Origin of the sequence: Sorangium sp. So ce834 (genome assembly GCF_051521425.1) — a bacterium.
Lineage (GTDB): Bacteria > Myxococcota_A > Polyangia > Polyangiales > Polyangiaceae > Sorangium > Sorangium cellulosum_D.
In genome coordinates this window covers 1,441,787-1,672,472 of record NZ_CP150351.1, presented here as the reverse complement: position 1 = coordinate 1,672,472, position 230,686 = coordinate 1,441,787, and the positions used below count along the sequence as shown (strand labels likewise).

The 230,686-nt window shown below is 72.6% G+C and carries 154 protein-coding genes and 3 pseudogenes (1 of these 157 only partly in view); 87 read left to right on the top strand and 70 right to left on the bottom strand.

All coding sequences use genetic code 11. The features are described 5' to 3' along the window. Positions 1–907: 907 nt before the first annotated feature. Positions 908–1,891, bottom strand: a complete 984-nt coding sequence (locus tag WMF20_RS06095; protein WP_437611472.1) for a hypothetical protein — start codon at positions 1,889–1,891, stop codon at positions 908–910. A 293-nt stretch (positions 1,892–2,184) separates the two neighbouring features. Further along, positions 2,185–3,168, bottom strand: a complete 984-nt coding sequence (locus WMF20_RS06090; RefSeq protein WP_437611470.1) for a hypothetical protein — start codon at positions 3,166–3,168, stop codon at positions 2,185–2,187. Between the two features lie 772 nt (positions 3,169–3,940). On the opposite strand from WMF20_RS06090, the gene WMF20_RS06085 reads away from it, so the two are divergent. Further along, a complete protein-coding gene (locus WMF20_RS06085; protein WP_437611468.1) occupies positions 3,941–5,020 on the top strand; it encodes an FG-GAP repeat domain-containing protein in 1,080 nt (359 codons plus the stop codon). 30 nt (positions 5,021–5,050) lie between these two features. Here WMF20_RS06085 and WMF20_RS06080 read toward each other — a convergent pair whose 3' ends face one another. Next, entirely contained in the window at positions 5,051–7,519 is a 2,469-nt protein-coding gene (locus WMF20_RS06080) for an ATP-dependent helicase (protein WP_437611466.1), read from the bottom strand. 178 nt (positions 7,520–7,697) lie between these two features. On the opposite strand from WMF20_RS06080, the gene WMF20_RS06075 reads away from it, so the two are divergent. Next, complete coding sequence (locus tag WMF20_RS06075) at positions 7,698–10,199, top strand: D-alanine--D-alanine ligase family protein (RefSeq protein ID WP_437611464.1); 2,502 nt, start codon at positions 7,698–7,700, stop codon at positions 10,197–10,199. Next, a complete protein-coding gene (locus tag WMF20_RS06070; protein ID WP_129573444.1) occupies positions 10,196–11,398 on the top strand; it encodes a P1 family peptidase in 1,203 nt (400 codons plus the stop codon). The genes WMF20_RS06075 and WMF20_RS06070 overlap by 4 nt, the downstream gene beginning before the upstream one ends. Positions 11,399–11,557: 159 nt before the next feature. Here WMF20_RS06070 and WMF20_RS06065 read toward each other — a convergent pair whose 3' ends face one another. Both WMF20_RS06065 and WMF20_RS06060 read right to left on the bottom strand, forming a co-directional pair. Next, complete coding sequence (locus WMF20_RS06065) at positions 11,558–11,935, bottom strand: STAS/SEC14 domain-containing protein (RefSeq protein ID WP_020733235.1); 378 nt, start codon at positions 11,933–11,935, stop codon at positions 11,558–11,560. 293 nt (positions 11,936–12,228) lie between these two features. Beyond that, complete coding sequence (locus WMF20_RS06060; protein WP_437611461.1) at positions 12,229–13,470, bottom strand: glycosyltransferase; 1,242 nt, start codon at positions 13,468–13,470, stop codon at positions 12,229–12,231. A 259-nt stretch (positions 13,471–13,729) separates the two neighbouring features. Between WMF20_RS06060 and WMF20_RS06055 the strand changes: the two genes are divergently transcribed. From WMF20_RS06055 to WMF20_RS06035, 5 genes are all read left to right on the top strand, one after another. Continuing rightward, positions 13,730–14,818, top strand: a complete 1,089-nt coding sequence (locus tag WMF20_RS06055) for a Gfo/Idh/MocA family protein (protein WP_129573443.1) — start codon at positions 13,730–13,732, stop codon at positions 14,816–14,818. Beyond that, on the top strand, positions 14,815–15,825 hold the full coding sequence (locus WMF20_RS06050; RefSeq protein ID WP_129573442.1) for an NAD-dependent epimerase/dehydratase family protein: 1,011 nt from the start codon (positions 14,815–14,817) through the stop codon (positions 15,823–15,825). Before WMF20_RS06055 ends, WMF20_RS06050 begins: the two co-directional genes overlap by 4 nt. Continuing rightward, entirely contained in the window at positions 15,822–18,329 is a 2,508-nt protein-coding gene (locus tag WMF20_RS06045; protein WP_437611459.1) for a hypothetical protein, read from the top strand. Before WMF20_RS06050 ends, WMF20_RS06045 begins: the two co-directional genes overlap by 4 nt. A gap of 74 nt (positions 18,330–18,403) precedes the next feature. Further along, the gene (locus WMF20_RS06040) at positions 18,404–19,369 is read left to right on the top strand and encodes a hypothetical protein (protein ID WP_437611457.1); all 966 of its coding nucleotides are present in this window, start codon (positions 18,404–18,406) and stop codon (positions 19,367–19,369) included. Between the two features lie 122 nt (positions 19,370–19,491). After that, positions 19,492–20,868, top strand: a complete 1,377-nt coding sequence (locus tag WMF20_RS06035) for an O-antigen ligase family protein (RefSeq protein ID WP_437611455.1) — start codon at positions 19,492–19,494, stop codon at positions 20,866–20,868. Positions 20,869–20,959: 91 nt separating this feature from the next. Here WMF20_RS06035 and WMF20_RS06030 read toward each other — a convergent pair whose 3' ends face one another. Beyond that, positions 20,960–21,691, bottom strand: a complete 732-nt coding sequence (locus WMF20_RS06030) for a sugar transferase (protein ID WP_044985571.1) — start codon at positions 21,689–21,691, stop codon at positions 20,960–20,962. Positions 21,692–21,756: 65 nt separating this feature from the next. Here WMF20_RS06030 and WMF20_RS06025 point away from each other — a divergent pair, with 65 nt between their 5' ends. The 5 genes from WMF20_RS06025 (at position 21,757) to WMF20_RS06005 (ending at position 27,809) form a co-directional block, all read left to right on the top strand. Next, positions 21,757–22,347 carry an ATP-binding protein gene (locus WMF20_RS06025; RefSeq protein WP_272827996.1) on the top strand — a complete coding sequence of 197 codons (591 nt, stop codon included), beginning with the start codon at positions 21,757–21,759 and terminating at the stop codon, positions 22,345–22,347. Next, on the top strand, positions 22,344–22,643 hold the full coding sequence (locus WMF20_RS06020) for an STAS domain-containing protein (protein ID WP_044985570.1): 300 nt from the start codon (positions 22,344–22,346) through the stop codon (positions 22,641–22,643). The genes WMF20_RS06025 and WMF20_RS06020 overlap by 4 nt, the downstream gene beginning before the upstream one ends. Before the next feature lie 289 nt (positions 22,644–22,932). Continuing rightward, complete coding sequence (locus WMF20_RS06015; protein ID WP_129573437.1) at positions 22,933–24,489, top strand: GumC family protein; 1,557 nt, start codon at positions 22,933–22,935, stop codon at positions 24,487–24,489. Further along, positions 24,482–26,323: a hypothetical protein gene (locus WMF20_RS06010; protein WP_437611452.1), complete on the top strand. Its 1,842-nt coding sequence runs from the start codon at positions 24,482–24,484 to the stop codon at positions 26,321–26,323. Before WMF20_RS06015 ends, WMF20_RS06010 begins: the two co-directional genes overlap by 8 nt. An 88-nt stretch (positions 26,324–26,411) precedes the next feature. Then, positions 26,412–27,809, top strand: coding sequence for a hypothetical protein (locus WMF20_RS06005; RefSeq protein ID WP_437611450.1), 1,398 nt, complete (start codon positions 26,412–26,414; stop codon positions 27,807–27,809). Between the two features lie 57 nt (positions 27,810–27,866). Here the strand turns inward: WMF20_RS06005 and WMF20_RS06000 are convergent, their stop codons facing one another. From WMF20_RS06000 to WMF20_RS05985, 4 genes are all read right to left on the bottom strand, one after another. Continuing rightward, positions 27,867–29,561: a SpoIIE family protein phosphatase gene (locus WMF20_RS06000; protein ID WP_020733221.1), complete on the bottom strand. Its 1,695-nt coding sequence runs from the start codon at positions 29,559–29,561 to the stop codon at positions 27,867–27,869. Between the two features lie 371 nt (positions 29,562–29,932). Then, positions 29,933–31,267: a nucleotide sugar dehydrogenase gene (locus WMF20_RS05995; RefSeq protein ID WP_129573434.1), complete on the bottom strand. Its 1,335-nt coding sequence runs from the start codon at positions 31,265–31,267 to the stop codon at positions 29,933–29,935. 174 nt (positions 31,268–31,441) lie between these two features. Next, a complete protein-coding gene (locus WMF20_RS05990; RefSeq protein WP_437611448.1) occupies positions 31,442–32,923 on the bottom strand; it encodes an oligosaccharide flippase family protein in 1,482 nt (493 codons plus the stop codon). Between the two features lie 2 nt (positions 32,924–32,925). Beyond that, positions 32,926–33,534 (bottom strand): polysaccharide biosynthesis/export family protein, encoded by a 609-nt coding sequence (locus tag WMF20_RS05985; RefSeq protein WP_437611446.1) that lies wholly within the window; start codon positions 33,532–33,534, stop codon positions 32,926–32,928. A gap of 246 nt (positions 33,535–33,780) precedes the next feature. Between WMF20_RS05985 and WMF20_RS05980 the strand changes: the two genes are divergently transcribed. From WMF20_RS05980 to WMF20_RS05970, 3 genes are read left to right on the top strand one after another with little or no spacing between them, the layout of a single operon-like run. Further along, positions 33,781–35,001, top strand: coding sequence for a 3-dehydroquinate synthase (locus WMF20_RS05980; protein WP_437611444.1), 1,221 nt, complete (start codon positions 33,781–33,783; stop codon positions 34,999–35,001). Beyond that, a complete protein-coding gene (gene eboE, locus WMF20_RS05975; RefSeq protein ID WP_437611442.1) occupies positions 34,998–36,344 on the top strand; it encodes a metabolite traffic protein EboE in 1,347 nt (448 codons plus the stop codon). The genes WMF20_RS05980 and eboE overlap by 4 nt, the downstream gene beginning before the upstream one ends. Before the next feature lie 2 nt (positions 36,345–36,346). Then, positions 36,347–37,228, top strand: a complete 882-nt coding sequence (locus WMF20_RS05970) for a UbiA family prenyltransferase (RefSeq protein ID WP_129573429.1) — start codon at positions 36,347–36,349, stop codon at positions 37,226–37,228. A 34-nt stretch (positions 37,229–37,262) separates the two neighbouring features. On the opposite strand, the gene WMF20_RS05965 is transcribed toward WMF20_RS05970, so the two are convergent. From WMF20_RS05965 to WMF20_RS05955, 3 genes are read right to left on the bottom strand one after another with little or no spacing between them, the layout of a single operon-like run. Next, the gene (locus WMF20_RS05965; protein ID WP_437611439.1) at positions 37,263–38,636 is read right to left on the bottom strand and encodes an alkaline phosphatase family protein; all 1,374 of its coding nucleotides are present in this window, start codon (positions 38,634–38,636) and stop codon (positions 37,263–37,265) included. 12 nt (positions 38,637–38,648) lie between these two features. Further along, on the bottom strand, positions 38,649–39,533 hold the full coding sequence (locus WMF20_RS05960) for a TatD family hydrolase (RefSeq protein ID WP_437611437.1): 885 nt from the start codon (positions 39,531–39,533) through the stop codon (positions 38,649–38,651). A gap of 22 nt (positions 39,534–39,555) precedes the next feature. Further along, positions 39,556–40,191, bottom strand: a complete 636-nt coding sequence (locus tag WMF20_RS05955; protein ID WP_437611435.1) for an EboA domain-containing protein — start codon at positions 40,189–40,191, stop codon at positions 39,556–39,558. Positions 40,192–40,426: 235 nt separating this feature from the next. Between WMF20_RS05955 and WMF20_RS05950 the strand changes: the two genes are divergently transcribed. From WMF20_RS05950 to WMF20_RS05940, 3 genes are all read left to right on the top strand, one after another. Further along, complete coding sequence (locus WMF20_RS05950; RefSeq protein ID WP_437611433.1) at positions 40,427–41,893, top strand: PQQ-dependent sugar dehydrogenase; 1,467 nt, start codon at positions 40,427–40,429, stop codon at positions 41,891–41,893. Positions 41,894–41,996: 103 nt separating this feature from the next. After that, positions 41,997–43,820 carry an MYXO-CTERM sorting domain-containing protein gene (locus tag WMF20_RS05945; protein WP_437611431.1) on the top strand — a complete coding sequence of 608 codons (1,824 nt, stop codon included), beginning with the start codon at positions 41,997–41,999 and terminating at the stop codon, positions 43,818–43,820. A gap of 144 nt (positions 43,821–43,964) precedes the next feature. Beyond that, positions 43,965–44,726 (top strand): YdcF family protein, encoded by a 762-nt coding sequence (locus tag WMF20_RS05940; RefSeq protein ID WP_437611429.1) that lies wholly within the window; start codon positions 43,965–43,967, stop codon positions 44,724–44,726. An 89-nt stretch (positions 44,727–44,815) separates the two neighbouring features. Here the strand turns inward: WMF20_RS05940 and WMF20_RS05935 are convergent, their stop codons facing one another. The 3 genes from WMF20_RS05935 to WMF20_RS05925 all read right to left on the bottom strand — a co-directional run bounded on the left by WMF20_RS05935 (position 44,816) and on the right by WMF20_RS05925 (position 49,274). Further along, positions 44,816–45,940 carry a glycosyltransferase family 2 protein gene (locus WMF20_RS05935; RefSeq protein ID WP_437611427.1) on the bottom strand — a complete coding sequence of 375 codons (1,125 nt, stop codon included), beginning with the start codon at positions 45,938–45,940 and terminating at the stop codon, positions 44,816–44,818. Between the two features lie 182 nt (positions 45,941–46,122). Beyond that, positions 46,123–48,582: a peptidylprolyl isomerase gene (locus WMF20_RS05930; RefSeq protein WP_437611425.1), complete on the bottom strand. Its 2,460-nt coding sequence runs from the start codon at positions 48,580–48,582 to the stop codon at positions 46,123–46,125. A 2-nt stretch (positions 48,583–48,584) separates the two neighbouring features. Continuing rightward, entirely contained in the window at positions 48,585–49,274 is a 690-nt protein-coding gene (locus WMF20_RS05925) for a YdcF family protein (protein WP_437611423.1), read from the bottom strand. A gap of 346 nt (positions 49,275–49,620) precedes the next feature. On the opposite strand from WMF20_RS05925, the gene WMF20_RS05920 reads away from it, so the two are divergent. Then, positions 49,621–50,442 carry an MBL fold metallo-hydrolase gene (locus WMF20_RS05920; RefSeq protein WP_237245092.1) on the top strand — a complete coding sequence of 274 codons (822 nt, stop codon included), beginning with the start codon at positions 49,621–49,623 and terminating at the stop codon, positions 50,440–50,442. Between the two features lie 91 nt (positions 50,443–50,533). On the opposite strand, the gene WMF20_RS05915 is transcribed toward WMF20_RS05920, so the two are convergent. Then, entirely contained in the window at positions 50,534–51,361 is an 828-nt protein-coding gene (locus tag WMF20_RS05915) for a sigma-70 family RNA polymerase sigma factor (RefSeq protein WP_129573423.1), read from the bottom strand. Between the two features lie 477 nt (positions 51,362–51,838). Between WMF20_RS05915 and WMF20_RS05910 the strand changes: the two genes are divergently transcribed. Continuing rightward, the gene (locus tag WMF20_RS05910; protein ID WP_437611421.1) at positions 51,839–53,722 is read left to right on the top strand and encodes a S41 family peptidase; all 1,884 of its coding nucleotides are present in this window, start codon (positions 51,839–51,841) and stop codon (positions 53,720–53,722) included. Positions 53,723–53,728: 6 nt separating this feature from the next. Here WMF20_RS05910 and WMF20_RS05905 read toward each other — a convergent pair whose 3' ends face one another. From WMF20_RS05905 to WMF20_RS05885, 5 genes are all read right to left on the bottom strand, one after another. Then, complete coding sequence (locus WMF20_RS05905) at positions 53,729–57,958, bottom strand: DnaJ domain-containing protein (protein WP_437611419.1); 4,230 nt, start codon at positions 57,956–57,958, stop codon at positions 53,729–53,731. After that, on the bottom strand, positions 57,955–60,780 hold the full coding sequence (locus WMF20_RS05900; RefSeq protein WP_437611417.1) for a protein kinase domain-containing protein: 2,826 nt from the start codon (positions 60,778–60,780) through the stop codon (positions 57,955–57,957). Before WMF20_RS05900 ends, WMF20_RS05905 begins: the two co-directional genes overlap by 4 nt. A gap of 157 nt (positions 60,781–60,937) precedes the next feature. Further along, complete coding sequence (locus WMF20_RS05895) at positions 60,938–61,888, bottom strand: 3D domain-containing protein (RefSeq protein WP_437611414.1); 951 nt, start codon at positions 61,886–61,888, stop codon at positions 60,938–60,940. Further along, positions 61,885–63,636 (bottom strand): hypothetical protein, encoded by a 1,752-nt coding sequence (locus WMF20_RS05890; protein ID WP_437611412.1) that lies wholly within the window; start codon positions 63,634–63,636, stop codon positions 61,885–61,887. The genes WMF20_RS05895 and WMF20_RS05890 overlap by 4 nt, the downstream gene beginning before the upstream one ends. A gap of 82 nt (positions 63,637–63,718) precedes the next feature. Beyond that, positions 63,719–67,297, bottom strand: coding sequence for a protein kinase domain-containing protein (locus WMF20_RS05885; RefSeq protein ID WP_437611410.1), 3,579 nt, complete (start codon positions 67,295–67,297; stop codon positions 63,719–63,721). A 186-nt stretch (positions 67,298–67,483) separates the two neighbouring features. On the opposite strand from WMF20_RS05885, the gene WMF20_RS05880 reads away from it, so the two are divergent. The 6 genes from WMF20_RS05880 (at position 67,484) to WMF20_RS05855 (ending at position 77,993) form a co-directional block, all read left to right on the top strand. Continuing rightward, positions 67,484–68,626 (top strand): SDR family oxidoreductase, encoded by a 1,143-nt coding sequence (locus tag WMF20_RS05880; protein WP_437611408.1) that lies wholly within the window; start codon positions 67,484–67,486, stop codon positions 68,624–68,626. Next, positions 68,623–69,993, top strand: coding sequence for a GDSL-type esterase/lipase family protein (locus WMF20_RS05875; protein ID WP_437611406.1), 1,371 nt, complete (start codon positions 68,623–68,625; stop codon positions 69,991–69,993). Before WMF20_RS05880 ends, WMF20_RS05875 begins: the two co-directional genes overlap by 4 nt. A gap of 132 nt (positions 69,994–70,125) precedes the next feature. Beyond that, entirely contained in the window at positions 70,126–71,568 is a 1,443-nt protein-coding gene (locus tag WMF20_RS05870) for a serine/threonine-protein kinase (protein WP_437611404.1), read from the top strand. Further along, a complete protein-coding gene (locus WMF20_RS05865) occupies positions 71,568–72,188 on the top strand; it encodes a tetratricopeptide repeat protein (protein WP_437611402.1) in 621 nt (206 codons plus the stop codon). Before WMF20_RS05870 ends, WMF20_RS05865 begins: the two co-directional genes overlap by 1 nt. A 493-nt stretch (positions 72,189–72,681) precedes the next feature. Then, the gene (locus WMF20_RS05860; protein WP_437611400.1) at positions 72,682–76,944 is read left to right on the top strand and encodes a protein kinase domain-containing protein; all 4,263 of its coding nucleotides are present in this window, start codon (positions 72,682–72,684) and stop codon (positions 76,942–76,944) included. Between the two features lie 5 nt (positions 76,945–76,949). Beyond that, the gene (locus tag WMF20_RS05855) at positions 76,950–77,993 is read left to right on the top strand and encodes a tetratricopeptide repeat protein (protein WP_437611398.1); all 1,044 of its coding nucleotides are present in this window, start codon (positions 76,950–76,952) and stop codon (positions 77,991–77,993) included. A 208-nt stretch (positions 77,994–78,201) separates the two neighbouring features. On the opposite strand, the gene rpsS is transcribed toward WMF20_RS05855, so the two are convergent. The 9 genes from rpsS to rpsL form a co-directional block, all read right to left on the bottom strand. After that, positions 78,202–78,495, bottom strand: a complete 294-nt coding sequence (gene rpsS, locus WMF20_RS05850; RefSeq protein ID WP_129573400.1) for a 30S ribosomal protein S19 — start codon at positions 78,493–78,495, stop codon at positions 78,202–78,204. A gap of 2 nt (positions 78,496–78,497) precedes the next feature. Next, entirely contained in the window at positions 78,498–79,328 is an 831-nt protein-coding gene (rplB, locus tag WMF20_RS05845; RefSeq protein ID WP_129573399.1) for a 50S ribosomal protein L2, read from the bottom strand. A 2-nt stretch (positions 79,329–79,330) separates the two neighbouring features. Beyond that, the gene (locus tag WMF20_RS05840) at positions 79,331–79,627 is read right to left on the bottom strand and encodes a 50S ribosomal protein L23 (RefSeq protein WP_020733177.1); all 297 of its coding nucleotides are present in this window, start codon (positions 79,625–79,627) and stop codon (positions 79,331–79,333) included. A 15-nt stretch (positions 79,628–79,642) separates the two neighbouring features. Continuing rightward, complete coding sequence (rplD, locus tag WMF20_RS05835; RefSeq protein ID WP_061621681.1) at positions 79,643–80,266, bottom strand: 50S ribosomal protein L4; 624 nt, start codon at positions 80,264–80,266, stop codon at positions 79,643–79,645. Between the two features lie 13 nt (positions 80,267–80,279). Then, positions 80,280–80,591, bottom strand: a complete 312-nt coding sequence (gene rpsJ, locus WMF20_RS05830; protein WP_012233476.1) for a 30S ribosomal protein S10 — start codon at positions 80,589–80,591, stop codon at positions 80,280–80,282. Between the two features lie 10 nt (positions 80,592–80,601). Next, positions 80,602–81,792, bottom strand: a complete 1,191-nt coding sequence (gene tuf, locus WMF20_RS05825; protein WP_129344884.1) for an elongation factor Tu — start codon at positions 81,790–81,792, stop codon at positions 80,602–80,604. Positions 81,793–81,801: 9 nt separating this feature from the next. Next, complete coding sequence (gene fusA, locus WMF20_RS05820; RefSeq protein ID WP_129573398.1) at positions 81,802–83,916, bottom strand: elongation factor G; 2,115 nt, start codon at positions 83,914–83,916, stop codon at positions 81,802–81,804. Positions 83,917–84,234: 318 nt separating this feature from the next. Beyond that, positions 84,235–84,705 (bottom strand): 30S ribosomal protein S7, encoded by a 471-nt coding sequence (rpsG, locus tag WMF20_RS05815; RefSeq protein ID WP_012233474.1) that lies wholly within the window; start codon positions 84,703–84,705, stop codon positions 84,235–84,237. 29 nt (positions 84,706–84,734) lie between these two features. Beyond that, positions 84,735–85,133, bottom strand: coding sequence for a 30S ribosomal protein S12 (gene rpsL / locus WMF20_RS05810; protein WP_012233473.1), 399 nt, complete (start codon positions 85,131–85,133; stop codon positions 84,735–84,737). A 656-nt stretch (positions 85,134–85,789) separates the two neighbouring features. Here rpsL and WMF20_RS05805 point away from each other — a divergent pair. Both WMF20_RS05805 and WMF20_RS05800 read left to right on the top strand, forming a co-directional pair. After that, positions 85,790–86,320, top strand: coding sequence for a hypothetical protein (locus WMF20_RS05805; protein WP_437611394.1), 531 nt, complete (start codon positions 85,790–85,792; stop codon positions 86,318–86,320). Between the two features lie 31 nt (positions 86,321–86,351). Then, the gene (locus tag WMF20_RS05800; protein WP_437611392.1) at positions 86,352–87,254 is read left to right on the top strand and encodes a hypothetical protein; all 903 of its coding nucleotides are present in this window, start codon (positions 86,352–86,354) and stop codon (positions 87,252–87,254) included. A 102-nt stretch (positions 87,255–87,356) separates the two neighbouring features. On the opposite strand, the gene ppk1 is transcribed toward WMF20_RS05800, so the two are convergent. Further along, positions 87,357–89,735: a polyphosphate kinase 1 gene (gene ppk1, locus WMF20_RS05795; protein WP_437611390.1), complete on the bottom strand. Its 2,379-nt coding sequence runs from the start codon at positions 89,733–89,735 to the stop codon at positions 87,357–87,359. Between the two features lie 43 nt (positions 89,736–89,778). Here ppk1 and panC point away from each other — a divergent pair, with 43 nt between their 5' ends. Both panC and tmk read left to right on the top strand, forming a co-directional pair. Beyond that, positions 89,779–90,663 carry a pantoate--beta-alanine ligase gene (gene panC, locus WMF20_RS05790; protein ID WP_437611388.1) on the top strand — a complete coding sequence of 295 codons (885 nt, stop codon included), beginning with the start codon at positions 89,779–89,781 and terminating at the stop codon, positions 90,661–90,663. Next, the gene (gene tmk / locus WMF20_RS05785) at positions 90,664–91,368 is read left to right on the top strand and encodes a dTMP kinase (RefSeq protein ID WP_437611386.1); all 705 of its coding nucleotides are present in this window, start codon (positions 90,664–90,666) and stop codon (positions 91,366–91,368) included. Between the two features lie 142 nt (positions 91,369–91,510). Here tmk and WMF20_RS05780 read toward each other — a convergent pair whose 3' ends face one another. After that, a complete protein-coding gene (locus WMF20_RS05780) occupies positions 91,511–95,242 on the bottom strand; it encodes a tetratricopeptide repeat protein (protein WP_437617082.1) in 3,732 nt (1,243 codons plus the stop codon). Between WMF20_RS05780 and WMF20_RS05775 the strand changes: the two genes are divergently transcribed. Further along, positions 95,192–95,506, top strand: coding sequence for a hypothetical protein (locus WMF20_RS05775; protein ID WP_437617270.1), 315 nt, complete (start codon positions 95,192–95,194; stop codon positions 95,504–95,506). The two genes, WMF20_RS05780 and WMF20_RS05775, sit on opposite strands and share 51 nt — an antisense overlap. A 115-nt stretch (positions 95,507–95,621) precedes the next feature. Here WMF20_RS05775 and WMF20_RS05770 read toward each other — a convergent pair whose 3' ends face one another. Beyond that, the gene (locus WMF20_RS05770) at positions 95,622–95,927 is read right to left on the bottom strand and encodes a hypothetical protein (RefSeq protein WP_437611384.1); all 306 of its coding nucleotides are present in this window, start codon (positions 95,925–95,927) and stop codon (positions 95,622–95,624) included. Between the two features lie 546 nt (positions 95,928–96,473). Between WMF20_RS05770 and WMF20_RS05765 the strand changes: the two genes are divergently transcribed. Both WMF20_RS05765 and WMF20_RS05760 read left to right on the top strand, forming a co-directional pair. Then, a complete protein-coding gene (locus tag WMF20_RS05765) occupies positions 96,474–96,785 on the top strand; it encodes a hypothetical protein (protein WP_437611382.1) in 312 nt (103 codons plus the stop codon). After that, positions 96,782–97,360, top strand: a complete 579-nt coding sequence (locus WMF20_RS05760) for an AAA family ATPase (RefSeq protein WP_437611380.1) — start codon at positions 96,782–96,784, stop codon at positions 97,358–97,360. The genes WMF20_RS05765 and WMF20_RS05760 overlap by 4 nt, the downstream gene beginning before the upstream one ends. Before the next feature lie 65 nt (positions 97,361–97,425). Here WMF20_RS05760 and WMF20_RS05755 read toward each other — a convergent pair whose 3' ends face one another. Continuing rightward, on the bottom strand, positions 97,426–98,982 hold the full coding sequence (locus WMF20_RS05755) for a hypothetical protein (RefSeq protein ID WP_437611378.1): 1,557 nt from the start codon (positions 98,980–98,982) through the stop codon (positions 97,426–97,428). Between the two features lie 435 nt (positions 98,983–99,417). Between WMF20_RS05755 and WMF20_RS05750 the strand changes: the two genes are divergently transcribed. Further along, positions 99,418–100,551 (top strand): vWA domain-containing protein, encoded by a 1,134-nt coding sequence (locus tag WMF20_RS05750; RefSeq protein ID WP_437611376.1) that lies wholly within the window; start codon positions 99,418–99,420, stop codon positions 100,549–100,551. Positions 100,552–100,686: 135 nt separating this feature from the next. On the opposite strand, the gene WMF20_RS05745 is transcribed toward WMF20_RS05750, so the two are convergent. Beyond that, entirely contained in the window at positions 100,687–101,847 is a 1,161-nt protein-coding gene (locus WMF20_RS05745) for a tetratricopeptide repeat protein (RefSeq protein WP_437611374.1), read from the bottom strand. 329 nt (positions 101,848–102,176) lie between these two features. On the opposite strand from WMF20_RS05745, the gene WMF20_RS05740 reads away from it, so the two are divergent. Beyond that, positions 102,177–102,398, top strand: a complete 222-nt coding sequence (locus tag WMF20_RS05740) for a YdcH family protein (RefSeq protein ID WP_129573390.1) — start codon at positions 102,177–102,179, stop codon at positions 102,396–102,398. A gap of 373 nt (positions 102,399–102,771) precedes the next feature. Here the strand turns inward: WMF20_RS05740 and WMF20_RS05735 are convergent, their stop codons facing one another. The 5 genes from WMF20_RS05735 to WMF20_RS05715 form a co-directional block, all read right to left on the bottom strand. Further along, positions 102,772–103,275 (bottom strand): hypothetical protein, encoded by a 504-nt coding sequence (locus WMF20_RS05735; RefSeq protein ID WP_437611372.1) that lies wholly within the window; start codon positions 103,273–103,275, stop codon positions 102,772–102,774. Between the two features lie 186 nt (positions 103,276–103,461). Continuing rightward, positions 103,462–104,679 carry a serine/threonine-protein kinase gene (locus tag WMF20_RS05730; protein WP_437611370.1) on the bottom strand — a complete coding sequence of 406 codons (1,218 nt, stop codon included), beginning with the start codon at positions 104,677–104,679 and terminating at the stop codon, positions 103,462–103,464. Positions 104,680–104,718: 39 nt separating this feature from the next. Then, positions 104,719–106,134 carry a serine/threonine-protein kinase gene (locus WMF20_RS05725; protein WP_437611368.1) on the bottom strand — a complete coding sequence of 472 codons (1,416 nt, stop codon included), beginning with the start codon at positions 106,132–106,134 and terminating at the stop codon, positions 104,719–104,721. A 68-nt stretch (positions 106,135–106,202) separates the two neighbouring features. After that, positions 106,203–107,591, bottom strand: coding sequence for a formylglycine-generating enzyme family protein (locus WMF20_RS05720; RefSeq protein WP_437611366.1), 1,389 nt, complete (start codon positions 107,589–107,591; stop codon positions 106,203–106,205). After that, a complete protein-coding gene (locus WMF20_RS05715) occupies positions 107,588–109,054 on the bottom strand; it encodes a formylglycine-generating enzyme family protein (RefSeq protein WP_437611364.1) in 1,467 nt (488 codons plus the stop codon). The genes WMF20_RS05720 and WMF20_RS05715 overlap by 4 nt, the downstream gene beginning before the upstream one ends. A gap of 176 nt (positions 109,055–109,230) precedes the next feature. On the opposite strand from WMF20_RS05715, the gene WMF20_RS05710 reads away from it, so the two are divergent. Both WMF20_RS05710 and WMF20_RS05705 read left to right on the top strand, forming a co-directional pair. Next, entirely contained in the window at positions 109,231–110,178 is a 948-nt protein-coding gene (locus WMF20_RS05710; RefSeq protein WP_437611362.1) for a hypothetical protein, read from the top strand. Positions 110,179–110,204: 26 nt separating this feature from the next. After that, entirely contained in the window at positions 110,205–111,239 is a 1,035-nt protein-coding gene (locus tag WMF20_RS05705; RefSeq protein ID WP_437611360.1) for a PEGA domain-containing protein, read from the top strand. A 134-nt stretch (positions 111,240–111,373) separates the two neighbouring features. On the opposite strand, the gene WMF20_RS05700 is transcribed toward WMF20_RS05705, so the two are convergent. The 4 genes from WMF20_RS05700 to WMF20_RS05685 form a co-directional block, all read right to left on the bottom strand. Then, positions 111,374–119,317, bottom strand: coding sequence for a beta-ketoacyl synthase N-terminal-like domain-containing protein (locus tag WMF20_RS05700; protein WP_437611358.1), 7,944 nt, complete (start codon positions 119,315–119,317; stop codon positions 111,374–111,376). Between the two features lie 2 nt (positions 119,318–119,319). After that, positions 119,320–127,020: an SDR family NAD(P)-dependent oxidoreductase gene (locus WMF20_RS05695; protein ID WP_437611356.1), complete on the bottom strand. Its 7,701-nt coding sequence runs from the start codon at positions 127,018–127,020 to the stop codon at positions 119,320–119,322. A gap of 27 nt (positions 127,021–127,047) precedes the next feature. Next, positions 127,048–128,697 (bottom strand): PfaD family polyunsaturated fatty acid/polyketide biosynthesis protein, encoded by a 1,650-nt coding sequence (locus tag WMF20_RS05690; protein WP_437611354.1) that lies wholly within the window; start codon positions 128,695–128,697, stop codon positions 127,048–127,050. A gap of 605 nt (positions 128,698–129,302) precedes the next feature. Beyond that, on the bottom strand, positions 129,303–130,073 hold the full coding sequence (locus WMF20_RS05685; RefSeq protein WP_437611352.1) for an SDR family NAD(P)-dependent oxidoreductase: 771 nt from the start codon (positions 130,071–130,073) through the stop codon (positions 129,303–129,305). A gap of 345 nt (positions 130,074–130,418) precedes the next feature. Here WMF20_RS05685 and WMF20_RS05680 point away from each other — a divergent pair, with 345 nt between their 5' ends. The 11 genes from WMF20_RS05680 to WMF20_RS05630 all read left to right on the top strand — a co-directional run bounded on the left by WMF20_RS05680 (position 130,419) and on the right by WMF20_RS05630 (position 145,999). After that, entirely contained in the window at positions 130,419–133,019 is a 2,601-nt protein-coding gene (locus tag WMF20_RS05680) for an ATP-binding protein (RefSeq protein WP_437611350.1), read from the top strand. Positions 133,020–133,266: 247 nt separating this feature from the next. Next, positions 133,267–134,601, top strand: a complete 1,335-nt coding sequence (locus WMF20_RS05675) for an ABC transporter substrate-binding protein (RefSeq protein WP_437611348.1) — start codon at positions 133,267–133,269, stop codon at positions 134,599–134,601. A 71-nt stretch (positions 134,602–134,672) separates the two neighbouring features. Continuing rightward, entirely contained in the window at positions 134,673–135,800 is a 1,128-nt protein-coding gene (locus tag WMF20_RS05670) for a substrate-binding domain-containing protein (protein ID WP_437611346.1), read from the top strand. Positions 135,801–136,079: 279 nt separating this feature from the next. After that, positions 136,080–138,320 (top strand): HAMP domain-containing protein, encoded by a 2,241-nt coding sequence (locus tag WMF20_RS05665; protein WP_437611343.1) that lies wholly within the window; start codon positions 136,080–136,082, stop codon positions 138,318–138,320. A gap of 4 nt (positions 138,321–138,324) precedes the next feature. Further along, positions 138,325–138,735, top strand: a complete 411-nt coding sequence (locus WMF20_RS05660; protein ID WP_437611341.1) for a response regulator — start codon at positions 138,325–138,327, stop codon at positions 138,733–138,735. Further along, positions 138,732–139,307, top strand: a complete 576-nt coding sequence (locus WMF20_RS05655) for a YfiR family protein (protein WP_437611339.1) — start codon at positions 138,732–138,734, stop codon at positions 139,305–139,307. Before WMF20_RS05660 ends, WMF20_RS05655 begins: the two co-directional genes overlap by 4 nt. Position 139,308: 1 nt before the next feature. After that, entirely contained in the window at positions 139,309–141,738 is a 2,430-nt protein-coding gene (locus WMF20_RS05650; RefSeq protein ID WP_437611337.1) for a TonB-dependent receptor plug domain-containing protein, read from the top strand. After that, on the top strand, positions 141,735–142,112 hold the full coding sequence (locus WMF20_RS05645) for a hypothetical protein (protein ID WP_437611335.1): 378 nt from the start codon (positions 141,735–141,737) through the stop codon (positions 142,110–142,112). The genes WMF20_RS05650 and WMF20_RS05645 overlap by 4 nt, the downstream gene beginning before the upstream one ends. A gap of 188 nt (positions 142,113–142,300) precedes the next feature. After that, entirely contained in the window at positions 142,301–143,404 is a 1,104-nt protein-coding gene (locus WMF20_RS05640; RefSeq protein ID WP_437611333.1) for a substrate-binding domain-containing protein, read from the top strand. A gap of 229 nt (positions 143,405–143,633) precedes the next feature. Further along, entirely contained in the window at positions 143,634–144,842 is a 1,209-nt protein-coding gene (locus WMF20_RS05635) for a PAS domain-containing protein (RefSeq protein ID WP_437611331.1), read from the top strand. Further along, complete coding sequence (locus WMF20_RS05630; protein WP_437611329.1) at positions 144,839–145,999, top strand: hypothetical protein; 1,161 nt, start codon at positions 144,839–144,841, stop codon at positions 145,997–145,999. Before WMF20_RS05635 ends, WMF20_RS05630 begins: the two co-directional genes overlap by 4 nt. 28 nt (positions 146,000–146,027) lie before the next feature. Here WMF20_RS05630 and WMF20_RS05625 read toward each other — a convergent pair whose 3' ends face one another. Together WMF20_RS05625 and WMF20_RS05620 are read right to left on the bottom strand one after the other, a co-directional pair. Continuing rightward, positions 146,028–147,374, bottom strand: coding sequence for an MBL fold metallo-hydrolase (locus WMF20_RS05625; RefSeq protein WP_437611327.1), 1,347 nt, complete (start codon positions 147,372–147,374; stop codon positions 146,028–146,030). Between the two features lie 179 nt (positions 147,375–147,553). Next, positions 147,554–147,847 (bottom strand): annotated as a pseudogene (locus WMF20_RS05620) (transglutaminase domain-containing protein); the annotation flags it as partial. 152 nt (positions 147,848–147,999) lie between these two features. Here WMF20_RS05620 and WMF20_RS05615 point away from each other — a divergent pair. The 9 genes from WMF20_RS05615 (at position 148,000) to WMF20_RS05575 (ending at position 159,888) form a co-directional block, all read left to right on the top strand. Beyond that, positions 148,000–148,773 (top strand): acyl-CoA desaturase, encoded by a 774-nt coding sequence (locus WMF20_RS05615; RefSeq protein WP_437611325.1) that lies wholly within the window; start codon positions 148,000–148,002, stop codon positions 148,771–148,773. A 282-nt stretch (positions 148,774–149,055) separates the two neighbouring features. Then, positions 149,056–149,415: a hypothetical protein gene (locus WMF20_RS05610; RefSeq protein WP_437611323.1), complete on the top strand. Its 360-nt coding sequence runs from the start codon at positions 149,056–149,058 to the stop codon at positions 149,413–149,415. Positions 149,416–149,513: 98 nt separating this feature from the next. Then, a complete protein-coding gene (locus WMF20_RS05605) occupies positions 149,514–149,870 on the top strand; it encodes a hypothetical protein (protein WP_437611321.1) in 357 nt (118 codons plus the stop codon). 687 nt (positions 149,871–150,557) lie between these two features. Next, a complete protein-coding gene (locus WMF20_RS05600) occupies positions 150,558–152,453 on the top strand; it encodes a glycosyl hydrolase (protein ID WP_437611319.1) in 1,896 nt (631 codons plus the stop codon). A gap of 207 nt (positions 152,454–152,660) precedes the next feature. Next, positions 152,661–154,505 carry a glycoside hydrolase family 15 protein gene (locus WMF20_RS05595; RefSeq protein ID WP_437611317.1) on the top strand — a complete coding sequence of 615 codons (1,845 nt, stop codon included), beginning with the start codon at positions 152,661–152,663 and terminating at the stop codon, positions 154,503–154,505. A gap of 182 nt (positions 154,506–154,687) precedes the next feature. Beyond that, complete coding sequence (locus WMF20_RS05590) at positions 154,688–155,950, top strand: glucose 1-dehydrogenase (RefSeq protein ID WP_437611315.1); 1,263 nt, start codon at positions 154,688–154,690, stop codon at positions 155,948–155,950. Between the two features lie 32 nt (positions 155,951–155,982). Next, the gene (locus WMF20_RS05585) at positions 155,983–157,758 is read left to right on the top strand and encodes an IlvD/Edd family dehydratase (protein ID WP_437611313.1); all 1,776 of its coding nucleotides are present in this window, start codon (positions 155,983–155,985) and stop codon (positions 157,756–157,758) included. A 26-nt stretch (positions 157,759–157,784) separates the two neighbouring features. Further along, positions 157,785–158,780 (top strand): C-terminal binding protein, encoded by a 996-nt coding sequence (locus WMF20_RS05580; protein ID WP_437611311.1) that lies wholly within the window; start codon positions 157,785–157,787, stop codon positions 158,778–158,780. Positions 158,781–158,877: 97 nt separating this feature from the next. Beyond that, positions 158,878–159,888 carry an aldo/keto reductase gene (locus tag WMF20_RS05575; protein ID WP_437611309.1) on the top strand — a complete coding sequence of 337 codons (1,011 nt, stop codon included), beginning with the start codon at positions 158,878–158,880 and terminating at the stop codon, positions 159,886–159,888. Between the two features lie 64 nt (positions 159,889–159,952). Here the strand turns inward: WMF20_RS05575 and WMF20_RS05570 are convergent, their stop codons facing one another. The 4 genes from WMF20_RS05570 to WMF20_RS05555 all read right to left on the bottom strand — a co-directional run bounded on the left by WMF20_RS05570 (position 159,953) and on the right by WMF20_RS05555 (position 164,779). Continuing rightward, the gene (locus WMF20_RS05570; RefSeq protein WP_437611307.1) at positions 159,953–162,007 is read right to left on the bottom strand and encodes an amylo-alpha-1,6-glucosidase; all 2,055 of its coding nucleotides are present in this window, start codon (positions 162,005–162,007) and stop codon (positions 159,953–159,955) included. A gap of 21 nt (positions 162,008–162,028) precedes the next feature. Beyond that, positions 162,029–162,370, bottom strand: a complete 342-nt coding sequence (locus WMF20_RS05565; protein ID WP_437611305.1) for an SCP2 sterol-binding domain-containing protein — start codon at positions 162,368–162,370, stop codon at positions 162,029–162,031. A 94-nt stretch (positions 162,371–162,464) separates the two neighbouring features. After that, positions 162,465–163,058, bottom strand: coding sequence for an HdeD family acid-resistance protein (locus WMF20_RS05560; RefSeq protein WP_437611301.1), 594 nt, complete (start codon positions 163,056–163,058; stop codon positions 162,465–162,467). A 305-nt stretch (positions 163,059–163,363) separates the two neighbouring features. After that, entirely contained in the window at positions 163,364–164,779 is a 1,416-nt protein-coding gene (locus WMF20_RS05555) for an RICIN domain-containing protein (RefSeq protein ID WP_437611299.1), read from the bottom strand. 1,100 nt (positions 164,780–165,879) lie between these two features. On the opposite strand from WMF20_RS05555, the gene WMF20_RS05550 reads away from it, so the two are divergent. From WMF20_RS05550 to WMF20_RS05540, 3 genes and pseudogenes are all read left to right on the top strand, one after another. Beyond that, positions 165,880–167,004 (top strand): glucuronyl esterase domain-containing protein, encoded by a 1,125-nt coding sequence (locus WMF20_RS05550; protein ID WP_437611296.1) that lies wholly within the window; start codon positions 165,880–165,882, stop codon positions 167,002–167,004. Between the two features lie 19 nt (positions 167,005–167,023). Further along, positions 167,024–168,085, top strand: coding sequence for a hypothetical protein (locus tag WMF20_RS05545; RefSeq protein WP_437611293.1), 1,062 nt, complete (start codon positions 167,024–167,026; stop codon positions 168,083–168,085). A gap of 152 nt (positions 168,086–168,237) precedes the next feature. Next, a pseudogene (locus tag WMF20_RS05540) lies at positions 168,238–168,420 on the top strand (hypothetical protein); the annotation flags it as partial. Positions 168,421–168,551: 131 nt separating this feature from the next. On the opposite strand, the gene WMF20_RS05535 reads toward WMF20_RS05540, so the two are convergent. The 3 genes from WMF20_RS05535 to WMF20_RS05525 are packed head-to-tail and all read right to left on the bottom strand — an operon-like array spanning position 168,552 to position 172,329. Then, positions 168,552–168,929 carry a response regulator gene (locus tag WMF20_RS05535; RefSeq protein ID WP_129573336.1) on the bottom strand — a complete coding sequence of 126 codons (378 nt, stop codon included), beginning with the start codon at positions 168,927–168,929 and terminating at the stop codon, positions 168,552–168,554. 30 nt (positions 168,930–168,959) lie between these two features. Then, complete coding sequence (locus tag WMF20_RS05530) at positions 168,960–169,496, bottom strand: chemotaxis protein CheX (RefSeq protein WP_437611291.1); 537 nt, start codon at positions 169,494–169,496, stop codon at positions 168,960–168,962. A gap of 40 nt (positions 169,497–169,536) precedes the next feature. Then, positions 169,537–172,329: a nitrate- and nitrite sensing domain-containing protein gene (locus tag WMF20_RS05525; RefSeq protein WP_437611289.1), complete on the bottom strand. Its 2,793-nt coding sequence runs from the start codon at positions 172,327–172,329 to the stop codon at positions 169,537–169,539. 459 nt (positions 172,330–172,788) lie between these two features. Here WMF20_RS05525 and WMF20_RS05520 point away from each other — a divergent pair, with 459 nt between their 5' ends. The 3 genes from WMF20_RS05520 to WMF20_RS05510 are packed head-to-tail and all read left to right on the top strand — an operon-like array spanning position 172,789 to position 175,205. Continuing rightward, positions 172,789–174,312 carry a hypothetical protein gene (locus WMF20_RS05520; protein WP_437611287.1) on the top strand — a complete coding sequence of 508 codons (1,524 nt, stop codon included), beginning with the start codon at positions 172,789–172,791 and terminating at the stop codon, positions 174,310–174,312. 18 nt (positions 174,313–174,330) lie between these two features. Continuing rightward, a complete protein-coding gene (locus tag WMF20_RS05515; protein ID WP_437611285.1) occupies positions 174,331–174,786 on the top strand; it encodes a hypothetical protein in 456 nt (151 codons plus the stop codon). Between the two features lie 23 nt (positions 174,787–174,809). Continuing rightward, entirely contained in the window at positions 174,810–175,205 is a 396-nt protein-coding gene (locus WMF20_RS05510; protein WP_437611283.1) for a hypothetical protein, read from the top strand. 542 nt (positions 175,206–175,747) lie between these two features. Here WMF20_RS05510 and WMF20_RS05505 read toward each other — a convergent pair. Continuing rightward, a complete protein-coding gene (locus tag WMF20_RS05505; protein ID WP_437611281.1) occupies positions 175,748–176,257 on the bottom strand; it encodes a chemotaxis protein CheX in 510 nt (169 codons plus the stop codon). A 475-nt stretch (positions 176,258–176,732) separates the two neighbouring features. On the opposite strand from WMF20_RS05505, the gene WMF20_RS05500 reads away from it, so the two are divergent. Next, complete coding sequence (locus WMF20_RS05500; protein ID WP_437611279.1) at positions 176,733–178,898, top strand: hypothetical protein; 2,166 nt, start codon at positions 176,733–176,735, stop codon at positions 178,896–178,898. Next, positions 178,886–180,322 carry a M48 family metalloprotease gene (locus WMF20_RS05495; RefSeq protein ID WP_437611278.1) on the top strand — a complete coding sequence of 479 codons (1,437 nt, stop codon included), beginning with the start codon at positions 178,886–178,888 and terminating at the stop codon, positions 180,320–180,322. Before WMF20_RS05500 ends, WMF20_RS05495 begins: the two co-directional genes overlap by 13 nt. A 33-nt stretch (positions 180,323–180,355) precedes the next feature. Here the strand turns inward: WMF20_RS05495 and WMF20_RS05490 are convergent, their stop codons facing one another. From WMF20_RS05490 to gcvA, 3 genes are read right to left on the bottom strand one after another with little or no spacing between them, the layout of a single operon-like run. Then, positions 180,356–180,484 (bottom strand): hypothetical protein, encoded by a 129-nt coding sequence (locus WMF20_RS05490; protein ID WP_437611276.1) that lies wholly within the window; start codon positions 180,482–180,484, stop codon positions 180,356–180,358. Continuing rightward, complete coding sequence (locus WMF20_RS05485) at positions 180,481–180,765, bottom strand: hypothetical protein (RefSeq protein ID WP_437611274.1); 285 nt, start codon at positions 180,763–180,765, stop codon at positions 180,481–180,483. Before WMF20_RS05485 ends, WMF20_RS05490 begins: the two co-directional genes overlap by 4 nt. Positions 180,766–180,798: 33 nt before the next feature. After that, positions 180,799–181,701, bottom strand: a complete 903-nt coding sequence (gene gcvA / locus WMF20_RS05480; RefSeq protein WP_129573328.1) for a transcriptional regulator GcvA — start codon at positions 181,699–181,701, stop codon at positions 180,799–180,801. A 271-nt stretch (positions 181,702–181,972) separates the two neighbouring features. Here gcvA and WMF20_RS05475 point away from each other — a divergent pair, with 271 nt between their 5' ends. Both WMF20_RS05475 and WMF20_RS05470 read left to right on the top strand, forming a co-directional pair. Next, positions 181,973–182,752, top strand: coding sequence for an FMN-dependent NADH-azoreductase (locus WMF20_RS05475; RefSeq protein ID WP_437611271.1), 780 nt, complete (start codon positions 181,973–181,975; stop codon positions 182,750–182,752). 7 nt (positions 182,753–182,759) lie between these two features. After that, positions 182,760–184,940, top strand: a complete 2,181-nt coding sequence (locus WMF20_RS05470; RefSeq protein ID WP_437611269.1) for an alkaline phosphatase D family protein — start codon at positions 182,760–182,762, stop codon at positions 184,938–184,940. A gap of 52 nt (positions 184,941–184,992) precedes the next feature. Here WMF20_RS05470 and WMF20_RS05465 read toward each other — a convergent pair whose 3' ends face one another. Then, positions 184,993–185,835 (bottom strand): PfkB family carbohydrate kinase, encoded by an 843-nt coding sequence (locus WMF20_RS05465; protein ID WP_129573325.1) that lies wholly within the window; start codon positions 185,833–185,835, stop codon positions 184,993–184,995. 239 nt (positions 185,836–186,074) lie between these two features. On the opposite strand from WMF20_RS05465, the gene WMF20_RS05460 reads away from it, so the two are divergent. From WMF20_RS05460 to WMF20_RS05445, 4 genes are all read left to right on the top strand, one after another. Next, positions 186,075–189,881: a M23 family metallopeptidase gene (locus WMF20_RS05460; RefSeq protein ID WP_437611267.1), complete on the top strand. Its 3,807-nt coding sequence runs from the start codon at positions 186,075–186,077 to the stop codon at positions 189,879–189,881. A 157-nt stretch (positions 189,882–190,038) separates the two neighbouring features. Then, positions 190,039–191,919, top strand: a complete 1,881-nt coding sequence (locus WMF20_RS05455) for a sensor histidine kinase (RefSeq protein ID WP_437611265.1) — start codon at positions 190,039–190,041, stop codon at positions 191,917–191,919. Further along, a complete protein-coding gene (locus WMF20_RS05450; protein ID WP_437611263.1) occupies positions 191,916–192,647 on the top strand; it encodes a response regulator transcription factor in 732 nt (243 codons plus the stop codon). The genes WMF20_RS05455 and WMF20_RS05450 overlap by 4 nt, the downstream gene beginning before the upstream one ends. Before the next feature lie 91 nt (positions 192,648–192,738). Beyond that, a complete protein-coding gene (locus tag WMF20_RS05445; protein ID WP_437611261.1) occupies positions 192,739–194,013 on the top strand; it encodes an AgmX/PglI C-terminal domain-containing protein in 1,275 nt (424 codons plus the stop codon). Between the two features lie 88 nt (positions 194,014–194,101). On the opposite strand, the gene WMF20_RS05440 is transcribed toward WMF20_RS05445, so the two are convergent. Further along, positions 194,102–195,631 (bottom strand): right-handed parallel beta-helix repeat-containing protein, encoded by a 1,530-nt coding sequence (locus WMF20_RS05440; RefSeq protein WP_237245074.1) that lies wholly within the window; start codon positions 195,629–195,631, stop codon positions 194,102–194,104. Between the two features lie 558 nt (positions 195,632–196,189). Between WMF20_RS05440 and WMF20_RS05435 the strand changes: the two genes are divergently transcribed. The 3 genes from WMF20_RS05435 (at position 196,190) to WMF20_RS05425 (ending at position 200,561) form a co-directional block, all read left to right on the top strand. After that, a complete protein-coding gene (locus WMF20_RS05435) occupies positions 196,190–197,266 on the top strand; it encodes a DUF4082 domain-containing protein (RefSeq protein WP_129573320.1) in 1,077 nt (358 codons plus the stop codon). 69 nt (positions 197,267–197,335) lie between these two features. Continuing rightward, the gene (locus tag WMF20_RS05430; protein WP_437611258.1) at positions 197,336–199,084 is read left to right on the top strand and encodes a DUF1592 domain-containing protein; all 1,749 of its coding nucleotides are present in this window, start codon (positions 197,336–197,338) and stop codon (positions 199,082–199,084) included. Between the two features lie 4 nt (positions 199,085–199,088). Then, positions 199,089–200,561: a DUF1552 domain-containing protein gene (locus WMF20_RS05425; RefSeq protein ID WP_437611256.1), complete on the top strand. Its 1,473-nt coding sequence runs from the start codon at positions 199,089–199,091 to the stop codon at positions 200,559–200,561. A gap of 105 nt (positions 200,562–200,666) precedes the next feature. On the opposite strand, the gene WMF20_RS05420 is transcribed toward WMF20_RS05425, so the two are convergent. Beyond that, a complete protein-coding gene (locus WMF20_RS05420) occupies positions 200,667–201,329 on the bottom strand; it encodes a glutathione S-transferase family protein (protein ID WP_437611254.1) in 663 nt (220 codons plus the stop codon). Positions 201,330–201,421: 92 nt separating this feature from the next. Here WMF20_RS05420 and WMF20_RS05415 point away from each other — a divergent pair, with 92 nt between their 5' ends. Beyond that, positions 201,422–201,922, top strand: a complete 501-nt coding sequence (locus tag WMF20_RS05415; protein WP_129573316.1) for a winged helix-turn-helix transcriptional regulator — start codon at positions 201,422–201,424, stop codon at positions 201,920–201,922. A 20-nt stretch (positions 201,923–201,942) separates the two neighbouring features. On the opposite strand, the gene WMF20_RS05410 is transcribed toward WMF20_RS05415, so the two are convergent. Beyond that, the gene (locus WMF20_RS05410; RefSeq protein WP_437611252.1) at positions 201,943–203,583 is read right to left on the bottom strand and encodes a GMC oxidoreductase; all 1,641 of its coding nucleotides are present in this window, start codon (positions 203,581–203,583) and stop codon (positions 201,943–201,945) included. 279 nt (positions 203,584–203,862) lie between these two features. Between WMF20_RS05410 and WMF20_RS05405 the strand changes: the two genes are divergently transcribed. The 3 genes from WMF20_RS05405 (at position 203,863) to WMF20_RS05395 (ending at position 216,285) form a co-directional block, all read left to right on the top strand. Continuing rightward, the gene (locus WMF20_RS05405; RefSeq protein WP_437611250.1) at positions 203,863–205,347 is read left to right on the top strand and encodes an aryl-sulfate sulfotransferase; all 1,485 of its coding nucleotides are present in this window, start codon (positions 203,863–203,865) and stop codon (positions 205,345–205,347) included. A gap of 23 nt (positions 205,348–205,370) precedes the next feature. Further along, positions 205,371–210,485 carry a phosphorylase family protein gene (locus WMF20_RS05400; protein ID WP_437611248.1) on the top strand — a complete coding sequence of 1,705 codons (5,115 nt, stop codon included), beginning with the start codon at positions 205,371–205,373 and terminating at the stop codon, positions 210,483–210,485. 205 nt (positions 210,486–210,690) lie between these two features. Beyond that, positions 210,691–216,285, top strand: coding sequence for an AAA family ATPase (locus tag WMF20_RS05395; protein WP_437611246.1), 5,595 nt, complete (start codon positions 210,691–210,693; stop codon positions 216,283–216,285). Positions 216,286–216,337: 52 nt separating this feature from the next. Here WMF20_RS05395 and WMF20_RS05390 read toward each other — a convergent pair whose 3' ends face one another. After that, positions 216,338–217,444, bottom strand: a complete 1,107-nt coding sequence (locus WMF20_RS05390; RefSeq protein ID WP_437611244.1) for a response regulator — start codon at positions 217,442–217,444, stop codon at positions 216,338–216,340. Positions 217,445–217,960: 516 nt separating this feature from the next. Next, positions 217,961–218,611 (bottom strand): TetR/AcrR family transcriptional regulator, encoded by a 651-nt coding sequence (locus WMF20_RS05385; protein ID WP_129573311.1) that lies wholly within the window; start codon positions 218,609–218,611, stop codon positions 217,961–217,963. Positions 218,612–218,669: 58 nt separating this feature from the next. On the opposite strand from WMF20_RS05385, the gene WMF20_RS05380 reads away from it, so the two are divergent. Continuing rightward, the gene (locus WMF20_RS05380; protein WP_437611241.1) at positions 218,670–219,989 is read left to right on the top strand and encodes a serine hydrolase domain-containing protein; all 1,320 of its coding nucleotides are present in this window, start codon (positions 218,670–218,672) and stop codon (positions 219,987–219,989) included. Between the two features lie 105 nt (positions 219,990–220,094). Here the strand turns inward: WMF20_RS05380 and trmB are convergent, their stop codons facing one another. Further along, positions 220,095–220,763, bottom strand: a complete 669-nt coding sequence (gene trmB / locus WMF20_RS05375) for a tRNA (guanine(46)-N(7))-methyltransferase TrmB (RefSeq protein WP_437611239.1) — start codon at positions 220,761–220,763, stop codon at positions 220,095–220,097. Positions 220,764–220,851: 88 nt separating this feature from the next. On the opposite strand from trmB, the gene WMF20_RS05370 reads away from it, so the two are divergent. Beyond that, a complete protein-coding gene (locus WMF20_RS05370) occupies positions 220,852–223,131 on the top strand; it encodes a hypothetical protein (protein WP_437611238.1) in 2,280 nt (759 codons plus the stop codon). Positions 223,132–223,236: 105 nt separating this feature from the next. Beyond that, positions 223,237–223,758: a hypothetical protein gene (locus WMF20_RS05365; RefSeq protein ID WP_437611237.1), complete on the top strand. Its 522-nt coding sequence runs from the start codon at positions 223,237–223,239 to the stop codon at positions 223,756–223,758. A 278-nt stretch (positions 223,759–224,036) separates the two neighbouring features. Here WMF20_RS05365 and WMF20_RS05360 read toward each other — a convergent pair whose 3' ends face one another. From WMF20_RS05360 to WMF20_RS05340, 5 genes and pseudogenes are all read right to left on the bottom strand, one after another. Next, on the bottom strand, positions 224,037–224,558 hold the full coding sequence (locus WMF20_RS05360; RefSeq protein ID WP_437611235.1) for a GrpB family protein: 522 nt from the start codon (positions 224,556–224,558) through the stop codon (positions 224,037–224,039). A 388-nt stretch (positions 224,559–224,946) separates the two neighbouring features. Further along, positions 224,947–225,248 (bottom strand): annotated as a pseudogene (locus WMF20_RS05355) (IS66 family transposase); the annotation flags it as partial. A gap of 370 nt (positions 225,249–225,618) precedes the next feature. Next, entirely contained in the window at positions 225,619–225,807 is a 189-nt protein-coding gene (locus WMF20_RS05350) for a hypothetical protein (protein ID WP_437611233.1), read from the bottom strand. A 1,503-nt stretch (positions 225,808–227,310) separates the two neighbouring features. Beyond that, complete coding sequence (locus WMF20_RS05345; RefSeq protein ID WP_129573305.1) at positions 227,311–227,544, bottom strand: hypothetical protein; 234 nt, start codon at positions 227,542–227,544, stop codon at positions 227,311–227,313. After that, positions 227,541–228,182 carry a sigma-70 family RNA polymerase sigma factor gene (locus tag WMF20_RS05340; RefSeq protein WP_437611231.1) on the bottom strand — a complete coding sequence of 214 codons (642 nt, stop codon included), beginning with the start codon at positions 228,180–228,182 and terminating at the stop codon, positions 227,541–227,543. The genes WMF20_RS05345 and WMF20_RS05340 overlap by 4 nt, the downstream gene beginning before the upstream one ends. Before the next feature lie 126 nt (positions 228,183–228,308). Between WMF20_RS05340 and WMF20_RS05335 the strand changes: the two genes are divergently transcribed. From WMF20_RS05335 to WMF20_RS05315, 5 genes are all read left to right on the top strand, one after another. Continuing rightward, positions 228,309–228,839 carry a YkgB family protein gene (locus WMF20_RS05335; RefSeq protein WP_437611229.1) on the top strand — a complete coding sequence of 177 codons (531 nt, stop codon included), beginning with the start codon at positions 228,309–228,311 and terminating at the stop codon, positions 228,837–228,839. Between the two features lie 135 nt (positions 228,840–228,974). Beyond that, the gene (locus WMF20_RS05330) at positions 228,975–229,082 is read left to right on the top strand and encodes an ecotin family protein (RefSeq protein WP_020733093.1); all 108 of its coding nucleotides are present in this window, start codon (positions 228,975–228,977) and stop codon (positions 229,080–229,082) included. A 372-nt stretch (positions 229,083–229,454) separates the two neighbouring features. Further along, the gene (locus WMF20_RS05325) at positions 229,455–229,964 is read left to right on the top strand and encodes a chemotaxis protein CheW (RefSeq protein WP_437611227.1); all 510 of its coding nucleotides are present in this window, start codon (positions 229,455–229,457) and stop codon (positions 229,962–229,964) included. Then, positions 229,961–230,452, top strand: a complete 492-nt coding sequence (locus WMF20_RS05320) for a response regulator (protein ID WP_437611225.1) — start codon at positions 229,961–229,963, stop codon at positions 230,450–230,452. The genes WMF20_RS05325 and WMF20_RS05320 overlap by 4 nt, the downstream gene beginning before the upstream one ends. Positions 230,453–230,551: 99 nt before the next feature. Beyond that, positions 230,552–230,686 carry the beginning of a YfiR family protein gene (locus tag WMF20_RS05315; RefSeq protein WP_237245067.1) on the top strand. Its footprint extends 447 nt past the window's final position, so the window shows 135 of its 582 coding nt (coding positions 1–135); the start codon lies at positions 230,552–230,554; its stop codon lies beyond the right edge, outside the window.

Sequence of the window (230,686 nt, the reverse complement as noted above, 5' to 3'; positions counted from 1 at the left end):
ATAACGATCCTGGAGAAACCTCCGAACCATTCTGGACAAGCCCTGCACCGCGCGTCGACGCAGTCATTGGGCGCACACACTGCCGGCCTGCCCTTGGAGGGAGACCAGCATTTCAGAGTATAAGGGCATCCGAACTCGTCGGCGCACTCGTATCTCACTGGATGGCCCATGGGGAACATGGACAGTGTTGCAGGATCGACCGTGGACAGCCACGCGTCAGCCTGCTCCATAGCCCATGGCAGGTAAGTAGCTACCAGGGAGTCGAGCGCCTCACGGTCGAGGCTTTCGGGTTCAATCCCCTCAGACTCGATCGAACCGTTGATCAGGTATCCGACGAAGCTCGCCTTGACGGTGGCAAGGGCGACTAGCTGAGGATCCGCCTGTTGTACCGCATCAAAGGCCGCTTGCTCTTCGGGGGGTTGAGTCGGCTCCGGCGCCGGAGCCTACCGGCTCGTCCTTGCTGCCCGCCGCGCCGGGAGGGTTGGGTTGTGTTCCGGCTTCGCCAGCGGGATCAGGCTGCCTTCCGTCCGTTTCGTCCACATCCCCTTTCCCGATGCGGATAGTACATCCCGGCACCATCAATGAGAGGGCTGAAGCTGAGAACAGAAGAGCGGCGACGCAGGCTGGAACACGTTTCGGAACCGAGCGTCCTCACTGGGGGGTTCATATTACTCCGACGGAAGCAAGCTCGCCAAGCGTCTGCTTCACGGCGGCGGTCACTGCGCGGCGTGAGCCGTTTCGCTGTTCAGCGGTCACCAGCCAGACACAGCCGTGTAACAGGAATCGACTCCAGATTCCAGCGTCGGATCCGGCTTGTAACTTGCGCTCGGACGCCCGGGACGGGCGGCCTGCGCTCAACCGATCGAGGTACCCCTACTTTGGTTCAGTGCGGGGGCAGGCCGACCGCTCACCCCGGGCACGCCGCGTCGCAACCCTTACCGCCGCAGTCCACGCCGAGCTCGTCGCCGTTCTCCACGCCGTCCTTGCAGCTGGGCGCCTCGCACGCGCCGGCCCAGCAGACGCCGCTCGCGCAGTCATCTCCCGACGTGCAGCCGCCGCCGTCCGGGCAGCGGCGGGGGCATGAACCGCTGCAGTCCACGCCGGTCTCGTCGCCGTTCTTCACGCCGTCGGCACACGTCGGCGCCTTGCAATGCGCCATCGTGCAGACCCCTGATTGACAGTCCGTCGCGGCATTGCATGGATCCCCGTCCCTGCACGGCGCGCAATCCCCACCACAGTCCTGAGCCGTCTCTCCGCGCCCGGCATCGAACACCATGTTGACGCAGTGGGGCGGGACGCAGAACACACCATCACACGCCAACCCTGCGGCGCAATGCAGCGTGGGGTCGTCGTGGAGACACTCGACGCACCGCCCCTCATGGCACCGACCCGAGCCCGAGATCGGGCAGAGCACCCCGTCGAGCAGCGCGTTGAGCGGCCGGTCATAATCGCAGAGATCGTTCGTGCACTGGTTGCCGTCGTTGTACACGTCGTACGCCGGCACGCTGACCACGCGCCCCTCCTCCGTGCACTCGTCCTGCTTGCAGTCGCCGCGGAGCTGCGATGCGAGCCGACCCGGCTTGATGTCGAGCTCGCATTTTCCCTCGACGCAGCGCCCCGCGCCGCACCGCGGATCCGGCGGACCGGGGCACTCCGCGTCGCTCTCGCACTGCGCCGAAGGATCCACCACGCCCGAGCACTCCGCCGTCCCCTTCGCGCACTCGTCGCAGGGCCGGCACATCAGGAAGCAGCCCGGCTCCTCCTCGCCGCGCGCGCAGCAGACCACCTTCCCCGGCTCGGCGCACGTGCAGCGCTCGTTGATGCACACCGTCCCCGGCGCGCTCTGCCCCTCGGACAGGCAGTCGTCCGTGGTCGAGCAGTCGCCCCCCACGTACGGCTCGTCACCACATGCGAAAGAAAGCGCCAGAGCCGTGAGAAATAAAAAGCCCCCGATACAAAGCTTGACAGAGCTCATTGTGCGTCCAGTCCTCCGGCACAAGGCTGGGCAGCCGGCAGCCCCGGCGGCCCCAATCCGCCGGGAGAGTCGTTGGCCTGATCCTCGAACGGGCTCACTATGCCGCGCTCGCCCCGCGGACGTCACGCAAGTTTTCGCCAGTGCGCGGCGCGCGGACGCCGCCGTCCGGTCACGCGCGGGTCAGGCCAGGATCGATGTCGAATCCGTGGTCAGAAGACGCCGCTGACCGTAACGCCATCCGCCGACATCCTCACGTCGGCCTGAGCACGCGGGTAGAACGTGTATCCGAGCGTGACCGCCAGGACCGCTCCACCGGTGACGAGCCCGGCCACCCCGAGCTGCCGGAGGGTGCGCATCTCGCCGTGGGCCGCGGCGGCTTGCTGGCACATCGGCCAGCGCACGCGGAAGCAGCCGTTCGGCCCGGCGGCGCGGGCGGCGGCGAGGACCGCCTCCTCGCGCTTTTCGGCGCCGACGAGCAGCACGCCGCCGGCCGCCGCGAGGGTGGCGGACAGGCCGAGGCCGCCCGTGACGAGGGTGCCGTCCGGCATCGGTCGCGCCGGCGGCGGCGGCGGCGGGGGGCTCGGTCGCGCCACGCGCGGGCCTTCGGGCGGCGGCGGTTCGGCCGGCGGCGGGGGGAAGGTGAGCCTCACGTCCCGCGTCTCGCCGCGCGGGACGTCGACCTCGGCCGAGGCCGTCTTGCCGTCCAGCGCCGCGCGCACGACGCGGCGCCCGGGCTCGACGGGGATGGGTTTGTCGCCCTCGATCTCGGCCGGCGCGCCGTCGATGGTGACCGTCGCGCCCGCGGGCGCGAGGATGCGGAGCTCGCCGGCGAGCTGGCGCGCGCGGGCGAGGTCGACCAGCCGCGACTCGTAGAGCGCGCGCTCGTCGGGGGTCCGCGGCGCGCGCATGATCTCCTTGCAGAGCGACAGCCAGCGCACGGCGGCCGGCATGTCGCCGATCCGGAACGACAGCGCGCCGATATTGCAGGCCGCCACCTGGGAGCGCTCGAGCTTCCACACGGCCATCCACAGCTCGCGCGCGTCGGCGAGCCGCCCCTCGTCGACCGCGGTGTGCGCCTGCGCCACGAGCCGATCGCGGGCGCCGGACGGCGGCGCGGCCGCGGCGCCTGCCGAGGCTGAGAGGAGCGCGGCGGCGAGCGCCGACGCGACGGCACGACGGATGTTCCTGTGCACGGAGATGGGCCTCCTCGGCCCTGGCTCGGGCTCGCGCGGGCGCCGCGGAGCCGGCCGCCAGGGATGCGGAGGCTCACGTACCAGAAGGATGGCAGCCGTGAAAGCGCGACCCCACGGACGGGGTTCGACCCCCGCCGGAACCGGTCCTGCAGGGGTGGGAGTGGCGGTCGACCCTCCCGAGAGGTGGCCTTGCACCTGATCGAGGGGGGGTTCGACCCCCTTCACGCCTGGCCGGACACCTGGTCCCGAGGGGGTTCGACCCCCTTCACGCCTGGCCCGGCATCTGGTCGTGTGGAGGTCGACCCCCGCGGGACCTGGCCAGCAAGACCCACGCAGGCCGCGCCAAGCACGGGTGGTACGTACTTCGAACATGGAAGGCGGGAAGAGAAGATCGATGATCTTCCCGCCTTCATGTGAATCACTCCGGGGCCATCGAGGCCACCACCCAACGACGACCTTCCCCCCGGCTGTGGACATGCCCGCGCCGCTGGTTGCGCCCGGAACAGCCCGACGGCCCGAGTCGTCGAATCCCCCGGACGCCGTGGGCAGAGGCGATCTCCCCCGATGCCCTCGACGCCCCGGTGATTCTCGTCTTCCGAGGGCGATCCCCTGTGCGCGCAACGCCGTGGTTCGGCGCGGAGGCGGGCGCCGGATGGAATGGACCGGCACTTGCCGCCTTTCCCGGCGCGTGAGCCGCGCGCCCTCGGGCGGAGGGCAGGCGGCCGGACACCGCCGGCGGCCATGCACCACACGCACGGCAGGAGAGGCCCGCGTGAGAACGTCCATGAATGTCGTGATGGCGCTGTGTGTGGCCGCCGCGCTCCCTGCGACGGGCGGCTGTGCGCGCGGCGACGGCCTGGACGACGACGGCCGCTCCATCGCGCCTGCGGCCCCACCCCCCGGCGCCGCGAGGCAGCGGCGCGACGGCCGCGGTTGGAAGATCACCCAGACGGCCGACTTCAACGCCGACAGGATGGCGGATGTGGTCTGGTACGACGCCGAACGAAACCGGATCGCCGTGTGGTTGATGAACGGAAGCGACCTCCTGGCGCCCGGACCGTTCATCCCGGGGCCCGGCGGCGATGGCTGGCTCGTCTGGGCGAACGATTTCGACGCCGACAACATGGCGGACCTGCTCTGGTCCCACGACGAGCGGAACCTGATGGCGGTCTGGCTGATGGACGGCGGCCGCCTGCGCGCGCCCGGACCGTCCATTCCGGGTCCGGGGCCGATCGCCGATGGCTGGATCGCCCTGCCCGGCGATTTCGACTTCGATCGAATGTCGGATGTGCTCTGGCTCAACGCCGAGCACAACCGGATGGCGGTCTGGCCGATGAACGTCACCCAGCCGCTCGCGGCGGTGCCCCCGATCCCGGGGCCGATCGGCGGCTTCGCCTTCGGCTTTCCGGTCGACGTCAATTTCGATGGAATGGCGGATGTGGTCTGGAACGATATCGAGCGGAAACTGCTGCGGGTCTGGCTGATGCACGGAAGTCGACCGCTCGTGGAAGGGCCGGCGATCCCCGGGCCGATCGGCGACGGCTGGGTCGCCGCCGGCGTGGGCGACTTCAACGCCGACGGCATGCTCGACGTGCTCTGGAGCAACCAGGAGAGAGGGCTGATGGCCGTCTGGATGCTGGAGGGGACCCAGCTGCTCGCGGCGGGACCCGTGATCCCGGGGCCGATCGGCGACGGCTGGGAAGCGCGCGCCGCCGGCGACGTCAACCTGGATCGGATGGCGGATGTGATCTGGCAGAGGGCCGGGACGGGCGAGATGGCCGTGTGGCTGATGGACGGGAGCCGCGTCCTCGCGCCGGGGCCGGTGATCCCGGGCCCTCACGGCGGCGGCTGATCGGCCGCCGCCCATCGTCGCGACGCGCCCTCACGATCCGGCCCGCAAGAACGCCGCCTTGATCCGCTTCTTCCCCCACCCCGAGAACTTCACCGTCGCGATCGGATCCGCCCCCGGGTCCACGCTCTCCACCACGCCCGGCCCGAACCGCTCGTGGAACACCCGCATCCCGCGCCGCAGCGCCAGCCCCTCGCCGCCCTCGCCCCCCGCGTCGACCGCCTCCCGCTCGACGTACCGCTCGCCCGGCGCCCGCTCCACCCGGTCCACGCCGCGCGCCGCCGGCGCCCTCGCCGCCTCGCCGTCCCGCGCGAACCGCGACCACGCGAGCCGCTCCTCGGCCTGCGCCGCGGGCCGCCGGCCCTCCCACGAGCCCCGCCCCTCCCACGCGCGCTCCCCGGAGCCGCCGAACCTCCCCCCCGACGCCGCGTACCCGCCGCCCCCGACGTCGACCCGACGCTGCGCCATCATCGCCGTCGGCGTCGCCATCGGGCGCACCGACGCCGGCGGGAGATCCGCGAGGAACCGGCTCGGCAAGCAGTAACGCGTCTGGCCGAAGATCGCCCGCCGCGCCGCGTGCGTGATCCACAGCCGCTCCCGCGCCCGCGTGATCGCGACGTACGCGAGCCGGCGCTCCTCCTCGATGTCGCCCTTGCGGTTCGGATCCTGGCTCCGGAACGGGAACAGGTCCTCCTCCATGCCGGTCAGGAACACCGCGTGGAACTCCAGCCCCTTCGCCGCGTGGATCGTCATCATCGCGACCTTCGGCATGTCCACGAGCGCATCCACGTCCGACACCAGGCTCACCCGCTCGAGGTAGCCCTCGAGCGTCGCGTCCTCGCCGGCCGCGATCGCCTCCTGCTCGTAGTCCACGAGCGACTGCACGAGCTCGCGCAGGTTCTGGAGCCGCGCCTCGGACTCGACGCTCTCGTCCTGCTCGAGCATCCGCGCGTAGCCCGACCGCGCGAGCACCTCCTCCGCGAGCGCGCTCGGCGACGCGCTCCTCGCCTCGGTCATGAGCCCCTGGATCAGATCGCGGAAGCCGAGCAGGCTGCGCTTCGCCGCCGTGGCGAGCGGCTCGAGCTTGCCCCCCGGCATCGCCGACGGCGGCACGCGCCCCTCGATGAGCGGATCGATCGCCTCGAAGAGCGACACGCCGAGCAGATCCGCCGCCTGGATGAGCTTGTCCACCGTGCTCTGGCCGATCTTGCGCGCCGGCACGTTGATGATGCGGTTGAGATCCACGTCGCTGCGGGGGTTGGCCACGACGCGCAGGTACGAGAGCAGGTTCTTCACCTCCGCCCGCTCGAAGAAGCGCGTGCCGCCGATGATCTGGTACGGGATGCGCGCCTCGCGCAGCACCTCCTCGAGCACGCGCGACTGCGCGTGGATCCGGTAGAACACCGCGATCTCGTTCGGCGACACCCCCTGCGCGATGAGCTCCTTGACGCACTCGACCACCCACGCGGCCTCGTCGTGCTCGCTGTCGGCCGCGACCACGTCGATCTGCGGGCCGTCCGCGTTCGCCGTCCAGAGCTCCTTCGGCTCGCGGTCCGACGCGTGGCGGATCACGCCGAGCGCGCCGCGCACGACGTGCCCGACCGAGCGGTAGTTCTGCTCGAGCTTCACCACCGTCGCGTGCGGGAAATCGCGCCGGAAGCCGCGGACGATCCGCACGTCGGCCCCGCGCCAGCGGTAGATGCTCTGGTCGTCGTCGCCGACCACGCAGAGGTTGTCGTGGGCCTTGCAGAACGCCCGGACGAGCCGGTACTGCACCTGGTTCACGTCCTGGAACTCGTCGACGAGCACGTGGCGGAAGCGCGCCCGGAGATCTTCGCCCGCCAGGCTCGTCGGGTCCTCCGCGATGCGGAGCACGGAGAGCAGCAGATCGTCGAAGTCCACCGCGTTCGCCGCCTTGAGGTGCCGCTCGTACGCCTCGAAGCACCGCGCGATCGCGTCGTCGAAATAGCCGTTCCGCTCGAACTCGCCGGGCCCCCTCCCCTCCTGCTTCTCGGCGTGGATGCGCGAGAGCACCTGGCGCGGCGGGTAGCGCCGGTCGTCGAGGTTGAGCTCCTTGAGCACGCGGTTCATGACGGCGCGCTGGTCGTCGTCGTCGTAGATGACGAAGTTCTTCTCGAGCCCGGCCGCTTCGTGGTGCCGGCGCAGCAGGCGGGCGCACACGGCGTGGAACGTGCCGACCCAGAGGTCCTTCACGATGTCGGCCCCGATGAGCCCCTCCAGCCGGCGCTTCATCTCGGTCGCCGCCTTGTTCGTGAACGTCACCGCGAGGATCCGGTAGGGCGGGACACGGTGCGTCACGATGAGGTTCGCGATCCGGTACACGATGACGCGCGTCTTGCCGCTCCCCGCGCCCGCGAAGATGAGCAGCGGCCCCGCCGCGTGGCGGGCCGCGCGCGCCTGCGGCTCGTTCAGCTCCTCGTGGGGGAGGCCAGGCTCGGGCGGCGGAGAGCGGTCGGCGTCGGGTGCGGCAATACGATCCACACGGGGTCGCTAGCACGACCATCGCGCGAGCGGGAGCCCGGCCAGCCCGGAGACCGCCGCGCCGTTGCCCCGTTTTTTCCGCCGCAAAAAAGGCGCGCTCGCCGTAATCTGCCCCGCGCGTGCGCCGCCGACAGGGCACTGGAACGACGCGGCCCGGACGAGCGGCCCAGGAGAGATCATGCGCATCGCGCTCACGCACAACCTGAAGATCACGGGGTCCGCCGAGGAAGCGGAGTTCGACAGTCCGGAGACGATCGCCGCCATCGCCGGCGCGCTCGAGCGGGCCGGGCACGAGGTGGAGCGGATCGAGGTCAGCGGGCCGGCCTCCCGGGTCCTGGCGCGGCTCGAGGCGCTCCAGCCGGACCTCATCTTCAACACGGCCGAGGGCCACAAGGGCAAGACGCGCGAGGCGTTCTATCCGTCGCTCTTCGACGAGCTCGGCATCCCGTACACCGGCTCCGACGCATACACGCTGAACGTCGCGCTCGACAAGTCGCTCACGAAGCGCGTCCTCGCGAGCTACGGCGTCACGACGCCGCGCGCCCGCCTCGTCAACCGGACCACCCTGGAGAGCGGCGCCCTCGACGACGTGAGCTTCCCGGTCATCGTGAAGCCGAACTTCGAGGGCTCCTCGAAGGGGATCTTCCGGGAGTGGAGCGTCTGCGAGGACGCGTACCACCTCGCCGAGGTGGTCGAGCGGCAGCTCGCGCGCTTCGAGGCGGGGCTGCTCGTCGAGCACTACATCGCCGGCATCGACGTCGCGTGCGCCTTCGTCGACGGCCTCAAGGAGGCGAGCGGCGCGCGTCCGAGCGCCGCGGGCATCCCCGAGGGGGTCCTCACGCCCATCGAGTTCGTGATCGATCCCCAGGTGGCGGGCAGGCACAACGTCTACGACTTCAACCTGAAGCACGCGAAGCCCGAGCACGTCACGCGCCGGCCCGCGCAGCTGCCCGCGGCGACGATCGAGCGCATCCGGTCGCTCACCGCGCGCGTCGTGCGCGCCCTCGATCTCAAGGACCACGCGCGCTGCGAGTTCCGGGTCACGCCGTCGTCGAAGCGCGGCCTGGACCATGACGTGCACTTCCTCGAGGTCGACGGGCTGCCCACGCTCCAGCCGGGCGCCAGCGTCTTCGTGGCCGCAGCGCAGCGCGGCGTCGACTTCGACGGCGTGATCCGGGCCATCGTGAGGAGCGCCTGCAAGCGGCGCGGGCTCCTGCCGCTCCTGGAGAGCACCCCGCCGCGCCGGGCGAAGCGGACCGCGCTCCGCGTCGGCTTCACCTACAACATGAAGCGGAGCGACACGGTCGCGACCGACGGGGGCCCCGGCAAGGGGGGCGCCGGGGCCGCGTACGACTCCGAGGCCGAGTTCGACTCGCCGCGCACCATCCAGGCGATCGCGAGCGCCATCGAGAGCTACGGCCACACCGTGGTCCCGCTCGAGGCGACCCCGGATCTGCCGCGCGCGCTCGGCGCCTCCGGGGTCGACGTCGTCTTCAACATCGCCGAGGGCCTGCGCGGCCGCGGCCGGGAGGCGCAGGTCCCGGCGCTCTGCGAGCTGCTCGGCATCCCCTACAGCGGCTCGGACGCGACCACGCTCTCGCTGGCCCTCGACAAGGGGCTCACGAAGCAGATCCTGCGGGCCGCCGGCATCGAGACGGCCGAGTGGCAGGTGGTCACGACCGGGCGCGAGAAGCTGAAGCCGTTCCGCTACCCGGTGATCGTGAAGCCCAACGCCGAGGGGACCTCGAAGGGGATCACCTCCGCGTCGGTGGTCAAGGACGAGGCCGCCGCGCGCGCCGCGGCGAAGCAGCTGGTGGATCGCTACCACCAGCCGGCGCTCATCGAGGAGTACATCGCGGGGCGCGAGTTCACCGTGGGCCTGCTCGGGGAGCGGCGGCCGAAGGTGCTGCCGCCGATGGAGGTCGTCTTCGTCGACCCGCCCTCGTACCCCGTCTACGGCTACGACGAGAAGCAGTCGGACACGCCGCGGGTGCGCTTCGAGTGCCCCGCGCAGCTCACGCCGTCCGAGCTCCGCCGCATCGAGAAGGTCGTGCGCGACACGTTCGCGGCCCTCGCCTGCCGCGACGTGGCGCGGGTCGACCTGCGCATGGCCAAGGACGGCCGGGTGTACGTCATCGAGATCAACCCGCTGCCCGGCCTGACCCCCGACTTCAGCGATCTCTGCGTGATCGCGAAGGTGGCGGGGATGGATTACCGCATGCTGATCGGCGAGATCATGGCCGGCTGCCTCAAGCGCCACCGCGACGCCCGCGCCGCGACGCCGCAATCCGCGGGCGCCCTCGCTGCGGCGCCGCAGGCCGGGGGTGCCCTCGCCGCCGCGGCCCCTGCCGCCGCGGGCGCGGCGGGCGCCTCGCCGGCGTCCGAGCCGGCCCCGCAGGCCGCGCACGCCGCGCAGCCCGCGCCGGCCCCGCAGGCCGCGCCGGCCTCGCAGCCCGCGCCGGCCCCGCAGGCCGCGCCGGCCCCGCAGGCCGCGCCGGCCCCGCAGCCCGCGCCGGCCTCGCAGGCCGCGCCGGCCCCGCAGCCCGCGCCGGCCCCGCAGCCCGCGCCGGCCCCGCAGCCCGCGTCCGGCCCCGCGCTCGCCGGGCCGGCGCCGCTCGCGGCGGAGCAGCCTCCATCGTCGGCGGCATCGGTCGTGGAGCGCGAGGTCGCCGGCCCGTGAGCGCGCCCTCGATCTCGATCAGGCGCCCTCGGCTGCGCGATCTCGGCGTCGCGATCGGCCGCTTCCCCACCGGTCCCGAGAACGCGATCACGGACGTCGCCGGGGTCCGGGTCCACCACGTGACAAAGGTCGAGGGCGAAGGCGAGCTCCTCCCCGGCATCGGCCCGGTGCGCACGGGCGTGACCGCGGTCATGCCCGCCGAGGGCGACATCTTCCTGGATCGGGTCTTCACCGCCAGCTACGTGCTGAACGGCGCCGGCGAGGTGACCGGCCTCGCGCAGATCAACGAGTGGGGCCTCTGCGAGACGCCGATCCTGCTCTGCAGCACGCTCTGCGTCGGCCGCGTCCTCGACGCGACCGTCGCGTGGCTCTCGCAGCGCCACCCGAAGATCGGCAAGGAGTACGACGTCGTGATCCCGGTCGTCGCCGAGTGCGACGACAGCTATCTCAACGACGCCGTGGGGCGGCACGTGACGCAGGCCGACGTCGACGAGGCGCTCGACAACGTCCGCGGTGGTCCGGTGGCCGAGGGGTGCGTCGGCGCCGGCACGGGCATGCAGACCTTCCATTTCGCGGGCGGGATCGGCACCTCCAGCCGCGCGGTCCCGGTCGGCGGGGTCGACTCCATGGTCGGCGCGCTCGTGCTCTCGAACTTCGGCGATCGCGAGCTGCTCCGGGTCGACGGGGTCCCGGTGGGCCGGCTCATCAGCGATCGTTTCACGCACGTCCCGCGGCGGGGCCCTGCCGGCTCCATCATCGTGCTCGTGGCCACGGACGCTCCGCTCATCCACCGCCAGCTCGCGCGCCTCGCGCGTCGCGCCGCGCTCGCGATCGGCCGGACGGGCGGGTACGCGGCCAACAACTCGGGGGAGATCGTCCTCGCGTGGAGCACCGCGAACCGGGTGCCTCGCGTCGCCACCGAGCAATGGAGCGCCCCGCGGTCGAGCCGCTCGCTCAGCGTGCACCCCCTCGCGCCCGGCCGGCACATGGCCGAGCTCGTCCTCGACACCGAGGTCGACGGCCTTTACGAGGCCACGGTCGACGTGGTGGAGGAGGCGATCCTCAACGCCATGTGCGCGGGCGCGGACATGATCGGCCACAGCGGCCATCACGCGCCCGCGTTGCCGCTCGACGCGGTGGCCGAGGTCCTCGCGCGCTACCGCCCGCCGCACCCGTGCGACCCGCCTCCCCTGCGCTAGCGCGGCGCTCCCCCGCCCCTGGTGCACGGATCGCAGAGCTTCGGTCACCCGCACAGGAGACGGGCCCAGATCGGCGTTTTCGGCGCGGAAGCGCACTCTCGTGCGCTGAGCACCGAAAACGCCGAGGTGGGCCCGTATCCGAAGCGGGTGGCCGCAGCTCTATTCGGGATCGCCGTGGAGCAGCCACTCGTGGGCTGCGTCCTCGTCCCAGAAGCGCCGGAGGACCTTGTCCGTGCCGCTCTCGCGCGCGACGCGGTTGAGCTGGAGCGCGACGATGTCGCTCTCGATGATCTCGGCCACGCGCATCACCCCGAGCTCCAGGCCGAACTCCTGGACCGCGCGGATCTTCTCCGCCACCTCGGGGGACATCGGCCGGAAGCCCCGCACATCGGCCTTGATCTTGATCTCCCGCCCCTGGAGGCCCTCGCACGCCTTCCTCAGCTCGCTGACGAAGTTCTCCATCTCTTCGAGGCGGACGCGCCCCTCGAGGACGAAATCCACGATGGAGTGGATCCGGTCGACTTTGATCTCGAACACGTTGGGGGACCTCCTGCCGGTTCCCGAAGGGGCGGGATGGGGCCGCGTAATCATACCCCGGATCGCGCGGCGCGAGCCCCGGGATCGCGCCGCGCGCGCCGCGGCGATGGCGGTGGTCGGCCGTGGGGGAGAGCGCCGGGAGCGCGGACGGCGCCGCTCCGGCGCGGCGCGGACGGTGTGGTTTTCCTGGAAAGACGCCGCCCGGGGCGCCGCGCCCTGCGGGGCTCACGGGCGGCGGGGGCGCGCCGGGCGCCGTGCCTCCCGGGCGCCGGCGCCCCGCCGCGCGCGGCGGCTCACGCCGCGCGCGCCTCGCCGGCGGGCGACTTGCCCCGCCCGCGCCGCGCGGCGATCGCCTGCTCGTAGATCGCCGGGTACCGCGAGAGCAGCGTGGGCCACTGCCGCTCCTTGAGGATCCACTCCCGCGCGCTCTTGCCGACCCGCTCGAGGCGCTCCGGATCCTTGAGCGCCTCGACGCAGCGCCGCGTGAGGTCGGCGCTGTCGCCCGCCTTGAAGACGAACCCGGTCTCGCCGTAGCGCACGAGCTCTCCCATCGCCGGCACGTCGCTGACCATCACCGGCCGGGCCATGGACATCGCCTCGAGCGGCTTCAGCGGCGTGGTGAGCGCGGTCGTCCGGGTCCGGATGCGCGGATACACGAGCAGGCTCGCCATCGCGTAGATGTTGAACACCTCGTCGTGCGGCACCCGCCCCGTGAACGTCACCTTGGACTCCACGCCTCTCTCGCGGGCGAACGCCTTGAGCTCCATCTCCTGGCCGCCGGCCCCCGTGATGACGACGTGCGCGTCCGGGATCTCCCGCGCGATGTCGCCGATCGCCGCGATGAGCGTCTGGAGCCCCTCGTACGGCTGGAACGTGCCGACGTACCCGATGAGCCTCTTGCCGGCGAGCCCGAAGCGCTCCCAGGCCCCGGGCGGGGCCTCCCGCGGCGCGAACTTGTCCGAGTCGACGCCGTTGCCCACCACGTAGAGCGCGTCCGCCCTGCGCACCCGCGGCGCGACGGCGTTCTTCAGGCTCTCGCAGATCGTCACCGTCGCGTCAGCGTACTTGTAGACCACCGTCTCGAGGCCGGCCGCGATCTTGTAGGGCACCGAGTCCTCGGCGAACTTGCCCCGGTCGACCGAGGCGTTCTCCCAGAGGTCGCGCACCTCGTAGACGAGCGGCAGCCCGAAGCGGCGCGCCGCCGCGAGCGCCGGCAGCCCGACCAGCATCGGCGAGTGCGCGTGCACCACGTCGGGCTGGAACTCCCGAATCGCGTCCTCGACGCGCGCCTCGAGCGCCCGCACGAGCGAGAGCTCCCGCACGAGCGGCAGCTTCTTGCCGGTAGGCTCGCGCGTCCGCCAGTAGGAGATGCCGCCGATCTCCTCCTTCAGCGCGTCCCCGGACCCCTGCTGCGCCGACGTCACCACCGCCGGACGCATCCCGTGCTCGGCCTGATGCTTGACGATGTAGTCGCTGCGGATCGTGTACCCCGCAATCACAGGCAGCGACGTATGAAGAACATGAAGCACGCGCACGAATCACCACCCTTCTTTATGATGATGCGCCGCGCAGCCTACCCGAGGCCGCCGCGACCGTCACGAGGCTCGTCCACGCCGAGGGGCCTTCGCGCCGCGCTCGACGCGGACGCACGACCTCGACGTCACCGCCTCGTCCGGCGGGCCCGCGCGCGGGCTGGCCCGCCCCGCCGCGGCCCCGCTGCGATCGCCGCGCGCGGGATGACGACCCCGAGAGCCTAGCTCTCGCCTGCCCCGTTGCGGTACGCTCCGCCGCCCCATGACCCTCAAAATCGCGATCGTCGGCTGCGGCAAGATCGCCGACGGCCACATCGAAGAGATCCAAAAGATGCCGGAGCGGGCTCGGGTCGTCGCCGTATGCGACCTGGAGCTCCTGATGGCCGAGCAGATCGCGGTGCGCTACGGCATCCCGAGCCACTACGACTCGTTCGACCGGATGCTCGACGTCGAGAAGCCCGACGTCGTCCACATCACCACCCCTCCGCAGTCGCACCTGTTCCTCGCGCGGCGGGCCATCGAGGCGGGCGCCCACGTCTACGTGGAGAAGCCGATTGCGCTGAACCTCTCGGACGTGCGGCGCCTCATCGAGCTCTGCACCGCGGCCGGGAAGAAGATGACCGTCGGCTGGGAGTACAACTTCGATCCGCCGGCGGTCGAGATGCGGCGGCTCATCGGCGAGGGCGTGCTCGGCGAGCCCGTCCACGTGGAGAGCTGCTTCGGCTACAACCTCTCCGGCCCCTTCGGCGCGGCGCTCCTCGGCGACGGCTCGCACTGGGTCCATCGCCTCCCGGGCAAGCTGTTTCACAACAACATCGATCACCTGCTGAACAAGATCGTCGAGTTCGTCGACGACGAGCAGCCGAAGGTGACCGCCACGGCCTACGCGCTCCGGGAGAAGCGGTTTGGCGACGCCCGCGACGACATGCTCGACGAGCTCCGCGTCACGGTGCAGGGCGCGCGCGTCAGCGCCTACGGGACGTTCTCGTCGCACGCGCGGCCGCCCGGGCACTTCCTCCGCGTCTACGGCACGAAGAACACGCTCCACGTCGACTACACGAGCCGCACGGTCACGCTCGACGCGTCGCCGAAGCTCCCGAGCGCCATCGGGCGCGTCGTCCCCGCCTTCGATCAGGCCCTCTCGTACCTGCGCGAAGGGGGCAAGAACGTGGCGCGGTTCGCCCGCAGCGACTTCCACTTTTTCTCGGGGATGAACCGCCTGTTCGGGCTCTTCTACGACAGCATCACGCGGGGCGCGGAGCTGCCCATCTCGTACCGGGACATGATCCGGGTCGCGTGGATGATGGATGAGATCTTCCGGCAGGCCCCGCAGGAGAAGGCGCGCACATGAAAGTCCTTGTCACCGGCTCGAACGGCTTCCTTGGGTCGGCCCTCGTCGACCGGCTGCTCGCCCACGGCGAGACCGACCTCCGCTGCCTCGTCCGCCCCGCGAGCAACCGCGCGCGGCTCGAGGAGATCGAGCAGCGCCGCGGCGTCCCCCTCGAGGTCGCCGTGGGCTCCCTCGCCACGAAGGAGGCCGCCGAGCGCGCCGTCGAGGGCGTGGACGTCGTCTACCACGTCGCCGCGGCCATGGGCGGCGCGCCCGCGGACATGTTCCTGAACACCGTCGTCGCCTCGAAGAACCTGCTCGAGGCGCTGGTCCACACCGGGCGGTCGCCGCGCGTCATCCTCATCAGCTCCTTCGGCGTCTACGGCGTGGCCGACCTCCCGCGGGGGTACATCGTCGACGAGAACACGCCCCTGGAGACGAAGCCCGCGCAGCGGGATCTCTACTCGCAGGCGAAGCTCCGGCAGGAGAAGCTCTTCTGGGAGTACCAGGCGCGCTACGGCTTCCCGCTCACGGTGCTCCGCCCCGGCGTCATCTACGGCCCGGGCGGCAACGCCTTCTCCAGCCGCGTCGGGATGAGCCTGTTCGGCGTGTTCCTGCACCTCGGCGGCAGCAACATCCTCCCGCTGTCGTACGTCGACAACTGCGCCGAGGCGATCGCCGTCGCCGGCCGGAGCGAGGTCGCGAAGGGGCAGGTCTACAACGTCCACGACGACGACCTGCCCACGGCCGACGTCTACCTCGCCCGCTACAAGCGCGAGGTGAAGCCGATCCGCTCGATCAAGGTGCCGTATTTCGCCCTCACCGGGATATCGAAGCTCGTCGAGCGCTACCACGCCTACTCGAAGGGGCAGCTGCCGGCCATCTTCACGCCCTACAAGTCCGCGACCTCGTGGAAGGGGAACCGGTTCGACAACACGAAGCTGAAGGCGCTCGGCTGGAAGCAGCTCGTCTCCACGGAGGAGGGCCTGCAACGGACGTTCGCCTACCTCCGGGAACGCGCGACATGACGCGTCGGCCGTCGTTCGCGCCGCTCGCGCCGCTCGCCCTGGCGCTCGGCCTCGCGGGCCTCTCCGCCGGCTGCGACCGGCGGATGACCCCGGGGCCCCCGGCGGTCCACAGCGGCGCGGACCCGCAGACGCAGGCCGGCGCCGCGGCCCTCCAGGCGGCGGCGCCGGGCGTCGCGGCGCAGCGCTTCGAGGCGCCGCCGGCCCCGCCCGCCTCGCCGGTCACGGGGCACCCGCGGCTCTGGGTGCGCGCGGCCGACCTGCCGAAGCTCCGGGCGCGCGCCACGCCGGAGAACCCCATGTTCAAGGAGCTCGCCGCCGTCGCCGCCGAGGCCGCGGCCGGGATGGACAAGGGCGGCATCCCCTCCGAGGGCGACTGCGAGTTCAGCCGCGTCTACTGCGAGGCGCACGCCGAGCTCTTCGCCTTCATGGCGCTCGTCTCGAGCGACGAGGCGGCCCGCAACGACTACGCCGCCCGCGCGCGGAAGATCCTCCTCCACATCGTCGACCGCGTGAACAAGGGGGATCCGAAGGACCCCTTCAACCACCCCAAGTTCTCGACCGGCGACCGCGCCCGCTGGGCCGGCGAGTCGTTCGGCCTCACGGTCGACTGGATCTACGGGTACCTCTCGGCCCAGGACAAGGCGGCGATACGGCCCGTCTTCCTGCGCTGGGCGGAGGAGCAGCTGAAGTCGTCGACGACGAGCCACGACCACCCCGAGCCGGTGGGCAAGCTGAACGACCCGGTCCTGCTGAAGGAGCCGCGGAAGCGCAGGTACGCCGTGAACAACTACTTCACGTCGCACATGCGCAACCTCGCGCTCCTGTCGCTCGCGTTCGACGAGGCCGACGATCCGCCGGCCCCGAACCACAAGGGCACCTACCCGCGGCTCAGGGACTACTTCGCCAACGTCACCGGGGCGTGGCTCTACATGACCGACAGCGTCCTCCGGAACGACGCGCGGGGCGGCGCGCCGCCGGAGGGCTTCCAGTACGGCCCCGCGACGCTCGCCTACGTGAGCCAGACGCTGCTCGCCATCCAGACGGCCGGCGAGGCCGATCCGGCGAAGTGGGGCCCGCAGGTGCACCTCGACGGCAACCCCTTCTGGCACGAGTTCATCCCGGCCCACCTCCACAGCCTGAGCCCCGCCGCGCCGGCGGGGCGGATCGGGCCGACGCACGAGGCCGCGTGGACGGGCGACGGCCAGCGCTACGAGTACACCGATCACATCGACCCGTTCGCGGCGCTCGGCCTCCACGCCCAGAACGGCGGCAACGCCGAGCGCCTCAACGCGCTGCGCTGGATGGCCATCCACGCGGGCCCGGGCGGCGCCGCCGGCCTCGCGCGGCGCGCCCGCTCGCAGCTCGGCCAGGTCCACAAACGCCACTCGATCCTGTACTTCCTGCTGCTCGACCCGGCGGTCACCCCGACCGATCCGCGCCCCTCCCTCCCGCTCACGCACTACGGCCCCGGCCTCGGCCAGGTGTTCGCGAGGACGAGCTGGGGCCCCGAGGCGGCGTGGTTCCAGTTCCAACTCGGCTGGGAGCACATCGACCACCAGCACGGCGACGGCCTCAGCTTCGGCCTCTACCGCGGCGGCGAGTGGCTCACGAAGGAGCGCATCGGCTACGGCGCCTTCTTCGGCAACTCCGAGCAGCACAACACCCTCGCCGTCGAGAACGACAGGAACCGCCGCTACGACGACCCGAACCGCGGCACCTTGTGGCAGCGCGGCTCCCAGTGGCCGCTCGTGCACACGCACGATCCCCGGGTGCTCGCGAAGAGCTTCGCCGAGGGCTACGTCTACGTCCTCGGCGACGCGACCCCGCTCTACAACTCCGATTACGAGGACATCCACGACGTCACGCACGTCAGCCGCTCGCTCGTGTGGCTCAAGCCGGACCACCTCGTCATCTACGATCGCGCCGCGACGGGCAAGGAGGGGCGGTTCAAGCGGTTCTTCCTGCAGACGCCGAGCCCCGCGCAGGTCGCGGGGAAGCTCGCGACCGTCACGACGCCCAAGGGGCAGAAGCTCTTCGTGACCGCGCTGCTGCCGGAGAGCGCCGTCCTCGTGGCCGAGCCGTACAAGCCGACCGGCACCTGGGACACGAAGCCTGCCGAGTTCGAGCCGATGCTCGCGACCCTCAGGACCGAGCCGCCGGCGCCGATGCCGAAGGACGCGCGCTTCCTCCACGTCATCGAGGGGGCCGCCGCGGGCGCCGCGGCGCAGCCGGCGACGCTCGTGCGCACGAAGCAGGGCACGCCGTACGCGGGCGCGGCCGTGAAGGGCACCCTGGTCCTGTTCCCGGTCGCGCTGGGCGCCGTGTCCCAGGTGCAGCTCACCTCGCTGCCCGGCGTCACGAGGCACCTCGTCACGGGGCTCACCCCCGGCGCCTCGTACGAGGTGATCAGGAAGCCGGCGAGCGGCGGGGACGAGATCGCGATCCGTCCAGGCTCAGGCCCCAACGCCGCCAAGGCCGACGAGGGCGGCGTCCTCGCGTTCTGAGCCGGTCGGCTTGTCCCCGGCGCGCCGCGCTGCGATAGTTTAGCTTCCCCGCCCACGTCCTCTACGGAGATGCCATGAGCAAGAAGCACCTCGTGTCCGCCGGCGCATTCCTCGTCGCGCTGGGCGCCCTGTTCATCCCCATCGAGGGCAAGGCCCCCGCCGCCACCGGCCCCATCGCGAAGGCCACCTCGCTCGACCTGTCCGGCTTCTCGAGCGCCCCGCCCGGCGCCCCGCTGGATCTGCTGTTCATCCACCACTCCGTCGGCGGCCAGCTGCTCGCGGACCCGGGCCCCGAGAAGGAGAAGGCGTCGTGCGTCTACGAGACGCACCCGAACGGCGGCGGCCTCAAGAAGAGGCTCATCGAGCAGGGCTACCGCGTCCACGAGGCCTCCTACGGCAGCGCGATCGGCGAGGACACCGACCTCTTCCACTGGGCGCCCAAGTTCCGCGACAGGATGGACAGCGTGCTCCGGGTCGCGCTCAACGACCAGATGCTCCCGGACGGCGCGGTGAACCGGATCGTCGTCTTCAAGTCCTGTTATCCGAACAACCGCTTCGTCGGCGAGGGCACCGCCCCCGGCGACCCGTCCGGCCCGGAGCTGACCGTCTGGAACGCGAAGGCCACGCTCTCGTCGCTCCTGCCCGAGCTCGCGAAGCGCAAGGACACGCTGTTCGTCTACATGACCGCGCCGGCCAACATCCTCAAGCGCTCGAAGGAGCCCGCCTGGAAGTGGACCGCGAAGAAGATCCTCGGCAAGCCGTCGGAGGCCGAGGTCGCGCAGCGCCAGGCCGACCTCGCCCGCGCGTTCAACAACTGGGTCAAGTCGCCCGACGGCTGGCTCAGCGGCTATCCGGAGAAGAACGTCGTCGTCTTCGACTACTACGACGTGCTCACGAACAAGGGCGAGTCCAACTTCTCGCAGCACGGCTCGGAGGGGAACACCGACAACCACCCCTCGCGCGAGGGCAACGAGAGGGCCGCGGACGAGCTCGTGCCGTTCCTGAACCAGGCCGTGCGCCGCATGGGCCTCAGCACGTAGCGCCGAGCGCGCGGCGACGGCGATCTCGCCGGGAGGCGCTGGCGCAAGTCGCTTGACGCGGGCCGCGATCCTCCGGAACGTCCCCCTCCACCCGAACCGCGTCTTCGCTGAGGACCCTCGTCATGCTCGCGCTCCCCGGGGTCATCCTTCTCATCATCTTCATCTACGGTAGGCCCCAGGAGTGGGACGAGCGCTTCGAGAGCCTGCCGTTCTTGTACCTCTGGCTCGCCCTCGCCTTCATGGGCATGGGCCTCGACCTCGCCCTGGGCAAGGTCAGGCTGAAGGCGACCCCGCAGCTCCGGTGGGCGATCGTCGTCTACTTCTGGTGCGTGCTCACGCTCGGCCTGCGGAACCCCGCCGAGTTCTCCGAGGGCTTCGTCTCGATCAGCGTGACGTTCATCCTCTTCTTCCTGATCGGGCACAGCCCCGAGGGCTTCAAGGGCTTCCAGAAGCTCGCCGGCACGGTGCTCATCATGGGCCTCTTCGTGGCGGGCGTCGCCGTGCACCAGGGGTTCTCGTCGTTCCAGTGCCTCGCGATGACGCAGACCATCGGCGGCTCGCGCGGCGAGGCCGGCATCCCCGACGGCCGGCCGTGCGAGATGCGCGTGGACTGCCGCGAGGGGCCCGGCGCCGATCCCGAGGCCGAGTACCTGTGCGAGCGCGTCGGCCTCTTCAAGACGTCGACGATCAACGGCCGCGTGCGCTGGCGCGGCGTGCTCCAGGATCCGAACGAGCTCGCGCTCACGTCGGGCATCGTCCTGCCGTTCAGCTTCGCCCTGTTCGAGCAGAAGCGCTCGTTCACGCGCGCGCTCCTGGTCCTCGCCTCGCTCCTCGTGATCGCGACCGCGATCATCCTCACGCAGTCCCGCGGCGGCCAGCTCGTCTTCGCGACGGTGCTGGGCGTCTACTTCGTCAAGAAGTACGGCATCCGCGGCGCGATCTTCGGCGCGGTCTTCGCGGCGCCGCTCATGCTCCTCGGCGGCCGCGGCGGCGGCGAGGCGGACGAGTCGGCGAACGAGCGCACGGAGATCCTCGCCGAGGGCCTGATCATCTACCGGATGTTCCCGCTGATGGGCGCGGGCTTCCGCCAGTTCACGGAGCACCACTGGCTGACCGCGCACAACGCGTACCTCCTCGCGCTCTCGGAGCTCGGTCCCCTCGGGATGTTCGCGTGGACGGCGATGATCTACCTCACGCTCAAGATCTCGCTGGTCGCGCTCAAGCGGTACGAGCACGGCGCCCAGTTCGCGATGATCCGCGCCTGGTCCATGGCGATCATGGCCGGCTTCTGCGGGATGATGGTCGGGATCTTCTTCCTCTCGTTCACCTACCACTACGTGCTCTGGATTTACTTCGGCCTCGCGGGGGCGCTGTATTGCGCGATCCGGAGCGTCGATCCGAACTTCTCGATCCGGCTGGAGAAGCGCGACTTCTACCGGCTCATCCTGGCCGACATCGCCATCGTGCTCGTGATCTTCGTGCTCAGCAAAAGGGCCTAGCTCCGCCCGCCTGCGATCCCGCCGGGGATCGCTGACGCGCGGAGCCAAGGCGGCCGCGCCGCGCGCGCCGGGCGCGGAGCGCGGCGCCGGCTCAGCGCCCGAGGCCGAGGACCATCACGAGCGGCGTCTTCAGGATGATCGAGAGCTCCATCGACAGGAACGTCGAGAGCTTCTCGAGCGACGCGGCGTACGCGAGGTCGAACAGCAGCTTCATCCGCATGTCGTCGGCCTCGGCCCCCTCCGCCTCCTCGAGGCCGAACGGGTTCGTCAGCGTCGCCTCGAACGCGGCGACCTCGCTCTCCGCCGGGGCGCGGCCGGTGTAGCCCAGCGACACCTGCGCGAGCCCCGTGATGCCCGGCTTGATGTCGCGCATCCGCTCCTCGAAGAAGGGGATGGCGAGCGCCAGGTTGACGAGCAGCTCCGGCCGCTCGGGGCGCGGGCCCACGATGCTCATGTCGCCCATGAGCACGCTCCAGAACTGCGGGATCTCGTCGAGGCGCGTCTTGCGCAGGAAGCGCCCGACGCGCGTGATGCGCGGGTCGTCCTGCTGGGCGAGCACGGGCCCGGTCATCTTCTCGGCATCCACGCGCATGGAACGGAACTTGCGCATGTGGAATTCGACGAACCGCGGGTAGCTCACGCCATCCCGCACTTCCGTGCCGATCAGCATGCCCGCGCGGCGCTGCATGTAGAAGATCGGCCCGGGCGACTCGAGGTAGATGGCCGCGCCGATGATCGGGTAGAGCGGGAGGGTCAGCGTGAGACCCACGAGCGAGCCCGCGATGTCGATCGCACGTTTCGCTACACGAACGCCAGGTGTCACTGTTTACCTTGTGGCTCCCATAGTCGAGAACGTGGTAGGGTACAAGCTCGGATGGAGGTTTGGGCGTGATCCGACTCCGCGTACCAGGTTCGTTGACCTATCGCCACCTCGCCCTCCGCGTGGTGGCGGCCGCATGCAAGATGGCCGCGCCTGGGAGGGTCGAAGGCGGAGGATCGCCCGGCCCGACCCAGGAAGATTTCGAGGACCAGACGGTCTCGGCGTTCGGCGAGGCGTTCAACAACATCGCGATTCACGGATACCGGGCTGGCCCGCCCGGCGACGTGGACATCGAGATCGAGTCCGACGCGGACGGCATCATCATCCGCCTGATGGACACGGGATGCAGCTTCGACCCCGCGGCCATCGACAACCCTCCCATCGACGACCTCCCCGAGTCCGGCATGGGGCTCTTCATCATCAAGTCGTTCATGGATGAGGTCGATTACTGTCCCGGCAGCCCGAATGTCCTCCGCCTCGTGAAGCGGCGGGACGGCAGCTCGTGCGTCGCCGGCGACGGCAGTGAAGGCAGCAGCGAACAAGAGCATTCCGATGCCGATTTCGCCGAGGCGACGGGGCATCGGACGAGCAGTTTCCGAATGCGGAGCGTCTCCCGCTTGGGCGCAGCCCGCGCCGCTGGGGGAATCAAAATCCAATGAGCTATACGCGGACCGATAACGGCAATGAGACGGTTGTGCAGTTCGAGGGGACCCTCGACGCGGTGACCGCACCGGAGTTCAGGACGTTGGTGGACGAGCTGGTGGCCGAGAACCGGCAGAACATCACGCTCGAGCTCTCGTCGCTCCGGCTGATCGACAGCTCCGGCGTCGGCGTCATCGTCTCCCTGTTCAAGCGGGTACGGGCCAACGGCGGCCAGGTGCGCATCGTGGGCCTCCGGGATCAGCCGCGCGCCATCTTCCGCCTGCTGCGCCTCGATCGGGTGTTCCCCACGTGACGCTCCGGGGCGGCGCGCTCGCCGCCGGCCCCGCGGCAGCGGCCGCGGCCGCGCACGGGGCCGGGAGCGCGCCCCGTGCGCGGCGTGACCGCGACCACGACCGTGGCCACGTCGCCTCGCGCGTGTGCCGGGGGCGTGACGGGCTCGGAGCAGCGAGCGGCGAGCGCGGGCCGCGTGCAACAAGCTGGCGCTCGGGCGGCGCACGTCTACGATAGGCAGCCGTCCGCCGGACGTAGGTGCGCGTTCTCCGGGTCCGGCGGAGCAAGGCAACCTTCGAGGAGCGCGAACTATGGACAAGAAGATGAACCAGCAGACCTCCGGGCCTACCCCGCCCCAGGAGGCGCTCGGGGCGCTTCCCGTCGATGCGACGGCGCGACCTGCGGGTCCACAGCCGCCCAGCATCAGCGCGATGATCAACCGGACCCTGGCGCACTGGTACGTGGCGGTGCTCGTGGCGCTCGCGGGGATCGCGTTCACGGTGCTCGTCGTGCAGTCGAGGAAGCCCGCGTACCGCTCCGAGACGGTGATCTTCTACCGGGAGGGCGTGAAGGCGACCTACCTCGGGCCGGACGGGCCCGACCCGCTCCGCACCCTCTCCGCGCGGCTGAAGGAGACGCTGCTCGCGCGCTCCAACCTCGAGAAGGTCGTGACCGAGTTCAACCTCTTCCCCGACGTCCTCGAGAAGCGGGGCATGGTCGACGCGGTCGACCGGCTCCGCATGAAGATCACCTTCAAGGCCCGCTCGACCGACACCTTCGCGATCTCGGCCGAGGGGGAGACGCGCGAGCAGGCGCAGGAGGTGACGCAGCGGCTCGCCGACATCCTCGTCGAGGAGACGACGCGCATGCGCAGGTCGCAGGCGAAGCTGACCAACGAGTTCCTCGACGCCGAGCTGAAGCGCGCCGAGCAGGACGTCGAGAAGGCGGAGACGGAGCTCGCGGCGTTCCTGGCCGAGCACCCCGAGTTCGCCGCCGAGCAGGCCGCGCCCGGCGGCGCGCAGACCGGCGCCGCCATCCGCGCGCAGGAGCGCCGCTCCACCACCACCGACCCGACGCTGGAGGCCCTCGAGCGGCAGGCGCCCCGCCTACGGGCCCGGCTCACCGGCAAGCCGGAGCAGGTGGCGCCGAGCGTGGGGGGGGCGCCCTCCCCCGCGCTGGTCCGCCAGAAGGACCAGGCCGAGCAGGAGCTCGCGACCGCGCGGCGGGACCTGGCCGACAAGCAGTCCCGGTTCACCGAGCAGCACCCGGACGTCCGGGCCGCGGCCGCCCGCGTGAGCAACGCCGAGGCGGCGCTGCGGCGCGCCGAGGAGGCGCTCATCCTGCCGCCCGCGCCGGTCGTGGAGGTCGCCGCGACCGACGAGGCCGAGAAGGCGAAGATCAAGGCCCAGCTCGCGAAGATCGAGCGGGAGATCGCCGCGCGTAGGAGCGCGAAGATGGGCAACCAGGCCGACGCGAGCGAGACGGCCAAGGCGATCATCAACACCGAGACCGAGTGGTCGCGGCTCAGCCGCGAGAAGGCGCGGGCGCAGCAGCGGCTCGCCGACCTCGAGGGCAAGTCGTTCCGCGCGGAGATGGCCGCGAGCTCGGAGCAGGGCGGCTACTCGGCGCAGATCGAGGTGCTCGATCCGGCGTACAGGCCGAGCGCGCCCTCGAGCCCGTCGCGGCTGATCCTCGCCATCGCGGGGCTCTTCGTGTCCGTCGCGGCCGGGATCGCCGCCGCCGCGGCGCGTGGCATCGTGCTCGACGATCGGGTTTACGACATGGAAGATATCGATCGAATGGCGCTCGCTCCGGTGCTCGTCGTCGTGCCGGCCAACGCGCGCGGGCCCCGAGGACGCCGTGGCTGAGACAGGCGGAGCTGAGCCGGGAAAGCCCCCGCCGGTCGCGTCTCTGGAGCGGGCGCTCGATCAGGTCTGCGACTTCCTGAGTCGCGCGGAGCAGACCGCGCGGGTCCGCGCCCTCGTCATCGAGGCGCGCCGGCTCCGCAACGTGGTCGGCAACTGGCGCTCGATCGCGCCGGATCCGGACGTGCGCGAGGAGATGATCGCCCGCGTCCTGCGCCTCGCGAACGACGCCGAGGACGTGGTCGCGGCGGAGCGCCCGAGCCAGGACGACTCGAGCGCCGCGTTCGACTCGCCGACCATCCGCCACGACCTGCCGCCCGCGGGGCAGCACGGGATGGGGCTGCGCCTCGGCCCCGGGCCTGCGGCGGCCGGTCATCCCGGCATGCAGGCGCCGCTCAAGTCGCCGCCCCAGGCGGCGGCGATGTTCCTGGCGGGGCTGTCCGGGGAGCACGCCGATCACGGCGCGCCTCACGGCCACCCGGCGATGCACGGCGTGCCCGCGCCCGCGCTGCCGCCCGGCCCCGAGCGGCCCTACGCGGCCCCGGTGGTGACGCGCGTCGTCGACCTGAGCGCGACGCTGAGCAGCCCCGGGTTCGCGCCGAGCGGCCCGGGCGCGCCTCACGGCCACCCGGCGATGCCGGTGCCGATCGAGCGGGTCATCGCGCCGCCGGCGCGCGACGTGGGCGTCCGCGACGCGGCGCCGCACGGCGCGGGCGGGCCGCCGTTGGAGCGCTCGTTCAGCGGGACGTTCCACTCGCCCCCGTCGCTCGTCTTCGACCGCGTGGTGCCGGCCGCCGCGCGCGAGGTGACGGTGCGCGAGGTGCCGCCGCCTCGGCCGCCGCAGCCGCCGCCCGAGAGGCCGCTGGAGCGCTCGGGCACCGCCACGTTCTCGTCGCCGCCGTCCCTCATCTTCAACCGCGTGGTGTCGACCCCGGCCCAGCAGGCCGTGGACGCGAAGCTGCAGTCGCTGGATCCGACGTTCGAGGAGCCGCCGTCGCTGCACATCGAGCACATGCGCTCGCTGCCGAGCCCCCCGGAGAACGCCGGGCTGCTCCCGGAGGAGTCCCTGGGCGGCTTCGGCGAGGTCACCGTGCGCCCGCTGCCGCTGCCGGACGCCGTGGATCTGAACATCGTGATGATCCACGCGCCGTACTCGCCCCAGGCGGACGCCTACCGGACGCTCCGGCGCAAGCTGCCGTCGGCCGTCGGGGCCACGATCGCCGTGACGAGCGCCGGGCCGGCCGAGGGCAAGACGTCGTGCGCCATCAACCTGGCGCTCGCCCTGCGCGAGACCGTCCGCGGGAAGATCCTCCTCGTCGAGGCGAACATCCGCCAGCCCGGCATCGCGAAGGCGCTGCGGTTCGATCCCCCGAGCTGCTTCAGCGAGCAGCTCCAGCGCCACGCCGCCGATCGGTTCGCCCCCTGGGTCGTCGTCGACCAGGCGGCGCCGGCGCCCGCCGTGGCGCCCGGCGACGACGGCGTCGACTCGTCGGACCGGAACGCGGCGCCGATGGGCGGCAGGGCGCCGGACCCGAGGCTCTCCCTCCAGACGCCGGTCCACATCCTGGCCGTCGACCCGCGCACGGAGCGGCCGCCGATCCTCGACGCGGTGGCGTTCTCGAGCGCGATCGAGAGCCTCAAGCGCGCGGGCTACTCGTACATCATCATCGACACGCCCCCCGTGCTCGGCAGCATGGACATGAACGTGATCGGCGACTCGGTGGACGGCGTGATCCTGACGTCGCGGGTCAAGAAGTCGACCCGCAAGGCGATCCGCCAGGCCATCGAGCAGCTCCGGCCGGCGCCCATCCTCGGTGTCGTCCTGCTCGACGCCTAGGCGCGCGGCGCGCGGCCCGCGGCTTCCCTGCTCGAAAGGTCGGGGAGGCGTAGCCGAGCGCCGGCTCCATTGTTACCTTGCGGCCCTCATGCGCTCCGGACGAGGCATTGCGGTCGCGGCCTTCGGCTGCGCGATCCTCACCCACGACGACGCCAGAGCGCAGGACGCGTATCTCCAGGGCGTCTTCACGGGCTCGATCGGCGTCACCGACAACGTGAGCTCGGCGGCCGAGCCTCCGGCCGGGCCTGGCCCCGACGCCGACGGCTTCGGGACCGTGAGCCCCGGCCTGATCTTCACCTACACGACGCCGCGGACCTCGCAGACGCTGTCGTACACGTTCTCGGCGAGCTTCTTCTTCCGGCACTGGGAGGCGAGCTCGTACTCGAACATGGCCATGTGGTCCGGCCGCTTCGTCACGTCGCCGAGGACCACGCTGACGCTCGGCGCGGCCGGGTCGCAGGGCCAGCTCAACACCTTCCAGCTCGAGCAGACGCCGGGGACCACGACGATCCAGGGCACCGCTGGCGGGACGACGAACTTCGTGCAGGCGTCGTTCAACGAGGGGTTCTCGTTCCAGCCGTCGCCGGTCTGGGCGCTCGGGCAGGCGGCGACGTTCCTCGTCTACAACCCGCTCCAGGATCTCCCGCAGCGCACGTACACCGTGTCGAACACGCTGAGCGCGCAGCGCATCTTCCGCCACGACACCGTGTCCGGCGCGCTCTCGGTCGGCTACACCCACTTCGACAACGTCCCGGTGACCGACGCCGATCCCGCGACCCCGGACACGATCGAGGATCGCGATCAGCTCCTGACCACGCTCGTGGCGAGCTGGCAGCACGACCTCGGCCGCCGCTTCTCGAGCCAGCTCGACGTCGGCGGGGTGGTCGCGACGGACCTGACCGGGGGCGCCGACTCGCTCGTGCGGCCGGCGGGGCTCGCGGCGCTGCGCTACACGCACGACCGTGGCGAGGCCGAGCTCGCGTACGCCTACGCGGCCACGCCCAACGTCTTTTTGCAGCAGATCCAGCTCTCGCACCAGCTGACGCTCCGCGCCGCCGCGCCCCTCCAGCCGGCCTGGCACCTGTCGGTCGAGGGCTCGGCCGGCGGTCAGATCGCGCAGCCGCTCGAGGCGAACGCGGCCGGGGAGCTCGAGACGGGGCCGACCACGATCGCGGTGCTCACCGACGTGGCCTTGCTCTGGAGCCCCGTCGTCGTCATCCCCGATTTCGCGCTCGCGCTCCGGTACCAGCACACGAACCAGCGCACCGAGGCGAGGACGTCGGAGCTCCCCGACACGCGCATCGTCCGGAACGCGGTCCTCGTGTCCGTGTCGGGCGGGTTCCCGCGGCGGATGGAGCCCGGCTCGCGCATCACGATGACCCAGCCGTTCGGCTCAGCGGGCCCGGTGGGCCCGCCTCACCGCGATCCCACGCCGATCGAGCCGCCCGAGGGCACGGAGCCGCCGGCCGGCGGCGCCGCGCCCTAGGTCCAACGCTCGTCCCCGGTCACACGCCCACCGTAGGCCCACGGGGGAGGCCTCAGGTCAGGTACGCCGCGCGAGCAGGAAGGCCCTGTCGTCCTCGGGCAGCTGGTCCCCGCGGAACTCCTCGAGCATCTGCGTGAGCTTGTCGGCGATCGACGCCACCGGCCGCCCCGCGCTCGCCGCGCACAGCTTGGCGAAGCCGGTGCCGAGCGCGTGCAGCCCGAGCATCTGCTTCGACGAGTTGCGCAGCTCGGTGAGCCCGTCCGTGTACATCGCGAGCACCTCGCCCGGCGCGAGCACGCTCTGGTGCGCCTCCATGGGCACCGGCCCGATCCCGAGCGCCGGGTTGACCGCCGCCTGGAGGTGCCGCAGGCCGCCCTCCGCCGTCGCCACCAGCGCCGGCGGGTGCCCCGCGTTGACGCACTCCATGCGGCCCGTCGCAGGGTCCAGCGCGACCGCCACCATCGTCACGAACGACTGCTCGGGCAGGTACTCGCAGAGGTAGGCGTTCAGCCGGTCCATCATGCCCGTGATGCCGCGGCCCGCGTCGACCGTCGCCCGCACCATCGTGTGCACGCTCGACCCGATGAGCGCGGCCTGGAGCCCCTTGCCGCACACGTCCGCCACCGCCAGCATCAGCCGGCCGTCGGGCATCGGGACGATGTCCACGTAGTCGCCGCCGACCCACCGGCACGGCTCGAAGCCGAGCGCCACGTCGAGCGCCTTGAACTCCAGCCGCTTCGGGACGAACGTCCGCTGGATCTGGTGCGCCATCTCGAGCTCGCGCTCGATCGCCGCGTGCGCCTGCGCGTGGCGCCGCGCCTCCCACGCCGACTCGGCCTGCTGGTAGACCTCCGCCGCGAGCGCGATGAGCCCGAGCCATTCGACGCTGCCGAAGTCGGGCGGCAGGGTCACGTAGAGCAGGTTCATCAGCTGCTCCTCGACGCGCAGCGGGCAGGCGACGACCCAGAGCGCCATGACGTCGCGCGACATCGTGAGCTCGACCGTGGCGCTGTCGCTCACCAGGTTGCCGGCGAGCACCGGCTCGCGCGTGTCCTGCACGGCCGCGAGCACGCGGCGCGAGATGTACGGCGGGGCGACCGAGTCCTCGCGCCGGAGCGACTGGAACGGGCGGTGCGGCCCGGACAGGATCGTGAGCGCGCCGTTCTGCCGGAGCCGCAGGGCGAGCGCCATGCTGCCGTGGAAGTCCTCCCGGACCATCAGCTGGCAGAGCGCGTCGAACCGGTCCGTGGCGTCCTCGATGCTGAGGAGCCGCCGCGACAGGTCCATCAGGGTGAACAGGTGCTTCGCGGCGATCCGCGGCGGATCGAGCTCGCCGAGCTTGCGGATCGCGGTCGGTTTGTCCTCCTCGAAATGGAGCCCGCCCGGGTCGAGCGGCACGCGGGGGGCGCGCGCCGTGAGCTGGAACTCGAGGATGTAGTCGCCGATCCCGATGCGATCCCCCGGCTTCAGCACCTTCTCGTTGATCCGCTCGTCGTTGACGAGCGTGCCGTTGGTGCTGCCGAGGTCGCGGATCCACCACCGGCCGAACGGATCGCAGAAGAGCTCCGCGTGGCGCCGGGAGACCGTGTAGTGGTCGAGCGTGAGCTGCACGCCCGGCGCCCTGCCGATGACGATGTGCGACTCGGTCAGCGGCCGCCGCGTCCCCGGGAGATCGCCGAGCCGGATCTCCAGGTGGCCCTTCCAATCCGAGCTCGACGGCGCAGGGCCCAGGTTCTCATCTGCAGGCGACATCGTTCGACCTGGCCCGACCATGGGCGGCGGCGTGGACATGGACCGTCTTCGATGGGTACCGAACCGGCGCCCTGACATCAAGGGGATGCTCGCGATTTCGCGAGCGCGGCGAGATCCGCGTACGTAAAGGCCGTCATTGAGACGCTGGCGGACGCTCACGGACGCTGGCGGACGCTCGCCGAGCATTTCCGCGCCGCGGCGCCCACAGCACGGGCGTTGAGCGACACGCCGCGGCGCGGGCCGGCAAGGCGGCGAGGACGCCGCCGATGGGTGCCCGGTCACCAAACCGCCGCCCCGGCCCGCGCCCGCGCCCGCAGGCGCGGCGCACGCGGGCCGGCAGGGCGCCGTCGTGCCGCTCGGGGCGCCCTCGGCTAGGCCTTGATCACCTTGGGGTGCACGTTGCGGTAGACGCCGCGGGCGTCGACGATCAGGGCGGCGTGGTTGAGCACGAAGTCGTAATCGACCACGGAGTGATCGGTGACGACCATGACCGCGTCGTGGCTCTTGAGCGTGTCCTCGTTGAGGGGCACCGACGAGAGCTCCGGCAGGTGCGGCCAGGTGCGCATGCGCGGCAGCTTGGGCACGTGCGGGTCGTGGTAGCTGAGCACGGCGCCGAGACGGCGCAGCAGCTCGATGATCTCGAACGCGGGGCTCTCGCGCGGATCGTCGATGTCCTTCTTGTAGGCGACGCCGAGGAGCAGGACCTTCGTGCCCTTCATCGGCTTGCCGCGCTCGTTCAGCCCGAGCTGGAGCTTGTTGACCACGTAGTGCGGCATCTCGACGTTCACCTCGCCCGCGAGCTCGATGAACTTCGTGGACACGCCGAACTCGCGCGCCTTCCAGGCGAGGTAGAACGGGTCGAGCGGGATGCAGTGGCCGCCCCAGCCCGGGCCCGGGTTGAACCGCATGAAGCCGAACGGCTTTGTCGAGGCGGCGTCGAGCACCTCCCAGACGTCGATGCCCATGGCGTCGTAGACGACCTTGAGCTCGTTCACGAGGGCGATGTTGATCGCCCGGAAGATGTTCTCCGTGAGCTTCGCCGCCTCGGCCGCGCGCGCCGACGAGACGGCCACGGTGCGCGCGATCGCCTGGGAGTAGAGCGCCTGCGAGAGGGCCAGCGACGCGCGATCCACGCCGCCGACGACCTTCGGGATGGTCGCGGTGCTGTGGTCGCGGTTGCCCGGGTCCTCGCGCTCGGGCGAGAAGGCGAGGTAGAAATCCTCGCCCATGCGGAGGCCTGATTGCTCGAGGATGCCCTTGACCAGCTCGTCGGTGGTGCCGGGATACGTGGTCGACTCGAGGACGACGAGCTGCCCCTTCCGCAGCCGCTCCTTGATCTTCTGGGCCGAGCCGACGACGTAGCTCATGTCGGGCTCCCGCTGGGCGGTCAGCGGGGTGGGGACGCAGATGAGGATGGCGTCGGGCTCGTTCAGCCGGCCGAAGTCCGCCGTCGCCTCGAACCGACCCGTCTTGGATGCCGCCGCGACGCGCGAAGGATCGAGGTGCTTGATGTAGCTCTTCCCCTCGCTGAGCGCGGTGACCTTCTCGGGGTCGACGTCGAAGCCCAGCACGCGGAAGCCCTTCTCGATGAACGTGAGCGCCAGCGGCAGGCCGACATAGCCCATGCCGATGATGCCCACCTGGGCTTCGCGCGAGTTGATCTTCGCCAGGAGGCTCTCGACCGCAGCGGGATGCGTCTCTGCCATTTCCTTTGATCTCCAGTGGTGGAGGGGAGCCGCCACGCGGATCCCGACCCATGTTGAAGAGAGGGGCCCGACGCTACCACAGGCCCCCAAATTTCGCTCGATTGTCGAAAGCGGTCCTCGCGGCCGCCTGGAGGAGAGCGACGGCGGCCGGCGGTCGGCGACACGCGTCACACGTCAGCGACGGCGGCGCACCGCTTCGCGGGCGAGCTGGAGGAAGTCGCGCGACGCCTGCCGCGCGATGACGAGCGCGGAGCCGGCGAAGACCACCGCGCCCGCGAGGACCTCGGCGCCGAGGCGGAAGCCGCGGGGCAGCTCGCCGAGCGGCCGTATCGCGTAACGGACGGCGAGCACAGCAATGACCATGGGCACGCACGCGATCAGCGGGCGGGCCAGCGGGCGCAGCAGCCGCATGTACGGCACGCCGTCGGCGCGCTTCACCACCCAGAGGCTCCCGAGGGCGTGCACCCCGAACGCAACGCCGACCCCGGCGCACGCCCAGAGCACGCCGCCGATCGCGCCGAGCAGCGCGATGCCGCCGACGATCGCGGCCACCTTGAGCCACTCCAGGATCATGATCGCCTGCGTCCGGCCGTAGACCTGCATGTACGAGGCCATGACCCAGCCGATCGGGCGGGTGACGCCGAGCGCCGACAGCACCGCGAGGAGCGGGCCCGCCGGCTCCCAGGCCTCGTTGAAGAACGTGTCGTTGAGGATCGTCGGGGCGACCGCGCCGAGGCCGACGGCGAGCGGGAAGATGAGCAGCGAGAGCAGCGTGAGCGCGCGGACCAGGGCGGCCTTGCGCTGCTCCGGCTCGAGCTTCGAGAACGACGGGACGAGCACGTCGCCGATGCGCTCGCCGACCTGGGAGGCCGGGATGTCGGCGAGGTTCCACGCGAGGTTGTAGAGCCCGCCGACCTGCTCGCCGAACAGCCGGATCATGACGAGGTTGTCCCACTTCGAGGCCCCGAAGTGCGCCAGCGACCCGAAGTTGAGCGGGATGCCGAAGGCGAACAGGTCGCGCGCCTTCTCGCGCGACAGCGGGCTCGGCGTCAGCCACTCGGCGAGCTTCACCGCCGGGACCGTGGTGACCACGCGCACGACGGCGCGCAGGAGCGTCGCGACCACGATGGCGTTGCCCCCCCAGCCGCGCACGGCGAGGAGGACCGACGCCGCGGTGTAGGTGAGCTCGCCGGCCGCGTTGCGGAGGCTCACGCTGCGGAAGCGCATCTCGCGGATGAGCAGGCGATCGGGGACGTACCAGATCCGATCGATGATCATCGCGAGGATGAGCCCGGGCATGAACTCGAGCATCCCGGGCGCGCCGACGAGGTGCACCGCGATCGGCTCCCGCAGGAGATAGATGACGCCGATGGCGAGCAGCCCCGCCGCGTGGAAATAGACGGTGGCGTTGAAGACGGTCTGGCGGTCGAGCTGCGGTTGCGACGCGATGTACTGGCCGATGCCGAGGCTCGACACGAAGTGCGCCGTCATGATGACGACGGACGCGGCCGAGACCTCGCCGTACACGTCCGGCGCGATGAACCGGGTGAGGACGAGGGTGCCAATCAGCCCGATGACGCGCGAGCCGAGCCCGGTCGCGATCGTCCAGACCGCGCCGAGGACGGCCTTGCGGGCGAGCGCCGAGGAGCCGGCCACGGTCAGGGCACGAAGACGGTATCGCCCGCCTTGAGCACGAGGTCCTGCTCGGGCCGCTTGCGCGAGGCGATATCGTCGTAGTTGATGGGGATGTGCCGGAATTTGCCCGGGCTATCCATGCGGATGAGCAGGATCTGATCGGTCGAGGCGAACTGGTTCGGGCCGCCGGCCATCGCGAGCGCCTCGGAGACCGAGACGAAGTAGTTCGCGTTGAAGATGCCGGCGCGCGCGACGTTGCCGCTGACCACGAACCGGTAGCTGTTGATTCCGGTCACGGCGACGGTGATCACGGCCGTCTCGTCCTTCACGAACTCGGAGAGCCGCCGCTTCAGCTCCTCGCGCACCTGGGTCGGCGTCCTGCCGGCGACGTAGACGTCGCCGATGAGCGGCATCGTGATGTACCCGTCGGCCCTGACCAGCGCCTCGCTCGACAGGTCGGCCATGCGCCACACGTTGACCCGGATCTGGTCGCCCACGCCGATCACGTACTCGTGCTTGCGTGGATCGTACTCCTTCGCGTAGTTGGCCGGGTTGTAGACGTACGTGGGCGCGCACCCGGCCGAGAGCGCGGCGAGGGCCGCCGCCGCCGCTGTCAAAAGCACTCCTCTCATGAAGGACCGTTTCTTGGGACGGGCTTTGCCTTCCATGGGCGTCTGCATTGAGGAGGATGTCAGGCAGTACAGGGTTGCGAATCACGAGGCGATCGCGGCCGTATGGCCGCGCAGCCCACGAGCGGCGCCAGCATTGCAGGAAGGCCGTCCGCCGCCAAGGGGAAGTTTTCATCCTGCGGCAGGGCGCGGGATCCTCGCGCGGAACGAGCTTGACGGCCCGATGGCCGCTCTCAAAGCTCGGCTTTGATGCTGCTTCATCTCCAACGGATCGCCGTCCCCTTCGAGTACCCCGTCTACCTCACGGACGGCGTCTTTTCGCCGAGCAACGGCGATCTCGCGTCCGCCATCGCCTCGAAGGAGCCGCGCCGGCGCCACCGCGTGCTGCCGGTGATCGACGGCGGCGTCGCCGCGGCGTGGCCGTCGCTCGCGGAGGACATCGCGCGGTACGTGGGCGCGCACGCGGACAGGCTCGCGCTCGCGGCCGAACCGATCGTGGTGCCCGGCGGCGAGGCGGCGAAGAACGACGCCGCGGCGACGGCGGCGCTGCAGGCGAGGCTCGACGCGCTCGGGATGGATCGGCAGTCGTTCGTGATGATCGTCGGCGGGGGCGCGGTGCTCGACATGGCCGGCTACGCGGCCGCGACGGTGCACCGCGGCGTGCGGGTCGTGCGCGTCCCGACCACGGTGCTCGCGCAGGCCGACTCCGGCGTCGGCGTGAAGAACGGGGTCAACGCGTTCGGGAAGAAGAACCTGCTCGGCACGTTCGCCCCGCCGTTCGCGGTGATGATCGACCCGCGCTTCCTGGGGACGCTGCCCCTGCGCGACAAGGTGGCCGGGATGGCCGAGGCGGTGAAGGTCGCGCTGATCCGGGACGCGAGGCTGTTCTCGTGGCTGTCCGAGCACGCGCCCGCGCTCGCGTCGGGCGCGCTCGCGCCGCTCGCGGAGCTCGTGCGCCGCTCGGCGGAGATCCACCTCCAGCACATCGCGACCGCGGGAGATCCGTTCGAGCTCGGGAGCGCGCGGCCGCTCGATTTCGGGCACTGGGCCGCGCACAAGCTCGAGTCGCTCACGAGGCACCGGCTCCGTCACGGCGAGGCGGTCGCCATCGGGATCGCGATCGACACGCTGTACGCGGAGCTCGCCGGCCTCTGCAGCGAGGCGACGTCGGCCGCGGTGGTCGCGACGCTCGAGGCGCTCGGCTTCGCGCTGTGGGACGACGCGCTGGCGCTCGCCCGGCCGGGCGGCGAGCGGGGCGAGCGGCTCTGCGTGCTCGACGGGCTGGACGAGTTCCGCGAGCACCTCGGCGGAGAGCTCACGGTGACGCTCCTCGAGGACGTGGGGCGCGCGCGCGAGGTGCACGCGATGGACGAGCGGCACATCGTCGCGGCGATCGCGCGGCTGCGCGAGCGCGCCGGGCGGCGGGGCGCGCTCGCGGCGGCCGGCGCGGCCGGGGCGGCGCGGTCGTGAGGCTCGCGTGCGCGGGGGCGCCGCACCTCACCTACTGCACGAACATCCACCCGGGCGAGACGTGGCCCGAGGTGAAGCGGAGCCTGGAGACGCACCTGCTCGAGATCTTGTCGCGCGCGGCCGGACGGCCGGAGGGCGGAGGGGCGGAGCGCGCGGGGACCGGCGAGCGCCGCCGCTGCGGCGTGGGCCTGCGGCTCTCGGCGCGGGCGGCGGCGGAGCTCGCGGCGCCGGCGGAGCTCGAGGCGTTCCGCGACTTTCTCGAGCAGAACGGGCTGTACGTGTTCACGCTGAACGGGTTCCCTTACGGCCGGTTCCACGGCGCGCCCGTGAAGGAGCGCGTGTACCTGCCGGACTGGCTCTCCGACGAGCGCCTCGCGTACAGCGATCTCCTGGCGACGCTCCTCGCCGCGCTCTTGCCGGCCGAGGAGGGCCTGATGGGCAGCGTCAGCACCGTTCCCGGCGCGTTCCGGCCGCGGGTGCGCGGGCGGGACGACGCGGAGGCGATGGCGCGGCGGCTGGTCCAGCACGCGGCGCACCTCGTCGAGATCCGCCGGCGCACGGGCAAGCGCGTCGCGCTGGCGCTCGAGCCGGAGCCGCGCTGCTTCCTCGAGACGACGCCCGAGGCGATCGGCTTCTTCACCGAGCACGTGTTCGCGCGGGAGCGGGCGCGGGAGCTCGCGGCGCTGTGCGGGATGAGCGTCTCGGCCGCGGAGGAGGCGCTCCGCGAGCACCTCGGCGTCTGCTTCGACGCGTGCCACATGGCGGTCGAGTTCGAGGACGCGCCGGCGTCGCTCGCGGCGCTCCGCGCGGCGGGCGTCGGCGTGCACAAGGTGCAGATCAGCGCCGGGCTGCGCGCGCGCGTGGCGGAGCGCGATCCGGCGACGATGGCGCGGCTGCGCGCGTACGCGGAGGACGTCGTCTACCTGCACCAGGTGGTCGAGCGGCGCGGCGGCGCGGCCGGGGGCGAGCTCGTCCGCTACCTGGATCTGCCCGAGGCGCTGTCGGCGCTCGAGGGCGCGAGGGCGGCGCCGCCGGAGGCGCGGCCGGAGGAGTGGCGCATCCACTTCCACATGCCGATCTTCCGGGGGTTCGAGGGCGCGCTCGCGACGACGCAGCCGGAGCTCGCGGCGCTGCTGTCGCACCTCCGGGACGTGCCCGCGACGCAGCACCTCGAGGTGGAGACGTATACCTGGGATGTCCTGCCGGAGGATCAGCGGCGCGGCGGCGTGGTCGAGGCGGTGGCGCGGGAGCTCCGCTGGGTGGAGGAGCGGATGGTGGTCGAAGGGAGCGGCGGCGCCGGTGATGGCGGCGTCCTCGGCGCTGGCAGCGGAGAGAGGGTGTGACGATGAGCTCACGCGCGCGGGTGTATTTGCGGCTCGGCCGCGTCTCGAACTTGCCGACGGTCTGGACGAACGTGCTGTGCGGCATGGCGCTGTCCGGGGCCGGCCTGCGGGCGCCCGAGGTGGCGCTGGTGGGGTTCGCGGTGTCGCTGATGTACGTGGGCGGCATGTTCCTCAACGACGCGTTCGATCGGGAGATCGACGCGCGCGAGCGGCCCGAGCGGCCGATCCCGTCCGGGCTGGTGAGCGCCCGCGAGGTGTTCGCGGTGGGGTACGGCCTGCTCGGCGCGGGGGTGCTGCTCGTGGGCGGCCACGCGCACCTCGCGGGCCGGGGCGCGGCGCCGGGCGTGGCGAGCGCGCTGCTCGCGGGGGCGATCGTGCTGTACGACGCCTGGCACAAGGGGAATCCGCTGAGCCCGGCGCTCATGGGGCTGTGCCGCGTGCTGGTCTACGGGACCGCGGCGCTCGCGGCGGGGGGGCAGCTCGGCAGCGCGGTGCTCGGAGGGGGAATGGCGCTGCTCTTCTACCTGATCGGGCTGACGGCGATCGCGAAGCAGGAGAATTTGCTGGCCGTGCGCAGCCTGTGGGCGCTCGGCTTCATGGCGGTGCCGTTCCTCTACACGCTCGGGGCGCCGCTCACGGGGCTGATGGGGACGGTCGCGTACGGCGCGCTCGCGGGCTGCGTGCTCCACGCGGTGAGGCTCTTGCGGGGGACGCGGAAGGACCGGATCCCGCGCGCCGTGGTGACGCTCATCGCCGGGATATCGCTGCTCGACGCGGTGCTCATCGCGCGGAGCGGGGCGCCGGGCGCCGGCGGCGCGGCGGCGCTCTCGCTCCTTGGATTCCCGCTGACGCTGGCGATGCAGCGGGTGGTGCGGGGGACGTGACGCAGCGGGGGGGCGAGGGCCCCCGCCCCGCCGATCAATCGAACAGGTGGCTCAAGACGACCTTGCCGACGTCGGTGGCGTGGACGCTCTCCCCCGGCGGCAGCGAACCGCAGCTGGACATGAGCAGGGGCCCGCGCCCGGGCCCCTCGAGCAGCCGCCCGTGAGATCCCCGGACGAGCCCGGCGTCGAGCGGGATCACATCCATCAGGTACCGGAACCCGAGCTTCTTCTTGAGCAGCCTCCACGCGACGCTGGCCGGCAGGGCGCGCAGCGCGGGATCGGCGAACAGCTCCACGGGGTCGTACCCGGGCTTGCGGTGGATATCGACGGTCCTGGCGTACTCGGGCGCCTTCTCGTCATCGAGCCAGTAGTAGTAGCTGAACCATCGATCCTCGCGTGAGACGGCGACGAGCTCGCCGGACCTCGGATGATCCAGGCCGGCGGCGCGCTTGCCCTCCTCGTCGAGGACGACGTCCACGCCGGGCAGCCCCTCGAGCAGCGCCTTCACCTCGGCGACGCGCTCCGGGCGGCGCACATAGACGTGCGCCACCTGGTGGTCCGCCACCGCGAACGCCTCGGACGCGCCGGCGTCGAGCTTCTCGAGCCCCCGCTCGACCCGGACGCGCACGAGGCCTTGCTCCCGGAGCGCCCGGTTGATGTGCACGACCCCGGACACCCGCGTGATGCCGTATTCGGACAGGACGATCACCCGCGCCCCGTCCTTGCGCACGTGGTCGATCAGCTCGCCGCAGACCGCGTCCACGGCGCGCAGATCCTCCTGGATGGCGGGATCGTCCGGCCCGAGCCGCTGGAGGTTGTAATCGAGGTGCGGGAGATAGACGAGCGTCAGCGTCGGCCGGCGCGTGTCGTACACGTGTCGCGCGCACCGCGCGATCCACGCCGTCGACCGGATATCCGCGTTCGGGCCCCAGAAGTTGAAGAGCGGAAACTCGCCCAGCCGGAAGACGAGCTCATCGCGCAGCGACGCCGGCTCGGTGTAGATGTCCGGCAGCTTGAGCCCGTCCGCCCAGTAGATCGGCCTCGGCGTCACCGCGTAGTCGGCCGAGCTGTACATGTTGTACCACCAGAACAGCTTGGCGCAGGTGAAGGTCGGATCGCGGCGGCGCGCCGCGTCCCAGATCTTCTCCCCGGCCACGAGCTGGTTCGCCTGGCGCCACAGGTTCACCTCGGCGATGTCGCGGAAGTACCAGCCGTTGGCGACGCAGCCGTGCCCGCCCGGGAGGAGGCCTGTCGTGAAGGTCGACTGGACCGTGCACGTGACCGCGGGCAGCACGGTCTCCAGCGGGCGCATCGCGCCTTCGCGCGCGAGCCGCTGCAGGTTCGGCGTGGCGTCGCCGAGGAGATCGCCGGTGAGCCCGACGACGTTGAGAACGACGGTGCGGTGCATGGGCGCGCTCGGTCAGCTCTGGACGACGGGGGTTTGCCCGCGCAGGACCGAGTTGCCCTCGAACAGCGCGCGCTGGTCCACGGCGGGCGCCTCGCCGAACTCCGCGAGATCGAGCCGGCCGCTCTGGGCGAAGAAGGCGAGCGGGTTCTTCCAGACGATCCGCTCGATCACCTCGTCCGCGATCCCGTTCTCGCGCATCCGCGCCGCCGTCTTCGGCACCTTCAGGGGATCGCTCACGCCCCAGTCCGCCGCGCTGTTGATCAGGATCCGCTCCGCGCCGTATTTCTTGACCAGCGCGACCATCCGGTCTTCGTCCATCTTCGTGTTCGGGTAGATCGAGTGGCCGGCCCAGCAGCCGGTCGCGAGCACGAGCGGCAGCGTCTCCTCGTTGTTGTGATCGACGAGCACGCGCTCCTCGGGGAACTTGAGCTCCCGCACCAGGGCGAGCGTCCGCTCGGTCCCCCGCTTCTTGTCGCGGTGAGGCGTGTGCACGAGGATGGGGAGGTCGTGCGCGCGCGCGAGCTCGACCTGCAGGGCGAAGTACTTCTCTTCCTCGGGCGTCATGTCGTCGAATCCGATCTCGCCGACCGCGACCACGCCCTCCTTGTCGAGGTAGCGCGGCAAGAGATCGATGACGCCCTGCGCGACGCGCGGGTTGTTGGCCTCCTTGGGGTTGAGCGCCAGCGTGCAGAGGTGGCGGACGCCGAACTGGCTGGCCCGGAAGCGCTCCCAGCCGAGCAGGGACGCGAAGTAGTCCTCGAACGTGCCGACGTGCGTCCTCGGCTGACCGAGCCAGAACGCGGGCTCGAGGACGGCGGCGATGCCGGCGTCGGCCATCGCCTGGTAGTCGTCCGTGGTCCGCGATGTCATGTGGATATGAGGATCGAATAGCTTCACTGGTCCCTCCGCCTCGCGCGCTTCACTCGGGGATGCGCGTCGCGCGCTCGTGCTCGTGCTCGTGCTCCGGGGCGAGCAGGCCGATGTCCGCCGGGACGCTCCGGCCAGCCGCCCTCCTCTCGCTCGCGAAGTCCTCTGCCATCCTGGCGAGCTCGCTCGTCCGCCGCCGTTCCAGCCCGACGATCCGCGCGAGCGCGACGCCCATGAACATGGCCTTGAGGACCATCTGGTTGAAATTGAGCTCCGGAAAATACGCCGCCGGGTAGCGGTTCTCGCAGGCGATCGCCTCGAAGACGGGCAGCTCGTTGGTGCGGCACGCGTCGACCGCGAGCGGCAGAGAGCGCTCCGCGCCGGTCACGAACGGCAGGGCGCGCAGGAGCGCTTGCCGTTCCCGGCTATCGCCCTGCTGATAGCAAGTCCAGAGCAGCGACTCGACCTCCATTTCGGGCAGGCGCCTGGACACGAGCGCGAGCAGGGTCACCCGGCCCAGCTCGTCCAGCCGCCAGCCCTCCACCGCCGTGGCCCCCAACGCCGCTTCCAGCGCGTCGCGCTCGTCCGCTCGAAGCGCGAGCGGCGCCTTGCCGAGCGCGCGCGCAGCGGCGGTGAACGTCGACAGGAAGTGGTCGCGATCGAACCAGGTGGACGTCTCGCCGACCACCGCATCAGGAGCCTCGCCACGGCGCGCACCAATGCCGGTCACCTGCTCGACGCGCTCTCGCCAGGTGCCGGCCGCAGACGGAATCCGGCGTGACAGGATTTCGAGCAGCAGTAGGGAAGCGTCTCGCATTGTAGTTGCGTTCACCGATCCCGGTTGGGTGCAGAATCCGGAGATGCGGCGCCATGAGGTGGAAATTTATACCAAGGGGCGCGTTGTTCGGATAGTCTCCTACGGCATGATGGACCAGAAGCGTTTCCTTTTGTCTTTCATGCCCATCGCGGCCGCCGTCGTCGGTCTGAGCTTCACCTTGAATGGGTGCGGGGGCGATGAAAATAACGGATCAGGGGGCAGCGGTGGAGCCGGTCCTGGCGTAACCGGCACGGGCGGCGGCGCCACAACGGGTCCGGGCTCGGGGCCGGGCTCGGGCTCGGGCTCCGGCGCCACCACGGGCACGGGCGGTTCCGCGACGGGCAGCGGGGGCGGTCCGGCGACGACGACGACGAGCGGAACGGGGGGATCGGGCGCCGGCGCGACGACCGGAACCGGCGCGGGCGGGCATGGGACGATCGAGTGCGACGAGCCGGGCGGGACCGTGCCGCCGCTCAAGCTCACCGAGGTGGCCAGCGGCCTGCGTAGTCCCGTCTTCGTGACGAGCGAGCCGGAAGATGCCAGCCGCCTCTACGTGGTGGAGCAGGGCGGGACCATCCGGCTCATCCGCGGAGGCGTGGTGCAGAGCACCCCGTTCCTCGATATCACCGCGCAGGTCCAGCAGATCCAGTACGACCAGGATGAGCGAGGTCTCCTCGGGCTCGCGTTCCACCCTCAATATGCGACCAACGGGCGGTTCTTCGTCTACCACAACACGAGGTCGAGGACGCTGGCCCTTCGAGAGTTCAAGCGTTCAGCGTCCAATCCGGACCAGGCGGAGCCGGCGCAGGTCAGCGAGCTCTTCTCGTTCCCGGTGCTGGTCGGCAACCACAACGGCGGGATGCTCGCGTTCGGTCCCGATGGAATGCTCTACGTGGGCGTCGGCGACGGCGGCGGGGACACCTCGAATCCGGACCCGGACAACAACGGGCAGAACCTCGCGGTGAAGTACGCCAAGATCCTCCGCGTCGACGTCGACAACCACCCGACGCCGCCGGCCGGGAACGTCGCCGGTGGAGACCCGTACGTGTGGAATTACGGCTTGCGCAACCCGTGGCGCTTCAGCTTCGACCGCTGCAGGGGCGATCTCTACATCGGAGACGTCGGCGGGCGCCTGTTCGAGGAGATCAACGTCCAGCCGCGCGGCGAGGGCCACAAGAACTACGGGTGGAGCGTCACCGAGGGGGACGTCTGCCTCCAGAACGATCAGGAAACCAGGTGCGACTCGCCGACGATCACGCCGCCCGTCAAGCGCTATGATCACGACAACGGCGACGGCTCGATCACCGGCGGCTACGTCTACCGCGGCAGCACGATCCCGGCGCTCCGGGGGAAGTACCTGTACGGGGACTTCGCGTCGGATCGGGTGTGGATGTTCACCTGGCGGGACGGCGTCGCCACGCCCGCGAGCCCGAGCGATCTCGGCACCCAGCTCAGCCAGGATCTCGACTCCGTGAGGACCATCGAGGGCCTCGCCTCCTTCGGCGAGGACGCCGCGGGCGAGCTCTACATCGTCTCCTACGGGGGCAAGATCTTCCGGATCGATCCGGAATAGGTCGCCGCGCGCCGCGAGGCCATCACGCCGTTCATCGTCGGTTCACGCTGTCCGAAGAGCAGCTTGCCAGATCTGGATCCTAGCTATGCAGAAGAAGGTAAGGTTGGGGGTTGGTTGGGTGCTCGCGCTCGGGCTGCTGAGCCGCGGAGCAGCCGCCGGAATCGATGATCTCAAGGGGACCAAGGCGGGCGAGATGCCGCAGCCGAACAACCTCGGCACCGCCGAGCGCTGCGCCGGATGCCACCGGGCGGAAGGCCAGGACTCGCTGGATTACATGCCCACGGACACGTGGGCAGGCACCATGATGGCCAACGCGTGGCGCGATCCGGTCTTCAAGGCGGCGCTCACGATCGCCAACCAGGACGTGCCGGGGATCGGCACGTTCTGCTTGCGCTGCCACACTCCGGTCGGCTTCGTGAACGGGAGGGCGACGCCGCCGGACGGCTCCGGGCTCGACCCGAACGCCGCGTCCGACGGGAAGATCGTCGATGGCCAGGGCGTCAGCTGCAACGTGTGCCACCGCGCGAAGCCGACCCTCGGCCCCGACGACGAGCCGTCGTACCACCTCGGCAACGCGCAGCTCGTGTTCGACACCACGCCGGAGGCCGCCGGGTTCACCAGCACGCCCGTGATGTACGGGCCCTACGAGAACGTGGAGTCGAACTCCCACGTCGGCGAGCGGGACCCCATGCTCGCCGGCTCGCGGTTCTGCGGGCAATGCCACCAGGTCACGAACCCGGAGGTCATGCTGAGGAACGCGGACGGCACCGAGACCAGGATCGAGTTTCCGCTCGATACGACCTTCGAGGAGTGGGCGTCCAGCGACTTCCGCGACGGCGGCGCGGACCCTCGGAGCTGCGTCGACTGCCACATGAAGAGGAAGACCGGAGAGCTGGCCGTGGCCGATCTCGGTCCGCCCCGCACCGATCCGCGCGACCACGTCCTCGTCGGCGGCAACCACTGGGGCATCCAGGCCGTCATGGCGGCCGAGAAGGAGTTCGTCGCGGAGCGCGAGGCCTCCTTCCAGCTCGCGCTCGACCGCACCCTCGAGAGCCTCGCCTCGGCCGCCTCGGTCGAGCTCGTCGAAGCCCCCGGGGAAGCGAGGCCCGGCGACGAGATCACCGTCACCGTCCGCGTCGAGAACCTCACCGGCCACAAGTTCCCGACCGGCTACGCCGAGAGTCGGCGCGCCTGGATCGCCGTGTTCCTCGTCGGCGAGGACGGCGTCGAGCGGCCGCTGCTCGGCGGCTACGACGCGGACACCGGCGAGATCCAGCACGAGCCGCCCACCCACGAGTACCGGGCCGTGCACGGGCGCTGGAACGGCGACGCGGGCGCGGGGGAGAAAGAGGAGCACCTCGCGCTCCACGACATGATCATCTCCGACACCCGCATCCCGCCGAAGGGCTTCGTGCCGTCGCAGACGACCCAGCCGACGCCGGAGATCGACTTCGGCGACGGCAACGGCGGATACCGCAACTACGACGAGGCGCGCTTCACGCTCACCGTCCCCGCCGGCGCCTCCGGCGCCCAGACGCTCTCGGCGCGCGTCTACTACCAGTCGATGACGAAGGAGTACATCGACTTCCTGCGATCCGAGAACGTCACGGACGACAGGGGAGAGCGGCTCCACGCCATCTACGAGGAGACCGGCGAGGCGCCGCCCATCCTCGTCGCGAGCGCCGACGCGTCGATCGATCTGGGGGAGGCGCCCGACAACACCGGCGGCGGCGACGCCAGCGGCGGCGGCGACGCCAGCGGCGGCGGCGGGGACGGCCCGAAGGGCAGCGACGGCGCCCGCGAGGCGGGCGGGTGCGGCTGCCGGACGCCCGAGAGCGGCCACGGCGGGTGGCTCCCCGCGGGCCTCGCCGGGCTCGCCCTCGCCTCCGCCGCAGCCCGGCGGCGGCGCGCGTACCGGCGGCGCTGAGCGCCGTCCGTCACGAGCAGCAGCGCCGGGGCGGGCGCACCGCGCGTCCGCCCCACACCTTCGCGGCGCGCCCTTTTCGCTCGCCTCGCCCCCCGACGACGGCATAGATAAAGCGCGCCGAGCGCCTCCGCGGCGAGCCTCACCTTGTCCATCTCCCGCCTCGTCGATCCGCTCCTCGTGCTCCTCGTCGCCGCGGGCATCGGCCTCGCGCTCTCCGGCGGCGGCTGGACGTACCGCGCGCGCTGGTCGAAGGTCGGGCGGGCGCTCGCGTGGAGCGCCTGGCTCGCGCTGTGGCTCCTCTCGTTGCCCGCGGTCTCCACCGCGATCTCGCGCCGGATGAGCACGGCGCCGAGGGACCTGCGGCCGGAGCTCGCCCAGAGCTCGCCCGAGCGGCGGGTCCTGATCGTCCTCACCGCCGGGATCGACGCCGACGAGTTCGGCACGCCCGCCCTGGAACGGCAGACGGCGGACGGCATCGAGCGCGGCATCGGCGCCGCGCGGGTCTACCGCACCTACGGCTTCGGCCACGTCATCGTCTCGGGGCGGGACCTCCGGCGCGCGCCCACCGAGCTCGCCGGCGCCATGGCCGACCTGCTCGTCGAGCTGGGCGTGCCGAGGAAGAAGATCATCCTGGAGACCGAGTCGCGCGACACCCGGGAGAACGCCCTCCACTCCGCCCGGATCGCGCGCAGCCTCTCGCCCGACGCCGTGGTGCTCGTGACGAGCGCGCTCCACATGCCGCGCTCGATCCGCATGTTCGAGCGCGCGGGCCTCGACGTCCTCCCCGCGCCGGTCAGGTTCCAGGCGCCGCCGCACGAGGGGCCGGGGCGGCTGCTCCCGTCGTCGCTCGCCCTCCTGCGAACCCACCGCGCCGTCCACGAGCTCGTGGGCCTGCTCGAGCCGTAGCCCGCGCGAGCGCGGCGAGCGGGCCGCGAGCGCGCGGGCCTGCTCGGGGCGCGGCCGCGTCGATCGCGGCCGCGCCCCCGCGCCTCACGCTACCAGGTGACCTTCTGCGAGCCGCGGACGTAGCGCCACAGGCCGACCACCGCCGCCGCGTTGAGGACCACGAACGTGCGCGCGAGCGCGCCGAGCTTGCCCGCGGCGCCCCCGAGCAACGCGAGCAGGTAGAACGCCGCCTGGCCGCCGAACAGCGCGCGCGCCGCATAGAGCGTCCACGACGCGTCGCCGCTCGACTCGGCGCCGACCCACGCGGCCGTCGACGTGAGCACCAGCGCGACGAGCGCCCAGGGGCACACGAGGCGAAGCAGCTTGTGAGAGAAGATCTCGAACCAGGACGGGTTCCGGAACGGGACGAGCAGCGCCGGGAGCAGCGAGAAGAGCTGGTAGTTGCCCGCCAGCGTGCGCACCTTGCGGCCGAACTCGCGCTCGTCGCCGAAGGCGTCGTCGTACGCGATCGCGTCCTCTGCGAAGAGGATCGAGCGGCCCTCGAGCCGGAGCCGCATCGGCACCCACATGTCGTCGAGGATGACGCCCTCCGGGAGCTTGCTCATGTCGGCGCGGCGGATGGCGTAGATGGGGCCGGTCACCCCGACCATGCTCCTGAACCGCCCCTCCTGGAGGCGGATCCAGTTCTCGTAACGCCAGTACGCCCCCGAGCCCGCCGAGCCCTTCAGCACCAGGTTGCCGGAGACGCAGCCCGCGCCGGGATCGGCCAGGAGCCGCACGAGCGCGCGCAGCGCACCGGGCACGAGCGGCTGGCGGACGTCCGTCATGAGCAGCACCTCGCCCGTCGCGACCCCGAGCATCGTATTCACGCCGATCGGCTTGCCGCGCCGCGCCTCGCTGACGATCACCTTCACCCGGGGATCGCGCTCCGAGAGCTGCTGGGCCACGCGCACCGTGTCGTCGGTCGACCCGTCCGAGTAGAGCAGGACCTCCAGCTTGTCCCTGGGATAGTCGAGCGCGAAGAGGCTCTCGACCTTCGCCGGCAGATACGACGCCGCGTTGTAGACGGGGATGCACGCCGTCACCGTGGGGACGTAGCTCGGGTCCTCCTTCCGCTGCGCGGGCCAGAGGCGCGCCAGGATGCCGATAACGATCGGGTACCCGAAGTACGTGTACACGAGCACCGCGACGGCCAGGAAGGAGGCGATGACCACGCTAAACTGTAAAGCGCCGGTCGGGGGCGCTTGTCAACGACATGGATGGACGCGGCCGAGCCCCAGCGGTTCGCGTTGCTCGCGCGTCACGCGACGCGCGCCATGTCGAATGCGTCGCGCGTCGCGCGTCGCGCGTCGCGTGACGCGCGGCGCGCACGATCGGTGACGCGCGCCGCGCGCGATCAGTCGCGCACCTTCACGCTCCGGATGACGTCCCCGTCCACGAGCGCAGCCCACGGCCCGGCGGCGACGCCGACCGCCGCGTACTGGCCGTCGAGGTGCGGCGCGCGCGCGTGCATGACGAAGAGCTGGCTCGATCCGGTGTCGCGGCCGGCGAGGGCCACGCCGACGCGCAGCGGCTCGAACGGGACCGGCGACGTCTCGCAGCGGAGCGCCGGCCTGCCGGGCGGACCTCCGGCGCCGTCGCCGAACGGCGCGCCGAACTGCGTGACGAAGCCGGGCACCACGCGGTGGACGATCTTGCCGTCGTAATAACCGGAGCGCGCGAGATCCACGAAGCGGGTCACCGCGACCGGCGCGAGCGCGGGGTCGAGCGTCATCGTGAGCTCGCCGGCGTCCGTGTCGAAGGTCAGCGCCGCCGGCGCGCGCGCGAGCGCGGAGGCCTCCGCCGGCAGCTCGCCGGCCGGCGGCGCGACGGCCGGCCGCCCGGCGTCGCCCGGCAGCCCGGCGTCGCACGCGATCTTCCGGCCCCGGAGCACGCCGAGCGCCGTCCCCGCGCGCGCCCGCGTCGTGGGGTAGCTCGAGCGGCAGAGCTCCTCGATCCGCGCCTCGGCCTGCTTGAGCGAGAGCGCGCCCGCCGCGTCGATGACCGCGCCGATCAGCTCCGGATCGTCGCGCACGCCAGGGCGGTCGAGGAGCGAGAGCAGCGCGCCCTCGATCGCGGGCGACGTGACCGCGGCGGGCGCGCCCTTGTCGTCGAGCCGCCGCTTGCGCTTCCGCTTCCCCTGCGCCGGCGCCTCCGACGCGCGCTGGGGCTGCCGCGCGATGACGTCCGCCGCGGCGGCGACGAGGCCCGGCTCCTCCGCGGCGAGCGCCTTCGCGAGCAGGTCGGGCGCGCCGGCGATCTCCTCGTGCGAGGCGATGAGATCGATCGCGGCCTCCCGCGCGCGCAGGTCGCCCGACCCGGCGTAGGCGCGGTACGCGGCGAGCCGCGCGCCCGTGATCGCCTCGCGGCCGATCACCTCGACGACCGCCCGGGCGCCGATCGAGCCGCGCACCGGCGCGGTGGCGTCCGGCTTGCTCCCCGGCTCCGGAGGCGCCGTGACGTCGCAGCCGAGGAGCAGCGGATCGCGGTAGTTCGCGCCGGCGAGGAGCTTGGCCGCGCCGCAGCGGAGCCACGCGACGCGGCGGAGGATCGCCGCGGGCGCGCTCGGCGGCGGCGGCAGGGCGGCGAGCTCGCGGAGCGGCTTGCGCGCGGCGCCCGCGGAGCCGAGCGCGTCGAGGGCGGTGAGCAGCACGCCGAGGTCCTCGCCCACGAGGCCCGTGAGCGCGATCGGATCCGCGCTCGGGACGAGCGCGGGGAGCGCGTCGGCGAGGGCGCGCTGGCCGGGCGCGCCGAGCCGCTTGAGGGCGCGCGCGGCCTCGGCGCGCTCGCTCGCGGCGAACACGCCCCGCGTGCCGAGCACGCGCGCGAGCTCGGGGGCGGCCGCCTCCCCTGCCCGGCCGAGCGCGCGCACCGCGAAGAGCCGCGCGTCGCCCGCCTCCGCGAGCCGCGCGGCGGCGACGTCGCGGATGCGGGGGATGACCGTGAGCGGGACGTGCTCGAGGCGCCCGATCGGGTAGAGCGCCTCCGGGACCGGCGGGCTGGCCGCGCTGCCCGAGGCGAGGTTGAGCAGCGCGACGAGCGTCTCCTCGCGCAGCTTGAGCTTGATCGCGGCGAGATCTCCGAGCGCGTACGCCGCGTGGATCGCGCGCTCGCGCGGCCCCTCGAGCCACGCGACGAGCGTCGGCTCCGACGCGTCGGCGCCGCACCGCCCGATGGCCCGGGCGAGCGCGCCGCCCGCGTCGAGCCGCGGCGCTCCCGCGGGGGCGCCGGCGCTCGCCGACGCAGCGCCGCTCGCCGACGCAGCGCCGCTCGCCGACGCAGCGCCGCTCGCCGACGCAGCGCCGCTCGCCGACGCAGCGCCGCTCGCCGACGCAGCGCCGCTCGCCGACGCAGCGCCGCTCGCGGACGCGGCGGCGCCCGGCGCGGCCGCCGGAGCCGGGCGGGCGTCGCGGGCGAGGGCGCGCGCGACGAGCGCCGAGACCGTCTCCGCCTCGTGGCCCTTGCACGAGAACCCGAGGCCGTAGGCGGCCCACGCGATCACCTCGTCGTCCTCGTCGGCGAGCGCGCGCGCGAGCCCGGGCCGCGCCGCGTCGCCGCCGATGCGCGCGAGCGCCCGCGCGGCGGCGCGCCGCACGTCGACGTCGCGGCTCTGCTGATCGGCGGCGGTCACCTCCAGGGCGGCGCGGCGCTGCTCCGCGGCGAGGAGGGCGTCGAGCCGCGCCTTCGCGCTGGCGCTCGGGGCCGGCGCCGCCGCGGAGCTCCCCGCGTCCGGCGCGGGGCCGGGCGCCGGCTGCCCGGTGCAGGCGGCGAGCGGCAGGAGCAGAGCGAGGAGCGAGGAGGGTCGCCTTCTCGGCATGATCACGTCTCACCCCGGCGCGCGCCGTCGAGCAGCCAGTCGGCGCTCTCGCAGAGGATCTGCCGGCGGCGCATCGCGCGCGCGTCGAGCCACGTCGAGACCACCTCGTGGCCGCGCAGCCACGCGCGCGCAACCATCGGAGCGCGCACGTGCGGCGACGGCAGCGCGCAGGCGTCGATCCCGACCTCGCGGAAGTTCTGGAGAGCCCTCGCCATGTGCCAGGGGCAGGTGACGATCGCCGCCCGCCGCGCGCCCATGCGGCGCAGGAGGGCCGCGCTGAAGATCGCGTTCTCGTGCGTCGTCAGCGACCAGAGGTCCTGCAGGATGGCGCGGGCCGGGACGCCGGCGCGCAGCAGCTCGGCGGAGAGCACGCGCGCCTCGATCTGCGCGCCCCAGCGCCGCCCGCCGCTGGCGATCACCCACGGCGCGACCCCGTCGCGGTAGGCCTGCGCCGCGCGCGCCGCGCGGCGCGCGCCGGGGGCCGCCGGGCGCCCGGACGGGAGCATCCTGCAGCCGAGGACGACGATGGCGTCCGCGTGGAGCGGCATGCGCCCGACCATAGCCCATCGGCCGTGGCCGTCGCGCGTCTGCTGCGCGGGGCGGGCCCTGCCCTCCGGCCGCCAGGACGCCGCCGCGGCCTCCCGCGCCGCCGCCACCCACGCCGCCGCTTCCTCCTGCGCCGCCGCCACCACCCCCGCCGTCTCCCGCGCCGCCGCCCGCCGCCCGCGCCGCGGCCTCCCCGCCGCCGCGGCCTCCCCGCCGCCGCGGCCTCCCCCGCCCCGCCTGCGAGCCCCCGCGCCGCCGGATCCAGGCCGTAACGTGGCCGGCTTCCTGGCGCTTCCGCGGCCTGTCGCTGCCCCGCCGCCTACCCCGCAACTACATTGGCGCCGTGCCCCTGCTCCCCCGGCCAGGTCTCCACGTCTGCGACCTTCCTTGCTCCCGGTGCACCTGCCGGCTTGACGCTGCCCGCGCTCGGAATCTAATAGCTCTACCTTGAAACGGGCGGGGTTCAGCGAGCGAGGCAGGATGCGGATCAAGATGTGGGGGGTTCGCGGAAGCATCCCCACGCCCGGTGCAGGCACGGTCGAAGTCGGCGGCAACACGAGCTGCTACGAGATTCGTGCCGGTGAGACGCTGGTCATCCTCGATGGCGGGACGGGGCTCCGTCTCCTCGGCCAGGATCTGGTCAAGGAGATGCCCTTCGAAGCCTGGATGTTCTTCAGTCACGTGCACTGGGATCACATCCAGGGCTTCCCGTTCTTCACGCCCGCGTTCGTGCGCGGGAACAAGATCCACCTCTACGGCGGCCTCAACGTCTCGCGGACGCTCGAGGAGACGCTCGCCGGGCAGATGGACTACCCGAGCTTCCCGGTGCACCTCACGGAGATGGGCGCGGCGATGACGTTCCGCGATCTCTACGAGGGCGAGGTGGTCACGATCGGCCCGAACGACGACGTGCGCGTGACCAACGCGCGCGGCAACCACCCGAACGGCGTCTACGCGTACCGCGTCGAGCACGAGGGGAAGGTCGTCGTGTACATCACCGACTCCGAGCACTACGCCATCGTGGATCCGAAGCTGAAGAAGCTCGCGATGGGCGCCGACGTGCTGATCTTCGACGCGATGTACACGCCCGAGGAGTACGCGGGCGAGGTGGGCGGCGGTCCGAAGACCGGCTGGGGCCACGCCACGTTCGTCGCGGGCTGCGAGCTCGCGAAGGCGGCGGGCGCCAAGCAGCTCGTCCTGCACCACCACGACCCCAACCAGACCGACGCCATGGTGCGCGAGAAGGAAATGCGCGCCCGCGAGCTCTTCCCGAACACCATCGCCGCGCGCGAAGGCACCGTCATCGAGATCTAGCGCGGCGCCCCGCCCGCCTCGTGGCGGGCGCCGCTCGGCGCTCTGGATGAGGCGGCGTCGCTCGCCGCCCACCCCGAGCGCTCTCTCCGGATCAGGCGCTCCTGGCCATCGGCTCGCGGGTGATCTCCTCGATGCGCGCGCGCATCCGCTTCTTCGCGCGCTCCTCGATCTGCCGCACGCGCTCCTTGCTGACGCCGAAGTCGGCGCCGAGCTGCTCGAGCGTCACGGGGCTGTCGGTCAGCCAGCGCTGGTTCATGATGCGGCGCTCGCGGGGCGACAGCTCGCTCACGACCTTCTGCAGCGCGCGCGAGAGCTGCTCGCGCTCGTCGGCGGCGCACGCCTCCTCCTCGGGCGTGTGCGAGTTCGACGCGATCCGCTCCACCGGGGCCACGCCGTCGTCGCTCGGAGAGCGCTCCAGGCTGACGTCGCGCGCCATGAGCAGCGGCAAGAGCTCGGCCGCCCGCTCCTCCGACAGGCCGCTCAGCTCCGCCAGCACCGCCGGGTCCTTCTCGTGCGTCTTGCGGTAGATGCGCAGCGCGCGGCGCTCGCTCTTCGACGAGCCGAGGCGCACGATCCGGTACCCCCGCGCCACGTGCTCGCGGATCTCCGCGCGGATCCAGTAGGCCGCGTAGGTCGCCAGGCGGCAGCCGCGGTCCGGATCGAAGCGCTCCGCCGCCTTCAGGAGGCCGATGTTCCCCTCCTGCACGATGTCCTCCATCGGGAGCCCCCACCGGCGGTACTCGAGCGCGATCGTCATGACGAACGGCAGGCACGCCTCGATGAGGCGCCGGCCCGCGTCCCGGTCACCAGCGCGCCAGCGGAACGCCAGCTCCCGCTCGGCCTCCGGGCTCAGGGTGGCGTAGTTCGCGAGCTCTGTACGATAAGCCGAGAATGCCGCACGATCCCAGGTGGTGCTCATGGTCCCTTTGTTCTCCGCCGCGCGCCGATCAAGGAGGACGTGGGTCGAGAGACCCGTGCGAGCCGGTGGGCGGCCCCCGGCCAGATGCAGGCCCGATGCCGGGATAAACCCTACGAAATCGCCTTTTTTTGCGCTGGAATGCGCAACGTGTTCGGATCCCTGGAGGGACGCGAAAGCTTTGCGGGAAAGCGAAGGAGCACGGATGCGCGGCGCTGAGCGCAGATCCACGGCGCGCGAGCGGCGAATGAGAACACGATGTTGCGTCCAGGTTTCGGGCTTGGGTCGGGCCGCCCGCGCGGACGGCATGGGCAGCGACCGCGGGGCCGTCCGCGCGACGCTTGCGCGGATGACCGCGGTCGCCCCTGCCCCCGCGCACCGCGCGCCGATGACCGCGGTCGCCCTTGCGCCCGCGGCCCGCGCGCCGATGACCGCGGTCGCCCCTGCCCGCGCGGCTCGCGTCGTGATATCCGGAGAGCAGTGAGGACACGCGTCGCGAGCTCCGTCGCGTGCATCGCCGCCTGCCTGGCGACGCTCGCCTTGCTCTCGCGCGAGGCGGAGACGCCCCCGGCGAAGGCGCGGCGCGGGCTCTCACGGCCCCTGCTCCACGCCCTCGCGCCGGACGACGAGGAGATCGACGGCGTCGGCTGCGACCCGAACGCCCTCGACCGCGGCATCGCGGTGCCCAGCGGGGCGCCGACCTCGCTCGGCTGCGAGCAGGCGCGCGCCATCGTCGCCCAGGCCCGCACCACCCTGGCCGCCCCGCCGCTCCGCATCGATCCCGCAAAGTTTGCCGAGGCGACCTCCGACTGGCTCGATCCGCACGGGCTGTGGTCGGTCGCGCCCGACGCGCCCGTGGGGGCGGCGCTGCGGCGGGAGGCCACCGAGCTCCTCGCCGATCTGCAGGCGCCGGTGGGCAGCGGGCCGTGCTCGGCGGCGCTGCGCGTGGGCCAGGAGCTGTCCCGGTGGTCGCGCGAGCTCGACGGGATCTTCGACGAGGGCTTCCGTCGCGGGCTGGCCCGCCCGCCCGCGACGGCCGCCGAGGCGTGGTCGCTGATCGCCGCGGCGCCGTTCGAGGACGGCGAGGTGACGCGGAGCGCCCGGGATCTCGCGCGCGAGCTCGGCCGGGAGGTCGGCGCGCTGCGCGCGCACTTCGGGGAGCCGCTCGCCCGCTACGCCGACGCCGTGCGCGAGCGCGCGGCGCCCTCGATGAGCGACGAGGGCTGGGCGCGCACGGTGATCGCGGCCGCGGTGCGCGCCTACGTGCCCCAGCTGGACGCCCACGGCGCCTGGGCGCCGCTCGAGGAGGAGGTCTCCATCTACGACCTCGATCTCGAGGCGCACCCGCCGGCCCGGCTCTGGCAGGAGATGACCCGCACCGCGATCGGGGTGCGCATCGATCGCGGCGCGCTCGCGCCGCTCGCGGACGGCGACGTGGTGATCCGGATCCAGGATCTCCCGATCTCCGGGATGAGCGTCGAGCAGGCCGAGCAGCTCGCCGTGCTCGCCGACGTGCGCCCCGGGACGACCGCGCGCGTGGCGCTGCTCCGGCGCGGCGCCGCGGCGCCGCTCGAGCTGAGCGTGGCGCCGCACCCGATCGGGCCGCAGCCGGCGGAGGCCGCGCCGACGGAGCTGCCGCTCGATCTGGTGCGGTTCGGCGACGGCAAGGTCGCGGTGATCGCCATCCCCGACGTCCCCGACGACCTCGGGGACCGGGTCGCGGCGGCGCTCCACCACGCGCGCGCGCAGGGCGACACGCGGGGCGTGATGCTCGACGTGCGCGCGAACGGCGGCGGCTCGACCGACGGGGCGATCGCCGCGCTGGGGCTGTTCCTGCCGGGCGTGCCGCTGTTCCCGATGCGGCGCCGCGACGGCGGCGTCGAGGTGGAGCGCTCGCCCGACGTGCCCTCGGATCGCGGGTGGAGCGGGCCGCTCGCGGTGCTCGTCGACGGCGACTCCGCGAGCGCGGCGGAGATGATCGCCGGCGCGATCGGCAGCTACCGGCGCGGCGTGGTCATCGGCGATCGCACCTACGGCAAGGGGTGCGCCCAGGAGTACCTCGACGACGACGCCCACGTCGGCGTCCTGCGCCTCACCACGCTGCTCTACGCGCTGCCGGACGGCGCGCCGGTGCAGAAGGTCGGCATCGTGCCGCAGGTGCAGCTCTCGCTGCCGGCGACGAACGAGCGGGAAGCGCGGGTGGACCGGGCGCTCGGCCCGTGGCGCGGCCCCGACGTGCGCGATCTGCACCGCGTGCGCGAGGTGCCCTGGCCGGCGCACGCGGGGCGGGTGGGGCCCTGCCGCGACGAGACGATCTGCCGCGCGCTGCGGTCGCTCGGCGCCGCCCCGGCGGCGGCGCGCTGACCCGCGTCAGCGCTTCCAGAACTTGCCGAGGAGGCCGCCGGTGGGCGTCGGGTCGCTGGTCGTGCGGCTGCGCATCTCCTGCACGCGCACCTCGCGGATCGCGTCGAGGTTCTTCGGGTTGATCTCGGCCGCGAGGCGGAAATCGCGGATCGCGCGATCGATCCGCCCCGACCGCTTGAGGAGCATGCCGCGGTAGAAGAGCGCCCGCTCGTAGCGGGGCTCCTTCCGCAGGACGACGTCCAGCGTCTGGATCAGGTCGTCGTAGTGCGCGCTCGTGGCCCCCTCCGCGAGCGCGGGCGGCTCGCCGCGCCGCTGCGCCTGGATCCAGACGAGCAGCGTCATGTACTCCGGCTGCTCCGGGTCGGCGTTCAGCGCGCGCCGCGCGCGGATCTCGGCGCCGGCGAGGTCGTTCTTCTTGAGCAGGATCTCGGCCTTCTGGAACTCGAGCGCGGCGTCGACGACGCGGGCGATCTTCTCCTCGTCCTCCGCGGGGGGCGCGGCCTCCTTCGGCCCCTGCAGGTACTCGGCGCGCCGCTTTGGATCGCTCAGCGTCTGGTAGGCCTCGCTGATGCGGGCGAACACGCGCGCGACGAGCGGCTTGACGTCCTGGAGCTCCGCCGGCGTCCGGTCGGGGTGCCACTGCTTGGCGAGCGCGAAATAGGCGCTCTGCACGCGCTCCGGGGGGACGTCGTCCGCGACGCCCAGCATCTCGAAGAAGCTCTCGCCGTCGATCGCGGCGGCGCGCGCCTCGATCTCGGCGCGGCGCGCGGCGAGCTCGGGGCTCAGCGCGGCGCGCGGCGGCGGCGGGAGCTCGGAGGCAGGCGCGGCGCCCGCCTGCGCTGGCGACGCGCCCGCCTGCGGCCTCGCGGGCTCCGGCCCGCGCGGGGGCGGAAGCGGCGACGCCGCCTCGGTCCGCCCCGCCCGCGCAGCCCTGCCCTCCGCGCCGACGGCCGCCATCTTGACGGTGGGCGCCTGCTGCATCGGCGGCTGCGCGCGGGGCCCGGCGAACGCCGGCGCGAGGGGCTGCTTCGGGACCTTCGGCTCCGCGCCGCGGGGCGCGCCGCCCGGATCGCCGCCGGCCGCGCGCGGATCGAAGGGCGCCGCCGGGCCCGGGAGCGCGACGCCGCGGCCGTCCGGCGCCCCGGACGGGGGCGGCATGGTCGACCGGCGCGGGGCGATCGGCTCGGCGAACGGCGACCCCGACCGCCTGCTGGACGGCGCCGGCGCGTCGGACGGCCGCGGCGACGCGCGGCCGTCCGCCTCGCCGCGCGCCGCGCGCGGCGAGGGCGCCGTCGAGCCCGAGGTAGGGCGCGGCGACCGCGCCGCCGCGGCGGCCGGGTCGCGCTGCGCCTGGCCCGCGTCGGCCGGGGCGGCGCTGGCGGACCGCTCCCGGCCGGAGCCGGCGGGCGCGCCGAGGCCGACGGGGCGCCGGCCCGGCGCGCCGAGATCGAGGTGCCGCGTGATCGCGAGCGCGTAGATCGTCAGCCGCACGACGCGCTCCTGCGCGACGCCGGCCCCGACGAGATCGGCGAGCGTCATGCGCCGCGTGCGCAGGAGGTCGACGACGGCCGCCTCGTCGCGGTGGAGCTGGAACCGCTTCATCTCGGCCTCGACGTGGAGGCCGAGATGCCGGCTCTGGATCCGGTCGAGGGTCGCGTCGATCAGCGGATCGTCGGCGTGGAGCCGGACGCCCGCCATGATCACCGCGAGCGGCTCGCACCCGATGAGCTCCGGGCCGCCGTAGGACGACAGCAGGTTCTGGCCGTCGTAGTAGGCGTAGCGCGTGTCGGGCGGGAGATCGTAGAGCGCGACCAGCTTGCGCACGAGCTGCTCGCGCAGCACGGCGAAGACCGTCTCCCGATCGAGCAGGCCCCGGGAGACGAGCAGCCGGCCGTGCAGCACCCGCCGCTTCGTGATGTCCCGGAGCGTCTCCCGGAGCGTCGCCTCGTCGAGGAGGCCGAGCTCGAGGATCACCCGGTCGAGCGGGGCGATGATCGTCCCGGTCCAGATCTTCGCCGGCACGCCGTCGCTGAAGAAGATGCCGTGGCGGACGCCCTGGGGGTCGATGAAGCACGCGGTGCCGGTGAGGCGCCGGTCGAGCATGTACACGAGCAGGTGGACGAGCGGCGTGCGCGCGAGCGCGCCCTCCGCGGTCGGCGGCTCGCCCGGCAGCGACAGCACGGCGATGGGGCCGGCCATCGCCGAGGGCGGCAGATCCGACACCGGATCGCGCTCGCGCCGCGATGGCTGCTCTCCCCAGCCGCGGGCGCGCAGCGCGGCCGGCCGCGCGCTCTCCTCAGGGACCTCGTCCGGATCGCTGTCTGTCTGCACCGACCACGACTCCTCTCCGTGAGCGCCCTGCGGGGGCGAGTACGGGTCCGCCGCCGCGGCGGGCTCCTGCGGTGGATCCGGCCAGCGCGCGGTGGTGCGCCCGGGCCGCAAGGTGGGCGAGAGCCTGCCGGACGGCGCCGGCGGCAGATCCGCGAGCATCCTGGCCTCCGCGCCGCCGTCGTCGACCGGCGCCGGCGCCGGCGGCGCGGCCTCGGGCGGCGAGGCGGGCCCGCGGCCGGCGTCGCCGGGCCGCGGCTGCGTCCTCCGGCTCGCCGGCGAGCTGGTCATCGGCAGCGTCGGCGACGAGGGCCGCGTGATCGGCTGCGGCGGCGGCATGCGCAGGTTGGCGAGCGGCGACGCCGGCGCCTGCGCCGAGCGGCCGGGCGGCTCTGCAGGGATCGTCGGCGTCCTCAGCGACACCTGCGGCGCCTCCTGGACGGCCGCGTGGGCGCGCATCGACGCGGCGGCGGGGTCGTCGCTGGTCGCGACGATCCGGCGGATGTGCCGCGTCGGCTCGCCGTGGCGAGGCCGCTCGGCGAGATCGACCTCGAGCGCGCGCCCGATCGGCCCGCCGGAGGCGTCGAGGACCAGCCGGACGCGCGGCTGCGAGTAGCGGGCCGGGTGCGCCGGCGTCTGCACGACCAGCGCGACCTCGCCGGTCGAGAGCTCCACGAGCGTGCCGGTCGGGAAGATCCCGAGCGCGCCGACGAGCAGCCGCAGCACCGCGCGGTCCGCCGGATCGGTCGCCTCCTGCTCGAGCTTGGCGATCGCCTCGTCGGCGGAGAGCGGCGCCTCGCCCGGCGCGGGCGTCAGGAGGTCGTTGAAGGCGCGGGCGGTCGCGAGGATGCGCGCCTGCAGCGTCGGCTGGCGGAGGCCGCGGTAGACCGGGCCGAGCGCGGCCTGACGGCGCACCCAGTGCGCCTCGTAGGCCACCACGGTGCGCATGACGCTGGGCTCGTTGACGAGGCCGAGCGCGGTCAGCACGACCGCCGTGCCGGCCGGGACGTCCGCGTCCTGCTGCTCGCTCAGCTGCGGGACGAGCCCGCCGCCGCCGCTCCGCGCGACGCCGGTGAGCCGCGGCCGCGCGATGTCGAAGAGCAGCGCCGCCATCGAGAGCCGCTGCAGGAGCACGACGTCGCCCGTGATCTGCCGGGCCATGGCGAGGCTCAGGATCGCGGTGTTCACCGCGCGCCCGGCGTCGTCGTGGTTCTGGTTGCGGAGCGCGGTGACGCCGAGGAACGCCGGCGTCTCGTTCGCGGAGAGATCGACGAGGCGCTGCGTGATGCGCTTGACGCCCTGCCGCAAGACGTAGCGGCCCTGCCGCAGGTCGTCGTAGAACCGGCGGAGGATGACGATCGCCGTCGCGTAGGTCCGCACGATCGCCGACGTCTCGTCGCCCTCGCGATCGACCGCCACCTCGCGGCGGAGCACCTCCTCGTCCACGGCGCGCAGGCGGACGCGCGGCGCCGGGCGATCCGCGAGCGCCGGCTTGGCGCTCCGGAGGGCCTCGGCGAGCGCGGAGGCGAGCGCGTAGAGGTCGCTCGCGCGGACGTCCTTCGCGATCCCGATCTCGGAGTAGCCGCAGCGGCCCAGAATGTCGCCGAGCTCGAGCGCGCCCTCGTAGACGGCGCGGTTCGCCTTGAGGAGCTGCCCGGAGACGAAGACCGAGCCGCGGGTGAACAGGATGGAGACGTTGTGGCCGGAGCGCTGGCCGAAGTCCTGGACCAGCGAGACCGTCTCCTCGACCTGCCGCACCATGGCCTGGTTGTCGATGGCGTGCAGCGTCGAGAGCTTCACCAGCCGGAAGAGCGCCTGCACGACGCTGGCGGCGAGATCGCGCGCCTGCTCGCGCCGGATGTTCTCGGACACGTTCTGGCTGATGACGTCGACCTGGGGAGCCGTCACGGGAGATCTCCGACCGTCGAGATCCGCTTGCCGAGGCGGCCGGCGATCGCCTCGGCGGCGGCGCTCGCGGCGTCGCGCAGCGCCTGGCTGTTCCAGGGCCGCCGCTTCGAGGCCGCGAGCGCGGCGTCGAGCGCCTCCTGGGAGCGCGCCTCGCGGCCGAGCAGCTCGGCCGCGAGGCAGCGGGTCTGCTCCGCGGCGTCGTCCGCGAGCAGGCCGTGCCGCTGGAGCAGCTCGACGGCGACCGACTCGCCGCGCGCCGGGTTCAGCGTGTAGAGCGCGCCGAGGAACTCGCGCCGCTCGTCGAGCGTGAGCTGGTGGAACGAGCTGTCCTGCACGCGGCGGACGAGCAGCGGGCCGGCGGCGCGGACCTGGTGGTGCGCGAGCGTGCGGAGCGCCGCGACGCGCACCTCCGGGGGCGCCGACTCGGCGAGCGAGAGCAGCTCGTCCCGGATCTGCTCGGGGCTCGTGGCGAGGTGGGCGATCGCCTCGCAGCGGAGCGCCGCGTTCGCGCACCCGGAGAGGCGCCTCAGCGCGCCGAGGGCGCCCTGCGTCCGCGACGCGGCGAACATCTTGAGGATCGGGCGGGCGACGTCGAGATCCAGGGTCATGAGCGCGTCGACGACCCCCTCCTCGTGCCCGGGCAGCGTGCGCTCGAGGTGACCGAGGAGCGCGCGGCGCAGGGGCTCGTGGCCGACGTGCCCGACGACCTCCATGGCGACCGGCAGGGTTTCGCTGCCGAGCTTGTGCAGGATGGGCGCGAGGCGCTGCGCGACGAGATCGAGGTCCACGGGCGCGGGCTGCGCCGCGCCGCCGGGGGTGCCCGGCGCGACGACGCGCGTCGCCTCGCGGAGGAGCAGCCGCATCGTGTCGGGCGGGAACATGCCCCGGGCGAGCTCCGTCGCGAGGGCGCCGCCCTGCTGCCTGGGCGCGAGCGCGTCGAGCGCCTTCTCCAGCGCGTCGTGCATGCCGAAGAGCACGTCGAAGCGGCGCGCGAGGATGAGATCGCGCGCCGAGGCGGCCAGCGGCTCGGCGACGAGCTCGACGTCCTGGTAGCGCTTCGCGTTCAGGAAGGCGTCCGCCACGATCTCGACGAAGCGCTCGCTCCAGCGATCCGGGCTGAGCACGAGCTGCGTGCCGAGCGCGCGCTGCGCGACCGGGTCGAGCGCGAGCGCGCCCGCGGCGCGGCGCGCCGCCCGCAGCGCGGCCGCGTCGGTGTCGATCACCATCGCGGCCGCCTCGGCGCGGTTCGCCCGCTCCTCGGCGGCGCGCCGGGCCATGCTCTCGACGTCGTCGGCCTCGTGCCAGAACTGCTCGCGATCGGCCGCGTCCCCCTCGGCGAAGACGCTCACGACGTCGTAGCGCACGTGCTCGAGGCGGCGCTCCCACAGGGCCGCCGCGACGTCGTCCTCGGGGGCGAGGTCGCGCAGCGGATCGAGCAGCAGCACCTCGCAGAAGGCGCGCAGCTCTTCCTCGGTGATGCCCGGGAGCAGCTGCACGCGCCGCACGCCGGCCGCGAAGAGGTTGTACGGGACGAGATCGAGCGGGTGCTGCGGCTCCCACACCGTCCGCCGGCGGTGCTCGAAGGCGTACGGCGTCAGCGCCCAGTGGACGAGGCCCCCGTCCGCGCGCAGCGCCTCCACGATCGCCTGGAAGGTCGCGCGGAGCTTGTTGTCGGCGTCCGGGTGGCGAAAGCCGTAGTGGCGCACCGCCGGGAGCAGCCGCTCCAGGCGGCGGAACACCTCGGTGAGCCGCGCGACCGCGGGGTCGTCCGGCTCCGCTTCCGCCGGCTCTTCCTGGGGCGCGGGCTGCTCCGGCGGCCGCATCCCGACGGCCGTGGGGGACTCGTCCGGCGGGGGGCGCCCCGTGCTCGGCGGCGCGGGGCGGCGCGGGACGGACGCGCCGAGCTCCTCGAGGAGGCGCAGCACCTCCTGCCGCATCTGCGCGGCCGAGTCGAAGCGGTTGCGCCGATCCCAGGCGAGCGCCTTGTCGACGAGGCCGATGACCGAGGCGGGCAGCTCGGGCGCGATCCGCGCGAGCGATGGGGCCGGCGTCGTCGCGGCGAGGATGAACGCCTCGTTGTCCGAGCGGCCCTGGTGCAGGCGCTGCCCGCTGAGCACGGCGTACAGGGTCGCGCCGATCGAGAAGAGGTCCGCCCGCCCGTCGACCCCCTCGGTCAGCCCCATCGCCTGCTCCGGCGCCATGAACGACGGGGTCCCGAGCGCCGTGCCCGCCTTGGTCTTGTCGCCGGGCGCGCCGCGCAGCCTCGCCACGCCGAAGTCGAGCAGCTTCACCACGTTGTCCTTCGTGACGAAGATGTTCGCGGGCTTCAGGTCGCGGTGGACGATGCCCTCGCCGTGGAAGCTCTCCAGCGTCTGGAGCACCTCCCCGGCGATCCAGAGCGCCTCGGCGACGGGGAGCTTCCGGCTCTTGCGCTTCCAGAGCTGCTGCACGGTCTCGCCGTCGAGCAGCTCCATCACGAGGAACGGCTCGTCCTGCTCGGTGATGTCGTCGTCGAGGATCGCGACCCGGCCGGGGTGATCGATCTTGTTGGCGACGTACCCCTCGCGCAGAAACCGGTCGCGGATGCCGACGTCCCGCGCGAACTCGGCGTGCAGGATCTTCAGCGCGGCGCGCGAGCCGTTCCGGTGGGTGGCGGCGTACACCGACGCCATGCCGCCCACGCCGAGGAGGGCGTCGATCCGCCACTTGTTCTTGAGGGTCGTCCCGACGCGGGCGCGCGCCCGCTGCTTCTCGTCCGGGGCGTCCGAGACCTCCGAGGGAGGAGGGATGACGGACTCGGGGATGACGCCACGTGAGGTCATTCGGCCACCGGAAGGCGGGAAATCGTATCACCTCCGCGCCCTCACCAGGTTCCGGATTTCACCCGGGAGCGCGGCCCGCCTCACGGCCGTCGCGCGTCCTCCCTCGACGGCCCTCGACTCCCTCGGCTCCCGGCGTTTCCGTGGGGTGGACCGCCGGTCAGGACGGCCCGGGCGCGGCGACGACCGCGCGACATCGCGCGTCATCGAGCACGAGGCTCACGCCGCGGTTCGACGGGAAGAGCGCGTTGAGCCGGGCGGTGACCGCCGGATCGCCGGTGAAGACGTCGATCTGCCGCCCGACGACCTTGATGCCGCGATCCTCGGCGACGAAGCAGCCGTCGTGGCGGCCCCCGCCCGGGAGCGGCAGGCCGGCGAGCTCGGGCACGTAGAGGGCCGTGCCGAGCGGAATGACGCTCGAGTCGACCGCGACCGTGCGCAGCGGCGTGATGGGGCGCCCGGTCGCGCCGCGGCCGTACGGGAAGCGCCGCGGGTCGAGCCGCTCGAAGCAGACCTTCTGGCCGGTGCGCGGGCAGACGTCCGCGCACGCGCACCCGCGCCGCGCGAAGCTCACCGTGTCGCCCGACGCGAGCCGGCCGCTCCCCTGGACGCAGACTTGGTCGTGGAACGCGCGCGGGACGCTCGCGAGCGGCGCGCACGCGGCGTCGTAGAGCACCGCGTCCTTCGGCCCGCCGCCCTCGGTCGGGAAGTCGTAGTAGGTGTTCCGGAACAGCCCCGGCGCGAGCCCCGGCGCCGCGGCCGCGGCCGCGCGCGCCGCGCCGTCCGCGCGCGCGGGCCGGCCGTGCTCGCGGACGAGGATCGCGAGCTCGTCCTCCGCGGAGGCCGCGCCCGCGGCGCCGCGCCGGTCGGCGCGCGTCGCGTCGACCGCCTCGCCCGGCGCGGCGGCGTCGCGGCCCGCGGCGCCGGCGCCCGGGTCGCGATCGCCTTCGCCCGGCGGCGGCGCGTGGAGCCAGCCGCCGCCTCCGCGCGCGATCCGCGGCTCGCTCGAGCCATCCTGGGCCCAGTCCGCGCCGCCCTTCGCCGCGCACCCCGCGGCGAGCGCGATGAGCAGCGCGCCGAGCCCGCGCACGGCGGGCGCCGCGCTCGTCAAAAGGCGCCTCCGAGGCGCGAGAGCTCCCGGATCGCCGCGGCGGCGACGTCGGCGCGCGCCCAGAGGGCGGCGGGGGCGCCGGCGCCGGCCGGCGCGGCGCCGGCGGCGATCACCACGGGCGCCGGATCGCCCGCGCCCGGCTGGCCGAGGCGGCTCGCGACGAGCCGCAGCGGCTCGAGCACCAGCGCGAACGCGATGTCCGCGCCGAGCGGGGCCAGCGCGGCCTTCATGGCCGGGGCGTCGCCGAGGCTCTCGCCCTGGATCGCGGCGACGGCGCTGCGGAGCCCCGCGCTCGGATCGTTTCCGACCGACGCGAAGAGGCCGTCGTCGCGGATCAGGTAGTGTAGCTCGATCGCGGGCGGCGGCCCCGCGCCCGGCGCCCCTTTGCGGGCCGGCGGCGCGCCCGCGCCGCCGGGCTGGCCCGCCGCGGCGGTCTGCTCGATGCGCACGCGCCGCACCTCGCCGCCCTGCTGCGCGAGCTCGGCCTTGCCCGCGGAGACCCGGAACCCCTCCCGCTTGAGCGCCGCCTGGATCGGCGGGAGCTCGGCGGTCCCGACGAGGTCCTGGATCGCGGCCTCGAGCTTGGCCCGGTCGCTCACGGCGGCGCGCACGAACGCCGTGGGGCCCGCGCCGTCGAAGCGGACCCCGCCGGCGAACCAGTCGCCGCGCGCGTCCGACGCCGCGCGGATCGCGGCGCCGAGCCGCTCCCGCTCGGCGGGCGGGAGGCCGCCCTCGACGAGCCCCGCGACGGCGTCGACGAGCTTCGGCACGTTCTCGGCGCGCGACGCGGCCCGGTCGCGGACCAGGACCCCGACGAGCGCGTCGGCGGGCAGATCGAGCAGCGGCTTCACGTCGCCGACCGCGAGATCGGCCGACGCCTTGGACGCCGGGCCGCCCCCGGGCTTCGGCGTCCCGGAGGCGCGCAGGTGCGCGCTCTCGTCCAGCGTGAGCGTGAGGCGCGCGCGCTCGAGATCGCCGAGCACCGCGAGCGCGCCCTCGATCATCGGGGCGAGCGGGACCGCGGTGGCGGCCGGCGCGCCGTCCGGCCCGCGCGCCCTGTCCCAGGCGCTCCGCGCCGCCCTGAGCACCGGGCCCTCGAGCGCGTGGCCCGGGAGCTCGATCGCGAGATCCTCCTTCGGCACCTGCGCCTGCGGCATCGTCCGCGCGACGTAGGGGCCCAGGGCGGTCAGGTCGCCCGGGGTCTCCGCGACGAGCAGGTAGTTGCCGAGGACGCCGAGGGCCGCCGGGCTCGTCCCCTGCAGCGGCTCGAGCAGCGCGATCGAGGTCGCCGCGTCGGGCGTCGCGCGGAAGCGCGCCCCCTCGCCCCGCGTGAGCTGATCGATCAGGCGCGCGCCGTCCTTCACGTGGACGCCGAGCGCGGCCCGGGGGTGCGGCCGGTCCGGCGTCTCCACGGCCACGCCGAGCGCCGGGACGTTGCCGTCGATCTCGGACGCGACGGCGATGGGCAGGCCGAGCAGCGACGCGGCGAGGGCGCCGGCGCTGCCCGGGAGGAGCGCCGCCGGGCCGCCGACGAGGGCGCGCACCTTGGCCCAGGTGGCGTCGGGTGTCGGCAGGAACGCCTCGGCGATGAGCCCGGCCGGCGCGGGCACGGGGCTCAGGCCCTGGACGCCGGCGTCGGCCGGCGCGCCCGGCGATTTGCAGCCGAGGGCGCCCGCGCTCAGGCCGAGGACGAGGGCCAGGAGCGCGGCGGCGCGCCGGGACGTGGCGGAGGTCGATCGTACGCTCACGACCGAACCGTAGCGCCTTCCCGCCGCGGTCGACCACGAACCTGCAAAACCGCCGCGCGCAGCGGCGCGGCGCGGCGGCGCGTCAGGGCCTCGTGGGGCGGCGGGCCACGGCGACCCCGGCGGACTCCCCGAGGCAGATGCGCGCGAGCGAGAGCAGCATCGCGTTCTCGCGGACGCGGTGCAGGAAGCTCTCGCGCTGGGCGGGCTCCGGGATCTCCGCGGCCCGGGCGAGGAGCCGGTCGCGGCCCCGGGCCGCGGCGGCGCGGGCGCCCTCGACGTCGCCCGCGGCGCGCGCCGCCTCGACGACGGCCACGAGGACGAGCGACTCGAAATCCTCGATGCCGCCGTAGCGCGCGAGGATGCCCTCGGCCTCGCGCGCCGCCGAGAGCGCGGCGTCGGCGCGCCCCTGGGCGGCGAGGGCGCGCGCGAGCGCGGCGAGCGCGCCGGCGCGGGCGGGGGGCACGACCTGGAGCAGCTCCGCGGCGTCGCGGGCGTCGGACTCGGCCGCGGCGAAGTCCCCGGCCGCGTGGGCGATGAGGGCGGCGTAGATGCGGGTGCCGCCCTCGAAGCGCAGGTTGCCCTGCGCGCGGGCCTCCAGGATGGCCTGCCGCGAGAGCGCGAGCGCGTCGTCGAGCCGGCCGCTGGCCGCGAGCACGCGGCCGAGGTTCTGCCGGGCGCGCGTGGCGACGGTGCGCAGCCCCATGCGCTCGGCCGCCGCGAGCGCGGCGGTGAGCTCCTCGCCGGCCCGCTCGAAGTCGCCGAGCGCGAGGAGCGCGAAGCCGAGGCTGACGCGCGCGTTGCACGCGTCGCGGACGCCGCCGGCCCGCTCGAACGCGGCGACCGCGGCCGCGTAGCCCGCCACGTCGCCCGCGGGATCGCCGAGGTGCCGCGCCCGCGCGCCGCGCAGCCGGTGCACCTCGGCGGCGGCGCGCGGCGAGAGGGAGTCGAGATCCCCCGCGAGGGCGCGGACCCGCGCGATCAGCGCGTCGGCCTCGGCGTAGCGCCCCGCGGGGAAGAGCTGGCGCGCCGCCGAGCACAGGGCGATGACGCGCGCCGAGCGGATGTCCGCGGCGACCCGCGCGCCGGCCGGCGCGCTCCCGGCCGGCGCGCTCCCGGGCGCGCCCGCGTCGCCGGGGGCGCCCTCCGCGGCCGCGGCGTCGCCGCACGCGGCGACCTCCTTCGCCCACGCGGTCGTGAGCATGGTATCGCCCCTCCGGCCGCTCGCGCTCATCAGCTCGTCGGCGGCGCGGAACCAGAGCGGCGCGCCGCGGGGCAGGCGCCGCGCCGCCTGGGCCGCGCAGCGCTGGGCCTGCTCGAACTCGCCGCGCCAGCGGTGCGCCTCCGCCTGCACCAGGCGCAGCGCGCTCAGCGTGTCGCCTTCGCGCGCGCCGCTCGGGCCGGCCGGGGCGCCGTGCTCTCCGGCGGGCTCCTCGCCCGCGAGCCGATCGCAGAGGTCGCCGTGCCGCGCGCCCCGCTCCGCGAGCGCGATCGCCGCGGCGAGATCGCCGCGCTCGAGCGCCTGCTCGGCGCCGCGCAGGAACCACTGCATCGCCCGGCCGTGCTCGCCGCCGTGGTCGAAGTGCTCCGCGAGCGCGATCGCGTCGCGCTCCCCGGCCTCCTCGAGCCACGCGCCCGCGAGCCGGTGGCCGAGGAGCCGGTCGCCCCGGGTGAGCGTCGCGTAGGCGGCCTCGCGGAGGCGCGCGTGCCGGAACGCGTACTCCTCCTCGCCCGGGAGCCTGCACGCGGGCCGCCGCTCGATGAGCGCGCGCGCGGCGAGCTCGAGGAGCCACCTGTCCAGGTCCTGCGCGCCCTGCGCCCCGCCGAGCAGGGCGGCCACGCCGCCGCGCCAGAACGCCTCGCCGAAGATGCTCGCCGCGCGGAGGATGCGGCGCACCGCCGGGTGCAGATCGTCGAGGCGGGCGTGCGCCATCGCGAGCACCGTCTCGGGCGAGCCCTCGGCGTCGCCGCGGGCGACCGACCGGATCAGCTCCTCGAGGTAGAACGCGCGCACCGGCGCGCGGCCGTCGGCGCGCGCCTCCGCCGCGAGCGCCTCGCGGGCGAGCTGCCCCGGGGCGCCGGGGGAGCGCTCGCCGCGCCGAGGCTCGGCGGGGCCCGCGCCGGCGCAGATCTCCGGGAAGAGGCGCTCCATCTCGCCGCGGCCGAGCGCGAGCAGGCCGGCCGTCACGTCGTCGATCAGCACGCCGCCGCGCGGCGGGGCGCCGTCGCTCCCGTCGCTCCCGTCGACCGTCGCGCGCTCGCCCCCGGCGCGCGGGCGGGCGCCGAGCAGCGCCGCGGCGCGATCGATCACCTGCCGCGCCGGCCAGCGGCCGGAGGCGACGTCCTGGCCCGTCGCGAGCGCGATGGCGGCGTCCGCGGGCAGCAGCGCGCGCAGCGCGAGCGCGCAGCGCGCCGCGTGGGCCGCCTGGTCCATCGGCGCCCTCGCCTGCGCCCCGGCGGGGCGCGGCGGCTCCGCCAGCGGATCGGCCTCGCCGGCGATCGTGACGAGGAGCCACCTGGCGGCGAGCCGGTCGACGCGCCCTCCGAACGGCGCGACCGCGGCCCGGACCGCCGCCTCGGTCGCGGCCCTCGGCGCGGACTCCTGGAGCTGCGGCGGCGGCCGAGCGGCGCCCGGCGCGCCGGACCCGGCGCCCGCGGCGTCGCCGGGGAGCGCGCCGTGGATGAGCACCACGCTGATGAGCCGCGGCTCGCCCGCGGCGCTCTCGGCCAGCGCCCGGGGCCTCGTGCTCGGCGTGCCGCTCTCGCCGGGATCCCTGGCCTGCTCGCGGGCGGCGCGGAGCTGCGCCGCGCTCGCGAGGACCTCGTTCCCGTCCCGCGGGCGGCCGTCCGGGTCCTTCTCGAGCATCCACGCGACCAGCTCGTCGAGCGCGGCGGGCACGTCGGGTCGCAGCTCCGAGAGCCGGCGCGGGCCCACGAGGGCCGCCTTCGCCAGGATCGCCATCACCTGGTCCCCAGCAAAGGGCGGCCGGCCGGTGAGGCAGTTCCAGATCACGCACCCGAGCGAGAACACGTCCGCGCGGGCGTCCACGTGCGCGTCGCCGCGCGCCTGCTCGGGCGCCATGTACCCCGGCGTCCCGAGCGTCACCCCGTTGCGCCCGCCCTCGCCGTCCCGGAGGACGCCGCCGTCGTGCCCGCGCGCGGGCAGCCCCGCGGAGCCCGCCGCGCCCGCGCCGGCGCGGGCGATGCCGAAATCGACGATCTTGGCGCCCTCCAGCGCGCCGCCCGGCAGGAAGATGTTCCCGGGCGTGACGTCGCGGTGGACGACGCCCCGCTCGTGCGCCGCGCCGAGCGCGCCCGCGAGGCGCTCCAGCAGCGTCACCGCGCCGTCCACGCTGAGCCGCGCGCGCGCCACGCGCGCGGCGAGATCCTCGCCCTCGAGCCACTCGAGCGCGAGGTACCGCTGCTGATCCGCGGTGACCCCGTGCGCGACGTAGCGGACGATCCCCGGATGGCGCAGCCCGGCGAGGAGCTGCGCCTCGCGCTCGATCCGCCGCTCCTGATGCTCGTCCCCGCGGTGCAGGATCTTCAGCGCGACCGGGCTGTCGTCGGTCAGGTCGGTGGCCCGGTACACCGAGCCCATCCCGCCCGATCCCGCCAGGCCCTCGATCCTGAAACGGTCCGCGACCGTGACTCCCGGGCGCATCAACCGGGCGATTATACGTGGGGCCGCGGTCGGGGATAGGGGAAGCCCTCGGCGCGGCGGCGGCGCGCGACCCCGGCCGGCGCGCGGCGCGCGCCGCCGCATACGCCCCCGTCGCTCCGCGCGCGTCCGAGGCGGCGTCAGCGGAAAGCTGCGGAGCAGGCGCACCGCTGCGGTAAGCTCTGGTCGATGCCTCGCCCCGGCTACGACAGCGTGGTGCTCATCACCGGCTTCCCCTCGTTCATCGCGCGGAAGATGCTGCAGCACATCCTCGCGTCCGAGCCGCGCGCGCTCGTGTATGCCGTGGTGCTCGCGAAGTCGTCGGCGCAGGCGAGCGCGGAGCGCGACGCGCTCGCGCCGGCGGATCGCGAGCGCGTCGCGCTGATCGAGGGGGACGTCGCGGCGATGGATCTCGGGCTGTCGGGCGCCGAGTTCCGGCAGCTCGCGCGCGAGGTCGACCGGATCCACCACCTCGCGCACGTGGGCCACGCCGGCGCCGACCGGAGCACCGCCCACGCCCAGAACGTCGTCGGGACCGCCGAGGTGATCGAGCTCGCCCGGGCCTGCACCTCGCTCCAGTGCCTCGTGCACCAGTCGACCGCGTTCGTGGCCGGAGATCGCACGGGGACGGTGTACGAGGATGATCTCGACGCGGGTCAGGCGTTCCGCAACCCCGTGGAGGAGACGCGGATGCGCGCGGAGGTGCTCGTGCGGCGGGCGATGCGCCACGTGCCGGCGGCGGTGGTCCGGCCGACCACGGTGGTGGGCGACTCGGCGACCGGGGAGATCGACCGGCTCGACGGGCTGTACCTCCTCGTGCTGCTCATCATGGCGGCGCCGGCCGACATGGCGATCCCGCTGCCCGGCCGCGGGGACGTGCCGCTCAACATCGTCCCCATCGACTTCGTGGTCCGCGCGACGCACGCGATCGGCCTGCACCGGCTCGCGCCGCGCCGCACGTTCCACATCGCCGACCCGCACCCGCTGTCGGCGCGGCGGGTCTTCGACCTCATCGCCCGGGCGAGCGGCCGCCGCGCCGCGCGCGGCCACATCCCGTCGAACCTCGCCAAGGCGCTGCTCCGCACGCCCGGGATCGAGCGCTTCGTCCGCAGCCCGCGCGCGTTCGTCGAGCAGCTGATGACCCCGGTGCGCTACGACGCCCGGAACGCCGACCTCGTGCTCGGCGGCGCCGGGATCGCCTGCCCCCCCTTCGAGTCGTACGTCGACGTGCTCGTCGGCGCCGTGCAGGAGCGCGTCCGGGAGCGGCGCGAGCGCCAGGAGATCGAGGCCAGCGCGGACGCCGAGCTCGACATCGAGGATCCGCTGTCGTGAGCGGCGCAGCCTGCGCCGCGGCCCGCGCGGACGTCCCGGAGCGCAGCCTCGCCGCGCCGCCGCGCCGCCTCGCCGCGGCGCTGCTCGCGGCCGCGGCGCTCGGCTGCAGCTCGACGCGCGAGCACGTCGCGCCGCCGTCGCCCGAGGTGGGGGCCGCGCCGCCCGCGCCCGCGGCGCCCGCGCCGCGCCCGGCGGAGGCCGCCGCCCCCGCGCCGGCCGCGCCGCGCCTCGGCGACGCCCCGCTGGCGCGCCCGCCGGAGCTGGATCTCTTGCGCCCGGAGGACGGGCCCTACGCCCACTTCTTCGCGGCGCTCCGCGCCCTCGAGCAGGGGCGCCGCAGGGACCACGTGCGCATCGCCTGGCTCGGCGACTCGCACGCCGCGGCGGATTTCTGGAGCGGCGCGGTCCGCACGGCGCTCCAGCGGCGCTTCGGCGACGGCGGCATCGGCTTCGTGCACCTCGGCTATGCCGCCTACCGCCACGACGGCGCGCGGCTCACGGCCGATGGCAAGTGGCGGACCCGCCCGAAGGCGCCGGGCGGCTCCACGCCGGTCGACGACGGCGCCTTCGGGCTCGGGGGGATCCTCTTCAGCGCGCATCCGGGCCCGGCGCGCGCGGAGATCACGGTGACCGGGGCCGGGCCGTCCGCGCGGCTGCTCTGGGACGTGTGCTTCCGGTCCAGCGCGCCGACCGACGAGCTCGCGGTGACGATCGAGGGCGGCCCGAGCGAGATCCTCCGCGGCGCCGCGGGCGACGACGCCGGGGCGCTGCAGCACGCGAAGCTCGCGAGCGTCGGCGCGACGAAGCTCGGCGTCGTGCCGTCGGGCGCGCCCGAGCTCTGCGGGCTCGTCGTCGAGGCCGATCCGGAGGTGAAGCCCGGGGTGGTGCTCGACACGCTCGGCATCAACGGCGCTCGCCTGGCGACGCCGCTGCGGTGGAACGAGCTCGCCTGGGCCGCGGAGCTCGGGCGGCGCTCGCCGGAGCTCGTGGTGCTGGAGTACGGCACGAACGAGGCGGGCGACGTCACCACGGATCCGTCCCTCTACGCGAAGCAGCTCGCCGAGCTGCTCGCGCGCACCCGCAGGGTCGAGCCCGACGCCGACTGCCTCGTCCTCGCGCCCACGGACCGGCGAGACGCGCCCGATCGCACGCCCGTCGTCCGGGACGTGCTGCGCGACGCCGCCCGGGAGGGCGGCTGCGCGTTCTGGGACACCTACGAGGCGATGGGCGGGCGGGGCTCGATCGAGACCTGGTACCGCGAGCGCCCGCCGCGCGCGTCGCGCGACGGCGTCCACCTGACCTTCCGCGGCTACCGCGAGCTCGGCGTGAAGCTCTCGAACGAGATCCTCGAGCGCTACCGCCCCTGACGCGCGCGTCCCGCGGGGGCTCCGTTCGACGGCGACGGCGGATCGAGGGGCCCGTGGCCTTGCTCGTGCCTTTCGGCTCTCGGTACCCGATCGGCGTGAAGGCTTCTCACGCGCGATGGGCGAAGGGGGCACATGCTGCATGCCGGGGACGTCGCAGGAGGTCGCTTCCGACTGATTCGGCCGATCGGCTCGGGCGGGATGGCGAGCGTCTGGTGGGCGCGCCACGAGCTCATCGGCCGGGACGTTGCGCTCAAGCTGTCCCCGGCGCTCCGGGACGACCAGGTCGTCGCGCGGTTCATCCGCGAGGCGAAGATCATCGGCAAGTTCCAGCACCGGAACATCGTCGGCGTGGTCGACGCCGGGGAGCTCCCGGACGAGGGCTACCTCTTCCTGGCCCTGGAGCTCCTGCGGGGCTCGCCGTTCGCGGATCGCCTCGTCCCGAGCCGGCCGCTGCCGCCCGAGGAGGTCGTGCCCGTCCTCATCGAGGTCTGCTGCGGGCTCTCGGCCGCCCACGCCGAGGGCGTCGTGCACCGCGACATCAAGCCGGAGAACATCGTGATGGCCATGGTCCCCGGCGAGGGGATCGTCCCGAAGATCGTCGACTTCGGCATCAGCCAGCTCACGGACGCGGGCGACGCGATCACCGTCGACGGGCAGCTGCTCGGGACGCCCTCGTACATGAGCCCGGAGCAGGCCCTGGGCAAGCGCACCATCGACGCGCGCGCCGACATCTGGGCGGTCGGCGTGATGCTCTACGAGGCGCTCGGCGGCGCGCAGCCGTTCCGGGGGGGCAACCACCACGCGGTCCTCCGGCGCATCCTCGAGACCGAGCCCGCGCCGCTCCCGCCCTCCGTCCCGCAGCGCCTCCGGAAGATCGCCGCCCGCTGCCTCGAGAAGGACCCGGCGCGGCGCTACCCGGACGCGGCCTCGCTGCGCGCGGATCTGACGGGCGCGCTCGACGATCTCGGCGCGAGCGCGCCCGCGCCGATCGTGATCCTCTCGCCGGCGTCCGTGGGTCGGCGGTCGCTCGAGACGACGCGCCCCCGCGGCGCGCTCGCCGCGCCCCCGCGGCTCGCCCTCCGCGCCCTCGGGCGGCTCTGGACCTCGAGCGCGCGGGCGCCCCGGTGGCGCGAGGCGACGACGCTCGGGAGCGCGCCGCGCGCCGCGTCGCCGGACGCGCGGCGGCGCGCGCGGGCGATCACGGCGCTCCGGGTCGCGGGCGCGGCGGTGCTCGCGGCGGCGCTCAGCTCGGCCGCGCTGCGGGCCCCGACGGACGAGGAGGCCGGGAACGCGGCGCGCGAGAGCCTCCGCCCCGTGCTGGCCGCGGCCTTCGCCGACAGCGGCGCGTGGCGCCGCGGCGCGGGCGCGCCCGGGGCGGCGGGGATCGACGCGCCGCGCGCGCCGCACGCGGCGTCCGGCAAGGCGGCGGGCCGCGGCGGCGCGATGGGCTCGCCCGAGCTCGCGTCGGCGGACCCGGGCAGCCCCGAGATCACGGCGGCGGCGGAGGACAAGCCCCCGCGCTCGCAGGCGCCGCGCGGCGCCTCGAGATCCCGCATCACGAGCCCCGGGTTCTGATGAGCGGCGCCGCACGGATCCCCGCTCTGCGCGCGCGCTCCCGCCGGCGCGCCGTCGCGCTCGGGCTCGCTGGCTGGGCGCTGCTCTCGGCGCCCTGGGTCCGCGCGCAGGACGACGGCGCGACGCGCGCGCTGCGGCTCCAGTTCGCGCAGGGGCTGACGCTCGAGGGCGCCGGACGCTGGGCCGACGCGCTCGCTCGGTTCGAGGCGATCGCCCGCCACCGGCCCACGGCGAACGTGGCGTTCCACATCGGTCTCTGCCACGAGCGGCTCGGCCGGCTGCGGACGGCCGAACGGACGTACCAGGACGCGCGCGCCACGGCGCGGGCCGCGGCGCCCGCGGTGCTCGCCGAGATCGACGCGCGCCTCCAGGACCTCGAGGGGCGGATGCCCCGGATCGTGCTGAACCTCGCCGGCGCGACCGAGGGCGTGACGCTGCTGCTCGACGGCGAGGAGGCGCAGCCATCGCGCGCGATCCGGGTCGATCCGGGCCCGCACGTGGCCGTGGCGCTGCGGCACGGGATCCCCGTCGCCGCGAGCGCGTTCTCGAGCCACGAGCGCCGCACGCGGTTCGTGACGCTGACCGTTCACCCCATCGCGATCGGCGCGCCGCCCCCCTGAGCTGACCGGTCCGCCGGCCTCGCTCGCTCCGCCCGCCCGCGATCACAGGCGGGATCTCTGGCGCGCGGAGCGCGCGCGGCGGACCGCTCGCCTCGCCGGGCGATCGCCAGCGCGCCGCGCGCGGCGCCGACCGGGACGGCCCGCGCCGGGCCCCCCACACCCGAGCACTTGTGTGCGCGCGGAGGAGCCCTCACCCCTCGCTGCGAGCGCGGGCGCGCCGCGGCCACGCTCGCAGCGAGAGCGATCGCGTCGCGCGGCTTAGCGCTCGTCGCCGGCGTGTCAAGCCGCGAGCGCGACAGCGGCGCGCCGCCGAGATCGCGCCGATTTGAAGGCTTTTCGCGGCGCGCGCGGCGCTGGCCAGGGGCGCCAGGCGCCCGCTCGGACCGCGCTCTAGGTGCGCCTGACAGGGCGCTCCGGACACGGCCAAGCTCGCCGTGTCCGCGGCCATGAACGCTGGATCCAGCTTCTGACGTCCTGATAGCATGCAAGTCCCATGGCGCTCGACAGGCCGCCCGGTGCGGGCTCTGCTTCGCGACTCGGCAATTATGAGCTGCTGAAAGAGCTCTCCGGCGGCGGGATCGGGTCCACGTGGCTCGCGCGGGCGGCGTCCGACGACGGTGAGGCGGCGAGCGCCGCGCCTGTCACGATCCTGCGCATCTACCGGCACCTCACGAAGAAGCCCGAGACCGCGGACGGCATCCTCCGCGAGGCCGGGATGGCGCAGCAGGTCCGCTTCCCCAACGTGCTCTCGGTGGTCGACGCGCGCGTCGCCGACGGCGAGGTGTTCATCGTCTCGGCGTACGTGGAGGGCGAGCCGCTCGGCGCGCTCGTCTCGGCGGCCGGCGCCGAGGGGCTGCCGCTCCCGGTCGCGCTCCGGATCGGGACCGACGTGCTGCGCGCGCTCGCGTCCGCGCATGCGACCGAGCCGGCGCCGCTCGTGCATGGCGAGCTGAACCCGACCCACGTCACCATCGGCATCGACGGGGTCGCGCGGGTGAGCGGGCTCGGCGTCGCGCGGGCCATCGCCGGGCTCGCGCCCATGGGGACGAGGAACCCCGATCGCCTGGCCTATGCCGCGCCGGAGCGGGTCAAGGCGATGGCGGCGCACGCGGCGGCCCCGCTCGATCCGCCCGCCGATCTCTTCTCGGTCGGCGTGATCCTCTGGGAGCTGCTCGCGCGGCAGCGGCTGTTCTCGTCGAAGCTGGAGTCCGCGGTCATCCAGAAGGTGCAGACGGCGCCCATCCCGCCGCTCGCGGCGGGCGCCGTCCCGGCCGAGGTCGCCGAGGTCGTCCGGACCGCGCTCGAGCGCGATCCGGCGCGCCGCTTCGAGAGCGCGTCGGCGATGCTCGCGGCGCTGGAGGCCGCGGGCGCGGGGCGGATCGCCGCGGCGGAGGACGTCGCCGCGACGGTGAGCCGGCTGGCCGGCAAGACGATCGAGCCGCGCAGGACGATGATCGCGGCGGCGATGGCGGGCGCGGTCGGGTCGCAGCTGTCGCCGCCGCCGCGCGCGCGCGGCGCGACGCTGGTGGGCGTGGCGATCCCCGTGGTCGAGAGCGCGCTCTCCCCGCGCGGCGATGGCCCCCGCCACGCGATCACCGCGCCGTCTCCGCGCCCGCGTGGGACGCCAGGCCCGCCGGCGGTCGCGGGCGCCGCGGTCGCCGCGAGCCAGCTCCGCCCGTCGGGCGGCGCGACCGCGCCGAAGGAGGCCGCGGCGCCGAAGAACGGCCTCGCTGCCAAGGCAGGGGCCGGCGCGTCGAACGGCGCCGGGCCGGCGGCGCACGCCGACGTGGACGTGGACGTCGACTGGGGCTCGCCGGACGACGTCGCCGGCCGCGGCTTGCCCGCGCCGCGGCCCCCTGCGGCGACGCTGCCGCGGATCGAGCTCTCGAGCGAGAGGACGGAGAGCCGCGACGCCGCCGTGGCGAGGCCCGAGGTCCCCGCGGCGGCGACGGCGACGGCCGCGCGGAAGGAGCAGCCGCCTGCGCGGCCGGGCGTGCCGCGGCCCGGCGATCCGGGGGACAGCCTGGTTGCGGCGCGGACAACGCCGACGCCGGCCGAGGGCACGGTGCCGAAGCGGCCGACGCCCGTTCCGGCCGCGCCGCTCCCGAGGCCGCCGCGCCCGCCGGCGCCGCGAGGGGTGCCGTCGCCGCCTGCGGCGCCCGCGGCTGCCGGCGTTGCGCCGCCCGCGGCTGCCGGGTCTGCGACCGCGGCGAGCCCGGTGACGCCGCGCGTACCCGTGCCGCCCGCCGCGCCGCCAGCTCCTGCCGCGCCTCGCGTCCCGGTGGTGCCCGCCGTACCGCCCGCGCCGCGTGCCGCCGGCGCGCCCGCGGCATCGCCGGCGCCGGCCACACCGCGCGCGCCGGTGGTGCCCGCGGTGCCCGTGGCGCCGGCCCTGCCCCGGTCCCCCGCGGCGCCCGCGCCGGCCGCTGCGCCCGCCGCGGCGACCGCGGCGCCGGCGACCCCAGCGCCCGCCGCGCCGCCTGCGCCTCTCCAGGCGCCGCCTTCTCCTGCGCCGGCGTCGTCCACCTCGCCGGCCATCCCTGCCGCGCTGAGGGCGCCGCCCGCGCCGGTGTTCGCCCCTCCAGGCGGCGGGGCGGCTGCGCCGGCGGCGGCAGCGGCGCACGAGATCGCGATCGCCGGCGAGCCGGCGCCGACCTCCGGCAGGACGCTCCACACGCCGACGGGCGCCCAGGGCCCGACGAAGCTGTGGGGTCGCGCCGCGTCGGCCGTCGACCGTCTCGGGCCGGGGAGCACCCTCGGCCGCTACGAGATCCTCATGCCGGTCGCCAAGGGAGGCATGGCGGCCGTCTGGGCCGCGCGCCTGCAGGGCACCCGCGGCTTCCGGAAGATCGTCGCGATCAAGACGATGCTGCCCGACGTCTCCGACGACCCCGACTTCGAGTCGATGTTCCTCGACGAGGCGCGGGTCGCGGCGCGCATCCGGCACCCCAACGTGGTCGAGATCCTCGACCTCGGCGAGGAGGACGACGTCCTCTACATCGTCATGGAGTGGGTCGACGGCGAGACGGCCGGCACGCTGCAAAAGGCCGCCAAGCGGCTCGGCGGCATCCCGCAGCGGATCGTGCTCCGCATCGCCTCCCAGATCTGCGCGGGCCTCCACAACGCGCACGAGCTCCGCGACGACAGCGGCGCGCTGCTCGACCTGGTCCACCGCGACATCTCGCCGGCGAACGTGCTCATCTCCACCGCCGGCTTCGTGAAGATCGTCGACTTCGGCGTGGCGAAGTCGAAGGGGCGCCTGCACGTCACGCGCGCCGGCGGCATCATCAAGGGGAAGACGCCGTACCTGTCGCCCGAGCAGCTCGGCGGGCTCCCCATCGATCGCCGGAGCGACATCTTCTCGCTCGGCGCGCTGCTGTACGTGCTCACGACGGGCCTGCACCCGTTCCGCGCCGAGACCGAGCTCTCGACCGTCGAGAACATCACGATCAAGAACCCGCTCCCCCCGCGCGAGCTGAACGGCGCGATCCACCCCGAGCTCGAGCGGATCATCCTCAAGGCGCTCGAGAAGGATCGCGAGAACCGCTTCTCGACGTGCGCCGAGATGCAGCGGGCGATCGATCAGGTGGCGTCGACGCTCGGCGATCCCACGACCGACGAGGACGTGGCGGCCTTCGTGCGGCAGGCGATCGGCGAGATCCAGTCGAAGCGCGCGCAGGAGCTCCGCGACGCGATCGCCGCCGTCGACGCCGGGTCGGCCCTGAACTCGGAGCCGCGCTCTGGCGCCTCGCCGGATCTCCACGCCGCGCCGCCCGACCCGGGCCCTGGCGCGCGCGAGGGCGCGGCCGCGGCCGGCGCGGCCTCGAGCGCCGCGGCGGCGCCCCCGGCTGCAGCGCAGGAAGAGGAGAGCCCCGTCAGCCTGGAGCCGATCTCGTTCGAGGAGATCGCCGCGCCGGCGAAGCCCGCCGAGGCCCCGCCGCGGCTCATCATCGCGCCCGCGCTGCAGGCCGACATCTCGCCCGCCGAGCCGGCCGAGCCGTCGAGCCCGCGGCCCTCCTCGCGCGACGGCAAGCCGCTCGGCTCGTCCGTGCCGCGGGTCCTCCCGGCGGCCGGCATGCCCGCCACGAAGGTGCTCGCGGCGGCGGATCCGCCCGCCTCCAGGGCGGCGGCGCTCGGCGCGCGCTTCACGAGGGGCGGCTCCCGCAGCCTGGCCAACGACGTCGGTGAGGTCACGGCGGTCGACCGGTCGTTCGAGACCGGGCAGCGCCGCAAGCGGCTCCAGCTCATCGTGGCCGGCGCGGCGATGTTCTGCGTGGCGATCGGCGCCGTCGCGCTGGTCGTGCGCAGCGGCGACGAGCGCGCGACCTCGGAGAGCGGCAAGGCGCGCGTCGACGCGCTGCCCGCGCCCGAGCCCGCGGCCTCCGCCGCGCCCACGGGCGCGACCACGAGCGCGGCGGAGGCCGTGCCGGCCGCGCCGCCCGCGACCGCGGAGCCTCCGCAGGCAGCGCCGCCGCCGCCTCCCGAAGAGGCCCCGGCGCCTGCCGCCGCGCCTCCCGACGACGCGCCGGCGCCTGCCGCCGCGCCTCCTGACGACGCGCCGCCCCCGGCGGCCAAGGCGCTCCCGGCGCCGACGCCGGCGCCCGCGGCGACCCAGGCCGCGCGCCCCGCGTCGACCGCGCGCCCTGGCTCGACCGCGCGGCCTCGGCCGACGTCCACCTCGACGAAGCCCGCGCCCAAGCCGGCATCGACGGCCAAATCGACCACCAAAAAGAAGTACAACCCCTCGGGGATCTGACCACCGTGCGACCTCGACCCTGGCTCCGTGCGCTGCTCTTCGGTGCGGCCTCTTGCCTCTGCCTGTGCACGCTCCCCGCGCCCGCAGCGGGCGCGGACGCCCCCGCGGCCACGCCGTCGCCGGACGCGGTGGAGAAGGCGCAGAGCCTCTTCAAGAAGGGCGCGGCCCTCTACGAGAGCAAGCGCTACGCGCTCGCGCTGGAGCAGTTCCGGGCCTCGTACGCCGCGGTGGCGAGCCCGAACTCACGCCTGTACATCGCGCGCTGCCTCGCGGATCTGGGCGAGCACACCGAGGCGTACCTCGAGTTCGAGCAGGTCGCGGCGGAGGCCGCGGCCCGCGCGGCGACCGAGCCGCGCTACGCTCAGACGGAGCAGACGGCGCAGCTCGAGCGCGACGAGCTCGCGCGCAAGATCGCGCTCGTGACGGTCGCGGTGGCGCACCCGGACGCCGCGATCTCCCTCTCGATCGCCGGCAAGGACGTCCCGCGCGAGCGGTGGGGCAAGCCGTTCCCGGTCAAGCCCGGCAAGACCGAGGTCGTCCTGCGCACGAGGACCACCTCGATCCCGCAGACCCTGGATCTCTCGGCGGGCGAAGCGAAGACCGTCACGCTCGATCCGGAGGAGCCCGGCCAGGCCGGCGCCGCGGACGGCGGTCCGGCGCTCCTCGACGAGGGACCGAGCTTGCCCGAGGAGGCGCCCTCGGCGCGGGCGTACCTGCGCCCCTACGCCTATGCAGCCGGCGGCGTGGGCGTGGCGGGGCTCGCCGTGTTCACGGTCGCCGGCTTGATGGCGAACAGCACCTACAGCGATCTCGCCGAGAGCTGCCGGGGCCCCTGCCCCATCGAGCGGAAGGACGACGTCGATGCGGGCAAGGCCCAGCAGGCGATCGCCAACGTCGGGGTCGTGGTCGGCGCGATCGGGCTCGTCGCGAGCACGACGCTGCTGGTCCTGAGCTTCACGGGCGGCAGCGCCGGCGAGCCGCAGCGCAGCACCGCCTCGACGCAGCTGCTCGTCGGCCCCGGCTTCGCCGGCCTGCGCGGCACGTTCTAGCTCCGTCGCGTTCGGTGAGCCGCCTGGAGGCGAGGAGCGTCAGGAACACAGATTCCTGAGCACTTTCGCATCCTTGTCGCCTTGGCGGTCGCCCGCCCCGGGCCTTCACGAGGGCGAGCCGCCTGCACCCGGCGACAAAACGAACGGGCGGGATCGCTGCCGCGACCCCGCCCGCCTGCCGTCGATCGCTCGCGCTACCGCGGAGCGATCAGCGACCGCCGCCCTTGGCGACCTTGGCCTTCTTGTCCCCGGAGTGGCCGTGGAACGTACGCGTCGGCGCGAACTCGCCCAGCTTGTGGCCGACCATGTTCTCCGTCACGAACACGGGAACGAACTTCCTCCCGTTGTGCACGGCGAAGGTCAGGCCGACCGACTCGGGCAGGATCGTCGAGCGGCGCGACCACGTCTTGATCACCTTCTTGGCGTTGGTCGCCTGGGCCGCCTGGATCTTCTCCAGCAGGTGACCGTCGATGAAGGGCCCCTTCTTAATGCTCCTCGGCATGACTAACCCTTGGTCCCGCGCCGACGGACGATCATCGTGTCGGTGCGCTTGTTGTTCCGCGTCTTGAGGCCCTTGGCGAGCTGACCCCACGGCGAGCACGGGTGGCGCCCGCCGCTCGTCCGGCCCTCACCGCCGCCCATCGGATGATCGACGGGGTTCATCGTCACGCCGCGGTTGTGCGGCCGGCGACCCAGCCAGCGGGAGCGCCCCGCCTTGCCGAGGCTGATGTTCGCGTGCTCGGCGTTCGACACCTGCCCGATCGTGGCGCGGCAGTCGAGGTGCACCTTGCGGATCTCGCCGCTCGGGAGGCGGACCTGCGCGTAATCGCCGTCCTTCGCCATGAGCTGCGCGGCGACGCCGGCCGAGCGAACGAGCTGGCCGCCCTTGCCCTTCTTGACCTCCACGTTGTGGATGGAGGTGCCGGGCGGGATGAAGCGGAGCGTCAGGCTGTTGCCCGGCTTGATGTCCGCGTTCCGGCTCGCGAGCAGCGTCGCCCCGACCGCGAGGCCGTCGGGCGCCAGGATGTAGCGCTTCTCGCCGTCCACGTAGTGCAGGAGCGCGATCCGCGCCGTCCGGTTCGGGTCGTACTCGATGGCGGCGACCTTCGCCGGGACGCCGATCTTGTCGCGCCGGAAATCGATGATCCGGTAGCGCTGCTTGTGACCGCCGCCGCGGAACCGCGACGTGATGCGGCCGTTGTTGTTCCGGCCGCCGGTGGACGTCTGCTGCTCGAGCAACGACCGCTCGGGCTCGACCTTCGTGATGTCCTTGAAGTCGCTGACCGAGTAGTAGCGCCGCGCCGGCGAGGTCGGCTTGAAGGATCTGATTCCCATGGCTATTCCGCCTTCTCGTCGAAGAACTGGATCTCGTCGCCCTCTTTGAGGGTGACGATCGCCTTCTTCCAATTGCGCAGCTTCGCATAGCCGCGCCCCATGCGCTTTTCCTTGCCGCGCATGATCATGGTGTTGACGTCCACCACGCCCACCTTGAAGAGCGTCTGGATGGCGTCCTTGATCTGGATCTTGTTCGCCTCGCGGCGGACCTCAAAGATGACCTTGTTGCCTTGGTCGCGGAGCCGGCTCGACTTCTCCGTGAGGATGATGGGCCGGCGGATAATCTGCTCGGGCTGCATGGCGGACTCCCCTGACTAGCGAAGGCAACGCGCCTCGAGCGCCTTGGCGGCGTCCCTCGAGACGATGAGGTGGTCGTGCCTGAGGAGGTCGTAGACGTTGACCCCCTCCGGCGGCAGATACTGGTGGTTCTCCAGGTTGCGGAGGCTCTTCACCAGCTTCTCGTTCCCGGCCGTGTCGACGACCAGCGACTTCTTATCCGCCTGCAGCGTCGTGAGCGTGGCCGCGATCGCCTTGGTCTTGACCTCGGGGACCTCCAGGCTGTCGAGCACGATGAGCCGGCCCTCCTTCGCGAAGAGGGAGAGCGCGCTCTTCAGGGCGCCGATGCGCACCTTGCGGGGCGGACGGTACGACCAGTCCTTCGGCTCCAGGGCGTGCGCCATGCCGCCGCCCGCGTGGTGCGGCGCGCGGATCGAACCCTGGCGAGCGCGGCCGGTGCCCTTCTGGCGGTAGAGCTTCTTCGTGGAGCCGGCGACCGCGCTCCGCTCCTTGGTGGCCTTGGTGCCCGAGCGGCGAGAGGCGAGCTGCGCCTTCACGACCTCGTAGAAGAGGTGCTCTTTCACCTCGGTCCCGAAGACCTCGTCCGAGAGGTCGAGCTCGCCGACCTGCTCCCGCTTGAGGTTGTAGACGGTAACCTTCATGGTACCTGGACTCCTAGCTCTTGATCTCGACGTCGACGCCGGCCGAAAGGTCGAGCTTCATCAGCGCGTCGAGGGTCTGCTGAGTCGGCTCGATGATGTCGAGAAGCCGCTTGTGCGTCCGGATCTCGAACTGCTCGCGCGACTTCTTGTCGACGTGGGGCCCCCGGAGCACCGTGTAGCGGCGGATCTCGGTGGGCAGCGGGATGGGTCCCGCGACGTGGGCGCCGGTCCGCTTCGCCGTCTCGACGATATCGCTCGTCGACTTGTCGAGCAGCTGGTGGTCGAACGCCTTGAGGCGAATCCGGATCTTCGTTGTATCAGCCATGGTGCTCTTCCTACGCGAGGATCTTGGTGACGACGCCGGCGCCCACCGTCTTGCCGCCCTCGCGGATGGCGAAGCGCATCTGCTCCTCCAGCGCGACCGGGGCGATGAGCTCGATCGTCATCGTGATGTTGTCGCCCGGCATCACCATCTTCACCCCCTCGGGGAGGTTCACCGTGCCGGTCACGTCCGTCGTCCGGATGTAGAACTGCGGCCGGTAGTTGGTGAAGAACGGCGTGTGGCGCCCGCCCTCCTCCTTCTTGAGGACGTACACCTCACCGGTGAACTTCGTGTGCGGCGTGATCGACCCGGGCTTCGCCAGCACCTGGCCGCGCTCGATCTCTTCCTTCTCCACGCCGCGGAGCAGACACCCGACGTTGTCGCCCGCCTGCCCCTGGTCGAGCAGCTTCCGGAACATCTCGACGCCGGTCACGACCGACTTCTTCGTGTCCTTGAAGCCGATGATCTGCACCTCGTCGCCGACCTTGATCACGCCGCGCTCGATGCGGCCCGTGGCCACCGTGCCGCGGCCCTTGATCGAGAACACGTCCTCGACCGCCATCAGGAACGGCTTGTCGATGTCGCGCACCGGCTCGGGGATGTAGCTGTCCAGCGCGTTGAGCAGCTGCTGGATCGTCTCCTCCCACTTCGGGTCGCCCTGGAGCGCGGGCAGCGACGCGCCCCGGACCACCGGCGCGTTGTCGCCGTCGAACTTGTACTTCGACAGGAGCTCGCGGACCTCCATCTCGACCAGGTCCAGCATCTCCGGGTCGTCCACGGCGTCGCACTTGTTCAGGAACACGACGATGTGGTTCAGGCCGACCTGCCGGGCGAGCAGCACGTGCTCGCGCGTCTGCGGCATCACGCTGTCGAGCGCCGACACGACGAGGATGGCCCCGTCCATCTGCGCCGCGCCCGTGATCATGTTCTTGATGTAGTCGGCGTGCCCGGGGCAGTCGACGTGCGCGTAGTGGCGCTTCTCGGACTCGTACTCGACGTGCGCCGCCGCGATGGTCACCGTCTTGGTCTCGTCACGGACCGTCCCGCCCTTCGCGATGTCGGCGTACGAGATCGCCTTCGCCAGCTGGCGCTTCGACTGCACCTTGACGAGCGCGGCCGTGAGCGTGGTCTTGCCGTGGTCGATGTGACCGATGGTGCCCACGTTCACGTGCGGCTTCGTACGAGTGAATTTCTCCTTGGCCATGGCGTCTTCTTAACCTCGCTGCTTGGCGACGATCTCTTCCTGGATCGCGGCCGGAACCGGTGCGTAATGAGAGAACTGCATCGAATGAGTCGCGCGACCCTGCGTCTTGGAACGGACGTCGGTCGCGTAACCGAACATGGTGGCGAGCGGGACCTCCGCGCGGATCACCCGGGTGTTCGCGCGTTGCCCCATATCGAGGATGCGGCCACGTCGCGAGTTGAGGTCGCCGATGACGTCCCCGAGGTAGTTCTCGGGAGAGACGACCTCGACGGCCATCATCGGCTCGAGGAGCACGAGGCCCGCCCGCTTCGCGCCCTCCTGGAAGGCCATCGACGCGGCGACCTCGAACGCGGGCCCCGAGGAGTCGACCTCGTGGTAGCTGCCGAAGTGGAGCCGCACCTTGATGTCGACGACCGGGTAGCCCGCGAGCACGCCGCGGCCCATCGCGTCCCGGATTCCCTTCTCGATCGAGGGGATGAACTCCTTCGGGATGATGCCGCCGACGATGTCGTTCTCGAACACGAAGCCCGCGCCGCGCTCGGCCGGCTCGATGTCGATCCGCACGTGGCCGAACTGGCCGTGCCCGCCCGACTGCCGGACGAAGCGCCCCTCGACGTCCGTCGCCTTCTTCGAGATGGTCTCGCGGTAGGCGACCTCGGGCTTGCCGACGTTGGCGTCGACCTTGAACTCGCGCTTCAGGCGGTCGACGATGATCTCGAGGTGGAGCTCGCCCATCCCGGCGATGATCGTCTGCCCCGTGTCCTCGTTCGTGTAAGTGCGGAACGAGGGATCTTCATAAGCGAGCTTCTGCAGGCTGAGCCCGAGCTTGTCGAGATCGACCTTGGTCTTCGGCTCGATGGCGATCGAGATCACCGGGTCGGGGAACTCCATCCGCTCCAGCACGATCGGGTGCTTCTCGTCGCAGAGCGTGTCCCCGGTGCGGGTGTCGCGGAGGCCGACGGCGGCGTAGATGTTGCCCGCGTAGCAGACGTCGATCTCCTCGCGCTTGTTCGCGTGCATCCGGAGGATGCGCCCGAACCGCTCCCGCTTGCCGCGGGTCGAGTTGAGCACGCTGACGCCGCTCTTCGTCGTGCCGGAGTAGACGCGGAAGAAGGTGAGGTTGCCGAACTGGTCGTTCATGATCTTGAACGCCAGGGCCGCGAACGGCTCGTCGTCGCTCGCCTTGCGCGCGACGACCTTGTCCTTCTTGTCGGGCAGCGTCCCCTCGACGGCCGGGATGTCGACCGGCGACGGCAGGTAGTTCACCACGCTGTCGAGCAGCAGCTGAACCCCCTTGTTCTTGAACGCCGAGCCGCACAGGACCGGGACGAACTTGAAGCTGAGGGTGCCCGCGCGGAGCGCGCCGTGGATCTCCTCCTCGGTGATCTGGTCGATGTCGCCGGCGATGAACTTCTCCATCACCTTGTCGCTCGCGTCGGCGCACGCCTCGATGAGCCTCTCCCGGAGCTCCTTGCACCGCGGCAAGAGGTCGGCGGGGATCTCCTGCCACTCGTAGCGCTGGCCCTTCGTCTCCTCGTCGAAGACGGCGGCCCGGAGGGTCACGAGGTCGATGACGCCGCGGAACGAGTCCTCCGCGCCGAGCGGGTAGTGGATCGCCACGGGGTTCGCGCCGAGGCGCTCGCGGATCGAGTCGACGCACATCTCGAAGTCGGCGCCGACCTTGTCCATCTTGTTGATGAACGCGATGCGCGGGACGCCGTACTTGTCCGCCTGCCGCCAGACCGTCTCGCTCTGCGGCTCGACGCCGTTGCCGCCGTCGAACACCGCGACCGCGCCGTCGAGCACGCGGAGGCTGCGCTCGACCTCGATCGTGAAGTCGACGTGACCGGGGGTGTCGATGATGTTGATCCGGTGAGAGACGCCCTTCTGGGGCCCCTGCTCCGGCGACCAGAAGCAGTTCGTCGCGGCGGACGTGATGGTGATGCCGCGCTCCTGCTCCTGGACCATCCAGTCCATCGTCGCGGCGCCCTCGTGGACCTCGCCGATCTTGTAGTTGACACCCGAGTAATAAAGGATGCGCTCGGTCACCGTCGTCTTGCCCGCGTCGATGTGGGCCATGATCCCGATGTTGCGCGTCCGTTCCAGGCTGTACTCGCGTGCCACTTTTCCTTCTCCGTCGTGTGATGCGTGGGGTGAGGGTTCCGGACTCAGGATGCAAAACACCCTCTCCAGCCCGTCCCGCCTCCGTTGTGGCGGGCACTTGAACCTGGAGAGGGTGTCGGGGTACAGCAGCAGCTTTTCTAGGTCTCCGGGCGGCGAGCGCTGTCGCGCTCCCTCGAGAAGACCGGCTCTGTAACCCGATCCTTATGTCGACTGTGCCATCTCGCTCTACGCGTCTCCTCGCCTGGGAATGCGACGTGACGAACCGTCAAATGAACGAACCAGCGCAGATCCGGGATCCGCGCTGGCCGCCTCGCTCACCTACCACCGGTAGTGGGCGAACGCCTTGTTGGCCTCCGCCATCTTGTGCGTGTCGTCCCGCTTCTTGACCGCGTTGCCGCGGTTCTGCGCCGCGTCGACGAGCTCGGCGGCGAGCCGCTCGCGCATCGTCTTCTCGCCGCGGCCGCGGGAGTAGGTCACGAGCCACCGCATCGCCAGCGCGACGCGCCGCTCCGGGCGGACCTCGACGGGGACCTGGTAGGTCGCGCCGCCGACGCGCCGGCTCTTCACCTCGAGCTTCGGCTTCACGTTGTCGAGCGCCTTCCGGAAGACGTCGATCGGCTCCTCCTTGAAGCGGTCGCGCACGATGTCGAAGGCGCCGTAGAGGATCCCCTCGGCGGTCGCCTTCTTGCCCGACTGCATCAGGGAGTTCGTGAACTTGGCGACGAGCTTGTCCTTGTACTTCGGGTCCGGGATGATCTTCCGCTTCGGGACTTCGCGACGACGGGGCATCTTCGTTCCTCTGCTCGGCTATCGCCCGGTCAGGCCTTCGGGCGCTTCACGCCGTACTTCGAGCGCTTGCGGTTGCGGGTGGCTTTGTTGGTGGAGCTCGGCCCGGCGGCGCCGGACGCGTCGAGCGTGCCGCGGACGACGTGGTAGCGCACGCCCGGCAGGTCCTTCACGCGGCCGCCACGGATGAGGACGACCGAGTGCTCCTGCAGGTTGTGGCCTTCGCCCGGGATGTAGCTCGTCACTTCCATCTGGTTGCTCAGCCTGACACGGCAGACCTTGCGGAGCGCCGAGTTGGGCTTCTTCGGCGTCGTGGTATAGACACGTACGCACACGCCTCGGCGCTGCGGGCAGGACTTGAGCGCAGGAGAGGCCGTCTTGTAGCGGGCGGCCTCGCGGCCTTGGCGGATGAGCTGGCTGATGGTCGGCATAGAGACGCGGATTTCCACCTGAGGGATGGGGACGCGCAGGATACCCAGGAGCCGAACCGTGTCAAGCGGTACGACGCCCGTTCCTGCTGGATGCATCCGCGCGCTGATCTTCGGCGGCATCTTCGGCGATGGGCGCGGTGCTCGGGCGCGCCCTGGAGCGGTTGACCGGCGCGCGATCGCGCCGCTCGGGAGAGCGCTGCGCAGGGCGCTCGCGCGCGGCACGAAGCGGACGCCGGCGCGCGCCGGCGGCTCTTGGCGGCCCGGCTGCTGTTCGGTACGGTCGCTGCGTGGCGAAGAAGCCTTCACGCGCTCAGCGTAAAGAAAGCCGGCGGAAGGCGCCGCAGAACGGCGCCGCATCAGGGGCTGCGTCCCGCGTGGACGCGAGGATCGCGGGGCCGCCGTCGCGCAGCGACCCGGTCGACGATGCGGCGGATCGAGCACGGGTCGAGCCCGCGACGGGCCGCCAGGGAGACGACGCGCTCAGCGGGCGAGCGCGCGGCGCCGCCGCCGCGAAGGGCGCGGAGCCCGCGCGAGCGCGAGGCGCCGCCGCCGCGAAGGGCGCGGAGCCCGCGCGAGCCCGCGGCGCCGCTGCGAAGGGCGCGGAGCCCGCGCGAGCCCGCGGCGGCGGGGCGCGCTCGAAGGCGGGGAGAGATCGCGTGCTCCTCGTCTTCCTGGGCATCGTGGCGCTCGCCGCGGTGATCGTGTTCGCCGCGCAGTCGCCCCGCGCGCCGGAGCGCGCCAGGGCGGAGCCCGCGAGCGCCGCTCACCCGCCGCAGGAGCGCGCCGCGCCGGAGCCCTCCAGCGCGCCTCCTGCGGCGCCCGCGGAGGCGAGCGAGCCGCCGGCGCCACCTCCCGTCGACTCATCGCCGCCGACCATCGTCACGGCCGAAGCGACCGCAGCGGCGCCGGCGAGCGCTGCGGCCTCGCAGCGCGCTGCGACCAGCGCCGGCCCGCAGGGGGCAGCGGCGGGCGCCGCGTCCGCAGCCGCAGCGCCGCCGAAGAAGCGCGCGAGCGCGGCGAAGCCAGCCGCCGTGCCGGCCGGAGCGACGCCGCAGGCCTCGGCAACGCAGGCAACGAGCGCGACGCCGCCGGCTGGAGCCACGCCGCAGGCCGGAACCGCGCCGCCGGCCGGCGCCGCGCCCCCGCCGGACCCAGCGCCAAGGCCCGCCGACGCGCCCTACGAATGACCGAAACCGCTGCGATGAAAGGACGCCCGAGATGCTTCGCTTGAATGCCTCGCCCGACGCCGCCCGCACGTCGCGCCCCTCGCCGCTCCCGTGCGGTCGGACGCTCGCCCTGCCGCTCGCCGTCGCGCTGTCCGGCCTCCTCGTCGCGACGACCGCGCTCGCGCAACCTGCGCCGCAACGGCAGCCTCCCGCGGCGCCGCCGGCCCAGCCATGGGCCGCTCCACGTCAGCCCGGCGCGGCCGCCGTGCCGCCGGTCACGGCACAGCCGGGCGCTGCGCCGCCGGCCGCTGCGCCGCCCGCTGCGCCGCAGCCCGGCAGCGCTCCCCCCGCGGCGACGGACGCTGCGGCGCCCGCGCCCATCGCGCCGCCCGGCGCCGCGCCGCCCTCGCCAGCGGCGCCGTACCCCGCGCCGCCGTACCCCGCGCCGCCGCAGCAGGCCCCTCCGCCCCCGCCGGGAGCATCGCCTGGCTACCCGCCGCCCGGCTACCAGGGCGGCTACGCGCCCTACGGCGGCGCCTACCCGCCGCTCCCGCCGGGCTACCCGTCGCACGCAGAGGCGATCCCGCCTGCACCGCCGCCGGTCCCGCTGCGCCGAAACAGCCCAGGCTTGATGCTGGGCGGCATCGCGCTCACCGCCGGCGGCACGATCGCGTTCTTCGCCGGCACCGGCCTGCTCGCCTCGGCGAGCGAGCGCTACGAGATCTATTGCGATTTCGGCGGCGGCACGGGCATCTGCGACACGCGCACCGACGGCCCCCGCCAGGTCGCCGGCGCGCTCGTCTCGATCGGAGGCGGCATCATGCTCGCCGTGGGCATCCCGCTCTGGATCATCGGCGGCAAGAAGGTGCCGGCCACCGCGGAGGCGCCCGAGGAGCCCGCCCAGACGACGCTCTCGTTCGGCCCCGGGTCCGCCGCGCTGCGGACGCGGTTCTGACGGCGCTCCCCTCGCCCGCCCCCGGCCCCGCGCACCGCGGTTCCGACGGCGCTCCCCTCGCCCGCCCCCGGCCCGCGCGAGGCCGCCGGGGCGCGCCGTCGCTCAGGATAGGCCCTTCTTCTTCTTTCCGCCCTTGCGGTGCCGCGACTCGCCGTCCGGCGCGCTCGCGGGCATGCGGAGGATGTGGAAGCGGCCGCCGCCGCGCGCCAGCGGATCGCTGAGCTTCACCCGCTCGCGCGCGAGCTCGATGAAGCGCTGCTGCGACCGCAGCTGCGGGGCGCCGCTCGGCACCTGGAGCTTGTGGTAGCTGCCGTCGCTCGCGAGCTCCCAGGTCTTCGCCGTGTCCGAGGTCACGGTGTTCAGCATGTCGTCGACGCGCGAGCGGATGGCCGGCTCGATGATCGGGACCATCAGCTCGACCCGGCGGTGGAAGTTGCGCGGCATCCAGTCGGCGCTCGACATGTAGACCTCCTCGTTGCCGCCGTTCGCGAACCGGAACAGCCGCTTGTGCTCGAGGAACCGATCGATGATCGCGCGCACCTGGATCCGCTCCGAGAGCCCCGGGATCCCCGGCCGGAGGCAGCAGATGCCGCGCACCGCGAGCTTGATGTCGACCCCGGCCTGCGACGCCGCGTAGAGCGCGTCGATGACGTCGACGTCCACGAGCGCGTTCATCTGCGCCACGATCTCCGCCTTGCGCCCGGCCCGCGCGTGCGCCGCCTCGCGCGCGATGAGGCCCAGCACCGCCTCGTGCAGGCCGAGCGGCGCCACGATGAGGCGGTTCCACTTGGGCGGCGCGCTGTAGCCGGTGAGCAGGTTGAAGAGCGAGGTCATGTCCTCGCCGATCTCCCGGTTCGCGGTGAACAGGCCGATGTCGGTGTAGAGCCGCGCGGTCTGCGGGTTGTAGTTGCCCGTCGACAGGTGCACGTAGCGGCGCAGCTTGTCCTTCTCGCGCCGCACGACGAGCAGCGCCTTCGCGTGCGTCTTCAGCCCGAGCAGGCCGTAGATCACCTGCACGCCGCTCTGCTCGAGCGTCCTCGCCCACTGGATGTTGCTCGCCTCGTCGAAGCGCGCCTTCAGCTCGACGATGGCCGTCACCTGCTTGCCGCTCTCGGCCGCGCGCGCGAGCGCCTTCAAGATCGGCGAGTCGCCGCCGGTCCGGTAGAGCGTCTGCTTGATCGCGAGGACGTTCGGATCGTCCGCCGCGCGGGAGACGAACTCGGCGATCGGATCGAACGACTCGTACGGGTGGTGCAGGAGCACGTCCTGCTCCCGGATGACGGCGAAGACGTCCTCGACGTCGCGGAAGAGCGGCGGGACCTGCGGCGAGAACGGCTCGTCGCGGTACTCGCGGCGCTCGTCTTCCGCGACGATGCCCATGAGATCGGCGATGTGGAGCGGCCCAGGCACCCGGTAGACCGCGAGCGACGCGTCGACCTTGAGGGCGCGGCAGAGCCGCTGGACCGAGGTGCCGGCGCCCTCGCCGATGCCGATCTCCAGGCGCACGGCGTTGCCGCGGTCGCGCCGGCGGAGCTCGGCCTGGATCGTCTCGAGGAGGTCCTCGCCCTCCTCCTCGTCGATCTCGAGGTCCCAGTTCCGGGTGACGCGGAAGGGGTACGTGCCCCGCAGCCTGCCGGAGGGGAAGAAATCCTTCACGTGGCGGGCGATGACGTCCTCGAGCAGGACGAAGGCGCGCGTCGCGCCCTCCACGCGGACCTTCATCAGCCGGCTCAGCATCGGCGGCACCTGGATGACGGCGAAGCCCGGCTCCTGCGCCTCGTGCTCCCGGGAGAACATGATCCCGAGGTTGATCATCTTGTTGCGCAGGTGCGGGAACGGGTGCCCCGGGTCGATCGCGATCGGCGTGAGGATCGGGAAGATGTCGGTGCGGAACCGATCGTCGAGCGCGCTGAGCTCGGTCGGGCCGAGCTCGTCCGGCTTGACGATCACGATGCCGGCGCGCTGGAGCGCCGGGATCAGGTCCGAGTTCCACAGCTGGTAGGCGTCGTCGACGAGCGCGTGGACCCGCGCGCCGATCGCCACGAGCTGCTCGTGCGGCGTGAGCCCGTCCGGCGGGACCTCCGCGATCGTGCGCTGCGTCTGCGCCTGGAGGCCGGCGACGCGCACCATGAAGAACTCGTCGAGGTTGGAGAAGAAGATGCTCAGGAACTTGAGGCGCTCGAACAGCGGCACCTCGTGCGATCTCGCCTCCGCCAGCACCCGCGCGTTGAACTCGAGCCACGAGAGCTCCCGGTTCAAGTAGTGATTCGGGTCCCCTTCGATCGGGATCGGCCCCGACGCGGCGGGGCCCGACGGGGCGGGGATCGACACCGGGCCGCTCGCCGGGGCGGCGCTCGTTCCATTCCTCGCGCCGGCCGAGTCGCCGGAGCCCGCGCCGGGCCGGTCGGCCTGAGCGGTGTCCGAGTCGCCGCCTGGGCCGGAGGCGAAGGTGGTGTCGGTGGAAGAGGGCAGGTCAATCATGGTCGAAGCTCCGAATTTAGCCCAGGTCTGGTAGGGTCCGCCCATGGATTTCTGGCGACATCCGGACGAGCTGAGGCGCGCTTGCGAGCGGGCGCGCGCGGCGGGGCGCCGCGTCGGCCTCGTTCCGACGATGGGCGCGCTCCACGCAGGCCACCTCGCGCTGATCGCGGAGGCGCGGCGGAGAGCGGACTTCGTCGCGGTGACCATCTTCGTCAACCCGACGCAGTTCGGCGCGGGCGAGGACCTCGCGCGCTACCCGCGGACGCTCGAGCGCGACCGCGCCGCGTGCGCCGAGGCCGGCGCCGCCGGCGTGTTCGCGCCCGAGGTCGACGCGATGTACCCGCCCGGCGAGGAGACGCGCGTGCGCGTCGGCGCGACCGCGGCCCCGCTCTGCGGCGTCCACCGTCCCGGGCACTTCGAGGGCGTCGCCACCGTGGTCACGAAGCTGCTCGCGCTCGCCGGCCCCTGCGTCGCCGTCTTCGGCCGGAAGGACTACCAGCAGCTCCAGGTGATCCGGCGGCTCGTCGCCGACCTGTTCCTGCCCGTCGAGGTCGTCGGGGCGACGACGCTGCGCGAGCCCGACGGCCTCGCCATGTCGTCGCGCAACGCGTACCTCTCGCCCGAGCAGCGGAGCGCGGCGCGCGCCATCCCGCTCGCCCTGGCCGAGGCGTGCCGCGCCTTCGCCCGCGGCGAGCGGCGCCCCGCCGCGCTCCTCGGGCCGGCGCGCGCGCGCCTCGCGGCCGTCGCGACGAGCATCGATTACGTCGACCTCGCCGACCCGGAGTCCCTCGCGATCTGGAGCGAGGAGGCCGCGATCGGCGACCGGGCCCTGCTCGCGGTCGCCGTCCGCCTCGGGACGGCGCGCCTCATCGACAACGTCGTCCTCGGGGCGGACGCGCCGCCCGTCGCTGTCGAGGAGATCGGGTAGATGACGGCGAGGACGAGCGCCGAGCAGGAGGGCCCCGCCCCGCCCCCGCGCCCGGCCGGACAGGCCGGCCGCGGCGTCTTCCTCGTCTTCGAGGGCATCGACGGCGCCGGGACGAGCACGCAGGCCGAGCGCTACGCGGCGCACCTCAGGGCCGCGCGGCGCCTCGTCCACGTCACCCGCGAGCCGAGCGCCGGGCCGGTGGGCGCGCTGCTCCGGCAGGTGCTGACCCACCGGATCTCGCTGCCCAGCGCCCGCCAGGCCGAGGTGATGGCGCTCCTCTTCTCGGCCGACCGCCTCGATCACCTCGGCGCCGAGGTCGAGCCGCTCCTCCGCGACGGGTACGTCGTGATCTCGGATCGCTACGACCTGTCGAGCCTCGCCTACCAGTCCACGACGGCCGCCGGCGGCGGGGAGCCCGGGGATATTCTCGAATGGATCCGGACGCTGAACCGTTGCGCGCGGCGACCCGACGCCACGGTGGTGATCGACATCGCGCCGGAGATCGCCGAGCAGCGGCGCCGCGGCCGCGGGGGGGCAGAGGAGCTGTTCGAGAAGACCGAGCTGCAGGCGCGGCTCGCGGAGGCCTACCGCCGGGCGGAGGAGCTCGTGCCGGGGGACCGCGTCATCCACGTCGACGGGGGCGGCACGGTCGAGGAGGTCTCCCGCGCGATCGCCGCCGCGCTCGCGCCGGTCGTGGAGCGGTGAATCGGGGCGAGCTTCGAATCGAGCGTGCCGGGCGGCGCGAGTCGCTCCTTCCTCTGCTGCACGCGCCATCCACACCCGCGCTCCCGGCGCCCGAGGCGAGCGAGCAGCGCCTCGATGGCCATAGGGTCGCGCTCCGCCCAGCTCATCCAGGAAGGTCGTACAGGCCGCGACCGGCGCCGGTGAATCGACCGCGTGCAGCGGCGACGGAGCGTTGCCTGACGGACTCTGGATCTTGCTGGAGCAGGGCCCAGAGCTCTCGCGGAAGTACCTTCTCAGCCTCGTGCAGCAACGTCGAGAGCCACTGCGCCTCGGCGAGCTCTCCCGGCTTCGTGTGCAGGCTGCGCAGGAGAATGACGGCCGCGAGACATCCGAGGGCGTCGTCCGTCTGCTGGAAAAGTGCCATCTGGAGAGAGAGAGTGATCCTCTGTCCGAAGCGGTCCTGAATGCGGCGCCCCAGAGCGAGCGAAACCTCGGCCAGCAGCAACGCCTGATCGAGCGCTCCAGCCGCTGCCGCAGCACGCGCAAGGTATCCATGCGCTGACTGTTGTCCGAGCTGATCTGTGAGGCTCTGAAACGCCCGGAGCACATCGAGAAAGCGCTGAAAGGCCAGCTGCGACGCACCAGAAGCAAGGTCAAGCAGCCCAAGGCTCTGAAGGCAGTTGGCCTCACCGAGCCTCGCCCGTATCTCTCGGTAGATGGGCAGCGCGCTGTCGTACGCGGTCCGCGCTCCCTCAAGGTCAGCGACCCGCATCAACAGGTCCCCAAGGCTCTTCTGGCAGTTGGCCTCACCGAGCCTCGCCCGTATCTCTCGGTAGATGGGCAGCGCGCTGTCGTACGCGGTCCGCGCTCCCTCAAGGTCAGCGACCCGCATCAACAGGTCCCCAAGGCTCTTCTGGCAGTTGGCCTCACCGAGCCTATCCCGTATCTCTCGGTAGATGGGCAGCGCGCTGTCGTACGCGGTCCGCGCTCCCTCAAGGTCAGCGACCCGCATCAACAGGTCCCCAAGGCTCTGAAGGCAGTTGGCCTCACCGAGCCTATCCCGTATCTCTCGGTAGATGGGCAGCGCGCTGTCGTACGCGGTCCGCGCTCCCTCAAGGTCAGCGACCCGCATCAACAGGTCCCCAAGGCTCTTCTGGCAGTTGGCCTCACCGAGCCTATCCCGTATCTCTCGGTAGATGGGCAGCGCGCTGTCGTACGCGGTCCGCGCTCCCTCAAGGTCAGCGACCCGCATCAACAGGTCCCCAAGGCTCTGAAGGCAGTTGGCCTCACCGAGCCTATCCCGTATCTCTCGGTAGATGGGCAGCGCGCTGTCGTACGCGGTCCGCGCTCCCTCAAGGTCAGCGACCCGCATCAACAGGTCCCCAAGGCTCTTCTGGCAGTTGGCCTCACCGAGCCTATCCCGTATCTCTCGGTAGATGGGCAGCGCGCTGTCGTACGCGGTCCGCGCTCCCTCAAGGTCAGCGACCCGCATCAACAGGTCCCCAAGGCTCTTCTGGCAGTTGGCCTCACCGAGCCTATCCCGTATCTCTCGGTAGATGGGCAGCGCGCTGTCGTACGCGGTCCGCGCTCCCTCAAGGTCAGCGACCCGCATCAACAGGTCCCCAAGGCTCTTCTGGCAGTTGGCCTCACCGAGCCTATCCCGTATCTCTCGGTAGATGGGCAGCGCGCTGTCGTACGCGGTCCGCGCTCCCTCAAGGTCAGCGACCCGCATCAACAGGTCCCCAAGGCTCTTCTGGCAGTTGGCCTCACCGGCTCGATCCTGGAGCGCACGCGCGCACTCTAGTCCTGTGCGCAGCAGGTCACCGCGGAGCTCGCGGCGTTCGGCAAACCCGAGCGCTCCGTCTGCTCCGGCAGCGATGTGCGCCATCGCGGACCGTCTCAACCCGGGTTCTCCGTGCGCTCTCGTCCAGCGCGCCAGCTCTCGCAGCGCCCCCTCCTCGGCGACCACCTGCCACACGCAGTCGATCTCTCCCGCAGCGATCCGGCCGTGGCGCTCCTCCACGAATTCGGCGAACGCGCCCAGCGCCGACCTATAGATCGGCGCCTCGTCGACCTCTCGCTCCTTCCGCCTGCGCTCCGCATACCAGTGGATCGGCACGGGGTAGAACGTCCGCTCATCGTGCCACTCGATCAGGTTGAGGCGCAACAGATGCTCGAGCGAGAGCGACGCGTCACCGCCGGCCACCTCGTAGGCCACGCGGTAGGGCAGCCCGCCCGGAAAGAACGACAGCGCCACGAACGCCTCGACGGCCTCGGGGTGCTGCGTCTTGAGCGCCTCGAACGACAGGTCCATCGTCGCGATGAGGCTCCGCAGCCGCTCTCTCTGCGCCTCCTCGAGCGCATCGAACGCCTGCTTCCTCCCGAGCAGATCCGGCTCGGCCACCGCGCTCTCCCGCAGCGCGTTCAGCCGCTTGACGATGTGCGCCAGGTCGTTCCCGCGCACCGTGAAATGCCGCGCGATGAGCCGCAGCGACCGCGGGTGCCCGTCGATGATCTCCAGGAGCCGCGCCCATTCAGCCGTCGCTGGCCAGCGCGACTGCATCACGCCGTGCGCCGTGAGCTCGGCGACGAGCAGCCCCTCGGTCTGCTCGCGCGACATCGGTGGCACGTGCACGCTGCGCTCCGGCTGGCGCGTGCCCTCCACGCGCCAGCGCGTGGTCAGCAGCACGCGCACGCCGGGCGCGTGCTCCAGCAAGACGTCGAGCTGGGCACGGAACGCCGCCTGGGATGCGTCGTCGCGCATCAGGTCCTCGGCGTTGTCCACCACGACCAGCATGGGCCGCCTGTCTCCGCGCAACGCGGCGGCGACCGCGAGGTCATCGACAGGAGCTTCCTTCAAACCGAGCGCCGCGCCCAAGCGCAAACGAAGTCCCGCCACGCCGAGGCCGAGGTGCGCCTCGGTGTAGATCACGCGCGCCACGAGCCGTTCGGACAGCGCGCGGCGCGCGAGCTCGCGCCCGAGCTCCGTCTTGCCGATCCCGGGAAGGCCGACCACGGACACGAGGCGCTGCTCCTTGAGCGCGAGCAGGCCCTCGTCCTCCAGCGCGCTGCGCGCCTGGTAGAGCGCGTACCGCGAAGGCACCGGTGCAGCGTCGCGTGCGTCGGCTGCGCTGCCCGACCCGCGCGGCCGAGGCCGGGCGAGCAGGATGGGCACGCTCCAGTGGCGCTCTCCCTTCGCCGCCTCGTAACGCGCCAGGGCGAGCGCCTCGGCGGGACGGCCTCGGGCGCCGAGGTGCCGGTAGAAGCGCCCTGCCAGCGTCGCGCTGTCGCGGACCGGCAGGTTGGCCTGGGTCGCCACGACCATGGAGAGATCGCCGCCCGTGTCGGCGAGGAGTCGCTGCGCGACGCCGCCGAACGCGTCGCCCGGCTGATCGCCCGTGACGGCGCTCTTGCACGAGCAGAGGAACGCGAAGCGAAGCCCCACGCCGCGCAGCGAGCTCGCCAGCCGATCCGCGGGAACGTAGCGCAAGGCGCCGCTCGGACCGTGAAGGCAGACCCCGCCGGTGACGTCGTCGCGGTAGCCGTGGGCCACGAGGTGCAGGTAGTCGAAAGGACAGCTCCTCGCGTGCGCCTCTCGGAGCGCCGCCTCGATCGCCTCGGCGCTCGCGCGCGGCAGCTCCGTCACGCCGTCCTCTCCCACCGCCGCCTTGAGCGCGTCGACGTGGGGCTGTGGATCGAAGGCGTAAAGTCCCGGAGCCGCAGGACAGGCCCAGGCCAGCAAGACGCGCGGCGCCGGAGCGAACTCGAAGGGCCGCGCGGAGGTCTTCCGAAGGCTGCGCAGCAGGCCGGCGCCGGGACGTGCAAAGACGAACTCCTCGTCGTCATGGAGAAGCTCGAGCGGAAGCCGCGCGAACGGCTCGGTCCCGTCGCCCAGCTCGACGTGAAGCAGGATCGGCTGCCGGCCCGCGACTCCCCTGACCCCGGCCCAGACGTCGGCGAGACCCGACGCGCGGACGAGCCAATCAAACAGGTCGCGCCCGAACGCGGCGAGCGTGTCATGCCTCACGTCACAGGCGAGATACGCTTGCAGGAACTCGGCCCACGTCTCTCCCGTGCGCAGCCTTCGGCCGGGGTCCAGGGAGCAGGTTCCGCCACCATCGTGGCCGCGATCATCACCGAGCGCGATGGAGAAGCGTAGCGCCGCGGCCGCGCCCGGTAGCGTGTCGGCCGCGACGCGCACGTCGAGAAAGGCTTCGTGTGCGTTGAGCGTCTCGTCGATCCGCATGTGCCCCCCTCCGAGGCGCGGCCCTCAGCTACTCCTCTTCGGCCTTGTCCAGCGCCTGCTCGACGCGCGCCTCCACATCGCTGGGCTCCGCCTTCAACGAGGCGGCCTTCCCGGGCAAGATCTCCCGCACCTTGGCCATGAGCTTCTGCCGGCTATGGCGATCCAGCAGCGCCTTGATGAGATCGTAGGTCGCATTGCCGATCACACCCGTCACGGCCGCGTTGACGAGCCACTGCGCCGCGTCGGCGAGGTTGCCCGGATCGGCGAGGTGAGGTTCGCCCTGGTCTTCGGAAGGGCCGACCCTGGTCGAGCGCTCGTCGTGGTCGCTGGTCATGGCCGCCATCGTAGCCCAGTACACATCGGGCCCTCCAGCATCCTCTCGGCCCTCTCGGGAGCGGCCCGAACTCGCCGAGCGGCTCCTCGCGTGGCGTGGTGCGGCCAGGCCGCAGGTCGGCATGTCTGCCATCCCATGCTGGCGCGGCCATCGCCGGAGCTGGTCGCGCCGACCTCGATGCCCGGCCGGTGAGCATGGAATGATGGCTGGCCCATCATTCCATGCTGGCTCGCCCAACCCCGGCGTCGGCAGGGCCAAGGCAGACCCCTGTCACCCGATGGGGAGCAGCCTCCAGCGCCCGCCCGCGCCCCCCGCGCGATGGCCCCCGGCCGCGCACGGTCGCGGCGAAGGAGCGCGCCGCTCGTGCCCCGACATGTCGACCACAGCCGCGGCGCCGCGCGCGACGCCACCTCGGCGGACGCCAGCCGCAACGGCCCACACCCCGCCCAGATCGCGAGAGATGCCTCCGTCTCCCACCTCAGGGCCGCCCTGACGTGCGGCCCGGTGGCGCATGCAATGCTACGCTGCCGACGAGGCCTACGAACGATGACCATCCTCGAGGAGCTCGTGCAGATCGTCCGTACACTCGGCGCCGAGGAGCAACGCCAGGTGCTCGACCTCGCGACCCACCTGCGGGACGCCCGCCCGTCGCCAGACGTCTCGCTCGTCGGCGCCGGCACCGACGACGCCTCCTGGAGTGCCTGGAGAGAGCGGATACGCGCCCGCAGCACACGCGTGCTGGAGGAGGAGAAGCAGCGTCTCCGTGCCCTGGGCCTCATCGATGAACAGTGGAACGCCCAGACGGACGAGCTGCCGGTCGACATGCTCCCCTCGTCGAAGAGCAGCGTCGAGACGTGACCCGGCCCCACATGATCGTCGTCGCCGGCCCGCCGGGCAGCGGCAAGAGCCTCCATTTCCCGGTGGCGGAGCTCGGCGGGGATGGCTTCAACGTCGACGTCCGCGCCGCTGCCCTCAACGGCGGCTCGTTCCGATCCATCCCGAGGACTGTCAGGCGGCGAGCCCAGAAGGAATGCGAGGCGTTCGTCGAAGACCACATCGCGCGGCGGGCGAGCTTCGCCGTCGAGACCACGCTCCGTACACGCATCGCGCTCGAGCAGGCGCAGCGGGCGCGAGACGCCGGCTTCTCTACGATCATGATCTTCGTCACGGCAGGTCGAGCCGACGAGTGCGTCCGCCGCGTGCGCCTCCGGGGCCTCGCGGGCGGTCACGCTGCGCCCGAGGACGAGCTTCGCGACATCTACGAGCGCAGCATGTCGAACCTCGTCGCCGCGCTCGAGATCTTCGATCACGTCGAGCTTTACGATAATTCCGTTCGGGGTACGGCCCCGCGTCTGGTCGGGAGCGTCATCGACGGCCGGTTCGTGGCGGCTCCGGGGGCGCTGCCGGACTGGATACCCGAGCGCCTCCGGTGAGCCGCTGCCAGCCGCGGCAACCGACCGCGTGAACCGCACGGCGCCCGCCGCCGGCGCACGCCACGCTACGGGCAAGCCGCGTTCGCGATCTCCACGTCGTCGATGTTCCAGCTCGACACGGTGTCGACGAAGGAGTCCCGCCCGATCTCGTAGCCGAACCGGATCCGCAGGCGCGCGCTCTTGTGGGGGGTCAGGTCGTAACGGATCTTCGTCCAGGCCGGGTCGCGGACGCCGGGGTAGGTCCCCGACTCGAAGAGCACCTTCCACCGGACGCCGTCGTAGACCTCGACCCGGTTCGTCATGTGGGGCGCCTCATCGCTGTTCAGGAAGCGCCAGAACGTCAGATACACGCCGCCCTCGACATCGGCGTTGATGACTGGGCTCGTCAGATAGAAATACGGATGAACGCCCGGAGGCGCGTTCCCTCCGATGACCACGCCGGCCACCCCGTTGTCCGGCGTCTCCGTATGATCGAGCGCCGGATCGGCGTGCCCGTAGGTCTGCCCGGTGGACGCCGCCGCCGCGCCGATCTGCCAGGTCGGACCGAGCTCCCACCCGGCCGCGTTGCTCTCGAACGTATCCCGGAAATAGACGGCCGGCGTCGCGGCGGCGCCGCCGCCCTGGCAGACGCCGGCAAGGCAGGACTCCCCCACGGTGCACCAGTCGCCGTCGACGCAGACGCCCCCGTCGGGGACCGAGCGCGCCGTGCACACCCCGGCGTCGCTGCAGACGCCGCGCGTGCAGCCGACCGTCCGTGAGGAGCACGACGCCCCGGGGGTAGGGATGGAAATACAGGCGCCGTGCTCGTCGCAGACGCCACGATTGCACTCGTCGGTCCCGGAGAGGCAGGCGCCGCCCGGCGCGATCGGCTCAGCATAGCAATTGCCAGAGCCCGGATCACAGGCGCCATCGTTGCACCCGACGCTCAGCGCGCTGCAGTCCTTGGGGACGCCCCCCTCGCAGCGGCCGCTCTGGCAGGTCTTGCCGACCATGCACAGGTCGCCGGAGTCCGCGCACGGCGCGCCCTCGTTCCCGGGGACCGCCTCGCACGCACCGGTGGCCGGGTTGCACTCGCCCACATGACAGGAGTCCGGCACTTGGAAGAAGAAGCAATCCCGCTGGGTCCCGACGCAGGCGCCGTCCGCGCACGCGGCGCTCAGCACGCAGCGATCTTCCGTCACGCACGACGCCCCGTCCTCCTTCGGCTCCACCCCGCAGCGGGGCTCGCCGCGCGCGTCGACGCACGTGACGACATGACAGCTGTCCGGCTCGATGCCGCAGTCCTCCTGCGCGCCGCCCTGACACACGCCGTCCGCGCACGCCTCGCCGACCGTGCAGGCGTCCCGGTCGTCGCACGGCTCCCCGCCCGCGCTGGGGACGAGCTCGCACTTGCGCGTCGCCTCGTTGCACACGGCCGCCATGCACTGCGGCGTCGGGACGAGCGAACAGTCGATCTCGCACGGAGCGCCGGCCCCGCCCCCGCCGCCCCCGCCGCTCGCGCCCGCCGCGCCGGCAGCGCCGCCGTCACCCGCCGCGCCCGAGCTGCCAGCGGACGTCGCGGTCGAACAGCCGAGATCCGTCAGGGCGACAGCGGAAATTACCCATGGAATCCACCTAGTCATGTTCGCCTCTTTCCAGCAAGCGTGACGCACCTCGTGGGAATTACGCGTCCTTCGCGGCCGCGCAAGGAAACATGATGTTCCCGCGCGCGAGCACCCGGAACGGTCCTCGCGCGCCGCGGCGCCGGCGGCCGCGCGGTGTGCGGTGTGCGGTGTGCGGTGTGCGGTGTGCGGTGTGCGGTGTCAAAGAGCACACGAGGCCTCTCGCGCCGCGAGGGGCCGTGAGGAGCCACGAAAACAAGACAGCGACGAGAGCAAAGACATCACGTCACCAAGGAGGCCCACAAACCGGAGAGCCCCTATCGCCCCTCGCTCGAGAGCTGCAGTATGCTGACGAGATCGTCTCGGAGCTCGCCCCCCTCGATAGACAGACCACTTCGCGCGTGGAGCCCTCGCGGCCGCGAGCCACGTCGCATCAATTTGAAGAGGAGCGCAGAGATGTCCTTCCGACGTCATTTGGTGTTTGCCCCTTTCCTCGTCGCCGCCGGGCTGGCCGCGCCGTCGGGCGGCTGCGCGGCCACCGAGGAGAGGAGGCCCGCGCGCGTCGACCCGCCGGAGGACGGCGGGGGCGGCGGAGGCGGCGCCTTCGGAGCGAGCGCCACGGACGGAGGCGCGTCGCTCGGCGCGGGAGGGTTCGGCGCGACCGGCGAGGGCGGCTTCGACGAGGGTTCCTCCTGCGCCCAGACGAGCGCGGCGGCCGCGCTCATGCCGCTCGATATGCTCGTTTTGCTCGATCGCTCCGGGAGCATGCTCGGCGCGAAATGGAGCGGCGTCACGAGCGCGCTCTCCACGTTCGTGAACGACGCCGCCTCCGCCGGGATGAACGTGGGGCTGACCTACTTCCCGCGCGGCAACAATGGAACGAACGACTGCGAGCACACGGTCTATGACGAGCTCGCGGTCGCCATCGGCGAGCTGCCGCTGCACACGCCGGAGATCTGCGCCTCCATCCAGCGCACCGCGCCGGGCGGGGGGACGCCCATGCGCCCGGCGCTCCAGGGGGTGCTCTCGAACGCGACCGCCTACAAGGACGCCAACCCGTCCCACAAGGTCATCGTCGTGCTCGCGACCGACGGCGATCCGTCCGGGTGCGCCGACAACACCGTCGCGAGCACCGCGGAGATCGCGCAGCGGGCGCTCAACTACAACGGCGTCCAGACGTACGTCATCGCCGTGGAGGGCTCGACCGTGTCCAACCTGGACCAGATCGCCGCGGCGGGCGGGACGGCGCGCGCGTTCGACGTCACCGCGGACGTCGCCGCGTTCTCGGCGAAGATGGCCGAGATCCGCGCGTCGGCGCTGCCCTGCGAGCTCCTCATCCCCGACCCGCCCGCGGGCGCGACGCTGGACACGAGCCGGGTCGCGGTGAAGTTCGCGACGGCGAGCGCCGGCGCGCTGGAGATCCCGAAGGCGGACGGCGAGGCCGACTGCGGCGCGGCGCCAGGGTGGTATTACGACGACGAGCTGCAGCCGAAGAAGATCGTCCTCTGCCCCGCGTCCTGTAGGGCGGTGCAAGGCGAGGTGCAGGCGAAGCTCGACGTGCTCTTCGGGTGCGAGCCGAAGCTGAACTGAGCGCCTCGCGCCCGGCCGCCGCCCGCGCGGGGCCCAGGGCCGCCGCCCGCGCGGCGCTCAGGCCGCCGCCGCCCGCGCGGCGCTCAGGCCGCCGCCGCCCGCGCGGCGCTCAGGCCGCCGCCGCCCGCGCGGGGATCACGGCCGCCGCGGCGCCTCGGTCTTCAGGGCGTCGAGCGCGGCCAGGAGCTCGGCCTCGGTGAACGGGAGCCGCGCCAGGGCCGCCTGCTCGTCGGCGAGCGAAAGCTCGATCTCGCGCTGCGCGTCGCGGGCCCGGAGGACCCACGAAGGCGCCTCCCCGGTGCGATCGCCGAGGCGGACGGTGCCGGCCAGCATCTTCTGCCCCTTCTCCAGGAGCACGCGGTAGCGCAGGCGCATCGCCCCCTCGAAGAGCTGCTTCTTCCTCGGGGTGTCGGCGCTCGGCGGCGGCGGGACCTGCATCACGTCGCGGTGGAGCTCCTTGTAGAGCTGCCCGATGCGGTAGCCCGCCATCGCCGACCAGTGGGCGTCGAGGCTCCGCATGGCCTCGGTGTAGGCGCTCTGCGCGTCGAGCAGCCCCTGGCAGCGCCGCTCCAGCGCCTCGGCGAAGTCTGGCGGCGCCGGCACGAAGGTGATCGCCTCGCTCCGGCGCCGCCGCACCTCGCCGAGCGCGAAGCTCACCTGCGCGAGCTCGAGCGGCGGCTTGCCCGCCTCGCCCAGCCGGTGCGCCTCGATGAGATCGCGCGCGAGCCCGATCTGACGCGCCGCCTCATCCACGAGATCCTGCTCCACGAGGCCGAGCGCGAGGGCGCCGCGCGCCTCGATCGCCTCGAGGACGCTCAGATCGCCGAGGCCGAGCAGGCGGCGCGCGACCTCGACGAGCTCGGGCCACCGCTCGAGGGCGGCCGCCCCGCGCGCGAGCCGGAAGAGGGCGCCGCGCGCGACCGCGTGGTCCGGGAAGCGCCGCGCGACCTCGCGGTAGCGCTCGGCCGCGAGCGCGCGATCGCCGAGCGCCTCGTGCGCGAGCCCGGCGTTGAACAGGCTGGGCGGCGCGACCTCGCCGTCCGGCGCGAGGCGGACCAGCCGATCGAACAGGGGCGCCGCCTCGCGCGCCTTGTCGGCCAGGAGCAGCGCGCGCGCCCGCTCGAACTCCGCCGCGAGCTCCGCGTCCGAGTAGGGCGAGACGACGACCGGCGCGAGCTCGACCGGCGCGCGCGCCGAGGCCGCCTGCGGGGGCCGCGCGGTGGCCCCGGAGGTGCATCCGACCGAGGCGACCACAGCGGTCAGGACGGCGAGCGGGGCGATGCGGGGAAGCGACATGGCCCGGGAAGAATAGCCCCACGGTCGAGGTTGTCCCTCTCGCGCGGACGGAGATGCCAGCCTGGCCGTCCGGAACGAAGGTGTACCGCTGTGCGCCTGTAGGGCAAACCCTGGTTTCAGCTGCTGTTCCGGGATGTTACAGAGGGTACCCCCCGACAAAAAGCCTGCATCGAGCCGCCATGATGCGGTAATCTCGCTTCGTTCAACAGGCCGCTGTTCGCTCATAGCTCGCGGCGGCGATCTCCTCTCCAGCGACGATCGGAACGAGGGCTTCTGTTGTGGGCTCTCGAAGGCATCACGGCCCTCTTGTGGGCCTTGGAGGTGGGTACATGAAGCATCAGATCATCTCTCCTCGCGCGATGACGGCAGTCGGCCCGGAGCAGCGGCTGAGCATGGCGGAAGCGCGTCATCGCGAGCTCGACTCGCGGCTCAGGCAGCTGGGTCGACGGGCCTTCTTAACACCGGGGGAGAGGATGGAGGCAGCCCAGCTCAAGAAACACAAGCTCGCCGCGAAGGACGAGATCGAATCGCTGCGCCGGCGGATGTCGTAGCGCGACCCGGCTGACCAGCGATCCCACAGCGCCGCGCACGGCGCCCCGCCCCACGTCTCCTCTCGCAGCTCCTGTCCAGGCCATCCAGCGCGCCCACACGGTGGGACGCTCGCACGAAGCGCACGACGAGCGCGCGGTGCAGTGCCGGTGCGCGGAGCGATGCGGGCGCGCGGAACGATGCGGGCGCGCGGAACGATGCGGGCGCGCGGAACGATGCGGGCGCGCGGAACGATGCGGGCGCGCGGAACGATGCGGGCGCGCGGAACGATGCGGGCGCGCGGAACGATGCGGGCGCGCGGAACGATGCGGGCGCGCGGAACGACGCGGGCGCGCGGGGGCGCGTGCGAGCACCGCGGACGCGGGCGCGCGGCGGTCAGAGCGTGGGCGCCGGAGGCTCCGACGCATCGGCGGGCGATGCAGGAGCAGCGTCGGGCTGCGGCGCGGCGCCGCCCTCCGGCAGCGTCTCGGCGCCGCCGTACACGTCGCGGTTGAGATCCGCGAGCGTCTCGGTGAGCCGGCCCTTCTGCTCGCTCGTGATGCCGCCGGGGGTCTGCTTCTCGATCGCCGCGGCGAGCCCGAGCCAGTGGCGCGCGTTGTCGCGGTAGCCCTTGCGCGGATCGGCGACACCGGTGCCCTGCGGCGCAAGATCGGCCAGGCGGTAGTCCGTCATGCCCCGGAGGTACGCGTACTGCGCCCGCTCCGGGACCGAGAACGAGTCCATGTCGTGCTCGAGCACGCGGAACAGCGCCAGCGCCTGCTCGAACCGGTTCGCCTCGTAGTGGCTGCGGGCACGATCGAGATCTTGCGTGTAGGTCGCGCAACCCGGCGCGAGGGCGAACGACGAGAGGAGAAGGACGCACGAGACCAGGCGGCGCATGCGCGGAGGGTATCTCCCGCGTCGCGGCGCGATCAAGCGGGAAGGCAGCGCACCGCGCGACGCGGCGACGGCGGCCGCGATCGGGGCGGCGCGTCGAGGCGCCGCGCCCGGGGGGGTCGGGGGCTCGATGGCGCGCCGCCAGACCGGCGGCGCCGCGCTGGCGCGCCGCCAGACCGGCGGCGCCGCTCACCGCAGGAGGGTCGCCGCGAGCACGCCGCCCACCGCGAGGAGCGCGATCCCCAGCACGACGACCGCCCAGATCAGGCCGCGCACCGCCGGCGGCGCCGCCGCGACCGCGCCAGGCGCCGCCGCCGGGCCCGCCGGGGCGCGCGGCGCGGCGGCGGCCGGCGGCGCGACGGCCGGCGGCGTCACGGCGGCGACCGCCAGCGTCGCGGCCGCGGCTGGCAGCGTCGCGGCGGCCGGCGGGGGTGCGCCGCTCGGGGCCAGGGCCACGGTGTCGGCCGTGTCCCACGCCCCGGCCCGGGAGCCCGCGGCCGACGGCGACCGCGCGCCCGGGAGGCCCGTCGAGGGGCCGCGCTCCATCGAGTCGGCCGTGCCCGACGCCACCATGAACGCCTCCGCGAGCTCCCTGGCCGAGGCGAAGCGCGCGTCCGGATCGACGGCGAGCGCCTTGCGCATCCAGGCCTCGACCTCCGCGGGGATGCGCGCGGAAGGCGCCGCCGCCGACAGCGCGGGCGCAGGCGTCCCCAGGATCTTCGCGATGAGCGGGCCGAGCGCCGGGGCCGTGAAGGGGCGCTGGCCGGTGAGGCACTCGAAGACCACGATTCCCAGGGACCACAGGTCAGACCGGTAATCGACGCTCTTCAGGCCTTTCGCCTGCTCCGGGCTCATGTAGTAAGGCGTCCCGAGGAGCGCGCCCGTGCGCGTGGGATCCACCCCCGCCATGGAGAGCGCGTCCGTCGCCTTCGCCACCCCGAAATCGAGGATCTTGACGATCTCGCCGTCATCCTCGCGCGCCATGAAGATGTTCTCGGGCTTGATGTCGCGGTGCACGAGCCCGGCCTCGTGGGCGCGCGCGAGGGCGCGGCACACGTGAGATACGACCTTCGCCGTCTCCGCCAGCGTGATCCGCCCGCGCGCGGAGAGCCGGTCGCGCAGGGTCTCGCCCGCGAGGCACTCCATCGCGATGTACGGCAATCCATCGTCGGTCAGGCCGTGGTCGAGCACCTTGACCACGTGGGCGCTGCGGATCCGCGCCGCGAGCTGCGCTTCGCGATCGAAGCGCGCGCGGGCGCCCGCGTTCTTGGCGGCCTCGACGTCGATGAGCTTGATGGCCACCGGCGTGCGGAGCGACAGGTGCTCTGCCAGCCACACCGAGCCCATTCCGCCCTTGCCGAGGAGCCGGGCAAGGCGATACTTCCCGGCGATACACTGACCTTCCATGGCGTGCGCTCACGGTAACGCGGAGCGCGCCGGTCGTCATCAGTACGGGAGTTGGTCGACGATCCCCCTCGCCGGCTGGCTCGGCGCCGGGGGCGTCACAGGCGGCGTCGCCGAGGGCGCCGGCGCCTTCGCCGTCGCCGTACCGGAGGGCGCCTTGGGCGAAGGCCGCCGCGCAGGAGGCACGGCGGACGGCGCGGCGGCCTCCGCCGCGCGATCGTCCCGGGCGAGGGCAGCCGGGGCCACCGCGCTCGGCGCGGAGGACGGAAGGGGCGCCGGACCGGACGCGCGCGCGCCCTCCGCTGCGGCCGTCGCGGAGACCGGAGGGGCGGGCGCGCCCTCCGCTGCGGCCGACGTGGAGACCGGAGGGGCGGGCGCGTCCGCCGGAGGGCGACGGAGCGCCGCGAACACCGCGACGCCGATCGCCGCGAGGAGCGCGGCGCCTGCGCCCGCCCGCTTCAGCGACCTCGCGGGGCCGCCTCGATCCGTGACGGCGGCGGGCGCGGCGGAGCGCGGGGGCGCGACGAGCGGCGCGAGCGCGTCGACCACCTTGCCGCCCGCGAGCGCGCCCGGCGACGCCGGGTCGGCGTGGCGGCCGAGGACCTCGATGAGGGGCCCGAGATCGTCGAGCCGATCCTCGCGCCGCTTCTGCAGGCAGCGATCGAGCACGTCGGCGACGTCCGCGGGCAGGTCGGGGACGGCCGAGCGGATCGACGGCACGTCGCGCTGCAGGAACGCCGTGTACATCTCGCCGAGGGTCTCGAACTCGAGCGGCCTCCGGCCGGTGAGCGCCTCGAAGAGGATGACGCCCATGGCCCAGATGTCCGCCCGATGATCGATGTCCTTCTCGCTCATCGCCTGTTCGAAGGACATGTAATGCGGCGTCCCGAGGATCGAGCCAGTGCTTGTGTTGGCTCCCTGGGTCTCCGAGCTGATGGAGGTCGGGTCGAGCACCTTGGCGATCCCGAAGTCGAGCACCTTGGGCACGCACCCGCCGGCCGGGGGCTCGGAGAGGAAGATGTTGTCCGGCTTGAGATCGCGGTGCACGATCCCCTTGTCGTGCGCGGCGCGGAGCGCGGCGGCGACCGGCGAGAGGAGCCGCGCCGCCTCGTGGAGGTGCAGGGCGCCCCTCTGCCTGCGCAGCGCGGAGAGCGGCTCGCCGCGGAGCAGCTCCATGACCATCACGGGCGTGTGATCGTCGCCCTCGAACACGTCGAGCACCTCGATCACGTTCGGGTGCTGGATCGCGGTCGCCGCCTTGGCCTCGCGGAGGAAGCGCCGAGTCTGCGCGGCGTCGGCGACGCCGCGGACCACCTTGAGCGCCACGTCGCGCCCGGTGCCGAGGTTCTTGGCCGCGTACACCTCGCCCATCCCCCCGCGGCCGATGAGGCGCTCGATCCGGAAGCGCCCGGCGACGACCTTGCCGGCCGGGAAGGAGCCCTGGAGATCGTCCGACACGAGCGCAGCGTACCGTGGTTCCCGGCCGGACCCAATCCTCGGCGGCGCGGTCACATCGGTCACATCGGTCACATGGATTGCGCGCACCGGAAGCCGGTGGCCTGATTGAACGTCGACGGCCCGTCATGGCTGCGCGCGGTCGCCTGCGCCGAGAGCTTGTATCCCGCCCAGGAGCTCCCGCGGTAGGAGAAGGCCTGCGCCGCGCCGGGGGCCGGCGCGCGGCACACCGGATCGACGAGGAGCGCTCCGCCCAGCTGCCAGCACGGCGCCGTGTAGGGAGCGAAGGTGTCGGCCACCCACTCGGACATGCTGCCCGCGAGGTTCCGGACGCCGAGGGCGGTCACGTCGCCCGGCGCGCCTCCGGCGACAGGCCCCCAGGGCATCGTCCCGCCGAGCGGGCGACAGCCGGCGTTCTCGAACACGCCCGCGTCGGCTTCCACGGGGTGCCGGCCCCTGCCGAGCAGCGCCGTCGCGCAGAGATCGCCGGCGTTGCCCCACGGATAGGCGGTCTCGTCGGCGAGGTTGCCGGCCGCGTACTCCCATTCGGCCTCGGTCGGGAGCCGCTTCCCCAGCGCGGAACAGACCTCCTCCGCCTGCGCGTGCGTGACGCAGTTGACCGGCAAGGCGTCGTTGTCGCGGTCGTCGGCGCCGAGGTACGTGCACGCGCCACGTCCGGACCCCGGCGCGTCGAGGTCCCGGACGCCGGGCTCGGACCGGAGCTGCCCTGTCGCCACGAGCTCCCGGACCGCGCCCACGGTCACCTCGTCCACGTCGATGGCGAAGGCGCCGAGCCGCACGAGGTGCTCGGGCTGGCTCAGCTCGTCGAAATCGACGGCGAAGCCCGGCCGGGGCGCGCCGAGCAGGAAGACCCCCCCGGGCACGCAGGCCATGCCGGCGGGCGCCGGCCCCGCGCAGGGCACCGGGGCCGCGCCCGGCCAGGAGCCGGGCCGGGGCTGGGGCTCGACGTCGGAGAGCAGCGGGAGCACCGGCTCCGGCGCGAGCGCGCCCGTCTCCGGGTCGCAGGTCGCGCCCTCCCCGGGGGCGCTCGGGACGCCGAAGCAGCGCATGGACAGGTCGAGGGCCACGCGCGTCTCGCCCTCGAGCAGCGGCGGAAGCACGGCGACCGCGTCGATCAGCGCGGCGGCGTCGGGCAGGCCGTCCGGGCCCGCCTGCTCGGCCCGGTAGAGCCGCGCGCGGACCCGCACGGCGGCGCCTTCGCCCCGCGGGACCACGCCGAAGCTGACCGGGAGGCTGTCCGGCCCGTCCACCCCGATGAGCCGCATGCACCCGGTGCAGCTCGCGTCGGTGCCCATCACCTCGAGCAGCAGGTGATCGCCGAACCGGGGCACCGGCGCGTCCGTCGAGACGCTGACGAGCCACTGGCGAGGCTCGGCTCCGCACCCGGAGAGCAGGAGCCCCGCGGCCGCGAGCGCCCCCAGGGAGCGCCGGGCCGTCACGGCGCCCCTCCCGCGTAAACGCACCGGAAGCCGTGCAGCGCGTCCAGCACATCGCCCCTCCGGAACGCAGCGCGGGTGTTCGCGGGGCCGCTGGCCCAGTCTCCCCCGCGGGCGGCGCGCGATCGGGTGGTGTCGTCGTCGCACCGGGGATCGACGAAGATCCCGGGAGCGCCCCAGCAGCCCTCTCCGTAAGGAACCAGCCTGTCGGCGCACAGCTCGCTCAGGTTCCCGCCGAGATCGAGGACGCCATCCCTGGACGCGTCGCCGAGGCCGCCGCACGCCGCCGACGGCGGATGGGCGCCGACCTCCTCCGGCCCCGTCCCGCCGGGGCACAGCGTCCCGCGCCCAGCGCTCGCCGTGCAGCACGCGGGCGACGCGTCGCCCCAGGGATAGACGCGCCCCTGGCCTCGACCTCGCGCCGCGTGCTCCCACTGCGCCTCGGTCGGCAGATCGCCGCCGCTCGCCCTGCACGCCTCGCGCGCCAGCTTCCACGAGAGGCAGTTGAGGGGGTGATCGTCGTTCGCGCCGTCCACGGCGCCGAGCCAGCGGCAGCCCGCGAGCGCGTCCCTGTCCGGATCGGGTCCGCTGGGGAGCTCGCCCGCCGCGCCGAGGAGGCCCTCGTTCAGCAGATCGCGGAAGCGGCCGACCGTGAACTCCGTTCGATCCATGAAGAAGGGGCTCACGTAGACCGGCCGCGGGGGCGCGGCGGCGGCGTCGCTCTGCTCGTCGATGGCGGCGAGCTCGGCCTGGCCGAGGAAGCCGAGCCCGCCCGGGATGCAGACGGCGTCGGCGCCCGGCGGCGCGGCCCCGCAGGGCACCTCGCGCGCGCGGGGCCACGTGCCGGCCCGCGTCGCGGGAGCTTCCGTCTCCGGGCCGACGAGGACGCCCTCGGTGGGGGCGGCCGCGCGCCGGGAGCCGTCGAGGCACGTGCGCGGCGGATCGCGCAGCGACACGGGCACGCCGAGGCAGTCGGCCGAGAGCACGAGCTCGACCGTCTCCACGCCGGACGAGGGGAGCGCGACCTCGAGCAGCCGATCGATCGCGGCCTCGGGCGGAGGATCGATGGTCGAGAACGCCCTGCCCTCGACAGCGTCCTTGCCTCTCGTCGCGACGGCGCCGCGGAACGCCCGGACGCGCAGGCGGAGCACGGCGCCGCCCGCCTCGGGCGTGGCCACCCCGAAGGAGAACGGCCAGGAGGAAGGATCCGGCAACACGAAGTTCGCCGTACAGTCGACGTCGTCGATGCAGCTCGGGCGCCACGCGTCGTCGAACCTGTCGATACGCACCGTATCGACGACCGCCTCCGGAGAGATCGACGGATCGGCGAGGAGCTGCGCGGCGACCGGGGCGTCGGTGTCCACGACGACGAGGAGCTGCGGTCGCTCTCGCCCGCCGCAGGAGCCCGAGTGCACAGCCATGCTGAGCACGGCGAGGCTCGAGAGCGCGCGCCTCGGTTCCACCACGTTCCGCCTTTCTCGTTGCCGTTCGACCGGCGCCAGGGGTAGCATCACTGTTATCATTCAGGGAAGGCGGAGCCAAGCACGATCGAAGGAAGATCCAAGTCCGAAGCACGAAGATCGATTGCCGCTCTCGCCGACCGACGAACGCCAAACGCTGCTACCGCTCGCGAGGAGATTGTATGTCGTGGGTAACCCGGCCCGTGCTCGCCGTGCTCTCTGTGTCGCTCGCGGCGGCGCTCTCCCCGGCGTGTGACGGGGGTCCCCTGCCCGCGAGCTCGGGGACGGCGTCGAGCACGGCATCGGGGACCGGCGGAGGCGCTGGCGCCGGCGGAGGCGAGGTCACCTACCGGACGAGCGCGTGCGGCGCGTGCGTCGTGGAGACAGCGTGCGTGTCTCAGGTGAACGCCTGCGCGGCCGACCCGGGCTGCGCCGCCTACCTCGACTGCCTCGACGCGTGCCCGCTCGGCCCGAGCGGGGACGCGGACGTCGCGTGCGAGAGGGCATGTCCGCCCGTCTCCGGCTCCGCTGGCCAGAGCGCGCAGCAGGCCTTCATGGACTGCCGCGCCTCGGGTCCGGGCGCGCGGTGCGCCGGCTGCGGTCAGGTCCCCGCCGCGACCGACCCGGACTTCAACCAGACGTGCCCGCCGTCGATGGAAGAGAACGTGTGTTACAAGTGCGAAGACGAGCGCTGCTGCGAGACCTACCAGGCGTGCAGAGACGACCAGGACTGCCAGGATCTCGTCGCGTGCATCAAGGCCTGTCCAGGCGGCGCGGATTACCCGCCCTGTGAGGGCCAGTGCTACCAGGATCACGCCGCCGGCTACGAGCGCTACGGTCACCGGGTCGCCTGCATGGAGCACTTCTGCTTCGACGACGACGCCTGCGGCGAGGAGCCGCTGCACCCTTGTGTCGAGTGCCAGATCCTGCACTGCGCCGACGAGATGGCGGCTTGCCATCACGATCTCCAGTGCGCGCTGCTGGAGAGCTGCCAGGTCCAGTGCGAAACCGCGGACCAGGCCTGCCTCACGGCGTGCGAGGAGACGTTCCCGACCGCGGTGGAGACGCACAACGCTCGCCTCGGCTGCGCGCTCGCGCACTGCTTGTCAGCCTGCGGTGGGACCGAATGACGGGGCCGTCGGCGAGGAGAGGCGCCATGCGGACGCGGTGGATCCTGGGTGGCCTGGTCGTGGCGGGATTGGCGCTTTGGGCCGAGGGGCGCGCGAGCGCCGAGGAGCCGAGCGGGCCCGCGGCTCCGGCGGAGGCGCCGGCGGCCGACGAGCGCACCGCGCGCGGCAGGGCGGCGTTCCTGCTCGGCGTGCAGCGGTCGAAGGACGCGCAGTGGGGCGAGGCGCTCGCCGCCTTCGAGGAGGCGGCGGCGGCGCGGGACGCGCCGATCGTCCAGTACAACATCGGCTTCTGCGAGCGCGCGCTGGGCCGCTACGTCGCGGCGCGCCGCACCTTCCGCCGCGTGCTCGCGAGCGCGGACGGCCTCGCGCCCGCGCAGCTCGACGACGCCAGGGCGTTCGTCGCCGAGCTGGACCAGCTCGTCGTCCGCGTGGCGGTGACGCTGGATCCCGCGGGGACGCCGCTGACCGTGGACGGGCGCCCCCTCCGCCTGGACGACGGCGACGGGCCCCGGGTCTTCGTCGCGCTCCCCGCGCCGGTGGGTCGCGCGGAGGCGCCGGCGGAGAAGACCTTCACGGTGGAGCTCGATCCCGGCGTCCACCTCTTCCGGGCGGCGCGGCCGGGGCGCCAGGATGCGTTCGTCCAGAAGACCTACCGGCCCGGGGAGCAGGCCACGCTCGACCTCCGGCTGGACCTGCTCCCCGCGCGGGTCGCGGTGCGCGCCGAGCCGGCGCAGGCGCTCGTCCGCGTGGACGGCCGCGAGGCCGGGCTCGCGCCCATCGACATCGAGCGGCCGCCGGGGAAGTACCGGATCGAGGTGGTGCGCGACGGCTTCGAGACGTACGCGGCGACGCTCGATCTGCACGCGGGGCAGCGGGCGGATCTGACGGCCAAGCTGGTCCCGGTGCGGCAATCGGTGCTGAAGACGTGGTGGTTCTGGACGGGCGCGGCGGCCGTGCTGGCGGGCGGCGCGGCGCTGACGTACGCGCTGACGCGACCGCCGCCGCCCTACGACGGGGGGAGCCTGAACTGGGTCGCGGAGCCGACGGCGATCCGGTGGTGAAGGAGGCGGCGGTCAGGGGCGACGACGAAGGCGAAAACCGAACTAAAGATCAACGATTTTCTATACTTATCCTTCATCGCGAGCTCCCTCCAGGCCGTGCGTTCAGGCCCTGAGGGACGTCGCCCCCGCCCGGCTCACCCCACGAGCCGCCTCCCCAGGAGCCGCGCCGCCAGCTTCCGCAGCCAGTCGGCCCGCCGCGGGTCGGGCGGCGCGAGCCGCCCCGTGCGCGCGGCCTCCACGATCGCGGCCGTCTCGGGCGTCGGGTCGGCGCACGCCTCCAGCACCCGGAAGACCGTCGCGTCCTCGTGCCCGACGCCCGCCTCCGCCACCCACGCGTCCACCGACGCCGCGAACGCAGGATCGCCGGGGAACGGCTGCTCGACCTCGTTGCTCGGGCCGAGCCCGTTGATCCCGGCGATCACGAGGTCCTTGCGCTCCTTGTAGGTCAGCCCCGCGAGCTCCTCGGGCAGCAGCGGGCGGCCGATCCAGATGTCCTGCACGCCCATGCCCAGCGGGAACTCGAGCCGCTTCTCGAGCGGCTCCGGCGGCAGCGCGCCGGCGAAGCGCACCGGCACCACCGGGACGCCCACCGCGAGCGCCATGTCGATGAACGAGCCGCTCATCTTGCGCACCGGCGTGCGGCACTCGAGCGACCTCGTGCCCTCGACGTGCACCATCACCCCCTTGCCCGACCCCTGCATCTCCGCCCCGAGCTCCGCGATGATGCCCCCGAGCGACGCCTTGTCCTCGCGATCGAAGTACGTGATCACCTTCGGATCGCGCGCGCCCGGGTACGCGAAGCAGTGCGCGAGCATCGTGCCGAGCCACGTGGTCCGGTGCTCCGCCTTGGCCAGCGTGACCGTGGAGACCTCCGTGAGCCCGGAGACGGCGATGCCGAACAAGAGCGACTCGACGCCGACCTGGTGGTTGCCGAGGTAGAGCAGGCTCCGGCCCTTCACCGCGCGGAACGCGGCGGGATCGGCGACGTGCACCCGGCGGATGAACCGCTCGATGAGGCCGAAATACAGGTCCTCCGCGGGCCACCGGCCGAGGCCCATGGCCGCGCCCCAGTAGCGGCGCACCGGCGCGATGTCGATCGCCGGCGGGCCCGCGTCGCGGACCACGACCTCGGAGCCCTCGCGCGCCACCGCGAACGGCCAGCGCGTCAGCGGCTGCGCCGAGGAGACCCCGGCGAGCGAGACCGTCGACGGGTGCACGCCGGCGCGCCGCGCGACGTGATCCTTCACGGCCACCGCCTCGACGAGATCGCCCGACGCGGCGTACAGGTGCGCCACCGTGCCCGGCATCCAGTCCATCGTGCGCACGTCGGCCGGGCTGCACCGCGCCTCGCCCGACGCCGCGTCGAGGCGCGAGACGCCGAGGTCGACCGGGGCGCGGTCGCGCAGGAACGCCCGGCGGATCCCGGGCGGCGCGCCGCCCACCGACCCCTGCGGGAGCAGCACCTCGACGAGGCGGAGCTCCAGCCAGACGCGCTCGCCGGCGGCCTCCGCCCCGGCGCCGGCGCCCGCGATGGCCTGCACCCGGAACGAGACGAAGCGATCCTCGCGGCCCTCGTAGCGCACCTCGACGCGCACCGGCGCCTCGGGGATCGGCCCGTACAGGCGCAGCGACGGGATGCGCGACGGGAACGCGATGTGCGCGGGCGGGCTCGCCGGATCCCACAGGAACAGCCGGTCGTGCGGGATGGTGTGGGTCAGCGCGTCGAGCATGCCCTGGTGCAGCGCCCCGGGAGGCACCGAGCCCTTGCCGGGATCGAGCACCGCCGAGGAGCCGCGCGCGCCGAGCCGGAGCGAGGTCAGGTACTGGAACGCGGGGCCGTGGAACAGCGTGCCCGCGGCGTAGGGGTCGTCGGCCTCGGGCGCGTCGAGCGCCGGCTCCGGCGCGGGGGCGGGCGGGTACGCGCCGGCCACCCGCACGCGGCCGGTGCACACGGGCTCGAACCGCGAGAGCGCCGGGTTCGAGGCCTCGCGCCACGCGAGGAGCCGCACGTCGAGGACATCGCCGGTCCCGGTGGCCTCGGCCTTGATGCGCACCGGCCCCGGCACGGGCAGCCAGCGCAGCACCACCACGTCCTCCACGGCGACGACCACGCTCCCCGGGCGCGCCAGCAAGGCGGCGCCGGCCAACCGGTCGACCATGCTCATCCCCGGGAGCGCCGGGACCGTCCAGGTGGGGCAGTGGTCCGCCACCCAGCCGGCCGGATCCAGCACCTCCTCGGCGCCCTCGCCCTCCGGCGGCGCGGCGCGCCCCGCGGTCGGCTCCTTCGGGCGAGGCCCCTGGCTCCGGAGCACGGCGCCCGGGAGCGAGGCGAGGTGGCGCGCGTCGCCGCGCGGGTCGAAGCCGACGTCGCGCCGCGGGCGGGGCGGCGGAGCGCCGTCGACGATGCGCACGCCGAGCGTGGCGCCGTAGATGCGGAGGCCGTCCACCCAGAGGTAGGACTCGGCGACGACGTAGGGCCCGCGATCGTCGCGGCCGACCTCGAGGATGTCGGTCTCGACCGTCACCCGCCGGCTGCTCGGCAGCACCTGGCCGCGGTAGCGCCAGGCGTGCTCGTGCCCCGTCATCACCGGCTCGAACCGCGGGTCGCGGAGGCCCGCGTGGAGGTCGTGGTGCAGCATCCAGAACTGGATCGTCTGCAGCATCGCCTCGATGCCGAGCGAGCCGGGCTGCACCGGATCGCCCAGGAAATGGGCCTTGAAGAACCACTCCGACGGCTGGACGTCCCGCCGCGCGCGCAGCCGGCCGAGCCCCTTCTGACCGCCGCCCTGCCACAGGCCGTCGATCCGGTCGATCATCAGCAGCGACGGCCGCGCGAGCCCGAGCTTGCCCCCGCAGTACCGTTCGGGGCGCGCGCGGAGATCGACCTCGAAATCGGACGGCGCCTCCAGCGCGGCGACCTCCTCGGGCTTCGGCGGGATGCCGACCTGCGTCGCGAGCGCGGCCTTCGGGAAGAAGCCGAACACCGTCTCGAGGTCGTACACCCGCGTGGCGCCGACGCTGCACTCGACCCGGAACGACAGGATGATCATGCCGCCCGACCGCGAGATGTTCGTGAGCTGCGACGTCGTGCGCAGCGCGCCCGCGTCCGGCAGGACCTCGGCGCGCAGCGCGCCCTTGCCGTCGAGGTTGCGGAAGTACAGCGCGCCCTCGCTCGAGAGCGCGCAGCCGGCGTAGCTCGCGAGCCAGCCGCACGTCTGGAGCGCGGCCTCGAGCACCACCGCGAACGGCATGGTGAGGCTCGCGTTCTCGTCGAAGTACCAGGCGTCCGCCGGGACGTCGTACTCCACCTCGACCTTCGCGCCGGCCTTCATCGCCGCCATGGGGCTCGAGACCGAGAGGACCCGGCTCATGAAGTGGTACGGCGGCCCCGGGAGCCGCGCGACGTGCCGGCCCTCGTCGAACCTGCGGTAGAGCGGGCCGAACGCGTCCGACGGCCTGCCCCAGGCGCACGAGAGCAGGCTCTTGTAGTCGAACGGGAAGCCGCCGGCGTCCGCGTCGGCGCCGCCTGGGGGCGGCGCGCCGAGCTCGGCCCCGGGGACCCGCGCGACCGGCTTCGGCTCGACGTGGCCGTCGAGCAGCTCGGGGAAGCTCGAGAGCGGCCAGTCCGGGCGGAGGCGCAGGCCGACGCGGCGGGCGTGGAACGCCTTGAGGCCGTCGACCGTGCACAGGAAGTCGGCGAACACGGTCGGCTGGGGGCCGTCGTGGACCTCCTCGACGAAGACCTCGTACGTGAGCAGCCGGCTCTGCGGGACCACCTGGCCGCGGCAGCGGAGCAGGTAGGGGATCTCGGGCACGGGCTCGAAGCGGAAGCCGTCCGCGTCCACCGTGAAGCCCATGGCCGCCATGTAGAACGCGAGCGCCTGGAAGCAGCCCTCGAACATGAGCGTGCCCGGCATGCACGGGTCGTCCTTGAAGTGGCCCTCGAAGAACCAGCCGTCCTTCGTGATCGGCAGCGTGGCCCTGAGATAGCCGCGCTTCCACGGGCCGCCCGCCGGGTCGAACACGTCGACGCGATCGAAGAACTGCATGGGCGGCGCGCTGATGCGCGGCGTCCGGACGTGGGTGCTCAGGCGCTCGAAGCCGGGGCCGAACGCCGCCGCGGCGTCGCCGGCCGCGAACGCGAGGAGGTCGGCGCGGTCGAAGGCGGATTTCTGGCAGGCGATGCGCGGCGGATCGAGGCGGGCGGTCGCCGCGTGCTCGGCGGTCTCCGCGTCCCAGAGGACGCCGCCGGAGCTCGCGAGCTCCTCGTCGGTGAAGAAGCCGGCCTGGCCCTTGCGCGTCTTCAGGCGCAGCTCGCCGCCGATGCGGCAGTCGTAGTGGAAGAAGAACAGGCGGACGTCGCCGTGCTTCGCGTGCCCGTCGACGTGGATGTCGTAGACGAGCGTGTCGCCCGGGCGCGGCAGCCCGCCGTAGAAGGTGAGCTCGCAGCCGAGCAGCCGGTAGACGCGCTCGCCCTTGTTCTCGAAGTCCGCGCCGAGCCAGCTGATGAGCAAGAGGTCGGCCTGGCCGCTCTCGATCATGATGCCGGCCGGCATCGCGCCGTCGTGCAGGTACCAGGAGTCCCACCGCACGTCGGTCTCGGTCCACATCGTGCCGAGCTTCATCGAGCCGGGCTCGGCGTCGATCCCGGTGACCCGGTCGGCGAGCAGCAGCGGCGGCATGGGCATGCGCACCTGACGGCGGTAGCCGTCCTGCCGGGCGAAGAGCGGGCCGAAGACGTCGGAGATCCGGCCCGAGGCGAGGTGCTCGAGCTGCTCGCGGCTGAACCGGGGACCGCGCGGCGCGAGGGCAGCCGCCGCGGGGAGGTCCGGCGCGGCGGCGGGGCGCGGTGGAGGCGGCGGCGCGGCGGCGGAGGGGCGCGGCGGAGGCGGCGGCGGCGCGGCGGCGGCGGGGCGCGGCGGAGGCGGCGGCGCCGCGGCGGAGGGGCGCGGCGGAGGCGGCGGCGCCGCGGCGGAGGGGCGCGGCGGAGGCGGCGGCGCCGCGGCGGGGCGCGGCGGAGGCGGCGGCGCCGCGGCGGGGCGCGGCGACTCGGCGCGGGGCGGGCGCGGCGGCTCGGCGGGGCGCGGCGGCTCGGCGCGGATCAGGCGCGGCGCCTCGACCGGCCGCGGCGACTCGGCGCGGACCGGCGCGACGGGGACGACCTGCGCCGAAGGCGCCGCGTGCACCGCCGCAGCCGCGCCCGACGACGCGTCGACGAGCGCGTCCAGCGCGCGCTGCCGCATCTGCAGGAACCGGCGGTGGACCTGGGCTTGCTGCTCCGCCCACGCCCTGTGGATCTGCGCCATCTGCACGGTGAACGCCGCGGCGCCGGCGATCACGTCGCCCGGGATGCCCACGGCCGCCGTCTCGACGAACGCCGGCGCGACCTGCAGCGGCTCGACCGCGATGTCCACGGCCGCGGCCTCGACGAACGCCGGCGCGACCTGCAGCGGCTCGACCGCGATGCCCGCCGCCGCGGCCTCGACGAGCGCCGGCGCCATCGGCGGCGGCTCGTCCCAGGACGGCGGCGAGGCCGCGTCGGCGGCAGAGAACCCCGTGGGCCCGGGGTACAGCGGCGGCAGGTCGTCGAGGGCGGACGGCAGAGGCGGCGCAGGTTCCATGGAGTCTCCAGCGGATGAGCGGGGGGCCGCGCCGGGCATGACGATCGCCGGCGGGTGGGCGGGGAGCGTGAGCGCCGGCCCCCCGGAAGGTCGCGGCGGCGGGAGCGGCGCGGCCGGACCGCCGGCCCCGATGCGGACCGACAGCGAGCCCCCGCCGAGGCCGGCGCAGCGGACCTCGGCGACGCGGACGTCGTCGGACCACGGCGCTCCGTCGGGCTTGCGGCCATGACGGCAGGCGAGCACCGCGGCGGCGACGTGCAGCAGGCCGGAGGCGGCGTGCGCATGGCCGAACCGCGGCGCGAGATCCGTGGCCGACAGCACGAGCCCCGGCTCGGCCGGCTCGTCCACGACCACGGCCAGGACCGGGTGCCGCTCCCGGACGGCGTCGTCGAGCCGCTCGAGGACGAGCACGACCGCGGCGTCGCCTGGAGGCAGGTGGACGCCGAGCGCCTCGAGCGCGGCCGCGTGGGCGGGCTCGCACGAAAGGTCCACGGCGCCGACGATCGCCGCGTCCACGGCGCCCGCGCGCAGGGCGCGGGACGCGACCCGCAGCGCCCAGGGCCCGGAGAGCTCCTCGGCCGCGACCGTGAACGACGGCCCGCCGACGTCAAGGTGGCTGTTCAGCCGGTTCGCCGGGATGTTGGGCATGTTCCCGACGACGCCCGCCGCCCGGAGGGGCGCGATGATCGCGTCCTTGAGCGCGTCGACGTCGACCGACGGGCCGAGCCGCGCCGGCGCCGACTCGGCGAGCCGCCAGCGCGCCATGTACCGGCACACCTCGGTGTCGGCGCCCATGCCGATGAGCACGGCGGTGCGATCGCGCGGCAGCGCGAGCCCCTCGGTGGCCTCGATCGCCGCCTCGAGCAGCAGCGTCTGCTGGGCGAGCGCCTGCTCCAGATCGCGCGGCGGGAACCGGAGGCGATCCGCGGGCAGCGCCACGGTCGCGCGGCGGGGATCCGCGCCGCCGCCCGAGAGGAGCGGCTCGGCGAACGCCCGTACGCCGCTGAGCTCGCCGACGCACAGGCCCATCGCCACCACGGCCAGGTGGCCCGCCGGCGCGGGGCGCGCCGCCGTGGCGGGCGGCGCGGCGAGCGCGGCGCGGCCCCTCGGCGCGGCGGGCTCGTACGCCTCCACGAGCAGGTGGGCGTTGTTCCCGCCGAACCCGAACGCCGAGAGGCCGGCGAGCCGCCGGCCCTCCCAGGGCTCGGCCCGCTGGAGCACCCGGAACGGGCTCGCGGCCACCGCGTCGCTCAGCGGATCGGCGTGCAGCGTGGGCGGGCGGATCCCCGCCGCCATGGCGCCGAGCAGCTTGAGGAGCCCGGCCGCGCCGGCCGTCGTGACGAGGTGGCCGAGGTTCGACTTGAGCGAGCCGAGCGGGACCTCGCGGCGGCCGAACACCTCGGTGAGGGTCGCGATCTCGGTCGCGTCGCCGAGGGGCGTGCCCGTCGCGTGGCACTCGAGGAGCGAGACCTCGCCGGGATCGAGGCCGGCCATGGCGTACGCGGCCCGCATCGCGCGCAGCTGGCCCTCGACCGCCGGCGCGAGCAGGCCGCGGCCGCGGCCGTCGTTCGACAGGCCGATCCCGCGGATCACGCCGAGGATGGGCCTGCGCGCGGCCTCCGCGTCGGCCAGGCGCTCGAGGACCACGAACGCCGCGCCCTCGGCCGGGACCAGGCCGTCGGCCGCCGACGAGAACGGGCGGCTGCGCCCGGTGCGGCTCAGGGCCGACAGCGCGCAGAACCCGATGTGCATGAAGAGGTCGTCCGACCGGCACACCGCGCCGGCGAGCATCCGGTCGACCTCGCGGTCCTGCAGGCGCTCGCAGGCGAGCGCGATCGCGTAGAGCGACGACGCGCACGCGGCGTCGAGCGCGAACGCCCCGGCCCCGAGGCCGAGCGCGTCGGCGAGCAGGTGGGCGGGCAGCCCCGACATGAACCGGTTGCGCGGATCGGGCCGCGCGACGCCGGCGAGCTCGCCGAGCCACGTCGCCTCGGCCCACGCCGACATCGCCGACGAGGGGAACGAGAGGTTCCCGAGCACCGCGCCCGCGCGGTCGGATCGGCCCTCGTGGCCGGCCTCGCGCAGCGCCTCGCGGCCCGCGTAGAGCACCCACTGGAAGAGCGGGTCGAGCGCGAGCAGCGACTCGGGCGGACCGCTCCTCCGCGGGAACGGGTCCCGGGCGAGCACGCGGCGGAAGTGCTCGTCGAACCCGGCGACGTAGCCGCCGCGGTCGCTCCACGCGCGGTCCTTCGCGTCGCGCACGTCGCGCGCGCCGCGCCCGTCGCCCTGGCCGGAGGCGAGCGCGCGCTCGCGCGACAGGCGCCAGCGGCCGTCGGGGGCCGCGGACAGGAGGTCCCTGCCCGCGAGCACGTTGTCCCAGAGGGCCGCGGGGTGGAGCGCGCCCGGCAGGACGCACCCGCGGCCGACGATGGCGATGGGCTCGAACACGCTGGCCACGATCACGCCTGCCCGCGCGCCGTGTCGGGGCGGAGGACGTACTGCACGTCGCGCAGCTCGGCGACCATCGCGCCCGTCTGGTCGACGAACGCGATGTCCGCCTTCGTGCGGTCGCGGGCCACGATCTGCCCGCGCACCACCGCGCGCAGCGGGCCGTCGGACGGCCCCTCGGCGAAGGTGTGCAGCGCGCCCACGGACATCGGGAGCGCCGCGCCGCCGAGCACGTGCTGCGTCCACAGCGTCGCGAGCTGCAGCCCGCCGTCGAGCGCCGCCGGGTCGGTCTTCCACGGCTGCGCCACCCAGCCGGCCTCGCGCAGGCCGATGACCGTCCCCGCGATCCCGTCGCGGCTCACGCCGTCGAGCTGCCGGATCACCTGGAAGTCGCGGCCGTGGAACAGCGTGCGGCCGTCGTACAGGTCGCCGCCGGAGGGCCACGGGCCGAGCGACGGCAGGGCCGGGCCCCTCGGGGCCGCGCGCCCCTCGGGCTGCGCCATCTCGATGGTCGCCGCGTAGTGCAGCGCCCCCTGGGGCCCGCGCAGCTCGGCCGCGAGCACCGCGCCGTGGCCGTTGCTCACCTCGCGGCAGTCCACGCGGAACACCTCGCCGCCCGACTCGTACGCCGCGAGCTTGATCCCGCGCAGCACCCGCACGTCGCGCAGCTCGGTCACGACGAGATCCGGCCGGCAGGCCCGCGCGGCGCGGGCGAACCACTCGAGGGCGATCACCACCGGCACCACGGGGACGCCGTTGATGGCGTGATCGCCGAGGTAGGGGTGCGTCGCGCGGTCGGCGCGGACGGCCAGCGCGACCCGCCGGCCGTGGCCCTGGGCCGCGAGCGTCGTCGGCTCCGCGCCGAGCACGAGCTCGACCGCGCCGGGCGCGGCGGAGCCCGCGCCGCGGTCGCCCGAGCCGTCGCAGAGCTCGTCGAGCAGCATCCTCGCGCCCACGTCGAGCGGGATGAGCGGCACGCCGAGCTGCGCGAAGTGCGCCTCGAGCGCCGCGTTCACCATGCCGCCCTGCCAGGGCCCCCAGCCGAGCGACCTCACGCGGCAGCCCGGGCGACGCGCGGCCTCGGCCGCGGCGACCTTGTTCAGGACCTCGTTCGCCATCGCGTAGTCGCACTGCCCCTTGTTGCCGCTGCGCGCCGCGATGGAGCTGAAGAGGACGATCGCCTTGAGCGGGTCGCCCTCGGTCGCGCCGAGCAGGGCCCGCAGGCCGTCGACCTTCGTGCGGAACACGCGCTCGAGCTGCTCGACCGTCTTCTCCGCGATGAGCTTGTCGGCGAGCACGCCCGCGCCGTGGACGATCGCGGTGACGGGGCCGAGGGCGCCGCGCACCTGGTCGAGCGCCGCGGCCACGGCGCGCGCGTCGTTCACGTCGACCGGCACGTAGACGGCCTCGCCGCCGGCCGCGCGGATCGCGTCGAGCGTCGCGCGGACCTCGCGGCTCGCGAGGATCTTCGCGACCTGGCGGCCGATCTCCGCCGGCGTCGCCTTGTGGCCCGCGGAGGCCGCGGCCTTGACGAGCGCCGCCTTGAGCGCGGCCTCGCCACCGACGCCGCGGCACACGGCCGGGTCGTCCTCGAGCGCGGAGCGGCCGAGCAGCGCGAACCTCGCGCGGCTGGCCTTCGCGAGCGCGATCAGCGTCGCCGCGGTCACGCCGCGGGCGCCGCCGCTCGCCACGACAACGTCGGACGGCCCGAGGGGGAGCGGCCCGGGCTGCGCGTCCTGCCGGACGCTGCGCAGCGTGGTGCGCCGGCCGTCGGCGCGCAGGCCGATCTCGAGCTCGACGCCGCCGGACAGGAGCTCCGCGGCGACGGCCTCGGCGAGCTCGGCGGCGGGCCGGCCGCTCCGCTCGAGGTCGATCGCGCGGCACGACGCCTCGGCCCACTCCAGGGCCGCGGTCTTCACGAGGCCCGGCAGCCCGCCCACCCAGGCGCGGTCCGAGCCGGCGAGGCCGAAGTCGCCGCCCGTGTCCTGGACCGTGACGAACAGGGCCGGCTGCGCCGCGATCGCCTGGGCCGCGAGGAACGCCTCGCGGTGGACGGCGAGCGCCTCGTCGGCCGTGGCGGCGTCGCGCAGGCCGCCGAGGAACACGGCGCCGCGGGCCCCGCGGGGCACGGCGGCGGCGTACTCGGCGGCGATCCCGCGCGCCGCGAGGGCGGCGGCGAGCGCGGGGCCGACCGCGTCGTCGCCGGTGACCACCACGGTGCCGGCGTCGAAGAGGCCGGGCATCGCCATGCCGGCGGCGGGCGCCGGCACCTCGACGAGCGTCCACCGGCCGAGGTGCGCGGCGGCGGGGTCCTCGGCGGGCTTCGCCGGGGCGTCGCCGGCGGCGGCGGGGCCGAGGCGCGCGCGGAGGTGGTCGACCACCTGCCCGAGCGTGCGCAGCTGCGCCAGCGCCGAGGCGTCCACCTCCGACAGCCCGGGCGTCCGGTCCCGCACCGCCGACAGGATCTCCACCCGCTTGATGCTGTCGATCCCGAGATCGCTCTCCAGCTCCATCTGCAGCCCGAGCATCTCGGCCGGGTAGCCCGTCGTCTCGGCCACCACCGCCATCACCACCCGCTCGACCTCGGCCGCACCGGGCGTCGCGGCGGAAGCGCTGGCCGGCGCGGGGGCGGGCAGCGAGGCGCGGAGGTGGTCGACCACCTGCCCGAGCGTGCGCAGCTGCGCCAGCGCCGAGGCGTCCACCTCCGACAGCCCGGGCGTCCGGTCCCGCACCGCCGACAGGATCTCCACCCGCTTGATGCTGTCGATCCCGAGGTCGCTCTCCAGCTCCATCTGCAATCCGAGCATCTCGGCCGGGTAGCCCGTCGTCTCGGCCACCACCGCCATCACCACCCGCTCGACGTCGGCTGCCGCGGGCGCCGCCGCCGCGGGAGCGGCGGCCGGCGTGGCCGGAGCGGCCGCAGCGGGCGCCGTCGCGGCGGAGGGGGCGGCAGCCGGCCTGACGGCGGCCGCCGGCGCGGCGGCCGGCAGCGAGGCGCGGAGGTGATCGACCACCTGCCCGAGCGTGCGCAGCTGCGCCAGCGCCGAGGCGTCCACCTCCGACAGCCCGGGCGTCCGGTCCCGCACCGCCGACAGGATCTCCACCCGCTTGATGCTGTCGATCCCGAGGTCGCTCTCCAGCTCCATCTGCAATCCGAGCATCTCGGCCGGGTAGCCCGTCGTCTCGGCCACCACCGCCATCACCACCCGCTCGACGTCGGCTGCCGCGGGCGCCGCCGCCGCGGCCGGAGCGGCGGCCGGCATGGCTGCAGCAGGCGCCGTCGCGGCGGAGGGTCCGGCAGCCGGCCTGACGGCGGCCGCCGGCGCGGCGGCCGGCAGCGAGGCGCGGAGGTGATCGACCACCTGCCCGAGCGTGCGCAGCTGCGCCAGCGCCGAGGCGTCCACCTCCGACAGCCCGGGCGTCCGGTCCCGCACCGCCGACAGGATCTCCACCCGCTTGATGCTGTCGATCCCGAGATCGCTCTCCAGCTCCATCTGAAGCCCGAGCATCTCGGCCGGGTAGCCCGTCGTCTCGGCCACCACCGCCATCACCACCCGCTCGACCTCCGCGGATGCGGCGGACGCCGCCGCGGCTGCGCCCGCCGGCGCGGCTGCTGCGGGCGCCGCTGCGGCGGCGGGGGCGGCGATGGCCGGCCTTGCGCCGGCCGCCGGCGCGGCGGCGGGCATCGAGGCGCGGAGGTGGTCGACCACCTGCCCGAGCGTGCGCAGCTGCGCCAGCGCCGAGGCGTCCACCTCCGACAGCCCGGGCGTCCGATCCCGGACCGAGGAGAGGATCTCCACCCGCTTGATGCTGTCGATCCCGAGATCGCTCTCCAGCTCCATCTGCATTCCGAGCATGGAGACGGGGTATCCGGTCTTGTCCGCGACCACCTCGAGGACCATCCGCTCGAGATCGACCCCCGGCGCGGCGGCGCCCGCCGCCTGCGTTGCCGCGGCGGGCGAAGGCGGCGCGACCGCCGGCTTCGCTGCCGCGACGGGCGCCGCAGCCGCCGGCGCCGCGGCCTTCGCTGCCGCGATGGGCGCCGCCTGCACGGGCGGCGCGGCCGCCGGCTTCGCTGCCGCGGCAGGCGCCGCAGCCACCGGCGCTGCGAGCGCCGCGTGATGCTCCCCGCCCGCGCCGTTCAGGCCGTCCTGGATCGCGTGGCTCCTGCCCCCGCCGATGAGCAGCGCCGGCGCCCCTGCGGGCCTCAGCGACGCCTCCGAGACCGGCCCTCGATGCACCGGCGCGAGGATCGTGGGCGCGATCCGCGCCTCGGGCGCCGCCGTGACCGGGGAAGGAGCGCCGGTCGCGAGCGCGGCGAGCCCTGCGAAGGAGGCCTCGGCCGCCTGCAGGAAGGCGATGTGGGTCTCGGCCATGGTGCGCTGGTACACGCTGTGGGCTTCCGCCGTGGCGCGTTGCGCCTCCTGGTAGGCAGCGAGCCACGACGCGCTCACGGCCGGCGACGACGCGCGCACGGCCGGCGACGACGCGCGCACCACCGGCGACGATGCGCTCACGGCCGCCGACGACGCGCTCACGGCCGCCGGCGACGCGCTCACGGCCGCCGACGATGCGCTCACGGCCCCCGACGATGCGCTCACGGTCCCCGACGATGCGCTCACGGTCCCCGACGATGCGCTCACGGCCGGCGCAGACGCGCTCACTGCCGGCGCAGACGCGCGCACGGCCGGCGCAGACGCGCTCACTGCCGGCGCAGACGCGCTCGCAACCGCCGCTGGCGCGCGCACCACCGGCGACGACGCGCTCACGGCCGGCGCCGGCGCGCGCACCACCGGCGACGCCGCGCTCGCGACCGGCGCCGCCGGCCTCGCCGCGCTCACCGCCGCCTCGAGCGCCGGCCTCGCCGCGCTCGGCTTCGGCAGCTCCTTCGCCCCGCCCTGCGGCGGGTACGGCTTGCCGTAATTGCTCCCGTTGATCGCCAGCGACAGCTTCGGCTTCGGCAGCGCCCGCGGATCGACCGGCGCCGCGACCCCGTCCCAGAGCACCCGCGCGTCGAGCGGCACCCCCGCCACGGCGAGCCGCGCCACCGCCTCGAACAGGCTCGTCACCCCGTGCTTGCCCTTGCGGTCGAGCGCCACGGCGCGGTGCGGCCGCCCGCTCAGGATGTCGCCGACCAGGTTCGTGAGCACCGAGCCCGGCCCGACCTCCACGAACGTGCGCACCCCGGCCGCGTACATCCGCTCGATCTCCTCCACGAACCGCACCGGCTCGGCCAGCTGGCGCGCCAGCCGGTCGCGCACCGCGTCGCCGCCGCCCGGGTACGGCTCGACCTCCGCGTTGCTGTACACCGGCGCCCCCGGCGCCTGCACCGCGATGCCCCCCAGGAACTCGCGGAACGGCGCGCTCGCCTCCGCCACGAGCGGCGAGTGGAACGCCGCCGCCACGTCGAGGCGCCGCGCCTGGATCCCCATGCCCGCGAGCCGCTTCTCCGCCGCCTCGATCGCCGCGACCGACCCGGACAGGACCACCTGCTTCGGGCCGTTGTGGTTCGCGACCACCACGTCCCCGAGCCCGAGCGCCCGCACCTCCTCGATCGCCCGCGGGACCGCGATCATCGCGCCCCGCTCGGACGACGCCGCGCCCATCAGCTCGCCGCGCCGCCGGGCCACGCGCAGGAGGTCCGCCGCCGACAGCGCGCCCGCCGCGTGCAGCGCCGCGATCTCGCCGAAGCTGTGGCCCGCGAACGCGTCGGCCCGCACCCCGAGCGCCCCGAGCAGCGCGAGGTGCGCGAGGCTCGTCGCGCCGATCGCGGGCTGCGCCCACCGCGTCTCGCGGAGCCGCGCGTCCTGCGCCGCGCGGTCCTCGTCCGAGAACACCGGCCGCGGGAACACCACCTCGTGCAGCGGCGCGTCCGCGATCGGGACGCTCGCCGCCGCGTCCCAGGCCTCGCGGGCCGCGTCGAACGTCATCAGCACGTCGGCGCCCATCGCGAGGTACTGGCTCCCCTGCCCCGGGAACAGGAACGCCACCTGCCCCGGCGCCTCCCCGGTCGCGTAATGCACGAGCGGCGCGGCGAGCGCCTGCTCGGGCTTCGACCCGAGGTGCGCCGCGACCTGCTCGAGCTTCTTCCGGAGATCCGCCTCGTCCGTGGCGCACAGCCCGAGCCGCGCGGGCCGCGACCCGTCGAACGAGAGCACCGACTCCCGCGCCAGGAAGCGCAGGATCTCCGGGGTCTCCGCCGCCTTCGCCGTCGCCCGGACGCGGTCCGCGAGCGCCGCCGGCGTGTCCGCCGACAGGAGGACGAGCTCCGCCGGGACCGACCGCACCCGGTGCGCCCGCGGCGCCGGGCCCGTGTACTCCTCCAGCGCCACGTGGAAGTTCGAGCCGCCGAAGCCGAACGAGCTCACCGACGCCCGCCGCGGGTGGCCCGCCGGCCGGATCCACGGCCGCGCCTCGGTGTTGAGATAGAACGCGGTCTTCTCGATCTCGAGCTTGGGGTTCGGCTTGTCGACCTTGATGGTCGGCGGCAGCACCTTGTGGTGCAGCGCCATGATCGCCTTGAACAGGCCCGCCGCGCCCGCGGCCGCCTTTGTGTGGCCGATCTGCGACTTCACGCTGCCGAGCGCGCACCACTGCCGGTCCTGCCGCCCCGACTCGTCGAACATCGCGCGCAGGCCCTCGAACTCGGCCGCGTCGCCGGCCTTGGTCCCGGTGCCGTGGGCCTCCATCAGCTCCACGGTCTCGGCGCCGTACCCGGCGGCGGCGTAGGTCCGGCGCAGCGCCTTGGCCTGCCCTTCCGGCACCGGCGCATACACGCTCTTGCTCCGCCCGTCGGACGACGACCCGATCCCGCGGATCACCGCGTACACCCGGTCTCCGTCGCGCTCGGCGTCGTCGAGCCGCTTGAGCGCCACCATCGCGATGCCCTCGCCGAGCAGCGTGCCGTCGGCCTTGTCCGAGAACGGGCGGCAGTCGCCCGACCGCGACAGGGCCGGCGTCTTGCTGAAGCACATGTACATGAAGGCGTCGTTCATCGTGTCGCAGCCGCCGGCGATCACGAGATCGGACTGGCCGAGCGCGAGCTCGTTGATCGCCATCGACATCGCCGACAGCGACGACGCGCACGCCGCGTCGGTCACGCAGTTGGTCCCGCCGAGGTCGAGCCGGTTCGCGATGCGCCCGGCCACCACGTTGCCGAGCAGGCCCGGGAAGCTCGACTCCTGCCAGGGCACGTAGCTGTTCGAGATCCGGTCGCAGGCGCGCTTCACCTCGTCCTCCGGATACCCGAGATCCCGGAGCGCGTTGGCCCACACCGGCCGCTGGATCCGGCTCACCATCGAGGCGAGGAGCTCCTGCGCCGAGGTGACGCCGAGGATCACGCTGATCCGCTCGCGGTCCATCGACTCGAACTGCCCCTGCGCCGCGTCCTCCAGCACGCGCTTCGCCACGATCAGCGCGAGCAGCTGCGTCGTGTCCGTGGCCGGAACGATCGACGGCGGGACGCCCCACTCCAGCGGATCGAACGGCACATTCTTCAGGAAGGCGCCGCGCTTCGCGTACGTCTTGTCCGGAGCGGACGGATCGGGATCGTAGTAGTCCTCGACCAGCCAGTGGGTGCTCGGAACGTCGGTGATGAGGTCGGTTCCAGCGAGGATGTCGCGCCAGAAGCCGTGAGCGTCGAGCGAGCCGGGGAAGATGGCGCTCACGCCGACGACGGCGATGGCCGGAGTACGCGGGGACGAAGGGTGCATGACGGACCTCAGCAGGTGATCGGGCGCTCAGACGAGCGGGCGAGGGGTGAAGTGGAAGGCGGCGCTCGGCACGGGGACGCCGTATGTCCGGAGCTGCTGCGCGCGCGTGACGACGGCCGCGCCCTCGAGCAGGTTGCGCGCGACCTGGACCACGGTGCGGTTCGCGGGGGCCTCGAGGAACGACCCCTTGACCCAGCGGTTGAAGGCGCCCATGGCCGGGCCACACCAGATCTGGTAATCGGCGCGGCGCTTCGGGTCCCCGGCGATCGCCCACTTGCTGGACATGCCGAGATACCACCGGAAGATCAGCGCCATCTTGTGCTTCGGCTCGCGGGCGGCGCGCTCGAGCTCGGCCGGGTCGCGCTCGGCGAAGAACCGCTCGCAGCCGGCCCACACCTCGTCGCACGACATCTGGAACTGCTCCCGCTCGACGCGCGCGCGCACGTCGGCAGGCAGCGACTCGATGGAGTCGTGGGCGACGTACAGGTCGTAGAGCCGCTGCGCGCGGACGCCGAACATCGTGCCGCGCTTGAGCACCTGGACCTGCACGCCGAGCTCGAACATGTCGGCGGCCGGCGTCATGGTCACGTCCGGCAGGTCGGCCTGGGCCAGCATCTTCTTGCCCTCCTCGGACAGGCCCGACTCGACGCATGCCTGGTTGACCGAGCCCGTGAGCACGTACGCCGCCCCGAGCGCGAACGCCGCGGCGACCGTGGACGGCGTGGAGAGGCCGCCGGCCGCGCCGACGCGGATCGGGCGCTGATACCCGTGCTTGGCCGCGAGCTCGTCGCGGACGCCGAGGATGACCGGGAACAGCGCGACGAGCGGCTGGTTGTCGGTGTGCCCGCCGGAGTCGGCCTCCACGGTGATGTCCTCGGCCACCGGCAGGGACCGCGCGAGCTCCGCCTCTTCCCGGGTGAGCCACCCGTTGCGAACGCACGTATCGAGGATCTCGGCCGGCGCCGGCGACAGGAAGCGCGCGGCGACCTCCGGGCGCGAGATCTTCGCGAACAGGTGGTTCTGCCGGTCGATGCGGCCGTCGGGCAGGCGCCTGATGCCGCTGTAGGCGAACCGCACGACCATCGGGTTCAGGCCCATGTAGGCCGCGGCTTCGGCCCGCCTCACTCCCTTTCTCAGGTAGAGCTCCACCGTGTCGCTCTCGAGCCGCGGCTGGTTCGGAGCGTGGATGAGGTTGCAGCCCCAGGTGGGGCCTTCCGTGCCGAGCGCGGCGACGATCTCGTCGACCGCCTGCTCGATCCGGTGGAGCCCGAGGCCGGCGGCGCCGAAGAACCCCATCATCCCTGCCCTGGCCATCTCGATGGTCAGCCGCGTGGTGTGGATACCGTTCGCCATCGCGCCGGCCACGTAGGGGAAGCGCAGGCGGTGGACCTCGAGGAAGGAGCGGTCCCCGAGCCACTCCGGATACAGCGCCGGCAGCGTGCCGAGGAGCGGGAACGTGGGGACCCCGTTGACCTGATCGTCGCGGATCACTGCGCCGCCGCGGGACACGCCGACGCGCCCCTCCGGCGTCTCGCGCACCACGTGCACCGGCTCGCGCACGCAGGAGACGGCCTCCCGCAGATCGGTCGACGTGAACGCGGGGAGCCAAGGTCCGCTGCGCCAGATCCCGATCGGCTGGAGGCCGGCGCTGCGGAGGGCCTGCGGTTCATGAATCATGCTGAGCTGCCTCCCAATGACAAGCTCGCGGTCTATAACATCCGTCGTCTCCGGCCCGCGGTAATGGTTCGGTCACGGCGCGACGGCATGGCCCGATCGCGCCGTCCCCCAGGATCGGCCATGAAAGCGCTTTCCCTCGGCGCGTCCGCGCCCGCGCCCCATGACGCGTCGCGCCTCGGTCTCCCTGGCGACCCATGGGCTCAAGCCTTCGGAACCGCTTGCTTTTTCTGCGACCCGCGGCTCCGGGGCGAGCGCTGCGCGGCGTCCCGGAGCCGCGGGCCGGCGCGCATTGTCAGCGTCTCGTCATGAACCCCCAACCGGCCAGCGCGGCGCGCCCTGAGAGAGAGACTGAACCGCCGAGATGGCAAGGACCCCAGGAGAATCCAACAGGCCTGCTCCCCGTTTCCCCTGACGCTCTTCACGTCCAGGCGGTTCAACCCCCTCTCCCGCTGGAAGGCGGTTTGATCTCGCCCAACTATGTCCCCGCAGAAGAATTCGAACCACGGAGGCACAGAGGTCTTCTCTTCTCCAAGGTTCCCTCTCGTCCCCGCGCCCACGGTAGGCCTCCGGCGAGGCCTCCCCCGAGCCAGGGGCCGCAGCGATGGCTAGAGCGAGTACCCGCCGTCGCTGACGAGCAGCGCGCCGGTCATGGTGCCCGAGGCGTCGGAGAGCAGGAACGCGATGAGCCCCGCGATCTCGTCGGCGCTCGCATACCGCCCGAAGGGCGTCGCCATCGCCGCCATCTGATCGAACGCGGCGCGCTCGCTCCCGGCGGTCGCGACGAGCTCCTGGAAGAACGGCGTCTGCGTCCAGATCGGCGTCTCGACGCCCCCGGGCAGGACGCCGTTCACGCGGATCTTGTCGCGCGCGCCCTCCTTCGCCGCGACGCGGACCAGCTGCGCCGCGCCCGCCTTCGAGGCCGCGTACGCGGCGATGCCCGGCTCGGCCTTGACGGCCGCGACCGAGGAGACGACGACGGCCGTCCCGCCCTCGCCCGACCTCCCGAGGAGGCGAAGGCCCGTCCGCAGCGTCAGAAAGGCGCCATCGAGGTTCACCGAGAGCACGCGCCGCCAGTCCTCGAACGAGGTCTCCGCGAGCGGCGCCCCGTGGGCGATACCGGCGTTCGCCACGACATGGTCGAGCCTCCCGAACCGGCGCTCGACGGCCTCCTCGATCTCGGCCCACGGGGCCTCGGTCCCCACGTCGCCGTCGCGCACCAAGAGCTCCGGCCCACGGAGCTCCGCCGCGAGCGCGTCGAGCGCCGCCCGGTTCCGATCGATGAGGACCAGGCCGCCCACGGCTTGCGACAACCTGCGTGCGGTGGCCGCGCCGATACCCGACGCCGCCCCGGTGACGAGCGCGACTCGACCTGACATGTGCTCAGCCCCTCTACCACGGCGAAGCCGCCGTGTGCACCTGCGCCGTTACAAGGCGGGTGCCCAAACGGGTGGAAGAGACGCGCTCTCGCCGGCACCGCCAGCCATCACCGGGTGTCGTTCGACGCAGGCGACGCAGGCGCAGCCGGGCGCGCCGCAGACCGGGGCTCGCCAACCGCGACGGAACGCTTCCATGGAGGGCACACCCGACCGGCGCAACACGAGCGCCGCCGCGCTCGTTCGCCGGGCTCCCCCGCCGGCCGCCCGTGCTCGGCGGCTGCGTTCCGGTGCGGTGATGCTTTGAGGTCGCTCGCGCTCGTTTTATGCTCTCGCGACGAGCCAACGATGCGACGCCTCTACCGGCTCTCTGCCAGGGTCAGCAAGCTCCTCCAGGCCCGTCGAGCGCGCGCCGAAAAATCACGGACGTCCAGGGCGGCGTCTCCAGCCGAGGCGCGGGTGCGCGCCGCCGACATCGCCGCGCAGCAGCAGGCTCAGGCGAGCCTCGAGCAGCAGCAGGCGGTGCTGAAATACGTCATCGCCAACGTCCCCCACGCCATCTTCTGGAAAGATCGCCAGGGCCGGTTTCTCGGAGGAAATCAGAACTTCCTCAACGACACGAACACGAGGGTCCTGGAGAACCTCGTCGGCAAGACCGACTTCGACGTCTGGGGGAAGCAAGACGCGGAGTCGTTCGTGCGCGTCGACCGGGAGGTCATGGAGCGCGGCACGCCGATGCTCGACATCGAGGAGCCGCTGCGCCGCCCGGACGGCGAGCGGCGGGTCCTGCTCACCAGCAAGGTGCCCATCCGCGACGAGCGCGGCGAGGTGACCGGGCTCCTCGGGATCTACGCCGACATCACCGAGCGCAAGCGGATGGAGGTCGAGCTCCAGAAGGCCAAGGAGGCCGCCGACGCCGCCGCCCGCGCCAAGGGGGAGTTCCTCACGGTGATGAGCCACGAGCTCCGGACGCCGCTCTCGCTCATCCTCGGTCCGCTCCAGTCGCTCCTGTCGGGCCGAGACGAGCCGCTCTCGCCGCGGGTGCAGGCCGATCTCGAGCGCATCCAGCGCAGCGGGCGGCGGCTCCGCCGGCTCGTCGACGACGTCCTCGATTACCAGAAGATCGAGGCCGGCAAGATGCAGGTCGACTGGGAGGCGGTCGACGTGACAGAGCTCGTCGCGGACATGGTGGAAGAGGCGCGCCCCGCGGCCGAGCGCGGCGGAGTGCAGCTGTCGCTCCAGGCGGATCCGGCGCTCGGGACGGTCCCCCTCGATCGGCGCAAGTTCGAGAAGATCGCGCTCAACCTGCTGGGCAACGCGCTGAAGTTCACCCCGGCGGGCGGCCGGGTCGACGTCGGGCTGCGGAGGGCGGACGGGCTCTTCGAGCTCTCGATCGAGGACACCGGTCCTGGCATCCCGCCGGACCAGAGACACCTGCTCTTCCAGCGGTTCCAGCAGATCGACGCGTCGGCCACGCGCAAGCACGAGGGGACCGGGATCGGGCTGTCGCTGGCCAAGGAGCTCGCGGAGCTCATGGGGGGCACGGTCGGCGTGGAGAGCGAGCCCGGGGTCGGCTCCCGCTTCTTCGTGCGGCTCCCGCGCGCGGCGGACGGCGTGATGGCGTCGCGGGCGCCTCGCGCGCCGGAGCCGCCGAGGCCGTCGGTGCCGCCCGGCGGCGCGGACGACCCCGTGGCGTCCAGGCCGCGCGTCGCGGACCACCTCGCGGCGCCCGCGCCTCGCGCCGCGCCGGCGGTCCGCGGAGACGGCCGCGCAGAGGCGCCTGCGCCGCGCGTGCTCGTCGTGGAGGACAACCCGGACATGGCGTCTTACCTCGAGGGCATCCTGTCCGCCGAGCACGAGGTCCTGCTCGCGACGAACGGCCGGGAGGCGCTCGAGGTGGTCGGGGCGACGAGGCCCGACGTCATCGTGTCGGACGTGATGATGCCCGAGATGGACGGCTTCGAGCTGGTCCGGCGGCTCAAGCGGGATCCCGAGCTCCGGGACATCCCGATCCTCCTGCTCACGGCCAGGGCGAGCCGCGCCGAGGCCGTGGGCGGGCTCGAGGTCGGCGCCGACGAGTACCTGAGCAAGCCGTTCGACCCGCTGGAGCTCAAGGCGCGGGTCCGCGCGGCCGAGCGGCTGCACCGCGCCTACCTGGAGCTCGCCGCGAAGAACCGCGAGCTCGCGGCCGCGCTCAAGCGGCTCTCGGAGACGCAGGAGGAGCTCCTCCAGGCGGGCAAGATGGCGGCGATAGGCACGCTCGTCGCGGGGCTGTCGCACGAGATGAACAACCCGGTCTCGGTCATCGTGATGACCGCGCAGCTCCTGATCCGGCGGCACCGGAAGGGGCACGGCCTGCCCGACGAGGCCGCGATCATCAAGGCGCTCGGCACCATCGAGCGGCAGGCGAACCGCTGCTCGGACCTCGTGACGGCGCTGCTCGAGTACGCGCGCGGCAAGCCGGTCGGCCGGCAGCCGTGCGACGTGCGCGAGGCGCTCCGCCGCGCGGTCGACCTCTCCGGGCCGCGGGCGCGCGAGCGCCGGGTCCACCTCCAGGCGAACAGCGCCGCGTCGGCGCTGCCCGCGGTGCTCGTCAACACGTCGCAGCTCGAGTCGGCCCTGCTCAACGTGATCGGCAACGCCCTCGACGCCAGCCCCCAGGGCGGCGCCGTCGTCGTCGGGGCGCGCGCGCTCCCGCGCGGGGACGTCCACGGCGTGGAGATCGACGTGCGCGACACCGGCTGCGGCATCCGCGCCGAGGACCTGAGCCGGATCTTCGAGCCGTTCTTCACGACGAAGCCGCCCGGGCAAGGGACCGGGCTCGGCCTGTCGCTGACGCACCGGTTCATCCAGGAGCACCAGGGCAGCATCCGTATCGAGAGCGCGCTCGGCGAAGGCACGACGGTCCGCATGTGGCTGCCCGCCCTTCAGGCGGACGGGGCGGAGTGAGCTCGTGAGAGGCGCCTGAGGCGCGTAAAGCCGCGTAAAACCGCCTTAAAGCCGCGCGCAAGAGAGCGACCGGACTGAAGCGTGAGAGACAGCGAGTAATACGGGCCACAGCGCATCATCTCCCACTTCAGCCCTCATCGCCGACCCTTCCACGTCCTTGACAGACCCATCTCCTTTGAGATGTGATCGTAAGGTCTGTATGCACCTTGGGATCCATGCCTCTTCGCGGTGCGTCCATCGAGCCGACATGGGTTCCACGCATCTCCTACGACGCCTGCGCTGCCTGGAGGCCGGGTTGCTCGTGGGGCTCGCGTCCCTACTCTCGGCGTCCTGCGCGCCGAGCGAGCCCGAGCGCCCCGAGAACGCGGTCGTCATCGGCGCCCTCCTGCCCTTCTCCGGCAGCGAGTCGGCCATCGGCCGCAACCTCGAGCAAGCGATGCTGCTCGCGATCGAGCACCTGAACGCCGCGGGCGGGCTCGACGGGCGGCCGTTCGACCTCCGGAGCCGGGACAGCCACTCGAGCGCGGAGCGCGGGATCCACCAGCTGGCCGCGCTGCTCTACAAGGATCGGGTCGCCTACCTGGTGGGGCCCGAAGAGAACGACCTCGCCCACGAGATCTCGCGGGACGTGAAGGAGCTCGACCGGTTTCACATGCTGCCGGGGTATGCCGCCCCCTCCATTGCGCGCAGCGAGAGGAAGGGGGGCTGGATGCGGCTCGCCCCTTCCCCGTTCGACATCGGCTGCGCGCTGGCGAAGGACGCCATTCGCGACGGCATCCGGACCGTGAACACCCTCGCCGCGTGGGACGACTACAACGCCAAGGTCAGCAGCGAGTTCGCGACAAACTTCGTGGCGCTCAGGGGCAGGGTGCTCCCGTCGGTGCCGCTCACCGCGGGCGAGCATACCTACACGGACAAGATCGAGTTCGCCTTCGGTTCGCACCCCGACCGCACGCTCCTGGCCGCCTTTCCTGCCACCGCATCGACCATCGTGACCGAATGGACCGTCGCCGGGCGCCCGGGCGACTGGCTCCTCGGCCCCGCGCTGCGCGCCGAGGCGTTCCTCGCCAACATTCCTGCGGGCGTCCTCGATGGATACTCCGGGGTCTCGCCCTCGCTGAGCCTGCGGAGCGAGTGCCAGATCGCGGACGAAGCGGAGGAGAAGGTCGAGTGCACGACCGGGAACGCCGCCGCCTTCATCGAGCACTTCTCCCGCCGGTGGGGTGGGGAGGTGCCGTTCCCCGCGGCGCACTTCTATTACGACGGCGTCGTCCTCATCGCGATGGGCCTCGTGTACGCGCAGGCGACGAGCGGGGAGATCCCCTCCTCCGGAAACGCGCTGCAGAAGATCATCCGCGAGCTCAACAGCCCCGACAACGAGCCGGCATCGTGGCGGGATCTGAAGACGGCGATGACCAAGCTCCGCGAGGGGGTCCCGCTCCGGTACGTGGGGGCGGCCGCGGAGTACGAGTTCGACGGCTACGGGGCGAACAAGCACCACTTCATGCAGAAGTGGACCATCCGCGACGAGGCCTTCGTCGATCTCGACCCCGTCCCCGTCAACTGCCGCGTCAGGCAGTGATCTCGCGGCGAGCGTGACGTCCACGCAGGAGTGCGCACGATCGACGAGCCACGGACGAGGAGGAGCAGCTCATGGGGCGGATTGGACGATGGAGTACGACGGTCCTCGGTCTCGCGCTGACGACGGCGGCGTGCGGGTCCGACCAGCCCCCCGGCGCGGACGAGCAGATCACGCCCATCCAGCGAGCTCCGATTCCAGACAACGAGTTCACGCCCGTGGAGCTCGAGGACACGGTCGACCGCCTCGTCGCCGAGATCAACGCGGGCGCGCTCCGGACGATGCCGATGGCGGTCGTGCTGAAGAACGCCGCCGGCTTCTGGGCGCCGGTCGTGACGGCCGCGGCCCGGGCCATGGCGGAGCTCGGGGTCGTGGGGAGCGTGATCGGGCCGATCGAGCTGTCGGAGGACGGCCCCAAGCCGGAAGAGGTCCAGAACGAGCAAATCGCGCAGGCGGTGGAGGACGGCGTGGAGGGGATCGGCCTCGCGCCCTTCGGCGACCTCCAGACCACCGCCGTCGACGAGGCCGCGGCGAGAGGGGTCCACGTCGTGACGCTCGACAACGACGTGGCGGCCTCGAAGCGCTCGATCTACGTCGGGACCCTCAACGAGTCTGCCGGCGCCACGGCGGCGAAGACCCTGCTCGCGCTGCTGCCCGCGCCCCCGGGGACGGTGATCATCCACGGCAGCATCGACGAAGCCGGGAGCGCCGGCCTGGAGCGAACGCAGGGTGCCCAGGCCGAGATCGAGGCAGCCGGCTACGAGGTCGTGGTGGGCCAAGCCCACTGGACCCTCTCGGGCGAGGCCGAGGACATCGAGTGGATGACGGCCGAGATCGAGGCGGCGGACCCGCCCGCCGTGGGGCTCATCGGCCTGTTCAACGTCTCGTATCGGTGCGCGATGGCCGCGGAGGCCGCGGGCGCGGAGCTCCCCATCGTCGCCTTCGACTTCGATCCGATGACCGTCGAGTACATGCGCCAGGGGCGCATCAGGGCCACGCACATCCAGCGGCAGTACTACCAGGGCTATCTCGTGCCCTACATCCTCTACGGCATCAAGAACCTCGGCCTCGAGGCGACCAAGCAGATCCTCGCCCCGCAGATGGTCGACGGCACCCGGGTCAACACGGGCCTCGACGTGGTCCCCGGGGACAAGGTCGACGCCTACAACGACTTCCTCATCTCGATCGACGCGAACCAGTAGCGGCGCCGCGGCACGCGCCGTGAGCAGCGGGTAGACCAACAGGCGCTATGCGCCGACACTGCCTCCCAGTGTGGGTAAGGAAAATCCTGTTGCAAATATGAAATAAGCTACGTACCGTCGGGGACTGAAGGGCATTCTCTGTGCGCCTGTCCGCGCTCCTCCGGGGCGCTTCCGACGGCGCCCGGACATGCCTCTGTCTTTCGTGGGGGCGCGGATGACATACGCTCTTGGATTCGACCGTTCCTTGCATCGGGTACGCGCTGCCGCGCCGGTCGCCTGATGCTCGACGCCGGCGCCGTCTCCACGCCCTCGACGCCCGACCGGCAGCGCGCCGGGCGCGCCGGCGTCCCCCTCGGCATCGGCGTCAAGCTCGCGGCGGCGACCGTGGTCGTCCTCACCAGCGTCACCGTGCTGGTGGCCAATCAGGCCATCGAGAAGACACGGGATGATCTCGTGTCGGCGAAGGCGAACGCCGCCTCGATGATGGCGGATCTGCTCTCGGGGGCCCTGACCGCGCCGCTCGATTTCGGCGACCGCGACGCGGCGCAGGGCGACCTCGACCAGCTCCGGTCGAACCGCGCGCTGATCGGCGCGATCGCGTGGGGCAGCGACGCCGAGCCCGTCGCCAAGGTCGGGGCGCCGCCAGAGGGCCTGTCGGCCTTCATCGCGCGCGGCGCCGAGAACCAGGTCCTCGAGCGCGAGATCCGCGTCGCGCGCTCGGTCGTGCGCGACGACGGGCGGCGCCTCGGGACGCTCGTCCTCGTCCTCTCCCTCGATCCCGAGAACGCCGCGTTCGCCGCGGCGCGCCGCAACATCCTCGAATACGCGGGGCTCGTCGGCGCGGTGACCGCCTTCCTCCTCCTCGGGTTCGCCCGGTGGCAGATCGTGCGCCCGCTCTCGCGGCTCGTCGACGCCGCGCGGCGCCTCGGCGAGGGCGACCGCACCGTCCGCGTGCACGTCCGCACGAACGACGAGCTCGGCCGGCTCGCCGACGTCTTCAACGCGATGAGCTCCGCCATCCTCGAGCGCGAGGGCAAGCTGGAGATGGCCACGGAGAGCCTCCGCGAGCTCTTCGACAACATGCGCGAGGCGATCGTCGCCTTCGGCCCCGACGGCCGGCTGGGCGTCGAGGCCTCGAAGCAGGCCAGGCAGCTGTTCGGCGAGCGCGCCGATGCGGGCCGCCACGTCGCGGAGCTCCTCTACGGCGACGAGCCCCTCTGCGTCGAGAGCCAGGCGCTCCGGCAATGGATCGACGCCGCGTTCGGCGCGGAGCTCGACCTCTTCCCGGACGTCGCCGAGCTCGCCCCGCGCTCGCTCTGGTTCGAGCGCGCGCCGGGCGACCGCAGGTTCTTGCGGCTCGAGTTCTGCCCCGTCGTATCCGGCCAGGAGGTCGCGCGCATCATGCTGCTCGCGACCGACGAGACCGAGCTCCGGCGCCTCGAGGCGAGCGTCAAGACCAAGGACGAGGAGCACGCGCGCCAGATCGCGGCCATGCGCCGCCTCGTCGCCGGCGGCGGCCAGGTCTTCGTCCGCTTCGTCGAGATCTCGCGCGAGCGCGTGGCCCGGTGCGCCGAGATCCTGAGCCCCGGCGGGCGGCTCGGCGCCGCGGACCTCGACGAGCTCTTGCAGCAGCTGCACACCCTGAAGGGCGAGGCCCGCTCGTTCGACCTCGAGCGCCTCGCGGACGAGGTCATGACCCTCGAGGACGAGCTCGCGGCGCTCCAGGCGCGCGCGCGCTCGGAGGACGAGCTCTCCGTCGACCTCGGCGCGGCGTCCTATCGCGCGCGGCTCGAGCGCGTCGCGGAGGAGCTCGCGCGCGCGCAGCAGACGTTCGTCGACGCGTCGCCCGTGGGCCGCGCGATCCTCGACCAGATCACGGTCCGCCGCACCGACGTGAGCCGGCTCGGCGAGCTCCTCGCCGGGCAGCGCGGCGAGGCCGCCGAGATCGTCCGCCGCCTCGCGGCCCGCCCGTTCGGCGAGGTGCTCGCGCCGCTCGTCGAGCGCGTCCCCCGCTGGGCCGAGAAGGAGGGCAAGCGCGCCCGCCTCGAGATCGAGGGCCGCGAGGTCCCCGTCCCCGCCGATCTCGCCGGCCTGCTCCCGGGCGTGCTCATCCACCTCGTGCGCAACGCGATCGCCCACGGCATCGAGACCCCCGACGCGCGCGCCCAGGCGGGCAAGCCCGAGCTCGGCGTGATCCGCGCCGTCTGCGCCGAGGATCGGCCGCTGCCCACGATCGTCGTCGAGGACGACGGCCGGGGGCTCGACCTCCACGCCCTCGCGGCGCGCGCCGGCGTCGACCCGACCGACCTGCGCCGCGCGCGCGAGCTCCCGTTCGCCCCCGGCGTGAGCACGAAGGGCGACGTGAGCGACCTGGCCGGCCGCGGCGTCGGCCTCTCGGCGGTCCGCGCCGACCTCCTCTCGGTCGGCTGGCTCATCGAGGTGGACGCGTCGCGCCGGACCGGGACGGCGTTCGTGATCCGGCCCCGCGACCGGGCCGTTCCCCCCAGCAACGGAGATTGAACCGATGTCACACGGCGGACGCATCCTGGTGATCGATGACAGCGAGATCGTGCTGATGCGGATCCGCGTCGAGCTGTCGAGCGCCGGCTACGACGTCGTCACGACGACGCAGCTCGTCGGCACCGCCCGCCACCTGCGCGGCTGCGATCTGGTCATCATCGACTTCTTCATGCCGGGCCTCGACGGCGGCGCCGTCCTGCGCTCGCTCAAGGCGGCGGTGCCCGCGGGCGAGCGGCCGCCGCTCTTCTATCTCTACACGACCGACGCCAAGGCCGGGGCCCGGTACGCGGAGCTCGGCTTCGACGGCGTCTTCGGCAGGAAGGGCGATCTGCTCGCCCTCACCCCGCAGGTGGAGGCGGCGCTCCGCATCCGCAAGCTCTCCGGCCTCGTCCGCGCCAAGGAACGCAGGGCGTGACGCTCTGCCGGCGCGCCTTCGTGCTCGGCCTCCTCGCCGCGGCCGCCCTCGCCCCGGGCCACGCGCGGGCCGAGACGGCGACGGCGCCGTTCGCCGTGCAGGCGGAGATCGTCACGCGCATCCTGCCGTACGATCGGGGCTTCTCGGAGCGGGTGAAGGCGCAGGTCTCCTTCCTGCTGCTCACGAGGGCGGGCGACGCGGACTCGGCGAGCGCCGCGCACCAGATGAGGCGGGCGCTCCTCGACATCGGCAAGGTGCGCGACCGGCCGATCCGCGTGGAGTCCATCGAGTACTCGAGCGCGCCCGAGCTCGCCGCGGCGTGCCGCGCGCGCGACGTCCACGTCGTCTACATCTCCTCCGGGCTCGCGAAGGACGTCGCCGCCATCCGCGGCGCGCTCGCGGACACCGGCGTCTTGAGCTTCGCGGCCGTCGAGCCCTACGTCGCGCAGGGCGCCGTGCTCGGCGTCGACGTCGCGAACGGCAAGCCGCGCATGAGCATCAACCTCGCGCAGGCCCGGGCCCAGCGCATCGATTTCCCGGCCTCCATCCTCAAACTGGCAAGGATCTACTGACGTGCGCTCGCCTTGTTTGGCACTGCTCTGCACAGCGTCGATCGCGTGGTCGACCGCCGCGCCGCGCGAGGCGCGGGCCGAGGACGTCAGCTCCCTCCTCGAGATCCTCGAGGAGAACGTCGTGTCCGGCGCCTCCCGCGCCGCGGAGCGCGCGAGCGACGCGCCCGCCATGTCGTCGGTGATCACCGGCCAGCAGCTCAAGCTCTTCGGCATCCAGCGCCTCGCCGACGCGCTCAACTTCCTCGCCAGCGGCGTCTTCGCGCACTACCGCATGTCGGCCCCCGAGGTCGGCGCGCGCGGGGTCGCGCTGGCCCGGGACGCGAACAGCCACGTGCTGCTCGTGCTCGACGGCATGGTCGTGAACGAGCAGGGCGGCGGGGCCGTCTTCCTGCACGACATCCCGGTCGACGTCATCGACCACATCGAGGTGGTCCTGGGCCCGGGCTCCGTGCTCTACGGCGCGCAGGCCATGCTGGGGGTCATCAACGTCGTCACGAAGAAGGCCGCCGACCACCAGGGCCTCCACGCCTCGCTCACGCTCGGGGTGTCGCCGCCGCTCGACGAGTCGGGGAGCATCAGGGCCCCGACGGTCGACAGCCCCGGGGGCGAGAACACGGTGGCGCTGAGCCTCGGGCGCAGCTTCACGCTGCTCGGGCAGCCCGCGGGCGTGGTGGCGGCGGCCGACATGCACACGTTCAAGGGCCCGCACTTCGCCTTCCCGAAGCAGTCCATCCCGGTCGGGCCCGACGGCGCGCCGTCGCTGGATCTCGGCTCGCACGCCGAGCCGGGCACCTGGGGCGGCCCGGTCGAAGAGCAGTGGTTCCGCCGCAAGGCAGGCGCGTACCTGCGCGTCGACGTCGGCGACCTGAGCGCCGCCGCGCAGATGACGCGCTCGGTGTGGGCGGCGCCCCAGATGGATCTCTACGAGAACCGCGTCGGCGCCTACGACGACGCGCACAACGACAACGCGCAGTCGCTCGCCCTGGCCAGCGTGCGCTACCGCGCCCGGCTGAGCGAGCGGCTCGAGGGCGTGGCGCGCGCGTATTTCGGGTACAGCCGCCTCCTGCGCTCGCGCTACGTCATCGGCCACGACGCGCTCGTGCCGCACGTGCCGCTCGGCGTGATCGATCCCGAGCAGTGCCCGCGCGGGCCGTCCGGGCCGTGCCGGAAGGAGTCGCTGTTCCTCTCCCGCTGGGTCGGGCTGGAGCTCCAGGCGGTGGTCGACTGGGCGGGCGACGGCGCCTTCTCGACCATGGCGGGCGTCGACGGGCGCCTCCGCACGTCCGCGTACGAGATCGTCGCGTTCGACGAGCTCTCGGGCAAGAGCTACGGCTCCGACCCCGCGCTCACGCGCTGGCACGGCGGCGGGCACCGCCTCGAGGACGAGGCCGCGCTCGGGGCCTACGTGCAGCAGACGCTGCGCCCCTTCCGGCCCATCGCGCTCAACGCGGGCATCCGGGTCGACCTCGACTCGCGCATCCCGCTCGAATATCTGCCGGCGGCGATCTCGCCGCGCGCCGCGCTGATCGCCGAGCCGGACGATCGCATCTCGCTCAAGCTCATCTATTCGAGCGCGTTCCGCGCGCCCAGCTTCGTCGAGCTCTACATGGTGAGCGGCAGGCTCCTGCCGAACCCGGACGGCCTCAAGCCGGAGAGGGTCTCGTCGGTGGAGGCGGTGTCGTCGTTCCGGACCGGCGCGTATTCGATCACGGCCGGCGGCTTCGCCTCGACCTGGCGGGACGTCATCGAGCTCCAGATCGTGAAGGCCCAGGCGCCCAGCCTCTCGAGCTTCAAGAACGTACCTGGCATCCGGAACTACGGCGCGAACCTGGGATTCGAGGCGAGCTTCCTCGATCGGCGGCTGCGCGTCGGCGCGAACTCCACGTTCGCGGTGACGCGGCGCCGCTTGTCGGCGCAGCAGATCAAGGACAATGCGCGGTTCGGCGTCGGGGACGAGGTCCCCCTCGCCGTCGCGCCGTCGGTGTACGGCAACGCGCACGTGTCGTACGAGATCGGCGCAGGCGCCGTGTCCCTGGCGGCCGCGTACATGGGCCGCCGGATCGCGGATCAGGCGTATGTCGGCGGCAATCCGTCGAACATCACGCCTCGCCCCGAGGTGTCGCCGCAGCTCGAGCTCCGCGCGGCGCTGACGGGCGCGCTCCCCGGGGTGAAGGGCGCCGGGTACACGCTCGGCGGTCAATACGCGTTCTCGGCCTACGAACCCTACGTCGTCGGCCCCAACCAGGGGCTGCCGCGCTACCTCGTGGAGCGCGGCCCCACCGCGGATTACGCGCTGACGAACCGGCTCACGATCTTCGCCGGGATCGAGCTTCACCTGGGCGGCGAGGACGCCGCCGGCGGCCCGCCCGCGGCGGCCGGGCCCTCTTCCCGCGCGACGGCCTCGCGCGCGCCGCAGGGAGCTTTGCCGTGAGCTTTGCCGTGAAGAAGAGCGCGCTCCTCCCCTCGTTCCTCGCCGGCTCGTCGGCCGCCGCGTGCCTCCTTTCGTGGGGCTGCATCGAGATCGGCCACCCCGTCGAGGTGGGCTGTTTCGTCGAGGTCGACAACCCGAATTGCGTCGACACGGGCGTGTCCGCGAGCTCCTCGCGCGCGAGCGGGACCACCTCGACCGGCGGCGGTGACGGCGGTGACGGCGGTAACGGCGGAGGCGGCGGCGGGGCAGGCGGAGGCGGCGGCGCCGGCGGGACAGGCGGCCATGGCGGAGGCGGCGGCGCCGGCGGAGCAGGTGGCCATGGCGGAGGCGGCGGCGCCGGCGGGACAGGCGGCCATGGCGGCGACGAACCGTGATGGACACCGAGCGTCCAGATCCACGAGCTGGGGGCGTCGACACCACCTCTTCGCCCCTCCACCAGCGCGCCGGATCGCCGTCGCTGTCGCCGGAAGGACGCAAAACGTCGTTGACAGCCAAACCTATCTCACCCAATCGCAATATCGTTCCTGACTGCTCTCTTGGTTCTTGAGCGTGGAGGGGGTTCATGCGCCATCGAAAGTTCTCCGGTATTCTCCTGGCGGCCGGCCTGCTCGCCTGCAGCGACAGCGAGAGCGCGACGGGTGAGCCGATCACCATCGCCTACATCACGCACAACAAGTGCAACCGGTTCCACGACCTCGGGCGCGAGGGCGCCAGGCAGGCGCGCACGGAGCTCGCGGCCACGAGCGCGCGCCCGATCGAGGTGTTGATCCTGGATCCCGAGTGCCCGGAGCTCGACGAGAACGGCGACCCGGTCGTTTCCGACGACGAGTGCTATTTTTCCCGGCCGCAGATGGCGGTGCTGGAAGAGGTCATCGACAAGAAGGTCGACGCCATCTCCGTCGACGTCTTCGACGGGGTCTGCGAGAACGACCTCATCAACCGGGCCGTGGACGCCGGCATCAAGGTCGTCACCTACGGCGGCGACGCGCCGGACAGCAGGCGCCACACCTACTACGGCATGGACAACAAGGCCGCTGCCGCCTTCCTCATGGATGCGCTCGCGACCATCAACGGGAAGACCGGCAAGATCGCCTTCCAGACGATGATGGAGGAGAGCAAGGACGGCGGCTACACCCCCACCGCCGCAGGGACCTTCATCGACCGGACCGCCGGCTTCTCCGAGGCGCTGAAGAAATACCCGGACATGACGAACGCCGCGACCCTCCCCTGCCTCTGCTGCGACTACGAAGACCCCTTCTGCACGCACCAGGCGGAGCAGGCGCTGGAGGACGACCCGGAGATCACGGGCTTCTTCTTCTCCTACAGCAAGCTCCTCGGCGAGCCGGACCTCGCGGCCAACGCCCCGCTGCTCGCCGAGAAGGCGATGGCGAAGGAGATCCACTCGGTCGCGTTCGATACGCTGCCGGAGTACCTGGATCGCATGCGCGCCGGCTACGTGGACGTGCTCCTCGGCCAGAAGCTGTTCGGCTGGGGCTACGACACCGTGATGCTGGCGTACGACCTGGTCACCACCGATCGGCGCGTGGACCCCTTCACCGACGCTGGCTGGTACGTCGTCTGTCCGAACAACCTGGACGAGTTCGAGCGCAATACCCAGGCGATGGACTACCGGACGCCCCTGTCCGACTGCAGCCTGCTCCCCTGAGCCCGGCGGCGCGCAGCACCGCAGGCGGCGTCGTGTGACGCGCGCCACCATCGCGGCTCGCGCCTGCGCGAAAGCGCTGGCGCGCCGCGCCGGGCGCCCTCGACGAGGAGGCGGCGTCGTCGATTCCGCCGCTCGCGCCCGCGGCGATTGGCTATCATGTGTCAAGCTCAGGCCCGCGCTCGCCGCCGCCCGACCTCGAAGGAGCCACCATGAACAAGGCCGTGCCGGGATGAACGAGACCAGGGGCAAGGACCACCAGGAGGCGAGCGGCGGGCGCGCTCAGCGGATGCTCGACGCGACGCCGGCGATCCTGTGTGTCGTGGACATGAGAGAGCGGCGGCTCACCGCGCACAACGCCGCCCTCGCCCGCGCGCTCGATTGCTCCGACGAGGAGCTCTCGACGCGCGGCCTCGCGGCGCTCTCGGCCCGCGTTCACCCCGACGACCTGGCCGGCCTGGCCGCGCGCGCCGAGCGGCTCTCGTCGGCGCGCGACGGCGAGGTCGTGGACGGCGAGCTGCGGGCGCAGGGCCCCGGGGGGGACGAGCGGCTCTTCGCCGTCCGCGCCGAGGTCTTCACGCGCGGCGAGGACGGCGCCGCGCGCGAGATCTTCCTGTCGGCCGAGGACGTGACCGAGCGGCGGCGCCGCGAGCGGCGCCTGCTCCGGAGCGAGGCGCTGCTCGCGTCGTTCTGCGAGCGGGCGCCGGTCCTGCTCTACGCGAAGGACGGCGACGGCGCCTTTCTCCTGGCGAGCCGCTCGCTCGAGGAGATCGCCGGCGCGGTTCCGGGCGGCATGGTCGGCAAGACCGACAAGGACTTCTTTCCGCCGGAGGTCGCGGCGATCTACAACGATGTCGACGCGCTCGTGCGCAGCAGCGGCACCCCGTTCGAGGCCGAGGATCCCGTGCCGCACGCCGCGGGCGAGAGGACGTATTACACGATCAAGTTCCCGGTCTGGGGCGAGGGCATCCCGGAGGGCTCGATGGCCGGCGTCTCCCTCGACATCACCCGCGTCAAGGAGGCGGAGCGCGAGCGGGAGGCGGCGCGGGACGAGCTCATCGCGGCGCAGCAGGACACGATACGGGAGCTCGTCACGCCGCTCTTGCCGATCGCCGAGGGCGTCCTCGTCATGCCCCTCATCGGCTTCTTCGACAGCGCGCGGGCGGGCCGCATCATCGAGACGCTGCTCCAGGGCGTCGAGCGGCACGCGGCCCGCATCGCGATCATCGACATCACCGGGGTCAAGGCGGTCGACGAGCGCGTCGCCGAGATGCTGGTGCACGCCGCGCGCGCGGCCGGGCTGCTCGGCGCCGAGGTCGTGCTGACCGGCATCCAGCCCGCGATCGCGCGGACGATGATCGAGCTCGACATCGACCTGCGCGGCCTGGTCACGGAGGGCACCTTGCAAGGCGGCATCGCGTACGCCCTGAAGCGCCGGTGACGGGGGCCGGCCGCGCACCGGCGCAGGGCGCGCGCCGGGAGGCCGCGGGCGCCCGCCTCATCGAGTTCCTGCTCGTGGGCGGCGCGACGCTCGTGCTCTTTCCGCTCGCGTGGCTGCTCCGCAGGGCCGTCGGGCTCGACGCGTCGGAGCTCGCGATCGGCTTCTTGACGTTCCACGCCGCGTCCGTGATCAACGATCCTCACTTCGCGGTCACGTACCTGCTGTTCTACAGGGACGCGAGGCGCCGCGCGTTCGACGGCGCGCTCCCCCCGGCGCAGCGGGCCCGCGCCATCGTCGCGGGGCTCCTCGTCCCGCTCGCGCTGCTCGCGTGGGCGGCCTTCGCGCTCTCGACCGGCTCCGCGCGGGCGATGGGCTTCATGATCCAGCTCATGTTCCTCCTGGTGGGCTGGCACTACGTCAAGCAGGGCTTCGGCGTCCTGACGGTGCTGTCGGCGCGGCGCGGGTTCCGGTTCAGCCCGCTGGAGCGCAGGGTGGTCCTCGCGCACTGCTTCGCGGCCTGGGCCTATGCGTGGGCGAGCCCGGCCGATCCGGGCAGGGAGCTCGAGGAGAAGGGCGTGGTCTACACCTCGATCGCGCACCCGCCGGCCCTCGAGCCCATCGCCGGCGCCGCCTTCGCGCTGAGCGGGCTCGCGCTGCTCTGGGTGCTCGCGCGGCGGTGGCGAGCGGACCGGCGGCCACCGCCGCTCTCGCCGCTCGCGGGGTTCCTCATCACGGTGTGGCTCTGGACGGTGTACTCGAGCCTCGACCGGCTCATGATGTACGTGATTCCGGCGCTGCACTCCGTCCAGTATCTGTATTTCGTCTGGCTCCTGAGGCGGAACGAGGCGCGCGACGCCGAGGGCCCGCCGCTGTTCGGGAGGCCGACCGGCCTGCGCCTCGGCCTCCTGGCCGCCTCCGGCGTCGGCCTCGGGTGGGTCGTGCTCCGCGGCGCGCCCGCGCTCCTCGACGGCGCGCTGGTGCTGAGCGCGAGCGGCGACGAGGCGATGGCCGGGCTGGGCCCGACACCCTACCTCGCGGCCATCTACGTGTTCGTGAACATCCACCACTATTTCATGGATAACGTGATCTGGCGCCGGGAGAACCCCGAGACACGGTATCTGCTGCGCTTGGACGAAGGGGCCGGCGCGAGCGGCTGAGCGGCCAGCCCGCGCCCCCGCGCCCGCGTCACGCCGTCCGCTTCACCACCGCCCCCACCGCGCGCGCGGCGAGCCAGACGACGGACGCCGCGGCGCCGAGCGCGCTCGCCGCCGCCAGGGAAGCCCGCATCAGCGCCGGATTGACCTTCTCCGGCCGGTGATCGGGCAGGTACGGGCGGGCGGCGCGCGGCAGCACCCACGCCTCGCTCCCGGGCCCCTCGCCGCCGATCGCGCGCACCGCGCGGGCGAGGCGGCCGCGGGGCCGCGCGCGGCTCTGCACCCACGGGATGAACCGGGCGAGCGGGACGTGGCCAGGCGCCTGCCGCTCCATCCAGGCGACCGTGCGGTTGAGCTCGACCGCCGTCGCGGCGGCGCTGCCGTCGCCGTCGAGGCGATGCCACTCGCCGTGGCCGGGCAAGAGCCACGTGAAGCGGAGGTGGCCCGCCTGCGCCAGGGCGGCCAGGCGGCGCACGGAGCCGGTCTGGCGCTCCCAGTCGTCCCAGCACTGGAGCCGGAACGCCATGATCTGGCCGAGGCGCCGCGAGTAGGCGAGGTGGTCGCCGGTGAACAGGAAGCGGCCGCGGTACAGCAGGCACATCGAGCCCGCGGTGTGGCCGGGCTGCGCGAGCACGGCGAGCTCGGCGCCGGCGAGGGCGGCGTCGGCGAGCGGCGCGCCCTCGAGGGTCATGGGCTCGGGGCGGTCGGGCAGCTGGATCTCCACGTCGGTGGTGATCGCGCTGTACTCGCCGCCGCGCGCGCTCACGTCCGCGTAGCCGAGGATGCGGCGAGCGCCGGGGAAGCGGGCCGCGAACTCGGCGTGGTGCGCGGTGTGGTCGCGGTGGGTGACGAAGATCCACCGCACGCCGCCGTGCTCCTCGAGGAAGCGGAAGATGGCCTCGCTGGGCTTGGGCAGGTCGACGAGCACGTTCCCGCCGGGGCGCTCGATGAAGTAGGCCGTGGCGCCGATGTTGTCGTTCGAGGGGTGGCCGAGCGCCCAGACGTCGTCCTCGATGCGGCGCGGCCAGGTGCTGAACGGAGCGCCGAGCTCGCCGGCGCGAGGGCGCGCGGCGGGCGGCCTGAGGCGCAAGGCGTGGACCGGGCAGGAGGCCACGGCCGTGCGCGCCGCCTCGAAGTCGGCCCGGCTCCGCGGCTGGCGCAGGACGCCCGTGAACGCCCCCTCCTCGTACGTGCCCTCCAGCACCGCGGGGCCGCGGCGCTTCACGTCGCCGTCCATGCCCTCCCAGTGCGCAGGCGCCACCTCGCCCAGGAGCTCTGGCGCGAAGTTCCTGCAGACACCTGCGCCGCAGCAAGCTCGCGTGACGTGCAGTCGTCCCCAATCTTCCCCATCGGTGCCGTCGGTAGGCGTGTTGTTCATGGGCGCGCAGACTATCACGCTGCCCCCGAGCCGCCATGGGCGCTCAGCGGTCCGAGCCGGTGAGTAATCGCACCGAAGCAGGCTGAGCGCCGCCGCTCCGCCGCCGACCTCTCCGGTCGTCCAGGTTGTACATACCCGTGCTCCGCGCGAGCAGCTTTACGAGGCCGCTGCGGCTCCCGTCATCCGCCGCGCGCTCCCGACCGATAACCTGGATCGCCTCCGGCGCCGGCGAGGCCGCCGCGCCGGCCTGCGCGCACCCGGTGTACCCCTGCAAAGACAGGGCAGAGGTCTCCAGCGCACCACGGAGCCGGAATGTTCATGCAACGGTAGACCGAGATCGCGCGATGCACGAAATCTCCACGGCGGCCATTTCGATCGATGAACACCTCCCGGGCCGTCTCGGCAGGTCTCGCCGCTTCGTACCCGAAGGTGATGTGCCGATGAACGAAATCACAGATGGCCCGCACGCGCGCCGACGGACTCGCCCGTCGCGGGCTCGCCTCACGGACGGAATCGAATCGAGTGGCGTTGGGACATACTCGCGGGAGAAACGCGGTGCCGGGCTCGTCGGATTGTGACCGTGAGCTGACCGCGCGCCGGCCCTCCCTCGGTGTACAAGCGAGCCATGGATCTCCTTGCTGTCCTGATCGCCCACTCCACGCTTTCGGTCTTTTTCCAGACCTTCTTCCTGCACCGGTACGCCTCGCATCGGATGTTCACGATGTCGAAGCGCTGGGAACGGACCTTCCATCTTCTCACCTACGTCACGCAGGGATCCTCTTACCTTGTGCCCCGGGCATACGCGATCTTGCACCGCATGCACCACGCGTACAGCGACACGCCGAAGGACCCGCACTCGCCACGTTACTATGCGGAGCCGGCCTCCATGATGCTGTCGACCGCGAAGCGCTACGACGCCATCTGCGACGGCACGGCGGAGATCGAGCCGCGCTTTCTGGGCGGCTACCCCGAGTGGCGCACGCTCGACCGCATCGGCAACTCGTGGTTCAGCCGCCTCGCGTGGGGCACGGGCTACGCGCTCTTCTACATCGCGTTCGCCACGCAGTGGTGGCAATTCCTGTTCGTCCCGCTCCACTGGACCATGGGCCCGCTGCACGGGGCGATCGTGAACTGGTGCGGCCACCGCTACGGCTACCGCAACTTCAACAGCGACGACGACTCCCGCAACACGCTGGCCCTCGACCTCGTGACGCTCGGCGAGCTCTTCCAGAATAACCACCACAAGTACTCGATGAGCCCCGACTTCGCGGTGCGGTGGTTCGAGATCGACCCGGCTTACCAGGTCATCCGCGTGTTCGCCTGGCTGGGCATCGTCCAGATGCCCCACAAGCGCCAGGTCGCCCGGCTGGACACCGGGACCGAGGGCGCCGAGGGGTGAGCGCCTCTCCTCGGAAGAGACATTTCGCGCCACGCCCGAGCAGCCAGGACGCGAAAAAGCGTCGCCTCGGCGAAATCGGCGCATGCTGCGCCGATATGCGTGGTGCCCTGGCGCATCTTTCTGCTATACATTCGCGTACACGCAGTGAAGTTGTCGGCGATGCCGTCTGGCCCATCGACCAGGCCCGGCAAACACGGCCGTCATGCGACGTTCGAGGCAACTTTCGCACAGCCGTGGGATGCACGCGCGTCTCGTGCCTCCCATCGTCGGAGGAACGTCGAGATGACTCACACGAGCACGCCGGGCATCATCGCCGCGCCGAGCAGCGCGACGCAGGGCGACAGCCTTGCTTCGGCCACGAGCTCGCGCGCTCGGCGCGGGGAGATACAGACCGTGAAACCGTGGTTGTCGCGGGTGGTGGACGGAGTGGAGCAAAGGCTCTGCTGGCGCTTCCAGGTGCACGGGAAGAGCGATGTCACGTACGAGCCGGCGAGCGGCCAGCACGGCCCCTTCGATCGCGACAGGCAGCGGCACCTCAAGGCGGGTGAGACGTTCCAGCGGCTCGACCGCTCGGGCTCTCCTCGGAAGTACGGTGGGCTCGTCTGGCAGCCGAAGCGCTCGATCGCCGGCTCAGGCCGGTGAGCGCCGGCTCCACGGGAGCTCGGCCGCCAGGCCGTCACGGAGAGACACGTCACCCGGTCCGCACGCAAGGGCCGCCCACGGAGCTGTTCATCACCGCCATGTCCATCCCCCAGAAGCCAGTCGCCTCCGCCCTGTTGCTCGCCACCGCTGCCCCCCTCAGCTTCCGCGCCACGTCGCGCGACCGGAGCGGCTCGACGCTCGGGGTGCTGCTCGACGCGTCCGGCGCTCAGCAGCACCTCGTGATCGAAGAGGGCGGCCCGGAAGGTAGCTGGATGCTGTCGAGCGCGTTGCCCCGCGGCCACGCCTCCTTTCTTCTGTACGAGAGCGCCGCCAACGTGCTGCGCGGCGGAAACTTGAGTGACGACGGCGCCATTTCGTACCAGGGAGCGCTGTACACGATCGAGGCGTCGCTCGACGGGAATACCCGTACAGCGAAGGTGAGCGGCAGCGTGTGATCGGCCGCCGGCCGGTCACGCTCACCAGCCGGATCGATCCGCGGCCGCTCGTGCGGTGCCATCGCCGTTCTCCTGGTCGGAGCGGCAAGCGCAGCGACGACCGTCAACACGGCTGACCACGGCTGACGCAGGGCGCCCCCGAGATGCGGAGGCCGGCCGCGAGAGCGGCCTGGAGCAGCACACGCGGAAACTTCCGCCATAGGTGCCCGCCCGGGTGATTCCGCCTGGCGTGCGTTCCGCGGATCCAGCGCGGTGTAGTGGCGGAGGGCAAACATCGCCCACGACACTCGATGTCGGGCTTGGTACGATGCAAGGGGGGTCCGGAGGCGGGTCGCGTGAGCCGCCCCCTCCGACGCGTGGACGGCGCCGCCGCCGACCCCGAGCGGTCCAGACGCGCCGCCGATCGTGACCTCGGTAAAATGAACCGGTTAAGTGGATGCGCCCGACAGCGGCCGAACGCGCCCGCGCGGACACGCGCATGCAGGAGCTCGGCAAGACATTCGTGCGGCGTCCCACGCCCCCCGTTGACAGGCGGCAACGCGACGCGTTACCGCGCCGGAGCGCGCTCGAGGTGAAACCGGCACGAAACCGACGACGGCTCCTCGCGCCGGAAATCGCCATTGAAGCTGAACCGTTTCATATCGTATTTCTCGCCCCACCACTTGTACCCTTCGCAGGGAAGCCATCATGAATCTTAGCCGAATCAGCCCACGCCTCTGCGCTGCGTTCCTTCTGTGCTTTGCAGCCGCGTGCGGGTCGTCGAACGACGGCACGCCGCCGGGGGACCCCCCGCCCGGAGACAACCCCCCGGACGACAACCCGCCGGACGACAACCCCCAGGACGACAACCCGCCGGACGACGACCCGCCGGACGACGACCCGCCCGGCGACGATCCGGAGTTTCCGGACACACCCCGGGGCAAGCTCCTCGAGGACCTCTGGACCTCGTCTCGAGCCGGCAAGCTCCGGTTCGGGTACGAGCACAGCATCCTGTGGGGGCTCTACAATCCCGGCACGATGGGGCTCATCTCGACCAACGACTGGTTCGCGACCCTCGCGGGCGCGGCCAGCCGCGACGAGCGCGCGTGGGTTTCGGACGCCGGCGCGACGGTGGGAGAGAACCCCGGGCTGCTCGGCCTCTCCCTCGACGCGATGGTCTTCGACCCGGTCGCCTGGAATCGGCGCGACGTCGCCGCCGCCGCCGTGGCGTACACGCTGGAGCAGCCGGGCGGCATGGTGGCCATCGACTGGCACACGCCCCCGTGCAACTACGACATCGCGAGCTCGGATTTCGCGGCCGACATCGCGACGCCGCTCGCCACCATCACGGTCGACGGCCAGAGCGTCCCGATCCACGCCCAGGGCGGCGGCACCCCGTTCTACGCCGAGACGTACTATTCCGCGTCCCTGAGCTCCAGCGCGGACATCCCCGAGAACCTGAAGTGCGTCTGCAAGGTCGCCAATGACGTGCCGATCGCGGAGGGGACCTTCGCCGGGATCTCGGCGCGCGACTGGCTCGTGGCCCACGCGAAGTACGTGGCCCAGTTCTTCCGCGAGCACGGGCTCGACGGCAAGCCGGTCGTCCTCAGGCCGTTCCACGAGCACACCGGCGCGTGGTTCTGGTGGGGTCAGCCGTACTGGAACTGCCAGGCCCTGCTCGGCGACGATCAGGCCGTCACCGGTCCCGACGCCTACCGCGCCGCGTACCGCACGTTCGCCGAAGCGATCCGGAGCGAGCCGGGGATGGAGAACGTGATCTTCGCGTACTCGACCGACAAGCTGCGGAAGCTGAGCGACGGCGAGGTGACGCCCGCCGAGGCGAAGATCCGAGATCCGGAGAGCCTCTCCCGCGACATGCTCCGAGCGCGCCTCGTCGAGGAGCTCTCCGAGCTCGGCGCGGCCTACGAGAGCCCGCCCCAGCAGGCGATCCTCGACCACGACGGCCAGCCGCCGTCCGAGCTGCTGGAGGCGTACTACCTCGAGGCGTATCCCGGGGACGACCTCATCGACATCCTCGGCATCGATCTCTATTACCCGTACGAGCGGGCGGCGTCCCCGGCCGACCTCGAGGACATGAAGGCGATGGCGAGCGCCGTCGCGGCGGTCGGCGAGGCCAAGGGCAAGCCGCACGCGCTCAGCGAGACGGGCACTTACCGGCTGCACCTCCTGCACCGGGTCAGCAAGCTCGCGGCGGGCCAGCCGCTCACGCTGTATCCGGCGGATCACGTGAGCCGGTGGTACGACACCCTGTTCGATCAGGGCATGAAGGCCGAGTTCCTGGCGAACTACGGCCTCGGCTCGGCGTCCGCCGTCGCGCTCTCCTCGACCGAGGTGACGAGCCTCTTCCCGGGCGCGGGGCAGGGCGCGGTCACGGAGGACTGGTACAACGAGCACCTGCTCGAGATCGCGAAGAGCGCCCGCGTCTCCTACGCGCTGACGTGGCAGACCTACTATGACGGCAGCGGCTTCGACGACAAGGCCGTCTACTATTATGTCCCGTTCCCGGGCCACCCCGAGGCGGACAACTTCCGTCGCTTCGCGGCCGACCCCGCGGTCTGCTTCGGCGGGGCGGCGTGCGAGTAGGCGCCGCCGTGGGGTCGCCCGCCCGTCGCGCTCCCGGCGGATTGCCAATCTGGAGATGAGCGAGCGAACGCGCCGGAGCATGGCGCTGCGGACGCGGATCGGATCAGGCAGGCTGGGCGGCGAACGATCGGCGCCAGGATTGCGGTCCAGGCATGAACCTGCATATTGCGGCGATGCCAGCTCCGCTCGAACACTACGGCCTCATCGGTGACACGAGACACGACCACGGTCGGTCTAATCTCATGTAACGGCTCGCTCGACTGGCTCTGCCTGCCGCGCATCGACTCGGACGCGTGTTTCGCGAGGCTGCTCGGCCGCGACGACCACGGCTACTGGACCATCCGGCCAGCCACGGCGATACGGAGCTTGAAGCGGCGCTATCGGCGGGACACGCTGGTCCTCGAGACCGAGTTCGCCTGTGAGGGCGGCCGCGCGCGCCTGATCGACTTCATGCCCCCAGGCGTCGCCGCGCACGAGGCCACCCGACTCGTCGACGGAGCCTACGGCGTCGTCGCGCACGACGTCATCCGGATCGTCGAAGGGATCGAGGGCGAAGTCCCGATGCACTCCGATCTGATGGCGCGGTTCGGCTACGGCCGCATGATCCCGTGGATCCAGTGTGACGGAGGCCGAGCGACGCTCACGTCTGGCCCCGCCGCGCTCGCGTTCAGCAGCCCAGCGCCGCTCGACCCCGACTGGAACGCGGCCCGATTGGAGACGAACTTCGTCGTCCGCGCGGGTCAGCGCCTGCCGTTCACCCTCACGTTCTACCCGTCGCATGAGCGCGCGCCGGCCCACCCCGTCGACGCCGAGCAGGAGCTCGCGCGGACCGAGCGTCACTGGCGAGCGTGGGCGGGCCGCTGCCGCTACCAAGGCCGCTGGCGTGATGCCGTCGTGCGGTCGCTCCTCACGCTGAAGGCGCTCACCTATGCGCCCACGGGTGGGATCGTGGCGGCGCCGACCACGTCCTTGCCGGAGGACCTCGGCGGCGTTCGCAACTGGGACTATCGCTACTGTTGGTTGCGCGACTCCACGCTCACGCTCGACGCCCTGATGCGCGGCGGGTACCTCGAGGAAGCTCAGGCTTGGCGCGACTGGCTCATGCGCGCGGTCGCCGGTGCTCCTGCACAGCTGCAGATCATGTACGGCGTGGCCCGGGAGCATCGGCTCACCGAGGTCGAGCTGCCGTGGCTCCCGGGATACGAGGAGTCGAGGCCGGTGCGGATCGGCAACGGCGCATACGATCAGTTTCAACTCGACGTCTACGGCGAGGTGCTCAACACGCTCTACGACGCCCACGCCCAGGGCCTGCCGGATCTGCCGCACACCTGGGACCCTATCGTGGAGATCGTGGACTTCGTCGAGCGGTCCTGGCAGCGGCCGGACGAGGGCATCTGGGAGATACGCGGGGGGAAGCAGCTGCACTTCACGCACTCGAAGCTGATGACCTGGGTGGCGGTGGATCGCGCCGTACGCATGATCGAGGAGTTCGGCGTAGGCGGACAGCATCGACTCGCGAAGCGGCTCCAGCGCTGGCGCGCGTTGCGCGAGGAGATCCGCGGCGACCTGCTCGCGCGCGGATTCAACACGCGCGTCGGCGCCTTCACTCAATCGTACGGCTCGGAAGCCCTCGATGCGAGCGTGCTCCTGATCCCGCACATGGGCTTCCTAGCCGCCGATGATCCCCGCATGCTGTCCACCGTCGCGGCGATCGAGAAGGGCCTCACCCGGGATGGCCTCGTCCTGCGCTACGCGACCGAGACGGGGGTGGACGGTCTGCCGGGGGACGAGGGGACCTTCCTCATCTGCAGCTTCTGGCTCGCCGACAACTACGCGATGGTCGGTCGCCTCGACGAGGCGGAGGCGCGCCTCGATCGCCTGGTCTCCCTCCGCAATGATGTCGCCCTGCTCGCCGAGGAGTACAGCCCCGAGCTGCACCGCCAGCTCGGCAATTTTCCACAGGCGTTCTCTCACGTCGGGGTCGTCAACACCGCACACATCATCGACGCGAGGAGGGCCGGGAAGGAGGTGTCCTTGCCATCCGCGGCGTAGTTTCTGATTCGGCATGTGCGGGGAGCAGCAGGGGCATCGCGACATCGCCGACGCCACGCTCCGATGATGCCTTCTCCCCGATGTGCCCGAGGTGCCCGATGTGATCGACGAGGGCCTCGCAGCGTACGGTCGCAGACGACCGTCGGGTAAGCGGCCGGTCGAGCCCCGTCAAATCCGGTCAAATGCGGTGCTCGCTACGGGCTTGCCGCCTCCGGACGAACGCCCCATGGGACCCATCGCCGTGCCCTCCCTGGCACGCACGACGGCGAGCGGGCAGGTGCTCGCAGGAAGAGAAGAGCGGACGCGTGAAGTCGGTCGCTGCCTTGATGGCCGAGAGGGTGGTGTGTCTCGTGGAAGAGGAAGACCGACCGGATGCTCGGCCGCTGGCGTACGGGCACGCGCTGCTCCGCACCCTCGCAGTCGGAGTGTGCGGAACCGACCGAGAGATTGCCGCGTTCACGTACGGGTCCGCCCCGGCAGGGACGGACCGGCTCGTGCTGGGGCACGAGGCTCTCGCCGAGGTCGTTCAGACGGGTGACGGCGTGGTCCGCCTTCGTCCCGGAGATCTCGTGGTGCCGACCGTGCGTCGGCCCTGTACCAGGATCGAGTGCCCAGCCTGCCGCGTCGGGCACCAGGACTTCTGCGCGACGGGCGAGTTCATCGAGCGCGGCATCTGCGGAGCGGACGGCTTCATGACCGAGCTCTTCGTCGAGGAGGAGCGCTACCTCGTCCCCGTCCCTCCGGCGGTCGGCGAGCTCGGCGTCCTCGTCGAGCCGCTGAGCGTCGTGGCCAAAGCGTTCGCCCAGCTCGACGCCACCCTGACGCGCCTGCCATGGGACGACGACGGGGCGCGGGGCCTGGTCCTCGGCGCCGGACCGATCGGCGTGCTCGCGGCGATGGCGCTGGTCGCGAACGGCGTTCGGGCGGTCGTGTATTCGAGAGAGCCGAAGGACGGCGATCGGGCGCTCTTGGTGCGCAGCATCGGCGCCGACTACGTATCGAGCGAGTCCACCGACGTCCCGGGGCTGGTGAGGCGCCTCGGGCGGTTCGACGTGATCATCGAAGCGGTCGGCGTGCCGGAGTTCGCGTTCAAGACCCTCCCCGCGCTGGCGGCGAACGGCGCGTTCATCCTCACCGGCATCCCTGCGCCGGGGCCCGCGATCGGCTTCGACGCATCCGGTCTGATGCGCAATTTCGTCCTCCAGAACCAGCTGATGTTCGGGACCGTGAACGCCGGCCGCAAGTCCTACGAGGCAGCCGTCCGGATGCTCGAGCAGTTCCTGATCCTGTTTCCCGCCCCCGCGCGCCGGGTGATCGCGCGGCGGATCGCGCTCGACGAGGCGCCGGCCTCGCTGCGAGCCGCGGGGGGCGGAGCGAAGACGGTGATCCACATCGCAGAGGCCGGAACGGCGACGCGCGACGAAGGGCTTCGGGCTGCTGGGTAGGCCGTGGCGCCCCTCGTCCAGGGAGGTGAGCGATGAAACAGAGGCGAAAGCTGCGGAGCCAAGCGTGGTGGGACGACGCGACGAATCCGGAGATGACGGCGCTGTACCTCGAGCGCTACCTGAACTTCGGGCTGACCCGCGGAGAGCTCCAATCCGGCCGCCCCGTCATCGGGATCGCCCAGACGGGGAGCGACCTCGTGCCATGCAACCGCCATCATCTGAGCCTCGCCGTCCGAGTCAAGGAGGGCGTGCGTGACGCCGGCGGGATCCCGCTGGAGTTCCCGGCGCACCCCCTCCAGGAGACAGGCAAGAGGCCCACCGCTGCCCTCGACCGGAACCTCGCGTACATCGCGTTGGTGGAGGTGCTCTTCGGATACCCGCTCGACGGCGTCGTCCTCACGACCGGCTGCGACAAGACCACGCCGTCCTGCCTGATGGCGGCGGCGACGGTCGACCTGCCCGCGATCGTGCTCTCGGGCGGGCCGATGTTGAACGGATATTACCGGGGGAGGCTCGCCGGCTCGGGGCTCGTGATCTGGGAGGCACGCCGGCTCCTGGCGGCCGGCAGCATCGACTACGCGGAGTTCATGGACATGGTCGCCGCGGCCGCGCCCAGCGCGGGGCACTGCAACACCATGGGAACGGCCTTGTCGATGAACGTCCTCGCCGAGGCCGTCGGGATGTCGCTGCCCGGATGCGCGGCGATCCCGGCGCCCTATCGGGAGCGGGCGCAGATGGCATACGCGACCGGGCGCCGGATCGTGGAGATGGTGCACGAGGACCTGACGCCGAGCGCGATCATGACCAAGGCGGCGTTCGAGAACGCGATCGCCGTCGCTTCGGCGATCGGCGCGTCGACCAACTGCCCCATCCACATGAACGCCATCGCGCGCCACGTCGGAGTCGACTTGACCATCGACGATTGGCAGAGGGTCGGGCAAGCCGTCCACCTGCTCGTCGACTGCCAGCCCGCCGGGCGCTTCCTGGGAGAGGACTTCTATCGCGCGGGGGGGGCGCCCGCCGTCATGAACGAGCTGCTCCGCGCAGGCCGTCTCCACGGGGATGCTCTCACGGTGTCCGGACGAACCGCGGGTGAGAACGTGGCGAGCGCCGTCGTCGCCAACCGCGACGTGATCCGACCGTACGAAGATCCTCTGCTCCCCGCCGCCGGCCTGCTCGTCATGAGCGGGAACCTCTTCGACTCGGCCGTCATGAAGAGCAGCGTGATCGGAGAGAGCTTCCGCAACCGCTACCTGTCGGACCCCGCGCATCCCGATGTCTTCGTGGCGCGGGCCGTCGTCTTCGAGGGGCCGGAGGATTACCACGCTCGCATCAACGATCCGTCGCTCGGGATCGACGAGAGCTGCATCCTCGTCATGCGCAACACGGGGCCCATCGGTTATCCGGGCTCCGCCGAGGTCGTGAACATGCAGCCGCCCGACGCGCTGGTTCGAGAGGGCATGTCACTGCCGACGCTCGGCGATGGCCGCCAGAGCGGCACCTCGGACAGCCCCTCGATCCTCAACGCGTCGCCCGAGTCCGCGGTGGGCGGCGGCCTCGCGCTGCTCCGGACGGGGGATCGCATCCGGGTCGATCTGCGCCAGCGTCGCGTGGACGTGTTGCTCTCCGACGAGGAGATCGAGCAGCGCCGCAAATCCCTGAAGCCGCCGCACCTCGAGAGCCAGACGCCATGGCAGGAGGTCTACCGGAGCGCCGTCGGTCCCCTGTCCACCGGCGCTTGCTTCGAGCCGGCCGTTCGGTACCAGCACCTCGTTCAGCTTCGCGGGCTGCCTCGTCACTCACACTGAACGGCAGGGGAACGGAGGGAAGGACCATGAGCATGGAACGGACGGGGCAGGTCGTCGTGCTGGACTACGATTTCGGCGACGTCGACATCGAGCGCTCTCTCGTGGAACCGGCCGGCTTCGAGGTGGTCGCCGCGCAGTGCAAGACCGAGGACGACGTCGTGGCCGTCGCGCGCGACGCCGTCGGCGTGCTCACGCAGTACGCCGAGGTCAAGGGGCGAGCCATCTCGGGGCTCCGGCGCTGCCAGGTCATCGCTCGGTACGGCACCGGGGTCGACACCGTCGACGTCGCGGCGGCGACCCGCCGTCGGATCCGCGTGACAAACGCGCCGAACGACTGGTGCGCCGACGAGGTCGCCGACCACGCCGTGGCGCTCTTGCTCACGCTCGCCCGCAAGCTGCCCGCGTACGATCGTGCCACGCGCGGTGGATCCTGGTCCTGGCAGGACGGCCGGCCGATCCACCGGATGCGGGGCGCGACCCTGGGGCTCCTGTCGTTCGGCGCGATCGCCCGAAACGTCGCCGCGAGGATGGCGAGCTTCGGTGTCCGCGTCACCGCGCACGACCCCTTCCTCGACGCGGACGAGATCCGCGCCGCCGGCGCTGCCCCCGTCTCCTTCGATGAGCTCCTGGAGCGCTCCGACTACCTCGTCATCCAGGCGCCGCTGACCCGCGGGACCCGTGGTCTCTTCGGGGAACGCGAGCTCCGGCGCATGAAGCGGACGGCGATCCTCGTCAACACCGCCCGTGGTCCGATCATCGACGACGGCGCCCTGTACCGGGCGCTCGAGGAGGGATGGATCGCGGGGGCCGGGCTCGACGATATCGCCGAGGAGCCGGCGAAGCGCCGGGACTGGAGGCCGACGAGCCCGCTCTTCTCGCTCGAGAATGTCGTCATCTCGCCCCACGCCGCCTACTACTCGGAAGAGTCGATCGAGTTCGTCCGACGATTTGCGGCGAGCGAGGTCGTTCGCGTCCTGTCCGGACAGGAGCCGATGTCGCCCGTGAACCTCATGGCCGCTTGAGCCCGCCGTCTCGCCGGCGTCGGCGGGTATGGCGGATGCGTTGAAGGGAATTGCTGGACCTGTCGCGCGTCGAGCCCGACTCGTAAGGAGATGCTGCATGGAGCTAACCAACATTCGTCAAGTACAGGTTCCAGCGAGCCGGGTCGGCCTAGGGACCTGGGCCATGGGCGGGGTTCAATGGGGGGGCGCCGACGACGACGCGTCGGTCCGCACGATTCACGCGGCGCTCGACCTCGGGATCAACCTGATCGACACCGCGCCCGCCTACGGGTTCGGGCACTCCGAGGAGGTCGTCGGACGGGCCATCGCCGAGCGGGGCCAGCGCGAGCGGGTGGTCCTCGCGACAAAAGTGGGCCTCGAGCGGCGCGGCGACGCGCTCTTCCGGAACGGGACGCGCAAGCAGATCCTGGAGGAGGTCGAGCTCTCGCTCATGCGCCTGCGCACCGACTACATCGATCTGTATCAGGTTCACTGGCCGGATCCACAAACGCCCTACGAAGAGACGGCCCAGGCCCTCCTCGATCTCCAGCGTGAAGGTAAGATCCGCGCGATCGGCGTCTCCAATTACTCGATCGACGCGATGCAGCGGTTCCGCTCCGTCGCGCCGCTCTCCTCGGCGCAGCCGCCGCTGAACCTCTTCGAGAGGCAGGCGGAGGGGGACATCCTGCCTTGGTGCCGCGACAACGGGATCGCCACGCTCACGTACGGCGCGCTCTGCCGCGGGCTCTTGAGCGGCGCGATCGACGAGAAGACCGCGTTCAAGGGGGACGACCTCAGGAGGACCGATCCGAAGTTTCAACCTCCACGCTTCACGCAGTACCTCGACGCGGTAAGGGGCCTCGATCGATTCGCGCGCGACCGCTACGCGCGGGGCGTGCTCGCGCTCGCGGTGCGCTGGGTGCTCGACCACCCGGGTGTCTCGGTGGCGCTCTGGGGAGCTCGACGGCCGGAGGAGCTCGCGCCGATCAACGATGTGATGGGATGGAGCCTCGACGACGAAGCCCGCGCCCACATCGACGCCGTGCTCACCGGAGCCGTGCGCGACCCGGTGGGTCCCGAGTTCATGGCGCCGCCGGAGCGCCCCGCCGAGGCGCGCAGCGCAGCCTGACGCTACCGGCCCGGATCCTGCGAATCCATGGCGACGGCTACGAGGTAGCCGTCGTCATGGCGAATCACGCCGCCCGGAGCCCCGGCTCCAGGCGCGCTCGACCGAAGGCGTCGCTCCTGCCCCAGCGTCCGGGGATGTCGAGCAGTCGAATCTCCCCGAGCTCGGCGGGGACCGCCGGATCGACGAACAGGCGATTTCCCATCGGCTCCAGCCCGAGCACGGCGCGCAGAAAGAGCAAGGGAGCTCCGGTGGCCCAGGCCTGGGGGCTGCACGCGGTCGGATACTCGACCGGGAACTTGGTGAGCTCTCGTGGATACCCGGCAAACGCCTCCGGCAAGCGGTAGTGGAAGAAGGGAGCCGCGGCCAGGTTGCCCGTGGCGATACGCCCGGCCTCCACGCTGAAGCCGTAACGCCGGAGCCCGAGCGCGATCAGAGAGTTGTCGTGCGGCCAGACCGTGCCCACGTGATATCCGATGGGATTGTACCCGCCCTCGTCGTCGGCCAGGGTACGCACCCCCCAGCCGCTGAACAGATGGGGCCCGAGGAGGTGCTCCACCACTCGTTCGGCCCTGGATGCTTCGACGATACCGCTCCAGAGCAAGTGGCCGATGTTCGAGGTCAAGGAGTCGACCCGGCGCTTCCGGCCATCCAGCGCGAGCGCGAAGAACCCGCGATCCTCGAGCCAGAAGTCCTGATTGAATCGACGCTTCAGCTCGGCCGCGTCCCGCTCCAGGCGCGCCGCCAGCTCGGGGTCCCGCCAGAGCTCGCGCGCGAGCCGGGCGCTGCGCACCTTCGCGTCGTAGACGTAGCCCTGGATCTCACAACACGCGAGAGGCCGCGGCGCGAGCGATCCGTCATGAAAGACGATGGCGTCCCACGAGTCTTTCCAGCACTGGTTCTCCAGGCCGGTCTCGGGGTTGCGCGTGTCGTATTCGACATACCCATCGCCGTCCCGGTCGCCCCACTGGTCGATCCATCGAAGAGCGGCGCGCGCGGTGTGCTCCATCGACAGGACGAGCTCCGCGTCGCCGGTCCAGCGCTCGTACTCGTCCAGCAGGATCAGGAAGAGCGGCGTCGAGTCGGCGGCGCCGAAGTAGGGAGAGTGCGGCCGCTCTTCGAAGGCGGTCAGCTCGCCCCAGCGAACCTCGTGGAGGATCTTCCCCGGCTCCTCATCGCGGAAGTCGTCCCGGCGGCTGCCCTGGCGGCGCGCGAGATAGCGGAGCGTGGAGCGCGAGAGCTCGGGGACGAATGGCAACGCTTGCAGGCTCGTGATGATGCTGTCGCGGCCGAAGGCCGCCATGAACCACGGCAGACCAGCGGCCGGAATGGCGGCGTCCGGCATCAGCTTGGAGAAGAAGCGCAGCGCGGCCAGGTCGATGAGGCTCCGCTCGTACGTCCGGGCGAGCGTCTCGTTCGAGGTGAGGAGCCGTGGTGCGTGGTCGATCCAGCTCTCGAGGCTGATGCCGATGTTCGGTCGCGCGTGGCGCTCGCCGTGGGCGTACTTCACCCGGGTGTGCCGCTCCTCGAGGCCGTCGATCGCCGCCACGACGTCGAGGCACGTGCTCCAGCGGCCGTGCGGCTCGATGCTCACCCGAAAGCTCAGGCCGTTCGGATCGATCTGCGCGGGCTGCGAGGCGGAGATCCACGTCTCGCGCACGAAGCGCTCGCGTCGATAGCCGAGGACGAGCCGATTGTCTTCGATACGGTGATAGCGCTCGCCTTTCTTCGGGAGCATGTCCTTGACCTCGAACAGGTCGGCGAAATCGGCGGCGGCCTGGATGCGGACCTCGAGGTCGACGGGATCCTTGCCGTGGTTCATGAGCAGGAGGTCCTCGTGGAAGCCATCGCCCGCGAACCGGCTCCGGACGATCGAGAGGGTCGATTCGACGTACATCGCGGCAGGCCTCGGGACGAGGAAGAACTGGGCCTGGAAGTACTGCACGTCGTCGGTGGACAGCGCGGCCGGGACGATGCCGTCGATCGTCAGGATCCATTCGGAGAGAAAGCGCGTATCGAGGTGAAAGAGGCCGAGCGGCCGGTTGACGGAGTGTTCGATGTTGCCGCGCGGATCGCTGACGACGAACGTGCCGCCGTCCAGAATACTCACTTGCCGTTCCATGGGCCCTCCGACGACGGCGGCTCAGCGCGTCGCTCCTGGCGTCTGGTCGTCCCTCGGGGAGAAGACGCTCTGAAACATCTGGGCGACGCCCAGGTCTCCTCGCACGCCGACGCGGCCCTGCATGATCGCCGTGATCAGGTTCTGTTCACCACGAACGATCCGCAGGAAATCGTCGAGCGAGCAGGAGAGCTGGCAGTCCTCGCTCGCGCCTTCGGGCGCGACTCCGAACGACCCGTCGGCGATCTCGACGACGATGCGCTCGTCGTCGCTGAGCTGCACGGCGCACGCCTTCCGTATTCCTCGCAGACGAGCGTCGTAGCGTCCTGCCGCGAGGGCCTCGATGAGCTTCCTTGCTTGCGACATGACCAAAGAGTGTGTCCGGGTTGCCAACCTGGCCTTCGCGCTTCCCACCCCAGCAAGGGGTGTGCCCTTCCGCACGACGCGGAGGCCGCCTCCTTCACGGTCGCGTGTGGAGCACGCGAGCGCCGCCCACCGCGATCAGGATCATCGACGTGCCGCCGGTCAGGAGGCTGATTCCGACGAGCAAGCCGAGCACCCTCGCGGCGGTGGTGACGCCGCCCGTGATGATCAGCATCCCGAGCCCCAGCGCCAGGATGCCGTCGAACACGAGCCACCCCGAGCCCCGCAGCCCGCGGTGCTGATAGGCGCGGATGAGCTTGAGCGCGCCCTCGGCGACGAAGTACGCCGAGGCGAGCACCATCAGCGCGAGCTTGCCGGTCATCGGGAAGACCACGAGGAGGAGCCCGAACGCCACCTGCACCAGGGCGCTCACGAGCTCCCAGGCTGCGCCGGCCCAGCCGCGGCTCTGGATGGCGTGAGAGCCCTCGGCCACGCCGGCGAGCACGATCAGCCAGCCGAGCGCGATGGCGGTGACCCGGGAGGCGACGAACGGCAGGAGGAACGCGAGCACCCCGAGCACCATCGAGGCCACGCCGATCGCGAGGAACCAACCGCGGTTCTCCCGCACGGTGTCAAAGTCGACCGGCGCAAAGCGTAGCGGCTTCGGGGACTCTTCGAGCGGACCGACCATGGGCACCCCTCTGGTTCGTGGAGCACGCGTGTCCCGTCGGTCACCCGCCCCACGCGGACGAGGTGGCCGGGACGACGTCCGCTTGGGAGCATCGTCCGTGCCAGCGCGCCGGCGGGAACATTGTGCCTGGCGATCGTGGGAGGCGTCACGGCCGTGGGAGGCGTCACGGCCGAGGGCGGCCAGGAGCGCACCGCCCCATCAGCGGGAGATGGCCTCCGCGGCCCCGGCGCTCGGAGCGGCCGCCTGCCGGACCTGGCCTCGCCGGCGCTTCGAGCCCTGAAGCCGGAGGATCGATCTGGCGCGGGTCACGGGCAGAAGGTGACCTCGAAGCTCGTCTCCGACGAGCAGGCGTGGAGCCCGGCGGCGTCGTCGTAAGCATAGCTATAGGCGGTGGGGCACATCTGGTGCATCCGGGTCACGTAGTCCGTGTGCTCCACGCTCCGCGGATCCGCGGTGTTCCGGCACGCGTCCGACGTCATGCACCCCCTCTCGGCCGTGCACTGGCCCGTGGCCGGATCGATCGGTGTCGGGCAGCAGAGGTGGAGCCCGGGATCGGCGCTCTCCGGCTGCCCGAGGCCCCAGGGCGCCGGGTAATTCCACTTTTTGCAGGGCGCCATGCAGCCGACCACGACGCCGTTTCTGTCGCGCACCCGGAGATCCTGGTGCGCCACCGCGGGGAACTGGCCGTTGCCGAGATCCTCGTCGCCGGGGCAGAGCGCGAGCGACAGGCCGGAGCAGTCCGACGTGATGCAGCTGCCCTGCTCGGCGCCGACGCCCTTGGGGGCGACCTTGAAGGGCAGCGTGTAGCCGTCCACCTGGCTGAGGTTGTACCAGGTCTGGTCCGCGCTGCCCCTGGGCGCGAAGGTGGCCTCGAACTTCGACTCGATCGGCGGCTGGCAGCCGCCGGCCGGGCAAGGGGCGACGCTGTCGCCCGTGGTACAGTTGCGGCCGCCCTCGTCACAGCCGGTCTTCGGCCAGAAGCGCGTCGCGCTGATGCCGCCGTCCGGCACGTCGTAGGTGTACGCGGCGCCCCGGGTGAGCTTGACGTTCTGCGGGCCCTGCACGTTGGTCGAGTGGGCGATCCAGATCGGCGCCGAGCAGTTGTTGACGATCGTGAGGGTGCGGGCGCCGGAACCGGTGGATGAGCCGCCGCTCACCTTGTCGAGGGTCCAGCGCTGGTTGGTCGTGCCGCCGTAGGGGTATTGAAGGATATCCGTCCCGTCGGCGGCGTTGCCCCACGCGAGGTCGACGACCTGATCGGTGTGGCGCGCGTGGATGCTGAACTGGCTACCCCCGCGATGGACGAGCTTCCACTGCTGGTTGGCGCCGCCGCCGTACGTCCACTGCTGGATGACCGCGTTCGGCGCGGCGCTCACGTCGCGCACGTCGAGGGCCTTGTCGCTGTTCACATTGACGATCTTCCAGTAGCCGTCGGTCGTCGGGGAGATGTGGAACTTCTGCGCGTTCGTCCCGTTGCAGGTCCACTGCTGCATCCGCGTGCCGTCGGCGGTGCTGGCCGAGGGCACGTCGAGACACTTGTTCGTGGCGACCGAGCGGATCACATAGTCCCCCTCGGTGACGCTGGACACCAGCACCGCGTCCGCGTCCTCGGCGCTGGCCTCGGTCAGCGCCCCCTCGTCAACGGCGACGAGACACCCGCCCAGCAGCGCGATCCACCCCAGCGCCAGCGACAGACCCCCCACAGCGATCTTGCGAGCCATGATGCCCTCCTCGTGGTTGCGATGCGCCCTGGATCCCGGCGCGATCGCTGGTCGAGGCGTCACTGCACGCGGCGTTCCACGCGGGCAGCCCGGCGCGCACGGCCGGGCCGGCGAGGCTCCACCCCGCTTTGCCGAGATCCAGAGGGGTCCGAGGGGCGATCCGCGGGATCGCCCCTCACCAGGGCGAGGTGATCCGCGCGATCACCCTTCGGTCTCGAGGGGGCGATCCGACGGATCTTTCCCGGGGCTGACCTCAGTCGACGAGCACGCAAAGGCGCTCGAATCCGAGGGCGCGTAGGAGCCAAAGGCTTCTTTCGTCGTACCGTCGAGCGTCAAATACGGAATCGGCTTCGGCCTGCTCCTGGCCCCTGGCGTGAGCGAAGAGGACGATTGCCAGCTGCGGCCGGAGGGATCGAGGCCATCGAAAAGGACGCAGAGAGCTCGTTCGGTGGCAGGCCGTCGAAGCTGCGCACCGGCTGCACGCCCGGCGGATTCCACAAGAGTCAAGATTTTACAAGAGCCCAAAAAAGTCCACTAGTGCGGTGCGCGCAACGTGCGGACACCACGAAATGACACAAAATCGACTTGAGACGATCGGCAAAGTGGGGAATAACCTCAGCGACACTCGCGGGTCGGGCCCTCGTCCGCAATCCCATCGCCCGACCCCAGCGGGATCCTGCTTCACGACCCCCTCAGGAGGAGCGCTCGATATGCGTCTACGCACCGCACGTCCCACGATCTCTTTGGCCTTGTTCGCAGCGCTGCCTTGGGCGCTCGCCGCCTGCGGCTCCGGAGGCGGAGGATCGGATCCCACCGGTTCAGGAGGAAGCTCTGCAGTCGGCACGGGGGGCGGCGGCGGCAGCGGCACCGGAGGGGCGTCGACGGTCACTGGTAGTACGTCCTCTTCGGGCGGTGCCCCGACCGGGACGGGCGGCGGCGTGACGACGGGCGGAGCCAGCAGCAGCGGTGGTGGGGGCCCGGTCGGGACGGGCGGAGCGCCGGGAACCGGTGGTACCGACGGCAGTGGCGGCGGCGGCGACGCCGGAAGCGCCGAGTGGGGCGAGGTGGAAAACCCCGGAGCCGGGTGCGCCGTCGGACCGATGCCGAGCGTCGCCTCGCTCACGGCGAACGCGAAGCTGCCGGACCCCTTCAAGAAGATGGACGGCACCCGCATCGCCGACAGGAGCGAGTGGGCCTGCCGGCGCGAAGAGATCCTCCAGCAAGCGTACAAGTTCATCTACGGCGACAAGCCCGTCCCGGCAGAGGGCGCCGTGTCCGGCACCGTGAGCGACAGCAGGATCACGGTCCAGGTCAACGATGGCGGCGGCAGCGCCTCGTTCAACCTCACCGTGAACATGAACGGGGCGACGGCGCCGGCCCCGGCCATCATCGGCTACGGCGGCCTGAGCGGCATGCCAGTCCCGAGAGGCGTCGCGACGATCACCTTCACCGCGGTCGAGTCGACGGGCGGCAGCGGCGCGAAGAACGGGCCGTTCTACAGCGTGTACGGCTCGGACCATCCCGCGGGTTACCTCACGGCGCAGGCCTGGCAGATCAGTCGCGTCCTCGACGTCTTGGAGCAGAACCCCGGCGTCATCGATCCGCACCGGGTGGGTGTGACGGGTTGCTCACGCTGGGGCAAGGGTGCCTTCGTCGCCGGCGCGCTCGACAACCGCATCGCCTTGACCATCCCGGTGGAGTCGGGTCTCGGGGGCACGGTGGGCCTGCGCCTCGTCGAGGTGCTCGATAGCTACAGCGGCTCCGAATGGCCCTATCACGGCATCAGCTACGTCCGCTGGCTTTCGGAGGTGGCGCTCGGCCAGTTCACCACGGGCAATAACGCTGGGGCCGACAACACGAACAAGCTGCCCGTCGACATGCACGAGATGATGGGCCTCATCGCCCCACGCGGCCTCTACATCGTGGACAACCCGAGCACCATGTACAACGGGCTCGATCGGAACTCGGCGTGGGTCACCGCCAACGTCGGCAAGATGATCTTCGAGGCGCTCGGCGTCGGAGACCACATGGCCTACACGGGCGCAGGTGGGAGCCACTGCAGCTGGCGCTCGCAGTACACTGCATCCCTCAACGCCATGATCGACAAGTTCCTGATGGGCAACGACGCCGCGACGACGGGCACTTTCGCCACGGACCTGCCCAACAAGCCGAACCACCTGGACCACATCGACTGGACACCGCCGACGCTCACCGGCGAGCTTTGATCGAGCGCAGAGGTAACCCATGAATCATAGAGCATTCCACTCTCTCGGGGTCGCCCTGGCCCTGACGCTGGGCGCTTGCGGCCCTGGCGAAGACGGTGACGCCACGGGAGGCACCGGAGGCGGTGGAGCCTCGGGCAGCCAGAGCTCCGCGGGAGGCGCCGGCGGCGCGCCGCAAGAGACCGGCGGCGCCTCATCGGGCGGCACCGGCGGCGGCGCGACGTCGACCGGCGGGGCGGGGCCGAGCGGCGGCACCTCCAGCGGCGGTGGACCCGGCGCGGGCACCGGCGGAGCGACGGGCTCGGGCGGCGCTCCGGGTGGCGACTGCACGCGCGAGCTCTTGGATGGCCTCCTGGACGACTACTTCGCCGCCCTCGCCGCCGGGGATCCTTCCAGCCTACCGCTGGCAGGAGGCGTGAAGTTCACCGAAAACGCCGTGCAGGCCGCGATCGGCACGACGGACTTCTGGAGGAACGCTGGCGAGGTGAAGCATTCGCAGCGTGCCCTGGATACCGAGGCGTGCAGCGCCGCCGCTCAGGCGGTGATCCCGGAAGGCGGGAGGGATCTTCCCGTCGCCCTTCGCATCAAGGTGGAAGGTTCGGAGATGACGGAGATCGAGACGATCGTCGTCCGCCCGGGCGACTACACGGCTTCCTTCGCGGTCGCCTCGGATCCCGCCGCGATCATCGCCATCGCGGACGACATCGGTTGGCACGACGAGGTCCCGGAGGCCGAGCGGGCCACCCGGCAAGAGCTGACGAGCTGGATCGACAAGTACTTCCGCGCGTTCCCCTCCGGCGTCTGCAACGTCACGGGAGCTTGCAAGCGCTTGGAGAACGGGGGCGGCAACTTCTCTTGCCGCGCCGGAGCCTCTTGCAGCGCCGGCGCTCCTGGGTCCGGCGGCACCTTCATCCCGCGCGTCATCCTGGCCGACGAGGTGCGCGGCATCGCCGTCGGTCTCACCATGTTCGACTTCATGACGGACGGGCATCTGGACATGCATATGATCAAGATGTCCGGCGGTGAGGTGCACGCCGTCCACGCCATCCTGCGCGACACGAACGGCGTGTCCGGCTGGGAGTGATGGCGACCTCCCTCGCCGCTCGCGTCGAACCGCCGTCCTATCGGCACGTGACCTCCTCGTCGTAGCCGCCCCCGCGCACGCCCTTCCGGCCGCGGGTGGAGCGCTCCCGCGCCGCCGAGCCCCTTCGATTCCTCCCGGCCTCGCTCCTCCACGGCGTCACGCTCTACGAGATGCTGACCGGCGAGCTGCCCTTCCCGGCGACGGATCCGCTGGAGCTCGTACAGAGCCACGTCGCCAGGCAGCCCACGCCGCCGCACGAGCGGGCCCCCGGCGTGCCCGAGGCGGTCTCGAACATCGTGATGAAGCTCCTGTCCAAGGCGGCGGAGGACAGATACTAGACTAGAGCACCGATCGGCCAGAAACGCCCGAGGATGAAGCGATTGGAACCACAGAGGCCCATGGGCACGGAGTTGCCTTGTCGTTCCTCGGTGTCCTCCGTGCCTCCGCCCGCGACGCGACCGGCGCGTCAGGGCTCGCCGGCGAGCTTCTTCACGGCGGCGAGCAGGAGGTCCGGCTTGAACGGCTTGATGATCCAGCCCTTCGCGCCGGCCTTGCGGGCCTTGTCGATGAGCTCGGGCTGCCCCTCGGTCGTGAGCATGAGGATCGGCACGCCGGTCGCGAGGCCCTTGTCCCGCAGGCTCTCCAGCATCTCGATGCCGTTCATCACGGGCATGTTCACGTCGGCGATGATCATCGCCAGATCGCCCTTGTGGGCGGTGACCGCCGCGACCGCGTCCCGGCCGTTGTCCGCCTCCACGATGCTGTAGCCCGCCCCGGACAGGAGAATGCCGACCTGCTGGCGGACCGTGTTCGAATCCTCGACGAGAAGAATTTTCTTGGCCATCTGTCGTATCTCCTTAGCGCGGCCCGCGGCTCAGAACAGCAGCACTTCGCCCTCGCGCTGCGGATCGGGCATGTCGACCTCCTCGAGCTCCAGCGCCGTGTCGGGGGCCATCGCGTCGAACAGCACGGCGAGCCGGTCGGTCCCCGCGTCGAAGAGGAGCCGCCGGAAGCCCTCGCTCTGCTCCTCCCGGGCGCGCAGGTGCTCGCCGATCGCGGCGCTCGGCGTCGAGAGCACGATGATGAGCCCGAGGTGGCGCAGCCGGTTCTTCACCCGCCCGAGGAGCTGGTTCGCGAGCTCGCTCGCCCAGTCGCACACCATGTCCTCGTCGAGCTGGCGCCGCTCTCGCAGCGGGTGGCAGCGGGTGATGAGCGCCACGGGCGCGACGATCGTCAAGCTCCCGCGGAGGTGATCGCCCGTGAAGCCGATGAACGAGACCACCGCGTTGCCCGGCGTCGCCTCCGAGTCCTGGCGCTCCAGGAGCCGGAGCTCGACGCCGTTGTCGCGAAACAGGTGGACGCACGACGCCGCAAGCTCGTCATAGATGCGGTGCCAGCTCTCCGAGTTCATTGCGCTCTCCTCGATCTGTCGCTGTCCATGGTCGATGCGCTCATCGCGACACCCGATCCGGGTGGCCCGCGCTCGGCGAAGGGCCCGGGCTCGATCCGCGCGAAGGGCCGGCGAGGGGCGCGACGCGCCGGCTCGACGGCGGCAGCGGCGCGCCGGCCGCCTCCCCGAGCTCCCGGGGGAACCGGAAGCGGAACGTCGTCCCCTGGCCGCGCTCCGTCTCGATCTCCACCCGGCCGCCGAGCCGCCGGCACTCGTGGAGCGCGACGCCGAGGCCGACGCCGCGGCCGGAGACGTCCGTGACCTGCTCGGCGGTGGTGAAGCCGGGAGAGAACAGCGCGGCCTCGAGATCCCGCCGCGTGGCGTTCGGCAGCCCGACCGCCCCGGCCTTCTCGCGCACGCGCTCCCAGTCGATGCCGGCGCCGTCGTCGCCCACCTCGATGAGGACCTCGTCCGCCGTCGCGCGCGAGCGGAGCGTGAGCGCGCCGCGCGGCGGCTTGCCGGCCGCCTCGCGCGCCTCCGGCCGCTCGATCCCGTGGTCCATCACGTTGCGCACGACGTGCCCGAGCGCCTGCCACATCGCGGCGAAGCGCGGCGCGGGGAGCCGCACGCCGCCCGCGTCGATGCGCACGTCGGGCCTCGGCTTGCCGAGCTTCCGCGCGAGCGTCTCGGCCTGGTCCTTCATCCGGTTGAACCGCACCTCCGTCCGCTCGTCGCGGAGGGCCGCGATGGCCCGCTCGAGATCGGCGTGGTCGCGGCGCTCCTGCGCCATCGCGAGCAGGGCCTCGATCTCCTCGTCGTCGACGTCGACGCGCGAGGTCTGCGCCGCCCCGGCGAGCAGGCCGCCTACCCGCGCGACGAACGCGGACCACGCGTCCTTCAGCGCGTCGATCTGCTCGTCGGGCGGCAGCGAGCGCTCCTCGACGACGAAGCTCTCGATCTCGTGCGCCACCTTCGCCACGCTCGTCACGTCCCAGAGCCCGGCGTTCCCCTTGATCGTGTGCACGAGGCGCATCACGTGGTCCACCTCGGCGATGCTCCGCGAGCTCACCGCGTCCACGAGCTTGGTCGTGTCGCTCACGAACCCGAGGAGCCCGAGCCGGTCCTTCACGGCGCGCTCGAACACCTGGATGTACTCGCGCTGCCGCTCGGACTCCCGCAGGGAGTCCATCGTGGCCGTGACGTCCGTGATCACCATCAGCGCGCCGCTGAACTGGCCCTCATGGGACAGGATCGGCTTGAAGCCGAGCGTGAGGTGGCGCCCCTCGCGGTGCAGGACCTTCGGCAGCTGATCGAGGACCACCTCGAGCGGGAGGAAGTCGTCGCGCGCGGCCTCCCACCCCATCGTGAGCAGCGCGCGGGCCCGGGGGTCGTGGCCGGCGACGCGATCGGCGAAGTGCTCGTCGTGCGCCGGCACGCCGAAGAGGCGCTCGAAGGCGGCGGAGCGCGCGGGCTCCATCGTGCCGTCGCGGTGGATCGTCACGAGGGCCTGATCGACGTTGTCGAGCACGAGGCGCATCTCCCGGTTGCGCTCCTCGAGCTCGCAGGTCCGCTGGGCGACGGTGGCCTCGAGGTTCTGCCGGTGGCTCTCCAGGGCCTCGTCGCGCGCCTGGATGCCCGCCAGCATCTCGTTGAAGGCGTCGGTGAGCGCCCCGAACTCGTCGTCGGCGGTCTTGCTGGCGCGCGTCGTGTAGTCGCGCGTCCGCCGGACGTGGGCCGCGGCCTCGCCGAGGACCTCGAGCGAGCGGGACAGCCCCCGCACGAGCACGAGCGCGAGCGCGCCCGACACGAGCAGCACGACCCCGGAGACCGCGATGCCGTTGAGCACCGTCCTCCGCGTGTCCGCGACCTTGGCCGAGGCGGCGTTCCGCATGCCGGCGATCGCCTCGTGCTCGATCGCGGCGAGCCGGTCGAGGCGCCCTTGCTGCGCGTCGAACCACGCGTCGTGGTCGACGGCCAGGTCCTCGTCCGTCGACGCGATCGCCGCGGCGCGCAGCTCGTCGGCGCGCCGCACGCGCGGATCGCCGCGGGCGGCGTCGTAGAGCGCCCGCGCCGGCTCCGACGCGTTGGCCAGGAACACCTCGCGATAGAGCTGCTCCTCCGTCATCAGCGTCACGAGCGTCTTGAAGGCGCCCGGCTCGAACTGCGTCGACGCGAAGGCGTGGGCGAGCAGCGCGTGCTGGCGGCTGGCGCGCTCGGCGAGCTCGTGCACGGCGACGATCGACTGGATCCTCCGCAGGAGCTCGCCCTCGTCGCTCAGCTCGGAGAGCCCGGCGTTGGCCCGGATCAGGCTCGCGTTGATGCCGCCGAAGAGCTTCAGCGCGCTGTCGAGCGGCACCGGCTTCGCGTCGGCCTGGCGCCGGAACGCGCCGAGCTCGCCGACGTGGGCGCGCGCGTCGGCGAGGTCGCGCGCGAGCCGGGACGGCAGCCGGGAGAGATCGCGCTCGGCCAGGAACGCGTCGAGGTGGGCGAGGCTCTCGTCGGTCGCCGCCCGCGCGGTCTCGAGCTGGGCGCTCGCGCGGGCGAGCGCCACGGCGCGCTGGAACGGCCGCGCGGCGCCCCGCGCGGCCTCGGCGTCGCGCGCGTCCAGAGGCCGGATCTCCAGCCCCTCGACCAGCGCGGTCCACGCCCGCTCCCTCTGGAGCGCGTGCAGCGGCTGCGCCATGATCGACGAGAGCTGCGCGAGGTCCTCGATCGAGCCGATCGCCGCCGCCCTCGCGGCCTGCTGCCGCGCGTCCCACACGATCATCGCCGCGAGCAGCAGGGCGCCGACGACGGGCACGCCGGCGAGCGACCACAGCTTCAGACGAATCGACGCCTTACGCAAGGTAGGCATGCCCCCGCTCCCCCGGCGCGGCCTCTCGGGCGCGACGACGGCTCTCCCTCTCTACAGCGAGACGCCCCGCGAGGACGCATGAAATCGCGCGCCGTGTCCTCACCCTTGGCCCCGAACGATTGAAGCTGACAGGCGACGGGAGAAGCGCGCGGACGCGGCCGTCATCGGCGCGCCTTCGCGCACCATGTGCGTCTTCCTGATTCAGGCTCTTTCTTGTTGCGACGTTTCACTGGCCGTGGTCCGCAGGCCCGGGCGGATCGCGTTGTTTCCCCGCCCGGCATCGACGCTGTGTATGCTACGCGCGAAGGTCGCGAGTCCGCAAGAGCGCGCACGGCGCCGCGCCTGTACCGCAATGGAAGCTCTTCGAACAGGGAGAGAGCAATGATCATGGGTCGGAGTTCACCGCGGCGAGCGCGAGCAGAGCGCCTCGCGCGCGCTTCGAGCGCTGCGATCGCAGGAGTGCTTATCACGGCATCTCTCGCGCACGCGCAGAGCCCTGCCGCCGGCGTCGTCCCGCAGCCCGCTGCGCCTGCGCCGTCTGCGGCCGCCGCTCCGCCTGCGGCCGCCGCTCCGCCTGCGCCCGCCGCCGCGCCTGCGCCCGCCGCCGCGCCTGCGCCTGCGCCTGCCGCCGCGCCTGCGCCCGCCGATGCGCCTGCGCCCGCCGATGCGCCCGCCGCGGCCGGAGAGGCTTCCATCCTCGCGCGGCTCGAGGCGGCGGAGAAGCGCTCGGCGGACCTCGAGAAGCGCCTCGCGGCGATCGAGGACGCGCAGGTCGCGCCGGCGCAGGACGAGGGCAGAGAGCTACTCCAGCTCTACGGGTTCATCGACGTCGGCGTCCAGCGCACGTGGGCTCCGAAGAACTCGGGCCTCGCGGCCGCCCTCCCGCAGGCCAACGCCCTGAACTTCGTCGTTGGGAATTTGAACCTCTACCTCGACGCGCAGCCGAGCGATCACTTTCGCTTTCTCGGGGAGCTGCGGTTCACGACCGCGCCCGGCGGCGCCCCGGTCCCGGTGACGACGCCGCTGCCGCCCGACGTTGCGTACCGGATGACCACGCAGGAGTACGGGACCTTCGACTCGACGTCGATCGCGCTCGGCTCGCCGACCTTGTATGGCGGGCTGGTGTCGATCGAGCGCGCCCACATCGACTGGACGCGCTTCAACCTCTTCAAGGTGCGCGTCGGGCAGTTCTTCACCCCGATCGGCATCTACAACGTCGACCATGGGAGCCCGGTGCTCATCACCGCCGCCATCCCGTATTTCATCACCTCGCGCCTGTTTCCCACGCGGCAGACCGGGTTGATGATCTACGGTAGCGCGTTCGCGGGCCCGTGGGAGCTCGGGTACAACGCGTACGTGAGCAACGGGCGCAACGAGAACGCGCCGTTCGCCTTCGACGACAACCGCGGGTTCGGCGGCCGCCTGCACGCCAGCTTCGAGGACCCCGGCAAGCTGACGTTGAAGCTCGGGGCGTCGTTCATCGCGAGCCACGCCCGCGACTGGGTCGTCGATTACAAGATCACCGACCCCAATCCGGACATCCATTCGACGTGGTCGTTCCAGGAGTACACCGGTGCCGGAGACGTCTCGCTCGACATCGGGAAGACGCGCGTGCGCGCGGAGGCGGCGGTCGTCCGCGTGGTCTACGACGAAGGGAAGCGCCAGGGGGGGTTCGGGTCCTACGCGCCGGACGCCTGGAAGACCTCCACGTACGCCGTGGCGGCGCACCGGCTGGATTTCCTGAACATGGAGCCGTTCGTCATCGGCGCCATGCTGCACGCGCCGTTCCTGGGGCACGACACCATGTTCCAGGTCGGCGGCGGTCTGAACTTCTACATCACCCCGGACGTCACGCTTCGGACCCAGGTGCTGCGCACGACCATGACCGTCCTGCGCGAGCAGGAGAGCTCGGCGCCGGCGATCCCGGCGCCGGAGGACTTCCACACCACGGCCGCGCTCGCTCGTCTGATTCTGGCCTTCTGAGAGAGGTTCAACGCAATCATGAAGCGTTTATCCCTTCTGCTCCTCCTGGCCCTGCTCGGCATGACCCCGTCGGCCTCGTCCTTCGCCGACGCGGATGAGATCGTCGTCGTCGTCAACCAGGCCAACCCCGTGCGGGCGGCGGGACGCGACACGCTCCGCCCGATCTTTCAGACGACGCGCACGGAGTGGTACGGCAAGTCGGCGGTGCCCGTGAACCTCCCCGAGGACTCTCCGCAGCGGCAGCGCTTCGACATGGCGGTGCTGGGGCTCGATCCCGAGGGTGTCGCCCGCTACTGGATCGATCGGAAGATCCGCGGCGGCGAGCGGCCGCCGCGCAAGGTGCCGACGGCGAGCGCCGTCCTCCGCGCGGTGGGCGAGGAGGCGGGCGGCATCGGGTACGTCGCCGCCAGCGATCTCAACCCCACCGTCAAGGTGATCGCGCGCATTCGCGACGGACAGGTGGTGCCGCCGTGAGCCGGTCGAGAGAGGAACGAACGATGGACATCCAGCCGTCTTGTCTGTTGCTGCCCAGCCGCCGCGGGGCATTGGCCCATGCGCTCGTCGTCGCGTGCGCGGCGCTGCTGGCGGGGTGCTGGGATTCCAACCCCTGCGATCCGGGCCAGCTCGTCGTGTGGAACGTCTGCTATGACCCTCTCCCGCCCTTCCCTCCCACCACGGCCAGCGGCAGCACCACCGGCACGGGGAGCGGCGGCGGCGGCGCGACGGGCTCCGGTGGCAGCGGCGGTGACGGCGGCGCGACGGGTATCGGCGGCAGCGGCGGTGACGGCGGCGCCACGGGTGGCGGCGGCGGCGCCGCGGGCACCGGCGGCAGCGGCGGTGAGGGCGGCGCGATGGGCACCGCCGGCGGAGGTGGCGGCGGCGGAGGTCCCTAGGGTAGAGCGGTTTTCGACTGGGCCTGGCACACCGTCTCTCGTCTCCGTCATCCACCCTCCCTCTTCCCTCTTCCCTCTTCCCTCTTCCGTGCGCGTGCGCGATTCCCCCCGAGTCAGCGCGCACGCGCACGCGCACGCAGAAGCGCACGGAGACGAGAGACGAGAGACGAGAGACGAGAGACGAGAGACGAGAGACGAGAGACGAGAGACGAGAGACGAGAGACGAGAGACGAGAGACGAGAGACGAGAGACGAGAGACGAGAGACGAGAGACGAGAGACGAGAGACGAGAGACGAGAGACGAGAGACGAGAGACGAGAGACGAGAGACGAGAGACGAGAGACGGAGCACGGAGGCCGTCTGCATTGAACCCCGGCGCCCGGGCGGACGTCGATGCTCGTCTCCGGCCCACGCGCCGCCGAGCGGCGGTCGCCCGCACAGGAGACGGGCCCAGATCGGCGTTTTCGGCGCGCAAGCGTGCTCCAGCACGCTGAGCACCGAAAACGCCGAGGTGGGCCCGTATCCGAAGCGGGCGCCCGCCGCTCAGAAGAGGATGACTTTGCCGTCGAGGGGGAGCGGGGACGCGTTCGAGAACACCAGGGAGCTCTCGTCGAAATCGCCGCTCAACGTGACGAGCACCTCGCCCTTCAAGGTCCTGAAGGAATAACAGTACTGCTGCTTGCAGCTCCGGCCCCGGCGCTCCACGTCGCTCGGGTGGCGCAGCTGCGGCAGCTCGGCTTGAAGCGCGATCTGGAACCGGGCGAGGCGGCTCTTCACCTTCCCCATGAGCTGATTGGCCACCTCCCGCATCCAGTCGCCGACGCCATCGACCATCGGCGGCACCCCCGTCATGGCGCGAAACACACCCTGGTTCGCGGACAGAGCCAGAAAACCGGAGAAGCCGCGCGCCGAGAACTCGACCGTGCTCGCGGGATCGGTGTGAAGGCGCACCTCCTCGCGGCTATCCCCCGTATCCGCCGGCGCGATGGCGACGCCGTAAAAGTGAAAGAGCTCCACGGTCGCGCCCTGAACGAGGACGTCGATCGTCCGCACCTTGCGCGACGCAGGCGGCCGGGACGACGGCGAAGGCGACGGCTCGCTGGGCGGGCCGGGACGCCCCGACGAGGACGGCGGAGGCCGCTGCGAGGAGCTCGGGGCGCGGCGATCGGTGCTCGGGCGTTCATGGATGCTAGGCCCAGGCCACGCCTCGGTCTGCCCATCGCTCGGGATGCCGCGCCGATGCCCCATGATAAACGCACAGCGTAGCTCATCTATCCCATATGGAGCAATGATGTTCTCAAACGAGATGCGCGAGCACGCCGCGACACGTGCACCCACGTCGATCGACATCGACGCCTGTTGTGGGCATGCGCATGCGCATGCCCATGCCAGATTACGCGGAAATTTCACGCGCGGCCGCCGAGACGCAGCGCGCCAACACTGGGCCTGAGGCGCGGCGCCCCCCGCGGCGACGCGCTCCTGCGCGCCCCTTCCCAGTGGAGTGGAGCGCACAGTAACGTCGTCGCTCATGGGTGGCGTGGATCGGGACCCCGCCGGGCTCCTCGAGCGGGTGCCAGAGCTCGCGGATCTGGCGAAGATGAACCCCGGCGTGCGCCGGGCGATCGAGCAGGGTCGCCCGCACGCCGTCTACCGGCGGCTCTTCTGGATGCGGTGGCGCGAGCGCCTCCTGCCGCGGCCCGGCGCCGCGGGCGCCCAGCTGCGCGCGCTGCTCGACGCCCTCCTCGCGCGCCGGCGGCTGTTCCTCGAGCCCATGCGGAGGAGCCCCTGGCTCATGACGATGAACGGCGTCGGTGCCACGGTCTACGGCGAGTCCGACCGCGACCCGGAGGACGGCACGTACATCAAGACGCTGTTCTTCGTCTTCCTCTTCGTCCCGCTCTATCCGCTCGGGAGCTACCTGGTCGCGAACGGCGCAGAGGCGCGCTCGTGGCGGTTCATCGGGCGCGCGCCGCTCGGCCCGGCGCTCTACCTCTGGCAGCGGGCGGTTGCGCTCGGGATCACCACGGTCGTCGCGCTCGGCGCCTGGAACGCCCTCGCCGCCGCCCGCTATACCACCGTCCGGGTCGCGAACGCGCTCCCCTACCCCGTCGAGGTGAGCGTCGGCGACGCCTCCATCCAGGTGCCGGCGCGAGGCCTGGAGCGGCTCGAGGGCCGCGTCGGGCGGCGGCCCGTCAAGGTCACCGCCCAGGGCCGGACGATCGAGGAGGGCGAGCTCGACGTCCCGCGCGGCACCGACGTCGTCGCGTGGAACGTGCTCGGGCTCGCGCCCATCTACCAGCTGGAGGTGCGGTACACGGCCGATCGCAACGCGAGCTCGAGCGACGACGCGGCCCCTACCCTCTTCTGCGGGCAATCGGCCGTGATCGTGGACGACGTCGACTTCGTCTTCGAGACGCCGCCCGAGCAGCTCAGCATGCCCAAGGGGCAGCCGTTCGTCTCGCGCACGCTCGTGACCCTGGCGCCCGTGGAGCCGGGCGGCTGCGCCTTCGCGCTCGTCGGCGCGGGGAAAGCGGCGCTCGGCGCCGAGCTCGCGGCGCGCTACGCGGAGCACACCGGCTACGACGTCCCGGCCTCGGAGCGGGCGGTCGGGCTCCTGATGAACGCCGAGGACGAGCAGGGCGCCGCCGCCTTCGCGGACCGGGCGCGGCGCGCCCATCCGGAGTCCATCGAGCATCACCGCCAGTACCAGAAGGTGATGACCATGGTCGGGCGCCGCCAGGAGCTCATCGACGAGTACAAGGGCCGCCACGAGGGCGACCCGGGCTCGGCGGACGCCGCGTACCTCTACGTGCGGCTGCTCTCCGGGCCGGCCGCGGACGAGGTCCTCGCCGGCATGCTGGAGCGCTTCCCGGACCACCCCTACCTGCTGCGCACGCTGGCGTACCAGGCGGGGCACGACGGGAAACATCAGCTCGCCCTCGACACCCTGGAGAAGCTGCGCGGCGTCGATCGCGCCCTCGCCGACGACAGCGTCGCGCTCGAGGTGACCGCCGCCGTCGGGCTCGGGCAGGTCGAGCGGGCGCGGAGCGTCGTCGCCGCGGCCCTCGCCGCCAGCCAGGAGAGCCCGCTCGAGCGCCGCGAGCTCGCCGAGCAGGCCCTGCTCCTCGCCCAGCTCGATCCGAAGACCTCGGTCGAGCGCGCGCTCGATCCGCTCCGCGGGAAGGGTGACGAGGAGACGGCGCTGCTGCGCCTCCGGGCGCGCGTCGACGCGGGGCTCGAGGTGAGCGCGCCCGAGCTCGCCCGGGTGAGCGACCCGGCCCTGCGCGACGCCCTCGAGCTCACGGTGCTGTCGCGCTCCGACCCGCGCGCGGCCGTCGCGCGCCTGACCGGCGCCGAGGCGGCCGTCTTCCACCACCTGTCCCTGCCCGTCTGGGCGCTGCTCATGGCCGAGGCCGTCCACGCGGAGGGCGCGGGGGCCGCGCTCGCGAAGCTGGAGCAGCGCTCGCCGCTCGGGCGCGTGCTCACGCGCGGGCTCGTCGAGTACGTGCGCGACGGGACCCGCTTCTCCGAGATCGACGATCTGCCGGACGCGGTGCGCGCCGCCCTCCACTTCGGCCGGGCCCGGCACCGCGCCCTCGCCGCCGAGGAGCGGCAGTCGCTCCTCGCGCTGGCGCGGCGCGAGGACGCCCTGCACGGCGCCGTCAGCGTCGCGATGGAGTCGTGGCCGCGGTGAGGCCGCGCGGCCTGGCGCACCGCGCCGCGTGGCTGCTCGGCATGGCGGTGGGCTTCTACCTGCTCGCCGCCGGGATCGCGCTCGGGCTCTTGTGGGTGCCGTACGCGCAATCCGAGTACGGCGACGGCATCGAGCCGTCCGGCTTCCTCTGCGGCGCCGGCGCGCTCTGGGTCGCCTGGGGCCTGGTCCCGCGGAGGCCGCGCGCCCACGATCCGGGCGTCCCGCTCGGCGAGGGCCGGCACCCGCGCCTCCAGTCGCTGATCCGCGACGTCGCCGCGCGCGCCGGCCACGCCACCCCGGCCGACATCCACCTCTTTCACGACGCCAACGCCTTCACCGCGGTGCGGCGCGAGGCGTGGCTCCGGAGCCGCACGGTGGTGGGCGCCGGGCTCCCGCTGCTCGCCTGGCTGAGCCGGAGCGAGCTCGAGTCGGTGATCGCGCACGAGTTCGGGCACCACGTCTCGGGCGACCTCGCGCTCGGCCCCTGGGTGCACAGGACGCGGCGCACCATCGGCGGCGCCCTCGACCACCTCGACGGCTCGAGCTTCTGGCTGCACCTGCCGTTCGTCGCGTACGCCGAGCTGTTCGTCCGCTCGAGCTCGGGGATCTCGCGCGCGCAGGAGCTCGAGGCCGACGCGGTGGCCGCGCGGATCGCCGGGCGCGGGCCCACCGCGCGCGCGCTCCGGATCACGCACGAGAAGGGGCCGCTCTGGAGCGCCTACCTCGAGATGGAGGTGCTGCCCGTGGTCTCCGCCGGGCGCTCCCCTCCGCTGCTCGAGGGCTTCCGGTGGTTCGAGGGCGCCGTGACCGCGGAGCAGGGCGCCCTGGCCGAGCGGCGGGCCGAGCGGGCGGGCGAGACGTCGTCGGTCTACGACACGCACCCATCGCTGTCGGAGCGGCTCGCCGCGCTCGGCGCCGAGGCCGGCGGGCCGGAGCCGGGCGCGCACTGCCTCGACCTCCTGGACGACGTCGTCGCGGCCGAGGAGGCCGTCCTGCGGTCGCTGCTCGTCGACCCGTCGCGGCCGCTGCCGCGCATCACGTGGGCGGACGTCACGCGCGAGGTGTGGCTGCCGCGCTGGCGCCAGCAGCTCGAGGCGCACCGCGAGCATTTCCGCGAGCTTCGCCCGAGCCAGCTGCCCGAGGCGCTGGCGCAGATCGACGCCTGGGCGGAGCGGACGCGGGTGGGCCTGGCGCTGCTCTCGCCCGCGGCCGAGCGCCGCCGGGTGACGGGCCTGTTCAGCGTCTGGCTCGCCGTCGCGCTGGCGGAGCTCGGCTTCGAGCTCGACGGCCTGCCCGGCGCGCCCGTCCGCGCGCGCCGCGGCGAGCAGGCGCTGGAGCCGTTCCTCGTGGTGCGGCGCCTGCTCGACGGCAAGATCGACGCCGGCGCGTGGCGCGCGCGCTGCGCCGAGGCGGGGGTGCCGTAGCCAACAAGCCCTTCGGGCATCTCGTGGGCCGCGCTACGCGTCCCAGACGGTGGCGACGAGCGCTGTCCGCCGGATCACCGCATCCTTCGAGATGAGCGGCGTTCTTCGATGGATCGCCTCGGCCACGATGAGCCGATCGAAGATATCCGGGATCGCGGTCAACGCGTGGCTCGTGAGCACGACCTCCGCTCGCCGCGAAGCTCTGCGAGCGCGTCGGCGACCGGGTCCCCTTCGACCGACGGCTGGACCGCGCTTCCGAGCGAACCGAGCACACGCACAAGCTTGCGCTCGTTGGGTGGCACGGCGAGGACGATCACCTCCGCCGGCCCGGGAGGGAAATCCGCTGGAAGCTCCACGGCCACCCGGTGGTCTTCCGCCACGTTCACGTTGAGCTTGTATGCATGCATGGCGAGCCCCTCCAGCGAAACGGTCGTCGTGAGCATACCACGGCGTCCTCATGGCACGGCGCTCGCGGCTCACCGCTTCGGTCGCGGCCGCTCCCCGGCCGTGGCCGCGGCGAGCCAGCCCCGGAGCGCCGCGATCTCCTCGCGCGCCGCCGCGCCCGGGAGGTGCACGAAATGGTAGCGATAGCCGTCGAGCGCCGGGCCGAACGGCTGCACGAGGGCGCCGCTCTTCAGGTCGTCGGCGACGAGGACCAGGCTGAGGAGCGCGACGCCCTGACCGGCGATCGCCGCCTGGATCGCGTGGGCCTCGTCGGAGAACGTGGTGCCGCCGTCGTCGCGGACGCCGGAGAGGCCGGCGCGCTCGAGCCACAGGCGCCACGTCGGCGTGTCGCGCTCGACGCGCCGCCACTCGAAGTGGAGCAGCGGCGCGCGCCGCAGGTCCTCCGGGCGGCGGACGGCGAGCCCGGGGCTGCAGACGGGCGCGAAGCGATCGGCGATCAGCGCCTCGGCGGCGAGCCCGGGGTACGGGCCTCGCCCGTACCGGATCGCCGCGTCGGCCTCGCCCGCGGCGAGGTCGACGGGCTCGTCCGACGCGTGGAGCCGCAGGTCGAGCCCGGGGCACGCCTCGCGGAAGGCCGCGACGCGGGGCACGAGCCACTTGGCGGTGAACGCGGTCGTGGCCGACAGGGTGATCCCGCGGCGCGCGCGGCGGGCGGTCAGCTCGTCGATCGCCCTCGCGAACGCGTCGAACCCGTCGCGGAGCACCGGATAGAGGCGCTGCGCCTCGCGCGTGGCTACGACCTGCCGCGCGTGGCGCTCGAACAGCCGGACGCCGAGGGTCTCCTCGAGCAGCCGGACCTGGTGGCTGATCGCGGTCGGCGTCACCCCGAGCTCCCGGGCGGCCCGCTTGAAGCTGAGGTGGCGCGCGGCGGCCTCGAAGGCGCGGAGCGCCGTGAGCGGTGGGAGCCTTCGCATGGGGGTGAGATAGCTGATTCAATCTCATCTATCAGCTGAGAATTACTCGTTGGTCATTCGCTCGCAGCGCCCCATAATATCGCATGAGCGCGCCCACCACGGGCCCAGGAGCAGAGAGACCAGCGCCGCCGCGGCGCCTCGATAGATGAAGTGCGCTCATCTCGGATCGACCCCGCTCGGCCGCGGCCGGGAGGGATCGCCGGGGGCGCGCAGCAGAGCGATCGAGGCCCGGCCTCGTGGGGGCGCCCCCGCCCCGCTCAGGAGACACGCCATGTCCACGATACTGCACATCGACTCGAGCGCTCGTCCGGGCAGCTCGGGCACGGTCCGCCACGGCTCTCACACCCGGCGCCTCACCGCCCGCTTCGTCGCGCGCTGGCGCGCGGCGCGTCCAGGCGACGAGATCCTTTACCGGGACGTCGGGCAGAGCCCGCCCTCGCCCGTGACGGGCCGCTGGATCCAGGCCGCGTTCACGAAGCCCGACCGGCGCGAGCCCTGGATGTGGCAGGCGCTCGCGGAGAGCGACGCGCTCGTCGACGAGCTGCTCGCCGCCGACATCGTCGTGGCCGGCGTGCCGATGTACAACTTCAACGTGCCCGCGCAGTTCAAGGCCTATATCGACAACATCGTCCGCGTGGGGCGCACGTTCGGCTTCGACCGCTCGCGGCCGGGCGAGCCGTACTGGCCGCTCCTCGATGGGCACGGGAAGACGCTCGTGATCCTGACGTCCCGCGGCGACCACGGATACGGCAAGGGCGGACGGATCGAGGCCATGAACCACGTCGAGCCGAGCATCCGGACGGCGTTCGGCTACATCGGGATTACCGACGTCGAGTCCGTGGCGATCGAGTACGACGAGTTCGCCGACGAGCGGCTCACGGCGTCGATCGCGAGAGCGGAGCTCGAGGTGGATGCCCTCGTCGACCGCCTGCTGGCCGCGCGCCGAGCGGCGGCCGGATCGTCGCCCGCCCGTCGAGATCTTGCTCACGCGCCCGCGCGCGGCGGGGTCCACAAGGAGGTTGACACCGGAGAAAGTTCCAGGATTCCCTGAACGCGCGATGCTGAAGCGCAGAGATTTCCTCCGAGCCACCCTCGTCACCGCCGGCGCGCTGGTCGTCCCGGCCTGCGGCGATCCCGAGATCGTCAATCCGCTGGGCGCCGAGCCCGGGCGCGAGCTCGCCGACGGGTCAGCGTACTTCCCCCAGTCGGTCGCCTCCGGCGACCCTCGCCCCGGCAGCGTCGTCCTCTGGACCCGCGTGCAGGACGGCGAGGAGGATCTCGATCTCGAGGTCGAGGTCGCGACCGACGCCGAGTTCACGCAGCGGGTGGCGCTCGACGCCGGGCAGGCGAAGGTGAAGGCGCTCGGGCGGCACGATCACTGCGTCAAGGTGAAGGTCCGCGGGCTCGCGGCGGGCACGGTCTATTACTACCGCTTCATCTACGTGAAGGGCGACACGGGCTACGTGTCTCGCGTGGGGCGCACAAAGACCGCGCCGGCCGATGGGGACGACGTCAAGGTCCGCTTCGCGTACGTGTCGTGCCAGGACTACATCGGGCGCTTCTACAATACCTACCTGGCGCTCGCCGAGGAGGAGCTCGACTTCTTCGTCCACCTCGGCGACTACATCTACGAGACGACCGGCGATCCAAGCTTCCAGAGCACCTCCGGGCGCAGCGTCGTCTTCACCGACGCGGCCGGCGCCATCGACCTCGGCGAGGGCGAGAGCGCCTATCAAGCGGCCCGATCGCTCAGCAACTACCGGGAGCTCTACAAGACGTATCGCTCCGACGCCAACCTCCAGCGGGTCCACGAGCGCTTCGCGATGATCGCCACGTGGGACGATCACGAGTTCTCGAACGACTGCTACGGCGCGACGGCCACCTACTTCGACGACCGGGAGGACGAGACCGACGTGGAGCGCCGCAGGGCCGCGAACCAGGCGTGGTTCGAGTACCAGCCCGTCGATTACGGCGACGACGTCGAGCAGGACCCCGGCGCCTCGCTCCCGGACGATTTCCGCATCTACCGCGACTTCGTGTTCGGCCGGCACGTCCACCTGGTGATGACGGATCTGCGCAGCTACCGCCCGGATCACCTCGTCCCCGAGGGCGCCTTCCCCGGCAAGGTGGTGCTCGACCAGGTGACGCTCATCGAGGAGCTCCAGGGGGTCCCCGAGTTCGCCATGCCCTACGTGTCGCACATCGAGACGTACGAGGATGGCCTGTACGCCTCGGTCCTCAAGGAAGCCGCGGAGGCCGCCGGCTACGACGCCGCCGACGTGACGGGCGACATCAGCGTGCTCGTCATCAATCAGATCGTCGCCGGCGTGAACGAGGGTTTGCCGGAGGACATGCAGATCCCGCTCATCGAGCCCGCGGCCTCGGCGTTCTTCGATCGGGGCATCGCGTACGTGGATCTCGGCAAGTTCAGCGCCCACGGCTCGGTCGGGGCGCGCTACCTCACGGCCAAGGACGCGTTCGAGCTCTACGCCGCCTTCCGCTACAAGGAGACGCAGGGCGCGAGCGAGGACGTGATGGGCGCCGAGCAGGAGGCCTGGTTCCTCGAGACCATGGAAGGCTCGAAGGCGACCTGGAAGATCTGGGGCAACGAGTTCTGCCTGCTCCCGCTCGCGGTCGATCTCTCCCCCTACAGCATCCCCGAGCAGTTCAAGCGCCGCTTCACCATGAACGTCGACGCCTGGGACGGGTTTCCCAACAAGCGGAACGAGCTCCTGGAACGGCTCGTGGAGGTGGGCGGCGTCGTGGCGATCACCGGCGACATCCACGCCTTCTACGCGGGGACCGCGGGCCTCGCCGGCGATCCCTCGAAGAAGATCGTCGAGCTCGTGGGCGGCGCGGTCTCGTCGGGGGCCTTCCGCGAGCTGTTGATGAGCCAGGTGACCGGCGATCCGGTGCTCGGCTCGGTCCCGGGCGCCGCGCTGCTCGCCGCCGGCATCGACGATCTGCTCATGTCGACCGAGACGAAGGTCAACCCGCACCTCGCGCACGCCAATAGCAACGCCCACGGCTACGTGGTGATCGAGGCGAGCGGGGAAGAGCTCGTGGCCGAGATGCGGAGCATCGGCGCCGCCCACGCGCTGATCGACTACTCGGAGAACCGCGCCGAGCTTGAGCTCCAGAGCAAGCGCTTCCGCACCCTGCGCGGGGAGAGCGAGCTCTACCTGCACGACCGCGGCGCCTGGAAGCGCTGGGACCCCGACGCGCAGAAGTGGATCTGAGCCGGCGCGCGCGGAAGGCGCTGCGCGCTGGCGCGCTGGCGCCGCGGCGGGATCACGGCGGGACGAGGGGGAGCTGCGTCTCGAGCGGATCGATCCCGCGCAGCACCGCGGCGCCGTGCGGCCCGGCGCGGCGACAGGCCTCCTCGACCGGGAGGCCGTGGGCGAGGTGGAAGGTGAGGGCACCGGCGAAGCTGTCGCCGGCGCCGTAGTCGCCGAGGACGCGGGCGGGCGCGGGCGGCGCGTCGACCAGCGCGGCGCCTCCGGGGCGGAGGACGCGGACCGGGCGCGGCCCGTCGGTGAGGACCAGCGCGCCGGGGCGAGGGTCGTAGGCGTCGAGCGGGGCGTTCTCGCGCGGGTCGGAGGCGCTGCCGAGGACGACGTCGGGCGCGATCGCCGCGGCCCGGAGCGCGGCGCCCCTGCGGGCCGTCACCACGAGGCGGCGGGCGGCGCGCGCGAGGCGCAGGCTCTCGGGGTCGGCGCCGGTGAAGTACGCGGCGTCGCAGCCGGCGAGGATCGACCAGGGGAGCGGGTCGGTCGCGGCGGGCTGGAGCGGGGCGCCGGTGACGATGATGGTGCGGCGGCCCTCGGCGTCCACGACGACGACCACGCGCGGGTGATCCACGGCGCGCACGGCGGCGTGGACGTGGACGCGGCCCGGCGCGACCCGGATGCGCGCCTCGACGGCGCGCGCCGCGGCGTCGTGGCCGAGCGCCGTGAAGAGGTGGATCTCGGCGTCGCTGCGGCAGAGCTGCGCGAAGGCGAGGCCGCCGCCCCCGCCGGGGAGGAAGCGCGCGTCGAGCAGGTGCACGATGTCGCCCGGCGCGGGGACGCCCTCGGCGCGGCCGAGCGTCACGTGCTCGACGTGGCCCACGACGGCGATGCGCGGCGCTGGCATGAGGGGCGACATAGCACGGCGGCGGCGGGAGGCGGGGGCGCGGCCGGGGCGCCGAGGGAAAGGACGGCGAGGGCTGTCAGAAGCCGGAGGGACGCGGCGTAGGAAAGGGGGTGGCCCGAGAACTCATATGCAGAGGAGATCCTCACCATGTCCCAGGACGCATTCGACAGACCCATTCCTCACCCAGCGTCACGCCTCGCCGCCGCGCTCGTCGCGGGCTGCGAGAGGACGGACGCGTCATGAGGCGGCTCAGCAAGAGCGCGCTCCCCGCGGTCCTCGCCGCGCTGGGCATCTGCGCGAGCACGGGAGACGCGCGCGCGGCCGAGGGCGCATCCGCGTTCTGGAACAACGCCGTCGAGGTGGCGGTGGGCGACGGCGCGCTCACCCGCGGGCCGGGCTGGGGCTGGAGCGCCGGCGCGTCGTCGGTCCAGCAGATCGAGGCGGGCGACGGGTTCGTGGAGTTCTCCACGAACGAGGCGGACCGGACCAAGATCGCCGGGTTGAGCCACGGCGATGACAACCAGGCGTTCTGGGACATCGATTACGGGCTGCTCCTGCGCGCCGACGGGGGCGTGGAGATCCTCGAGCAAGGGTACGGGAAGGGCTACTTCGGGACGTACCAGGCCGGCGACGTCTTCCGCGTCGAGGTGTTCAATGGCCAGGCGCGCTACCGCAAGAACGGGGTGGTGTTCTACACGAGCGCCACGGCGCCCACCTACCCGCTCGGGCTCGACGCCAGCCTGCACGACGAGGGCGCGACCGTCACGAGCGCCCAGGTCACGAGCTGCGCGGCCGGCGACACGAGCTGCATGCCGCCGGGGTTCTGGAAGAACGTCCGCTACGCCCCGGCCAACGGGACCTTGCTGACGCGCAGCCCCGGCTGGGGCTGGCACGCCGGCGCCTCGTCGGTCGAGCAGATCGAGGCGGGCGACGGGTTCGTGGAGTTCTCCACGAGCGAGGCGAGCCTCCAGAAGATGGCGGGCCTCAGCAACGGCGACGCCGATCAGGGCTACGGGGACATCGATTACGCGGTCTACCTGCGCGCCGACGGGGGCCTGGAGATCTTCGAGCAGGGGTATGGAAAGGGCTATTTCGGGACGTACCAGGCCGGCGACGTCTTCCGCGTCGAGGCGTTCAATGGCCAGGTGCGCTACCGCAAGAACGGGCTCGTGTTCTACACGAGCCACACGCCGCCCACCTACCCGCTCGCGCTGGACACAAGCCTGCACGACGAGGGCGCCACCGTCACCAGCGCCCAGGTCGCGAGCTGCGCGGCCGGCGACACGAGCTGCATGCCGCCGGGGCTGTGGAGGAACGTCCGCTACGTCACCGCCAACGGAGGTTTGCTGACGCGCAACGCCGGCTGGGGGTGGCACGCCGGGGCGTCGTCGGTCGAGCAGATCGAGGCGGGCGACGGGTTCGTGGAGTTCTCCACGAACGAGGCGAACCTCCAGAAGATGGCCGGCCTCAACCACGGCGACGGCGACCAGGGCTTCGGAGACATCGATTACGCGGTCTACCTGCGCGCCGATGGAGGCCTGGAGATCTTCGAGCAGGGGGCTGGACAGGGATATTTCGGGACGTACCAGGCCGGCGACGTCTTCCGCGTCGAGGTGTTCAATGGCCAGGTGCGCTACCGGCAGAACGGGATGGTGTTCCACACGAGCAACACGGCGCCCACTTACCCGCTCGGGCTCGACACCAGCCTGCACGACGAGGGCGCGACCGTCGCCAGCGCCCAGGTCATGAGCTGCGCGGCCGGCGATGCGAGCTGCATGCCGCCGCAGGAATGGAAGAACGTCCGCTACGCCACGGCGAACGGAAGCCTGCTGACCCGGGATGCCGGCTGGGGCTGGCACGCCGGGGCCTCGTCGGTCGAGCAGATCGAGGCGGGCGACGGCTACGTGGAGTTCTCCACGAACGAGGCGGACCTCCAGAAGATCGCCGGCCTCAGCCACGGCGACATCGATCAGGGCTACGGGGACATCGATTACGCGATCTACCTGCGCGACGACGGAGGCCTGGAGATCCTCGAGCAGGGCGTTGGACAGGGATATTTCGGGACGTACCAGGCCGGGGACGTCTTCCGCGTCGAGGTGTTCAATGGCCAGGTGCGCTACCGCAAGAACGAGCTTGTGTTCCACACGAGCAACGCGGCGCCCACCTACCCGCTCGGGCTCGACACGAGCCTGCACGACGAGGGCGCGACCATCGCCAGCGCGCAGCTCGTGAGCTGCGCGGCCGGCGACACGAGCTGCATGCCGCCGGGGCTGTGGAGCGACGTCCGCTACGTCACCGCCAACGGAGGCCTGCTGACGCGCAACGCCGGCTGGGGCTGGCACGCCGGGGCCTCGTCGGCCGAGCAGATCGACGCGGGCGACGGCTATGTGGAGTTCTCCACGAACGAGGCGAACCTCCAGAAGATGGCGGGCCTGAGCCACGGCGACGCCGATCAGGGCTACGGGGACATCGATTATGCGATCTACCTGCGCGCCGATGGAGGCCTGGAGGTCTTCGAGCAGGGAGTTGGACAGGGCTACTTCGGCACCTACCAGGCCGGCGACATCTTCCGCGTCGAGGTGTTCAATGGCCAGGTGCGCTACCGCAAGAACGGGCTCGTATTCCACACGAGCCTGACGGCGCCGACCTACCCGCTCGGGCTCGACACAAGCCTGCATGACGAGGGCGCGACCGTCGCCAACGCCCAGGTCGTGAGCTGCGCGGCCGGCGACGCGAGCTGCATGCCGCCGGGGTTCTGGAAGAACGTCCGCTATGCCCCGGCGAGCGGGAGCTCGCTGACGCGCGCCGCCGGCTGGGGGTGGCACGCCGGGGCCTCGTCCGTCCAGCAGCTCGCGTCGGGCGACGGCTACGCGGAGTTCTCCACGAACGAGACGAGCCGGTACAAGATGGCGGGCCTCGGCCACGCCGACACGGATCAGGGTTACGGGGACATCGATCACGCGATCTACCTGCGCGGCGACGGGGGCCTGGAGGTCGTGGAGCACGGCTATGGCCAGGGCTACTTCGGGAGCTACCAGGCCGGCGACGTCTTCCGCGTCGAGGTGCAGGGCGGCCAGGTGCGCTACCTGAAGAACGGGACCGTGTTCCACACGAGCAGCGCGGCGCCCACGTACCCGCTCGAGCTGGACACGAGCCTGTACGACGAGGGCGCGACCATCACCAACGCGACGGTCTCGGGCGCCGGCGGCGGGGGGGACCCGACCACCGGCTGCGGCGAGGTGGGGCCCGGCGACGAGCTCAGCGACACGAAGACGCCGACGTTCTGCAATCACCCCACCACGATGCCGAACGGCGATGCGCCCCCCATGGGCCAGTACTTCGGCCACACGTGCACCTCCGTCGTGCTCCAGACCGTCTATTACAGGCACACCTCCGGCAACCACAGCGGGCTCGATTTCTCCGTCCCCGCGCGCAGCCCCCTGTACTCGGTCGGCTATGGCAAGGTCATGTGCGCCGGGCCGAGCGCCTGCACGAACCGGTACCCCACCGCCCGCGGCGCGCCCTCCCAGATCGATCTGACGATCCGCTATGGCTCGGTGTACGTCATCTACGGGCACGCCGCGTCGAGCCTGGTCGCGGAGGGAGATCTCGTCGTCCCGGGGCAGGAGATCGGCGAGTCGTCGGACTGGCCGGACAACGACCACCTGCACTTCGAGGTCCGACGCGTCGCCGACAACAAGGCGCCGAATCCGGTGCCGTTCTTCTCGCAGGACCTCCGGAGCTATCTCGAGGGCACCGTCACCGACGCGCACTTCTGCACGGGGCACTTCGACGATCAGGCGGACGTGGGCTTCACGTCGCACACCCAGCTCGACGAGCGGCCCTGCACCGACGCGAACGACGGGACGACCGGCCCGATCCGCTGCGAGGGGGTGTGCACCCAGCACAGCCCCGCGGACTGCGAGGTGAAGACCCTCCCGAACGGGGACAAGGAAGTGCACGAGTACTGCAGCGTCTTCAGCTGCGGCGGCGGCGGCTTCGTCTGCGGGCTCCGCCGGAACACGGCCGCCCAGGCGTGCCGGTGACGCCCGCGCCGTGACGCCGCCCATCCACCCCGCCTGCTGAGCCGAGCTCGCCGGCGCCGACCCCCGCGGAGTCGCCCCCTGGCCGCGGCTCCCCTGCGCTCGGACAGCGCCCCCAGCCGGTGACAATCCGGTGACCTTCCCGTGCGATCCTGCGCCCGTGCTCTCCCCTCGGGCCAGCCGCCTGCGCGACTGGGCGCTCTTCGCCGCCGCCGCGAGCGTCCCCGCGATCTGCGTCGGCGTCCTCGGCCTGCGCGCCGTCTCCAACGAGGCCGACGGCGCGCGCCGCGAGGTGGCGCTCGGGCTGGCCACCGCCTCCGCGCGCCTGTCGCGCGCGATCGACCAGGAGACCGACCGCGCCGAGGCCGCCCTCGCCGCCCTCCGCAGCGACGGCCCCCTCGGCGGCCCCCTCGACAGCTCCCCCCACGGCCCCCCCGAGTCCGCCGCGGCGGCGCTCGCCGCGATCGCGCCGCCGTTCGCCGCGCCGGTGCTGCTCGCGCCGGATCGCTCCGTGCTGCTGCCGGCCCAGGCCGCGCCGCCGACCGCGCCCGCGCCCGACGGGTGCGCCGCGCTCGCCCGCGCCGCCGCCGGGCCGGACGCCCAGGCCCGCGCCGCCGCGCGGCGCGACTTCCTCGCGCGCTGCGCCGAGGCCCGCTCGCCCGCGGGGCGGTGGCTCTGGCCCGTCCTCGCGCTCGACGCCGCGGCCGATCGCGCCGTCGACCACGGCGCCATCGCCGCGTGGCTCGAGGCGCACGCGGCGGGGCTCTCCGAGCCGGAGCGGAAGGCCGCCGCGATCGAGGTGGACGCCGCGCTCTCGGGCGAACCGCGCGAGCGGGCGGCCGCTGCCCTCGCGGCCCCGCGCCCCGAGCGCGACGCGCTCGTGGCCGAGCTCCGGCGCGGAGGCCTCGACGCCGCGCTGCGCGCGCGCCCCGACGCGCGCGGGCTCGTCTCCTTCCGCGCTGGCGCCGCCGCGGGCGCGCTGCGGGCGCTCCCGGACGGGCGCTCCGCCGGCTTCGTGATCCACGGGAGCTCGCTCGCCGGCTGGCTCCACGGCGACGCACGCCCGCTGCCGCCCGACGTCCGCGCCGACGTCCTCGCCGGGGCCGCGGCCGCGGGGGCCGGGCGGGCGCCCGTCGCGCCCGAGCTCGGCGGCGCGCCCGCGGCCCTCCTGCCGATCGCGCCGGAGCTCGCCGTGCGGCTCTCGCCCGCGGATCCAGCGGCCGTCGAGCGGCACGCCGCGCGCGGCAAGCGGCTGCTCGTCGGCGTCGGCGCCGCCGCCACGGCGCTCGCCCTCGGGCTGGCCGCGGTCCTGTTCGCGCGCATGCGCGCCGCCCGGCGCTCCAGCGAGCTGCGCACCGACTTCGTCGCCGCCGTCTCCCACGAGCTCCGGACGCCGATCGCGTCGGTGCGCATGCTCTCGGAGCTGCTCGAGGAGGGGCGGCTCGCGCCCGACGAGCACCGCGAGGTGTTCGAGGCGCTCGGCCGCGAGTCGCGGCGGCTCGGCGAGACCGTGGAGCGGCTGCTCGGCTTCAGCCGGATGATGGCCGGACGCGCGGCCGAAGGGCGCGCCCCGGCCCGCGTCGCCGACGCGGTCGCGGCCTCGATCGACACGTTCGAGGAGCGGAACCCGGAGATGCCCAGGGTCGTGCGCGAGCTCGACCCGGCCGCGGAGGCGAGCATCGACGCGGGCCAGATCCAGCTCGCGGTCGACAACCTCCTCGCCAACGCCCTGAAGTACGCGCCGCTCGCCGCCCCCTACCTCGTGCGCGTCGCCCGCGAGCGGGGCGGCGTCGCGATCGCCGTCGAGGACCGCGGCCCGGGCATCGCCCGGCGCGACCAGCGCCGCATCTTCGAGCCGTTCGAGCGCGCCGACGACCGGCTGAGCCGCGCCGTCTCCGGCAGCGGCATCGGGCTGTCGCTGGTCCGGCACGTCGCCCGCGCGCACGGCGGCGGCGCCCGCGTCGACAGCGAGCCGGGCCGCGGCGCCGCGTTCACCCTGTGGATCCCAGGCCCCCGAGGACCGAAGGAGCACACGCCATGACCCAGAAGACGCCCGAAGGCAGGCTGGAGACCGTCCTCGTCGTCGAGGACGACCCGACGCTGCGCCTCGGCCTCCAGAAGACGCTGCGCTCCGCGGGCTTCCGCGTCGAGGTGGCGAAGACCGGCGCCGAGGGGCTGTCGATGGCGCTCGCCGCGCGGCCCGACCTCGTGCTGCTCGACGTGATGCTGCCCGGGCTGAACGGCTTCGAGATCTGCGAGGAGCTCCGCCGGCACGACGCCGACCTGCCCATCCTGATGGTCACCGCCAAGGGCGAGGAGCAGGACAAGGTGCGGGGGCTCCGGCTCGGCGCGGACGACTACATCGTCAAGCCGTTCGGCGTCTCCGAGCTCCTCGCCCGCGTCGACGCGGCGCTGCGGCGGCGGCGGCTCGGCGAGGCCGAGCGCGCCGTCGTGCAGTTCGCGGAGGTCGTCATCGACTTCCGCGCCCACCGCGTGGAGCGGCGCGGGGCGCCCGTCGAGCTCACGGCGCTCGAGATGAAGCTCCTGCGCTTCTTCGTCGAGCGCGAGGGCGCGCTCCTGCCGCGCCAGCGCATCCTCGACGCGGTCTGGGGCGCGGACTACTTCGGCACCGATCGCACGATCGACAACTTCATCAACCGGCTGCGCGCGAAGCTCGAGCCCGACCCGAGATCGCCGCGGCACCTCGTGACCGTGCGCGGCGCCGGCTACCGGTTCACCCGCGCTCCGGCGCCGGAGACGGAACGGTGACATGGCGAAGACGGCGCCAACAAGGCCAGCGCGCAGACTCCCCCTCACGCGCTGCCGCAAACGGGCCGCGCGCAGGAGGACATCGATCGTCATGAACACCATCCATCGCTCCGCCGCCGCCGCCATCGCCGTGGGCCTGCTCTCGCTCGCCGCGTGCGTCGACGGGCCGGAGACCGCCGCGCCGGGCGCCGGGGCGCGCGTCGACCTCGCCGCCGGCGCCGACAGGCGGCTCGACATCTCGCTCGCGATCGAGCAGGCCGAGCGCCGGCTCGACGCGGGCCGGGAGATCGCCGCCGCGCGGCAGGCGCTCGCCGAGGTGCTCGCCGATCCGGCGCTGACGCTGGATCAGCGCGATCAGGCGAGGCTCGCGATGAGCCGGGTGCTCGAGGCGGAGGGCGACCACGAGGCCGCGATCGCCGCCGTGGAGTCGCTCCTCGGCGAGCACGCCGTCGAAGAGCCCTGGCCGCTCCAGAGGGCCGCCGAGCGGCGCCTGCGCCTCCTGGTCACCGGGAGCGAGGAGAAGCCGCTGCCGGAGGAGCCGTCCGACGCGGAGCGAGCGTCGCCGTTCGCCCGCGCGCTCGCGCGGTATTTCCCCGTGCAGGAGTCGGGCCCCCGGGAGCTCACGGTCACCGTGATCACGTTCGGCGGGAACCGGGAGGTGAGCGAGCGCCTCAGGACCTTCGCGATCCCGACCGCGATTCGAGCGCTCCGGCAGGAGGCCTGCCCGCGCTGCGACAAGGTGTCGATCAACCGCATGTCGCACGGGACCGACGGCTGGACCCAGATCCCGGCGGCCCGGCCGCTGCTCGGGTCGAGCCTCGCGGTCTTCTACTTCGATCTCGGCAACCACCGCATCCCCGCGCGGTACGACGCGGACCTGCCGCTGCCCACGGCGGACATCGCCGCGCGGCTCGAGAAGGGCGAGGGGCTCATCGCGGTGCGCGAGCGCGCCGGGGCGCCGCCCGCGATCCTGATCGCCGCGCCGCGGAAGGCGCAGCTCCCCGCGGTCGAGGAGGCGCTCGCCGCGATGACGGAGGTGCCCGCCGGGCCGATCGCGGTGCCGCTGCCGGACGGCCTCACGCCGGCGGAGATCCAGGCCGTGGTGCGGACCGGCTTCCCGGCGTACCGGACCTGCTACGAAGCGCTGCTCGAGCGGCGCCCGGACGCGGCGGGGAAGATCCCGCTCTCGTTCGCGATCCACGGCGACGGGACGGTGGCCGACGTCCAGGTCGACGCCGCGGCGGCGACGCTGCGCGACGCGACGACGGACCGTTGCATGGTGGAGGCGACGAGGGGGCTGCGGTTCCCGGCCATCGGGAAGAAGACCACGGTCGTCTATCCGATCGAGTTCTCGCCTGGCGACTGAGGGAGGGCCGGAGACCGAGGCGGGCGCCCGCCTCGCGAGCGCGGCTGGGCGGGGCGCGCCGCGGCGGCGCGCCCGCCCGCCCGCCCGCCTATTGCGCGAACGCGCCGATGGTGAGCTTCGGGCCGTCGCTGCGCCGCTTGGCCTGCTGGTGCGGCTCGTACTGGTAGTCGACCGGCGGGAGGCCTTCGAGCGCCGCTCCGGCCTCGATGAGCGGCGCGCCCGTGGCCGGGATGAAGTCGTGGCTCGACGCCGAGGCGAACGCCGGGTCGACGCCGAAGATCGAGCTCTCCAGGCCGTCGACCCTCCCGATCAGCTTCGGGCCCGGCACGGGGTCGAACGCCGTCCACCCCTTCCTCACCCAGTTGCCGGCGAGGACGAGGACCCCGGCCGCCACGTCGTCGCGATCCCCGAGGAAGGTGACCGCGCGGATGTCCGTCGGCTCCTGGCTGCTGGCGAACACGTTGTTGCGCGCCTGGATCCGCTCGTCGTTGGTCGAGGCCTCGAACACGGCGGAGCGCTGGTAATCCCGGTACGTGTCGTTCTTGACGAAGACGGTGTTGGAGAAGAAGTGGAGCGTGCCCTTCCGGTAGTACTCGGTCTGCCCGCTGTCGCCGCCGTAGTGGATCATCGACGGGCCGTAGCCGCTGCGCAGGAGCACGTTGCCGTAGATGAAGGTCTCGTGGAACGACGGCAGCGCGATCGAGTCGGTCGCCTCCTGCGCGTCGACGAGGTCGATCAGGTGGGCGCCGTCCTCGATCCAGTTGTACCGGATCACGACGCCGGCCGAGCGCTCCTTGATGTTGTTGCCGTTTCCGCCGCGCGTGGGGCCGAAGCGGTTGAACTGGTAGATGACGTTCGACGCCTCGTTGTAGACGTTGTGCTCGTTGAAGTCGCTCAGGCTGCCGTTGTCGTGGATGTAGCTCGACTCGATGAGCACGTTCTTGGTGAGGATGTCGCCGCCGGCGGTGCCGATGAAGAGGCCGTTGGCGTTCTCGTGCACCTCGCAGGCGCGGATGGTCACGTGGTCGCCGCGCTCCACGAAGATGCCGGCCGCGTTGTCCGCGTACGACGCCGCCGACCCCGCCTTGTCGGTGAAGCGGTGGGGGGGCGAAGCGTTCTTGATCTCGAGCCCCTCGATGACGATGTGGCTGGGGTCGAGATCGTACGGGTCGTCGTGCTTGTGCCCGACGATGATGAGCCCCCTCACCTGGTGGCCGTCGAAGGGGAAATCGAGCTCGGGCCGGGTGGTGGCGCCCTCGCCGTCGATCACCGGCAGCTCGCCGTTCGGCCCAGGGACGCCGCAGAGCCGGATCGGCTGCTCCGCCGTCCCCTGGCCGCCGAGCATGATCTTCTCGTGGTACCCCCCGGCGCGCCAGAAGACGCGCACCGTGTCGCCGGCGGCGAGCGTCTCGAACGGCACGTCGCCGAGCGTCTCGAACGCCTTGCCAGGGCCGACCTGGTAGTCCCGGCCGCTCCCGACGTGGGTGCAGTCGATGCTGACCGGCGGGATGTTGACCGGCGGCGGGAGGGTCACCGGTCCGTCCTCCGTCGCTCCACCGAGCTCGCCGGTGCATCCGGCCGTGAGGAGCAACCCGATCGCGCAAGCTCGAATTTTCACAGAAGCGTCCTCCTCGTCATGGGCTACAAAAGCTCCACTGTAATTTTTCAGAGTCACGGTGAGGCATTCTCGCCGTGGCGAGGCAAGATGACACAACAATGCCCGTTGTCATGCGACCAGACACTGCTGTGGTGGCAGATCCTGCGCTTTAGGTGGCAGGATGTACTCCAGCCTGTGCTCGACGCGGCTTCCGCGGCCTCGTCGCGGCGCGCGCCGACCACCGAGGATGGTAGTGAGCTGGCGACGAGCTGTCGAATCGCCAGAGCGAGAGGACACCGAGAGAAGAATATTCCTGAGCCCTCTCGGCGCCCCTGGCCTCTCGGCGGCTCGCTTCATCGGCCGCTTGTTCACGGTTTTCGAGGCGATGACGTGCGCCATGCACGGTGTGCATGCATCGCATGCGGCCTATGAGTTGGCTCGCACCGATGAGCTGGTTAGTTATCCAACGACGGAGACGAGCCCCGGCTCGGCGATCGCTCGAACCCTGCATCCCGCGGATCGACGGGCGCGCCGCACAGCGCGGCTCGACAATTCCTGAGAGAATCCGTTAGGAGGACCATGCGCCCGAGTCCGCTGTTTTCCGCGCCCGTCGTGCTCACCGCGCTCGCCCTGGCGGGCGGCGCGATCGCCTCCGCGCCTGGGTCGATCTTCACGACCCAGACGCCTGCCGTATTCGCCAACGACAGTTTTTACGAGCTGGGCACCCGTTTCCACACGCTCCGCGACGGCAACATCACCAAGGTACGAATCTACACGAACGCCGCCGAGAGCGGCGCCCACGCGGTGCGGATCTGGGGCCTCGGCGCGGACGCGCCCCTCGCCTCCCACACGTGGAACATCCCCGGTGGAACCGCTGGATGGAAGGAGTTCACGCTGCCTGCACCGGTGCGGGTCGCGGCCAACAGGACCTATACGATCTCGGTGTCGACCAGCGGAGATCACTGGTACGCTGCTACGAACGGAGGGTTCAACGCCCCGATCGTGAACGGCGATCTCGTCACCTACGTCGGCAGCGGCGTCTACACCACCTCGGCCGGCCAGAGGCCCGCGATGGTGTACAAGAACAGCAACTATTTCCGCGACGTCGTGTTCGAGCCGGAGCCGCCGAGCACGTTCGCCGACGATTTCGAGGACGGCGATCTCGACGGCTGGGACCAGTCCTACGCGGGCTTCCTCATCACGACGGACGGGACCAACAAGGTGCTGTCGTACTCGACCACCGACTCGAACGCCAAGCTCTTCCCCGAGGCGACCAACTGGCAGGACTCGGTCGTGGAGGCCAGGATCAAGATCCCGAGCTGGTCGGGCCCGGGGAGCGTGGGGTTCAACTCGCGGTACAATATCTATGAGCTCGACCGGTATACCTTCATGTACAAGAGCACGGGCGAGCTCGAGATCGCCGTCCGCGACCTCGATGTGGTCGTGTCCTCCGTGTCGAAGCCGCTCACCCTGGCCCCGGGGACGTGGCACACCTTCAAGGCGGTGACGGTCGGAACCACCCTCGAGTTCTACGTCGACGGGGTGCTGGAGCTGACCACCACGGACACGACCTACGCCGCCGGCACGTCCGGGGTCGAGGTCCTTCGGCAGGGGGGCGCGGCGTATTTCGACGACGTCTCGATCACCGCGCCGTGATGGGGGCGGGGTCGCGCTGCGATCCCGTCCCTTGCTTTTTCTTGCTCTGACCGCGCGAGGACCGAAGCCATGAAGCGAACGATGCCGGACGGCGTGCTCCCCCTCGAAACACTCGGGCGCTCGGCCGCGCCCCGGCGGCGCGGGGCGGCGCTCCTCGGCGCGGCCGCCCTCGCGACGTCGGGCGCGCTCGCGGGCTGCGTCGGCGACGTCGGCGGCGACCGCGACGGGCGCGACGGGCCGCCACGCGACAGCGGGCTTGTCGACGTCGCCAGCGCGGGCATGCGCCGGATGACGCCGGAGCAGTTCACGAGCTCGATGCGCGACCTGTTCGGCGATCCAGGGCTCGATCTCGACCTCGACTCGGACGCGGGCGAGGTCGCCTCGCTCCTCGCCGTGGACAAGCTCAACGCCGCCGCGGAGGCGATCGTCGCGCGGCGCGCGTCGTGGGGGACCCCGGTGTTCCCGTGCGACACGCGCGGCGCGGACGACGAGGCGTGCGTGGACGGCTTCGTGCGGACGTTCGGACGCCGCGCCTTCCGGCACACGCTCGATGAGGCCGAGGTCGCGATGCTCAAGGGTCAGTTCGCCCGGGCGCGGGAGGAGCAGTCGTTCGAGGACGCCCTGCTCGTCGTGCTCAAGACCATGATCCAGTCGCCCAACGTCTATTATTTCGTCGAGCTCGGCCGCGACGGGGACGGCGGCGACGCGCTCGCCTCCGGCGTCCGCCCGCTCACGGGCTGGGAGCGGGCGTCGCGCCTGTCGTATTTCCTCTGGAACACGATGCCGGACGACGCGTTGCTCGACGCCGCCGAGTCGGGCGCGCTCGACACGGCGGAGGGCGTGCGCGCGCAGGCGGAGCGGCTGCTCTCGCACGACCGCGCCCGCGCCACGGCGAAGCGCTTCTTCGCCGAGTGGCTCCAGCTCGACGGCTCGAACAAGCACGCTTCGCTCGAGAACGCGCCGAAGAGCCGCGAGCTCTACCCCGAGGACTCCCCCGCGCTGCGCGCCGCCATGCGCGCCGAGGTCGAGGCCCTCGCCGAGCGCGTGCTCTTCGAGGGGGACGGCCGCTTCGAGACGCTGCTCACGACCACGGACGCGTACGTGAACGGGCCCCTCGCCGCGCTCTACGGGGTGGAGGGCCCCGCGGGCGACGGCGCGTTCGCCTGGGTCTCGCTCCCGGCCGATCAGCGCGCGGGGCTCTTCACGCGGGCGGCCTTCCTGAGCGTGTTCGGCAGCGTCGAGGTCAAATCGCCGATCCGCCGCGGCGCGTACATCCTGGAGGAGGTGCTCTGCCGCCCCCTCGGGCCTCCACCGCCCAACGCGAGCGACGTGCCGGTCAAGGGCGGCGCCGTCGAGGAGGGCGGCGCGCTGGTGCACAGGACGGTTCGAGAGGACGTCGAGGCCAAGACGTCGAGCGAGACGTGCGCGATCTGCCACAAGGCCATCAACCCGATCGGCTTCGCGTTCGAGCATTACGACGCGCTCGGGCGCTGGCAGGCGCAGGAGACGGGCGAGGACGCAGGGGCGCGCGACATCGACGCGCGCGGCCGCCTGCCGGCGATCGGCCCGGACGGGGAGAGCGTCGAGGTCGACGGCGGCGTCGAGATGTCGGCGGCGCTCGCGGCGAGCGCCGCGGCGCGCGCTTGCCTCACGAGGCACTTCTTCCAGACGGCGCTCCGGCGCGTCCCCGTCGACCAGGATCTCGCGTCGGTCGAGGCGGCCACGCCCGCGCCCGAGAGCGGCGGCAGCCTGCGCGACCTGATCCTCGACCTCACGACGAGCCATGCCTTCTTGCACCTGCGAAAGCCCGAGGGGTGAGCCCATGAACCGCGCCGCATTCAGCCGAAGGAATTTCCTCCGAACCGCGACCGGCCTGTGCATCGCGCTGCCGTTCCTCGAGGCGACCCACGGCGCCGTCTGGGCCGCTGACGGCAGGGCCAGGCGGTTCATCGTGTTCTTCAGCCACGGCGGCACGATCACGTCCCGCCACAACTCGGGGGAGCTGGGGGATCCGTGGAAGCCGGGCGCCTGGAGCATGCTCGACCTCTGGTCCCCGGGCGGCGAGGGGCAGGCGCTCGAGGTCCTCGGCGAGGAGATGGCCGCGCTCGAGCGCCACAAGGGCGATCTCACGCTGCTCCGCGGCGTCGACGACGCCGCCGGCTTCGTCCAGGGAGACTACGGCGGGCACCACGGCTGCTCCAACGCGACCGTGCTCACGTGCGCCGACACGACCTCGGGCGGCGACGACGCCAGGGCGCTCGGCCCGTCGATCGATCAGGTGCTCGCGGAGCGGCTCGCCGCCGAGCGCCCGACGCCCTTCTCGTCCATCGATCTCATGGTCGACGGGCACAACTACGGAGAGCCGCTGTACCGCGCCTCGGGCGAGCCGGTGTCCACCGAGAAGGACCCGACGAGCGCCTTCGACCGGCTCTTCAAGGACGTGACGGAGACCGCTTCGGGTCCGACGCCCGAGCAGCTCCGGATCCGCGCCCAGCGGAGGAGCGTGCTCGATGGGGTGAGCGAGCACCTCGCGGCCTTGAAGGGGCGCGTGAGCGCGGCCGACAGGCACCTGCTCGACGCGCACGCCGAGCACATCCGGAGCCTGGAGAAGAAGCTCGAAGGCGTCGCCAACCTGGCGGCCTGCACGAAGCCGGACGTCGGCGGCGCGCCGGTGTACCAGGGATACGGGTCCTACACGGGAGGAGGGATCAAGGAGGCAGCGCCGCTCCTGGTCGACATCCTCCTGCACGCGCTCCGCTGCGGCCTCACGAACGTCGCCACGTTCCAGATCGCCGACGTCCTGACGAGCTGGCTACCTCAGCCTTACAATACCGACCTGGGCCACAGCCTCGGCCACGCCGGCCTCGACGTCGGTCCGAAGGGCGCGGAGCCCGACAAGCTCGAGGACTGGCGCGCGACCATCCTCGCGAACCGCAGCTGGCGCATGGAGATCTTGGCGCGCCTGCTCGACGGGCTGAAGAGCACCCCCGAGGGCGACGGCACGATGCTCGACAACAGCGTCGTGCTGTTCACGAGCGAGTTCGGGTGCGGCGGCGCGCACTCGCCCCGCGACATCCCGGTCCTGCTCGCCGGCAAGGCCGGCGGCAGGTGGCAGGGCGGGCGGCACGTCAATTACAACAAGCGCGCGGGCAGGGATCCCGGCCAGTCCGGGTACGAGACCGACGTGTCCACGCACAACGTCTACACGTCGATCCTGCGCGCCTTCGGCCACGAGGACGCGCACTTCGGGAACGACACCGCGTACAAGAAGGGGCCTTTGGCGGAGCTGCCGTGAGGGCACGCCGCGCGCTCCTCCAGCGGGGGCGGCTGGATCTCGCGCGGCTCCCCGGACTCCTCGCGAGGTAACGCGCAGTTGCGCCGGCGCTCGCGGCGCGGAGCTTCAATCCCGGTCCGGCGCTCCCAGGGGGAAGAGCGGCCGGAACTGCCGCGCCTCCTCCACCGCGCGCGCGAAGGACGGGCGCGCGAGCAACCGCGCGCGGTAGGCGCGCAGCAGGGGAAACGCCTCGGAGATCCGGTGCGTCCAGTCCGCGTAGAACAGCGAAGGCGCGGCCGCGCAGTCCGCCATCGTGAAGTCCGCGCCAGCGGCGGCCCAGGTCCTGCCGGCGAGCTGCCCTTCGAGCCAGGCGTAGGCGAGCTCCAGCTTCGTCGCAGCATGGGCCAGCCCTTCCTGGCGCTTCACCGGATCACCCGTCAGCGCACCGTCCACCGCGTGCTGCATCGGACTCATGACATGCAGGTCGAAGAAGCGGTCGAGAAAGCGCACGTCCAGCGCGGCCATCGGGTCTGCGGGCAGCAGGCGCACTGGCCCGGGATGCACGAGCTGCAGGTACTCGATGATGATGCTGGTCTCGACGATGTTGCGCTCGTCGTCCACCAGCAGCGGAAACTTGCGCAGAGGCCAGCGCCGCAGCCACTCGGCCGCGTGCTGCGGCGTATCCGGCCCGAGGCAACGGAACTCGAAGGGTGTGCCGTTCTCGTACAGCGCAATGAGTACCTTCTGCGTGTACGAGGAGAAGGGATGACCGTACAGCACGAGCGACATCGCGGGCCTCCTGGTTCGGACCACTTGTAAATTGCAAGTGGTCCGAACCCTACTCCTACCGCTTGCGTATTGCAAGTACTAGTCTCAGGAGGATGGCCGTACCGCAGACAGGACGATCCGGCTGCCCGATCAACCTGACGCTCGAACAGCTCGGCGACCGCTGGAGCCTGATCGTCATCCGCGACGTCATGTTCGGGAACAGGCGCAGCTACGGCGAGCTGCTCGCGCAGAGCGAGGAAGGCATCGCCTCGAACATCCTCGCGGACCGGCTGAAGCGCCTGACCGCGTCCGGCCTGCTGACGCGACGCTCCGATCCGAAACACCGGCAGAAAGGGATCTACAGCCTCACGGAAGCGGCCATTCAGCTCGTGCCGCTGCTCGCGCACATGGGGGCCTGGGGCCGCCGCCACACGCGCCCGAGCAAGGAACTGTCCGTGCGCGCGGAGCTGCTGGAAGAGGGCGGCGCTCCGCTCTGGAACGCCTTCATGGACGAGCTGCGCCACCTGCATCTCGGCGCGCCGCGTCCGGCGCGCTCGGTGTTCGGCGAGCTGCAGGCCGCCTACGAGAAGGCGCTGGCGCACCGCGCCCGCTGAGGGACGTGGAGGGGCTACCCTCAGAGGTGGACGCGCTCCGAGGACGCCGCCGCCTCGAGCATCCGGGACGCCCCGGTGAAGGCGGGGTTGTCGCGCTTGAGGGGCATCTTGCTCATCGCCCGTTCGGCCATGGCGGTGATCGTGAGCGACGGGTTCACGCCCAGGTTCGAGGGCACCATCGAGCCGTCGACCACGTACAGATCCTCGTGGCCGAACACCTGATTGCGCTGGTCGATCACCCCGCGCTCCGGGCTGTCGGCGATGGCGCAGCCGCCGAGGATGTGCGCGGTGGTCGGGACGTTGAGCACGGCCTCGTTGATGGCGTTGCGCGGGGTGCCGTTCATCAGCACGCCGAGCCGCTTGCCCACCTCGTTGGCGATGGGGATGTACGCCGGCGGCTTCGGCTGCCCGGGCGGCCTGTGGGTGGTCATGCCGCCGCGCTTCCAGACGAGCTGCATGTAGTTGTCCACCGTCTGCATCACGAGGAGGATCGTGGAGCGCCTCGCGAACTTGAACGGCAGGAGGCCGAAGATCAGATCGATGGGGTGGAGCAGCCGGCGGCCGAGCCAGCGCAGCCAGCGCGGCAATCCTGGCCCGTCGTCGGTGAGCACGGTGCCGAGCGCGCCCATCACGTCAGAGCCGGCCGGGTAGCGCACCGGCTCGATGTGCGTGCGCGCGTCCGGGTAGATGCCGCTCGTGATCGCGATGCCACGGGAGTAGTCGACCCGGTCGTCCCTGGCGGTCACCCCGAGGATGACCTCGCTGTTGGTGCGCACGTAATTGCCGAGCTGCCGGGAGAGATGCGGTAACCGGCCCTCGGCCCTCGCCCTGAGCAGGAGCTTCACGGTGCCCAGCACGCCGGCGCTGAGCACCACCCCGCGCGCCCGGAGCTTGCGGCGCCGCTTGTCGAGCAGCGCGGTGGAGCGCTCGAGGGTGAGCTCGTAGCCGCCGCCCGGGAGCGCGTCGATGGCGGTGACCATGGTCTCGGGCTGGATGGTGCAGCCCTTCTTCTCGGCCAGGTAGAGGTAATTGAGATCGAGCGTGTTCTTGGCGCCGAAGCGGCAGCCCACCATGCAGCCGCCGCAGTGGACGCACGTGGCGCGCTCCGGCCCCTCGCCGCCGAAGAACGGGTCGGGCACGCGCTGGCCCTCCTGCTCGCCTTCCTTCGCGAAGAGCACGGCCACGCTCGTGACGTGAAACGTGTCCCCGCGGCCCATCTCGTCGGCGATCTGCCGGAGCTGTCGGTCCGCCGGCCAGAGCTTCGGGTTCGCGGTCACGCCGAGCATGCGCTTCGCGGTCTCGTAGAAGGGCATCAGCTCGCCGCGCCAGTCCGTGCCGGCAGGCCAGCCCGGGTTGCTGAAGGCCTCGGGCGGAGGCACGAGCAGGGTGTTGGCGTAGACCAGCGACCCGCCGCCCACGCCCGCGCCCGACAGGATGAGCGTGTCCCGGAGCAGGGTCAGCCGCTGGATGCCGTAACACAGCGCCCTGGGCGCCCACAGGAACTTCCGCACATTCCAGTTGGTCCGGGGGAAATCCTCCTTGCTCCAGCGCTTGCCGCACTCGAGCACCGTGACCTTGTAGCCCTTCTCGGTGAGGCGCAGCGCGGAGACGCTGCCCCCGAAGCCGGAGCCCACGATCGCGAAGTCGACATCGAAGTCCATGCACACCTGCTTCTCGGAGCGGAGTATGGTCCAGCCGCCCTCCGGCGCCTACCGCGCGGACGCAGGTCCGCCCCTCCGCTCGCCCGCGCGCCATCCCCGCCTCCCCTGGCGACCCGGGCTACTCCGGTGCTGGCCAGCTGCTCCCCGCGCAGCAGCGTTGCGCCGCGGCGCTCGGCGCGGCGCCCTCGCGCGCAGCTTCTGGCCCTGGTACGCCGCGTGCAATTCCATGCCAGCCGCCACGCCGTCCTTGCCTCCACCGCAGACCGGGAGACGCGAAGCATGGGCCATCCGACCATCTACCCCACCGGGGTCACCCTCTATGACCCCGAACGAAGCTGGAACGGCTACACGATCTTCCAGGCCGCGGGCCTCGGCGCGCTGCTCATCGACATGAACGGCCGCGAGGTGCAGCTCTGGAAAGGGCTGCACGGGTTCCCCAACAAGCTCCTGCCCGGCGGACAGGTGTTCGGCAGCACCGGCGAGCGCAACCCGAAGCACGGCACGCAGGACCAGATCGACCTCGTGCAGGTCGACTGGGAAGGCAACGTGGTGTGGCGCTTCGACCGCCTCGAGCACATCCACGATCCCGGCGAGGCGCCGCGCTGGTTCGCGCGCCAGCACCACGACTTCCAGCGGCAGGGCAATCCGGTCGGGTATTACGCGCCCGGCCAGGAGCCGCTGACCGATCGAGGGAGCACGTTCCTGCTCGTGCACGAGAACGTGCAAAACTACGCGATCTCCGAGCACCCGCTGCTCGACGACAAGATCGTCGAGGTGGACTGGAAGGGGAACATCGTCTGGCAGTGGCGCGCCCACGAGCACGTCGAGGAGCTGGGCTTCGACGAGGCGGCGCGCGCCGCCCTGCGCCGCGATCCAAACCTGCGCGCGCCGGGCGCGGGCGCCCTCGGCGGGAGCGCCGCGGCCGGAGGGGTCGGCGACTGGCTGCACATCAACTCGATGTCGCTGCTCGGCCCGAACCGGTGGTACGACGCGGGCGACGAGCGGTTTCACCCGGACAACCTGATCTGGGACGCGCGCGAGGCGAACCTCATCGCGATCGTCGACAAGAGGACGGGGCGGATCGTGTGGAAGCTCGGCCCGCGCTACGACGGCAACGACGCCGAGCGCCGCCTCGGCTGGATCATCGGCCAGCACCACGCCCACCTCATCCCGCGCGGGCTGCCCGGCGAGGGCAACCTCCTCGTCTTCGACAACGGGGGCTGGGCCGGCTACGGCGCCCCCAATCCCGGCGCGCCGAAGGGCCTCAAGACCGCCCTGCGCGACCACTCGCGGGTGCTCGAGATCGACCCCACCACGCTGGAGATCCGGTGGCAGTACACGCCCAGGGAAGCGGGCTTCGTGGTGCCCCTCGACGCGTCGCGCTTCTACAGCCCCTTCATCAGCAGCGCCCAGCGGCTGCCCAACGGCAACACGCTGATCACGGAGGGCTCCGACGGTCGCGTCTTCGAGGTCACCCCGGGGCACGAGATCGTCTGGGAGTACGTCAGCCCTTACTGGCGCAAACCGCCGCTCAGCCTCAACATGATTTACCGCGCCTACCGCGCGCCGTACACGTGGGTGCCCCAGCTGCCCGCGCCGCGGCAGAAGCCGGTGCCGCGGCTCGACGTCGCCACCTTCCGCGTCCCGGGCGCGGCGCCCCTCGGCCGGGACCGGGTGGTGGAGCTCCAGGGCGCGCAGGGCTACGCCGCCGAGGGCGACTTCTGCGTCGCGCCCGCCGCGGACAGCCGCGCGACGCGCCCCTGAGCCGGTCATGATAGAAGGGCGCGATGGCGTCCTTGAAGCCTCGTCCGGCGCCGGGGCCCGCGCCCGACGAACGCGCCCGAGCGCTGCGCGACCGCGTGACGGTGGGGCTCGTCACGGCCCTCCCCAAGGAGCTCGCGGCGGCGAAGGCGATGCTGGACGGCCCCGTCGAGCACTCGGTCGGGGGCGAAGGCGCGGGCCGGGACTACGTGCTCGGGGAGATCCCGGCGAAGGGCGGCGGCGCACACGCGGTCGCGCTCGTGAGCACGGGCATGGGCAACAACCTCGCGTCGGTCCGCGTGACGCAGATGCTCGAGCACTTCCGGCAGATCCGCAGCGTGGTGATGGTCGGGATCGCGGGCGGGGTGCCGCACCCCGAGAAGCCCGCCGAGCACGTGCGCCTCGGCGACGTCGTGGTCGTCGACCGGCGCGGGGTGGTGCAATACGATTTCGACAAGGAGACCGCCCGCGGCAAGACCCCCCGTCCGTCGCCGCGGGCGCCGGGCGCGTGGCTCCTCGAGGGCGTCGACGCGCTCGAGGTCCTGGCCTACGAGCGGAAGGCGCCGTGGGTGAAGCTGATCGACCGCGGGCGCAGGCTCGTGGGCGCAAAGCGGCCTCCCGACGCGGAAGACGTGCTGCGCGATCCGCTCGATCCGTCGAAGATCCGCCCGCACCCGGCGGATCCGCAGCGCAAGAAGGGGCAGCCGCGCGTCTTCCAGGGGCCGATCGGGTCGGGCAACACGCTGCTCAAGGACGCGCGCCGCCGCGACCAGCTCCGCGACGAGCTCAACATCAAGGCCGTGGAGATGGAGGGCTCGGGGCTCGCCGACGCCGCCTGGCAGCACGACGTGGGGTATCTGGTGGTGCGCGGCATCTGCGACTACTGCGATGAGCAGAAGGGCGACGCATGGCAGATGTACGCGGCCATCGTGGCGGCGGCCTACGCCCGCGCGGTGCTCGAGCGGATGCGGGCGAGCCGCGAGAGCGCGACGGAGCGCCCCGCCGCGGCCGACGGCGGCGCGCGGGCGCGCGAGCGCGGCGAGCGCGGCCGCGCGGGGGACGACGAGCGCGACGAGCGCGACGAGGACCTCCTCGACCACGTCGTGCGCATCTGCCGGATGCGCGAGGAGGCGCGCGGCAAGCGCGTCACGATCGCCTGGAGGGAGGCCCCGCCCCCGTTTCATGCGGTCGCCGAGGTGGTCACGGCCGAGCCGCTGGGGCCGGCGCTCCTGGGGCCGGCGCTGACCTTCGCCCTGGGCGCCGTGGCGGGCCCCGTCACCCCCGCCGCGATCGAGCTCTTCCGGACCCAGGTGCACGCGCGCGCCCAGCGGCGGAGCGCCGGGACGTTCTCCCAGCTCGTCTACGACGGGCCGCCGGCACCCGAGGCGCTGGTGCGGGAGGCGCACCGCAAGGGCGTCTGGCTGGCCAGCATCGCCGAGTACCAGGGCCTGATCCACTTCGGCCCCTACGTCGAGCGGCTGATCCACCGGCTGGAGCGCGATCCGATCTACCCGCCGAGGCTCTATGTCCCCCAGCGCGCGGCGCTGACCGCCGCCGGCGGCCCGAGGCAGGAGGTCGACCACGCGCTGGACGCGATCGACGACCTGCTCGCCTCGCCCGCGGCCCGGTTCGTCCTGGTCCTCGGCGATTTCGGGACCGGAAAGACCTTCTTGCTCCACGAGCTGGCGCGCCGCCTCGGGGCGCGGGAGGGGCCGCCGTACCCGGTGCTCATCGAGATGCGATCGCTCGAGAAGGCGCACTCGCTCGACGCGCTGGTCGCCAATCACCTCGCGCTCTCGGGCATGGAGCGGTTCGATCTGCCGAGCTTCCGGTACATGCTCGCCGAAGGCCTGATCGCGCTCCTCTTCGACGGCTTCGACGAGCTGGCGCTCCGCGTGCGCTACAGCCGCGCCGCGGACCACTTCGACACGCTGATCCAGGCGGCGCAGGGCAAGGCCAAGGTCGTGCTCACCAGCCGGACGCAGCACTTCTATTCGGACGACCAGATCCGGACCAAGCTCGGCGAGCAGGCGGAGCGGATCCCCGGCCACCGGATCGCCACGCTCACGACGTTCTCGCCGGTCCAGGTGCGCCGGTTCCTCGTCAACCTGCTCGGCAGCCAGGAGGCCGCCGACGCCCGGGTGCGGCTGCTCGACGACGTGAAGGACCTCCTGCGCCTGTCCGAGAACCCGCGCCTGCTCGGCTTCATCTCCGAGATCCCCGAGCGAGAGCTCCTCGAGGCGCGCGACCGGACCGGGAAGATCACCGCCGCCGGGCTGTATCAGAGCCTGATCGACCGGTGGTTCCGGAGCGAGGACGCGCGCGTCCACGTGCGGGGCGCGGCGGCGTCCCTGGTGGCCGAGGATCGATGGAGGGCCGTGACGACGCTCGCGCTCCGGCTCTGGTCCAAGATGGAGCCGAGCGTCCACGTGGACGAGCTCCCGGCCGAGGTGGCGAAGGCGATCGCCGACCTGAGCACGCGGCAGATCGATCTCGAGGAGGCGGTCCACGCGGTCGGCTCCGGCACGCTGCTGGTGCGCGATCCCGAGGGCAATTTCTCGTTCCTCCACGCCTCGGTGCTGGAGTGGCTCGTCGCGCGGGAGGCGGCGGCCGAGCTGCGCCGGGGCGGCGAGGCCACGGTGCTCGGCTGGCGCGAGATGTCCGATCTGATGCTCGAGCTCTTCACGGCGATGGCCGATCGCGAGGCGAGCGTCGCCTGGGCGCGGCAGGTGCTCGGCGGGGCGTCGGGCGAGATCGCCAAGCGGAACGCCATCGGCGTGCTGAAGCGGCTGAACGTCGAGGCCGAGGAGCGGGTGAACCTCGCCGGCCAGGACCTGCGCGGCAAGGACCTCTCGCGCCGGAACCTCCGCGGCGCGGACCTCCGCGGCGCGGATCTGCGGGAAGCGATGCTGATCGAGACCGACCTCGGCGGCGCGTCGCTCGCCGGGGCCGCGCTTTCGCGCGCGGACCTCTCCGGGGCGCGGCTCGCGGGGGCGGACCTGGAGGGCGCCGACGCGTCGTCCGCCAGGCTCCTCCGCGCCGATCTGCGCGGCGCGCGGCTCGCGTCGGCCCGGCTCCGCTATGCGCAGCTCGTCGGCGCGCAGCTCGACGAGGGCGCGCTCGCCGGCCTGGACGCGTTCGGGAGCGCGGCCCCCGACGCCGCCCACGCCGACGTCGTCACGGCTGCGGCCGCGTCTCCCTGCATGGCGGTGGCGGTGAGCCCCGATGGGCAGCTCATCGCGTCGGCGCACCGGAACGGGCCGGTGTGGCTGTGGGACGCCGCCACCGGGACGGCGCGCCGCGCGCTGGCCGGGCATGCGGCGACGGTCCGGAGCGTCGCGTTCAGCCCGGATGGCGCCCTCCTGGCCGCGGGCAGCGGCGACACGACGATCCGGCTCTGGGACGTGGCCACGGGGCGGGAGGTCCGCGTGCTGCGAGGCCACGCGGCCCCGGTCACGAGCGTCGCGTTCAGCCCGGATGGCGCCATGCTCGCGTCGGGCAGCAACGACAGGACCGTCCGGCTCTGGGACGTGGCCACGCCGGCCGAGCCCCGCGTGCTGACAGGCCATCGGGCCATCGTCCGGAGCGTCGCGTTCAGCCCGGATGGCGCCTCGCTGGCCTCGGCGGCGGACGACCAGACCGTCCGGCTCTGGGACGTCGTCCGGGCCGCCGAGCGCCGCACCTTGATGGGCCACGCCGGCATCGCGAGGAGCGTCGCGTTCAGCCCGGATGGCGCGTGGCTGGCCTCGGGCGCGCACGACAGCACCGTCTGGCTCTGGGATCTGAGCACGGCGGCCGACCCCCGAGAGCTGATAGGCCATGAGGCCTCGGTGAGGAGCGTGGCCTTCGACGGGAGCGGCCATCTGCTCGCGTCGGCGGGCAACGACAACACCGTCCGGCTGTGGGACGTGGCCATCGGGGCCCAGCGCGAGGTCCTCCGGGGCCACACGGCCACGGTCAGGAGCGTCGCGTTCAGCCCGGATGGCGCGACCCTGGCCTCGGGCTCCACGGACAGCGCCGTCGTGCTGTGGGACGTGGCCACGGGGGCGAAGCGCAGGGTCCTCCGGGGCCACGCGTCGACGATCCGGAGCATCGCCTTCAGCCCCGATGGCGCCTCGCTCGCGACGGCCTCGGAGGGGGACGCCATTCGCCTCTGGGACGCCGGCACCGGGGCGGCGCGCGGCGTCCTCGAAGGCCACGTGGACCACGTGAGGAGCATCGCCTTCAGCCCGGATGGCGCCTCGATCGCGAGCGCCTCCGCGGACGGTACCGTCCGGCTGTGGGATGCGGCGACGCGGACGGGGCAGCGCATCATGAAGGATTTCCCCCTGTCGGCGATCACCATCGCCTTCAGCCCGGATGGCGCCTCGCTGGCGTGGGGTGGAAAGGACAGGACGGTCCGGCTGTGGGACGTGGCCGCGGGCGCCCAGCGTCGCGTCCTGAAAGGCCACGCGGACGCCGTCCGGAGCATCGCCTTCAGCCCGGACGGGGTGTCGCTGGCGTCGGGCGCCGACGACGGGACCGTCCTCCTGTGGAACGTGGCCGCGGGGGCGGTGCGTCACGTGCTGAAATGCCGCTCGGCGCTCGTCAGGAGCGTCGCCTTCCATCCGGAGAGCGCCTCGCTGGCGGCGGGCGCGGGCGACGGCGCCGTCCAGGTGTGGGACGCGGCCACGGGCGACGAGCGGCTCGTCCTCCGAGGCCACGCGTCGGCCGTGGCCAGCATCGCCTTCAGCCCGGATGGCGCCTGGCTGGCCTCCGGCGCCGAGGACTGCACCGTCCGCCTCTGGGACGCGCTCACCGGGGCCGAGCGCCGCGTCCTGCTGGCCCACGCGAGCGCCGTCCAGGGGATCGCCTTCAGCCCGGACGGCGTCTGGCTCGCGAGCGCCTCGGACGACGGGACCGTCCGGCTGTGGGAGGTGGCGACAGGCACCTGCCGCGCGGTGCACCTCTCGCGCGCCGACGGCTGGGCGGCGTTCACGCCCGACGGCCGCCGCTACAAGCTCGGCGGCGCGCTCGCGGGGTCGTTCTGGTACGCGATCGGCCTCTGCCGGTTCGAGCCGGGGGAGCTCGACGCGCTCCTCCCCTCCCTCCAGCGCGTCCCCGACGACGAGCCGCTCCTTCCCCCACCACACCAGAGTTAACTTAACCGGTTCATTTGCCGTTGCCGAATGCGGTAGGCATCTCCCTTCCTCCGCCCGGTCGCCGGTCGTCGCTGTCTGTCCGTCGAGGCAAGCTGGGTCCTTTAGAGCCGCCCCATCGCAGCGCTCCGCCAGCCGTCCACGCGCGCCGCGGCGCGGCGCCGCAGGAAAGCGACACGCCGCGCAGGACTTCGGCGAAGATGAACCGATGCCGATGGACTACCGGCTCGGGAAGGTGCTGTACACCGGCGCGGAGACGCGGGTCGTCACAGGCGTCGACCTGACCAGCCGGGCCGACGTCGTGCTGAAGATCCCGCGCCACGAGCTGCCGGACGAGCGGATCGTGGCGCGGCTCCGCGGCGAGCACGCGCTGCTCCGCGAGCTGAGCCTCCCCGGGACCGCCCGCGCCCTCGACCTCGTGCCCTACGGCGCCGGGGTGGCCCTCGTGCTCGAGCGCTGGGGGGACTGCTCCCTCGATCTCGCCCTGGCCCACGGGCCCCTGCCGGTCGAGGCCGCGCTGCGCCTCGGCGCGTCGCTCGCGCGCCTGCTCGGGCAGCTGCACCGGCGGGGCGTCATCCACCGCGACGTCAAGCCGCAGAACGTCCTCGTCGACGCCGAGCGCACCGAGGTCCGGCTCATCGACTTCGGCCTGGCGGCGCCGCGGGCGACGGCCGGCGACGCCGCCGAGGCGGACGGCGCGGCCGTCGGGACGCTCGCCTACGTGGCGCCCGAGCAGACCGGCCGCATGAAGCGCGCCCCCGACGCGCGCGCGGACCTCTACGCGCTGGGCTGCACGCTCTACCAGATGCTCACGGGCAAGCTGCCCTTCGAGCAGGCCGACGAGCTGTCGCTGATCCACGCGCACATCGCCCGCAGACCGCCGCCGCCGCACGAGCGCGCGCCGGCGCTCCGGATCCCCGAGGCGGTCGGCGCCGTCGTGATGCGGCTCCTGGAGAAGAGCCCGGAGCAGCGCTACCAGACCGGCGACGGCGCGGCGCACGACCTGGAGCACGCCCTCGAGGAGCTCCGCGCGACAGGCGCGATCCGGCCGTTCGCGCTCGGCGCGCGCGACTGGGAGGACCGCCTCCGCAGGCCGTCGCGGCTCGTCGGCCGGGAGCGGGAGCAGCGGGCGCTCCGGGAGGCCCTCGAGCGCGCGCGCGGCGGCGAGACCGAGCTCGCGCTGCTCTCCGGGCCGTCCGGCGTCGGCAAATCGGCGCTCGCCGGGGCGCTGCGCGAGGAGGCGCGCCTCGCCGGCGGCCTGTTCGCGCCCGGCAAGTTCGACGTGCTCCAGCGCGGCGCCCCGTGCGCGGCGCTCGCGCAGGCCTTCCGCGCCATCGCCCGCCGCAGGCTCTCGGACAGCGCCGAGGCGCTCGAGGGCTGGGCCGCGACCTGCCGCGCCGCGCTCGGCGAGAGCGCGCGCGTCCTCGTCGACATGGCGCCGGAGCTCGCGCGCGTCCTCGGCGAGCCCCCGCCGCTCCTCGAGGTGAGCCCGGCCGACGCGAAGCACCGCTTCCAGCTCGCCGTGCAGCGCTTCGTCCGGGCGACGGCGAGCGCCGAGCCCCCGCTCGTGCTGTTCATCGACGACCTCCAGTGGGCCGACACGCCGTCGCTGGCCCTGCTCGAGGCGATCGCGACCGACCCGGAGATGAAGCACCTCCTCCTGCTCGGCGCCTGCCGGGAGGGCGAGGTGGGCGAGGCGCACCCGCTGCGCGCGCTGCTCGAGGCGATCCGGGCGACCGGGCGGCGCGCCGAGGTGCACGCGCTCGGGCCGCTCGACGGCGATGCGCTCGCCGGGATGGTCTTCGACATGCTGCCCGGCGCCGGCGACGAGGCGCAGCCCCTCTGCTCGATCGTCCGGGCGAAGACCGACGGCAGCCCGCTGTTCGTCGAGCAGTTCCTGCGGGCGCTGCACGAGCAGGGGCTGCTCTCCCGCGACCTCGCCACGGGCAGGTGGCGGTGGGAGGCGGAGCGCATCGAGCGGGCCGCGGTCACCGACAACGTCGTGGCGCTCTTGACGGCGAAGATGGGCCGCCTGCCCGAGGAGCTCCGGCGGACGCTGGCCGCGGGGGCGTGCGTGGGGGCGGCCTTCGAGGCCTCCCTGGTGAGCGCCGCCGCGGGGCTCGCGGCCGCGGCGCTGCGGAGGGCGGCCGAGGCGCTGCTCCACGAGGGGCTGCTCGTGGCCGCGGGCGAGGGCGAGGCGTACGCGTTCGCGCACGACCGGGTGCAGCAGGCCGCGTACGAGCTGCTCGGGCACGGCGAGCGCCTCGACCTCCACCTCGCGCTCGCGCGCGAGCTCGATCGGCGCTGGTCCGAGGGCGGGGGGGACGCCGAGCTGTTCGCCCTCCTCGACCACTACCTCCGGGCCGCGGAGCGCCTGAGCGCGCCGGCCGAGCGGCGCCGGGTGGCCGACCGCTGCCTCGCTGGCGGGCTGCGGGCGAAGGCGGCCTCGGCCTACGCCGAGGCGGTGCGGTTCCTACGGGCGGGCCGCGATCTCCTGGACGGAGGCGGCGGCTCGGCGCCGTCCGGGGAAGGCGCAGCGCTGGCCGCTGCGAGCGGCGCCCCGGCCGCCGAGGCCGACGGCGGCGCCCCGGCCGACGGCGGCGCCCCCGCGGCCGACGGCGCCCACGATCTCCGCTTCGAGATCCTGCTCGCGCTCGCGGAGGCCGAGTGGCTCGCCGGGCAGCCCGAGGTGGGCGAGCGGCTGTTCGCGGCGTGCCAGGAGCGTGCCAGGGACGCGGTCGCGCGCGGCCGCGTGGCGCTCGCCCAGGTGCCGCTGCTCACGGTCGCCGGGCGCTACCCCGAGGGCCTCGGCGTCGGGCTCGCCGCGCTCGCGGAGCTCGGCTGGTCGTTCCCGCGCGAGCCCGAGGCGCTGGCCGCGTTCTTCGCCGCCCAGGCCGCGCGCATCGCCCCCCTGATCGCGGCGATGAGCCCGGCGTCGTTCCGCGCCCTGCCCCGCTGCACCGATCCGGTCGCCCGCGTGGCCGGCGAGCTGATCGGGGCCTCCATCACCGCGGCGGCGCTCAGCGAGCCGCCGCTCGCGGCGAGCCTGATCTTCGCGATGCCCGAGATCGCCCTCCTGCGCGGGCTCTATCCGCGCGCGGCCTACGGGCTGAGCATGAGCGCGGTCGTGTTCATCGGCGTGCTCCAGGAGCTGCCCCTCGGCGCCCGGTGCGTCGAGCTCGTGTACGCCGCGGAGTCGGCGCAAGGCCTGCTCCTCGCCGGCGCCCTCCACACGGGGAGCATCGCCGCCCAGTGCGTGCACCCGGACCTCGCCGCCGTCCACGAGCGCTGGCGCGACGTGCCCGAGCTCGGCGCCCGCGAGGGGGCCATCACCCACAGCGACGTCGGCCAGGTCATCCTCCCCGCCGCGCGGATGGCCGCGGGCGCGCGGCTGTCGAGCTGCCCGATCCCCGCGAGGCCCTGGAGGGACCTCATCGCCGGCCAGAGCGCCCCGGCGTGCCGCGCCGTCCATCACCTGCTCGCCCAGGCGGGCGACGCGGACGTGGGCGAGGCGATCCGCCGCATCGCCGCGCTCCCGGCCGGCTCGCCGATGGTGCGGGTCATCGTGCTCGGCGCCGCCGCGTTCGCGGCCGTGCACCTCGGCGAGGATCGCGAGGCGCTGCGCCTCGCCGCGGAGGCGAGCGCCGAGTGGACGGCCGGCTGGTGCAACCCGCCGGCCCTCTGGGCCCTCGAGATCGCGACGATCCTCGGCGCCGCGCGGCCGCCCGCCGGGGCCCCGGACGCCGCCGACGAGGACCGCGGCGCCCGCGCCGCCTTCGCCGCCCAGCGCGCGCGGCTCGCCCGGCTCTCGGCGTTCAACCCGGCGACCTTCCGCCACGCCCTCCTGCTCACCGAGGCCCGCGAGGCGCAGGCCGCGGGGCGGCACGAGGACGCCGAGCGCCTCTACGACGAGGCCATCGAGCACGCCCACCGGCGCGGCTTCGTCGGCGGCGAGGCCCTCGGCCTGCGCCTCGCGGGCGAGCACCTGCTCGGCCGCGGCCGCGCCCGGATGGCGCGCGCCTACCTGCGCGACGCGCACGGCGCCTACCTGCGCTGGGAGGCCGCCGGCGCCGCGGCGATCCTGCGCCGCCGGCACCCCGAGGTCTTCGCGGCGCACCTGGCCGGGGCGCCCGCCGCGACGACCGCGGCGGGCCCCGCGGGCAGCCGGATCGACGTGGTCTCGCTGCTCAAGGCCGCCCAGGCGCTGGCCAGCGACCGGGACCCGGGCTCGCTCATCGCGCGCATGATGCGGCTCCTCGCCGAGAACGCCGGCGCCGAGCGCGCCGTGCTGGTGCTCTCGCGCGGCGAGCACCTCGTCGTCCGCGCGGAGCTCACCGTCGATCCCGAGCGGATCACGCTCCACCGCGACGAGCCGGCCCTGAGCTCGGCGCTCCTACCCGAGAAGGTCGTGCGCTACGTGGCGCGCAGCCGCGAGCCGCTCGTGCTCGGGCGCGACGGCGGCGACGGTCGCTTCGACGACGACCCGTACCTCGAGCGCCGCGGCCCGGCCTCGCTGCTGCTCGTGCCGCTGCTCCACCAGGGCCGGCTGCTCGGCGTGATGGTGCTGGAGCACGCCGGCGTCTCGGGCGCCTTCCCCGAGGCGCGCGTCCAGGTGGTCTCGCTCCTGGCCGCGCAGGCGGCGACCGCCGTCGAGAACGCCGCCCTCTACAGCGAGCTCTCGAGCTCGCACCACCGCCTGGAGCAGCTCGTCGAGGAGCGCACCGCCGAGCTCAAGGCGGCCAAGGAGGCGGCCGACGCGGCGAGCCGCGCCAAGAGCGATTTCCTCGCGAGCATGAGCCACGAGCTGCGCACGCCGCTCAACGGGATCCTGGGCTACGCGCAGATCCTGGGGCGCCTGGACGGGCTGTCGCCCCGGCACCTGCGCGCCGTGCAGATCATCCAGTCCTCCGGCGAGCACCTGCTCACGCTGATCAACGACGTGCTCGATCTCGCCAAGATCGAGGCCGGCAAGCTGACCCTGATGCCCGACGAGGTGCACTTCCCCTCGTTCGTGCAGGCGGTGCTCGGCATCTGCCAGGTGCGCGCCGAGGCCAAGAGCCTGACGTTCCTGTTCGAGCAGGAGGGCGCCGCGCTCGGGACCGTGATCACCGACCAGAAGCGGCTCATGCAGGTGTTGCTGAACCTGCTGGGCAACGCCATCAAGTTCACCGAGCGCGGCCGCGTGGTGCTGCGCGTGACGGCGGGCGAGGCCCCTCCGGGCGCGGGCGCCGCGCGGCGGGTGCGCTTCCGCGTGGAGGACACGGGCCCCGGCATCGCGCCCGAGCACCTCGAGCGGATCTTCGAGCCGTTCGAGCAGGTGCCGACCGAGGGCGCGCCGGTCGAGGGGACGGGCCTCGGGCTCGCGATCGCGCGGCGGATCGTGGAGCGGATGGGCGGCGCGCTCCGGGTCGAGAGCCAGCCCGGGCGGGGCAGCCTCTTCGAGTTCGAGGTGCCGCTCGTCGACGCGAGCGCCGCGCCGGCCGCCGCCGCGCCGGAGCGCCGGGCGCGAGTGACCGGCGACGAGGGGCCCGGCCGCGCCGCGGTCGAGGCGCCGGGGCGCGCGCTGCCGCCGGCGGAGGCGCTGGCCGGGCTGCTCGACCTGGTGAACCGAGGCCGGCTGAGCGGCCTGCTCCTGGAGCTCGAGCGGCTCGAGCGCGAGGACGCGCGCCTCCGCCCGTTCCTCGACGAGCTGCGCGGCCTGGCCAAGGGCTTTCAGGTCAACCGGCTGCGCGAGCTCCTCCGCGCCGCCGCCGGCCCCGCTCCGGCGGCGGCGCCGTCCGAGAGCCGCGCCGCGCCGCGGTGACCGCCCGCGCGCCGGAGGCCGCCGCGCCGCCCGCGCGCCGGAGGCCGCCGCGTCATTCGCGCGCCGCGGGCGCCGCCGCGCGGCGCGACAGCGCGCGCGTCTTGCTCATCGCGTACGCGATGCCGTCCTGGAGCGTGCTCTGCGTCACCATCCCCGTCATCTCGGCGCCGAGCGCCACCAGCTCCTGGGCGACCTCCGGGCGGATGCCGGTGATCACGACGCGCGCGCCGAGCAGGCGCACCGCGCGCGCCGCCCGCACCAGCGTCTCGGACACGTGCGCGTCGACGCGCGACACGCCGGTGATGTCGAGGATCATGACCGCCGCCCTGCGCGCGCTCACCCCCAGCGTCGCCGCGTCGACCATGCCCTGCGCGCGCTCCTCGTCGACCACGCCGATGAGGGGCATGACCAGGATCTGGTCGTTGATCGGGATGATGGGCGTCGACAGCTCGGCCAGCCTCGCCGCCTGCGCCGCGATGATCTGCGCCTGGAGCGCCGAGCGGGCCTCCTCGAGCGACGCCCGCTCGGCGAGCTCGCGCTCGAGCCGCTCGTTCGCGCGCTGCAGCTCGCGGGTGCGCCGCTCCACCGTCTCCTCGAGCGACGCCTTGGCGCGCTCGAGCTCCGCCACCGCGCGGGCGAGCGCCTGCGTCCGCTCCCCCACCCGGCGCTCGAGCTCGTCCGTCAGCCGGGCGAGATCCGCCTGCGCGGCGGCGCGCACCTCGATCTCGTTCTCGAGCTCCGCGTTCTTCCTGGCCAGCGCGGTCAGGGCGCGCCGGAGCGACAGCTGCGTCTTCACGCGCGCGAGGAGCTCGTCGCGCTCGAACGGCTTGGTCACGTAGTCGACCGCGCCCAGGCGGAACCCACGCAGCTTGTCCGCCATCTCGGTGTGCGCGGTGGTGAAGATGACGGGGATATCGGCGGTCGCCGGGCTCGACTTCAGCCGCTCGCAGACCTCGAAGCCCGTCATGCCCGGCATGGTGACGTCGAGCAGGATGAGGTCGGGAGTCTCGTACTCCAGGCGCTCAAGCACCATGGGGCCGTCTGTCGCGATGCTGACCTCGATCCCCGCGGACTCCAGCGTGCTTGTGAGCACCTCGAGGTTCACGAGAACGTCGTCTGCGATGAGCACGAGCCCGGGCGACGGCTGCTCAGCCCGCATCCCTTCACCTCCCCTGAGCGCCTGCGCAGGAACGCTCGCGTTCCCCCCGGCGTGAGTGCGTCATCAGCCTCGTCGCTGACCTCGCCCGCATGGTCACGTACCCGGTTTCGGCTGTCAAGCGCCTTACCTCGCGGGCCTCGTCGGCCGCAGTCTCGCCCTCGCGACGAGGGCGAGATTCCGTCGCGAAGGACCCGTTGACGCGGAGCACGTCTCACCTTGTGGGCACGCCGGCACCTTCCGCCGGGGCGCGCAGCGGGGCGCGCGGCGCGGAGCGCCTGGCTTCGAACGGAAGGCGTTCAGATCATGAGAATAAAAAAGCGCAAAGTCGCCAAGGCGCAAAGACGCAAAAAGACAAAGAGATGAATGGATAAAGAGAGATAGAGAGGGATGACAAAGCCGATGCCGTACAGGTGTCGCGTCCTATCGTGTCTCGTCGTCTCTTTCCCCTCGAACGTCGTGGAGTCCTTTCGTCTTTGCGTCTTCGTTCTTCTCGCCGGCTCACCGCAGAAGGAGCGCTCACCGGGCGGCGCGGGTCGGGGGCGCCGCGCCCCGCCGTCGCCGCGGCCACGCCCGGAGGGCGGCCTGCGCGACGCGCTCCAGCTCTTCCCTCGAGGCGCCGTCGCGCGCCTGCACCGACATGCCCTGGATCACCGCGCCGTAATACTTGGCGAGCGCCGCCGCGTCGGTGTCTGTGGGGAGATCGCCCTCCGCGATCCCGCGCTCGATGCGCCGGCGGAGCGCGGCCTCGCTGGCCGCCCGGCGCTCGCGCAGCGCGGCCTCGACCTCGGCGGAGCCCGGCGTGCAGTTGGCGGCCCCGTGGACCATGAGACACCCGAGCGGATGATCCGGCGCGCTCGCGAACGCCGCGAACTCCAGGAGGACGCGCGACACCGCGGCCCGGGCGGTCGGCTCCTCGGACAGCGCTCGCGGGACGCTCGCCCCGTACATCGCGGCGTACAGCGCCACCGCCTCGAGGAACAGCTCCTTCTTGCTGCCGAACGCCGCATACAGGCTCGGCGGCGCGATCTTCATCGCGGCCGTCAGCTCGGCGAGCGACGTCGCGTCGTATCCGTGCCGCCAGAACACGCGCAGCGCCGCCTCGAGGGCGACACCGCGATCGAAGGCGCGCGGCCGGCCGCGCGCCGCCCGGGGGGACACGTTCTTCATAGCGATCACTATAGAATGCCTTGACGGGCGGTCTCATCCAATTTACATAGCGTTCACTATGAAATTCTTCCGTTCATCTGCCGTCGTGCTCGCCTCGGGCCTGTTGCTCTCGCTGCTGCCTGCCGCGCTGGGTGGGTGCGCGAGCCCGTCGCCGCCGGCCGCTGCCTCGGCGTCGGCCGCTGCCTCGACGCCGGCCGCTCCTTCGGCGCCGCCGGCCGAGGCGGCCGCTCCTCGGGGCGACGAGGCGCTTCAGCGCCGGCTCGACGCGGTGGTCGAGGCGGCCACGGCCGAGGGGCGGATCGTCGGCGCGGTCGTCGTCGTCGCGCGCGACGGCCAGGTCGTCTACCGGCGCGCCGCCGGCTTCGCCGATCGGGAGGCGGGGCGGCCGGTGCGCGAAGACACGGTGTTTCGCCTCGCGTCGATGACCAAGCCGATCGTGTCGGCGGCGGCCCTCGCGCTCGTGGACGCAGGCGCGCTGGGCCTCGACGATCCGGTGACGAAATGGCTCCCTTCGTTCTCGCCGCGGCTCGCGGACGGCCGGGCCGCGACGATCACGGTGCGCCACCTGCTCACCCACACCGCGGGCCTCAATTACACCTTCATGGAGCCCGCGGACGGGCCTTATCACCGCGAGCGCGTGTCCGACGGGCTCGATCAGCCCGGCCTCTCCCTCGAGGAGAACCTCGCGCGGATCGCCAAGGCGCCGCTCCTCTTCGAGCCTGGCAAGGCGTGGCACTACTCGCTGGCGACCGACGTGCTCGGGGGCGTCGTGGCCAAGGCGGGCGGCGCGCCCCTCCCGGACGTGGTGCGCCGGCTCGTGACCGGACCGCTCGGGATGGACGCCGCGTTCACGGTCGCCGACCCGGGCCGGCTCGCGGTCCCGTACGGCGACGCGGGCGCGCGCCCGGCGCGGATGGCCGATCCGCAGGTCGTGCCGTTCGGGCCGGCCAAGATCACGTATTCGCCGTCGCGGATCCTCGATCCGCGCTCGTACCCGTCGGGCGGCGCCGGCATGGTCGGCACGGCCGACGATTACCTCAAGTTCCTCGAGGCGGTGCGCACCGGCGGCGGGAAGATCCTGCGGCCCGCGACGGTCCAGGCCATGACCTCGAACCAGACCGGTGACCTCGAGGTGCAGCAGCCGGGCGGGAAATGGGGGTTCGGCTTCGGGTTCGCGGTCCTGAAGGCGCCGGAGCCGGGCACGATGCCGTCCGCCGCCGGCACGTGGCAGTGGGGCGGCGCCTACGGCAGCAATTTCTGGGTCGACCCGACCGCCAAGCTCACGGTGATCGTCTTGACCAACACGGCCCTGGCCGGCATGGCGGGCGAGTTCCCGGACGCCGTGCGGCACGCGGTCTACGGCCCGGCGCAGCCGTGACGCGGAGGCGCGCGCCGCTGCCGAGCGGCGCGGCGCCCCGGGCGAATCGTCCACGTCATGCTCGGAGCTCGGCGTCGGCCGAGAGACATCGACGTGATCGGCGCTCTAGCCGTGATCCGGCGCCCCGCCCCCGGCCTCCCGCGGCCGCCTGCGGTAGAGCAGCCGGCTGACCGGCAGCCCGTCGGCGATGGCGTGGTGCTCGCGGGGGCTCCTGGCGCCGTAGGGGTTCTCGCCGAGGTGCGGCGAGCCGGGCGCGTCGCCCGCCGGCTCGAACGCCGGGTGCGCGCCGATCTGCTCGGCGTACAGCGCGGCGCGCTCCTCCACGTCGGTCTGCACGAACAGCTCGCCGCCGTCCACCAGCAGGCGCGCGAGGCTGTCGAGCAGCGCCGGGCCCATCACCAGGCGCTTCTCGTGGCGCTTCTTCCACCACGGATCCGGAAAGTGCAGGAAGAACCGCGCGATCGACGCGTCCGGCCGCAGCCGCCCGAGCGCCTCGCGCGCGTCGGCGTTCAGCGCGCGCACCCGGCCGCCCAGGCCGCCTTTGCGCAGGCGCTCGTCGACGATCGCCGACCACTTCAGGCGGATCTCCAGCCCGAGCAGCCGCGACCCGGGGCTCGCCGCCGCGCGCTCGAACAGGAAGCCGCCGCGGCCGGGGCCGATCTCGATCTCGACGGGGCCCGTGCCCGGGAGCAGGTCGTCGATGGAAACGTCGTCCCCGTCGGGGAAGCGGGGCGCGTCGGCGTAGGGGTGGTTCGGGCGCGGCTGGAAGACCATGGAGCCCCGGCGCTCTACCAAATGCCGGCCACGCGCGCGCGGGAAATCGCGGCCCGGTGCGGGGGCGCGGTGGTATTCGTCGGGCCCCATGGCGGCTCCCCAAGCGCCCTCCCCGCTGCGCGCCCTCGCCGCGCGCGCCCTCCCCTACGCGCCCGCGCTCGCCGCGAGCGGCGCGCTCGGGGCGCTGTGCATCCGGGCGGTCCTCGATCAGGCGGGGCGCCCGGCGCTGCCGCTCGACGACGCGTTCATCCACATGCAGTACGCCCGGCGGCTCGCGGAGGGCGGCTTCTTCAGCTTCGTCGCCGGCGAGGGGTACTCGACCGGCGCCACGAGCCTGCTCTGGCCCGTGCTGCTCGCCCCCTTCTACGCGCTCGGGCTGCGCGATCTCTCGCTCGTCTACGCGATCTGGGCGCTCGGGCTCGTGTTCCACGCCGCCCTCGCCGTCGAGACCGCGCGCCTCGCGCGCCCCCTCGCCGGCCCCGCCGCGGCCGCCGGCGCGGGCGCGATGTGCGCCGGATTCGCGGCGTTCGCGTGGTTCGCGTGGAGCGGGATGGAGACGGTCGCGTTCGCGTGGATCCTCACCCGGACCGCCCGGCTGGCCGCCGGGCTCCTCGAGCCGGCGAAGGGGGAGGCGGAGGCGGCCGAGGACATCGGGCAGGTTGCGATGCCGGCCGGCTCCGATGCGACGCCGACCGGCTCCGCTGCGCCGCCGATCGCCTCTGCCCAGCTGCCCTCCGCTTCGGCCGAGCGGCCCCCCGCCGCCGTCGCCCGCGCCCTCGCGCTCGCCGGCTTCGCGGCGCCCCTGCTCCGCCCCGAAGGCGCGCTCGCCTCCCTCATCGCCGCGCTCGCGCTCGCCGTCTGGGCGGCCCGCCCGGCGCCGCCATCGCCCCTGCCGGCGTCGCCGCCCCCGACGCCCTCCGCGCCGCCTCGCCGCGGCAGCGCCATCGCCCGCCTCCTCGACCGGCGCCTCCTCGTCCTCGCGCCGCTCCTCGGCCCGCTGGTCGTCCCGGCCTTGAACCTGCTCCTCGCGGGCCACTCGACCTCGTCGACGACAACGGTCAAGTGGCTGCTCGGCAACCCCAACTACGACGGACCGACGCTCCGGGACGCCCTCCTCCAGAACATCCGGCTGCTCGTGACCGACGTCCTCGACGGCGGCCAGTGGACCGCCGTCTTCCTCCCCGAGGGCTCCGCCGCCGTCATCGCCCTCGGCGCCGTCGCGCTCGCCGTGGCGGCGCACCGGCGCGGCCGGCCCGCGCACGCCGCGATCGTGGCCGCGCTCGCGCTCGGCGCGCTGCTGCCGTGCACGTACCTGAGCTTCCTCTGGAACCGCGTGCGCTACGTCTGGCCGTTCGCCCCGGCGTGGCTCGTCATGGCCGCGTGCCTCGCGCGCGAGCTCGGCGACGCCGCCCAGCGGGTCCGGCGCTCGCTCCACTATGTGACGCCCCTCGTCGCCGGCGCGTTCGCCGGCGCCTTGGCCGCGCGGCTCCCTTGGGCCATCCACGACCTCGCCAACTCCGCGCGCGCCATCGATCGGCAGCAGGTCTGGCTCGGCCGCTGGGCCGCGCAGCACCTGCCCGAGGACGCCCGCATCGGCGTCAACGACACCGGCGCGCTCGCCTACTTCAGCGGCCGCAGGACCTTCGACGTCGTCGGCCTGACGACCGAGGGCGAGGCGCGCTACTGGGTGGCCGGCGCGGGCTCCAGGTTCGAGCACTACGAGAAGCTGCCGCCGGAGCGCCGGCCGACGCACTTCATCGTCTACCCGCACTGGATGGCCTGCGCGCCGGTGCTCGGCCGCGAGCTCGTCGACGCCACGGTCGAGGACCAGGCGATCCTCGGCGGCACCACGATGATCGCCTACGAGGCGCGCTGGGACCTGCTCGGCTCCGGGGCGCTGCCGGTGCGGTCGGCGCCTGGCGAGCGGATCCTCGATGAGGTCGACGTGTCGGATCTCGAGTCGGAGGCGGCGCACGGATATGCGCTGGAGCCGCTCGCCGACCAGCGCAACGTGGCGGTCGCGCTCGCGGCGCCGGAGAGCGATGCGCCCGGAGAGGTCGACCGGGCCCGGGCGGAGATCGCCGACGGGGGCCGGTACTACAGGGCGGCCGACCGGTTCGTCGTTCACGTCGATGCGCCCCCGGCCGAGGCGCGCCTCGTGATGCGGGTGGCCTCGGACGATGGCGCCGAGCTCGCGATCTCCGTGGCAGGCGAGGAGGCGGGGACCGTCGAGGTGCCGGCCGGGACGTGGGTGGAGCGGGCGGTTCCCCTCCCCGCCACGCGCCTCGCCGGGGCGACGCCGATCGCGATCACCCTGCGGCGCGGGGCTGGATTTCACGCGTTTCATTACTGGATCGTGGGGCGCTGAGATGCTGTTGCGTCACCACCGGGCCTGAGCCGGTGGTTACGCCTGCATCCGGCTGCGCGGCATTCGATGCTGCCGATAGGTCAGGGCACACGCAGGCCACACGGCGTGACGAATCCGGGGAGTCTGACCCCGCTGGTGCTCGGCCCCGAGGGCGTCCCGGTCGTCACGGACGCCGAGCAGGCGAAGGCGGCGCCCGAGGTGGTCGTGCTCTCGGCGATGGCGCACGGGCTGGAAGAGGCCGGGGAGGCGATCGGCGTGGCGTTCCTGGCGGCGGCAGCCGGGCTCGATCAGGAGCGGCGCGGCCTGTACGCGGACGTGGTGCTATCCTCGCTGAACGCAGCGGCGAGGCGGACGTTGGAGGCGATGATGAAGAGCGGATACGAGTATCAGAGTGAATTCGCGCGCAGCTACGTGGCGAAGGGTCGGCAGGAAGGCCGGCTGGAGGGGCTCCTCGAAGCCAAGGCGCAGGGCGTGCTCGCCGTGTTCGAAGCCCGCGGGCTGGAGGTCCCCGCCGACATACGGGAGCGCGTCCTCGCGAGCAAGGACGTCGCCGAGCTGGACCGGTGGATCCGCCGCGCCGCGGTCGTCACCGATGCCAGGGAGCTCCTCGACACGAACGGCTCCTGAGTGCGCCGGGGCTCCGGAGGCCGCCGCGCGGCGGTCTCGTTCCTCCGGAACCCGATCGTAGAGCTGCTCGTGAGCAGGGAAGCGAGGTCGAGCAATCCGCGCGATACGCATTGCTCCGACCGGCCGCTCACGACGCGCCGAGGTCGCCCCTCAGTGTCCGCTCCGTGGTGGCCCGCGACTCGCTCAGGTAGCGAGCCGCCGGCTCGGGGCCTGCTCTGGGCCCCCGCGGAGCCCCGTACCCTCGCGTCACCCGCTACGCTGGTTTCCGGCGATCTCGCTCACACCGGGTCGCCTCTCCCGCTGGATTGTTTGGTTTGCCATCTCTTCGCAGCGATCAACAAAGCGGTGACGGCGTGACCTTTGCGTTCCGAGTACGTCAGAAGGGTGCTCGCCCCACTTTGCCATGCTTCCTCTTTCGAGCGCGCATACTCGGCAGCCGCGTCCTCATGCGCCCGGAGGAAGTCCCGAAGGAGAAGGTTGTCGTGCCAGAGGCTGGTCCCCCACTCGACGACCGCAAGGTTGGTGTCGTGCGCGCCTCTTCGCCTGAAATACTCGCGTCCGATTACGCCAGCTTCGCCGAGGTACTGGTACCCGAGCGCCTCGAGTGCTCTCCTATCATGCGCGGCCAGCGGCCACTCTAGCGGCGAAACAAGAATGTCGATGATCGGCTTGGCCGCCATTCCGGGCACCGAGGTGCTGCCAAAGTGCTGCACCTCTCGGATCCGGGCGCCGAGGGCGTTCGACAATTCACCCGCATCTGCAGTGTACCAGATCGGCCAGCGGGGGTCGTATTCGACCACCCTGATCGGCTCATCGATGTCAGCGCTAGTTCTGCTCAGACGGCTCATGGTTGTCTCTATCCCCGGATCTTCGGATCCGGCCGCTGCTGCGGCACCGTTTATCAGAGGCGCGACGGCTACGGGCGGCGAGACTCCGGCAGAGGGAGCCGGCTCTCATCGGACTTGGAAGGCGAGGCTGTGCGTCGCTGCGTACGGTGTCCGGACCATCGCGCCGGGTCTCGCTGCAGCTCCAGCCATCCCCATGGTTGTGCCCATCGCCGAGATCATCCGAGATACCGTCGCGCGTCAAGAGCAGGTGCCGCCGGCAGCGATCCCTATGGCCCAGGCCAGGGGAGGTGCCCCCTGCGTGCCGTGATCGCCCACCCATCGCCATGGATGCACTTCTTGTCCGCTTGTCCGCGCCGCACTGCGGCCACCTACGCTCGGCCTCAGGAACGGCGCGTCTCGCGCGGCAGACGGGGGGGAAGCGGCGCGCGCCCACGGTGCCCCCGCAGCGGCTTCGGCGGCTCAGGAGGTCGCGGCGCAAGCCCCTGTTCCGGCTGCCGAGGCGCTTCGGCGCCGGCTCCGGCGAGAGCGCCGAGCCAGCTCGATGAGCTCGGGGATCTGCCCGGCGGCCGTGAGTTGCTCGCGCTTCCGTCGCACATCCGCCAGATCGGCGGGGAGCGCTGCGTGGGACTGCGGGGGAAGGATCCCCCTGCTGGGGCTCCTCCCTGCCTCGCCCGAGTCCGGCGATCTCGCTCACGTCGAGCCGTTCCCCCGATTCACCATTGCTGAAATTCATCAGGTCACACGCAGGTCACAGAGAGAAGAGACGGCTCTCCGTAGTCGAGGCGCCGGCAAACCGACCCTGGAGACGAATCTGCGGGGCGCATGCGCGAGAGATACGGCGGACGCCGCGTCGGACGCGTCGGAGCGGTGTCAGAGGCCATCTGGGGCTCGATTCCTCTCGTATACTCGAGTGCCCTCTCGTGGAGCCCTGTACCCTGGCGTCGTCGGGGCACACGGAGGTCACACGGCGCCGCCTGGCCTCCTCGAAGCGCGCGGGCGTAGCCGAACGACGTCAGCGCGAGAGCCGCGCGGGCATCGTGAACGAGAAGCGGGTGCGCACGATGCCGTCGGCGCCGCGCTCTTCGCGCTCGTCGACGGAGATGCTCTCGAACTCGGCCGTCGTGCGTCGCCAGAACGCGAGGCCCTCCGGGTTCTCGGGGCGCACCGTGAGCGTCCAGGGGCCCGGGTGCGCGGCGATCATGTCAGTTAGACGCAGTTGAGAACACAGTCCCAAACTGGATCCGTCCCCGCCATCCGATACGGGGCCCGGATGTGCCGGTATAGACCATCACAGATGGGTAAAATAGGCGGTGGTTGACCAAGGCCCACATCCGCTCTCATTGCACGCCCGCACCCGCCAGGAGTATCCAGTCCCCGATGGAAGGTTGGTGCCGATACCTGGCATGGAGTTGGCGTTTTCGGCCGTATTAAGGAATCCACCATAAAGCTGGACCCATCCGGAACCGGACGAGTATTTTAGATCGATCTGATAGTACGTCGTCCCTGGGTATACCGCGCCCCATTGCAACGTAACCGGGAAGCTCACAGAGACGCTACCAGACGGATACATACTGGACGGCGCCGCAGACGGAAATCCTGTGTGTATAGAAACTCCACTACTGATCGTAGAGTTAACTGGGGCCCCTAGAGCATTCATTACGCCGTGATTCAATTCCCACTTCGCTGCATCTGACAGGTCGCGAACAGTCGCCTTGCTGCAACGATTGTTCCAACAGACGGTCACAACTTGTCCACATGAGACACCCGCGCTCGTGCTTGGCATCGCGACAAAGCGGTCTGCGTCTGAGTAGCTTGCCGATGTCGCATTAGAGCAGGTATTATCGCAGTAGAATAATGGTTCCCAGTATCCGCTGGAAGAGACCTGGTCTGGATCGTGACAGGTTGCTTTCGACTTTCCAGAGCAAAAAATGGCACCAGGATTGCTGGAACTAGATGCGCATGACCAGCAGGAGTTACAGGTTACATAACTAACCGACCCCCAGGCCAAGGCGCTGACGTTGGTAGCAATCGCTGTGAGCGGCTCCTCGTAACTCGCTATATCTTCGGATAGGTCCGTCTCAACGGTGCAACCAACGGAGAGAGCAAGGAAGCAGCCGATACCCACCTGGATCGGGACTAATGTGAGCCTGTTGATCATAGGCGCCTTCTGTGTAGGATAGATTACGCATCTATATCTTACTTTAATCCATGAGTTTCAAGATCATCGGCATCCGCAGGCTTCAGAACGGTCGCATAATGTGGTACCATGTAGGCACCCATGTTGCTGTCGTCGTCAGCGGCTTCTGCGTAAGCTGCCCAGGTGTCGCCATCGGCGTGGCCGGTTGCCGCTCACGTCGGGGCCGACGGGGCTCGGCGCGTTGCTGCTCGGCCTATGGCCCGGGAGAGGCACGGCGGCCACGGCAGGGCCCTCTCCATCCGCGTCGGAGACCGAGGCCCGCTTTGTTCACGTCGCGCCGGCGTCGCCGGCGAAACTGCGCGCAGCACAATTAAGGGACAACTACGAGGTCCAAGTGGGAATTTCTTGACCGCTCCAGTCGTGATCCGTTCTGCATACGGGCTTGTGGTCCGTGAGGATCGCCGCCGCCATGCCTCATGCCTCTACCCCTCTCTGGCATCTCCGGCCTCGACCGTCTTCTTCCTGAGCGCCCGGATGAGCTTCCGCAGTGTCGGTGGCGCTCGCCCCTCAGCGCGCCGCCAGCGCGAGGAGGCAGGCGCGCAGCTCCTCGGCGCACTCGGGGCATTGCTCGAGGTGCCGCGCGGCCTCGCGCAGCGCCTCCGGCACCGGGGCGCCCTCCGCGACGAGCTCGGCGTACTGCGCCGCGTATTCGAGCCATTCATCGCACGTCAGCTCGTCGGGCTTCGTCGCGAGGACGGCCTCGGCCAGATCGCGGATCTCTTCCTGGGATAGGCGCTTCATGGCGCTCCTCTCGAGGGCATCCCTCCCTGGGGCCGGATGTCGAACGCTTCTCTTACGTCATCCTCGCCGAAGCCGGCCGCGGCGAGGCCTTGTCGCAGCTTGCGGCGAGCGTCGTGGGTCAGTTTGTACAGGGCATTCCGGGTCATCCCGAGCTGCTCGGCGATCTCGACCTGGGGCATGCCCCTGAGCTCGGCGATGAGCGCCCGGCGCTGCCGATCGGTCAGCTCGGTATCGAGCACCTGGTACAGCGCGGCGATCATTCGCTCCCTGGCCACGTGGGCGCTCGAGTCAGCAGCCGCGATCGGGATCGGCCCGCCCGCGCCCTCGGTGATCTGATCCAGCGACACGTCCTTCCAGCGGGCCCTCCGCAGGTCGGTGAGCGCCACGCGGATGGCGATGGTGATCGCCCAGGTGGTGAAGCGGCTTGCGCCCCGGAAGGAATCGAGCGCGCCGAGCACCTTCAGCGTGGCCTCCTGGGTCAGGTCGTCGATCACGGCGTCCCCTACGCCGGCACGGCCGGCGAGCGCCCGCCGCAGGCCTCCCCGCACGACGTGCCGCAGCTCGGCGACAGCGGCGCTCGCCTGCGCCTCGGGCGCGCGGAGGAGCCGCAGCCACTCCTCGTTCGTCCGCTCGCTCATCCGGCCGCCTCGAAAAGAGTCTCCCTGCGGAAGTAAGAACCGGAGCCCCCACGGCGTCCCATGGACCGAGAGCGGGCCGCCGACGAGGCAGGCCCGAGAGACCGAATCCACGAGGGAGAGACCACCATGTCGACCACCGACCGTACCGCCCAGCTCGCCGACATCCAGGTTACGAAGCGCACGGAGCCCAGCCTAACCGAGTGGGGCGTCCGGATCGAGGCCCTCGGCGGCCGCCTGCTCCGCGCCGGTCTGGCGCTCACGCTGCTGTGGATCGGCGGCATGAAGTTCACCGTGCTCGAGGCGCAGGCGATCCGACCGTTCATCGAGAACAGCCCGCTGTTCTCATGGACATATCCCGTGCTGGGGTTCCAGGGGATGTCCAACCTGCTCGGATTTACGGAGATCGCGATCGGGCTCGCGGTCCTGTCCCGGCCGTGGTCCGCTCGGATCGCGGCCGTCGGCAGCCTGCTCGGGGTGCTGACGTTCCTGAGCACGCTGAGCTTCCTGATCACGACACCCGGAGCGTGGGCGGATGACATCGGCGGGTTCCCAGCGATCGGCGCGCTCGGTCAGTTCCTGATCAAGGACGTGGCCCTGCTGGCGATCTCCGTCTGGTCCCTCGGGGAGGCGCTCCGCGCTGCAAGTCGCGAGGCGTAGGGCCGAGGGAGCAACCAGCGCGACGAGCGTCCGTCGATCGGATCGAGACCGATCATCAGTGCCGCCCGACGAAGAAGCCATGACGGGCCACGGTGCCCGGAGATCAGTGAGCCGACGGCGACCATTGCGAGAGAGATGATCCGCTACAACTCCAAGCTTCCACTCGTGATCTACGTTCCGGATGGCCTCGATGCGGCATTCCGGACGTTCACCACGCCTGGCGGGTTCCAGACGAGAAGCTGAAGCCATTTCCATGACGTGATCCGGTCCTAGGGCGTCGAGCGCGCCGCGCTGAGCCGCCCGGACAACCATGTCGGCGCCTCAGCCGAAACCGCTCACGGACGCCGACGGGCGTCCAGCTGCACTGTGGTCAGGGTCGCGCGGGCGTCACTGCGCGCGCGCTCAGCCAGCGCGCCGCCCGGGAGAGCGGCGCAGCGCGCCACCGCGAGCTCCGCATGGGCGCGAGAGGGCGCCGCAGGACCGCGCGGCTGGCCTGGTGAGTCACAGCGCGGCTGGCATGGTGAGTCAGAAGACGCCCGATACCGCATGAATCGAACGAGAACGAGCGCGAAACCGGCTCCCCGGCCTCAGCCGTTGTGATACATCGAGGACACCTTGTCCGATGCGCCCACTCAGGTTCACGCGCCGCTCGACCTGCACGACGACGCCCCGGACGAGGGGCCGCGCGAGAGGGCCGCTGTCGACCTCCTGCTCTTCGAGCTCGGCGCGGCGACCTTCGCCCTGAGGGCGCAGCAGGTCGAAGAGGTGATCGCATGGCGCACGCCCCTGCCGCTGCCGCGCGCCGATCCGCGGGTGATGGGCATCCTCCAGGACCGCGGCAGGATCATCGTGATCGTGTCGGCCCCGCTCGCCGAGCCGGCGGCCGCGCCGCTCCGCATCGTCGTCTGCCGCACGCAGCGGGGTTACCTGGGTTTGCCCGCCGGCAAGACGCGGTGTGTTGGCGCGGTAAAAGTGTTCGGAGAGCTCGCGCCGAAAGCGGTGGTCGACACCAGCGAGGGAGTAGTAACCTTCCTCGACGTGATCCACCTGCTCGACGCTTCCGAGGGCGCGCCGCAGCCGTCCGTCGCGCCGCGCGGCGATCCGGCCGCCTGGTTGGGTCGATGAGCGATCCGAGCTCCCGATCTCCCACGGCGCGGGCCAGGCCGCCGGCCGATCCGATCGATGAAGCGGGGACGCCCGCGAGCGCGTCTCCGCCGCCGAACTCGCCGTCGAGCGCGCCGCCGAGCCCGCCGGTGCTCGTCATCGACGACAGCGAGATCGCCCGGGAGGAGGTCTCTCGCTTGCTGCGCTCGGCCGGCTTCCAGGTGGTCGCGCTCCCCTCCCCCATCGGGGCGACCCAGGCCATCGTGCGACATCAGGCGCGGATCGTCGTCGTCGACGTCTTCATGCCCACCATCCGGGGCGACCGGCTGCTCAACCTGTTCCGGAAGAACCAGCGGCTCGGGCACCTCAGCGTCATCCTGATGTCCGGGCACTCCGAGCGCGAGCTCGAGCAGCTGCAGATGGAGGTCCAGGCGGACGCGGTCCTCTCGAAGCGCAACCTCGATCGCCTGCCGGCCATCGTCCGGCGGCTCGCCGGCAAGGAGCGGTGACGTGGGGGTGGTCGACGCCCGCCGCCTCCCCGACATCGGTGTCTGATGCGGCGCTGGGCAAAGATCCGTTCGAGGTCGTTCAAGGCTGACCAGAGACCCGTGGCGTTTCCGAGCTCCTCGATTCGAATGCTGATGGCCCTCCTGCTCGTCACCACCGCGAGCGCCGAGGGCCGCTCGGCCGCTTCCGTCCCCTACGAGCTGAGGGGCGCCATCCTCCTGCGCTCCATCGGCTAC

Bases quoted from the DNA above. Each gene is read 5' to 3' on its own strand.
- WMF20_RS05765 (WP_437611382.1), top strand. From the start codon at position 96,474: ATGACCATCCTCGAGGAGCTCGTGCAGATCGTCCGTACACTCGGCGCC.
- WMF20_RS05425 (WP_437611256.1), top strand. From the start codon at position 199,089: ATGAACCGCGCCGCATTCAGCCGAAGGAATTTCCTCCGAACCGCGACC.
- WMF20_RS06035 (WP_437611455.1), top strand. From the start codon at position 19,492: ATGCTCGCGCTCCCCGGGGTCATCCTTCTCATCATCTTCATCTACGGT.
- WMF20_RS05450 (WP_437611263.1), top strand. From the start codon at position 191,916: ATGACCCAGAAGACGCCCGAAGGCAGGCTGGAGACCGTCCTCGTCGTC.
- WMF20_RS06045 (WP_437611459.1), top strand. From the start codon at position 15,822: ATGACGCGTCGGCCGTCGTTCGCGCCGCTCGCGCCGCTCGCCCTGGCG.
- WMF20_RS05400 (WP_437611248.1), top strand. From the start codon at position 205,371: ATGGCGTCCTTGAAGCCTCGTCCGGCGCCGGGGCCCGCGCCCGACGAA.
- WMF20_RS05750 (WP_437611376.1), top strand. From the start codon at position 99,418: ATGTCCTTCCGACGTCATTTGGTGTTTGCCCCTTTCCTCGTCGCCGCC.
- rpsJ (WP_012233476.1), bottom strand. From the start codon at position 80,591: ATGGCTGATACAACGAAGATCCGGATTCGCCTCAAGGCGTTCGACCAC.
- WMF20_RS06000 (WP_020733221.1), bottom strand. From the start codon at position 29,561: ATGTCGCCTGCAGATGAGAACCTGGGCCCTGCGCCGTCGAGCTCGGAT.
- rpsL (WP_012233473.1), bottom strand. From the start codon at position 85,133: ATGCCGACCATCAGCCAGCTCATCCGCCAAGGCCGCGAGGCCGCCCGC.
- WMF20_RS05695 (WP_437611356.1), bottom strand. From the start codon at position 127,020: ATGCACCCTTCGTCCCCGCGTACTCCGGCCATCGCCGTCGTCGGCGTG.
- WMF20_RS05560 (WP_437611301.1), bottom strand. From the start codon at position 163,058: ATGGTCGGTCCGCTCGAAGAGTCCCCGAAGCCGCTACGCTTTGCGCCG.
- WMF20_RS05545 (WP_437611293.1), top strand. From the start codon at position 167,024: ATGAATCATAGAGCATTCCACTCTCTCGGGGTCGCCCTGGCCCTGACG.
- WMF20_RS05860 (WP_437611400.1), top strand. From the start codon at position 72,682: ATGGCGCTCGACAGGCCGCCCGGTGCGGGCTCTGCTTCGCGACTCGGC.
- WMF20_RS05580 (WP_437611311.1), top strand. From the start codon at position 157,785: ATGAGCATGGAACGGACGGGGCAGGTCGTCGTGCTGGACTACGATTTC.
- WMF20_RS05755 (WP_437611378.1), bottom strand. From the start codon at position 98,982: ATGACTAGGTGGATTCCATGGGTAATTTCCGCTGTCGCCCTGACGGAT.
- rpsG (WP_012233474.1), bottom strand. From the start codon at position 84,705: ATGCCCCGTCGTCGCGAAGTCCCGAAGCGGAAGATCATCCCGGACCCG.
- WMF20_RS05745 (WP_437611374.1), bottom strand. From the start codon at position 101,847: ATGTCGCTTCCCCGCATCGCCCCGCTCGCCGTCCTGACCGCTGTGGTC.
- WMF20_RS06040 (WP_437611457.1), top strand. From the start codon at position 18,404: ATGAGCAAGAAGCACCTCGTGTCCGCCGGCGCATTCCTCGTCGCGCTG.
- rplD (WP_061621681.1), bottom strand. From the start codon at position 80,266: ATGAAGGTTACCGTCTACAACCTCAAGCGGGAGCAGGTCGGCGAGCTC.
- WMF20_RS05345 (WP_129573305.1), bottom strand. From the start codon at position 227,544: ATGAAGCGCCTATCCCAGGAAGAGATCCGCGATCTGGCCGAGGCCGTC.
- WMF20_RS05380 (WP_437611241.1), top strand. From the start codon at position 218,670: ATGAAATTCTTCCGTTCATCTGCCGTCGTGCTCGCCTCGGGCCTGTTG.
- WMF20_RS05985 (WP_437611446.1), bottom strand. From the start codon at position 33,534: ATGAGAGGAGTGCTTTTGACAGCGGCGGCGGCGGCCCTCGCCGCGCTC.
- WMF20_RS05865 (WP_437611402.1), top strand. From the start codon at position 71,568: ATGAGCGGCGCCGCACGGATCCCCGCTCTGCGCGCGCGCTCCCGCCGG.
- WMF20_RS05625 (WP_437611327.1), bottom strand. From the start codon at position 147,374: ATGAACAACACGCCTACCGACGGCACCGATGGGGAAGATTGGGGACGA.
- panC (WP_437611388.1), top strand. From the start codon at position 89,779: ATGGATTTCTGGCGACATCCGGACGAGCTGAGGCGCGCTTGCGAGCGG.
- WMF20_RS05430 (WP_437611258.1), top strand. From the start codon at position 197,336: ATGAAGCGAACGATGCCGGACGGCGTGCTCCCCCTCGAAACACTCGGG.
- WMF20_RS05800 (WP_437611392.1), top strand. From the start codon at position 86,352: ATGCTTCGCTTGAATGCCTCGCCCGACGCCGCCCGCACGTCGCGCCCC.
- WMF20_RS05565 (WP_437611305.1), bottom strand. From the start codon at position 162,370: ATGTCGCAAGCAAGGAAGCTCATCGAGGCCCTCGCGGCAGGACGCTAC.
- WMF20_RS05420 (WP_437611254.1), bottom strand. From the start codon at position 201,329: ATGTCGCTCGTGCTGTACGGTCATCCCTTCTCCTCGTACACGCAGAAG.
- tmk (WP_437611386.1), top strand. From the start codon at position 90,664: ATGACGGCGAGGACGAGCGCCGAGCAGGAGGGCCCCGCCCCGCCCCCG.
- WMF20_RS05915 (WP_129573423.1), bottom strand. From the start codon at position 51,361: ATGAGCACCACCTGGGATCGTGCGGCATTCTCGGCTTATCGTACAGAG.
- WMF20_RS05870 (WP_437611404.1), top strand. From the start codon at position 70,126: ATGCTGCATGCCGGGGACGTCGCAGGAGGTCGCTTCCGACTGATTCGG.
- WMF20_RS05705 (WP_437611360.1), top strand. From the start codon at position 110,205: ATGCGGACGCGGTGGATCCTGGGTGGCCTGGTCGTGGCGGGATTGGCG.
- WMF20_RS05585 (WP_437611313.1), top strand. From the start codon at position 155,983: ATGAAACAGAGGCGAAAGCTGCGGAGCCAAGCGTGGTGGGACGACGCG.
- WMF20_RS05535 (WP_129573336.1), bottom strand. From the start codon at position 168,929: ATGGCCAAGAAAATTCTTCTCGTCGAGGATTCGAACACGGTCCGCCAG.
- WMF20_RS05465 (WP_129573325.1), bottom strand. From the start codon at position 185,835: ATGCCAGCGCCGCGCATCGCCGTCGTGGGCCACGTCGAGCACGTGACG.
- WMF20_RS05885 (WP_437611410.1), bottom strand. From the start codon at position 67,297: ATGCGCCCGGGAGTCACGGTCGCGGACCGTTTCAGGATCGAGGGCCTG.
- WMF20_RS05880 (WP_437611408.1), top strand. From the start codon at position 67,484: ATGCCTCGCCCCGGCTACGACAGCGTGGTGCTCATCACCGGCTTCCCC.
- trmB (WP_437611239.1), bottom strand. From the start codon at position 220,763: ATGGTCTTCCAGCCGCGCCCGAACCACCCCTACGCCGACGCGCCCCGC.
- WMF20_RS05575 (WP_437611309.1), top strand. From the start codon at position 158,878: ATGGAGCTAACCAACATTCGTCAAGTACAGGTTCCAGCGAGCCGGGTC.
- WMF20_RS05435 (WP_129573320.1), top strand. From the start codon at position 196,190: ATGCGCCCGAGTCCGCTGTTTTCCGCGCCCGTCGTGCTCACCGCGCTC.
- WMF20_RS06020 (WP_044985570.1), top strand. From the start codon at position 22,344: ATGAGCTATACGCGGACCGATAACGGCAATGAGACGGTTGTGCAGTTC.
- WMF20_RS05485 (WP_437611274.1), bottom strand. From the start codon at position 180,765: ATGCTCACGACGACCGTTTCGCTGGAGGGGCTCGCCATGCATGCATAC.
- WMF20_RS05320 (WP_437611225.1), top strand. From the start codon at position 229,961: ATGAGCGATCCGAGCTCCCGATCTCCCACGGCGCGGGCCAGGCCGCCG.
- ppk1 (WP_437611390.1), bottom strand. From the start codon at position 89,735: ATGATTGACCTGCCCTCTTCCACCGACACCACCTTCGCCTCCGGCCCA.
- WMF20_RS05385 (WP_129573311.1), bottom strand. From the start codon at position 218,611: ATGAAGAACGTGTCCCCCCGGGCGGCGCGCGGCCGGCCGCGCGCCTTC.
- WMF20_RS05410 (WP_437611252.1), bottom strand. From the start codon at position 203,583: ATGGACTTCGATGTCGACTTCGCGATCGTGGGCTCCGGCTTCGGGGGC.
- WMF20_RS05980 (WP_437611444.1), top strand. From the start codon at position 33,781: ATGCTGCTTCATCTCCAACGGATCGCCGTCCCCTTCGAGTACCCCGTC.
- WMF20_RS05740 (WP_129573390.1), top strand. From the start codon at position 102,177: ATGAAGCATCAGATCATCTCTCCTCGCGCGATGACGGCAGTCGGCCCG.
- WMF20_RS05470 (WP_437611269.1), top strand. From the start codon at position 182,760: ATGCTGAAGCGCAGAGATTTCCTCCGAGCCACCCTCGTCACCGCCGGC.
- WMF20_RS05570 (WP_437611307.1), bottom strand. From the start codon at position 162,007: ATGGAACGGCAAGTGAGTATTCTGGACGGCGGCACGTTCGTCGTCAGC.
- WMF20_RS05510 (WP_437611283.1), top strand. From the start codon at position 174,810: ATGGACATCCAGCCGTCTTGTCTGTTGCTGCCCAGCCGCCGCGGGGCA.
- tuf (WP_129344884.1), bottom strand. From the start codon at position 81,792: ATGGCCAAGGAGAAATTCACTCGTACGAAGCCGCACGTGAACGTGGGC.
- rplB (WP_129573399.1), bottom strand. From the start codon at position 79,328: ATGGGAATCAGATCCTTCAAGCCGACCTCGCCGGCGCGGCGCTACTAC.
- WMF20_RS05970 (WP_129573429.1), top strand. From the start codon at position 36,347: ATGAGCTCACGCGCGCGGGTGTATTTGCGGCTCGGCCGCGTCTCGAAC.
- WMF20_RS05635 (WP_437611331.1), top strand. From the start codon at position 143,634: ATGAACGAGACCAGGGGCAAGGACCACCAGGAGGCGAGCGGCGGGCGC.
- WMF20_RS05920 (WP_237245092.1), top strand. From the start codon at position 49,621: ATGTGGGGGGTTCGCGGAAGCATCCCCACGCCCGGTGCAGGCACGGTC.
- WMF20_RS06005 (WP_437611450.1), top strand. From the start codon at position 26,412: ATGCGCTCCGGACGAGGCATTGCGGTCGCGGCCTTCGGCTGCGCGATC.
- WMF20_RS05415 (WP_129573316.1), top strand. From the start codon at position 201,422: ATGGCCGTACCGCAGACAGGACGATCCGGCTGCCCGATCAACCTGACG.
- WMF20_RS05390 (WP_437611244.1), bottom strand. From the start codon at position 217,444: ATGCGGGCTGAGCAGCCGTCGCCCGGGCTCGTGCTCATCGCAGACGAC.
- WMF20_RS05710 (WP_437611362.1), top strand. From the start codon at position 109,231: ATGTCGTGGGTAACCCGGCCCGTGCTCGCCGTGCTCTCTGTGTCGCTC.
- WMF20_RS05515 (WP_437611285.1), top strand. From the start codon at position 174,331: ATGAAGCGTTTATCCCTTCTGCTCCTCCTGGCCCTGCTCGGCATGACC.
- WMF20_RS05530 (WP_437611291.1), bottom strand. From the start codon at position 169,496: ATGAACTCGGAGAGCTGGCACCGCATCTATGACGAGCTTGCGGCGTCG.
- WMF20_RS05590 (WP_437611315.1), top strand. From the start codon at position 154,688: ATGCGGTGCTCGCTACGGGCTTGCCGCCTCCGGACGAACGCCCCATGG.
- gcvA (WP_129573328.1), bottom strand. From the start codon at position 181,701: ATGCGAAGGCTCCCACCGCTCACGGCGCTCCGCGCCTTCGAGGCCGCC.
- WMF20_RS05660 (WP_437611341.1), top strand. From the start codon at position 138,325: ATGTCACACGGCGGACGCATCCTGGTGATCGATGACAGCGAGATCGTG.
- WMF20_RS05395 (WP_437611246.1), top strand. From the start codon at position 210,691: ATGCCGATGGACTACCGGCTCGGGAAGGTGCTGTACACCGGCGCGGAG.
- WMF20_RS05500 (WP_437611279.1), top strand. From the start codon at position 176,733: ATGGGTGGCGTGGATCGGGACCCCGCCGGGCTCCTCGAGCGGGTGCCA.
- WMF20_RS05690 (WP_437611354.1), bottom strand. From the start codon at position 128,697: ATGATTCATGAACCGCAGGCCCTCCGCAGCGCCGGCCTCCAGCCGATC.
- WMF20_RS05475 (WP_437611271.1), top strand. From the start codon at position 181,973: ATGTCCACGATACTGCACATCGACTCGAGCGCTCGTCCGGGCAGCTCG.
- WMF20_RS05950 (WP_437611433.1), top strand. From the start codon at position 40,427: ATGATGGACCAGAAGCGTTTCCTTTTGTCTTTCATGCCCATCGCGGCC.
- WMF20_RS06015 (WP_129573437.1), top strand. From the start codon at position 22,933: ATGGACAAGAAGATGAACCAGCAGACCTCCGGGCCTACCCCGCCCCAG.
- WMF20_RS05550 (WP_437611296.1), top strand. From the start codon at position 165,880: ATGCCGAGCGTCGCCTCGCTCACGGCGAACGCGAAGCTGCCGGACCCC.
- WMF20_RS05335 (WP_437611229.1), top strand. From the start codon at position 228,309: ATGTCGACCACCGACCGTACCGCCCAGCTCGCCGACATCCAGGTTACG.
- WMF20_RS05460 (WP_437611267.1), top strand. From the start codon at position 186,075: ATGAGGCGGCTCAGCAAGAGCGCGCTCCCCGCGGTCCTCGCCGCGCTG.
- WMF20_RS05900 (WP_437611417.1), bottom strand. From the start codon at position 60,780: ATGACCTCACGTGGCGTCATCCCCGAGTCCGTCATCCCTCCTCCCTCG.
- rpsS (WP_129573400.1), bottom strand. From the start codon at position 78,495: ATGCCGAGGAGCATTAAGAAGGGGCCCTTCATCGACGGTCACCTGCTG.
- WMF20_RS06075 (WP_437611464.1), top strand. From the start codon at position 7,698: ATGCGCATCGCGCTCACGCACAACCTGAAGATCACGGGGTCCGCCGAG.
- WMF20_RS05445 (WP_437611261.1), top strand. From the start codon at position 192,739: ATGAACACCATCCATCGCTCCGCCGCCGCCGCCATCGCCGTGGGCCTG.
- WMF20_RS05610 (WP_437611323.1), top strand. From the start codon at position 149,056: ATGACTCACACGAGCACGCCGGGCATCATCGCCGCGCCGAGCAGCGCG.
- WMF20_RS05405 (WP_437611250.1), top strand. From the start codon at position 203,863: ATGGGCCATCCGACCATCTACCCCACCGGGGTCACCCTCTATGACCCC.
- WMF20_RS05340 (WP_437611231.1), bottom strand. From the start codon at position 228,182: ATGAGCGAGCGGACGAACGAGGAGTGGCTGCGGCTCCTCCGCGCGCCC.
- WMF20_RS05670 (WP_437611346.1), top strand. From the start codon at position 134,673: ATGGGGCGGATTGGACGATGGAGTACGACGGTCCTCGGTCTCGCGCTG.
- WMF20_RS05615 (WP_437611325.1), top strand. From the start codon at position 148,000: ATGGATCTCCTTGCTGTCCTGATCGCCCACTCCACGCTTTCGGTCTTT.
- WMF20_RS05600 (WP_437611319.1), top strand. From the start codon at position 150,558: ATGAATCTTAGCCGAATCAGCCCACGCCTCTGCGCTGCGTTCCTTCTG.
- WMF20_RS05680 (WP_437611350.1), top strand. From the start codon at position 130,419: ATGCGACGCCTCTACCGGCTCTCTGCCAGGGTCAGCAAGCTCCTCCAG.
- WMF20_RS05735 (WP_437611372.1), bottom strand. From the start codon at position 103,275: ATGCGCCGCCTGGTCTCGTGCGTCCTTCTCCTCTCGTCGTTCGCCCTC.
- WMF20_RS05930 (WP_437611425.1), bottom strand. From the start codon at position 48,582: ATGCCGAGAAGGCGACCCTCCTCGCTCCTCGCTCTGCTCCTGCCGCTC.
- WMF20_RS06055 (WP_129573443.1), top strand. From the start codon at position 13,730: ATGACCCTCAAAATCGCGATCGTCGGCTGCGGCAAGATCGCCGACGGC.
- WMF20_RS05995 (WP_129573434.1), bottom strand. From the start codon at position 31,267: ATGGCAGAGACGCATCCCGCTGCGGTCGAGAGCCTCCTGGCGAAGATC.
- WMF20_RS06050 (WP_129573442.1), top strand. From the start codon at position 14,815: ATGAAAGTCCTTGTCACCGGCTCGAACGGCTTCCTTGGGTCGGCCCTC.
- WMF20_RS05330 (WP_020733093.1), top strand. From the start codon at position 228,975: ATGATCCGCTACAACTCCAAGCTTCCACTCGTGATCTACGTTCCGGAT.
- WMF20_RS05730 (WP_437611370.1), bottom strand. From the start codon at position 104,679: ATGGAAGGTCAGTGTATCGCCGGGAAGTATCGCCTTGCCCGGCTCCTC.
- WMF20_RS05605 (WP_437611321.1), top strand. From the start codon at position 149,514: ATGTCCATCCCCCAGAAGCCAGTCGCCTCCGCCCTGTTGCTCGCCACC.
- WMF20_RS05555 (WP_437611299.1), bottom strand. From the start codon at position 164,779: ATGGCTCGCAAGATCGCTGTGGGGGGTCTGTCGCTGGCGCTGGGGTGG.
- WMF20_RS05525 (WP_437611289.1), bottom strand. From the start codon at position 172,329: ATGCCTACCTTGCGTAAGGCGTCGATTCGTCTGAAGCTGTGGTCGCTC.
- WMF20_RS05775 (WP_437617270.1), top strand. From the start codon at position 95,192: ATGGAGAAGCTCGAGCGGAAGCCGCGCGAACGGCTCGGTCCCGTCGCC.
- WMF20_RS05840 (WP_020733177.1), bottom strand. From the start codon at position 79,627: ATGCAGCCCGAGCAGATTATCCGCCGGCCCATCATCCTCACGGAGAAG.
- WMF20_RS05685 (WP_437611352.1), bottom strand. From the start codon at position 130,073: ATGTCAGGTCGAGTCGCGCTCGTCACCGGGGCGGCGTCGGGTATCGGC.
- WMF20_RS05770 (WP_437611384.1), bottom strand. From the start codon at position 95,927: ATGACCAGCGACCACGACGAGCGCTCGACCAGGGTCGGCCCTTCCGAA.
- WMF20_RS05965 (WP_437611439.1), bottom strand. From the start codon at position 38,636: ATGCACCGCACCGTCGTTCTCAACGTCGTCGGGCTCACCGGCGATCTC.
- WMF20_RS05370 (WP_437611238.1), top strand. From the start codon at position 220,852: ATGGCGGCTCCCCAAGCGCCCTCCCCGCTGCGCGCCCTCGCCGCGCGC.
- WMF20_RS05640 (WP_437611333.1), top strand. From the start codon at position 142,301: ATGCGCCATCGAAAGTTCTCCGGTATTCTCCTGGCGGCCGGCCTGCTC.
- WMF20_RS05675 (WP_437611348.1), top strand. From the start codon at position 133,267: ATGGGTTCCACGCATCTCCTACGACGCCTGCGCTGCCTGGAGGCCGGG.
- WMF20_RS05665 (WP_437611343.1), top strand. From the start codon at position 136,080: ATGCTCGACGCCGGCGCCGTCTCCACGCCCTCGACGCCCGACCGGCAG.
- WMF20_RS05350 (WP_437611233.1), bottom strand. From the start codon at position 225,807: ATGATCGCCGCGCACCCGGGCCCCTGGACGCTCACGGTGCGCCCCGAG.